At 32.8% G+C, this 230,686-nt stretch carries 188 protein-coding genes, 5 tRNA genes, 3 rRNA genes, 1 pseudogene and 2 riboswitches (2 of these 199 cut by a window edge); of the genes and pseudogenes, 71 read left to right on the top strand and 126 right to left on the bottom strand.

The genetic code is table 11. The features are described from left to right. Together BWZ22_RS09790 and BWZ22_RS09785 are read right to left on the bottom strand one after the other, a co-directional pair. Positions 1-217: the 5' portion of a RagB/SusD family nutrient uptake outer membrane protein gene (locus BWZ22_RS09790; RefSeq protein WP_076699685.1), read on the bottom strand. The gene continues 1,436 nt to the left of window position 1, outside the view; the window shows 217 of its 1,653 coding nt (coding positions 1-217); it begins with the start codon at positions 215-217; its stop codon lies beyond the left edge, outside the window. 11 nt (positions 218-228) lie between these two features. Then, a complete protein-coding gene (locus BWZ22_RS09785) occupies positions 229-3,309 on the bottom strand; it encodes a TonB-dependent receptor (protein ID WP_076699684.1) in 3,081 nt (1,026 codons plus the stop codon). A gap of 274 nt (positions 3,310-3,583) precedes the next feature. On the opposite strand from BWZ22_RS09785, the gene BWZ22_RS09780 reads away from it, so the two are divergent. The 9 genes from BWZ22_RS09780 (at position 3,584) to BWZ22_RS09745 (ending at position 11,334) form a co-directional block, all read left to right on the top strand. Continuing rightward, complete coding sequence (locus tag BWZ22_RS09780) at positions 3,584-4,456, top strand: inositol oxygenase family protein (protein ID WP_076699682.1); 873 nt, start codon at positions 3,584-3,586, stop codon at positions 4,454-4,456. Between the two features lie 29 nt (positions 4,457-4,485). Continuing rightward, positions 4,486-5,433: a solute:sodium symporter family transporter gene (locus tag BWZ22_RS16960; RefSeq protein WP_254712341.1), complete on the top strand. Its 948-nt coding sequence runs from the start codon at positions 4,486-4,488 to the stop codon at positions 5,431-5,433. A gap of 8 nt (positions 5,434-5,441) precedes the next feature. Beyond that, positions 5,442-6,059, top strand: coding sequence for a hypothetical protein (locus BWZ22_RS16955; RefSeq protein WP_254712340.1), 618 nt, complete (start codon positions 5,442-5,444; stop codon positions 6,057-6,059). A 1,277-nt stretch (positions 6,060-7,336) separates the two neighbouring features. Further along, positions 7,337-8,620, top strand: a complete 1,284-nt coding sequence (locus BWZ22_RS09770) for a phage integrase SAM-like domain-containing protein (RefSeq protein ID WP_083692260.1) — start codon at positions 7,337-7,339, stop codon at positions 8,618-8,620. 4 nt (positions 8,621-8,624) lie between these two features. Further along, a complete protein-coding gene (locus BWZ22_RS09765; RefSeq protein ID WP_157607942.1) occupies positions 8,625-9,491 on the top strand; it encodes a hypothetical protein in 867 nt (288 codons plus the stop codon). 81 nt (positions 9,492-9,572) lie between these two features. Beyond that, positions 9,573-9,848 carry a hypothetical protein gene (locus BWZ22_RS09760; protein ID WP_076699677.1) on the top strand — a complete coding sequence of 92 codons (276 nt, stop codon included), beginning with the start codon at positions 9,573-9,575 and terminating at the stop codon, positions 9,846-9,848. 4 nt (positions 9,849-9,852) lie between these two features. Continuing rightward, on the top strand, positions 9,853-10,161 hold the full coding sequence (locus BWZ22_RS09755; protein ID WP_076699676.1) for a hypothetical protein: 309 nt from the start codon (positions 9,853-9,855) through the stop codon (positions 10,159-10,161). Between the two features lie 2 nt (positions 10,162-10,163). Beyond that, positions 10,164-10,655, top strand: coding sequence for a hypothetical protein (locus BWZ22_RS09750; RefSeq protein WP_076699674.1), 492 nt, complete (start codon positions 10,164-10,166; stop codon positions 10,653-10,655). Next, the gene (locus BWZ22_RS09745) at positions 10,648-11,334 is read left to right on the top strand and encodes a hypothetical protein (RefSeq protein WP_076699673.1); all 687 of its coding nucleotides are present in this window, start codon (positions 10,648-10,650) and stop codon (positions 11,332-11,334) included. Before BWZ22_RS09750 ends, BWZ22_RS09745 begins: the two co-directional genes overlap by 8 nt. Before the next feature lie 1,353 nt (positions 11,335-12,687). Here the strand turns inward: BWZ22_RS09745 and BWZ22_RS09735 are convergent. Further along, positions 12,688-12,972, bottom strand: coding sequence for a helix-turn-helix domain-containing protein (locus BWZ22_RS09735; RefSeq protein WP_076699670.1), 285 nt, complete (start codon positions 12,970-12,972; stop codon positions 12,688-12,690). Between the two features lie 166 nt (positions 12,973-13,138). Here BWZ22_RS09735 and BWZ22_RS09730 point away from each other — a divergent pair, with 166 nt between their 5' ends. After that, positions 13,139-13,399 carry a hypothetical protein gene (locus BWZ22_RS09730; protein WP_076699668.1) on the top strand — a complete coding sequence of 87 codons (261 nt, stop codon included), beginning with the start codon at positions 13,139-13,141 and terminating at the stop codon, positions 13,397-13,399. Positions 13,400-13,802: 403 nt separating this feature from the next. Here BWZ22_RS09730 and BWZ22_RS09725 read toward each other — a convergent pair. Then, a tRNA-Pro gene (locus BWZ22_RS09725) sits at positions 13,803-13,877 on the bottom strand. Positions 13,878-13,973: 96 nt separating this feature from the next. Next, on the bottom strand, positions 13,974-14,954 hold the full coding sequence (gene trxB, locus BWZ22_RS09720; protein WP_076699667.1) for a thioredoxin-disulfide reductase: 981 nt from the start codon (positions 14,952-14,954) through the stop codon (positions 13,974-13,976). A gap of 159 nt (positions 14,955-15,113) precedes the next feature. On the opposite strand from trxB, the gene BWZ22_RS09715 reads away from it, so the two are divergent. Then, positions 15,114-15,587, top strand: coding sequence for a hypothetical protein (locus BWZ22_RS09715; protein ID WP_076699665.1), 474 nt, complete (start codon positions 15,114-15,116; stop codon positions 15,585-15,587). On the opposite strand, the gene BWZ22_RS09710 is transcribed toward BWZ22_RS09715, so the two are convergent. Together BWZ22_RS09710 and BWZ22_RS09705 are read right to left on the bottom strand one after the other, a co-directional pair. After that, positions 15,588-16,628, bottom strand: a complete 1,041-nt coding sequence (locus tag BWZ22_RS09710; RefSeq protein WP_076699664.1) for an isoaspartyl peptidase/L-asparaginase family protein — start codon at positions 16,626-16,628, stop codon at positions 15,588-15,590. Positions 16,629-16,630: 2 nt separating this feature from the next. Further along, positions 16,631-17,959, bottom strand: coding sequence for a dicarboxylate/amino acid:cation symporter (locus BWZ22_RS09705; RefSeq protein ID WP_076699662.1), 1,329 nt, complete (start codon positions 17,957-17,959; stop codon positions 16,631-16,633). Positions 17,960-18,445: 486 nt separating this feature from the next. On the opposite strand from BWZ22_RS09705, the gene BWZ22_RS09700 reads away from it, so the two are divergent. Together BWZ22_RS09700 and uxuA are read left to right on the top strand one after the other, a co-directional pair. Further along, on the top strand, positions 18,446-19,273 hold the full coding sequence (locus tag BWZ22_RS09700) for an SDR family oxidoreductase (RefSeq protein ID WP_076699661.1): 828 nt from the start codon (positions 18,446-18,448) through the stop codon (positions 19,271-19,273). A gap of 19 nt (positions 19,274-19,292) precedes the next feature. Next, on the top strand, positions 19,293-20,471 hold the full coding sequence (uxuA, locus tag BWZ22_RS09695; RefSeq protein ID WP_076699659.1) for a mannonate dehydratase: 1,179 nt from the start codon (positions 19,293-19,295) through the stop codon (positions 20,469-20,471). An 84-nt stretch (positions 20,472-20,555) separates the two neighbouring features. Here uxuA and BWZ22_RS09690 read toward each other — a convergent pair whose 3' ends face one another. The 9 genes from BWZ22_RS09690 to BWZ22_RS09655 form a co-directional block, all read right to left on the bottom strand. Continuing rightward, positions 20,556-21,161 carry a TetR/AcrR family transcriptional regulator gene (locus BWZ22_RS09690; RefSeq protein ID WP_076699658.1) on the bottom strand — a complete coding sequence of 202 codons (606 nt, stop codon included), beginning with the start codon at positions 21,159-21,161 and terminating at the stop codon, positions 20,556-20,558. Between the two features lie 148 nt (positions 21,162-21,309). Then, a complete protein-coding gene (locus BWZ22_RS09685) occupies positions 21,310-22,665 on the bottom strand; it encodes a TolC family protein (protein ID WP_198027592.1) in 1,356 nt (451 codons plus the stop codon). Positions 22,666-22,679: 14 nt separating this feature from the next. After that, positions 22,680-25,760, bottom strand: coding sequence for an efflux RND transporter permease subunit (locus BWZ22_RS09680; RefSeq protein WP_198027591.1), 3,081 nt, complete (start codon positions 25,758-25,760; stop codon positions 22,680-22,682). A gap of 34 nt (positions 25,761-25,794) precedes the next feature. After that, entirely contained in the window at positions 25,795-26,826 is a 1,032-nt protein-coding gene (locus tag BWZ22_RS09675; protein ID WP_076699653.1) for an efflux RND transporter periplasmic adaptor subunit, read from the bottom strand. Between the two features lie 181 nt (positions 26,827-27,007). Beyond that, entirely contained in the window at positions 27,008-27,904 is an 897-nt protein-coding gene (locus BWZ22_RS09670; RefSeq protein WP_076699652.1) for an AraC family transcriptional regulator, read from the bottom strand. Between the two features lie 559 nt (positions 27,905-28,463). Beyond that, the gene (locus BWZ22_RS09665; RefSeq protein WP_076699650.1) at positions 28,464-29,651 is read right to left on the bottom strand and encodes a DUF1566 domain-containing protein; all 1,188 of its coding nucleotides are present in this window, start codon (positions 29,649-29,651) and stop codon (positions 28,464-28,466) included. Between the two features lie 91 nt (positions 29,652-29,742). Continuing rightward, positions 29,743-29,976, bottom strand: a complete 234-nt coding sequence (locus BWZ22_RS16765) for a LytTR family DNA-binding domain-containing protein (protein ID WP_232225267.1) — start codon at positions 29,974-29,976, stop codon at positions 29,743-29,745. A gap of 63 nt (positions 29,977-30,039) precedes the next feature. Then, on the bottom strand, positions 30,040-30,459 hold the full coding sequence (locus tag BWZ22_RS16760) for a LytTR family DNA-binding domain-containing protein (protein ID WP_198027590.1): 420 nt from the start codon (positions 30,457-30,459) through the stop codon (positions 30,040-30,042). Further along, the gene (locus BWZ22_RS09655; protein WP_198027589.1) at positions 30,456-31,289 is read right to left on the bottom strand and encodes a sensor histidine kinase; all 834 of its coding nucleotides are present in this window, start codon (positions 31,287-31,289) and stop codon (positions 30,456-30,458) included. Before BWZ22_RS09655 ends, BWZ22_RS16760 begins: the two co-directional genes overlap by 4 nt. 530 nt (positions 31,290-31,819) lie before the next feature. Here BWZ22_RS09655 and BWZ22_RS09650 point away from each other — a divergent pair. Beyond that, the gene (locus BWZ22_RS09650) at positions 31,820-32,203 is read left to right on the top strand and encodes a hypothetical protein (protein ID WP_076697215.1); all 384 of its coding nucleotides are present in this window, start codon (positions 31,820-31,822) and stop codon (positions 32,201-32,203) included. A gap of 43 nt (positions 32,204-32,246) precedes the next feature. Continuing rightward, positions 32,247-33,182: a transposase gene (locus BWZ22_RS09645; protein ID WP_076697213.1), complete on the top strand. Its 936-nt coding sequence runs from the start codon at positions 32,247-32,249 to the stop codon at positions 33,180-33,182. Between the two features lie 152 nt (positions 33,183-33,334). On the opposite strand, the gene rrf is transcribed toward BWZ22_RS09645, so the two are convergent. The 6 genes from rrf to BWZ22_RS09615 form a co-directional block, all read right to left on the bottom strand. Then, positions 33,335-33,442: ribosomal RNA gene (gene rrf / locus BWZ22_RS09640) — 5S ribosomal RNA — on the bottom strand. Positions 33,443-33,592: 150 nt separating this feature from the next. Continuing rightward, a 23S ribosomal RNA gene (locus BWZ22_RS09635) occupies positions 33,593-36,410 on the bottom strand. 154 nt (positions 36,411-36,564) lie between these two features. Next, a tRNA-Ala gene (locus tag BWZ22_RS09630) sits at positions 36,565-36,638 on the bottom strand. 141 nt (positions 36,639-36,779) lie between these two features. Continuing rightward, a tRNA-Ile gene (locus BWZ22_RS09625) sits at positions 36,780-36,853 on the bottom strand. Positions 36,854-37,001: 148 nt separating this feature from the next. Continuing rightward, positions 37,002-38,521, bottom strand: a 16S ribosomal RNA gene (locus BWZ22_RS09620). Together the 16S, 23S and 5S rRNA genes with 2 tRNA genes alongside form the textbook arrangement of a ribosomal RNA operon. A gap of 623 nt (positions 38,522-39,144) precedes the next feature. After that, positions 39,145-41,139, bottom strand: a complete 1,995-nt coding sequence (locus tag BWZ22_RS09615; protein WP_157607941.1) for a putative porin — start codon at positions 41,137-41,139, stop codon at positions 39,145-39,147. Positions 41,140-41,577: 438 nt separating this feature from the next. Here BWZ22_RS09615 and BWZ22_RS09610 point away from each other — a divergent pair, with 438 nt between their 5' ends. The 4 genes from BWZ22_RS09610 to ppk2 all read left to right on the top strand — a co-directional run bounded on the left by BWZ22_RS09610 (position 41,578) and on the right by ppk2 (position 46,794). After that, positions 41,578-42,177 carry a ribonuclease HII gene (locus BWZ22_RS09610; protein WP_076699647.1) on the top strand — a complete coding sequence of 200 codons (600 nt, stop codon included), beginning with the start codon at positions 41,578-41,580 and terminating at the stop codon, positions 42,175-42,177. A 31-nt stretch (positions 42,178-42,208) separates the two neighbouring features. Beyond that, on the top strand, positions 42,209-44,644 hold the full coding sequence (locus tag BWZ22_RS09605; protein ID WP_076699646.1) for a DUF3352 domain-containing protein: 2,436 nt from the start codon (positions 42,209-42,211) through the stop codon (positions 44,642-44,644). A gap of 270 nt (positions 44,645-44,914) precedes the next feature. Next, positions 44,915-45,964 (top strand): nucleoid-associated protein, encoded by a 1,050-nt coding sequence (locus BWZ22_RS09600; RefSeq protein ID WP_076699644.1) that lies wholly within the window; start codon positions 44,915-44,917, stop codon positions 45,962-45,964. Positions 45,965-46,011: 47 nt separating this feature from the next. Then, the gene (gene ppk2, locus BWZ22_RS09595; RefSeq protein ID WP_076699643.1) at positions 46,012-46,794 is read left to right on the top strand and encodes a polyphosphate kinase 2; all 783 of its coding nucleotides are present in this window, start codon (positions 46,012-46,014) and stop codon (positions 46,792-46,794) included. Between the two features lie 130 nt (positions 46,795-46,924). Here ppk2 and lipB read toward each other — a convergent pair whose 3' ends face one another. Both lipB and BWZ22_RS09585 read right to left on the bottom strand, forming a co-directional pair. Continuing rightward, a complete protein-coding gene (gene lipB, locus BWZ22_RS09590; RefSeq protein WP_076699641.1) occupies positions 46,925-47,623 on the bottom strand; it encodes a lipoyl(octanoyl) transferase LipB in 699 nt (232 codons plus the stop codon). 29 nt (positions 47,624-47,652) lie between these two features. Continuing rightward, a complete protein-coding gene (locus BWZ22_RS09585; protein WP_076699640.1) occupies positions 47,653-47,811 on the bottom strand; it encodes a YqaE/Pmp3 family membrane protein in 159 nt (52 codons plus the stop codon). A 133-nt stretch (positions 47,812-47,944) separates the two neighbouring features. Between BWZ22_RS09585 and lysS the strand changes: the two genes are divergently transcribed. The 4 genes and pseudogenes from lysS to BWZ22_RS09565 form a co-directional block, all read left to right on the top strand. Continuing rightward, a complete protein-coding gene (lysS, locus tag BWZ22_RS09580; RefSeq protein ID WP_076699638.1) occupies positions 47,945-49,636 on the top strand; it encodes a lysine--tRNA ligase in 1,692 nt (563 codons plus the stop codon). Positions 49,637-49,982: 346 nt separating this feature from the next. Next, positions 49,983-51,203, top strand: coding sequence for a hypothetical protein (locus tag BWZ22_RS09575; protein ID WP_076699637.1), 1,221 nt, complete (start codon positions 49,983-49,985; stop codon positions 51,201-51,203). A 127-nt stretch (positions 51,204-51,330) separates the two neighbouring features. Then, complete coding sequence (locus BWZ22_RS09570; RefSeq protein ID WP_076699636.1) at positions 51,331-51,792, top strand: hypothetical protein; 462 nt, start codon at positions 51,331-51,333, stop codon at positions 51,790-51,792. A gap of 222 nt (positions 51,793-52,014) precedes the next feature. Beyond that, a pseudogene (locus BWZ22_RS09565) lies at positions 52,015-52,497 on the top strand (transposase); the annotation flags it as partial. Between the two features lie 79 nt (positions 52,498-52,576). Here the strand turns inward: BWZ22_RS09565 and BWZ22_RS09560 are convergent. The 7 genes from BWZ22_RS09560 to rsgA form a co-directional block, all read right to left on the bottom strand. Continuing rightward, on the bottom strand, positions 52,577-53,554 hold the full coding sequence (locus tag BWZ22_RS09560; protein WP_076699634.1) for a polyprenyl synthetase family protein: 978 nt from the start codon (positions 53,552-53,554) through the stop codon (positions 52,577-52,579). Positions 53,555-53,659: 105 nt separating this feature from the next. Beyond that, the gene (gene rlmN / locus BWZ22_RS09555) at positions 53,660-54,700 is read right to left on the bottom strand and encodes a 23S rRNA (adenine(2503)-C(2))-methyltransferase RlmN (RefSeq protein WP_076699633.1); all 1,041 of its coding nucleotides are present in this window, start codon (positions 54,698-54,700) and stop codon (positions 53,660-53,662) included. A 140-nt stretch (positions 54,701-54,840) separates the two neighbouring features. Continuing rightward, on the bottom strand, positions 54,841-55,890 hold the full coding sequence (queA, locus tag BWZ22_RS09550; protein ID WP_076699631.1) for a tRNA preQ1(34) S-adenosylmethionine ribosyltransferase-isomerase QueA: 1,050 nt from the start codon (positions 55,888-55,890) through the stop codon (positions 54,841-54,843). A gap of 71 nt (positions 55,891-55,961) precedes the next feature. After that, positions 55,962-57,179 (bottom strand): 3-phosphoshikimate 1-carboxyvinyltransferase, encoded by a 1,218-nt coding sequence (locus tag BWZ22_RS09545; RefSeq protein ID WP_076699630.1) that lies wholly within the window; start codon positions 57,177-57,179, stop codon positions 55,962-55,964. A gap of 108 nt (positions 57,180-57,287) precedes the next feature. After that, entirely contained in the window at positions 57,288-57,617 is a 330-nt protein-coding gene (locus BWZ22_RS09540) for a nucleotide pyrophosphohydrolase (protein ID WP_076699628.1), read from the bottom strand. Between the two features lie 11 nt (positions 57,618-57,628). Beyond that, positions 57,629-58,081, bottom strand: a complete 453-nt coding sequence (gene dtd / locus BWZ22_RS09535; protein WP_076699627.1) for a D-aminoacyl-tRNA deacylase — start codon at positions 58,079-58,081, stop codon at positions 57,629-57,631. Then, positions 58,078-59,028: a ribosome small subunit-dependent GTPase A gene (gene rsgA, locus BWZ22_RS09530; RefSeq protein WP_076699625.1), complete on the bottom strand. Its 951-nt coding sequence runs from the start codon at positions 59,026-59,028 to the stop codon at positions 58,078-58,080. The genes dtd and rsgA overlap by 4 nt, the downstream gene beginning before the upstream one ends. A 90-nt stretch (positions 59,029-59,118) precedes the next feature. Here rsgA and BWZ22_RS09525 point away from each other — a divergent pair, with 90 nt between their 5' ends. After that, positions 59,119-59,568 (top strand): hypothetical protein, encoded by a 450-nt coding sequence (locus tag BWZ22_RS09525; RefSeq protein ID WP_076699624.1) that lies wholly within the window; start codon positions 59,119-59,121, stop codon positions 59,566-59,568. Positions 59,569-59,635: 67 nt separating this feature from the next. On the opposite strand, the gene BWZ22_RS09520 is transcribed toward BWZ22_RS09525, so the two are convergent. The 4 genes from BWZ22_RS09520 to BWZ22_RS09505 form a co-directional block, all read right to left on the bottom strand. Next, positions 59,636-60,718 (bottom strand): bifunctional 3-deoxy-7-phosphoheptulonate synthase/chorismate mutase type II, encoded by a 1,083-nt coding sequence (locus tag BWZ22_RS09520; protein ID WP_076699622.1) that lies wholly within the window; start codon positions 60,716-60,718, stop codon positions 59,636-59,638. A gap of 87 nt (positions 60,719-60,805) precedes the next feature. Beyond that, on the bottom strand, positions 60,806-61,657 hold the full coding sequence (locus BWZ22_RS09515) for a prephenate dehydrogenase (RefSeq protein WP_076699621.1): 852 nt from the start codon (positions 61,655-61,657) through the stop codon (positions 60,806-60,808). A gap of 1 nt (position 61,658) precedes the next feature. Then, positions 61,659-62,804: a pyridoxal phosphate-dependent aminotransferase gene (locus BWZ22_RS09510; protein WP_076699619.1), complete on the bottom strand. Its 1,146-nt coding sequence runs from the start codon at positions 62,802-62,804 to the stop codon at positions 61,659-61,661. After that, on the bottom strand, positions 62,801-63,628 hold the full coding sequence (locus BWZ22_RS09505; RefSeq protein WP_076699618.1) for a prephenate dehydratase: 828 nt from the start codon (positions 63,626-63,628) through the stop codon (positions 62,801-62,803). The genes BWZ22_RS09510 and BWZ22_RS09505 overlap by 4 nt, the downstream gene beginning before the upstream one ends. A 281-nt stretch (positions 63,629-63,909) precedes the next feature. On the opposite strand from BWZ22_RS09505, the gene gldA reads away from it, so the two are divergent. From gldA to BWZ22_RS09490, 3 genes are all read left to right on the top strand, one after another. After that, positions 63,910-64,806 carry a gliding motility-associated ABC transporter ATP-binding subunit GldA gene (gene gldA, locus BWZ22_RS09500; protein WP_076699616.1) on the top strand — a complete coding sequence of 299 codons (897 nt, stop codon included), beginning with the start codon at positions 63,910-63,912 and terminating at the stop codon, positions 64,804-64,806. Between the two features lie 222 nt (positions 64,807-65,028). Then, on the top strand, positions 65,029-67,116 hold the full coding sequence (gene pta / locus BWZ22_RS09495; protein WP_076699615.1) for a phosphate acetyltransferase: 2,088 nt from the start codon (positions 65,029-65,031) through the stop codon (positions 67,114-67,116). 1 nt (position 67,117) lies between these two features. Then, positions 67,118-68,305: an acetate/propionate family kinase gene (locus tag BWZ22_RS09490; RefSeq protein ID WP_076699613.1), complete on the top strand. Its 1,188-nt coding sequence runs from the start codon at positions 67,118-67,120 to the stop codon at positions 68,303-68,305. On the opposite strand, the gene BWZ22_RS09485 is transcribed toward BWZ22_RS09490, so the two are convergent. The 22 genes from BWZ22_RS09485 to BWZ22_RS09380 form a co-directional block, all read right to left on the bottom strand. Beyond that, the gene (locus BWZ22_RS09485) at positions 68,291-69,037 is read right to left on the bottom strand and encodes a head GIN domain-containing protein (protein WP_076699612.1); all 747 of its coding nucleotides are present in this window, start codon (positions 69,035-69,037) and stop codon (positions 68,291-68,293) included. The genes BWZ22_RS09490 and BWZ22_RS09485 overlap by 15 nt on opposite strands. Beyond that, a complete protein-coding gene (locus BWZ22_RS09480; protein ID WP_076699610.1) occupies positions 69,034-70,131 on the bottom strand; it encodes an acyloxyacyl hydrolase in 1,098 nt (365 codons plus the stop codon). The genes BWZ22_RS09485 and BWZ22_RS09480 overlap by 4 nt, the downstream gene beginning before the upstream one ends. A gap of 35 nt (positions 70,132-70,166) precedes the next feature. Beyond that, on the bottom strand, positions 70,167-71,123 hold the full coding sequence (gene metF / locus BWZ22_RS09475) for a methylenetetrahydrofolate reductase [NAD(P)H] (protein WP_076699609.1): 957 nt from the start codon (positions 71,121-71,123) through the stop codon (positions 70,167-70,169). A 120-nt stretch (positions 71,124-71,243) separates the two neighbouring features. Next, complete coding sequence (gene metH, locus BWZ22_RS09470) at positions 71,244-73,916, bottom strand: methionine synthase (RefSeq protein WP_076699607.1); 2,673 nt, start codon at positions 73,914-73,916, stop codon at positions 71,244-71,246. Positions 73,917-73,931: 15 nt separating this feature from the next. After that, complete coding sequence (locus tag BWZ22_RS09465; RefSeq protein ID WP_076699606.1) at positions 73,932-74,945, bottom strand: homocysteine S-methyltransferase family protein; 1,014 nt, start codon at positions 74,943-74,945, stop codon at positions 73,932-73,934. A gap of 51 nt (positions 74,946-74,996) precedes the next feature. Continuing rightward, positions 74,997-75,123: riboswitch (SAM riboswitch) on the bottom strand. Between the two features lie 72 nt (positions 75,124-75,195). After that, positions 75,196-76,086, bottom strand: coding sequence for a cysteine synthase CysM (cysM, locus tag BWZ22_RS09460; RefSeq protein ID WP_076699604.1), 891 nt, complete (start codon positions 76,084-76,086; stop codon positions 75,196-75,198). Then, positions 76,073-76,813 (bottom strand): serine O-acetyltransferase EpsC, encoded by a 741-nt coding sequence (epsC, locus tag BWZ22_RS09455; protein ID WP_076699603.1) that lies wholly within the window; start codon positions 76,811-76,813, stop codon positions 76,073-76,075. The genes cysM and epsC overlap by 14 nt, the downstream gene beginning before the upstream one ends. Positions 76,814-76,902: 89 nt before the next feature. Then, positions 76,903-77,958: an NAD(P)/FAD-dependent oxidoreductase gene (locus tag BWZ22_RS09450; protein WP_076699601.1), complete on the bottom strand. Its 1,056-nt coding sequence runs from the start codon at positions 77,956-77,958 to the stop codon at positions 76,903-76,905. Between the two features lie 16 nt (positions 77,959-77,974). Continuing rightward, complete coding sequence (locus BWZ22_RS09445) at positions 77,975-78,550, bottom strand: bifunctional precorrin-2 dehydrogenase/sirohydrochlorin ferrochelatase (RefSeq protein ID WP_076699600.1); 576 nt, start codon at positions 78,548-78,550, stop codon at positions 77,975-77,977. Between the two features lie 9 nt (positions 78,551-78,559). Further along, positions 78,560-79,324: a uroporphyrinogen-III C-methyltransferase gene (gene cobA / locus BWZ22_RS09440; RefSeq protein WP_076699598.1), complete on the bottom strand. Its 765-nt coding sequence runs from the start codon at positions 79,322-79,324 to the stop codon at positions 78,560-78,562. A gap of 11 nt (positions 79,325-79,335) precedes the next feature. Further along, positions 79,336-81,444 carry a HEPN domain-containing protein gene (locus tag BWZ22_RS09435; protein WP_076699597.1) on the bottom strand — a complete coding sequence of 703 codons (2,109 nt, stop codon included), beginning with the start codon at positions 81,442-81,444 and terminating at the stop codon, positions 79,336-79,338. A 99-nt stretch (positions 81,445-81,543) separates the two neighbouring features. Continuing rightward, positions 81,544-82,791 carry a sulfate adenylyltransferase subunit 1 gene (locus BWZ22_RS09430; protein ID WP_076699595.1) on the bottom strand — a complete coding sequence of 416 codons (1,248 nt, stop codon included), beginning with the start codon at positions 82,789-82,791 and terminating at the stop codon, positions 81,544-81,546. 125 nt (positions 82,792-82,916) lie between these two features. Then, entirely contained in the window at positions 82,917-83,822 is a 906-nt protein-coding gene (gene cysD, locus BWZ22_RS09425; RefSeq protein ID WP_076699594.1) for a sulfate adenylyltransferase subunit CysD, read from the bottom strand. A gap of 10 nt (positions 83,823-83,832) precedes the next feature. After that, positions 83,833-84,453, bottom strand: coding sequence for a phosphoadenosine phosphosulfate reductase family protein (locus BWZ22_RS09420; RefSeq protein WP_076699592.1), 621 nt, complete (start codon positions 84,451-84,453; stop codon positions 83,833-83,835). 12 nt (positions 84,454-84,465) lie between these two features. Further along, entirely contained in the window at positions 84,466-84,723 is a 258-nt protein-coding gene (locus tag BWZ22_RS09415; RefSeq protein ID WP_076699591.1) for a DUF2061 domain-containing protein, read from the bottom strand. Positions 84,724-84,889: 166 nt separating this feature from the next. Beyond that, entirely contained in the window at positions 84,890-85,303 is a 414-nt protein-coding gene (locus BWZ22_RS09410; RefSeq protein ID WP_076699589.1) for an Rrf2 family transcriptional regulator, read from the bottom strand. 58 nt (positions 85,304-85,361) lie between these two features. Beyond that, positions 85,362-85,841 (bottom strand): Hsp20/alpha crystallin family protein, encoded by a 480-nt coding sequence (locus BWZ22_RS09405; RefSeq protein WP_076699588.1) that lies wholly within the window; start codon positions 85,839-85,841, stop codon positions 85,362-85,364. A 40-nt stretch (positions 85,842-85,881) separates the two neighbouring features. Further along, positions 85,882-86,259 carry a hypothetical protein gene (locus BWZ22_RS09400; RefSeq protein ID WP_076699586.1) on the bottom strand — a complete coding sequence of 126 codons (378 nt, stop codon included), beginning with the start codon at positions 86,257-86,259 and terminating at the stop codon, positions 85,882-85,884. Between the two features lie 276 nt (positions 86,260-86,535). Next, positions 86,536-87,708, bottom strand: coding sequence for a PLP-dependent aspartate aminotransferase family protein (locus BWZ22_RS09395; protein WP_076699585.1), 1,173 nt, complete (start codon positions 87,706-87,708; stop codon positions 86,536-86,538). Positions 87,709-87,712: 4 nt separating this feature from the next. Next, on the bottom strand, positions 87,713-91,111 hold the full coding sequence (gene thrA, locus BWZ22_RS09390; RefSeq protein ID WP_076699583.1) for a bifunctional aspartate kinase/homoserine dehydrogenase I: 3,399 nt from the start codon (positions 91,109-91,111) through the stop codon (positions 87,713-87,715). 19 nt (positions 91,112-91,130) lie between these two features. Further along, a complete protein-coding gene (locus BWZ22_RS09385) occupies positions 91,131-92,405 on the bottom strand; it encodes an O-acetylhomoserine aminocarboxypropyltransferase/cysteine synthase family protein (RefSeq protein WP_076699582.1) in 1,275 nt (424 codons plus the stop codon). A gap of 126 nt (positions 92,406-92,531) precedes the next feature. Continuing rightward, positions 92,532-92,657: riboswitch (SAM riboswitch) on the bottom strand. Between the two features lie 87 nt (positions 92,658-92,744). After that, complete coding sequence (locus tag BWZ22_RS09380; protein ID WP_076699580.1) at positions 92,745-94,289, bottom strand: hypothetical protein; 1,545 nt, start codon at positions 94,287-94,289, stop codon at positions 92,745-92,747. A gap of 149 nt (positions 94,290-94,438) precedes the next feature. Here BWZ22_RS09380 and BWZ22_RS09375 point away from each other — a divergent pair, with 149 nt between their 5' ends. Beyond that, positions 94,439-95,614, top strand: coding sequence for a 2-isopropylmalate synthase (locus BWZ22_RS09375; protein WP_076699579.1), 1,176 nt, complete (start codon positions 94,439-94,441; stop codon positions 95,612-95,614). Between the two features lie 20 nt (positions 95,615-95,634). Next, the gene (gene leuB / locus BWZ22_RS09370; protein ID WP_076699577.1) at positions 95,635-96,747 is read left to right on the top strand and encodes a 3-isopropylmalate dehydrogenase; all 1,113 of its coding nucleotides are present in this window, start codon (positions 95,635-95,637) and stop codon (positions 96,745-96,747) included. A gap of 178 nt (positions 96,748-96,925) precedes the next feature. On the opposite strand, the gene BWZ22_RS09365 is transcribed toward leuB, so the two are convergent. Next, positions 96,926-97,900, bottom strand: coding sequence for a 5'-nucleotidase (locus tag BWZ22_RS09365; RefSeq protein WP_076699576.1), 975 nt, complete (start codon positions 97,898-97,900; stop codon positions 96,926-96,928). 150 nt (positions 97,901-98,050) lie between these two features. Between BWZ22_RS09365 and BWZ22_RS09360 the strand changes: the two genes are divergently transcribed. Continuing rightward, positions 98,051-99,427 (top strand): mannosyltransferase, encoded by a 1,377-nt coding sequence (locus BWZ22_RS09360; protein ID WP_076699574.1) that lies wholly within the window; start codon positions 98,051-98,053, stop codon positions 99,425-99,427. Here BWZ22_RS09360 and BWZ22_RS09355 read toward each other — a convergent pair. From BWZ22_RS09355 to BWZ22_RS09320, 8 genes are all read right to left on the bottom strand, one after another. Further along, a complete protein-coding gene (locus tag BWZ22_RS09355) occupies positions 99,414-99,641 on the bottom strand; it encodes a hypothetical protein (RefSeq protein ID WP_076699573.1) in 228 nt (75 codons plus the stop codon). The two genes, BWZ22_RS09360 and BWZ22_RS09355, sit on opposite strands and share 14 nt — an antisense overlap. A 23-nt stretch (positions 99,642-99,664) precedes the next feature. Next, positions 99,665-99,955 carry a hypothetical protein gene (locus tag BWZ22_RS09350; protein ID WP_076699571.1) on the bottom strand — a complete coding sequence of 97 codons (291 nt, stop codon included), beginning with the start codon at positions 99,953-99,955 and terminating at the stop codon, positions 99,665-99,667. 200 nt (positions 99,956-100,155) lie between these two features. Next, on the bottom strand, positions 100,156-100,968 hold the full coding sequence (locus tag BWZ22_RS09345) for a pseudouridine synthase (RefSeq protein ID WP_076699570.1): 813 nt from the start codon (positions 100,966-100,968) through the stop codon (positions 100,156-100,158). Between the two features lie 205 nt (positions 100,969-101,173). Beyond that, entirely contained in the window at positions 101,174-102,076 is a 903-nt protein-coding gene (locus BWZ22_RS09340; RefSeq protein ID WP_076699568.1) for a geranylgeranylglycerol-phosphate geranylgeranyltransferase, read from the bottom strand. 52 nt (positions 102,077-102,128) lie between these two features. Next, the gene (locus BWZ22_RS09335) at positions 102,129-103,058 is read right to left on the bottom strand and encodes a mevalonate kinase (RefSeq protein WP_076699567.1); all 930 of its coding nucleotides are present in this window, start codon (positions 103,056-103,058) and stop codon (positions 102,129-102,131) included. 86 nt (positions 103,059-103,144) lie between these two features. Then, complete coding sequence (locus BWZ22_RS09330) at positions 103,145-104,239, bottom strand: diphosphomevalonate/mevalonate 3,5-bisphosphate decarboxylase family protein (RefSeq protein ID WP_076699565.1); 1,095 nt, start codon at positions 104,237-104,239, stop codon at positions 103,145-103,147. Beyond that, positions 104,240-104,779: a DUF1697 domain-containing protein gene (locus BWZ22_RS09325; protein ID WP_076699564.1), complete on the bottom strand. Its 540-nt coding sequence runs from the start codon at positions 104,777-104,779 to the stop codon at positions 104,240-104,242. Further along, positions 104,780-105,991: an NAD(P)/FAD-dependent oxidoreductase gene (locus BWZ22_RS09320; protein ID WP_076699563.1), complete on the bottom strand. Its 1,212-nt coding sequence runs from the start codon at positions 105,989-105,991 to the stop codon at positions 104,780-104,782. A 42-nt stretch (positions 105,992-106,033) separates the two neighbouring features. Here BWZ22_RS09320 and BWZ22_RS09315 point away from each other — a divergent pair, with 42 nt between their 5' ends. Next, positions 106,034-106,879, top strand: a complete 846-nt coding sequence (locus tag BWZ22_RS09315; protein ID WP_076699562.1) for a hypothetical protein — start codon at positions 106,034-106,036, stop codon at positions 106,877-106,879. Here BWZ22_RS09315 and BWZ22_RS09310 read toward each other — a convergent pair. From BWZ22_RS09310 to msrB, 3 genes are read right to left on the bottom strand one after another with little or no spacing between them, the layout of a single operon-like run. After that, entirely contained in the window at positions 106,876-110,565 is a 3,690-nt protein-coding gene (locus tag BWZ22_RS09310; RefSeq protein ID WP_076699560.1) for a metallophosphoesterase, read from the bottom strand. The genes BWZ22_RS09315 and BWZ22_RS09310 overlap by 4 nt on opposite strands. 45 nt (positions 110,566-110,610) lie before the next feature. Beyond that, positions 110,611-111,147, bottom strand: coding sequence for a peptide-methionine (S)-S-oxide reductase MsrA (msrA, locus tag BWZ22_RS09305; protein WP_076699559.1), 537 nt, complete (start codon positions 111,145-111,147; stop codon positions 110,611-110,613). Next, positions 111,140-111,592 carry a peptide-methionine (R)-S-oxide reductase MsrB gene (gene msrB / locus BWZ22_RS09300; RefSeq protein WP_076699557.1) on the bottom strand — a complete coding sequence of 151 codons (453 nt, stop codon included), beginning with the start codon at positions 111,590-111,592 and terminating at the stop codon, positions 111,140-111,142. The genes msrA and msrB overlap by 8 nt, the downstream gene beginning before the upstream one ends. A 173-nt stretch (positions 111,593-111,765) precedes the next feature. Between msrB and BWZ22_RS09295 the strand changes: the two genes are divergently transcribed. Next, positions 111,766-112,968, top strand: coding sequence for a Pycsar system effector family protein (locus BWZ22_RS09295; protein ID WP_076699556.1), 1,203 nt, complete (start codon positions 111,766-111,768; stop codon positions 112,966-112,968). 18 nt (positions 112,969-112,986) lie between these two features. Here BWZ22_RS09295 and BWZ22_RS09290 read toward each other — a convergent pair whose 3' ends face one another. From BWZ22_RS09290 to BWZ22_RS09245, 10 genes are all read right to left on the bottom strand, one after another. Further along, the gene (locus tag BWZ22_RS09290) at positions 112,987-115,362 is read right to left on the bottom strand and encodes a GAF domain-containing protein (protein ID WP_076699554.1); all 2,376 of its coding nucleotides are present in this window, start codon (positions 115,360-115,362) and stop codon (positions 112,987-112,989) included. A 102-nt stretch (positions 115,363-115,464) separates the two neighbouring features. Beyond that, positions 115,465-117,120: an alpha-amylase family glycosyl hydrolase gene (locus BWZ22_RS09285; protein ID WP_076699553.1), complete on the bottom strand. Its 1,656-nt coding sequence runs from the start codon at positions 117,118-117,120 to the stop codon at positions 115,465-115,467. 1 nt (position 117,121) lies between these two features. Next, positions 117,122-118,993, bottom strand: a complete 1,872-nt coding sequence (locus tag BWZ22_RS09280; RefSeq protein ID WP_076699551.1) for an alpha-amylase family glycosyl hydrolase — start codon at positions 118,991-118,993, stop codon at positions 117,122-117,124. A 4-nt stretch (positions 118,994-118,997) separates the two neighbouring features. Continuing rightward, a complete protein-coding gene (locus tag BWZ22_RS09275; protein WP_076699550.1) occupies positions 118,998-121,400 on the bottom strand; it encodes a TIM-barrel domain-containing protein in 2,403 nt (800 codons plus the stop codon). Further along, positions 121,387-122,304 carry an alpha/beta hydrolase gene (locus BWZ22_RS09270; RefSeq protein WP_232225131.1) on the bottom strand — a complete coding sequence of 306 codons (918 nt, stop codon included), beginning with the start codon at positions 122,302-122,304 and terminating at the stop codon, positions 121,387-121,389. The genes BWZ22_RS09275 and BWZ22_RS09270 overlap by 14 nt, the downstream gene beginning before the upstream one ends. A gap of 43 nt (positions 122,305-122,347) precedes the next feature. Further along, a complete protein-coding gene (locus tag BWZ22_RS09265) occupies positions 122,348-124,291 on the bottom strand; it encodes a glycoside hydrolase family 13 protein (protein WP_076699544.1) in 1,944 nt (647 codons plus the stop codon). 18 nt (positions 124,292-124,309) lie between these two features. Then, entirely contained in the window at positions 124,310-126,616 is a 2,307-nt protein-coding gene (locus tag BWZ22_RS09260; RefSeq protein ID WP_076699542.1) for a glycoside hydrolase family 65 protein, read from the bottom strand. 7 nt (positions 126,617-126,623) lie between these two features. Next, complete coding sequence (gene pgmB, locus BWZ22_RS09255) at positions 126,624-127,283, bottom strand: beta-phosphoglucomutase (protein ID WP_076699541.1); 660 nt, start codon at positions 127,281-127,283, stop codon at positions 126,624-126,626. 1 nt (position 127,284) lies between these two features. After that, on the bottom strand, positions 127,285-128,628 hold the full coding sequence (locus BWZ22_RS09250; protein ID WP_076699539.1) for an MFS transporter: 1,344 nt from the start codon (positions 128,626-128,628) through the stop codon (positions 127,285-127,287). Between the two features lie 132 nt (positions 128,629-128,760). Then, positions 128,761-129,834, bottom strand: coding sequence for a LacI family DNA-binding transcriptional regulator (locus BWZ22_RS09245; protein ID WP_076699538.1), 1,074 nt, complete (start codon positions 129,832-129,834; stop codon positions 128,761-128,763). Between the two features lie 253 nt (positions 129,835-130,087). Between BWZ22_RS09245 and BWZ22_RS09240 the strand changes: the two genes are divergently transcribed. From BWZ22_RS09240 to BWZ22_RS09225, 4 genes are all read left to right on the top strand, one after another. After that, complete coding sequence (locus BWZ22_RS09240) at positions 130,088-133,027, top strand: TonB-dependent receptor (protein WP_076699536.1); 2,940 nt, start codon at positions 130,088-130,090, stop codon at positions 133,025-133,027. A 12-nt stretch (positions 133,028-133,039) separates the two neighbouring features. Beyond that, the gene (locus BWZ22_RS09235; RefSeq protein WP_076699535.1) at positions 133,040-134,614 is read left to right on the top strand and encodes a RagB/SusD family nutrient uptake outer membrane protein; all 1,575 of its coding nucleotides are present in this window, start codon (positions 133,040-133,042) and stop codon (positions 134,612-134,614) included. 17 nt (positions 134,615-134,631) lie between these two features. Then, on the top strand, positions 134,632-135,969 hold the full coding sequence (locus tag BWZ22_RS09230) for a SusE domain-containing protein (protein WP_076699533.1): 1,338 nt from the start codon (positions 134,632-134,634) through the stop codon (positions 135,967-135,969). Between the two features lie 70 nt (positions 135,970-136,039). After that, positions 136,040-138,922: an alpha-amylase family glycosyl hydrolase gene (locus BWZ22_RS09225; protein WP_076699532.1), complete on the top strand. Its 2,883-nt coding sequence runs from the start codon at positions 136,040-136,042 to the stop codon at positions 138,920-138,922. Positions 138,923-138,998: 76 nt separating this feature from the next. Here BWZ22_RS09225 and fsa read toward each other — a convergent pair whose 3' ends face one another. From fsa to BWZ22_RS09190, 7 genes are all read right to left on the bottom strand, one after another. Then, the gene (gene fsa, locus BWZ22_RS09220; protein WP_076699531.1) at positions 138,999-139,652 is read right to left on the bottom strand and encodes a fructose-6-phosphate aldolase; all 654 of its coding nucleotides are present in this window, start codon (positions 139,650-139,652) and stop codon (positions 138,999-139,001) included. Positions 139,653-139,664: 12 nt separating this feature from the next. Then, positions 139,665-141,710, bottom strand: a complete 2,046-nt coding sequence (locus BWZ22_RS09215; protein WP_076699530.1) for a transketolase — start codon at positions 141,708-141,710, stop codon at positions 139,665-139,667. Between the two features lie 291 nt (positions 141,711-142,001). Next, positions 142,002-145,454 (bottom strand): pyruvate carboxylase, encoded by a 3,453-nt coding sequence (locus tag BWZ22_RS09210; RefSeq protein ID WP_076699529.1) that lies wholly within the window; start codon positions 145,452-145,454, stop codon positions 142,002-142,004. Positions 145,455-145,477: 23 nt separating this feature from the next. Continuing rightward, entirely contained in the window at positions 145,478-146,065 is a 588-nt protein-coding gene (locus BWZ22_RS09205; protein ID WP_076699528.1) for an LUD domain-containing protein, read from the bottom strand. A 3-nt stretch (positions 146,066-146,068) separates the two neighbouring features. Further along, positions 146,069-147,442: a LutB/LldF family L-lactate oxidation iron-sulfur protein gene (locus tag BWZ22_RS09200; RefSeq protein WP_076699527.1), complete on the bottom strand. Its 1,374-nt coding sequence runs from the start codon at positions 147,440-147,442 to the stop codon at positions 146,069-146,071. Positions 147,443-147,482: 40 nt separating this feature from the next. Beyond that, the gene (locus BWZ22_RS09195) at positions 147,483-148,220 is read right to left on the bottom strand and encodes a (Fe-S)-binding protein (protein ID WP_076699526.1); all 738 of its coding nucleotides are present in this window, start codon (positions 148,218-148,220) and stop codon (positions 147,483-147,485) included. 346 nt (positions 148,221-148,566) lie between these two features. After that, positions 148,567-149,445 carry an AraC family transcriptional regulator gene (locus tag BWZ22_RS09190; protein ID WP_076699525.1) on the bottom strand — a complete coding sequence of 293 codons (879 nt, stop codon included), beginning with the start codon at positions 149,443-149,445 and terminating at the stop codon, positions 148,567-148,569. A gap of 349 nt (positions 149,446-149,794) precedes the next feature. Here BWZ22_RS09190 and BWZ22_RS09185 point away from each other — a divergent pair, with 349 nt between their 5' ends. From BWZ22_RS09185 to BWZ22_RS09170, 4 genes are all read left to right on the top strand, one after another. Then, a complete protein-coding gene (locus tag BWZ22_RS09185) occupies positions 149,795-150,178 on the top strand; it encodes a hypothetical protein (RefSeq protein ID WP_076697215.1) in 384 nt (127 codons plus the stop codon). 43 nt (positions 150,179-150,221) lie between these two features. Beyond that, positions 150,222-151,157: a transposase gene (locus tag BWZ22_RS09180; RefSeq protein ID WP_076697213.1), complete on the top strand. Its 936-nt coding sequence runs from the start codon at positions 150,222-150,224 to the stop codon at positions 151,155-151,157. 85 nt (positions 151,158-151,242) lie between these two features. After that, a complete protein-coding gene (locus tag BWZ22_RS09175) occupies positions 151,243-151,626 on the top strand; it encodes a hypothetical protein (RefSeq protein WP_076697215.1) in 384 nt (127 codons plus the stop codon). Between the two features lie 43 nt (positions 151,627-151,669). Next, on the top strand, positions 151,670-152,605 hold the full coding sequence (locus tag BWZ22_RS09170; RefSeq protein ID WP_076697213.1) for a transposase: 936 nt from the start codon (positions 151,670-151,672) through the stop codon (positions 152,603-152,605). Between the two features lie 143 nt (positions 152,606-152,748). On the opposite strand, the gene BWZ22_RS09165 is transcribed toward BWZ22_RS09170, so the two are convergent. The 8 genes from BWZ22_RS09165 to BWZ22_RS09130 all read right to left on the bottom strand — a co-directional run bounded on the left by BWZ22_RS09165 (position 152,749) and on the right by BWZ22_RS09130 (position 160,081). Beyond that, a tRNA-Val gene (locus BWZ22_RS09165) sits at positions 152,749-152,823 on the bottom strand. Between the two features lie 64 nt (positions 152,824-152,887). After that, complete coding sequence (locus BWZ22_RS09160) at positions 152,888-154,105, bottom strand: folylpolyglutamate synthase/dihydrofolate synthase family protein (RefSeq protein WP_076699522.1); 1,218 nt, start codon at positions 154,103-154,105, stop codon at positions 152,888-152,890. A 3-nt stretch (positions 154,106-154,108) separates the two neighbouring features. Next, positions 154,109-154,954, bottom strand: a complete 846-nt coding sequence (locus tag BWZ22_RS09155) for an energy transducer TonB (protein WP_076699520.1) — start codon at positions 154,952-154,954, stop codon at positions 154,109-154,111. Positions 154,955-154,970: 16 nt separating this feature from the next. Next, positions 154,971-155,363, bottom strand: coding sequence for a biopolymer transporter ExbD (locus BWZ22_RS09150; RefSeq protein WP_076699519.1), 393 nt, complete (start codon positions 155,361-155,363; stop codon positions 154,971-154,973). A gap of 1 nt (position 155,364) precedes the next feature. Beyond that, a complete protein-coding gene (locus BWZ22_RS09145) occupies positions 155,365-156,072 on the bottom strand; it encodes a MotA/TolQ/ExbB proton channel family protein (protein ID WP_076699516.1) in 708 nt (235 codons plus the stop codon). 148 nt (positions 156,073-156,220) lie between these two features. After that, positions 156,221-157,621 carry a sodium:proton antiporter NhaD gene (nhaD, locus tag BWZ22_RS09140; RefSeq protein WP_076699515.1) on the bottom strand — a complete coding sequence of 467 codons (1,401 nt, stop codon included), beginning with the start codon at positions 157,619-157,621 and terminating at the stop codon, positions 156,221-156,223. A 4-nt stretch (positions 157,622-157,625) separates the two neighbouring features. After that, on the bottom strand, positions 157,626-158,852 hold the full coding sequence (locus BWZ22_RS09135; protein ID WP_076699513.1) for a Glu/Leu/Phe/Val dehydrogenase dimerization domain-containing protein: 1,227 nt from the start codon (positions 158,850-158,852) through the stop codon (positions 157,626-157,628). 143 nt (positions 158,853-158,995) lie between these two features. Beyond that, a complete protein-coding gene (locus BWZ22_RS09130) occupies positions 158,996-160,081 on the bottom strand; it encodes an anhydro-N-acetylmuramic acid kinase (protein ID WP_076699512.1) in 1,086 nt (361 codons plus the stop codon). 92 nt (positions 160,082-160,173) lie between these two features. Between BWZ22_RS09130 and BWZ22_RS09125 the strand changes: the two genes are divergently transcribed. The 10 genes from BWZ22_RS09125 to BWZ22_RS09080 all read left to right on the top strand — a co-directional run bounded on the left by BWZ22_RS09125 (position 160,174) and on the right by BWZ22_RS09080 (position 169,281). Further along, positions 160,174-161,316, top strand: a complete 1,143-nt coding sequence (locus BWZ22_RS09125; protein WP_076699510.1) for an acyl-CoA dehydrogenase — start codon at positions 160,174-160,176, stop codon at positions 161,314-161,316. Between the two features lie 206 nt (positions 161,317-161,522). Beyond that, a complete protein-coding gene (locus BWZ22_RS09120) occupies positions 161,523-161,858 on the top strand; it encodes an arsenosugar biosynthesis-associated peroxidase-like protein (RefSeq protein WP_076699507.1) in 336 nt (111 codons plus the stop codon). Between the two features lie 125 nt (positions 161,859-161,983). Beyond that, positions 161,984-163,048, top strand: a complete 1,065-nt coding sequence (arsS, locus tag BWZ22_RS09115; protein WP_076699506.1) for an arsenosugar biosynthesis radical SAM (seleno)protein ArsS — start codon at positions 161,984-161,986, stop codon at positions 163,046-163,048. Between the two features lie 10 nt (positions 163,049-163,058). Continuing rightward, positions 163,059-163,553, top strand: coding sequence for a rhodanese-like domain-containing protein (locus BWZ22_RS09110; protein ID WP_076699503.1), 495 nt, complete (start codon positions 163,059-163,061; stop codon positions 163,551-163,553). Further along, a complete protein-coding gene (locus tag BWZ22_RS09105; protein WP_076699502.1) occupies positions 163,546-164,175 on the top strand; it encodes a TIGR04282 family arsenosugar biosynthesis glycosyltransferase in 630 nt (209 codons plus the stop codon). The genes BWZ22_RS09110 and BWZ22_RS09105 overlap by 8 nt, the downstream gene beginning before the upstream one ends. Continuing rightward, positions 164,168-164,983, top strand: a complete 816-nt coding sequence (locus BWZ22_RS09100) for a purine-nucleoside phosphorylase (RefSeq protein ID WP_076699501.1) — start codon at positions 164,168-164,170, stop codon at positions 164,981-164,983. The genes BWZ22_RS09105 and BWZ22_RS09100 overlap by 8 nt, the downstream gene beginning before the upstream one ends. A 66-nt stretch (positions 164,984-165,049) precedes the next feature. After that, the gene (gene arsM / locus BWZ22_RS09095) at positions 165,050-166,021 is read left to right on the top strand and encodes an arsenosugar biosynthesis arsenite methyltransferase ArsM (protein ID WP_076699500.1); all 972 of its coding nucleotides are present in this window, start codon (positions 165,050-165,052) and stop codon (positions 166,019-166,021) included. A 70-nt stretch (positions 166,022-166,091) separates the two neighbouring features. Then, on the top strand, positions 166,092-166,886 hold the full coding sequence (locus tag BWZ22_RS09090; RefSeq protein WP_083692253.1) for a DUF547 domain-containing protein: 795 nt from the start codon (positions 166,092-166,094) through the stop codon (positions 166,884-166,886). A gap of 49 nt (positions 166,887-166,935) precedes the next feature. After that, complete coding sequence (locus BWZ22_RS09085; protein ID WP_076699499.1) at positions 166,936-167,673, top strand: TIGR04283 family arsenosugar biosynthesis glycosyltransferase; 738 nt, start codon at positions 166,936-166,938, stop codon at positions 167,671-167,673. A 78-nt stretch (positions 167,674-167,751) separates the two neighbouring features. Next, positions 167,752-169,281, top strand: a complete 1,530-nt coding sequence (locus BWZ22_RS09080) for a carboxypeptidase-like regulatory domain-containing protein (RefSeq protein WP_076699498.1) — start codon at positions 167,752-167,754, stop codon at positions 169,279-169,281. Between the two features lie 2 nt (positions 169,282-169,283). Here BWZ22_RS09080 and BWZ22_RS09075 read toward each other — a convergent pair whose 3' ends face one another. The 6 genes from BWZ22_RS09075 to BWZ22_RS09050 all read right to left on the bottom strand — a co-directional run bounded on the left by BWZ22_RS09075 (position 169,284) and on the right by BWZ22_RS09050 (position 174,765). Beyond that, complete coding sequence (locus BWZ22_RS09075) at positions 169,284-170,015, bottom strand: metallophosphoesterase family protein (RefSeq protein ID WP_076699494.1); 732 nt, start codon at positions 170,013-170,015, stop codon at positions 169,284-169,286. A gap of 70 nt (positions 170,016-170,085) precedes the next feature. Continuing rightward, positions 170,086-171,342 carry a POTRA domain-containing protein gene (locus BWZ22_RS09070; RefSeq protein WP_076699492.1) on the bottom strand — a complete coding sequence of 419 codons (1,257 nt, stop codon included), beginning with the start codon at positions 171,340-171,342 and terminating at the stop codon, positions 170,086-170,088. Further along, on the bottom strand, positions 171,342-172,076 hold the full coding sequence (locus BWZ22_RS09065; protein ID WP_076699490.1) for a hypothetical protein: 735 nt from the start codon (positions 172,074-172,076) through the stop codon (positions 171,342-171,344). The genes BWZ22_RS09070 and BWZ22_RS09065 overlap by 1 nt, the downstream gene beginning before the upstream one ends. Next, complete coding sequence (locus tag BWZ22_RS09060) at positions 172,073-173,074, bottom strand: glycoside hydrolase TIM-barrel-like domain-containing protein (protein WP_076699489.1); 1,002 nt, start codon at positions 173,072-173,074, stop codon at positions 172,073-172,075. Before BWZ22_RS09060 ends, BWZ22_RS09065 begins: the two co-directional genes overlap by 4 nt. Positions 173,075-173,114: 40 nt before the next feature. Then, complete coding sequence (locus tag BWZ22_RS09055) at positions 173,115-174,029, bottom strand: hypothetical protein (protein WP_076699487.1); 915 nt, start codon at positions 174,027-174,029, stop codon at positions 173,115-173,117. A 25-nt stretch (positions 174,030-174,054) separates the two neighbouring features. Next, positions 174,055-174,765 (bottom strand): DUF547 domain-containing protein, encoded by a 711-nt coding sequence (locus tag BWZ22_RS09050; protein WP_076699486.1) that lies wholly within the window; start codon positions 174,763-174,765, stop codon positions 174,055-174,057. 204 nt (positions 174,766-174,969) lie between these two features. Here BWZ22_RS09050 and BWZ22_RS09045 point away from each other — a divergent pair, with 204 nt between their 5' ends. From BWZ22_RS09045 to BWZ22_RS09030, 4 genes are read left to right on the top strand one after another with little or no spacing between them, the layout of a single operon-like run. Next, the gene (locus tag BWZ22_RS09045; protein WP_076699483.1) at positions 174,970-176,316 is read left to right on the top strand and encodes an NAD(P)/FAD-dependent oxidoreductase; all 1,347 of its coding nucleotides are present in this window, start codon (positions 174,970-174,972) and stop codon (positions 176,314-176,316) included. Positions 176,317-176,323: 7 nt separating this feature from the next. After that, positions 176,324-177,745 carry a 4Fe-4S binding protein gene (locus BWZ22_RS09040; RefSeq protein ID WP_076699481.1) on the top strand — a complete coding sequence of 474 codons (1,422 nt, stop codon included), beginning with the start codon at positions 176,324-176,326 and terminating at the stop codon, positions 177,743-177,745. Positions 177,746-177,787: 42 nt separating this feature from the next. Continuing rightward, positions 177,788-178,477, top strand: a complete 690-nt coding sequence (locus BWZ22_RS09035; protein ID WP_076699479.1) for a glycosyltransferase family 2 protein — start codon at positions 177,788-177,790, stop codon at positions 178,475-178,477. Next, positions 178,477-179,964, top strand: coding sequence for a cellulose synthase family protein (locus BWZ22_RS09030; protein WP_076699475.1), 1,488 nt, complete (start codon positions 178,477-178,479; stop codon positions 179,962-179,964). Before BWZ22_RS09035 ends, BWZ22_RS09030 begins: the two co-directional genes overlap by 1 nt. A 76-nt stretch (positions 179,965-180,040) precedes the next feature. On the opposite strand, the gene argH is transcribed toward BWZ22_RS09030, so the two are convergent. From argH to ilvD, 18 genes are all read right to left on the bottom strand, one after another. Next, positions 180,041-181,318, bottom strand: coding sequence for an argininosuccinate lyase (gene argH, locus BWZ22_RS09025; RefSeq protein ID WP_076699473.1), 1,278 nt, complete (start codon positions 181,316-181,318; stop codon positions 180,041-180,043). A 59-nt stretch (positions 181,319-181,377) separates the two neighbouring features. Then, positions 181,378-182,442 (bottom strand): M20 family metallo-hydrolase, encoded by a 1,065-nt coding sequence (locus tag BWZ22_RS09020; protein WP_076699469.1) that lies wholly within the window; start codon positions 182,440-182,442, stop codon positions 181,378-181,380. Next, positions 182,439-183,218, bottom strand: coding sequence for an acetylglutamate kinase (gene argB / locus BWZ22_RS09015; protein WP_076699468.1), 780 nt, complete (start codon positions 183,216-183,218; stop codon positions 182,439-182,441). The genes BWZ22_RS09020 and argB overlap by 4 nt, the downstream gene beginning before the upstream one ends. An 85-nt stretch (positions 183,219-183,303) precedes the next feature. Continuing rightward, complete coding sequence (locus BWZ22_RS09010) at positions 183,304-184,242, bottom strand: N-acetylornithine carbamoyltransferase (protein WP_076699467.1); 939 nt, start codon at positions 184,240-184,242, stop codon at positions 183,304-183,306. A 7-nt stretch (positions 184,243-184,249) separates the two neighbouring features. Continuing rightward, positions 184,250-185,014, bottom strand: coding sequence for a glutamate 5-kinase (gene proB, locus BWZ22_RS09005; RefSeq protein ID WP_076699466.1), 765 nt, complete (start codon positions 185,012-185,014; stop codon positions 184,250-184,252). Position 185,015: 1 nt separating this feature from the next. Beyond that, positions 185,016-186,212: a glutamate-5-semialdehyde dehydrogenase gene (locus BWZ22_RS09000; protein WP_076699465.1), complete on the bottom strand. Its 1,197-nt coding sequence runs from the start codon at positions 186,210-186,212 to the stop codon at positions 185,016-185,018. 86 nt (positions 186,213-186,298) lie between these two features. Further along, complete coding sequence (locus BWZ22_RS08995; RefSeq protein WP_076699464.1) at positions 186,299-187,423, bottom strand: aspartate aminotransferase family protein; 1,125 nt, start codon at positions 187,421-187,423, stop codon at positions 186,299-186,301. A gap of 113 nt (positions 187,424-187,536) precedes the next feature. Further along, positions 187,537-188,331, bottom strand: coding sequence for a pyrroline-5-carboxylate reductase (gene proC / locus BWZ22_RS08990; RefSeq protein WP_076699463.1), 795 nt, complete (start codon positions 188,329-188,331; stop codon positions 187,537-187,539). A 117-nt stretch (positions 188,332-188,448) separates the two neighbouring features. Beyond that, positions 188,449-189,432 carry an N-acetyl-gamma-glutamyl-phosphate reductase gene (argC, locus tag BWZ22_RS08985; protein ID WP_076699462.1) on the bottom strand — a complete coding sequence of 328 codons (984 nt, stop codon included), beginning with the start codon at positions 189,430-189,432 and terminating at the stop codon, positions 188,449-188,451. A gap of 75 nt (positions 189,433-189,507) precedes the next feature. Further along, positions 189,508-190,683 carry an argininosuccinate synthase gene (locus BWZ22_RS08980; RefSeq protein ID WP_076699460.1) on the bottom strand — a complete coding sequence of 392 codons (1,176 nt, stop codon included), beginning with the start codon at positions 190,681-190,683 and terminating at the stop codon, positions 189,508-189,510. Positions 190,684-190,692: 9 nt separating this feature from the next. Then, positions 190,693-191,280, bottom strand: coding sequence for a GNAT family N-acetyltransferase (locus tag BWZ22_RS08975; protein ID WP_076699458.1), 588 nt, complete (start codon positions 191,278-191,280; stop codon positions 190,693-190,695). An 854-nt stretch (positions 191,281-192,134) separates the two neighbouring features. Further along, the gene (locus BWZ22_RS08970) at positions 192,135-192,539 is read right to left on the bottom strand and encodes a c-type cytochrome (protein WP_076699456.1); all 405 of its coding nucleotides are present in this window, start codon (positions 192,537-192,539) and stop codon (positions 192,135-192,137) included. 112 nt (positions 192,540-192,651) lie between these two features. After that, the gene (locus tag BWZ22_RS08965; RefSeq protein ID WP_076699455.1) at positions 192,652-194,244 is read right to left on the bottom strand and encodes an NADP-dependent glyceraldehyde-3-phosphate dehydrogenase; all 1,593 of its coding nucleotides are present in this window, start codon (positions 194,242-194,244) and stop codon (positions 192,652-192,654) included. A 144-nt stretch (positions 194,245-194,388) separates the two neighbouring features. After that, positions 194,389-195,654 carry a threonine ammonia-lyase IlvA gene (gene ilvA / locus BWZ22_RS08960; protein ID WP_076699453.1) on the bottom strand — a complete coding sequence of 422 codons (1,266 nt, stop codon included), beginning with the start codon at positions 195,652-195,654 and terminating at the stop codon, positions 194,389-194,391. Between the two features lie 140 nt (positions 195,655-195,794). Further along, positions 195,795-197,270: a ketol-acid reductoisomerase gene (ilvC, locus tag BWZ22_RS08955; RefSeq protein ID WP_076699451.1), complete on the bottom strand. Its 1,476-nt coding sequence runs from the start codon at positions 197,268-197,270 to the stop codon at positions 195,795-195,797. Between the two features lie 63 nt (positions 197,271-197,333). After that, positions 197,334-197,867: an acetolactate synthase small subunit gene (gene ilvN, locus BWZ22_RS08950; protein WP_076699450.1), complete on the bottom strand. Its 534-nt coding sequence runs from the start codon at positions 197,865-197,867 to the stop codon at positions 197,334-197,336. A gap of 115 nt (positions 197,868-197,982) precedes the next feature. Next, positions 197,983-199,719: a biosynthetic-type acetolactate synthase large subunit gene (ilvB, locus tag BWZ22_RS08945; RefSeq protein WP_076699449.1), complete on the bottom strand. Its 1,737-nt coding sequence runs from the start codon at positions 199,717-199,719 to the stop codon at positions 197,983-197,985. A 53-nt stretch (positions 199,720-199,772) separates the two neighbouring features. Continuing rightward, complete coding sequence (ilvD, locus tag BWZ22_RS08940; RefSeq protein WP_076699448.1) at positions 199,773-201,458, bottom strand: dihydroxy-acid dehydratase; 1,686 nt, start codon at positions 201,456-201,458, stop codon at positions 199,773-199,775. A 603-nt stretch (positions 201,459-202,061) separates the two neighbouring features. On the opposite strand from ilvD, the gene metK reads away from it, so the two are divergent. The 10 genes from metK (at position 202,062) to BWZ22_RS08890 (ending at position 210,777) form a co-directional block, all read left to right on the top strand. Next, positions 202,062-203,315 carry a methionine adenosyltransferase gene (metK, locus tag BWZ22_RS08935; protein WP_076699447.1) on the top strand — a complete coding sequence of 418 codons (1,254 nt, stop codon included), beginning with the start codon at positions 202,062-202,064 and terminating at the stop codon, positions 203,313-203,315. A gap of 173 nt (positions 203,316-203,488) precedes the next feature. Then, positions 203,489-204,904 (top strand): hypothetical protein, encoded by a 1,416-nt coding sequence (locus tag BWZ22_RS08930; RefSeq protein ID WP_076699446.1) that lies wholly within the window; start codon positions 203,489-203,491, stop codon positions 204,902-204,904. A 148-nt stretch (positions 204,905-205,052) separates the two neighbouring features. Continuing rightward, positions 205,053-206,492, top strand: coding sequence for an MBOAT family protein (locus tag BWZ22_RS08925; protein WP_076699445.1), 1,440 nt, complete (start codon positions 205,053-205,055; stop codon positions 206,490-206,492). Between the two features lie 2 nt (positions 206,493-206,494). After that, positions 206,495-207,406, top strand: a complete 912-nt coding sequence (locus BWZ22_RS08920; RefSeq protein WP_076699444.1) for a hypothetical protein — start codon at positions 206,495-206,497, stop codon at positions 207,404-207,406. 224 nt (positions 207,407-207,630) lie between these two features. After that, positions 207,631-207,936, top strand: a complete 306-nt coding sequence (locus BWZ22_RS08915; RefSeq protein WP_076699443.1) for a helix-turn-helix transcriptional regulator — start codon at positions 207,631-207,633, stop codon at positions 207,934-207,936. Positions 207,937-207,986: 50 nt separating this feature from the next. Continuing rightward, a complete protein-coding gene (locus BWZ22_RS08910) occupies positions 207,987-208,223 on the top strand; it encodes a thioredoxin family protein (protein ID WP_076699442.1) in 237 nt (78 codons plus the stop codon). 13 nt (positions 208,224-208,236) lie between these two features. Beyond that, the gene (locus BWZ22_RS08905; RefSeq protein ID WP_076699441.1) at positions 208,237-208,644 is read left to right on the top strand and encodes an OsmC family protein; all 408 of its coding nucleotides are present in this window, start codon (positions 208,237-208,239) and stop codon (positions 208,642-208,644) included. Continuing rightward, entirely contained in the window at positions 208,637-209,611 is a 975-nt protein-coding gene (locus tag BWZ22_RS08900) for a permease (protein ID WP_076699439.1), read from the top strand. The genes BWZ22_RS08905 and BWZ22_RS08900 overlap by 8 nt, the downstream gene beginning before the upstream one ends. Positions 209,612-209,628: 17 nt before the next feature. Continuing rightward, positions 209,629-210,066, top strand: a complete 438-nt coding sequence (locus tag BWZ22_RS08895; RefSeq protein WP_076699437.1) for a nitrophenyl compound nitroreductase subunit ArsF family protein — start codon at positions 209,629-209,631, stop codon at positions 210,064-210,066. Continuing rightward, complete coding sequence (locus tag BWZ22_RS08890) at positions 210,067-210,777, top strand: aromatic aminobenezylarsenical efflux permease ArsG family transporter (RefSeq protein ID WP_076699436.1); 711 nt, start codon at positions 210,067-210,069, stop codon at positions 210,775-210,777. A gap of 55 nt (positions 210,778-210,832) precedes the next feature. On the opposite strand, the gene BWZ22_RS08885 is transcribed toward BWZ22_RS08890, so the two are convergent. The 3 genes from BWZ22_RS08885 to BWZ22_RS08875 all read right to left on the bottom strand — a co-directional run bounded on the left by BWZ22_RS08885 (position 210,833) and on the right by BWZ22_RS08875 (position 214,721). After that, a tRNA-Tyr gene (locus BWZ22_RS08885) sits at positions 210,833-210,915 on the bottom strand. A gap of 148 nt (positions 210,916-211,063) precedes the next feature. Further along, positions 211,064-213,814 (bottom strand): TonB-dependent receptor, encoded by a 2,751-nt coding sequence (locus BWZ22_RS08880; RefSeq protein ID WP_076699432.1) that lies wholly within the window; start codon positions 213,812-213,814, stop codon positions 211,064-211,066. Positions 213,815-213,857: 43 nt separating this feature from the next. Continuing rightward, complete coding sequence (locus BWZ22_RS08875) at positions 213,858-214,721, bottom strand: GLPGLI family protein (RefSeq protein WP_076699430.1); 864 nt, start codon at positions 214,719-214,721, stop codon at positions 213,858-213,860. A 159-nt stretch (positions 214,722-214,880) separates the two neighbouring features. Here BWZ22_RS08875 and BWZ22_RS08870 point away from each other — a divergent pair, with 159 nt between their 5' ends. From BWZ22_RS08870 to BWZ22_RS08840, 7 genes are all read left to right on the top strand, one after another. After that, the gene (locus BWZ22_RS08870) at positions 214,881-215,660 is read left to right on the top strand and encodes a hypothetical protein (RefSeq protein WP_076702396.1); all 780 of its coding nucleotides are present in this window, start codon (positions 214,881-214,883) and stop codon (positions 215,658-215,660) included. 2 nt (positions 215,661-215,662) lie between these two features. Further along, positions 215,663-216,277 (top strand): deoxynucleoside kinase, encoded by a 615-nt coding sequence (locus tag BWZ22_RS08865; RefSeq protein WP_076699429.1) that lies wholly within the window; start codon positions 215,663-215,665, stop codon positions 216,275-216,277. Between the two features lie 322 nt (positions 216,278-216,599). Continuing rightward, the gene (locus BWZ22_RS08860) at positions 216,600-216,845 is read left to right on the top strand and encodes a thioredoxin-like domain-containing protein (protein WP_076699427.1); all 246 of its coding nucleotides are present in this window, start codon (positions 216,600-216,602) and stop codon (positions 216,843-216,845) included. 77 nt (positions 216,846-216,922) lie between these two features. Then, on the top strand, positions 216,923-219,721 hold the full coding sequence (locus tag BWZ22_RS08855) for a pitrilysin family protein (RefSeq protein WP_076699425.1): 2,799 nt from the start codon (positions 216,923-216,925) through the stop codon (positions 219,719-219,721). 127 nt (positions 219,722-219,848) lie between these two features. Then, positions 219,849-220,295 carry a protein-disulfide reductase DsbD domain-containing protein gene (locus tag BWZ22_RS08850; RefSeq protein ID WP_076699423.1) on the top strand — a complete coding sequence of 149 codons (447 nt, stop codon included), beginning with the start codon at positions 219,849-219,851 and terminating at the stop codon, positions 220,293-220,295. Positions 220,296-220,320: 25 nt separating this feature from the next. Next, the gene (locus BWZ22_RS08845; protein WP_076699421.1) at positions 220,321-222,291 is read left to right on the top strand and encodes a cytochrome c biogenesis protein CcdA; all 1,971 of its coding nucleotides are present in this window, start codon (positions 220,321-220,323) and stop codon (positions 222,289-222,291) included. A 70-nt stretch (positions 222,292-222,361) separates the two neighbouring features. Then, on the top strand, positions 222,362-223,873 hold the full coding sequence (locus BWZ22_RS08840) for an aminotransferase class V-fold PLP-dependent enzyme (RefSeq protein WP_076699419.1): 1,512 nt from the start codon (positions 222,362-222,364) through the stop codon (positions 223,871-223,873). Between the two features lie 99 nt (positions 223,874-223,972). Here BWZ22_RS08840 and BWZ22_RS08835 read toward each other — a convergent pair whose 3' ends face one another. The 5 genes from BWZ22_RS08835 to hutH all read right to left on the bottom strand — a co-directional run. Further along, positions 223,973-226,309, bottom strand: coding sequence for a sodium-translocating pyrophosphatase (locus tag BWZ22_RS08835; RefSeq protein ID WP_076699417.1), 2,337 nt, complete (start codon positions 226,307-226,309; stop codon positions 223,973-223,975). A 287-nt stretch (positions 226,310-226,596) separates the two neighbouring features. Beyond that, the gene (locus BWZ22_RS08830) at positions 226,597-227,124 is read right to left on the bottom strand and encodes an inorganic diphosphatase (RefSeq protein WP_076699415.1); all 528 of its coding nucleotides are present in this window, start codon (positions 227,122-227,124) and stop codon (positions 226,597-226,599) included. A gap of 195 nt (positions 227,125-227,319) precedes the next feature. Further along, the gene (gene hutI / locus BWZ22_RS08825; RefSeq protein ID WP_076699413.1) at positions 227,320-228,570 is read right to left on the bottom strand and encodes an imidazolonepropionase; all 1,251 of its coding nucleotides are present in this window, start codon (positions 228,568-228,570) and stop codon (positions 227,320-227,322) included. Then, positions 228,570-230,567: a urocanate hydratase gene (locus tag BWZ22_RS08820; protein WP_076699411.1), complete on the bottom strand. Its 1,998-nt coding sequence runs from the start codon at positions 230,565-230,567 to the stop codon at positions 228,570-228,572. The genes hutI and BWZ22_RS08820 overlap by 1 nt, the downstream gene beginning before the upstream one ends. A gap of 6 nt (positions 230,568-230,573) precedes the next feature. Beyond that, positions 230,574-230,686, bottom strand: partial view of a histidine ammonia-lyase gene (gene hutH / locus BWZ22_RS08815; protein ID WP_076699409.1) — the end only. The gene runs 1,384 nt beyond the window's last position; only the last 113 of its 1,497 coding nucleotides appear in the window; the start codon falls outside the window, past its right edge; it ends in the stop codon at positions 230,574-230,576.

The raw sequence follows: 230,686 nt of genomic DNA, 5'->3' as shown, positions 1-230,686 counted from the left end.
GATCTGTACCTAAAAAAGCTTCGCTATAATACTTATAAGGCTGTCTTAATGCAGTATACACCGCATTTACCAATTCTATTGCATTATCTGAAGTATAATAGTTTTCAGCCGTTACTGCTGATTTGTTTTCTTCTTCAAGATAACTATCGCATGCTACTAGACTTACTAACAAGCCCATAGCCATAACTATATATTTAAACTTATTTTGAATTTTCATTTTATTTTTTTTTAGAATCTAACATTTATACCAAAAATTGCTGTTTGTACAGAATATGCCATTCCGTAAGAGTTCTGTAATCCTGTTTCTGGATCTGGCCCTTTATAATCAGTAAAAATGAATGGGTTTTTAATATTTAAAGATAATTTTAAAGAACTCAAATGAAGCTTATTAGCTAATGTTTCAGGAAACGAATAACCCATGCCTATATTTCCTACTTTTACAAAAGACATATCTTCAAAAAACCACTCATTGGCCTGCCCATTTGATAGTGCAGCTCCAGGTAAAGGGTATTTACCATTTTGATTATTTGGTGTCCAATAATCTAAATCTATTTTATTAAATTTTGCGTTATCAGGATTGTGAGTGGCAAAGTTTTGATAGAATTCAGAGTGTCCAAACACACCTTGCCTTGTATAAATCATTACATTAAAATCCCAATTTTTATACGTAAAATTATTGGTCATACCACCAATCCAATCTGGGGCATGATTACCAATAACCACTTTATCTTGCTCATTAATAAGGTTGTCGTTATTTTGGTCTTTAAATTTATACATACCAGGAACAGCATTATAAACAGCAGCCTCTGCAGCCTCATCCATTTGCCAAATACCTAGTTTTTCATAGGAATACATTGCATCTATAGGCTGCCCTACTTCTAGCACCCCATGCCTACCGTATGGTTGTTTTTCAATATCACCATCTAATGCCAATAACTCGTTTTCATTACGGGCATAATTTATACTTGTTTGCCATCTAAAATTACCCGTATCAATATTCACGGTTGTTAATGATAGTTCTATACCTTTGTTTCTTACTGAGCCAAAATTTCCCACAGTACCAGAGAAAGAGGTAAGCCCCATGAGGTTTCTATTTAAAATAGCATCTACCGTTTTCTTATTATAGTATTCTGCCTCAGCTCTAACACGTCCTTTAAAAAAACCTGCATTAACACCTACGTTAAATTCTTTTGAGCGTTCCCAAGTTAACTCGTCATTAATTAAATTACCTAAAGTATTACCTAAAGCATAGGTATCACCAAATTGATAATCTAATTGACGAAGTGTAGCTTGTGAAGCATAAGCTCCTACTGAATTATAATTACCAGATTCACCATAACTTACTCTAAACTTTAAATTAGAAATCCAGTTAATGTCTTTCATAAAGTTTTCTTCTGAAACTTTCCAAGCTAATGCCGCTGATGGGAAAAACGCCCATTTGTGCCCTTCTGCTAATTTTGAAGCGCCATCGTACCTTCCTGTAAAGGTTAATAAGTATTTATTATATAAACTATAATTTACTCTTGCTGCAAATGAAGAAACAGTTTCCTTTCTAAAACTTGTACCATAACTTCTTACATCGGCTCCTGCTTGAGTATTATAGAAACCGAACAAATCTGAACTTAAGTTTCGAGTTTGAATTCCTGATCCCTCAGAATCCTCGTAACTTATAGCAGCAATTAAAGTGGCGTTTAAACTATGGTTTTCATTAAATTCAAAATTAAAATCGGCAGTGTTGTCCCAGTTATAACTTCTAGTGAAACCCGCATTATAAACCGCACGAGTTCTGGATTGATCATTTCTAGATGATTTGGTTAGTAACCCTCTGTACTCACCACCACGACCTGAGGCAAAAGAAGGCGCAAAGTTGGTTTTAAGTTTTAACCATTTTACGGGTTGATACTCTAAAAATGCATTCGCAATAAAACTTGTATTTCTTTGGTTGGCAGTCCAAGATCCATCTACCTCGTAAAGCGGGTTTATGAATCTTACATCTTGTGCATCTGGCAACAATTTTATAGTTCCGTCTTCATTATAAGGTTCTACAGTAGGAGCTAACCTCATCGAACTTCTAAACAATTCTAAAGAACCCGCTTCTCTATCGGTAGTTGTAAAATACCCTTTTACTCCTAAAGTAAAATTATTTTTAAATTTTTTTGTTAATGACACCGATATATTAGAGCGTTCAAAATCCTCTATCCCCATTAATCCTTTATCACTCGTATACCCTAAAGTAGCATTGTAAACTAATCCATCTGCACCTCCAGAAATGCCTAACGTATGTGAGGTTTGCAATTGCATATCATGACGAAGTAATTTTCTCCAATTGGTGTAATTTCTGTTTGCTACATTAGCACGTTCGCTATCGCCAATAAATTCGTTGTCTGTATCAATTGTTAAATTATTGAAGTCTTCAACAGTAGCAGTACCATCTGTCCATTCTCCAACCCATTGCTCTCCTCTTAAAACATCGCTTACAAAAGCAACATACTCATCTCCATTAAACATATCTGGTTCATTTACCACATTGTTTACACCAAAAGTAGCATCATATGTTATTTGTGTTTTACCTTCAATACCAGATTTTGTAGTAACAATTACCACACCATTGGCACCACGCGAACCATAAATAGCCGTAGCCGAGGCATCTTTTAGCACATCAATCTTTTCAATATCTGCTGGATTAAGAAAACTAAGATCTCCAACAAAAATACCATCAACCACATATAATGGTCTTGATAAATCTAAGCCCAAATCGTCACTTACACCATCGTTTCCTACGTTAGCATTTCTAATTACGGTGTTTCCACGAATTTTAATAGACAATGGCGACCCTGGTTTTGAGTTTACACGCCTAACATCTACACCTGCTAACTGTCCTTGAACAGCTTCAGCTACATCGGTTTTTCGAGTCTCTGTAATAGCTTCAGAATCCAAAGAAACTACAGATCCAGTGGCATCACTTTTCTTAACAGTACCGTACCCCACAACCACAACTTCATCTAAACTTTGAGTATCTTCACTCAACTTAATACTATAGGTGCTAGACCCATCTAAATTCACTTCTTTAGTTGTAAAACCAACGTACGATACAGTAATCACACCATTAATATTTGATACACTAAGAGTGAAGTTGCCATCAAAATCTGTAACAACGCCATTATTTGTTCCCTTCTCTAGAACATTTGCTCCTGGAAGTGGCATACCTTGGTTATCTAGAACCACTCCCGAAATTTGATTTGATTGCGCCCATGAGGTTAAAGAAAAACCAAAGAGCAAAACCAACAATAGTAATTTTGTTTGTTTCATTATTTTAAAGTTTTAGTTAGTAAAATTTTGTTAAAACTACATTTTTAATATTCTAGTCTCCTAGAAAATCAATTCAAAAGCATGTAATTTTCACTACACAATACTTAAATTATATAACAGTAAGCAAAGACAATTACCTTCTGCGTTTTTTTTTAAACCTCTCTTCCTTAATTCTTTTATTTATCACCTAATTTTACATACAATTGAATAGATTTTACATGCTTAACTTCCATTTTACAGGTTAACTTTGGATTTACCACTAAAGCTATAAAAAATGGACATTAAAGAAAACTACAAAAACCCATTAAAAGATATTGATGATTGGGAAGAAAATCTTATTGAAAGATACCCCGCCCCTAACACTCCTAAAAAAGAAAAAGAAGCCTTTAGGAATTATGTTGATTCTGAACGCGCTGAAACTGTTCGGGAATTTTACAGATTAAATCATATCAACCAAACCTATGATTTTGTTTGTAAAAAGGAAGAGGAATTCTTAAAGTTTAACAAAAAAGAGATGTCTCTTTGGGAGGCCATAGATTTTTTAAACACACTAGTAGACGATAGCGACCCAGATATTGACTTGGACCAATTACAACACCTATTACAAACCTCTGAAGCTATTCGTGCTGATGAGCATCCAGACTGGTTTGTTCTTACGGGTTTTTTGCATGATGTTGGCAAAGTATTGTGCCTGTTTGGTGAACCGCAATGGGCCGTAGTTGGAGATACATTTCCTGTTGGTTGTAAATTTTCAGACAAAATAGTATATCCTGAATTTTTTACTGATAACCCAGACAATTCAAATCCAAAATATAACACAAAATATGGGGTCTATAGCCCAAACTGTGGGTTAAACCATGTTAAAATGAGTTGGGGACACGACGAATATCTATACCAAATAATGAAAGACTACCTTCCAGAACCCGCACTGTACATAATAAGATATCACTCATTTTACGCTCAGCATCGTGAAGAAGCCTATTCTCATTTAATGAACAGTAAGGACATTGAAATGTTTGAATGGGTTAAAAAATTTAACCCATACGATTTATATACAAAAGCTCCCGTAAAACCGGATGTTAAAGCTTTAAAACCTTATTATGAAAACTTAGTGAAAAAATACCTGCCAGAGACACTAAAGTTTTAAGACAACTCTTTTAAACAACCTTTTTTAACATGCTATATACGTACTTAGGCTTTTTTGGCTTTACTTTATTTGTTATTTTTTATACTTCCTACAAACTAAGAAAAGACAAATTTACAACTTCCCAAGGATACTTTTTAGCTGGAAAAAGCTTAACCGGACCTATCATTGCTGGTTCTATGATATTGACCAATATCTCTACCGAGCACTTAATAGGAATGAACGGAAGCTCATATAAAAATGGCATCATTATCATTGCTTGGGAGGTTACCTCGGCGATTGCCCTAGTTATAGCCGCAATATATTTTATCCCTAAGTTTATAAAAATGGGATTAACAACTATTCCTGAGTTTTTAGAAAGACGATTTGATAGTTCGATTAGGTCCATTGTGGCATTTTTATTAATGTCATCCTTCGTCATAACACTATTACCTATAGTGCTTTACTCTGGAGCCATAAACATTGAAAGTGTTTTTGATTTTTCAAAAATGTTTAACATCTCTAAAGAAGAATCTTTAATTTACACAGTTTTGATTATTGGAATTACGGGCTCTTTATATGCAATCTTTGGTGGATTAAAGGCCGTGGCCTATTCAGACTCTTTAAATGGTATAGGACTCATGTTAGGTGGTTTACTAATTCCTGCAATTGCATTATATCAAATAGGAAATGGAAACATGATGAACGGCTTGAGTACCGTTTATAATTTTGCGCCTGACAAATTTGACATTATAGGCAAACCAGATTCGGTACTTCCTTTTTCTGTACTATTTACAGGCTTAATGATAAATCAGTTATATTTCTGGGGTATGAATCAAGCTATCATCCAACGAGCCTTTGGTGCGAAAAACTTAATTGAAGCTCAAAAGGGACTTATTTTTACAGGTATATTAAAACTTTTTGTTCCTGCCATAATTGTGTTACCTGGCTTAATTTCATTCTATTATTTTAAAGATGAATATTACAGTTCCCCGATTTAATTTACCCCATGCTAGTAAAAAAAGTACTCCCCTCCTATTTATACGGCTTTTTCGCTGCTGTAATTCTGGGTGCCGTTTTAAGCACTTTTAACAGTGTTTTAAATTCTGCAAGCACTATATTCTGTTTAGATATCTACAAAAAATTAATTGACAAAAATGCCACAGACTCAAAGCTTGTAAAATATGGTAAAACATCATCATTTATATTGGCCATTATAGCCATTTCTGTAGCTCCTTTAGTGGCTTATGCTCCTGATGGTCTTTACCAGTTATTGCAGCAATTAAACGGCATATTTTTTATACCTATTTCTTCAATAATTATTGCAGGTATATTCTTTAAACAAATAAACACCAATGGCGCCAAGGCTGGATTGTTTTTTGGGTTTACGTTTTATATTCTTACCACCTTTATTTTAAATATAGATATTCATTTTGTGCATTTATGGGGTATTGAGTTTGTTTTAAACTTTATAATCATGTTTTTAGTTTCTAGATATTCAGTTGACGTGCAAACATTTTCCTACAATAAAGTAAATATTTCTAATGAAAAGCATTGGGCTAATGTTAATTTAATGGGCATAATACTAATACTAATGACTATATCATTTTATATTTTTCTTTCGTGATAAAAAATAGTGTTTTTCATTTTTTTTATATCATTTATCATACCGATTTTTGTTTTAAGCAACAAAATCCTTTTACAACTCAATAAGAATCTAGCCTAATTTGGATAAGAATAATTTAAAAAACCTACTACTCATCTAAATTAATGGTCTGGCATACTTTCCCCAAAATAACATTAAATAAATTCATTTTCAATTGATTGCACAATTTTGATTTACCCTAACACCTCCTGCTATCAATTTATTTCTTAATCTTATATTACCTCGAAGTATCAGAAAATCTTTTGATTTTCTATCCTTGAGTCAACTATTCAACAAAAAACTTATTCAAATTAAAAAATTTTCTACCTCATTGAATCGCTCCCTCAATATTTTCATGTCGTCACTTACTTTGCGTTCGATTACTTTTCCTTAAATTTGGTTAGTTGATATTCTAGAGTGACGTAGTAATTTTGAAACCGTTTCAATTGGTACTCCTTTAATCAATATTACCTTTGCTGCAAATGTATGTCTGGTGATACGAAATGCAAGGTTCTTTTTAACATCAAAAAAATTGGTAATTTCCTTTAGATAGATATTAAGCTTTTGATTTGATATTTTTAGAAAGAGTGTTTTTAGCTGGGTTCTTATGTTTTTACTTGTCTTTCTAAGCTTTGATTATCTTTAGCAATTTTGGTAGTATAGGAATCGTAATTACCTTGGTGGTTTTCTCTCGATTATATCCTTCCATCAATTATCTTTCCGTTAGGTTTATCACATCTATATATTTCGATGGTTGTCTTTTCAAACTGATTTCTGCACGTTTCCCATCAACAGTAACCCGCGCATAAATGGAAGCTAAATTGCTTTTTTCTTGGCAAGATTTAACCAAAAATGAATACTCAATTGTTTTTGAAAATCAAATCGAAGCGAAAGTCAAATTCTAAATCGTTACCAATATAGTGAAAAATTTCGGGACCAGATAGGTAACCGAATAGGTAACTTTTGTTTTGATTTTAAAGCCAACTATATGAAATCAACAAAAATTAAAATCACTGAAAATCATATAGTTAGCTTTTTATTGATGTCCGTTGACACCCTTTTTGTCGGGATGACAGTACTACAAATTACCGAACAGCACGATTTTAATAAAAACAAGAAAACATAACATATTTCAATATTTAAAAGACTTTACGAACATTAATTTTATTAAAATATTTTAACCTATTTGTTTTTGTTCGTTTTTATGGCGCATTTATGGCGCATTTTTCGTATATTCGATATAGCTTAAATATTCAATTGTGTTTATCTTATCTTTTTCATATCGTTCAAAAAAGAACGTGGCATATTTACGTTTACGTTTTCGACATGGTTCGACTTCAATCGAAGTCCCCACAAAAATAGAAACGCCAAAATCATTTTGGGATGAGTATAAAAAAGGCATTAACTTCAGGGATGTTCTCAAATCTAATTTAAAAAAGGATATTGATGAACATACTAAAGAGTTAAAAACATACGTACTCAACGAGATTGAAAAGATAGACCCTTCTACAATTGACAAAGATTGGTTAAAGAAAACTGTAAACGATTACTATAACCCTCCCAAACCTGAAGACTTTGAGGTTATCCCCCATAATTTAATTGCTTATTGGGATTACTACTTAAAACAACGTGGTAGTGAATTAAAAGAAAAAATACACTCATATCAAAAGTGGATAACCGTAAGGAATAAAGTTCAGATATTCCAAGACATAACAGGAAAACAATTTGAAATAAAGGATGTTAACGAGAATTTCTTAAAAGGATTTATAGAATGGTGTAAAAATCAAGGGTATTCAAATTATACTATCGAAAAAGAGTTTGCCTACGTTAAAATGGTTTGCACTCACGCACGAAGCAAAAACATTGAAGTAAGCCCAGAACTGGACAATCTTAAAGCAAGGTTAAAAAAACCACCTACAGCAAAAATATATTTAACATTCGATGATCTCGAGGAAATTAAAGGTGTTAAGGATCTGCCTGAGCATTTAGAAAATGCAAAAGACTGGCTAATCATTAGCTGCTATACAGGACAAAGAGTTTCTGATTTTATGCGTTTTACTAAGCAAATGATACGGAAACACAAAGGAAAATACTTTTTAGATGTAAAACAAGTGAAAACAGGTAAAGCGGTTACAATCCCTCTGCTACCGGATGTTATTGAAATATTAGATAAACGAAATGGAGAATTTCCCCGTAGCATTTCAGCCCAGAAGTACAACAATTACATTAAAAAAGTTTGCCTTAAAGCCGAGTTAAAAGAAAAGTTTAGAGGTAAGATAAGAGAATGCATTGCAGAAGATAAAACGAAAGCCACAAAGAACGATTTTAGAGGTATAGAGGGTGAATATGAAAAACACCTACTTGTTAGTAGCCACATAGGACGTAGAAGTTTTGCTACTAACTTTTACGGTAAAATACCCACGACCTATCTAAAGAACATAACAGGACACGGAACAGAGGCTATGCTGTTAGCTTACATAGGAAAAACAAGTAAAGACACGGCGTTTGAAGCCTACGATTTATTATTAAATGCTAAAAAATAACACAATGGAGATATTTCTTAATTGGAAGAACTACAATCTAAACATGCTCCCTGAAGATATTAAGAAAGAATACAATGAAAAAATAATCCCGAGCTTTGGCTTTGACAAGGAAGCACATTTTTTAAAATCATTTTTCAAAATTCTTAAAGAAAAGTTATTTAACCAACCGCTACTTTTTAAAACAGAAAGCTATAATTATTTTCAAGGAGATAACCTAAATCATTCAGAACACAGTAAAGCTTACTACAGCCAAATAGAAAGGTACATTCAAGGTTATAAAGAAGGTTTAAAATTAAGGTCTTCCCTAAATTGTGAAAAGCTGTTTCGCCAACTAAAAATAGATTTTAATAATTTAGATTATTCAGAGTATTTTAAATATAATGGTGATAATAGTTTAATAGTGCTAGTTGATGAAAATACCCCGCAAGAATTTTATTCCTTTCCAATAGATTTATACGAATACGGAAAGAAAACAGGTTATTTTATTAACTGTTGGGAACTTTTACTAAAAGAATATTATCCAATAATTCATTCTGACTCATTTAACAAATCAAATCTAAAAAAGACTAAAAAATATAAACACTTACTTAATATCGGTATAGCCCTTGCAAAAGGAGAGCTTGATAAATACTTAGTAATTTCAAAAACTCAAACTATAATAGGTAATACCAAATCGTTTAACCACATCTCTGTAGAAACTGGCTTGGATGAACAATACTTAAAATGTACAATTAAAGACTATAATGAAGGAGTAAACAAAACAAAAAACCTTCGTCATAATACAGAAATCATTGATGATGTATTAAAGCGTTTACAAAATGAAAATTGTAAGCCTAGTCTTTGGTTCTTAAACCATTTCAATAAAACTTAGTACTACTTTAGTACAGTACTAGTTTTTTGTACTACTCTATTCTATTCATTTTTGTCTTTGAATTTATAAAGACAATACGAAATGCAAAATCCTTTTGAAACATTACAACAAGAAATTAAAGTACTAGGCGAAAAAATAGACGCTCTTTCAACACAACCCAATGTTAACAAATCAGCATCAAATACAGACCCATTAGCTGACTTCATTCCAAAAACCGAGGTGAGGGGAAAACTTGCGTCAAGTAGCACCTTATGGAAGTATGAAAAGGAAGGCATAATTGATTTGTTCTCCATTGGAGGGAAACGATTTTATAAAAAATCACAATTGATAAATGCGTTTACCAAACTAAAAAAATAAGGCTATGGAAGCAGCAACTAACCAAAGCCTTAATAAGTCTTTTAGAACGAGACAAGGGCAAGATACAAATAAACACACTCAATTAAAAACCATCTTTAAGTATTTACACGATCACATTGCCACAAACTCTATGGTCGCCAAAGCAACAGGTGTACCTCAAAAAAACATTTGCCGCTATAAAAGGATATTACAAAAAATGGGAGTGCTAGTAGAAGTTAAAAAGGCATATTGTCAAGCAACAAATCATTTAGCTTGGTATCTATCAACAAATCCAAAGTATCACCAACAATCTAACCAGTTAAGCTTGTTTTAATTATGGAAAATACTAGATACAAAAAGCCTGAAGCAGTCAAGAAACTTGAAAAATTGGCTCAAAAAGTAAATGTAGAACACCATCCTAACTTTCCTTACCCACCTAAAATAAAATACAGGGACGACACAGCAAATGGACTTACAAAATGCATCGTAGACTTTTTAAATCTGAAAGAGCATCAAGCAGAGCGGATCAATAATACAGGTAGGATTAAAGATAACCGAAAAAATTCCATTGATGTACTTGGCAGGGTGAGAACAGTTGGCAGCATTAAATGGATTAAAGGAACAGGAAACAACGGCACAGCCGATATTTCAGCTACAATTAAAGGTTATTCGGTAAAAATAGAAGTAAAGATTGGTAAAGACCGACAAAGTGAAGCACAGCAAGCCTATGAAGCTCAGATAAAGAAAGCTGGAGGGTTTTACTTTATTGCCCGAAATTTTACTGACTTTATTAATTGGTATAACCTAAAATTTGAAGTCAATGAGTAAAATCAGGTACATAAATTTTCCTATACAACTTTTAAAAGGGTTTCTTATTGACGATACTAAGTGTTTGTATAATATAATGTGTTATGGCTGTTATACGCATAGTTTAAAACATGATTTAGCCCCCCCTTATCAAGCTTTTAAAATTGCTAATAAATACTTTAAGATTCCATTTATTTTAGATAAATCCAGTTTTGAAAATGGGGAAGAACTTTACAACAGTATTCCAATCAAAAGCCCCAAAGTTGGAATATCTATAGAAATGCTCCTAGATTTCTATAATAATTATAAGGAAGAATTTGATAAAGTATGCTTTCTTGGATTTCTTGCATTAAAAAGTATTGTCCAGAACAAAACATATTGTAAAGTCACAAATAACTATTGGATTAGTAGAATGGACGGACAAGAAAAAGTTCATAACGAGGTTATCGGTTTATCAGATGCTATTTCAAAATATAATAATGAATATCAACTAGGCAAGATTAAAAAGGAACTAATCCTGAATTGGCATTTAACACATTACAGCAGATACACTAGAGGCTTTTATGTTTCTTTTAAGTTAGACCTTGATAGTTTAGTATACGAGGCAGAAAAGAGGCGTAAATCAACCAGAGAAAAGCAACTAAGGTTTGAAACACAAAACGCTATTAACAAAGCTTTAAACAAAATTGAAAACCGCTAGCGTATCTTTTTCTTTTTTGGCGAAATTTTTTTCTTTTTTTGTCGTCGTCGACTTTATTATAGTATCTAAGCGCCGGCAAGCGCGTTTAAAGTAGCTTTCTATAATATCTTCTTATAGTAGCTTCCTATAGTATCTTTCTATAGGTCGTGTAGTTTTGAAAAAAAGTTTGAAAGTAAAATGAAACTAAAAAATAAATCCAGAAAACCCTTTTTTATAGGTCGTGTTATGGTCGTGTATGTTTTTTTTAATTTACTACTCAGTCTTCTAAGAAAAAATCACAAAACGTAAAATAATTAACAATCCGTAACATTTAGTTTTAAAGCCCTCATTTACTAAAAAAGATAAAATAAACTAAATTAGCAATGAATCATCCCTTTTATGAAAACCAAGAACAACAAAACTCCACAACAGAAACCCTTAACAAGAGGGGAAATACTTGCATTAATTGCTCTGAAGCAATACAAAGAATCAAAGAATCAACAGGCTAAATTTGATGAATAAGGACAATTTAAATTCAAAAATGACACGGTTGGAACGACTAAGGCTTCTGGCTTTTAAAAACGTCCAAGAGAAGCGAAATCAAACACCCCTGAAAATGTCAGAGAACGAGAGAGCGAGACTTCAAGCGTTCAAGAACGTTCGGGAGTCCAATCCGAACAACCAACTGAACCACGAAAAGGGAAAAGCGAGCGCATGGTTTCTTTTAGGTATGGCTTTATTTGCTGTATTTTGGTTTTGCTTAATATTTTTTACTGTTTTGAAATTGCATTCATGGTTATATGAATTATTAGGTTTTAAAACTCAGTAACCTTATTTATATTTAATTCATTGATAAAAGTTTTAAAATGTTATTACTTGTAGCAGATGAAATACAACTATGAAATAAGTTTTAAAAGATAAAACGAATAATCGAAGTAGCGCCTATTTCGTTTTTTATAAGCTGACTACACAAAAGAGACCACCCCCTACATAAAAATAGAAACATAATAAAAACATAATAATATAAGTTCTGAACTTTGCCACTTATGTATTTTACTAATGGTTCCAGAGATTTATTGTACTAATAAAGCAGCTCATAATTTATAGTGTGAATAAAAAAATTCTATGTGTGTTACTCTATGGGAGGGTATAGATTATACTAGAAGCTCCAGGAAAAAGGAAAAACGATAAATTATAAGGGTATGGGGTATTTGTTGAAAATTGAGTTGAAACTTTTTAGGTTTTTTAAACTGCTACCTTACTCCGATTTACTCATTACAAATTCTCATCTACATATCTTGTTGAAAATTCTTTGTACTTGTAGCCGTTGTTGAGGTTTGAAAGGAAAATGTAATTCTAAAATCCGAATAGTGATTAAAAATATTTCGATAGATCTAATTCACCAATGGAAACATATTTACCTTCTTTGAATATAAATAATTCTTTTGAATCTTTTCCATTATCTTTTGTTGTGTTAAATAAATCTCGGATATCTACGTCTAACTCTTTAGCAATATCCATTAACAATTCAAATCTGGGTTGTTGTTCTCCTTTGATAATTCTTGAAAGGCTGGTTTCAGTAATACCAATTTTACCAACTAAATCCTTTCCAGTCACACCTTTTTCCTTCAATAGCTCTTTTATTCTTAATACGTTCATATTATTAATAATATTTAGCATAACAAAGATACATAATTTACGCTATACGTAAATATTATTAATAATAATTTACAATGAATGTTGTATTAATTGTATTATTACGTATATTTGAAATGTTTTAATATACGTTTTATGTAAATTATTTATTAATTCTAATTATAATACAATGAAAGTTAGTACTGAACAAAACAAACAATTTTACAATTTACTAGATGAATTTTTCAACTTTGCCTCATTGGGTTACCACCTAGCCAATCAAAACGAGCTACTTAATGCATTTCTAGCGGCTTCATTTGACCCAGACTCAGGTTTCCCCTCAGACAATGTGCAAGAGGTTATTTACCTATCAACATTTCAAAGCGAATTTATTATAAAACTAAAAGAGCTTTGGGAATCTTATAAAACCACTAATAAAATAGATATGTAGATAAATTCATATCATTTTTAATAGAATTATTCATTTGGGTGTAAAGAAATTTACGCCCTTTTTTTATTACCGATAATCTTCGGTATTATAAAAAATATTATTTAATGACAATTATTATTTTCCTACATTTTGCACCTTTATTAAAAGTGTACAATTTTATGGCAAAACAAAACAACAAAACAGGCTTTTTTGTGGAGTCACCGAAAATTTAAAAAGTGATAATAATATTTGTATTTTAGCGTAACTTCAACGGCTATAGAAGCCTTGAATATTTAAGCTGATAAAAAGGGGGAATTATTGCCCCTTTTTTAGTTAAGTTATATTAAAGGCGCATTTATGGCGCAATTTTAAAAACAACAAAACCTCAACTATATTATTATCAATTAGTTAAGGTTTTCATTCGTCGGGATGACAGGATTTGAACCTGCGACCACACGGCCCCCAGCCGTGTACGCTAACCGGACTGCGCCACATCCCGATTTAAAAATTAGTTTTCAAAGAAAACACATTTTTTAATATTTACAAAAAAAGCCAAAGCAAAACACTTTGGCTTTTTTAAAAATAATTATTCTTTTTAATTATAAGACGAAGTAGATACTTCAAAATTAGCATCTTTTGCTGCTAAATAACGTTCTGCATCTAGTGCTGCCATACAACCTGTTCCTGCTGCTGTTACTGCTTGCCTGTAAACATGGTCTGCCGCATCACCTGATACAAAAACACCTTCTACATTGGTTTTTGAAGATCCTGGTTTATTTATAATATAACCTGTTTCATCTAAATCTAAATAATCCTTAAAAATGTCTGTATTAGGTTTGTGACCAATAGCTACAAAGAAACCTGTGGCTGGTATTACGTGCTTTTCTCCTGTTTTATTGTTAAAAACACGAACGCCTGTTACTACTTGTCCGTCTCCTAAAACCTCATCGGTTTCTGTGTTATGAAGTATTTCTATATTCTCTGTATTTCTTACTCTAGCTTCCATAATTTTAGAGGCTCTAAACTCATCTCGCCTTACAATCATAGTTACTTTTTTACATAACTTAGATAAGTAATGAGCTTCTTCACAAGCTGAATCTCCGGCTCCTACAATTACAACTTCTTGGTTTTTGTAGAAAAACCCATCACAAACGGCACAGGCTGATACGCCTCCTCCTAGCTTTAAATATTTTTGTTCTGATTCTAAACCTAAATATTTAGCAGATGCTCCTGTAGAAATTATTACAGTATCTGCATGTATTTCTTTTGTATCATTTACCCATATTTTATGAATATCACCTGAGAAATCAACTTTTGTAACCCAGCCATCACGAATATCAGTTTCAAAACGTTTAGCTTGCGCTTGTAACTGCATCATCATTTCTGGTCCTGTAATTCCTTCTGGATATCCTGGGAAATTTTCTACTTCATTAGTAGTTGTTAATTGTCCACCAGGTTGAGATCCTTGATATAATACAGGATTCATATTGGCTCTTGCTGCATAAATGGCTGCTGTATAACCCGCAGGTCCTGAACCAATAATTAAACATTTAACTCTTTCTATATCTTCTGCCATAATTTTATTTATTTAGTATAACAAATGTAGAATTTTTGATGTAAAACTTACATAGAAGTTATTAACACTTTCTTATAACTGCATATTTAAAATCTATAGAATGAAGTTGGTGTTGGTTTTTTTTGTAAATTTAAGAATAACCACCTAAACTCAATAGACATGAAAAAGCTTCTATACTTTACGTTTATTGTGTTATTTGCCTTAACAAGCTGCAACACTAATAACAAACAAAATGACACGCAAACAGAACCTCAACAAGCCACTAAAGAATATACGCTTGAAGGAGCATGGGAAATAGATAGTTATATAAACTACAGAGGCAATGGAATAGTAGACACCATTAAATCTTCTAACGAAATTAAACAAAGAAAAATGTTTTCTAAAACCAAGGTTATGTGGAGTAAATTACGAACTTGGGATTCTTTAGATTGGTTTGGAGTTGGCGATTATACCTTTAAAGACGGTATTTTAACCGAAAAATTAGATTATGGCTCTAAACCATTAAATAAACGTTTAAAAATTAGTAATAAATGGAATTTTAATATTATAATTTCAAAAGACAAATTCACTCAAATTGAAGTTGATAGTTTAGGAAATTACATTTATGCTGAAAACTATATAAGAGTAGATTAGCTAGTTTAAATTAAATATTTCAATAACATTATCTCCGGTAGATTTTTTATAACCTCTAAACATGCCTTTGGTATTAAAATCCCAAAAAACGTTACCGTATTTATCTAACAAAATCATACCGCCTTCACCTCCTAATGGAGCTATCTGATTAAAAATAACCTCATGTAGTGCCTCCATAGGATGTGTGTTTTTGTATTGTATTAAATTTGAAACCTCATGCGCTGCTACGGTTCTAATAAAATATTCACCAGTTCCAGTGCATGAAATTCCACAAGTAATATTATTAGCATAGGTACCAGCTCCTATTATTGGAGAGTCTCCAATTCTTCCATACTTTTTATTTGCAATTCCTCCTGTAGAAGTTCCTGCTGCTATATTACCTTGTTTATCTATTGCAACAGCACCTACGGTTCCGTATTTGTTATCATTTAAAATATTTTCATTTGAAGTATTAACTACTCTTGTTTGATTGCCTTGTAATCGTTTTAATTGATTATACCTGTTTGAAGTAAAAAAATAGCTACTATCTACCATTTCTAACCCCAATTTTTCCATAATTCTTTCGGCACCTTTACCAGAAAGCATTACATGCTTAGTACTATCCATAACCATTCTTGCTGCCAAAATAGGATTTTTAACATGATTTATACCTGCTACGGCACCACTATTTAATGTTTTTCCGTCCATTATAGAAGCATCCATTTCTTGATTACCTTCACTATTAAACACGGCACCTTTACCAGCATTAAATAGAGGTGAATCTTCTAAAACTTTAATGGCTTCTTGTATAGCATCTATAGATTTCCCGCCTTTTTCAAGAACAAAATATCCTGCATTAAGAGCCTCTTGAAGCTTATCTTTATATACTTTTTGTTTTTCCTCATTCAAATTTTCAGGAACAATACCATTTCCTGCCCCACCATGAATTACAATAGCAAATGAATTTGGGTCTCTTTTAGGCGTTTTATCATTTGTTTTTACTTCAGAATTACATGAAATAATTATAAAACCAATAATAAAAACCAATATTATTTTTTTCATGGTTATTGCTTTTTAACAAGATAGTTATCATCCCAATTTTTTACATGTGGTTCTCCTAATTTACCTAATGATTTGGCAATGACTGTAGAAACGGTAGCATCTCCTGTAACATTCACTGTAGTACGACACATATCTAAAGGTCTATCAACTGCAAAAATCAAAGCAAGTGCTATAGGCAATAAATCGGAAGGAAACCCTATAGCTTCTAATACAATTACCAACATAACCATACCTGCTCCAGGAACAGCAGCACTACCAATAGAAGCTAACAAAGCGGTTAATATAATCATTAATTGGTTACTAAAAACTAATCCTTCTGGCCATAAAACCTGCATAATAAAAACGGCTGCTACCCCTTGATACAAACTTGTACCATCCATATTAATAGTTGCTCCTACAGGCAATACAAAACTTGCTACTTCTTTATCTACCCCCACATGTTCTTCTACGCGTTCCATAGTTACAGGTAAAGCGGCGGCACTACTACTAGTTGAAAATGCTAATAATTGTGCTGGACTTATTTTACTTATAAACCATAATGGTGATTTTTTAGCATAAATTGACACTAATAATAAGTAGAAACAAATCATTAAAACCAATCCTAAAACAACAACCCCCGCGTACTTTAATAGAGCAAAAAGGATATCCGGATCATCTGCAGAAACCACAACCGTTGCCAATAAAGCAAATACTGCATATGGTGCTGAAAGCATTATTAAATCAACCATTTTTAAAACAACTTCGTTTAAAGAATCGAAAAAGCTTTTTAGAGGTTTAGCTTGTTCTTCTGGAACTAGAAGTAAACATATTCCTAATAAAATAGCAAAAACTATTACTTGCAACATGAATTTGTTATTACTCATAGCAAATACGGCGTTATCTGGAACCATATCTACCAAAAATTGTAGCGGACCTGCTTCTTTTTGCTGTTGTGCATTACTTAAAATGGTTTTGGCTTTATCGCTTGTAGAATACTTTTCTTTAAGCATTGTTACTGTTTCTTGAGTAATACCATTCCCTGGCTTTAAAGTATTAACTAGTCCTAATCCAATAGTAATGGCAATAACAGTAGTGATAACATATAAAGTTATTGTACGAAGCCCCATGTTTTTAAACTTAGAAATATCTTTTAAATCAGATATTCCTTTTATCAATGATGCTAAAATTAGGGGTACTGCTATGAGTTTTAATAGCTTAACAAATATTTTACCAATAGGTTCAATCCAATCCATCACGAACCCTTGCCCTTTTACTGATGCCATAATGAATCCAAAAATGACACCTAAAACCATTCCTATTAATATTTGCCAATGTAATGCTAGTTTCTTCATATTTCTATTAAAAGTTTTAATCTGATTATAAACATACGGAATTTGAAACAACTAATTTAATAAGACTATAGTTTACAAAAAAAAAGCATTGCAATTGCAATGAACTTACAGGGAAAATCGGATAAATTTCATTTCCTTAACTTAAGAGTTCTATATCTCAAAAAGAAAAGTGTAATTATTTTCAATTATACCATATTTCTATATATTCAAAGACTGCTAATTTAGCTTCCTTAATAGTTTTAGAATTTTTATTCGATTAAATGTAGTAACTCCAGTTTGTTACTTATCAATTGTTAAACTTAGTATACTTAGTGATTTCTTTATTATTTAATATGAATTTCACAACTATTTTATTTAAAATTATTCACACAAAGGATAGAATTAAGACAAAGAAAACCCTAATTTTCGTGTGCGCACACGAAAATTATATTTATATTTGCTCATCCGCATCTTAAAACAAAGAATAACAACTAAATTTATAAATAAATGAGTAAAGTAGTAGTAGTAACTGGAGCAGGTGGTGTTTTATGTAGCACATTGGCTAGTGCTTTAGCAAAACAAGGCCACAAAATAGCTTTGCTAGACCTTAACCTTGAAGCAGCTAAAAAAGTTGCTGATGAAATAAATAAAAATGGTGGTGAAGCCATTGGTGTAAAAGCTAATGTATTAGAAAAAGAATCACTTGAAAATGCCAAAACTGAAGTTAATAACCAATTAGGTAGTTGCGATATTTTGGTTAATGGTGCTGGTGGAAACCATCCGCTAGGTACAACATCAAATCCACACTTACATGAAGAAGATTTAACAAATACTGCTGAAGGTTTTAAAACATTTTTCGATTTAGACCCTAAGGGTATTGAGTTTGTTTTTAACCTCAACTTTATTGGTACCTTATTACCTACCCAAATTTTTGCTAAAGATATGGTAGGCAAAAAAGGGTGTAGTATTCTTAACGTATCATCAATGAATGCCTACACGCCACTTACTAAAATACCAGCATATAGTGGTGCTAAAGCTGCTGTATCAAACTTTACACAGTGGTTAGCGGTTCACTTTTCAAAAGTAGGTATTCGCGTAAATGCTTTAGCTCCAGGGTTTTTCTTAACTGAGCAAAACAGAACGCTACTAACTAACCCAGATGGCTCTTTAACTCAAAGAGGTCAACAAATTATAGACCAGACCCCAATGGGACGTTATGGCGAACCAGAAGATTTAATAAGTACTACACTTTATTTATGTGATGATGCTTCATCATTTGTAACTGGTGTGGTTATTCCTATTGATGGTGGCTTTAGTGCTTACAGTGGTGTTTAATAACTAAATTATTTAAAAAATGGAACAAACATGGCGTTGGTACGGACCAAATGACCCCGTATCATTATCAGATATAAAACAAGCAGGTGCTACAGGAATTGTATCTGCTCTTCACCACATCCCTAATGGTGAAATTTGGACAATTGATGAAATTGAAAAACGAAAACAAACTATTGAAAATGTAGGATTAACGTGGAGTGTTGTTGAAAGTATTCCGGTACATGAAAATATAAAAACACGCTCTGGTAATTTTCAAACATATATAGATAACTATAAAAAAAGTATAGAAAATCTTGCTAAATGTGGAATAAACATTGTTTGCTATAACTTTATGCCTGTTTTAGATTGGACTAGAACCGATTTAGGTTTTGAGGTTGAAGACGGCTCTAAAGCATTACGTTTTGACACCACTGCCTTTGCTGCTTTTGAACTTTACTTATTAAAACGTCCGGGAGCAGAATCTAGTTACACAAAAGAACAACAAGCCGAAGCTAAAGCTTATGTTAATAGTTTATCTGAAGATGAAAAAACCACTTTAGTTAACAATATTATTGCCGGCTTACCTGGTGCTGAAGAAGGCTATACATTAGAACAGTTTCAAACTATTTTAGATACTTATAAAAACATTGATGCCGATAAGTTACGTGAACATTTGGTTGCCTTTTTAAAAGAAATAATTCCTGTTGCTTCACAAAATGATGTATTAATGTGTATTCACCCAGATGACCCTCCATACCCTATTTTAGGATTACCACGTGTGGTGAGTACAGAAAGTGATTATGCTCACATATTTAACGAAGTACCAGATAGAGCAAATGGTATTACATATTGCACCGGTTCTTTAGGTGTTAGAGCCGATAATGACTTAGTACAAATTTTTAAACGTTTTGCAAATAGAGTACATTTTATACATTTAAGAAGTACTAAGCGTGATGAAAAAGGGAATTTTTACGAAGCTAACCATTTAGAAGGAGATGTAGATATGTATAGCGTTATTAAAGAAGCTCTTTTAGAAGAAAGAAAAAGAACATCTGAAGGCTTAAAAGATGCTATCATACCTATGAGACCAGACCATGGCCATCAAATGCTAGATGATTTAAAAAAGAAAACAAACCCAGGATATTCTGGTATTGGGAGGTTACGTGGTCTTGCAGAACTACGAGGTGTAGAATATGCTATAAAAAACAGCATGAACTAAATTCTATAAAACAGAAACACAAAAAAGTCAGAAACAAAGTTTCTGACTTTTTTTTATCAAACTGTCAACCTATTTTAGAACGTCTCAAACATAATACTTCTCAAACTTTTCGTATCCTTTAGCTGTAAACAATCCTTTGAAAAAGAGTTTGAAAAAAAAGTCTAACATTTGATAATGCTCCTCTAGCTTTTTTTGCTCTGAACTACTATTAAAATAAGCTGCTATAATTTTAATAAATGATTTTACATACGCCTCAATAAATAAATTCTTGTTATAAAGCCCTTCTTTAATTCCCCGCTCCATATTCTTATTTATAAGTGGACGCAATTTATTAGGATTTAAACGTAAAACCTGTAAATAAATATCTATATGGTATTTTTTTAAATCTCTTATTGTTATGGGGGATATTGATTTAAAAACAGTACTAATTAGCTTTATATATTCTAACAATTCTTCTACAGCATCTTTTGATTTATCATGTATTACAGACAATTTCAATAAAAATTCTTCTGTCTTGTTTTCTACAATGCATTTTAGCAAATCAGATTTACTATCAAACAGTTTGTAAAGAGTTCTTTTAGAGATGCCACATTTATTTGCAATATCATCCATAGAAACCACTTTTATGCCATAATTTAAGAATAATAGCAAAGACCTATTCAATATTAATTGCTTTTTAGAATTGGTCATCTCACCTTTTTTTACATTTTAAATAGTATTTTGTATTTGCTTCATCTTAACATCTTAATCGAAAACAATTTATTTACTTAATTACAATACTCTTTAACACCTTTTAAAGCTCTATTACAAATAGTAAACTTTGCCAATTAATATTTCACTAATCTTGTAGAACACTATAATTTCCAAGTGCCAAAAGGTATTTTGCTATATTAATCTTATACTTTGATTTAGCATCAATTAAAGCATCTTTAGCTTCTTGGTTTATAGCTTTAGCCTCTAATAAATCTGATAAATTGGTTAAGCCTGCATCATAAGTGTCTTCTAATTCCTGCAAATATTCATTAGATTGATTTAATGATGTTTGGGCTATTTCAATCTGCTTATAAGACTCTGTTAATGTTTTATATTCTTTAGATATTTGAATTTGCATTAACTGAGATTTTTCTTCAAGATTATTTTTGGCCATTTCTATTTTAAAATTGTGCTCTTTACGTTTATGAGAACCACCCCACCAGTCTGATATTGGAATAGATAGTGACGCAAAAACAACGCCATAGAAATCGCTATTATATGCTACATCAAGATACAATCCACCAACACCAACACCTAATTCTGGAAGATGCTCTCCGCTAGATAGCTTTTTTTGTAACACTTCAGCTTCAACAGCTTTATTTAGTAGTGCAGTTTCTTTTCTATTTTTAATAGCTATTTGAGGTTCTTGATAATAAACACTTGGCTTTTTTATATCTATTATACTATCTAACACTGATAGGTTTTGGTAATCTTCAAGACCTAGATGTTGTGCAAAAACCATTTTTAAAACATCAATTCCGTTAGTTAATTTTAGTTTATTACCTTCAATTTTATTTAACTCAAGCTTTACTTTTAGCACGTTACTTTTTTGGGTTAAACCTGCCTCATAAAAATCGTTCACCTCTTTATGAAGATTTTGTAAAAGTGTTTGATAGTTTTCTATGGTTTTCTTTTTTTCATTTAAAGCTACCAAATTCCAATAATACGCTTCTGTTTTAACCATTATTTCACTTACATTAAGATCATGCTGTAACTCTTGAACATCTTTATTTAAAGTTGCCAGTTTGTTTCCTATTTTAATTCTGCCTCCTGCATAAAGGGGTTGTATTGCTGTTAATGCTGCAGAATTTGTATAATCTAAAGTTTCTATTGAAAATGACGGAATGTATGCAAACTGTGTTGGATTTACCAAATTTTCAGGATTGCCATCATAAACTGGTAAATTCATTTCAGGTGTTTCAATTTCTAATAAACTTTTTGATGATTTAAAAAGACTAGCTGATGCACTGACCTTAGGGAAATAATTGGTAAAAGCATTTTTCTTTAGCTCTTTAGCTGCATCAATTTTTAATTTTGATTCTTTTATACTTAAATTATTTTTTAATGCTAATGTTTTACATTTTTCTAAGGTATAATCTTGACCAAATAATTGAATACCTATTATTAAAAATACTAATAAACTAATATTTCTCTTTGCCATTACTTTTAACATAATTAATTTAATTTAGCTTTTATAGCTGCTTTTTTGGCTGCTTTCCCAATAGATTTCCAGAATAATATTGGCAACACTAATAAGGTAAGTACCATACCTGTTAACAACCCAAAACAAATTACTGTACCTAATGGCCCCCAAAGCGGTGAGCCACTTATAATCATTGGTATTACTCCTACCGCAGCCGCTAATGAGGTTAAAAATATTGGGCGCATTCTTCTTTTTCCTGCTGCTAATGCAGCTTCTTTGTAAGACATTCCATTAGTAGTTACCAATTGGCTTGCATAATCAATTAAAATAATACCATTACGTACTACTATACCCATTAAACCAATAATGCCCATAAATGAAGTAAAACCAAAAGGGTAACCTAAAAGTAGTAGTCCTAAGCCTGCGCCAAAAATACTCAGCAACATTGTAGACATAATTAGTAGTGATTTTCTAATGGTTTTAAATTGAAACATGAGAATAAAAAATATTAAAACAACACTCACTCCCAAAGATTTTGCCATAGGAACATAGTTTTCAATATTTGCCTCATGCTCTCCACCATAAGTTATATTAACACCTTCAGGTAATTGTAAAGCTTCTATTTTAGGTTTTACAGCATTAAATGCAGTAACCCCCAATTTACCCCTTGCTACATCTGCCTTAACAGTAAGTGTACGTACTCCATTTCTTCTAGCCACTGTACCTTCTGTCCATTCTGGTTCTAATTTGCCTATGGCTCTTAATGGCAATGACTCAAAGGTTAACGGAGAAGTTACATATTGATCGTTTAAATCATTAATACTATTTTTTAAATAATCTTCTTTTGATAGAAGTACATTAATTGGATAATCTTCTTCCCAAACTGTTGTAACAGGTAAACCATCTAAAGAAATTAACAACGATGACGCTACCAAAGATTTTGCATAACCTAATTGATTAGCTTTATTTTTGTTTAATTGAACAGAAATACCAGGTCTTTTTTCATCCCAATCATGTCTTACCCATGTAAGGTCTTCATTCTGGTTAAGTATTTCAGCAACCTGTTTTCCTACTTTCTTTAAGTCTGAAATATTATTAGAAGCTATTCTAATTTCAATGGGAGAACTAAATGACTCCATTGCTAATTGTTTCCATTTTATATGAGCGCTTGGAAAAGCATCTTTGTATTTTTTGGTATACTCATCAAGTACTTTAATGGTAGCTTCATCAGACTCTGTATTTAATAACAACTGCCCATAGTTTTCTGCCGGTAAATGTGGTGCATATAACGCATTAAATCTTGGGGAACCATTACCTATAAAACTAGCAATATTTGTTATTCTACTATCTTGATTTAAAATACTTTCTAAACTATCAATTACTTTTTCTGTTTTACTAACTGATGATCCTTCTGGTAGGTATACTTCTATAGCAAATTGGTTTCTCTCCATTGCAGGAAATAACTTCCTATCAACATTCATTAAAAATATAATGCCCAAAATTATTGATAAAACGCCCCCTACAACTGTAAGTTTAGGGTTTTTAAAGCAAAAATTTAATGCCTTATTAAATGTGTTTTGAACTCTATCTAAAACACTTTTTTTGTCATCATTTTTTTCTTCTTTATGAAGCCCTGTTTTTATATAAGCGAAACACATAAATGGCACTAATAGAACCGCTACTAGCATAGAAATTAATAATGCTATACCAATAGTTACTGGAAAAGTCCCTACAAAATCGCTGGCTATTCCTGTTAAGAAAAACATTAAAGGAAAAAAAGATGCTGATATTGCTGCCGAAGCTGTTAGTACAGGAACAAACAGTTCTGTGGCAGCTTTCCAAGCAGCGTTCCAAGGTGTTTCTCCATGATCAAGTAGTTCTACATGACTATCTATAACAACAATTGCGTTATCTACCACCATTCCTAAAACCACTATTAATGCTGCTAGCGAAACAATATGCAACTGAATACCCACCAACTGCATAATTCCTAATGTTATTAATATAGAAACTGGTATAGAAACCCCTGCAACAGCAGCTACCCTAAAAGGTAATAATAACATGGTTACTATAATTACCGCAACAATAGCTATTACAAATTCCTTTAAAAAATGAGAAATAGATTTATCTACAACATGAGGTAAGCTGGATATTATATTTAATTTTATATCATCTCCTATGCTCTTAGAGAAATTATCTAAAGTGTTTTGAACCTCATCACCAAATTGTACAATATTATTGCCTTTTTGCATTTCTAATGAAAGTAGCAAAGCATTATTACCATTATTACGAATGTAATTTGTAGGTTTTTTATAACGCCTTTCTATGTAAGCAACATCTTTTAAACGTATAGCATTATTATCTTGATCATTAAAAATTATTTGCTCTTCTAAATCTTTTTCAGACTCAAACCTTGGTGGCAAATGAATAGGTAAAACTAGGTCTCCATTATCTAACTGACCAGAGTAATTTAAAGACTCTTGTAGTTTAAAAGATGCCAGTATATTAGAGGGTTTTAAATTAAACCTAGTGAGTTTTTCTGGTTTAATATAAATATGTATTTCTTCTTTTTGAGTACCAAAACGCTTTATTTTAGATACGGTTTCTACCTTTCTAATTTCGGCCTCTAAATCTTTCATTATGTCTTCTAGTTCTCTGTAAGAATGTTTTTTTGATGACATTGTTATTAATAATGCAGAAGTATCGCCAAAATCGTTATTACCTATTAAAGCCAATACTCCAGATGGTAACTGCATTTTAAGTTCACTTAAACCATGTCTTAATTTAGACCAAAATTTATCGGCATTTTTAACATTATCATTCAATTCTACATAGATAATCATTTGCCCTTCTTTGGAATGAGAATATGTTTTTAGTTTGTTAACCTCCTCATAACCAAAAATATAATCTTCTACAACGGTGGTAAGCTGCTCTTCAACCTGAAGCGATGTTGACCCAGGAAAAACACCAACAATTACTCCTTGGCGTACAGTAAACTCTGGAAACTCCCTACGTGGCATGTTTTTTAACCCATAAATTCCTAAAAGCATCATAACAGCAACTATGACCAATACAATTTGATGGTGCTTCATAGTAGCTTCTATAAAATTCATTTTTTTCATAAGTAATTACTATTATAATAATGAGTTAAAATATCACTATATCATTTTCAGAAAGCTTGTGTTGACCATCTGTAATTATCACATCTCCTTTTTCTAAACCTGATAATATTTCTATGTTATTGTTAATAAAAGCACCTAATTCTACATAGATTTTAGAAACTGTTTTATCTTTTAATACTTTGAAAACATAGGGTCTGCCGTTTTCTTCTTTTAAGACTGAACGATAGGGAATTGTTATTTTACCGTTATGAGGATTTGTTTTTATAGTAACATCACATGCCATACCAGATTTGATAATCAAATCAGGGTTTTTTAGAAGAATTTTTACTTCGTATGTTTTTGTTAACATATTGGCTATTACACCTATTTTCTCTATGTATCCAAAAAATTCTTTATTGCCTATGGCTGGTATAACAACCGCTACTTTTTGTTCTTTTTTTAGTTGATTGATTTCGTTTTCAGGAACCGCAATTTTAACATACACCTCATTTAGTGAAACTAAATTAAAAACGGGACTTCCGGGTATTGAACTTGAGCCAACCTCTACATTTCTAGAGCCAATAAAGCCCGAACTTGGCGCCTTTAAAGTGCAGTTAAGTAAATTTTGATACGCAATGCTGTTGGCAGATTTAGCTTGCTCTAATTGTGAGGTTACTTCCTGCATTTGTATTTCAGGCAAACTTCCTTTATCGTAAACAGATTTTAATCTATCAAAAGCATCCTTTGCTTGATTTAAGGCTGCAAGAGTTCCTTTGTACGCATTTTGTTGAGATATATCATCTATTTTGGCAAGTATTTGCCCTTTCTTTACCCAATCTCCCTCTTCAACATAAATGGAGTTAACAGTTCCAGGAAGTAGAAAACTAATAGGTGTTGAAACCTTTGGTTCTATTGCTCCGTTGTAGGTTAAAGTCTCTCCAATTGTTTTATTATCTATTTCAACAACGCTTACCTTTATTTGCTTTGTAGAGCTGTTATTATTACTCTGTTGGTTAGATTTATTACAACTTACAATAAGTAATAGTACTAATAAGGAAAGTATCTGTTTTTTTAACATCGCTTGAAAAGATTTTAAATAAATTCTTTACAAAACTATTTATAAATCTGTGCAAAAAACAGGTTTAAACAAAGCTTAAATTGGTTCTAAACAATCATTTTTAACTTAAAAACCATTATCAAACATCATTTTTTGGTTTAAATACAATAATTTTTAAGTTTTCATTATCCATTTGAAAAAACTATTTTTCAATATTAGATTTTCTATAATTTAAAGGAGAGATACCTGTATGTTTTTTAAAAAATTTACCAAAAGCAGATTGATCACTAAATTGTAATTCATTAGCTATTTGAGCAATCGTTAGTTTATGATTACCCAACATTATTTTAGCTTCCATAACTACAATTTCATTGATTAATTGACTAACCGTTTTGCCTGATACTTCTTTTAGAATTTTTGATAAATGACCTGGAGTAACACATAAAATATCTGCATAAAATTGAACAGAACGTTCCTCTTTAAAGTTTTCATTTAACAACTTTAAAAAACGAAATGTTAACTCTTCATATCTTGTTTTTTTTATTTCAAGGTTAGGGTAAGATTCTTTAAATTTTGCAGTATAATAATACATAACAACACCAAAAGAGTTGGTGATTATTTCATTCCAAAAGAGCGTTTTATCATTATTTTTTTCTTTAATTATTTGAAAAAGGTTAACAAATAATTTCACATCTTTTGATGATAACTTCAATTTAGGTATATGGTAATTTACCAAAAAACTAAACGCGTCAATTTCAACAATTTTATACGAATTTTTAAAAATAAAATCTGCAGTAAAGCTCAATGCTGCTATTTCTAAATCTTCTGAATAATCCTGTAAATGAAATACCGTTTGAGGTGTTAAGGCTATAATTTCATTTTTCTGAATTGTATATGAAATTAAGTTTAAGAGAATATTGAGTTTTCCTTGACGCACAATTAACAAACCATAATTATCTATACGAAATGGATAAGTAAAAGGAATGTTTTCAAATTTATTTTGAGAAATATGTACATGAAAGTCTCCAGATTGTAGAGGCTCTCCTAAAGCTTCTGCAATCTCATGAATAGTATGCTTTATTATAGTATTATCGGCCAAGTCATGTTATTTATAACGCAATTTAATGTTTTTTGTGTTATCTAAAAATCTGAATTTTCCTGAAATAGGTTAACTAAAAATTAAGCAATTAATTATACGTCTATTATGAAATCAAAAGCGATGAATACATCACATCTCCTTCCCTTAGGCCTGTGGCAAAAATTATTATATTTACTCGCAAACATTACAATCATAAGCTATAAACCAAATAAAATAGAATGGCCGAACCTACAGGGATTTTTATTGAATTTGCAATTGATGAAAAGGCATAAAAAAACTGCTTAACCATAAGTTCAAAAAAGCTGCTTACCATAAAAAACTGAGGTATTATTTTTGCGAACTGCTATACGATTGCAATTACAATCCGGGTAATATATTTATCTTAAATTATAATGTAAAGACAAACAAATGCTTCATTGCCTATGTATTGAACCACTTTGAAAAATCGTTAATATACCCACATCCAATAAAAAAAGCTCTTAGCAGAACCTAGTACGCAATCCATTAAAAAGGTATCGGATAACTAATGAACCAATCATAGAAGGCTAGATATTGCAATTTACATTTTTATGGTCCGTACACTTCGTACATAATTGTACACATAACGAACATCACCTTGTGGACCAAAATATTTAGGGTATTGATTTTTATTTCCACTCTTGGGGTCACTTCTTTGACATCCTGCCCCATGCACATCCATCAACTGGTTTCTCATTTTCCCTTGTCCTTCGCCAAAAGCAATATAAACTGCTCCAGAAGCTGGGTTTACACCATCTAAATGTGTTGTACTGGTCCAGAAGAACGGATATTGTCCGCCATTCCCTTCCGGATCTTTAATTTCAGTCGTAGAAAAAACAGGATCTATAGCCGGTGAATGGGTAGTTTGTGGCGATCTGGAATAATCGACTATACTTTGGAGTTCCTTGGCATTAGGCAAACGCCAATCGGAATATCCGGCAAGTTCCAAATGTTCTGAATACGCCAAAGCAGCTTCCCAATCACGTGCCACACCATCATCGGCCTTTTGCCACATGAGCCCTGTAGCATAGTCGCTTACCGTACCATCGCCATTGTCGATAAAATTGTTTTTTCCATACGCTGGGTTTCCTCGTACTAATCGGAAATACATGGTATTTGGTTTTCGTTTTCTTTTATTGATTTTAGGATAGCCTTTGATACGGCCGTCAATAAAATTAACTCCGAATATGGTTGCATCATTTCTCATGGTTTTTCCAACATACACTGTTGACGCCCATGTTTGTGCGTCAATTTCACGTTCTCCTATTTTAGTGTTGCCTATAGGTTGATTAAAATAATCGGTATCAATAAATAGCTTGTTAGATTTTGCTCCTTTAACTTGACCTGTAAACTGAATTAGAGAATACAACTCTTTGATGGTGGGTACCCTCCAGTCGTTATAGCCTCCTAATGTAGAATTATTTGCTTTTTTTACGGCTTCTTCCAAAGTCATTTTGCTCCCCATATCTTGTTCCCACATTAAGCCGGTAACGTTATCTGTTACGGTACCATCACCATTATCGGTATATGAAGGCTGATTACCATTGTAGTTGGCATCTTGTCCGTAAAAAGCATCGCCTTCATGAGGCTCTGAAATTTCACTATTATTACTATAAAACGCTGTAACGCCAGTATCAACAATAGGATAGCTTATTTGTGCAACGGCAGAATAGCCCATAGACAGGCAGATACTTAGTGCTGCAACTCCGCTTTTTATATGCTTTTTCATAATCTTTAAATTTAACCTATACCAAAGGTCTATATTTAAACATTAAAAAAAGAACACAATCAATAGAAAGCAACTTTCTATCAATGAAATTTTAGTTGAAGAAATGGGAGCTCAAAAAAGCCTTGAAAGCGTCCTGATAGGTATCGCTCACTACAATAGAATCTTTTGGGCCGTAAATGATCCTATTGCGCTCTACGGTAACAATATGGTTAAGATTTACAATAAAAGAGCGATGAATACGCATAAAATGCTCTTTTGGTAAGATGTCTTCAATATTTTTAAGACGTGCTAAGGTTTTTACAGGCTCACCTTGCATTACATGTATAGCGACATATTCTTTTTGTGCTTCAAGATATTTTATGTCATTAAAATGGATTCGAATATGTTGTTATCCCGATTTTATAAATAAAAAATCATCTCTTTTTTTAAGTTCGGGCATCAATTGCTGCTCTTTATTTATGGCTTCTGCCGCTTTATTGGCAGCCGTTAAAAAATCGACATATTCAATAGGTTTCAACAAATAATCAACGGCATTTACTTTATAGCCTTCAACAGCATATTCACTATAAGCCGTAGTAAAAATTATTCTTGGAGGATGCTCTAAGGTTTTAGCCAATTCCATTCCGTTTAAATCGGACATATGAATATCAAGAAAAAGTAAATCGACAGGATTTTCTTTTAAAAAACCAGTAACTTCTAATGCATTGGTAAATTGTCCTTTGAGTTGCAGAAAAGGCGTTTGCTCTATGTAAGACACAATTTGTCGGAGTGCCAAAGGTTCGTCGTCTACAGCTATGCAAGTAATCATATAGGTATTTTTATAGTCGCAATATATACATTTTCATGTTCTGTATGTGTAAATACGTAGTTATCATGATATAGCAAGCTTAAACGTTTTTCGGTGTTTTCAATACCTATCCCTGTTTTTTCAACAGTTCTTAATTTTTCGTGCACACTGTTTTTAATGGTAAATTCAAGTTCATTTTCATGAATGTATAGGTCGATATGTACAAACGATTTCTGCTCATAACTTATGCCGTATTTAAAGGCATTCTCCAAAATATTCGTAAACAAAAGCGTTGGAATAAAAATATCAGGAGGGGCTTTAGGCAAGTTTAATTTAATCTCCACGTCTTCATGAAAGCGCAACTTCATAAGCTCTACATAACTCTCAACAAACTTAATTTCTTTGCTTAAGGCTATAGGTTTGCTGCTAGATTCATATAATAAATGGCGCATTAAAACCGATAGTTTTCCAATAGAACATTTAGCTTCTTTAGAGTCAAAATCAACTAAGGCATGAATATTATTAAGCGTATTCATTAAAAAATGAGGACTCACCTGATTGCGTAAAAAGGCAAGTTCATTTTTAACGTTTTCTTTTTCTACTTCTGCTTTTTGTTTTTGAGTTTCCGCCCATTTTACAGAGGTTCTCATTCCTGTATCAAAACCAACCAATAAAATGGATAATAATATTAAATTTACATAGGGCGGATAGGTTTTAGCACCTGTTTGTCTTTCTAAGTTTCTTAGTGGTTTAATGGCTTTTTTAGAATTAGGAAATTGAAGTCTTGTTTGTTTTTGTTGCGGGTTTGTATTTTGAGAACGAAATTCTTTACGAATAAAAATTGACCCCATTACAGTGAGTCCAATGACAATAGTTACAGATAATAGATAGAGAAACTTTTTATTTTTAAATAATAAAAATGGCGTTAATACAAATCTGTTAACACAAAATATAATCAATAATGGAAGGTAATCAATCCAAATGTTAAAAATTACATTCCAACGTATAAAATTGCTGTTAATCCATTGGTAAAATAAGGGTAAAATAAATAGCAGTAACCAAAATAAAAAGATAAAAATTGTCTCAAAAAAACTAGAAGGCTGTTTATTTAAGATTGTTTTATTCATACTGCTAAGATACATTTAGATTGAACTAATTAGCAAAAAACAAAAATGCCGATTCTAGTTGTGGTATTCAAAGATTATCAACAAAAAGTGCGTTATGGTCAATAAAAAATGCTTTTCGACATGTGATTTATCTTTGGGATTGGGAATAGGGCTTACTATATTTCAAACGAATTTGAATTAAAGTCATTTTGGATCAATCTCAAAAGTTGGGTCTAAAGAGAAAAATAATTTTCTTTGTACTTTAAATTATATTGATGAATAAAGACACTGAGTTATCCTTGTTAAGTTTAATATTACCAGAAGGAATATTAGAGTATTTTGATATTGTTGGATTCGATAAGAAGCCTATAAAGCATGTTTTATATGAGAACCGTCTAACGATATATTTGGAGGAGAAAAAACAAATACCATCTAAGTACAAGGATTGCAAGTATAAAGCCAGTGGCTTCATGGAGCCTCGAATAATCGAGGATTATCCCGTTCGAGACAATCTACTATCATTAAATCTTAAACGAAGGCGTTGGGACGTTCTACTTGATAAAAAGAGGATTAAAGTAAGTCGTGAATGGGATGAATTTATTGCACAGGGAACTCGAATATCAAAAGAGTTTGCTGCTTTTTTAAAAGAAATCGACTGATAATACTGCTCTGAGCAGCCAACAACTTGGGCGCCAGTATGGTATGTCCGGAAAAAGGCTTCAAAGACATTATAAGGATCACTTAAGTGATTTTAAGCAATGGGAGCATAAGAGTCATGCTAAACAGTGGCTTGTTTTCCCTGAAAACTTAGGTTCTTATTTATCCATTGATGAGACAGCGCTGTCCAAGGGAGAGCTCTATACCATCATTACCAATAAGAAGGCCAAAGGAAAGAAAGGGGCTTTAGTTGGGATATTCCACGGAACTAAAGTGGAGCCTATTATCGAACAACTCTTGAAGATCCCAGCAAAAAAGCGTGCTAAAGTGAAAGAGATTACCTTAGACATGGCTAACTCTATGAAAACAATCTCCACTAAATGTTTCCCGAAAGCCATCCAAGTAACAGACAGGTTCCATGTACAGAAGCTGGCAATAGAGGCGCTCCAAGATCTTCGTATCAAATACCGATGGGAAGCTTTGGATCAAGAAAATGAACAGATAAAGCTATCTAGAGCTGCCGACAAAGAATTTAAACCTGTAACTTTTTCTAATGGTGATAGCTCAAAACAACTCCTGGCCAGGAGTAGATATCTACTGTATAAATCCCCAGATAAATGGACTCCAAATCAGAAAGAGAGGGGACAGATATTGTTTAATGAATACCCAGAATTAAAGAAAGCTTATGGACTTGTTCAAGGCTTGAGGAATATTTTTAACCAAGCCATAGATATTAAAGTAGCTTACACCAAACTAGCCCACTGGTACAAAGATGTAGAGGAGTCAGGATTTAAGAGCTTCCAAACGGTAGCCAATAGTATTACTTTAAATTACCGCTCTGTACTCAACTATTTTATAAACAGAAGTACTAATGCTTCAGCTGAATCCTTTAATGCCAAAGTAAAGGCTTTTAGATCTCAATTTAGGGGAGTCAGGAATACGGAATACTTCTTATATCGCTTGATTAAATTATATTCTTAAAATGGTAAAAACCCAGATTTTGGACTTGATCCGTCATTTTCAGAAATCATTTACAGATGAAGCATCAAGATAATAAAATAGGCTCTTTTTAGTATACTAATTTGAGGTAAAAACAAAAAAAAACCCTTCATAATAATATGAAGGGTTTCAAAAAAAGGCGATGACCTACTCTCCCACAAACGTAGTACCATCGGCGCTAATGGGCTTAACTTCTCTGTTCGGAATGGTAAGAGGTGAGCCCCATTGCTATAACCACCTTAAACTGTTGGTTGTTAATTTGTAGTTTTTAGTTGTTGTATCTTTTTCCAACTAATAACTATCAACTATCAACCGCGCTACTTGCGCAAATATTTTAACATATTGAAAAAAATGACATGAATATAATTTCTACTCTTATAAAAAAACAGGCGTACAATAAGCCTATGGGTTATTAGTACTACTCGGCTATGACATTACTGCCTTTACACCTATAGCCTATCAACGTGGTCATCTCCCACGACCCTTTAAAGAAATCTCATCTTGTGGTGGGTTTCGCGCTTATATGCTTTCAGCGCTTATCCCTTCCAAACGTAGCTACTCTGCAATGCTCCTGGCGGAACAACAGATACACCAGAGGTTTGTCCAACTCGGTCCTCTCGTACTAGAGTCAGATCCACTCAAATTTCTAACGCCCACTGTAGATAGAGACCGAACTGTCTCACGACGTTCTGAACCCAGCTCGCGTGCCACTTTAATGGGCGAACAGCCCAACCCTTGGGACCTTCTCCAGCCCCAGGATGTGACGAGCCGACATCGAGGTGCCAAACCCCCCCGTCGATGTGAGCTCTTGGGGGAGATCAGCCTGTTATCCCCGGCGTACCTTTTATCCTTTGAGCGATGGCCCTTCCATGCGGAACCACCGGATCACTATGCTCTTGTTTCCAACCTGATCGACTTGTAGGTCTCTCAGTCAAGCACCCTTATGCCATTGCACTCTACGCACGGTTACCAAGCGTGCTGAGGGTACCTTTAGAAGCCTCCGTTACTCTTTTGGAGGCGACCACCCCAGTCAAACTACCCACCAAGCACTGTCCTCATTCCTGAGTTAGACTCTAGATAAGCAAAGGGTGGTATTTCAACAATGACTCCACAACGCCTAGCGACGCTGCTTCAAAGTCTCCCACCTATCCTACACATTACTTATCCAAAACCAATACTAAGCTATAGTAAAGGTGCACGGGGTCTTTTCGTCCCACAGCGGGTAAACGGCATCTTCACCGTTACTACAATTTCACCGAGCTCATGGCTGAGACAGTATCCAGATCGTTGCACCATTCGTGCAGGTCGGAACTTACCCGACAAGGAATTTCGCTACCTTAGGACCGTTATAGTTACGGCCGCCGTTTACTGGGGCTTCATTTCAGATCTTCGCCGAAGCTAAACCCTCCACTTAACCTTCCAGCACCGGGCAGGTGTCAGGCCATATACGTCATCTTTCAATTTAGCATAGCCCTGTGTTTTTGATAAACAGTCGCCTGGATCTTTTCACTGCGGCCCACCAAAGGTGGGCGACTCTTCTCCCGAAGTTACGAGTCTATTTTGCCTAGTTCCTTAGCCATGAATCTCTCGAGCTCCTTAGAATTCTCATCCCAACTACCTGTGTCGGTTTAGGGTACGGGCTGCTTCACTCGCTTTTCTTGGAAGTCGCTTCTCTGGATTATCACCGCAACCGAAGTCTTAGTGTACTATCGCCGTGTTACCACTGGCTTTAACGTGCTATTCCGTCAGCACGCACCAAATATACGCCTCCGTCACTTTTGTTGTGAGCAGGTACAGGAATATTAACCTGTTGTCCATCCACTACCCCTTTCGGGTTCGCGTTAGGTCCCGACTAACCCTCAGCTGATTAGCATAGCTGAGGAAACCTTAGTCTTTCGGAGTGCGGGTTTCTCGCCCGCATTATCGTTACTTATGCCTACATTTTCTTTTGTAGCTTCTCCAGCATACCTCGCAGTACACCTTCAACGACACTACAATGCTCCCCTACCAATATTAAATATTCCATAGCTTCGGTAGTATACTTATGCCCGATTATTATCCATGCCGAACCGCTCGACTAGTGAGCTGTTACGCACTCTTTAAATGAATGGCTGCTTCCAAGCCAACATCCTAGCTGTCTAAGCAGTTCAACCGCGTTTTTTCAACTTAGCATACATTTGGGGACCTTAGCTGATGGTCTGGGTTCTTTCCCTCTCGGACATGGACCTTAGCACCCATGCCCTCACTGCATTATATCATTTTATAGCATTCGGAGTTTGTCAGGAATTGGTAGGCGGTGAAGCCCCCGCATCCAATCAGTAGCTCTACCTCTATAAAACTAATAATACGCTGCACCTAAATGCATTTCGGGGAGTACGAGCTATTTCCGAGTTTGATTGGCCTTTCACCCCTACCCACAGGTCATCCGAAGACTTTTCAACGTCAACCGGTTCGGTCCTCCACTGTATGTTACTACAGCTTCAACCTGCCCATGGGTAGATCACACGGTTTCGCGTCTACCACTACTAACTAAAACGCCCTATTCAGACTCGCTTTCGCTACGGATCCGCACCTGAAGTGCTTAACCTTGCTAGCAACGGTAACTCGTAGGCTCATTATGCAAAAGGCACGCCGTCACACGTAAACGTGCTCCGACCGCTTGTAAGCGTATGGTTTCAGGTTCTATTTCACTCCCTTATTCAGGGTTCTTTTCACCTTTCCCTCACGGTACTAGTTCACTATCGGTCTCTCAGGAGTATTTAGCCTTAACGGATGGTCCCGCCAAATTCATACAGGGTTACACGTGCCCCGCACTACTCAGGATACTACTATCTATACTTCGCTTACCTATACAAGACTATCACTTTCTCTGGTCTGTCTTTCCAAACAGTTCTAGTTCACTTAGTGTCGAATATTGTAGTCCTACAACCCCAATATTGCCGTAACAACATTGGTTTGGGCTAATCCGCGTTCGCTCGCCACTACTAACGGAATCACTTTTGTTTTCTTCTCCTCCGGGTACTTAGATGTTTCAGTTCTCCGGGTTTGCCTCCCTAAGGATACTATATCTTCAATATAGTGGGTTACCCCATTCGGATATCTGCGGATCAATTTGTATGTGCCAATCCCCGCAGCTTTTCGCAGCTTATCACGTCCTTCGTCGCCTCTGAGAGCCTAGGCATTCCCCATACGCCCTTATTTAGCTTATTGTACTTTTTGCTTTTTTAATGAGTTATGATTAATTAGATTGTCGCTCGCGTGACTCTAATTAATCCAAATTACTTAAAACTAGATCTTATTCTAATTTTATTTTCATGTATCTTTTTCAATATGTCAATGAACCTTTTTCCGCTCTGCGGAATTGTGGAGAATATCGGAGTCGAACCGATGACCTCTTGCGTGCAAGGCAAGCGCTCTAGCCAGCTGAGCTAATCCCCCATGTATTTTCAGTAGTCAGTTATCAGTTAACAGTTATCAGTTAATTGATGACCTATACGTCAACTTGGGATACCCAACTTCTAAAATTTCCTTTCAATATTTAATGAACTTATTAAGATTTTCTTACCCAACCTTAACTTGTAGTCTCAGGCAGACTCGAACTGCCGACCTCTACATTATCAGTGTAGCGCTCTAACCAGCTGAGCTATGAGACTGTACTTAGTCGTGAGTCCTCAGCTTTTAGCGCTTAGATTACCTAATCACTAATACTTAATGACTTACTTTTATATTTTAAAATTAACAGCAAGAAGAATAAACTATTTCTTTCTTAAAAACTTTTACCTATTAGTCGTCTTTCTCTAGAAAGGAGGTGTTCCAGCCGCACCTTCCGGTACGGCTACCTTGTTACGACTTAGCCCTAGTTACCGATTTTACCCTAGGCCGCTCCTTGCGGTGACGGACTTCAGGCACTCCCAGCTTCCATGGCTTGACGGGCGGTGTGTACAAGGCCCGGGAACGTATTCACCGGATCATGGCTGATATCCGATTACTAGCGATTCCAGCTTCACGGAGTCGAGTTGCAGACTCCGATCCGAACTGAGATAGGGTTTATAGATTCGCTCCACCTCGCGGTGTGGCTGCTCTCTGTCCCTACCATTGTAGCACGTGTGTAGCCCAGGACGTAAGGGCCGTGATGATTTGACGTCATCCCCACCTTCCTCACAGTTTGCACTGGCAGTCTTGCTAGAGTTCCCATCTTTACATGCTGGCAACTAACAACAGGGGTTGCGCTCGTTATAGGACTTAACCTGACACCTCACGGCACGAGCTGACGACAACCATGCAGCACCTTGTAAGTAGTCCGAAGAAAGATCTATCTCTAAATCATGCAACTTACATTTAAGCCCTGGTAAGGTTCCTCGCGTATCATCGAATTAAACCACATGCTCCACCGCTTGTGCGGGCCCCCGTCAATTCCTTTGAGTTTCATTCTTGCGAACGTACTCCCCAGGTGGGATACTTATCACTTTCGCTTAGCCACTGAACCGAAGTCCAACAGCTAGTATCCATCGTTTACGGCGTGGACTACCGGGGTATCTAATCCCGTTCGCTCCCCACGCTTTCGTCCATCAGTGTCAGTACATTATTAGTAATCTGCCTTCGCAATTGGTATTCTATGTAATATCTATGCATTTCACCGCTACACTACATATTCTAACTACTTCATAATGACTCAAGATTAGCAGTATCAAAGGCAGTTCTACAGTTAAGCTGCAGGATTTCACCTCTGACTGACCAATCCACCTACGGACCCTTTAAACCCAATGATTCCGGATAACGCTTGCATCCTCCGTATTACCGCGGCTGCTGGCACGGAGTTAGCCGATGCTTATTCTTACGGTACCGTCAAGCTCCTACACGTAGGAGGGTTTCTTCCCGTACAAAAGCAGTTTACAACCCATAGGGCAGTCTTCCTGCACGCGGCATGGCTGGATCAGGCTTGCGCCCATTGTCCAATATTCCTCACTGCTGCCTCCCGTAGGAGTCTGGTCCGTGTCTCAGTACCAGTGTGGGGGATCCCCCTCTCAGGGCCCCTACCTATCGTTGCCATGGTGTGCCGTTACCACACCATCTAGCTAATAGGACGCATACTCATCTTATACCGTAACCTTTAATATCTCTCTCATGCGAAAAAAATATACTATGGAGCATTAATCCAAATTTCTCTGGGCTATTCTCCAGTATAAGGTAGATTGTATACGCGTTACGCACCCGTGCGCCGGTCGTCAGCAAAGAGCAAGCTCTCTCTGTTACCCCTCGACTTGCATGTGTTAAGCCTGCCGCTAGCGTTCATCCTGAGCCAGGATCAAACTCTTCATCGTTAAATTTTTAAGTCTTTTATGACTTTTACTATTTAACAACTAATAAGAATTTCTAGTACTCAAAATGGTTTATTCTCTTGTCTGATTTAATCGTTTCCAACTAAATCTTACGCTGTCAATTTCAATATGTTTATGAACTTTTTTTGCTTCGCTAATATTCGTTTCCTCGTTTAGCGGGTGCAAATATAAAACCTTTTTTTATACTCACAATACTTTTTTTTGATTTTTTTGAAAAAAATTTTTTAACCCTTTTTCTCTACTCTAATCTTGTACTATGAACGTCTGCTTAACTTGGATTTTATTCCTCGTTTTTGCGGGTGCAAACATAATACCTATTTTCCTTTTTGCAATGACTTTTTTAATCTTTTTTTATGGTTTTTTTTATTCTGTTTTTTACTGACTTATTATCAGTTATTTACAGCTAATATTTTTTTAAGAAATTTATTGACTTTTGATTTGTTGTTGATGGGAAGTTATGCAAATGGTACTTTATTATATGTATAGAGTTTGCTTTTGCGGATGGGTGCGTTAGGGATTGAGGCATTTGTTGAAGCTCCCCGACCTAAGGAGGGAGCGACTGCCGAAAGCCCGACCCGAAGGTACGTAGGGGAACGCTATTATTGTTATTTAAAGAAATTCCAAACGACACCGAAGCGCACTATAAAGTCTCTGTATGGGTTATTGGGTGCTGAAAAATAATTGTAGCCTGTAAATGCTGAATTGAAGTGTTCTGCTTTTAGAAAGAGACGTGTTTGACGGATTTTTGCGTTTATGAAAAAGTCTAAACGTGGAAAGTCTCCATATTCTTCGGTATTTTGAACATAGAATTCTGCTAAAACAGGATTATAGGCGTTCATATAGTATTTTGTGAAATAGTTTAATGTAAGTCCTGTTTGCATAAATAGGGCTTTTTTAAACATATGGCTTGAAAAGTAGAGTGTATTACGGGTTGTTAGCTCTGGTACATTGAGTGTATTATTATTGTCTTGTACGTTTTGATACAGTACTGTATTATTGAGTGCAAATTTACCGAACTTTATTTCGTTTTCTAATTTGGCTCTTAAGTAGGTTATGGTACTATTGTTTTGGTAGGGTTTTATTGCTTGCTCTGTATCTGTAATATCATTGTCTTGTTTAAAGTACACATAATCTGTTATTGTATTAAGATCTACTGTGATATTTGCTAGTTGCTTATATTTTAGGTTAAATGCTAGTTGTTGGATTTCTGTATTATTAAAGCTGTTTTGCCAATTGTAATTTTTGTAGCTGCTTTGGTGTAATAAGGTGTTGTATTTTGGGGCTTGTGAACTGTGGTTTAATGATGCTGATGCTGCAATTTCTTCATTTAGATTAAATGTTGCTTTTGCTTTTATAAAATTACCATCAAAATCTCCTGCTACGTTTAAACCAAATTCTCCATCTAACTGAAAACCTTTGTATTGTTTTTTGTATTTACCGCCTACGGAATACACATTTCCTTTTAAACGATTTGTTATTGTTGTGTTATCTAGGACTATTACTTTGTTGTAACCGTAGTTAAAGTTATTGTTACTTACATTGAATTGTAGGTCTCCTATTAAGTTGTTACTGTAGTTTACATATACTTTATTGTAAAAGTTTTCTAGGGTATTTCTGTCTTTAATATCTGAACTCACAAAAGATTCTCCAAAAAAACTTGTTTCGCTTGATGATTGATCGTACTGAAAGTACTTATCTTCAAAAGACATTATATGTCCTATTTTAATTTCGTTTTTTGAAAGGGAGTCTTTTTGAATGAGTTTATAATCATGTTCTAAATGAAACCTTTTACCTACTAAAATGCTTTCTGCGTTTTCAAAGTTTACTTCTAGTATGGAGCGGTCTATAAATTCTTCATCGCCATTTGTAAAGTTTGTTACGCTTGTATCTTCTAACCCACCATTTTCTTGATTCATTAAATCTTGGGTTACTATGTGCCCGCGCGCATTATATCTTTTATTTTTTGATTGATAGTTTGATGTAAACCTAAAGTTACCTGTACTGGTTAAAGCGTTTTGATATTTACCTAAAGACCTTAGTCCTTTATAAGCTATTGAAAAGTTAAATTGAGGCGATGTATTAATGGTTATAAAGGAGTCTACCAGTTGCCCCTGCTCAAAAGCTGTTTTAAAAAACAATTCTGTTAATGGTGTTGGTACTCTATAATAATTTATATCTTCTATTTCCCAATAATTAAAATGTCTTGCTGTAGCCCCAAAACCAGGCATTAAATTAGTATTCTGAAAATTGTAGGTTAAACTATTATATGTTTGTCCTAAATTGGCAAATGGCATTAACCCAAAATTATCTTTTCTTAAGTAGTTAAATTTATATTCTTTTTTTATTGATAAGGTGGTATCTACATAAGTAGTATCATTTTCTACAGAAATAATTTGATACTGCGTTATATCTGCTTTTTTTTCTTGTTCTTTTCTAGCATTTCTATTGTTAGATACAGAATCTTGGTCTTTTCTAGGCGGTCTAGAGTTTCCTTCTGGATTAACTTGAGCTTGTACTATACTAAAAATACAGACAAAAAAACATGCCAAAACAGTTTTTACAATGATTCTATTTCTTTTAATATATAAGGTTTTTGACATGTAAGGCATATTCGATTATAACGAAATTTTTCTAACTGTATTTTATAATTTTTTTTTCAACAAGCAAAAGTAATTATTTGAACGGAAAGAGCCTCTAATTATTTTAAATAAAGAAAGCCAACAAACATGTTGTTGGCCTTATTTTAAATATTAAACAAGAATATTTATTTTGAGTTAGTCAGTCGCAAACATCTAAATATTAAAACGAAAAAACAAACAAACAGATAAAAAACATACTAAAAACTGTTTTTTATCAGGTTTTTAAAATTAATAAATTTTTATTAAAAAGCATTAAATTTTATGTTTTTTTAATGGTTTTAATAATTTCAACAAGTTTTATTAAACAATTATTATATAAGCCATCTAAACTGCTCAAACATATTATACGTGCATAATTTTTACACATAATATTATAGATTTGACAATTAAATTGTAAACATGTTATTAGCTAACCATTCTAATTTTGAATTTGAGTGTGGTACAGACGAGGCAGGCAGAGGTTGTCTTGCTGGTCCTGTTACCGCTGCTGCTGTTATTTTACCTAAAGATTTTAATAACACCGTTTTAAACGACTCTAAGCAATTAAGCGAAAAGAAACGAGCATTTTTAAAACCTATAATAGAAACTAATGCTTTAACCTTTGGTGTTGCTCATATTTTTCAGGAAGAAATTGATCATATTAATATTTTAAATGCTTCTATTTTGGCCATGCATCAATCTATTGAAAAATTATCTATTAACCCCGAATTTATTATTGTAGATGGCAACAAATTTAAACCCTATAAAAATATTCCTTATGAAACTATTATAAAAGGAGATGGTAAATATTTAAGTATTGCTGCCGCTTCTATTTTAGCCAAAACCCACAGAGATTTTTATATGAATAAAATTCATGAAGAATATCCTATGTATAATTGGAAACAAAATAAAGGTTACCCTACCAAAGAGCATAGAGAAGCCATTAAAAAATATGGTATAACAAAGTATCACCGAAAGTCTTTTAGATTATTACCCGAACAATTAAAATTAGATTTATAAGTTATTATCTTTACTGCAAATTAATTTGTTAATGAAACCCTATTTCTTAGCCCTCTTATTTTTAATTTCACTTCAAAGTTGTTCTAACCTAAAAACAAAACGTGTAGAACTTATTGATTTTGTTCCAGAAAACAGTTCTGTTATAATAAAAACTTCAAATTTTGAAAGTCTTAAAAACACCATTTCAAACAATGATGTTTTACAGGAAATTTCAAAAAGTAGCACTTATAAAAATTTAGAAAAAACTCTAGAAAACTCATCGCTTATAAACCCTTTAGGCAATGTGTTATTATGTTTTTCAAAAGACTCAACCGACAGTTTACAATATACTATTATAACTAAAAACCATTCTAACTTATTTAAAACAGACTCGTTAAAAAATTATACCCAAGAAACTTTAAACTATAAGAATAAAACTGTTGTGAAATCTGTTTTAAACAATCTGCCCTTATTTAGTACAATTGTAGATAGTACATTTTTTGCATCTACCTCTAAAAACATTTTAGATGGTGTTTTTATTCAATCTAAAACTAACCAAGAGCTTAAAAAAATATATAACACAACCAGCAACAACAAAACATGTTCTGTTATTATTAAACCAGATTCTACCTTCATTAAGCAGTTCTTTTTAGAAAAAAATCTTCAGTTTAAAAACTTTACTAACTACCTTGCTTTAGATATTGATGCTAACCAAAACGAAATTATTTTAAATGGTATTACAAAAGCAACAGACTCATTAAATAGTATTATTAATCTGTTTAACAAAACCATTCCACAAGAAAACCTAACAGCAAACATAACCCCATCTAATAGTGATGGATTTATGAGTATTACTTTTAATGATTTTAAATCTTTTGAATCTAATTTAATTACCTACAATCAAAAAGATTCTACTTACATAAGTCCTAGTTTATTTAATGACATCATTGAAATTGGCATAATTTACCAAGGAAATGAGCAGGCTATTGTTTTAAATTCTATTGATAATATTGCCACAAAAGATGCTCTTATAGGTAATAGAAATATTGTTGATACTTATAGAGAAATTAATATTTATGATTTTGAAACTCCTTTGATATTTTCAAAAACTTTTACACCTTTTATATCATTCAATAATGCTAATGTGTATTGTGTAATTGATAACTTTTTTGTGTTTGCAGACTCTAAAGAATTTCTGCAAACCATTATAGCCAATTACCAAAACAAAACCACGTTTAGTGAACGTAGCTATTACAAAAACATAAAAGAAAATTTAAGTGATGAATCTTCTCTTTTATGTGTTTACACACCATCAACACTCAATAAAATCATCAATATTAATTTAGAAGAAACGCTAGATTATAATTTGAATAAATACCACACTTCTGCCCTACAATTTATTTACGATAATAATTTTGCACACGTAAACGGCGTTATAAAAAAGAGTAAAACAAGAACCTCTTTAAACTCAGTATCAGAAGAATGGAATATTAAACTTGATGCCGATATTTTAAACAATCCACAATTTGTTACCAATCATATTACCAAGCAAAAAGAAATTGTGGTTCAAGACATTAACAACAATTTATATTTAATTTCTAACAAAGGAAAAATTCTTTGGAAAAAGAAACTACATGGCCCAGTTTTAGGAGAAATTAACCAAATAGACATTTATAAAAATGGCAGATTACAACTTTGTTTTGCAACCCCTAATAGAGTTTATGTTATTGACAGAAAAGGTAGAGATGTAGCTCCATTTCCACGTAAATTTAATGATAAAATAACCCAACCATTATCTGTTTTTGATTATGATAATAAAAAGAATTACAGACTACTTATTACACAAGGCAAAAACCTTTTAATGTACAATGTACAATCTAAAATTGTTGAAGGGTTCACATTTAAATCTGCCAATAACAATATTGTTTCACAGCCAAAACATTTTAGAATTGGTAGTAAAGATTATTTAACTTTTAAAACAGAAAACAAATTATACATTTTAGATAGAACCGGACGCACACGTGTAAAACCTAAAACAAACGCTTTATTTTCAAATCAACCTGTTTTCTTGTATAATAATCAATTTACAACCACTACAAACAATGGTAATTTATATTCGGTAAGTACAAATGGTAATGTATCATTAAAAAATTTAGGATTTACCAAAGACCACTATTTAACTACAACAAGTAAAACACTGGTAGCTTTAAACGAAAATAAACTAACTATAAAAAGCAAAACCACAGAGCTAGATTTTGGTAGTTACTCAAAACCCAAAATCTTCTATATAAACGATAAAATTTATGTAACGGTTACAGATAAACAATCTCATAAGGTATATCTTTTTGATAGTTTATCTAAATTAATCCCCAACTTCCCAGTTTATGGAAACTCTTTAATTGAATTAAACAATATAGACAAAGACAGAAACCTAGAGCTTGTAACCAAAGGAGAAAGCAACTCTATAATTTTATATCAAATTAACTAGTTGTAACTAAAAAATCAAATTGTCCGAAATTATTTGTTGTTAAGAAACTAATTTTTATCTTTAAGCCAGCTATTAATCAGACACATACAATGACACTCCACCTCTCTCTAATTTCAATTTGTTTATTTAAAGTATAAAAAATTAAATTACGGTAATATTATTATTACCCGAAGTCCTCAAATCTCAGGCGCCAAAGTTTTATACTTTGGCGCTATTTTTTATGGGTTTCTCTTGTTAAAATTATTACTATTGTAATCTTAAATTTAAACTATGATTTCAAGAAAAAACGCCTCCATATCAAAATTTATCATCCATAAAGTAGGTAACAAACATAACGATACTAAAAATGCATTTTCAGAAAAAACCGTTGAGTTTGATGAAGCTAGTTATGACCTCATGTTACCTTTTTTGTTAAGACCCTTTGCTAGTGCAGTACAAACCTATAGGTTTAACCATCATGCCAATATAAGCTTAAACGAAATCAACAACTATAGCTCTCAAATTTTTAATGATGAAGAAGCCTTTGTTGAAGTTTCAAAGCATATTGTAATGCACCTATATGAGCAATCAAACTCAGCAAATATAAAAACAGGCGATGTACTTGTAGCTCTTTTTGAAGGCATAGAATTTAATGATATAACTACCAACGCTCTAGGAATTTTTAAAATTGAAAATAAGGTTAATTTCTTTCAAACATTTCTAGAAAATAATAGTTATGATGTCTTAGTACAAAAAGGCATAAACTCTAAAAAAGTTGATAAAGGTTGCCTAATTTTAAACCAAACCGATGCTGAAGGCAATATTATCTTTAGTGTTGATAATAACAATTATGACGCGCAATATTGGATCAATCAATTTTTAAACATTAAATATGCTGATGATGCCAATAATCACACCCAACAGTACATTGAATTGTGCAAAGAATTTTCTACAGAAATTATTAAAACCACTTATGGTGCACAAGAACAAAATACGTTTTTAGCAAAAACTATTGACTTTTTTAAAGAAAACGAAGTAGTTAATGTAGAACGCTTTAAAGACGAACTTTTTGAAGAAGACAAACACAAAAACGAATTTGATAATTATAAAAAAACGTTTGAAGGCGAACAAAACCTAATTATTAGAAATCAGTTTGATGTAGCCGAACGTGTTGTAAACAAAGAAAAGAAAAAGATAAAAACCGATATTAAATTAGATACCAACATTCAAATAAAACTAGATATTGATGCCCCTGATGCCTCTACCGAATACCTAGAACGTGGCTATGATGAAGAAAAGAAAATGCACTATTATAAAGTTTTTTTTAATGCTGAAAACTAAACTACATTTAAATTATTAAATTTGAGAGTAATAACTAACTCCAATTTATGTCAAAAACTATTTCAACCAAAGATTACGAAACAGCATTAAAAAAACTTCATACAGAACTAGTTCATCTACAAGAATGGGTTAAAAACCAAGGTTTAAAAGTAGTCATCCTTTTTGAAGGGCGCGATGCTTCTGGTAAAGGCGGCACTATTAAACGATTTACAGAACCTTTAAACCCTAGAATTTGTAAAGTGGTAGCATTAGGTGTTCCTACCGAGAAAGAAAAAACACAATGGTATTTTCAACGCTATGTAGAACATTTACCTCATGCAGGACAAATAGTTTTATTTGATAGAAGTTGGTACAACAGAGCTGGAGTTGAAAAGGTTATGGGCTTTTGCACCCAAGATGAATACGAAGAATTTTTACGCTCTTGCCCAGAGTTTGAACGTATGTTGGTTCGTTCGGGTATTATTCTTTTAAAATATTGGTTTTCTGTAAGCGACGAAGAACAAGAAAAGCGCTTTAAAAACCGTATTAACAACCCTTTAAAGCGTTGGAAGTTTAGCCCTATGGATTTAGAATCACGCTCCCGCTGGTTAGAATATTCTAAAGCTAAAGATGATATGTTTGCTCATACCGACACCAAACAAGTGCCCTGGTACGTGGTAAATTCAGATAATAAAAAACGAGCTCGTTTAAATTGTATTAGCCACGTTTTAAGTAAGATTCCTTATAAAAAGATGAATATTAAACCTATAGAACTCCCTAACTTACCAGATAAAGATGCTTATGTACGTCCGCCAATAGATTATCAAACATTTATTCCAGAAAAATACTAATCAAGGATAAACAATTAAAACTAGTAATTTTAAAAATTTGTTATTATTCTTAAAGAAGGATTATATAGCATAGCTAAATAAAATAATCTTAACAGTCAACATGTATTATACATGAATTTAGAAATAAAAACTATAAAACTTCAGCCTCAAAAAGTGCGGTAAAATGCTTTATTAATTTATCTTTCACCTCAGATTCGTCAACCAATTTTTTACCCAGTTCTACATTTAAACTAGTTACGGCTTTTCCCCTTATTCCGCAAGGTATAATATTATCAAAATACCCTAAATCGGCATTAACATTAAGTGCAAAACCATGCATAGTTACCCAGCGACTTGCCCTAACCCCCATTGCGCAAATTTTTCTTGCAAACGGAGTACCTACATCTAACCAAACCCCCGTTTCGCCTTCACTTCGCTCTGCTTTTAAACCATATTCGACTAAAGTTAAAATAATCATTTCTTCAAGTAAGCGAAGGTATTTATGAATATCGGTAAAAAAGTTTTCTAAATCTAATATAGGGTAGCCTACAATTTGTCCTGGACCATGGTAGGTTATATCTCCACCTCTGTTAATTTTATAAAATGTAGCTCCTTTTTCAGCAAGTTGTTCTTCTGTTAAAAGTAAATTAGACAAATCGCCACTTTTACCCAAGGTATACACATGAGGATGCTCAACAAATAAAAAGTAATTGTTGGTCTTTAAATCAGTTCCCTCTCTCCTATTTTTTATCTTGGTATCAACTATACCTTTAAACAACTGCTCTTGGTAATCCCAAGTTTGTTTGTAGTCTTTATGCCCTAAATCTTGCAGTTCAACTGTCTTATTCATAGACTGCAAAACTACAACATTTTTAAAATTTATCTATTAGGGTTGTTTAAAATTACTAAGGCAGCTATAACTCCAGGAACCCAACCACAAAGCCATAATAAAAACACAATAATAATAGAGCCACAACCTTTATCTAATACTGCTAAAGGCGGACAAATAATAGACAGTAAAACTCTCCAAAAACTCATTTATAATTTATTTATTCGATTGATGTATTAATTTGACGTAACACTTTGCTTTTTGTTACACTAAATTTTATTTTAAAAGATACGTATTAATAGTATCTTTGTGCTCTTAAAATTCATACACAGTATTTATAATATGTCGCAATTATCAGAGCAAGAGCTTGTAAGAAGAGAAAAATTAGTAAAATTACGTGAGTTAGGTATTAATCCGTATCCCGCAGAATTATACCCTGTAAACCACACTTCAAAACAAATAAAAGATAATTTTGAAGAAGGTAAACACGTTATTATTGCCGGAAGGTTAATGATGATTAAAGTGCAGGGGAAAGCTAGTTTTGCACAGTTACAAGATGCCGAAGGAAAAATACAAGTGTATTTTAACAGAGATGAAATTTGCACAGGTGAAGACAAATCTAAATACAACGACGTTTTTAAAAAACTAATTGATTTTGGTGATTTTGTAGGCGTAAAAGGTGAGCTTTTCACCACTAAAGTAGGCGAAAAAAGTGTTAGAGTTAAAGACTTTACGCTTTTAAGCAAATCTTTAAAACCATTACCATTACCAAAAGAAAAAGATGGCGTAGTTTATGATGCCTTTACAGATCCAGAACAACGTTACAGACAACGGTATGCAGATTTAGTTGTAAACCCACACGTTAAAGAAGTATTTGTTAAGCGCACAAAACTATTCAACGCTATGCGTGAGTTCTTTAACAACGCTGGTTATTTTGAAGTTGAAACTCCTGTTTTACAACCAATTCCTGGAGGCGCTGCCGCAAGACCTTTTATTACACACCATAACACACTAGATGTACCTTTATACATGCGTATTGCTAATGAGTTATACCTAAAACGTTTAATTGTTGGCGGTTTTGATGGCGTTTATGAGTTTTCTAAAAACTTTAGAAACGAAGGTATGGACAGAACTCACAATCCAGAATTTACAGCTATGGAAATTTACGTTTCATACAAAGATTACAACTGGATGATGGATTTCTGTGAGCGCCTTTTAGAACATTGTGCTATAGCAGTAAACGGAACCACAAAAGCTACTTTTGGCAAACATGAGGTTGATTTTAAAGCACCTTACGCCAGAGTTAGTATGACAGATGCTATTAAACATTTTACAGGTTTTGATATTACAGGTAAAACTGAAGATGACATTAGAAAAGCTGCTATTGATATGGGGATTGAGGTTGATGAAACCATGGGTAAAGGCAAATTGATTGATGAAATTTTTGGCGAAAAATGTGAAGGCAACTACATACAACCAACCTTTATTACAGACTACCCAAAAGAAATGAGCCCACTCTGTAAAGAACACAGAGATAATCCTGAATTAACAGAACGTTTTGAGCTCATGGTTTGCGGTAAAGAAATAGCCAATGCCTACTCTGAATTAAATGACCCCATAGACCAACGTGAGCGTTTTGAACACCAATTAAAATTAGCCGAAAAAGGAGATGATGAAGCTACAGAATTTATAGATTTTGACTTTTTACGTGCCTTAGAATATGGTATGCCACCAACATCTGGTATGGGAATTGGTATGGATAGACTCATTATGTTTTTAACCAATAATGAATCTATTCAAGAAGTATTGTTCTTCCCTCAAATGCGCCCAGAGAAAAAGCAAGTAGCTCTTACTGATGAAGCAAAAGCTATTTTTGATATTTTAAAGAAAGTTGAAAAATCACCTTTAACAGAGTTAAAATCGCAATCTGGTTTATCAAATAAAAAATGGGATAAGTCTATTAAAGAACTTACCAAAAACAAATTAGCAAAGGTTGAAAAAACTGAAGAAGGGTTGTTTGTAGAGGTTATTTAAATTTTAGTTATATAATAAAAGAAAAAAAACCAGTAGCCTTAAGATAACTACTGGTTTTTTTCAACTAAACTAACTAACTAACTAACTAACTAACTAACTAACTAAATATGAATTTAAACTTATTTTAATTCTTCTCACTAAATTAAAATATATAGAGTTCTCTTCTCTATGAAAATCAAATTATGGTACAAATTGACGACAAAAAAACCATATAACCATACATATTTAGAAAGGTTTAACAGCTAAACTTAAATTTTATAAATATTTTAAGAAATTCTTGCTCTTTTAACTTCATTTATTCTTCAAAAATAATTATCTGTGGCTATAATTATTCTATATTTACTCAATGTTTAAAAAAGCTATCTTTATCATTTTAGCAACATTTACAACTACATTGTTTGGTCAAAAACAAGATAGCTTGTCTATTAAAAATGGTATAGATAATCCCTCGCTTTTAGCAACACATCACTTTGGTATCTTCAATTCTAGAATAAATAGTAATTTTAAACTTAAGGCTTCAAAAAACAAAACGTTCTCTTTTAATTATACAAGCGGTAATACTTTTCATCCGTATGTAGAATCTTATTTTCCTAAAGACCCAGAAGTAAGAGAGCAATCAAGTAACGTAATTTGGTACCATAGAAATTTCTATTTTGTAGACCAAGAAACTACACCTGCAGATTACATGAATATTGTTGTTGATGCTGTTATTAAAGAATTTAGAGCAACCTTAAATATTCCTATAACCAAAAGACAAGAAATAGGTATTACATTACGTTCTTACTTAATAACAAAAGGAAAATATCCATTTTCAATTTTCACAAATGACGAAACTATAGAATGGTTTCATAGTAATATTGCTGGAGGCGAAGACCCTTTTGGAAGGAGATATTACGGGTTGAATAAAGTTAATTTTGAATATTTAGACCGCAATGGAAATACACTAAAGTTTGAAAATAACGATTTTTTTATTGGAGGAATTGAATTGTCTCATTACTACTATCCTAAACTTTCTCTAAATAACAAAAACAACATCTACATTAATCTAGGCAGCCATTTAGGTATAAATACTTCAAAATATAATCCTTCTTTAGACTTTGGTATTTCTGCTAATTTGGTTAAACATCTACCTTTAAAAAATAAATATCAGTTAAACTTTGGTCTAGGTGCAAATGTACTACGTAAAAACCTAATTAAGTTTAGTGATGATGCAATAGATTTAGGCAACAACCCATATATAGGAACCTTTGAAGCAAACACAGAAGTTACAAAATTCACCAAGAAAAGGCACTACAATTCTTTAGGTTTTAATTTCCAACTACAAACTAGATATAATAAAAAAGAAGAAGCTGGTTATTACAACCTTAGAGGCAAGTGGCAGGAAATAAACGGTGGTTGGTATAATGGTGTTGCTACGCTTTATAATACATTATCAACTTGGTCTTTTATATATACTTACGGCCATTCAAAATACAAACTAAGCTTATTTTTTAAGGAAGATTTTGTAATTAATAACGCTCCAGATTTTCAAACAGGAATTCATTTAAAAGTCCCTGTTTTTAAGTAATTTAAAAACATTTTTTATTTAACTTCTTCAAATTTAGATTGTTAATTTCAAGTTAAAAACAATATTCCATTAAACCTTTCTTATTTACTAAAGTCAAAAAGGCAAATAACTTTTAAATTTTAGTAAGATGAAAAAAATAATATTAATTGCATTAGCTTTTATTTCAATTCAAGCTTTTGCTCAAGAAAACAGAAAAGATAGGGGAAACAGAGGTGAAAGAGGGAAACAAATGATGAACCTTACACCAGAAGAAGCCGCTACTTTACAAACAAAAAAATTGACCCTAAATTTAGATTTAACTGAAAAGCAACAAGCACAAGTTAAAGAAATATTATTAGCTAATGCCATTGAGAGAAAAGCAATGATGGAAGAACGCAAAGCCAAAAAAGAAAGTGGTGAATTACAAAAGCCTACTAAAGAAGAGCGTATAAAAATGGCTAATGCCAGATTAGATAAGCAAATTGAAATGAAAGCTAAAATGAAAAAGATTTTAAATGAAGTTCAATATGCTAAATGGGAAGAAGCACAAGCAAAAATGGCAAAAAGAGGCAAAGGCAAAAAGAAAGGTGAAGGCAGAAAAAAAATGTAAAATTAAACTAAAGAATTTAGTTTGTTGATTGATTAGGTAGTATCTCACCAAGTGTGTAAAGTTTAAAATATCGAGGGTTGCAATCCTCGATATTTTTTTGATTAATTTTAAATTTTATACCCTTTTGAAGAAAAAAGATTTATTAAACGATAAATTTTTGAAACAATTCAAAACAGACAAAGAGCTTACTTCATTTTTAAAACCCATTCAAAATCGAGGTAAAGAAATGTATTTTCTAAATCAACTACCCAAATATGCGTATAGTGCATCAAATCAGGAACGCTAGCAGATATGTGGTGTGGAAAGATAAAAAGACCTTCTCTAAGGATATGAAAAAAATATATAATGCGCCCACCAAACAAGCGGCTAAAGCTGCTTTGAACGACTTTGCAAAAACCAGGGAGACCAAATACTTATATGCCGTTAAAAGCTGGAGAGACAACTGGGACGAACTTACCGTATTTTATGAGTTCCCTGTGGAGATTAGAAAAATAATTTACACCTCCAACCTTGTTGAAAACCTTAATGGAAAAATCAGGAAATACACTAAAAATAAGCTCTTGTTCCCAACAGACGAAACTGTAATGAAATCCACGTTTTTAGCCTTAAGGGAGGCTACTAAAAAATGGCCTATGCCAATTTCATAATTGGGGCATTATTTTAAACCAGTTTTTAATTATATTTGAAAAAAGGGTGCAACTTTAGAAAAAGTGAAACCCTCGATAAATTTTGTTTACACACTTTAAGGAATAGTGTCTTTAAAAACCTGTATGCATTAAACGGTTTACTTCTTTCTATCTATTACATAATTTACCATAAGTTCTAATGAGTTTCTAAACTCAGACTCTGGATAGCCTTTAAGAATTGTAAGTGCTTCTTCTTGAAATGCCTTCATTTTTTTAATAGCATAATCTAATCCGCCATTATTTTTTACAAAAGCAATCACTTCTTTTACACGCTTTTTATCTTTATTATGGTTTTTTATAGAATTAATTAACCAACTTTTATCTTTTTTAGAAGCGTTGTTTAATGCGTAAATTAAAGGTAATGTCATTTTTTGTTCCTTAATATCAATACCTGTAGGTTTTCCTATTTGGGTATCGCCATAATCAAACAAATCATCTTTTATTTGAAAAGCCATCCCAATAAGCTCCCCAAACTTTCGCATTTTTTCAACATCATCAGAATCTGGTTTTACCGAAGCAGCACCTAAACTACAACAAGCAGCAATTAAAGTAGCTGTTTTTTGCCGGATAATTTCATAATAAACAGCTTCTGTAATATCAAGTTTTCTGGCTTTTTCAATTTGAAGCAACTCACCCTCACTCATTTCTCTAACAGCTATAGAAATAATTTTCAGCAAGTCAAAATCATTGTTATCAATAGAGAGTAACAAACCTTTAGATAGCAAATAATCTCCAATTAATACCGCTATTTTATTTTTCCAAAGGGCATTTACCGAGAAAAAACCTCTACGCCTATTACTATCATCAACCACATCGTCATGAACCAATGTAGCTGTATGAATTAATTCTATTACCGATGCGCCTCGGTAAGTACGTTCACTCACCTCTCCGTTTGATACTAGTTTAGAAACTAAAAACACAAACATAGGGCGCATTTGCTTCCCTTTACGGTTTACAATGTAAGTTGTAATTCTGTTTAACAAAGCAACCTTGCTAGACATGGATAATTGAAACTTTTGTTCAAAAAGATCCATTTCAAAAGCAATGGGCTGTTTTATTTGCTCTACTATCTTCAAATTTTTCTTTTATAAGAGACCAAATATAATACTAATTAGGTAAATAAAATGGCGCTTTATTAGAATAGCCTTTTAAATTATTGCTATAAAATATGATGAAATTTTCTAACTTTTGTTTGCTAACTGTCCGCAAGCAGCATCAATATCTTTTCCTCTACTTCTACGCACGGTAACGGTTATGTTATTAGCTTCTAAAACATTTTGATACATGTCTATAACATCTGCATGTGCTTGCTGAAATTCGCCATCATCAATAGGGTTATATTCAATTAGGTTTACTTTGCTAGGAGCAAACTTACAAAACGCAACTAAGGCATCTACATCTTTACGTTTATCGTTAATACCACTCCAAACCACATACTCGTAAGTAATTCTATTTTTAGTTTTAGCATACCAATACTGCAATGCTTCTCTTAAATCTTTAAGCGGAAAGTTTTCATTAAATGGCATGATAGAACTTCTAACCTCATCTATAGCAGAATGTAATGATACGGCTAGTTTAAATTTAACCCCATCATCGGCCATTTTTTTTATCATTTTTGGTACACCAGAGGTAGACACTACAATACGCTTTGGAGACATACCTAAACCTTCTGGAGACGTTATTTTATCAATAGCTTTTAATACGTTATTGTAATTCATAAGTGGTTCTCCCATACCCATGAAAACAATATTACTAAGGGGACGATTGTAGTAAAGCTTACTTTCTTTATCAATAGCAACTACTTGATCATAGATTTCATCTGGATTTAAATTACGCATACGTTTTAAACGTGCGGTAGCACAAAATTTACAATCTAAACTACATCCTACCTGACTGGAAACACAAGCAGTTGTTCTTGTTTTTGTTGGTATTAAAACCGACTCTACTATTAAACCATCATGTAATCTCACTGCATTTTTAACCGTACCATCGTTACTGCGTTGCATAGTATCTACCTCTACATGGTTAATTACAAAATGGTTTTCTAGCATTTCTCGGGTACTTTTTGATATGTTAGTCATATCACCAAAAGTATGAGCAGATTTTTGCCAAAGCCACTCATATACTTGATTGCCTCGAAATGCTTTATCTCCCTGATTTACAAAGAACTCTCTTAACTGTTCTTTTGTTAAAGCTCTTATATCTTTTTTGTTAATTGCCATATATTTTGCAAAAATAAAGAAACGTTTTACGAATAACGATTTTTGATACAGTATTTGACAAAATTGCTTTTGAAAGCAACCTTGTTATAAAAAAAAAGCCCCGTAAAACGAGGCTTTTATACATTCTATTTTATCTTAGATTAAATAATTAACATGGCATCTCCATAACTATAAAATTTATACTTTTCTTTTACAGCTTCTTCATAAGCTTTCATAATAAAATCATGACCCGCAAAAGCAGACACCATCATTAAAAGTGTAGATTTTGGTGTATGAAAATTAGTAATCATACAGTTTGCTATACTAAAATCGTATGGTGGAAAAATGAATTTATTTGTCCAACCATCAATTTCATTAAGCAATCCGTTAGAAGACACAGAACTTTCAATAGCTCTCATAGCAGTTGTACCCACAGCACAAACACGCTTTTTGTTTTGAATAGCTTCATTAACGGTTTCAACCGCAGCTTTAGCTATGGTAACTTCTTCACTATCCATTTTATGTTTAGAAAGATCTTCTACTTCAACAGGGTTAAAAGTACCTAAACCTACGTGTAAGGTTACCTCTGCAAAATTAACACCTTTAATTTCTAAACGTTTTAATAAATGCTTTGAAAAGTGCAACCCTGCAGTTGGAGCAGCAACAGCACCTTCTTTTTTAGCATAAATAGTTTGGTAACGCTCTTCGTCTTCTGGTTCAACTTCTCTTTTTATGTATTTAGGAAGTGGTGTTTCGCCTAACTCCTGTAATTTTCTACGGAATTCAGTGTAAGAACCATCATATAAAAAACGAAGCGTTCTACCACGTGATGTTGTGTTATCAATTACCTCTGCAACTAAAGCATCATCATCACCAAAATATAATTTGTTTCCAATTCTAATTTTTCTAGCTGGGTCTACCAAAACATCCCATAGGCGTTGTTCTTCATTAAGTTCTCTTAATAAAAACACCTCAATTCTAGCACCCGTTTTTTCTTTATTACCGTACAGTCTAGCTGGAAATACTTTAGTATTATTTAAAATTAAAACATCATCTTCATCAAAATAATCGATAATATCTTTAAATAATTTATGTTCAATAGTTTGTTCTTTTCTGTTTAAAACCATTAAACGCGCTTCATCTCTGTTTTCTGAAGGGTATTCTGCTAATAGTTCTGGGGGTAAATTAAAGCCAAAGTTTGATAATTTCATCTAGTTTTGTTTTTTAGAAAGTTGCAAATATACAATCTGAGAATAGGGGTTGTCAAGTATTTAAGTCATTATTATTGAGATATTTTAAAACCTATAGATTTTAAATCTTCCCAAAAGGTTGGATACGACTTAGAAACTACCATAGCATCTTCAATTACAATTGGTTTTTTTAAGGCTATTGGCGCAAAGGCCATGGCCATTCTATGGTCATTATACGTTGCTATTGGCACCAGTTCATTAATACCGTTTGAAGCTTTTAAGTGAAGTGATTTATCTGTTATATCAACTTTTCCTCCTAATTTTTCTATTTCAGTTTTTAAGGCTACCAACCTATCTGTTTCTTTAATTTTTAATGTATGCAATCCTGTTAAATCACAAGGTACTCCTAAAGCAAAACACGTTACTACTATGGTTTGCGCTATATCTGGTGCGTTTTTTAAATCTAAAGTTAGCGGTTTAACTTCAGATGTTTCCTTTTTTAAGGTGATGTTATTACCATCAAATTTTGATGACACTCCAAAATGTTTATAAATATCAACAAGTGCAGAATCGCCTTGTAATGAATTTTCTTTATATGATGACAAAGTGATTTCTGTTCCCACCTCAGTTAGAGCAGCAATACTAAAGTAATAAGATGCCGATGACCAATCTGACTCTACAACTAGTGGTTTTGGATTTGCGTTTGAAGGATAAACGGTTATTACATTATTTTCAAAAGCTGTTTTAACACCTATTTCATTTAACAGACTTAATGTCATATTAATATATGGCACTGAAGTAATATCGCCTTCTAAAGTAAGTTCTATACCATTTTCTAATTTTGAAGCAATTAACAATAAGGCCGAAATATACTGGCTACTCACATTTGCTTTTAATGATACTTTATTTTTGGTTAACTTTTTACCTTTTATAGCTATGGGAGGAAAGCCTTCATTTTCAACATAATTTATATCTGCCCCCAATTCTCTTAAAGCATCTACCAAAATTTTAATAGGACGTTCTTTCATGCGTTTAGACCCTGTAAGTAGTGTATCTCTTCCTTCTTGTACCGAAAAATAGGCGGTTAAAAAACGCATGGCGGTACCTGCATGATGGATATCTACTACTTTTTCTTTTGAGGCTAATGCCTTAATCATTAAATTACTATCATCAGAATTTGACACATTAGTTAGCTCAATTTCTGGAAACAAAGCTTGTAACAACAGTAATCTGTTAGATTCGCTCTTAGAACCTGTAATTTCAATTGAAGATTGTTGTTGTATAGTTGATTTATGTAGGGTAATATCCATTAAAAAACGCTTCTAAAATTAGAAGCGTCAAATATAAATATAAATTATTTCATCTGAGAGGTTTTATAGTGTACAAAACACTTGAACCTTTTGAATTTCAATTTATTTTCATGATTTTAATTTTTCATTTTGATGGTGCCTGTCATGGTCTCGTTTTGCTTTTTTATCCATACGCTTATCAAAAGCGGCTTGTAAATCAACCCCTGTTTGGTTAGCAAGACATAGTACTACAAAGAGTACATCGGCAAGTTCTTCACCTAAATCTTTATCCTTATCACTTTCTTTTTCGCTTTGCTCACCATAGCGACGCGCTATTATTCTAGCAACCTCACCTACTTCTTCAGTAAGTTGCGCCATATTGGTTAGTTCATTAAAATAACGTACACCGTGTTCATTAATCCAATTATCTACAACTTTTTGAGCGTTTTTTATATCCATATCTTTATTATTTACTCTTTGTTCTTAGAATCTATAATTATTGTTACAGGGCCATCATTTACTAACGCTACTTGCATCATGGCTCCAAACTGTCCTGTTTGAACTTTTTTACCCAAGTCTGATTCTAATTGTTTAATAAACGTTTGATATAATGGAATGGCAATATCTGGTTTAGCCGCTTTAATATAGCTTGGTCTGTTTCCTTTTTTGGTTAGTGCATGTAATGTAAACTGACTTACCACTATAATATTACCATCAACATCTTTTATAGATTTGTTCATTACATCATTTTCATCACTAAAAATACGTAAGTTGACAATTTTATTAGTTAGCCATTTAATATCTTCTTGTGTATCTTCGTTTACTATTCCTAAAAGAATTAAGAGTCCGTTATTTATTTCAGCAACTCTTTCTCCTTCAACAGTTACACTAGCTTCAGATACTCTTTGAATTACTATTTTCATTCTTTATCCCAATTATCAGTTCTGTAATTTTCATCTTCACCTTCTATAATTTGCAGGTAGCTTCTGTAGCGGGAATAGGCTATTTCATCGGCTTCTACTGCTTTTTTTACAGCGCATTTTGGTTCTTGTAAATGCAAACAATTATTAAACTTACAATCTTGCTTTAAAGCAAAAATTTCAGGAAAATAATCACCTACTTCTTCTTTATCCATATCTACCACACCAAAACCTTTTATTCCAGGTGTATCAATTATTTTTCCTCCAAAATCAGTATCAAACATTTCTGCAAAAGTAGTAGTATGTTGCCCCTGCATATGTAAGGTTGAAATTTCTTTTGTTTTTAAATTTAAATTAGGTTGAATAGTATTTACTAAAGTAGATTTACCAACCCCTGAGTGACCAGAAAACATGCTCACTTTATCTTTCATCATGGCTTTTATCTTATCTACATTTTTTCCGGTTTTTGCCGAAACACCTATACACTCATACCCTATTTTTCTATAAATATGTGCTAAATATTTTGCTTCTAAAAGTGCTTCTTCATCATAAGCATCTAATTTATTAAAAATTAAAATAGTTTTAATTGAATACGCCTCTGCAGTTACTAAAAACCTATCTATAAAACTTGTTAATGTAGGCGGATTATTAATGGTTATCATTAAAAAAACCTGATCTAGGTTAGCAGCAATAATATGGGTTTGTTTAGAGAGGTTTACGGATTTACGTACAATGTAATTTTTTCTCTCGTGTATGTTGTATATAATACCAGATTCAACATCGTTAGCTTTTTCTAATTCAAAATCAACCACATCACCTACCGCTATTGGATTGGTGCTTTTAATGCCTTTAATACGGAACTTCCCTTTTATTCTGCATTGGTAGGTTTCACCCAACTGGGTTTTAACGGTATACCAACTTCCGGTAGATTTATAAACTAGTCCTGTCATATTTATTCCAAAAATAACTTAAAATAATTATATAGTTTATATGAATACATCTATATTCGGCATATTAAATTTTATAAACAAATCAACAACATGAAAAAATTAATTTTAATTATTGCTATTGCAGTATTTGGTTTAACTGAGGTTAATGCTCAATATGAGTATAAAGTTATTACTAGTGTGGAATCTATTGTCCCTAACGGACTAGGACGTTCTAGAATTATAAGTGCTAATGACACCAAAGATTACAAAGAATTTACAACTACACAAACTGAAGAAGACAATACACGTAATAAATCTAAACGTGGCGAAATTAGAGTGAAAGGTTATGACGAAACAAAACTTTTAAACTTTTATAATTTAGGAGGTATTAGATTTCAAAATATTGCAGCAAATGATGCTATTATTACTTCTAAAATTAACACTATGATTGAAGAAGGATGGGAACTTGCTTTTGTAAATACCGGTGTTGAAAGTGAAGGTGGTAAAGGAGATGGACAAGGTATTTTTATTACTAGATACTTTTTTAGAAGAAGTAAATAAAAAACATTACTCATAAAAAAATGCCTCGCAAATGTGAGGCATTTTTATTTATATAAATTACTTATTATTAACCGTTAATAATTTTCTCTTGGTGGTTAATAGATTCTTGGTGAATAGCTTTAAACATTTTTAAGATAAACTCTTCACTTAAACCATGTTCTTGACCTTCAAGTACCATTCTACCTAAAATCTCATTCCAACGTTTACTTTGTAAAACAGAAAGATTTTTCTCTTTTTTAAGCTTTCCAATACCATCAGATACTTGCATGCGTTTTCCTAAAAGTTCAATAATTTCATGATCTACAACATCTATTTGGGCTCTTAAATTATCAAGTTTATTATTGTAATCTGCCTCTGGATCTTCTTCTTTTTTAACCTTTAAATCTCTCATGATTTGAACTAAGGTATTTGGTGTTACTTGTTGTGCTGCATCACTCCATGCTTTTTCTGGGTTATGATGTGTTTCTATCATTAAACCATCAAAATTTAAATCTAAAGCAACTTGAGATACATCAAAAACCATATCTCTCTTACCTGTAATATGAGAAGGATCGTTAATTAATGGAATATCTGGGAATTTGTTTTGAAATTCAATAGCCATTTGCCAGTTAGGGTTATTTCTGTATTTGGTTTTTTCATAAGTAGAAAACCCTCTATGAATAGCGCCAATATTTTTAACGCCAGAACTATAAATTCTTTCAATCCCTCCTAACCAAAGTGCTAAATCTGGGTTAACAGGATTTTTAATTAATACTGGTTTATCTGTACCTTCTAAAGCATCTGCAATTTCTTGCATGATAAATGGAGAAACTGTTGAGCGAGCTCCAATCCAAAGCATGTCAATATCATGCTCTAAAGCTAGTTTTACATGAGCAGCATTGGCTACTTCTGTACAAACTTTCATTCCTGTTTCTTCTTTTACTTTTTGTAGCCACTTTAGCCCTAAAGCTCCCACGCCTTCAAAATTACCAGGTCTGGTTCTTGGTTTCCAGATACCCGCTCTAAAATAAGTTACGTCTGTATCTTTTAATTCATGAGCAATTTTTAATACTTGCTCTTCTGTTTCTGCACTACATGGTCCTGCAATCACTAACGGATGATCTAAATTTAAATCATCTAACCAACTTCTTAATTCTTTTTTGTTTTCCATAATTTTTAATAAAATTTCAAGCTTCCAATTCCAAAATCCAAGTATTAATGCCTATTAGAATTTGGGATTTTATTATTGTTTTTTTTGTTAATTGATTCCGTTTAATATCTCTTTTATATAATTTGTGTTTTTCATCTCATCAAAAATGGCTTCAAAATTATCTTGTTTCATTAAGTCTTTAAAATGAGAAAGGTTGTTTATATATTCTTCTAATGTTTCTATAACATTGTCTTTATTTTGTTTGAAAATGGGAGTCCACATTTCAGGTGAACTTTTAGCTAGCCTTACTGTTGAAGCAAAACCACTGCCTGCCATATCAAAAATATCGCGTTCGTTTCGTTCTTTATCAATAACCGTTTTACCTAACATAAAGGAGCTAATGTGCGATAAGTGAGAAACATAGGCTATATGCTTATCATGGGCTTCTGGATTCATATAACGAATACGCATTCCTAAATTTCTAAAAATCTCTAAGGCTTTTTCCTGAAGTTTAAAGGCTGTTTTTTCTACTTCGCAAATAATATTTGTTTTACCTTCAAATAAGCCACTAATGGCTGCACTTGGACCCGAATGTTCGGTACCTGCAATGGGGTGTGCTGCTAAAAAATTTCTCCTTTTAGGATGATTTTCTACGGCTTTACATATGGCTTCTTTTGTTGAGCCCGCATCTATTACCAAAGCATTATCTGGAACTTTATCTAGTATGGTTGGTAATAGTTTTACCGTGGCATCAACTGGAATAGATACAATAACCAAATCGGCTTGTTCAATATCATCAAAAGTGGCTTTTTTGTCTATTAAATTTAATGATAAGGCTTGCTCTAAAGTAGCATCTTTTCTGCTTATACCATGTATAACAGTATCTGGGTTATGCTTCTTTATATCTTTAGCAAGACTACCGCCTATTAATCCAATTCCTATGAAATATATATTCTTCATACTACTTAATTCTTACTATACATTCTTCTATTACTTCTGCCGGTGCACAAAGTGAAAACCTTATGTACCCTTCACCTTGGCTACCAAAAATGGTTCCTGGTGTTATAAACACATGGTTGTTTTTTAGAATGATATCAATAAACTCTTCAGACTTTATACCATGTGGTAATTTAGCCCAAACAAACATACCTGTAGCGTTTTCATCATAAGTACAATTAAGAGTTTTGGCTAATTTCCAAACCAAATCTCTACGTTTTTTATATACATTGTTTAATGCTACAAACCAATTTTTAGAACATTTTAAGGCTTCTATAGCGCCTTTTTGAATGCCATAAAACATGCCCGAATCCATGTTACTTTTTACTTTTAAAATGTTACTAATATGTTCACTACTACCCAAAACCATACCTACTCGCCAACCAGCCATATTAAAGGTTTTGCTTAAAGAGTTTAACTCTAAACAAACTTCTTTTGCTCCATCTATATTTAGAATACTTGTGGGGTTGTCATTAAGCACAAAACTATATGGATTATCATTTACAATTAAGATGTTATGACGTTTGGCAAAAGCGACTAAACTCTTAAAAGCAGCTTCTGTTGGTTGTGCTCCTGTTGGCATATGCGGATAATTTACCCACATTAACTTAACATTGCTTAAATCTAACTTTTCTAGTGCATCAATATTTGGCAACCAATTATTTGCAGCGTCTAATTCGTAAAAAACGGGTGTAGCGCCTACCAATTTGGTTACAGATTGGTAAGTTGGATAACCTGGGTTTGGAATTAAAACAGCATCGCCTTCATTTAGGTAAGCCATTGATATATGCATAATACCTTCTTTACTCCCCATTAAAGGAAGAATTTCATTAGCAGGATTTACGTTAACAGAAAATTGCTCTTTATAAAATGATGCCATAGCTTCGCGCAACTCTGGAACCCCTTGATAACTTTGATATTTATGAGCGTTAACTTCTTTTAAACTACTTGTTATAGCTTCAATTACCTTTTGTGGTGGTTGCATATCTGGACTACCAATACCCAAATTAATAACGGGTTTACCCTCTGCAATCATGGTATTCACTTCTCTCAATTTTCTTGAGAAATAGTATTCTTGTACGGTATGCAATCTGTTAGCTACTTCAATCATAACTTTGCATTTTTATATTCACCTAATATTTTAAATCCTTCGGCCATTATTTCTATAAGCGATTTTGCTTTTTGGAAATCGCTGTAATCTTCAAAAGTAACATCAACAAAAAAGGCATACTTCCAAGGTGTTTCAATAATTGGTAAGGATTGTATTTTAGTTAAATTCAATTTACAATCGCTCATTACATTTAAAATGGTGGCTAAACTTCCTCTTTTATGGTTAGCCTCAAATTTTATAGACGCTTTATTTATTTCGCTTTGCGACACTTCCGAATTGGTTCTTTTTACAATAGCAAAACGAGTCTCATTATTTTTTATAGTTTGGATACTGCTAGCCAAAATATCTAGCTCAAAAATTTTAGCTGCCAAAACACTGGCAATTGCACCTACATTTTTAAGTTGATTGCTATGTATTCTATCTGCTACCTCTGCGGTATCTTTATCCTCTACTAATTTAATATGAGGATGTTTTTTAAAGAACTCCTTACATTGTAATAGTGCCATTGGGTGAGAATACACCTCTTTTATATCTTCTATACTTTGCCCTGGCAACGCCATTAGGTTATGCTGGATATCTAAATAATGTTCTCCAACAATATGTAAATTATGGCTATCTATTAATGCGTAATTTGGGATTATAGAACCTGCAATAGAGTTTTCTAAAGCCATAATAGCTGCGTCACAGTGCTTGGTGGTTAAAACCTCAACCACTCTATCAAATGTTAAACATTCTATAAGTTCTACTGAATTATCAAAAAATTGTTCTGAAACAATATGATGATAAGATCCCTTTACTCCTTGTATTGCTACTGATTTTATCATAAAAAAAAGTCCCGATTTTCACCGAGACTTATATTTAAATTTATTATTTTAATTTACACATATAAAGCCTCGTTCCTTTAACTAAAAAAGAAGTAATAAAAGCTAAAATATGTATAAACTGCTGTTGTTCTCATAATTACAGCGGCTAAAGTAATTAATATTTTAAGAAATCAAAATTGTAAAATTACTTTTTTGTATTTTTTTTAAAAGTTTTAAAGATTTTACAGCAAAACTTACTTTAGTTTATATAATCATTTATTTTTGAAACAAATATTTTAAATATGTCTATTGAGGTTAAAAATATTTCGAAGCGCTACGCTAACCAAAAAGCTTTAAATAACATTTCTTTTAAAGTTGATAAACCTGAAATAGTTGGGTTCTTAGGGCCTAATGGTGCTGGTAAATCTACAATGATGAAAATTTTAACCACTTATATAAAACCCAGCAATGGAAATGCTAAAGTAAATGGGTTTGATATAAACCAAAATACCCAGCAAGCTCAATTAAGTGTTGGGTACTTGCCAGAGCACAACCCCTTATATACAGAAATGTATGTTAAAGAATACCTTAAATTTAATGCTCATATTTATAAAGTATCAAAAGAAAGAATAAACGAGGTTATAGAACTTACCGGATTAACTCCCGAAGCACATAAAAAAATAGGACAACTCTCTAAAGGATACAGACAACGTGTAGGTTTAGCCACAGCGCTTTTACACAACCCAGATGTTTTAATTTTAGACGAACCCACCACTGGTTTAGACCCCAATCAGTTGGTTGACATAAGAAGCTTAATTAAAACCATTGGTAAAACAAAAACCGTGTTTTTATCTACACATATTATGCAAGAAGTTGAAGCCATGTGTGACCGCGTTATTATAATTAACAAAGGTGAAATTGTTGCCAACAAAAAACTTTCTGAATTAAGAGAAGAAAAAGAACAAGTTGTAATTGTTGAATTTGACTTTAGAGTTGAAAATGCCTTTTTAAAACAATTACCTAAAGTAAAAAGCGTTGAAAACACACATGATTTTGTTTATGAAATTACATTTAACACTTCAGAAGATATGCGCTCTTATGTTTTTGACTTTGCGCATGACAATCAATTAAAAATTCTTCAGCTAAACCAAAAAAACACCAGTTTAGAAACTTTGTTTAGAGACTTAACCAATAACTAAAATTACTTCTTAAAAACAAATATTTGCTTATCTAAATTATTTATTTAAATTGGTTAACCAATTTTAGGTTTTATAAAAACCATGACAAATATCATCTTTAAAAGTATATTCGGTTATTAATTTTGCACCGTATTAAATTTATATTAACACAGCATTAGATAACTATTTTAAATTATTAAACATAAATCAAAATAGTATCTTTATAAAAATTAAACAGGTATAATGAGCAAAGGAATTTATGTCGCTACTATAGAACCAAATAGCGGCAAATCGGTAGTAGTTCTAGGGCTAATGCGTATGCTATTAGGTAAAACTGCTAAAGTAGGTTATTTTAGACCAATTATTGAAGATGTTGAAGCAGGAGAAATGGACAACCACATTAATACGGTTATCTCTCATTTTGATATTGACATTAATTACAAAAAAACATTCGCATTCACCAGAAGTGAGGTATTAGATTTATATAATCAAGGAAAATCTGGTTATGTTATTGATGAAATCATAAAAAAATACAAACGCTTAGAAGAACATTTCGATTTAATTTTAGTTGAAGGCACTGATTTCTCTCATGAAAATTCTAGTTTAGAACTAGATATAAACATGTTAATCTCTAAAAATCTAGGACTTCCAGTTATTATTGTTATAAATGGAGATGGTAAAAAGAAAAAAGAAATTGTTGATAGTGTACAGCTAGCTCATGACACTTTTAAAGAAGAAGTAGATGTACTTTCTATAATGACCAATAAAGTAGATGAAGAACTGCTAGACTGTGTAAAATCTAAATTACTAGAGCGTATTAATGATACCAATATTGCCGTAATACCAAAAATTAAAAGTTTAGCAAGCCCAACCTTAAAAGAAATTGTTAAAGCACTTGATGCCAAAGTTTTGTTTGGCAAAGACATGCTTAACAACCAAGTTCAAAAATCTGGAGTGGGCACCATGCAACTTAGAAACTACTTAACAAAATTAAAAGAAGGCGCTTTAGTTATAACAGCAGGAGATAGAGCCGATATTATTCTAGGTGCTTTACAAGCCCATATATCTAAAAATTATCCAAAAATTTCGGGTATTGTTTTAACTGGCGGATTAATTCCTGAAGAATCTATTCTAAAATTAATTGAAGGATTATCTAGTGTAGTGCCTATTATTAGTGTAAACGACGGCACGTTTAATGTCGCAAACGCTATAGGAAAAGTTAAGTCTAAAATTTATGCCGAAAACACAGAAAAAATATCTATATCAATTTCTACTTTTGAAAAACACGTAGACACCGATAAGTTAGCCGATAAGTTAGTAACATTCCAAAGTGATATTTTTACTCCTAGAATGTTTCAATACAACCTTTTACAACGTGCATTAAGCAATAAAAAACACATTGTTTTACCAGAAGGTTATGATGAACGCGTACTTAGAGCCACTGCTAGATTAATAAATGCACAAGTAGTTGACATTACATTAATAGGTGAAAGAGACAAAATTCAAGAAAATATTGAACTTAATGACATTCCTCTAAATCTTGATGATGTAAACGTAGTATTCCCTCAAAAATCACCTCATTTTGATGATTATGTAAATACTTTTTACGAACTAAGAAAACACAAAAATATAAATATGGATATGGCAAAAGATGCCATGTCTGATGTATCTTATTTCGCTACTATGATGATACACAAAGGACATGCAGACGGTATGGTATCTGGAGCGGTACACACCACAGCACATACCCTGCGTCCTGCATTACAATTTATAAAAACAAAATCAGGTTGTAATATTGTATCTTCTGTATTCTTTATGTGTTTAGAAGATAGAGTGTCTATTTTTGGTGATTGTGCTATTAATCCAAACCCCAATGCAGAACAGTTAGCAGAAATAGCTATTTCATCTGCCCAAACAGCTTTAGACTTTGGTATTGAACCTAAAGTAGCTATGTTATCATACTCATCAGGTGCTTCAGGAAAAGGTGAAGATGTAGATAAAGTTAGAAAAGCTACTGAAATTGCCAAAGCCACCAATCCTTCACTAAAAATTGAGGGACCTATTCAATACGATGCTGCCGTAGATAAACGTATTGGAAAAAGTAAGTTACCAGACTCTGATGTTGCAGGAGAAGCTAGTGTATTAATTTTCCCCGATTTAAATACAGGAAACAACACTTATAAAGCTGTACAAAGAGAAACAGGCGCTCTTGCCATTGGCCCTATGCTACAAGGGTTAAACAAACCTGTTAACGATTTAAGTAGAGGCTGTACATCTGATGATATTTACAGCACCGTAATTATAACCGCAATTCAAGCCCAAGAAATATAATATGCAAGTACTTGTTTTAAACTCAGGAAGTTCCTCTCTAAAATTTCAATTATTCGCAATGCCAGAAGAAACAATTCTTTGCTCTGGTTTAATAGAACGTATTGGTTTAGAAGAAGGAAAATTCATATTCAAAACTAATAAAGATAAAATTGAAATCTCAACTCCTATAGCAAATCACAAAATTGGATTAGAGCTATTAGCAAAACAATTGCTTGATAAAGATACTGGAATTATTTCTTCTGCCAACGACATTGATATTGTGGGACATAGAGTAGTACAAGGTGGCTCACTATTTAAAAAAACAACAGAAGTAACCCCTAGTGCTAAAGAAAATATTAAATCCCTTTTTAGCTTAGGACCTCTACACAACCCAGCCAATTTAGAAGGCATTGAAGTTGCAGAAGCAGTTTTTCCTAAAGCTAAACAAGCTGTTGTTTTTGATACGGCTTTTCATCAAACAATTCCAGAACACGCTTATAAATACGCCATACCTAATGAGCTTTTAACAGAACATAAAATTAGATTATACGGGTTTCATGGCACAAGTCATAAATATGTTTCAGAACAAGCCATTGCTTATCTAAACAAAAAAGAATCTAAAATTATTTCAATTCACTTAGGAAATGGTTGTAGTATAACTGCTGTAAAAGACGGTAAAAGTATAGATCACTCTATGGGATTAACACCTTTAGATGGCTTAATTATGGGTACCAGAAGTGGAGATATTGATCCTTCTGTTATTTTTCATTTAGCTAGTGAATTAAATTACAATCTAGATGATATTAACACACTTCTACTTAAAAAAAGCGGCATGCTAGGTTTAACAGGGTTTAGTGATTTAAGAGATATACAAACCGAAGCTGAAAAAGGAAATAAATCTTGCCAATTAGCATTGCAAATGAATGCTTACCGCATTAAAAAGTATATAGGAAGTTATGCAGCAATATTAAACGGACTAGATGCTATTGTATTTACTGCAGGTATTGGTGAAAACTCAAGTTTAATACGCCAACTAGTTTGTGAAGATTTAGATTATTTAGGAATTGAATTAGATACTGAAGAAAACAAAGTTCGTACAGGTGGTTTACACGAAATTAACTCTAAAAACTCAAAAGTTAAAGTGTTAGTCATTCCTACGAACGAAGAACTAGAAATAGCAAAACAATCGGTAGATTTATTCAAAAAGTAACCTACCGGTATAGAGTTCCTCTACTTGAATCACAGGTGGTTGGTTTTTAGAAATCACATCACCTGTGCTTCTTATTACTCCTTGAATAGATTGTTGTGGATTCACAATCATGTCATTAGAACTTCGGTGGGAAATAGTAACGTTTTCTGCTAAAAGATGTGCTCCTTCAAAACGGCTATTACTTGCTGCAAACGTTATATTTAAATTAGTAGTGCTTCCACTTACATAACAATTAGACAAATTATTAAAAACAATGATAAGACTATTGTTATTTACATTTAAGTTAAATTCACCATTAGTAATGGTATCTGGGGCGCCATAATCTTCAGACAAAATTGTTAAACTAGGGTAGGTTAACACGCCATTTGAACTAATGGTATACTGTGTAGAACTTCTAATTTCTGTAATGTTAGGAGAGATAACATACACTTTGGTTACACCGTAGTCTCTAAAATAATTACAAGTATTGTTATCGGTTAAAATTAATTGGCTATCTACTACTTCAACAGTAACATCATTCATTAAGTTATCGCCTGTTTCAATCACTACTTTTTGGGTAGCACCTTCGGTTATAATTAATTCAATATCTCTATTTACAAATATTTTGCTGAATGCTTCAACCGAAATTTCTTGTTGTATAATATCTCCTGTTTTTTGAAAACAATCGTTAGCATTTTCATTGTCACAAGCCACAATAAAAAGAAAAATGAATATGTATTTTAAGATTTTCATAATCGTACACCTACTCCAAATTCAACTGCTTCGGCTTTTGCTCCATGTGATTTTAATGTTAATGCACCAAAAAATTTATCACCAAAATAACGTTTTAAACCAATACGGAAATATGTACGCCCTTCAAAATCAAACGGATAATACACATAATAACCTAATTGAGAAACCAGACTAATTCTATTTACAAATAGCTCATGGCCTGCATAAATACCAACCCGCTTATAATCTTCGTTACCAGACACATCTTCTTCTGTAAACGCCACCGCTTTATACTTTATATATTCCTTTAAAAAATTAGAAAAAAACACATCGGTTCCTAATTGTAAAGCACTTTTTCTATTAATGCGTTTATCGGCATAAGCCGACAAAGTATAAAACATAAATTGCCCACTATCAATAATATCGCTTTCATTAACCCCACTTCTAAAAACTAGGTTATATTTAATGGGTTCTGTAAATTCACTATCATTTTCTAGTAATGTATGTTGATACTCTGGATTTGTATCTTCTAAATTGTATGTTAGTCCCAAATTTAAGGCTATAGAATTTATACTGGTATTAGGCGCCTTTACATTAGCGTTAGAATAATGAATAAAGGTTAAACCTGCTTGCAAACCAAACCTGCCAAAAATACGTTCCTTTTTATAATTTAACATGGCATAAGTAGAACTCAAAATACGAGATCCAAAAGCAATATTCCTGTAGTTTTCTTCTTTATCATAAGGATTTGTAGTATACGCTATCCCCTGACCTATTCGCATCATTAAATTCCTCTTAAAAAAATAAAAATTATAATGAGCATATAACGAATAGTTGTTTCCTAAAACCTCATTCTTTAAATTTTGATAAGCAAAAGACACACCATAATCTGGGTAGTTATAACGCTGTTCCCAGTCTTCAAATCCAAAAGTTTTTTTGTTCCAACTTAAAATCACCCCCTCTGGATGCCCCTGAATTAAATGTAGGATATCATCATTATGCAATGCAATATTACCTTTAAAGTAATTCACATCAAAATAAGAGGCATACTGCTTTTCTTGAGCTACAGTAACATAGCAAATAAGGCAAAAAAAACAGGCTAACAAAAACTTCATTGGGGTGAATTTACGCAGCAAATGTATAACATTAATTAGAATAAGGCCGAAGCAACAGCCTTAATATTGTCACTCTTTCCCATGGAGTAATAATGCAGTACGGGAACACCAAAATCTAACAGTTCTTTACTCTGCTGAATAGCAAACTCAATACCAACTTGTCTCACTGCCTTATTATCTTTACAAGCCTCTACAGCATCAATTAAATCTTCAGGTAAATCAATTTTAAACACCTGAGGCAACAGTTGTAAATGGCGCTTTACTGCAATAGGTTTAATACCAGGAATAATTGGCACGTTTATGCCTATTTCTCTAGCTTTTTTAACAAACTCAAAATACTTTTGGTTGTCAAAAAACATTTGAGTAACAACATAATCAGCCCCCGCATCTACCTTGGCTTTTAAGCGTTTTAAATCGGTTTGTAAAGATGGAGCTTCCATGTGTTTTTCTGGGTAACCAGCTACTCCAATACAGAAATCAGAATTACTTTCCACCTCTACATCATCATGTAAATATTGCCCTCTGTTTAGTTTTGCAATTTGCCCTACAAGCTCGCTAGCAAATGCGTGTCCGCCTTCACAGGGTTTAAAATAAGGTTCATCTTTCATAGAATCTCCACGCAATGCCATTACATTATCTATACCTAAATAATGGCAATCTACCAACACATATTCTGTTTCTTCTTTAGTAAAGCCACCACAAAGCAAATGCGGTATAGCATCAACATTATACTTATGCATAATAGAAGCACAAATCCCCACCGTTCCTGGGCGCATACGTGTAATACGTTTATCTAATAAACCATTACCTTTATCAATATACACATACTCCTCGCGTGAGGTGGTTACATCAATAAACGGCGGATTAAACTCCATTAACGGATCTATATTATTATACAAATCCTGAATATTTTTACCTTTTTTAGGCGGTATCACTTCAAACGAAAACAAGGTTTTTCCGTTCGCATTTTTAATGTGGTCTGTTACTTTCATTTATATTTTTTATCATTTCCACCTCAGCAGAAATAAATCCATATTTTCTTTTTTTGGGCGTTCCCCTGCGGGTCGCGCTTTTCGCGTTACACGGTAACTTGCTACAATCGCTAACGCGGGTTAATCAGCCAAATTTGCGTGCAACCATTTTCTAGCCACCTCTTTGCTTATGCCTTTTCTCACAGCATAATCGGTTAATTGGTCGTCTTTAATTTTTCCCAATCCAAAATATTTGGCTTCCGGATTAGCAAAATAATACCCCGATACAGCTGCTGCGGGCCACATGGCTAAACTTTCGGTTAAGGTTACACCAATAACATTTTCAACATCTAACAATTGCCAAATGGTTTTTTTCTCTAAGTGATCTGGACACGCTGGATAACCTGGTGCTGGACGAATACCTTTATAGGTTTCTTTAATCAGTTCATCATTACTTAAATCTTCATCTGCAGCATAGCCCCAATGTTTGGTTCTTACTTGTTTATGTAAATATTCTGCAAATGCTTCTGCAAACCTATCAGCAATAGCCTGAGCCATAATAGCACTATAATCATCGTTTTTAGCTCTGTAACTATCGGCTAATTCTTGTGCACCAAAAATACCTACACAAAAAGCACCAACATAATCTGTTTTTCCAATATCTTCTGGCGCTACAAAATCTGCTAAGGCATGATTTGGAACACCTTCGCGCTTTTTTAATTGCTGACGCAAGGTTCTAAAAACGGCAATTTCTTTGCCTTTCTTTTTTACCAAAATATCATCATGGTTAACGGTATTAGCTTCAAACAATCCAAAAACTGCCTTAGGTTTAAGTAATTGTTTTGCTACAATTTCTTGAATCATAGTTTGTGCTTCCTCATATAAAATGGTAGCCTGTTCACCAACCAAGTCATCTTTTAAAATATCGGGGAATTTACCATGTAAATCCCAGCTTCTAAAAAAAGGGCTCCAATCTATAAACGGTAAAAGGTCTTTTAAACTTAATTGTTTAAGCATTTGCACACCCATTTCTTTGGGCTTTACTATGTTTGTTTTATCCCAATCTATTTGGTACTTCCTTTTTCTAGCCTCTTCAATAGAAATATATGATTTTTGTTTACCACGTTTTAAAAACTTGGTTCTAAACTCATCGTAATCTTTCTTCAGTTTAGCAACATATTCATTTGAAGATTTTTTGTTTAGCAAATCACCAACAACAGTAACCGCACGCGATGCATCATTTACATGAACCACGGCATTTTTATACTGTGTATCTATTTTTACAGCAGTATGAGCTTTTGAGGTTGTTGCCCCACCAATTAACAATGGAATTTCAAAATCCTCGCGTTGCATTTCTTTGGCCAAATACACCATTTCATCTAACGAAGGCGTAATTAAACCTGAAAGCCCTATAGCATCAACACGTTCTTTTATGGCCGTTTCTATAATTTTTTCTGGCGGTACCATCACGCCTAAATCTACAATTTCGTAGTTGTTACATGCCAGTACCACGCTTACAATATTTTTACCAATATCGTGTACATCACCCTTTACAGTAGCCATTAATATTTTACCAACGGGTTCTGCCTCTTCGGTTTTTTCGGCTTCAATAAATGGGTTTAAATACGCCACTGCTTTTTTCATTACACGTGCCGATTTTACTACCTGAGGCAAGAACATTTTTCCTGCTCCAAATAAATCGCCAACAACGTTCATACCAATCATTAAATGCCCCTCAATAACATCAATTGGTTTTGCAGCTTCTTGTCTGGCTTGCTCAATATCTTCAATAATAAAAGCATCAATTCCTTTAACAAGCGCATGTGTAATTCTGTCTTGTAACGGATTTTCTCGCCATGATAAGTCTACTGTTTTTTCTGCTCTAGAACCTTTAACGGTTTCGGCAAATTCTAATAAGCGTTCTGTAGCGTCATCACGTCTGTCTAAAATAACATCTTCTACATGCTCTAGTAAATCTTTTGGAATATCGTCATAAACCTCTAACATTGAAGGGTTAACAATACCCATATTCATACCTGCCTGAATAGCGTAATATAAAAATACGGAATGCATAGCTTCTCGCACTATGTTGTTCCCTCTAAACGAAAACGACACATTACTTACACCACCACTCACACTAGCATTCTCTAAATTTTGACGCACCCAACGGGTGGCTTCAATAAAATCGATAGCATTTCGTCTGTGTTCTTCCATTCCTGTTGCCACAGGAAAGATGTTTAAGTCGAAAATAATATCTTCAGAAGGAAAGCCAACCTTATCTACTAAAATACGGTAAGAACGTTCTGCAATTTCAATTCTTCGTTCGTAATTATCGGCTTGTCCAACCTCATCAAAAGCCATAACTATAACAGCTGCACCGTAGCGTTTTATCTGTTTAGCTTCCCAGATAAATTTATCTTCACCTTCTTTTAATGAAATGGAATTCACCACGCCTTTGCCCTGTATTACTTGCAAACCTGCTTCAATAATTTCCCATTTAGAACTGTCTATCATTATTGGTACACGACAAATATCAGGTTCTGCAGCAATAAGGTTTAAAAATTTAACCATAGCTTCTTTACCATCAATAAGGCCATCATCCATATTGATATCAATAATTTGTGCACCACCATCAACCTGATGACGTGCAATATCTAGCGCTTCATCAAATTTCTCTTCTTTAATTAAACGCAAGAATTTACGAGATCCCGCCACATTTGTTCGTTCACCTACATTTATAAAGTTGCTGTTTTCATTTAAAACCAAAGGCTCTAAACCAGACAATTTCATGTATTTTGTTTGTTTCACTTTCATATTTCTTGCTTCATTCTATTGAATTACTGAGACAAGTTCAGCAAAAGGGCGTGGTTTATATTTTGCAGCTATTTCTGCAATTACTTTAATGTGTTCTGGACTTGTACCACAACAACCGCCAATTATATTTATTAAATTTTTCTTTAGATACTCTTCTATTTGAGCCCCCATTTCTTCTGGAGACTCATCATATTCACCAAAGGCATTTGGTAATCCTGCATTTGGGTGAGCCGAAACTGCAAACTCTGTTTTGTTAGCAATAGCTTCTAAATGTGGTTGCAATAAGTTAGCACCTAAAGCACAATTAAAACCTACTGATAGTAAAGGTACATGCGATACTGAAATTAAAAATGCTTCGGCTGTTTGCCCTGACAATGTTCTACCAGAAGCATCAGTAATGGTGCCGCTAAGCATTACCGGAATATCTATATTGCGTTCATCTTTAACTTGCTCTATAGCAAAAAGAGCAGCCTTGGCATTTAAGGTATCAAATACGGTTTCAACCAACAGTAAATCAGCGCCACCATCAACCAACGCTTCGGCTTGTTGTTTGTATGCTATTCTTAATTCGTCAAACGTTACAGCTCTATATCCAGGATCGTTTACATCGGGCGACATGCTTGCTGTACGGTTGGTTGGCCCCATAGAACCAGCTACGAAACGCGGTTTATGCGGTTCTTTTTTAGTAAACTCATTAGCCACTTCTTTGGCTATTTTTGCCGACTGATAATTGAGTTCATACACCAAATCTTCCATTTGATAATCTGCCATAGCAATGGTAGTACCAGAAAAGGTATTGGTTTCAATAATATCGGCTCCAGCTTCTAAGTATTTAGCATGTATGGTTTTTATAGCTTCTGGCTGGGTAATAGACAATAAGTCGTTATTACCTTGTAATGGAATAGGGTAGTCTTTAAAGCGTTCTCCTCTAAAATCCTCTTCGGTGAATTTATAGGCTTGTAGCATGGTACCCATGGCGCCATCTAAAACCAAAATTCGCTCCTTTAAAGCTTTGTATATGTTTGACATTTTTTGATATTACTTTAGTGTAACATCATCAAGAAAAGTAAAAAATACTATTCGTTATCTTTCTGTTTTATGTCTGAAATAATTTCAGAATTAACAGTAGAACGTAGCACCTTCTTTACAAGTTAAAGGGTTGCCAAGGTTTCATTGGGTCTATTCCCTCTACCTTTCTTGATAACACTAACACGTTAATGAACTTGGTTGACAAAAATAGTAACTATATTCTTGTTATCCTATTTAATTTAATGCTCTCTTATTCAAATAAATCTGATGATAAATAACGGTCTCCTCTATCACAAATAATAGCAACAATGACACCTTTATTAATAGAAGCTGCAACTTTTAAAGCACAAAACACAGAGCCTCCACTACTCATACCTGCAAAAACCCCTGCTTCTTTTGCTATACGTTGTGTAGTTACTTTGGCTTCATCTTGTGTGACCTCAATGACCTCATCTACTTTACTCTTATTAAAAAATTTAGGCACATATTCTGGAGACCATTTTCTAATGCCTGGGATTCTAGAATGATCATCGGGTTGTGCCCCAACAATGGTAATGTTGTTGTTTTTTTCTTTTAAAAACGTAGATACCCCCATAATGGTTCCTGTGGTTCCCATGGCAGATACAAAGTGAGTGATTTCACCATTGGTATCTCTCCAAATTTCTGGTCCCGTAGTTTTGTAATGTGCTTTCCAGTTATCATCATTTTCAAACTGGTTTAAAAGCGTATAGCCTTTTTCATCTCTTAATTTAAAAGCTAAATCACGCGACCCTTCAATCCCCACGTTAGAAGGTGTTAAAATAACTTCAGCACCATACGCTTTCATGGTCTTTACACGTTCTTCAGTTGAGTTTTCAGGCATAATTAGTACCATATTTACCTCTAACAATTTGGCAATTAATGCTAGGGCTATTCCTGTGTTTCCGCTGGTAGCTTCAACTAAAGTATCACCTTTTTTAATGTCGCCTCTTTTTAAAGCTTCATTTATCATGTTAAAGGCAGGACGATCTTTTACACTTCCTCCTGGGTTATTGCCTTCTAATTTCAACAATAGCTTTACACCTTTTTTAGACACTAAATGACTTGCATCTACCAACGGCGTGTTGCCTATAAAATCTAAAACTGTTTTATTTAATGCCATTTTTTTTAGGTCTAATTTTTATTTCAGTTTGATACGTTACCAATGAGTTTTCGGGTACCGATTCTGTTATCCAAACGTTTGCACCAATGATACTATTGGCTCCAATTACAATATCTCCACCTAATATTGTGGCATTGGCATAAATACAAACATTATCTTCTATAGTAGGATGCCGTTTAGTTGATGCTAAACTTTTTGCTACCGAGATTCCTCCTAAAGTAACACCTTGATAAATTTTTACATTTTTACCTATTACAGACGTTTCTCCAATTACAATACCTGTTCCGTGATCGATATAGAAAGACTCATCTATTGTAGCGCCTGGGTGAATATCTATACCTGTTATACCATGAATAAATTCACTCATCATTCTTGGAAGAATAGGCACTTTTAATTTATATAAAGCATGACTCAATCTATAAACTGAAATAGCATAAAAACCAGGATAAGCCAAATATATTTCTTGTAAATTATATGAAGCTGGGTCATTGTTTTCAAAAGCTAAAGCATCTAAATCTAACATTCTTCTTATTTCTGGAAGGTTAGTTTTAAAGGTTGCCCATATTTGTTCTGCATTATCAACTTCAAGCGTTTTAAGTACTTTCAAAAAAGTTTTTTCGAGATATTTTGAATGTTCTTCGTCTTGCTCACAATCAAATAATGAATAAAACAAACGCTTTGTAAATGTTTTAACGGTGTCTTTTAAACAAACATTGTAACTTTTCATTTGCACAAACTTATTATGTCTTTTAAATACTAAATCCTGCAAGGTAAAAAAACTTACAGGATTTAAAGATTATATAACCAAGATAAAATTTACTTTATAGCCTGTACTACAGCTTTAGGAGCTTCTTTACGAGACCCATCAAAACCATCAATACCACTAACTGTTGTATATTTTAAAACTAAACGTTTTCCTGGGTTTATAATTCTATATGCTGCTTGACACATTAATGTTGCTTCATGGAATCCACAAAGAATTAATTTTAATTTTTCTGGATATGTATTTACATCTCCTATGGCAAAAATACCATCAATATTGGTTTGATAGTTTCTAGTATTATCAACCTTAATAGCATTTTTTTCTATTTCTAAGCCCCAGTTTGCAATAGGACCTAATTTTGGAGACAAACCAAATAATGGGATAAAATGATCGGTATCAATAGTAAAAGGTTCTTCGTCTTTCTTTTCTACAACAACACCTGTTACTTTACCATCACCTAAAATACCTGTAACTTCTGCTGGTGTTATTAAGTTTATTTTACCTTCATTTTTTAATTCTCCCACTTTTTCAACAGAATCTAGTGCTCCTCTAAACTCATTTCTTCTATGAATTAGGGTTACAGATTTTGCCACATCTGTTAAAAAGATACTCCAATCTAAAGCAGAGTCTCCACCTCCAGCAATAACCACATTTTTATCGCGATAAATTTCTGGATCTTTAATAATATATTCAACGCCGTTATCTTCATAATCAGCTAACCCTTCAATGGCAGGTTTACGAGGCTCAAAAGAACCTAAACCACCAGCAATAGCTACCACAGGCGCTTGGTGTTTTGTACCTTTATTGGTTGTAACAATAAACGAACCATCTTCTTGCTTTTCTATAGTTTCAGCACGTTCACCTAAGGTAAAACCTGGCTCAAATTGCTTGCCTTGTTCCAACAAATTTCTGGTTAAATCGCCTGCTAAAATCTCTGGAAACCCAGGTATATCATAGATAGGTTTCTTTGGATAAATCTCTGAACATTGTCCACCTGGTTGTGGTAAAGCATCAATTAAATGACATTTTAATTTTAATAAACCTGCTTCAAAAACTGTAAATAATCCAGTAGGTCCAGCTCCGATAATAAGTATATCTGTTTTAATCATTGTTCTAATTCTAATTTTACTTTTGAATTAATCCTTTTGTGAATTCGTTTAATTTTTCAACTTTTTCTTCGAAATCACCTTTTATTGTTTTTCTATATTCGTTTAAATTTTTCACTAAATCGTCCACATTTTCAGGGATAACGTCTTCAAAAAACTGACGTAATCGTTTTGCTGTTGTTGGCGATTTTCCGTTGGTACTAATAGCCACTTTTACATTGCCTTTAGTAACAATACCACCCATGTAAAAATCGCACAGTGGCGGATTATCGGCAACATTAACCAAAATGCTTTTTTTACGACAATGCTTATAAACCTTTTTATTCACTTTAGGCTTATCAGTAGTTACTACTACAATATGTTTGCCTTTTAAAAAATGCTTTTTATATTTAGATTTCACCAAGGTTACATTCCCTTTTTTTGCTAAAGATACTGTACCCTCTCTAAACATTGGTGACACTAATGTTACACAAGCATCTGGACTAGATTTTAATAAGAACGTTAGCTTTTCTTCGGCCACAAAACCACCTCCAACAATAAGCACATTAAGCTGTTTTACTTTAAGAAAAATGGGGTATAAATTATTGCGTTCCATAATTCTTATTTAAAACTGTGCCTTTACGCTATCATAAATAGAAGTAAGCTTTACTCTTTTATTTACCACTTCTCCAATAACTATAATAGCTGGAGATGAAAGTTGTTTTTCTTGCACAACCGCTTCAATAGTTTCTACAGTACCAATACCAACAGTTTCATTATCTCTTGTTCCATTTTGAATGATGGCTACAGGCGTTTCTTGTTTATTTTCATTTGAAAAGGCCTGTACAATTTCACCCAATTTATGCATCCCCATTAAAATAACTACCGTAGCAGTTGACTTTGCAGCCAACAACACATCATTAGATAATTGATGATTTTTTGTAGTTCCTGTTATTACCCAAAAACTCTCTGAGGCGCCACGTCTGGTTAACGGAATGCCTTGATATGCTGGCACACCAACTACCGATGAAATTCCGGGGACTACAGCTGTTTGTAACCCAAAATCTTTTACATAATCTATTTCTTCTGCACCTCTACCAAAAATAAATGGATCACCTCCTTTAAGCCTTACTACATGCCCTCTTTCATTTGCTTTAGAAACTATTAACTCATTAATTTGCTCTTGTTGAAATGCATAACACCCTCTACGTTTACCTACAAAAATAAGCTCTGCATCTGCCGAGGCGTATTTTAGTAAACTCTCATTAATTAGTGCATCGTACAGGATAACGTTAGCAGATTCAATGGCTTTAATGGCTTTAAGCGTAATTAAATCTTCGTCTCCCGGACCAGCACCTACAACGGTTAATTTTGGTATTATTGCACTCATTAATGTAGTTTTTAAACAACTTGTTTATTTGCAGTATCTAATTCTGCTTCTCTATAAGCCCTTACTTTTTGTAAAAATACGGAAGCATTTTCAATATATTTTAATGCAAAATCTTTAGATGGTGCAAATTTATTGATTTGATAAACTATATCGCTGAAAGTTCCGCCCAATTCAATTTTATTACTTTCTACAAACAATTCATCAAATTGTTTCACAATACCTGCATGTGTATTGGTTTTCTTGTTCTCTGCGGTTAACAAGGCTTTTGCTGAATTAATCATTGAGCTATAAGCGTGATAAATAGCTCCAGAATACACACCGTTACTAACTGATTCTTTAGCATTTTCAATTTTTTCGTCACTTTCTAAAAACAACGTAGCTACTAAATCTATTACAACACCAGCACACTCACCAACGCCAATTGCTTTAACATATTTTTCATTGGTGCCCCAATCTATAAAATCGGCTTCTGTTAAGTTACTAGCATCTTGTAAATCTTGAAGGAAATCATAAAAATATTTTTGACCTTTCTCTTTATAATAATCTACAAACTTTTTTCCGTTTGCGTTTGCTTCGTAATCATTTAAAATTCTACGCAATGCTTCGGGGCCGCGTCTACTTGGTACTTTTACTACTTTATCGGCAAAAATACCGTTACCATCACCTAAATTTCCACCACCTAAAAGCACTTGTAGCGCAGGTGCCACTAATTTATCTGGCGTACGAACAGACATTCCTTGGAAACCAATATTTGCCATATTGTGTTGCCCGCAAGCATTCATACATCCACTAATTTTAATAACTAAATCTTTGTTATTTAAATACTGCGGATATTCGGCTTTTATAACTCGTTCTAACTCATCGGCTATTCCTGTACTACTGGCAATTCCTAAATTACAAGTATCCGTTCCTGGGCAAGCTGTAATATCAACCGCTTTGTTGTAACCAGCTTCTACAAAGCCTAATTTTTCTAATTCTTGGTAGAAGAATGGCACTAATTCTTTCTTTACAAAAGGAATTACAATATTTTGACGTAAGGTTAAACGAATTTCTCCGGCAGCATAATTTTCAACTAAATCTGCTAATAATCGCGCTTTATCTGTATAAAAATCTCCTAATAACACTTTAATACCTATGCCAACATAACCTTCTTGTTTTTGAGGAATTAAATTGGTGGATTTCCAAGTATTAAAAGCTGTTTCATCTTTAATTTCCACTTCAGGAATAGAGGTGATTTCTACTGGTGTTGACGTTTCATAAGCATCAGCATCAATAGGAACAGACTTAAACTCTATGGCTTTTTGTTCTGCATCAATCAGTTCTTTAAACGCTTCTAACCCTATATCTTTTAATAAGAATTTCATACGGGCTTTGGCACGACTTTTACGTTCGCCATAACGATCAAACACACGTACCACACCTTCCATAAGTGGTATAATTTTATCGGTTTCTATAAAATCGTAAAATAAATCTGCATGGCGTGGCTGTGAACCTAAACCACCACCAAGCATGACTTTAAATCCGCGAACACCATCTTTTATTTTGGCAATAAAACCTAAATCGTGTAAATAGGATAATCCTGTATCTTCATCTGAAGAAGAAAAAGACACTTTAAATTTACGTCCCATTTCTTGACAAATAGGATTACGTAAAAAGAAACGAAATAATGCATCTGCATATGGCGACACATCAAATGGTTCGTTTACGTCTATTCCTGCAGTTTCACTAGCAGTTACATTACGTACCGTGTTACCACAAGCTTCTCTTATGGTTATTTCGTCTTTATCTAATTCTGCCCACAATTCTGGTGTACGATTAATATCTACGTAGTGAATTTGAATATCTTGACGCGTTGTAATATGTAAACGCCCTCTAGAATATTCATCAGACACATCAGAAATTCTGCGTAACTGGTTGCTTTTTACTTTTCCGTAAGGTAATTTAATACGAATCATTTGAACACCTTCTTGACGCTGCCCGTAAATGCCACGAGCTAAACGAAGGCTTCTAAATTTTTCTTCGTCAATTTTACCATTGTTGAATAATTCAATCTTATTGGCTAATTCAATAATATCCTTTTCAACAACCGGATTTTCTATTTCTGTTCTAAAACTTTGCATTGTTTCCTTACCTTCCTAAATAAATTAGGAAGGATTTTTTAGTGTTTCCCTTTTTTCTTTTTCCGTTTCTTTTTTTAGTCTTTACGGTAGACTATGATTTTATTGAATGAAACCTGCTCCTACGGTATTATTTGATTGTGAATCAATTATAATGAAAGATCCGTTTGTGCGATGGTTTTTAAACTTATCATAAAAAATAGGTTTGTTTAGTTTAAAACTAACCTGAGCAATATCATTCATGCCTAAACCAGATACACCTTCTTCTATACCTGAGTAATCTGGGTTAATTTTATGGTGAATGGTATCTACCTTAGCTAAAACTTTATTTACACCATGTTGCACAATGTATTTAGTACCTGGTGTTAATTGTTTAGAATCCATCCAACAAACATTAGCTGTAAACTGTTTTTCAATAGTTGGCAAATCTCCTTCTTTAACAATCATATCTCCACGACTCACGTTAATATCGTCTTCTAAAGTAATAGTAACAGAAGAACGTCTTGATGCTGTTTCGTACTTTTCATTATAGAAATAAATTTCTTTTATTTTAGATTTGGTTTGAGAAGGCAATACAACAACCTCATCGCCTACACTTAAATTACCCCCATACACTTTTCCTGCATAACCTCTAAAATCATGAAAATCTTCAGTTTTAGGACGAATTACATATTGTACTGGGAAGCGCGGTGTACCTACATTAAAGATATCGGCTTTGTCTAATTTTTCTAAATGTTCTAATAAAGCCTCTCCTTTGTACCAAGGCATTTTATCAGATTTATTAACTACGTTATCTCCTTTTAAAGCACTTACGGGAATAAATGAAATGTTTTGATCTTGATAATCACGCTTTTTCATTAATTCCTCAAAATCGGCTTTAATTTTGCTATAAACTTCTTCAGAATAATCTACCAAGTCCATTTTATTAATAGCCACTACAACATCTTTAATTCTTAATAAATTATTGATGAAAAAATGACGATTAGTTTGCTCAATCACGCCTTTTCTGGCATCAATTAATATGATAGATGCTTGTGAAGTTGAAGCGCCAGTTACCATATTTCTGGTATACTCTACATGACCTGGAGTATCTGCTATAATGTAACTTTTATTTTTTGTTGAAAAGTAAATGTGTGCCACATCAATGGTGATACCTTGTTCTCTTTCGGCAACCAAACCATCTGTAGCTAAAGAAAAATCTAAGTAATCATAACCACGCTGTTTACTTGTTTTTTCAATGGCTTCAAGTTTGTCTGTAGTTAATGATTTTGTATCGTAAAGAATACGCCCAATTAAGGTACTCTTTCCGTCATCTACACTTCCTGCTGTTGCTATTTTTAATACTTCCATGCTTTTATAGCTGTTAGCCTTTAGCTGTTGGCTATTGGCTTGTTTAATATTTTATTTGTTTTTTTCGGTTTTTCGGCTAATAACCATGAGCTAAAAGCCAGTTGCAAAATTTGCGAAGCAAATTTCTAAAAATACCCTTGTTGTTTACGTTTCTCCATGGCGGCTTCAGAGCGTTTGTCATCAATACGCGCACCACGTTCTGAAATTGAAGAATCTCTAATTTCTTCAACTACTTTTGTAATGGTTGTAGCATCTGATAATACGGCTGCGGTACAACTCATGTCTCCTACAGTTCTAAAACGTACCATTTCCTCAATCACTTCTTCATCTTCATCACGGTATACTATACCATCTTCTGCAGACCAAATCATTCCGTCTCTTAAGAAAACTTTACGTTTGTGTGCAAAATAAATAGAAGGGATTTCAATATTTTCTTTTTCTATGTAAGACCACACGTCTAGCTCTGTCCAGTTTGAAATTGGGAATACACGAACGTTTTGCCCTAAATCTATTTCACCATTTAACATATCAAACAACTCTGGTCTTTGGTTTTTCTCATCCCATTGACCAAAATCATCACGTACTGAAAATATACGTTCTTTTGCTCTGGCTTTTTCTTCATCTCTTCTAGCGCCACCTATACAAGCATCAAACTTAAATTCTTCAATAGCATCTAAAAGTGTTGTGGTTTGCAACATATTTCTACTTGCATAACGCCCAGACTCTTCTTTCACTTTACCTTGATCTATAGAATCTTGCACGTTTCTTACTATTAATTCTAAGCCTAACTCTTTTACAAGTCTATCTCTAAATTCAATAGTTTCAGGGAAATTATGCCCCGTATCAATATGCAATAAAGGAAAAGGTATTTTAGCTGGGTAAAAAGCTTTTACTGCTAATCTTACTAATGTGATTGAATCTTTTCCTCCTGAAAATAACAACACAGGTTTTTCAAACTGAGCTGCTACTTCTCTCATGATATAAATTGCTTCGTTTTCAAGCGAATTGATATGCGATGTATCTTTCTTCATAATATTATTTTTAAGCGTGTAAACCACACTCTCTATTTGCTAATGCTTTTGTTGGGTCGAAATATTTAAATTCGTTAGGTAAATTATGTTCTTCTAAATAGGTGTCGAGTTTTTCGTCTGACCAGTAGTAAAAGGGACTTACTTTCAGTACACCATCGGCACTTAAACTAAAAATATCAATACTGTTTCTAAAGGCGGTTTGCCCTTGGCGAAGGTTTGTAAACCAAACATTTGGTTTATGCTCTTCCATAGCTCGCCTAAAAGGTTCTAGCTTTACCTGTTCTGTAAATTCTGCATGTTTAGGGTCATCTACACTTGGTACACCTAAAACTACATCTCTATGTGCAGCTGTTTGCTTTGGCACATATAAAAACACATTTAAGTTTAAATCTTTAATTACTTGTTCTGCGTGTTTATAGGTTTGTGGTGTATTATAACCCGTATCACACCATACTACAGGAATATTATTTTTTACTGAATTTACAGCATGAAGAATAGCAGCTTCATAAGGTCTAAAATTGGTTGTTACCACTGCTTTATCATTAAGCTCTAGTGCTTTTTTTATAATTTCAGCAGGAGACGCTTTTTTGAATTCCTTGTTTAAACTTTGTATTTGCTCTTCTGTAAACATATCTTTTATATATTATTTTCCCCACTTAATAAGGTTCCAAAAACGTTCGTGGAAAAAGTATAAAATTAATTTTGTGACAAAATCTACTGAAGCTATAGAAGCAGCAAGCGATATTTTTCCTGTTAATATGTAGGATACCAACAAGGTATCTAAAGTACCAACAATACGCCAACTAAGTGCTTTAGCTACACTGCGTATAGGTTTTTCACCAACACTATCCTCTTTATAAGTAGTTTTTTGTTTACTCTTTAATAACATTTGCGCTATCATTTGCCATTATTTTATATTAATCCTATCAATTTAGTAGGGATTACAAAAGTAATACTTTTTATTACATGACAAACAACATTACTAACTTTTTAGAATAATGGAATATTTTTTAGGTAATTGGTATAAAATAAATACTAAATCCTTATAAATTTAAGAATTTATCAAGCTAATTAAGAGCTAAATCAGCTAAAGTAGTGTTTCTAAAGACTTTTAAAGTACTGTCTCTCACCTCTATCATAAGCTTATGAACACTGCATTGATGTTCATCTGGACAATCATCACACTTTTCGTAGTAATTTAAACTTACACAAGGCACCATGGCTATAGGCCCTTCTAAAACACGCATAACATCGGTCATTTGTATTTCAGATGGTTCGTTTCTTAGGTAATAACCACCATGTTTTCCTTTTTTAGAACCAAGTATTCCTGCTTTTTTTAAGGTTAATAAAATACTCTCTAAAAACTTTTGAGGTATGTTTTCGCTTTCAGCAATCTCACCTACCCTTACAGGTTGTTCTCCTTCTTTCTTAGCTATATAAGTTAAAGCCTTTAATCCGTATTTAGTTCTTTTTGAAAGCATGCCGCTAATATAAACATTTGAGGATAAAAAAAAACCTCATTAAAATGAGGTTTTTGCTTTATGAAATTTTAATTGTTCTAGGAGGCTTTTGTTTTGCCTCTTCTTTTTTTGGAAGCTGTACACTTAAAATTCCTTCTTTATAAGTAGCTTTAATTTTAGACTCATCAATATATTCTGGTAAAGAAAAAGTTCTCTTAAATGATGAGTAGCCATATTCTTTACGAATGTGATTATCTTCTACCTGATTATCTTCTTTATGAACCTCTGATGAAATAGATAATACTTCATTATCTAAGTTTATAGTAAAATCTTCTTTTTTCATTCCAGGAACTGCCATATCTACAAAAAATGCATCTGCAGTTTCTCTAATATTAACTTTTGGCAAAGTCATTCCTGTATTGAAATTAGGCATCATAATAGAAGGAAAATCAGTACTAAACATTTTATCTATCCAATTAGACCATGCAGGGAAATCAGCAAATCTATCAACTTTTGCCAAATTTCCATTTTTTTGAGTTGTTGTTACTAGATTGCTCATAATTTAAAATTTTAGTTAAACAAATAATTTTATTAATTACTTATGCTACACCGGTTATTGCATCTGAAGACAACAACGTTTTTGGTGTGTTTTGCGCTATGGAAATAAACAGACCCCCTTTTGAATATTGAGAGTTTAGCAAACTATTAAAACTGCTATTAGGTAGCACTAAAAAGCATTCTACAAAAATTGGTTTCTTTTTAATTTCACCGTAATTAGTTTCAATTTTAGCTAACATTACTTTTAGGGTTAGAATTCCGTCAGAAACATCAACTACATAATTGTTCGGACTTAAAAGTGGTGCTTTTAAACGAATTGTTAAAACGTCGTCTTTCACATCCATTTTTAGTTCTGTAAGTTTAAAAGATGATTGTTTAGACAGGTTTAAAACTTTTTCATTCTTATCAATTACTTCCATAACAAATAATTAATAATTAAACAAAAAACTTAATTGCCTTAAAAGGTTATAAAACAGCATCTTCTAAAAAGTTTCTTTATTAAAGCAAACCATTGTAGAAATGCTGATTCACCTCAAAAAGACATTGTTATAAAAACAAAAAAAATACCAAACTAGCTTAAATCAATTTTTTGTATGAAGTACACTCTTTACAATGAAAAGTTGACAGAAAATCTTAAAAAATTCTTAATTAAAAATGACACTTTTTCATTTTTAATTACCTTAAAATGAGAATGTTTAATTACCTAAAGCTTGTTCTAAATCTGCAATAATATCATCTATATGTTCTAAGCCTACAGAAACACGTACCATGCCATCGGTTATACCTGCAGCAGCTTTCACTTCTGCTTCCACCTTTGCATGTGTAGTACTTGCTGGATGCGTAACAATGGTTCTGGTGTCTCCTAAATTGGCAGATAACGAACACATTTTTATACTATCTAAAAACGTACGTCCGCCTTCTAACCCACCTTTAACTTCAAAAGCTATAATATTACCTCCTAAACGCATTTGTTTTTTAGCGATGTTATACTTAGGATGCGATTTTAAAAACGGATATTTTACCCATTTTACTTTGGGATGATCTTCTAAATAAGTTGCTAATTTTAAAGCATTCTCACAGTGTTTTTCTACTCGAACTGCTAAGGTTTCTAAAGATTTTGATAGTACCCAAGCGTTAAACGGACTCATTGAAGGTCCTGTTAATCTGGAGAACAGATATATTTCTCTAATCAATTCTTTTTTTCCAACGGTAACACCTCCTAAAACACGCCCTTGTCCGTCCATTAGTTTGGTAGCAGAATGAATTACTAAATCTGCTCCTTGTTTTATAGGGTTTTGTAAATATGGTGTTGCAAAACAATTATCTATTACCAATAATAAATTATGCTTTTTACAAATGGCACTTAGAAACTCTAAATCTAACACATCAACTCCTGGATTTGTTGGTGTTTCGGCGTAAATGAATTTGGTGTTAGGTTGAATTAAGTCTTCAACAGAATCAACTTCATTGATGCTAAAATATGAGCATTCAATATTCCACTTTGGAAAATATTTAGTAAACAAACCATGAGTTGCACCAAATACAGAGCTACAAGACACTACATGATCTCCAGCATTTAACAGGGTAGCAAATGTTGAAAACACCGCTGCCATTCCACTAGCAAATGCAAAACCTGCTTCGGCACCTTCCATATCACAGACTTTGTCAACAAATTCACTCACATTTGGATTACCATATCTACTATATAAATCACGTTTTTTTTCTTCGGCAAACGACGCACGCATTTCCTCGGCATCATCAAATACAAAACCCGATGTTAAATATAAAGGTACGGAGTGTTCTGAAAACTGTGTAGTTTCAGATTGATTGCGAATAGCTTCCGTTTCAAAATGCTTTTTCTTGCTCATAATTTTAATTAATATGTTTGGATAACCTTAAAATATCTCCAAAAACACCTCGAGCGGTTACTTCTGCACCTGCTCCAGCACCTTGAATAACAATAGGTTGCTCTCCATAACTCTCTGTAAAAATTTCAAAAATAGCGTCGCTTCCTTTTACATGACCTAAGGTACTGTCTTCTGGAATAGACACTAATTTTACTTCTAAATTACCCTTATCTTGTGATAAATCTCCTGATAAATCACCAACGTATCGTAACACGTGTCCGGGTTCTTGCGCCTCTTTTATCTTTTGGTATTGTTCATCTAAAACATGCAGTTGTCCTAAAAATTCTTCAACCGAAATATCTCTGTAGGCTTCTGGAATTAAATTTAAAACCGCTACATCTTCAAATTCATTTTGTAAATCTAACTCTCTTGCTAAAATTAATAGCTTTCTAGCTACATCGTTTCCTGAGAAATCCTCTCTAGGGTCTGGTTCTGTAAAGCCTTTATCAATAGTTTCCTGAACAATAGCACTAAACGGTTTGTCTTGCACCGAAAAATTATTAAACAAATAACTTAATGTACCAGAAAACACCCCTCTTATACGCGTGATGTTTTCTCCCGATTCGTGCAGTAACTTAATAGTATCAATTAACGGCAATCCTGCACCAACGGTAGTTTCATAAAGGTACTCCTTTTTATTTTCATCAAGTTGTTGGCGTAGTTCTCTATAAAAATCGTGCGAAATGGTATTGGCTATTTTGTTAGACGACACCAAATCGAATCCAGCTTCAATTAAAGGAATATAATTTTGATAAAAAGTAGAACTTGCTGTATTATCTACTGCTATTAAATTTTCTAAATGATGATTTTTGGCATAGGTAATTATATCATCAATAGAACTTTCTAAAGTACTTGAAGCAATGGCTTTTTCCCAATTAGAATTTACGCCTTTTTTATCTAACAATAACTTTTTAGAATTAGCAATAGCAAACACATTTAAATTAATGCCTTTGCGTTTTTCAATATCGTCTTTCGACTTTAAAATTTGATTAATTAAAGCCCCACCAACACCACCGTGACCAAAAATAGCAATGTTTATTTTTTTAGAAATACCAAAAACTTCACCATGAATTACGTTTAATGCCTTGCTAAGATCGGATTCCTTAACCACCAAACTCACATTCTTTCCTGTTACTGTATTATTGAACAATAACGGTGTGATTTGATTCTTTATTAAAGCGTTGAAAGGTTTATGAAACGAGCTTAATTCTATACCCACAATGGAAATAACGGCTACATCATCTACCACATCAATTTTATTAACATCTTGTGAGTAAAAATCGCTTTCAAACTCACGCTCTAAAGCAATAACAGCTTGGGTAGCTTGGTCTGCATCTATTATAAGTCCAATACCTCTTTCCGACGATCCTTGAGATACAATACTCACACTAATACCATAATTACTTAAGGCTCCAAAAATTCTGGCATCAACACCAATTTTCCCTAACAAACCTCTACCTTCTAAATTTAGTAAAGCTACATTTTCTAAAACCGATAAAGAGGTAACCTCTTTGGTACTAGGTTTTGCGGTAATAAGTGTACCTTCATCTTCTGGATTAAAGGTGTTTAAAATACGTAAGTTGATATTTTTTTCAACTAGCGGAATTATGGTTTTGGCATGTAATACAGATGTTCCAAAGTTTGCTAATTCATTAGCTTCACTAAAAGATAGTTCTCTAATTTGTTGAGCATCTGGCACCAAATTTGGGTCTGCCGTATAAATACCACTAACATGGGTATAATTTTGTAATTCTTCGGCATCTAAATAATTGGCTAATAATGCTGCTGTATAATTGCTGCCATTTCTACCTAAAGTTGTGGTTTCGTTTTTTAAATTTGAAGCAATAAAACCGGTAACTACATTTACAACACCGTTGTTCTTTTTAAAATAAGCTTTGGTGTTTTCTTTTGATACTTTTGATAGTGGTTGCGCATTACCAAAAGACTCATTGGTTTTTATTAATTCGCGCGAGTCTACTGCTTTAGCTTCAATACCCCTTTCGTTTAATAATTGAGTAATGAGCTTTACAGCCAACAATTCTCCTTGTGCCAGAATATTATCTTTGGTCTTTTTGCTATAATCGCGCAACAGACTAATGCCTTCAAATAATTTATCAAGCACTGAAAATTCTTCAGAGAAATCTACCTGTTTTGAAGGCTCTGATTGGTAAACTTTAAAAGCCTCTAAATCTTGTTTATAGTCTTCACCTTTTATAGCTTTATTTAAAATAGCTTCTAAGTCATCGGTAGCATTTCCACGGGCGGAAACCACAACGCTAATACGCTCTCCTGCCTTTACCTTATTTTCAATAATTGAAAGTACGGTTTCTAAACCTTTTCCATTAGCTAGAGATTTCCCTCCAAACTTCAATATTTTCATTCTTCGTCTTTTAGAATTTGGCACAAAAATGCCTTCTATTATTTTTTCAAGTTGGTCATATTCCATTAAAAAGGCATCATGTCCATGCACCGAATGTATTTCACTGTAGGTTACGTTTGGATGTGTTAACGCCAGTTGCTTATGTGTTTCGCGGTTTTCTTCGGCAGTAAAAAACAAATCAGAATCTACACCAACAATATGAATTTTAGCTTCAATATTCTCTAACACATTAAAGTTGCTAGAACGCCCTTTGGTTACATCAATTGTTTTAAGTAATTGATTCATTAATTTATAGGCCGACAACTGAAACCGTTCTTGTAATTTTTTACCATGATGTAGCAGCCAACTTTCAACATTAAAAATTTCAAGATCGTCATTTTTAGTACGCTGAAAGCGCTCTTTGAAAGACTCTGGTGTTCTATAACACAACATGGCATGCATTCTGGCATCATGCACGGGGTTTTTAGAATTCAACAAAAATTGTTCTTGAATTTGGCAGTTGGCAATTAACCAATCGGTAGATTTCCAATCGGTTGCCACAACAATTAAATGTTCTGAAAAATTAGGTTGTAATACTGCCATTTCCCAAGCAATACCACCACCTAAAGAACCGCCAATAGTAGCAAAAATTTTACCAGTTTTTAATTCATTTAAACCCTGTAAAAACAGTTTAGCTACATCACGAGCAACAAAATCTTTATAGTTTTCAATAATAAAACCATCAAAACCATTTCCAGGTATATTAAAAGCAAGCACCGTGTATAGTTTGGTATCTATAACCTTGTTATTACCAATTAAATCTTTCCACCAACCATCTTTTCCAGCAACATTACTGTTACCTGTTAAAGCGTGATTAACTAACACAATAGGAGCAGAACCAAGTGGTTTCCCAAATACCTGATAACTTAATTTTATTTCAGGATTTAGAACACCACTTTCGGTCTTGTAATTTTTTATAATGATATGTTGTAACTCGTTTTCCAACTTGTTGTTTCTTCTTAATTTATATTTCAGCAAAAACTGCTTTTAAATCTGCTTTTAAATCTGCTAAATCTTCAATACCCACAGATAAACGAATTAGATCTGGTGTAACACCTGCCGATGCTTGCTCTTCTTCATTTAATTGTTGGTGTGTTGTACTTGCCGGATGGATTATTAAAGATTTAGTATCGCCAATATTAGCTAGCAAAGAAAATAACTTGGTTTTATCGGCAATGGTTTTAGCAGCTTCAAAACCGCCTTTAGCACCAAAGGTTACAATTCCGCTTTGACCTTTTGGCAAATATTTATCGGCTAATGCTTTGTATTTGCTACTTTCTAATCCTGGATAGTTTACCCAAGCCACTTCTGGTTGCTCTTCTAGCCATTTTGCTAAAGCTAAGGCATTTTCACTATGTTTCTTAATTCTAACTGATAAGGTTTCTAAACCTTGTATGATGTTAAATGCGTTAGTTGGACTCATAGCGCCTCCAAAATCACGCAAACCTTCTAAAATTAATTTGAAAGTGTATGAAGCAGCTCCTAAAGTTTCGTAATATTTTAAACCGTGATAACCTGCTGATGGTTCTGTAAATTCTGGGAATTTCCCGTTTGACCAATCGAAATTACCACCATCAATAATAGCGCCTCCAAGCGATGTTCCTTGACCGCCAATATATTTTGTTAATGAGTGAATTACAATATTTGCACCGTGTTTTATTGGATTTAAAAGTGCTGGTGTTGCCACCGTATTATCAACAATAAATGGCACCCCGGCCGCCTTAGAATGTTCGGCAATGGCTTCTAAATCTAGCACATCTAATTTTGGATTTCCTAAAGATTCTACAAAAAAGGCACGTGTATTATCTTGAACCGCTTCTGCAAAACTATCAGGATTAGATCCATCTACAAAAGTTGTTGTAATACCTAATCTAGGCAAAGTAACACTTAACAAATTGTAAGTACCTCCATATAAACTACTAGATGCTACAATGTGGTCTCCAGCTTTTAAAAGTGTTAACAAACCTGTTGAAATAGCTGCCGTACCAGAAGCAAATACCACAGCGCCTATACCGCCTTCTACAGCAGCTAAACGTTCTTGTAATATTTGGTTGGTTGGATTATTTAAACGTGTGTAAATAAAACCTAACTCCTGTAATGAAAATAGGTTAGCAGCATGCTCAGAATCGTTAAAAACATACGAAGTTGTTTGGTAAATAGGTACGGCTCTGGTTCCTCCTGTTGCTTTTACATCATGACCCGCGTGTAATGCGTTTGTTTCTAATTTTAAATCGCTCATTTTTCTAATTTTTTTTTGATTTATTTTATTATATAAATTCAAAAGCCAAAATGCGTTATTACTAACGTACTTACCATAGAAAAATGTTACAAAGAAATTTTAAAAATTACAGGAAGTAATTTTGTTAAGTTATCTATCCAAACACCAATAAATGAATTGGTAGTTTAAGTAGAATTTAGCACCTTCTTTAATAAGTTTAAAGGGTTGCTAAGGTTTCATTGGGTCTAATCCCTCCACCTTTCTTGATAACATTTCAATACGTGAGTTGAACTTTTGTTTTGCAAATATTGGTTCAGAAAAATTAAAATCCTAATTTTTTATTGAAAAAATTTTTTAGTTTCAATTCAAACTCTGTTCAAATTTATCTTTAATTATATCTTCTATAGGCCTACTTTCAATTTTAGATTCTAACCAAGAGATTATGTCTAAATACAGGAATGCTCTACTTTCATAAGGATCATTTTCAAACTCTTTAAGCTTTTTATGAAGCTTAATGAACTCATTTTTTACATCTTGTGGATAAATATCTCCAAGGTTACGTAAAAACTTAATGAACTCTTTTTGTACTTCATACAAGTCTTCCATTTTAATTAAAAACTTATAAGTGCTTTTTATAAGTACATCTAAGTTATAATCTAAACCTGCTTCGTAGTGTGCTACTAAATTTAAAATTCTTGAGAAACATAATAAATCTTCGCGCATATGCAATGATTTATTACTAATTATCTTATCTAAAAACCGTATACATCCTTTATTATCGCCCGCACCAAAATACATACTTGCTATCTTGTAATATAATACCATTACATGGTGCTCATCAATTCGGTTTCTGTAATTTTTAAGTTTTACTAAGACTTCATCAATTAATGATAAGCCTTCTTTAAAACTTCCTTCTATAAAATGTAAATTAAATTTATTGGTATAGATATAAAGAAAAGCCAACCCGTCAATATTATCATCTACAGGAAACCATTTTTCTTTAGTAACCGTTTCTAATTTTTCTAAATATTCTTTAAATTTTTTATACTTACGCAGATAAAATAAGGATTCTAACAAATAGTGATTCCCTCTCATAAAGAATACCGGATTGAGCACAATCATATCTTTATTATCATAAAAAAGTGTAACCCATCTTAAGGCGTATTTGTAACAAGACAAAAAATCTTGGGTTAAAAAGCTGTACCACAAATGAGCTTTGTAAAGCCACAACTTTTCTCTAAATCCCAATGTATTAATATCATATTCTGGCAAACGAGCATGAAAATATTCTGTAATACGTTTGTGCTCTGAGTCATTTTTAACATAGCCAGTTTTTAAAAACAAGCCATACAATTGCAACGACAAATTAGAGAGCTTACTAGCCACCACATTTTGTTGGCTTAATTCTTTGGCTTGTATGGTTAATTCATCGGCTCTATTACTTAAACTTCGGGTAATATATTGTGACTCTATGACTTTTTCTAAATCTACAATCTCATAGGCTATATTTTTTTCTTCATTAGCAATAGCCATGTTTTTTGCCTTCTCAAGAATTTTTAAACTTTGTTTATACAATCCTTTATGATATAAAATGGTAGCAAAATCTAACTGTTCTCTAATTTGAATTCTAGCGTCTTTATGCGATGGATTTAACCGCAAACTAATTAAAATTTGCTTATACAAATGCGCTTTTAAATTAGAAAGTTGTTGTTTTTTTACAATGCCTTTTTTTAAAATAGTTGCCTCATCATATTTTTGTAATTTATCTAAAATATTAAACAGGGTTAAAAATTTAGAGTCTTCGTTTACCCCCAATCTACCCACATAAAGCTTAAACTGCCTTTTCTCTGATTTAGACAGTGACTTTACCAATACAAACAAATTATCTTTTTGCTCTCTTGTCATAGTTACAAAAACAAGTTTAAATTACTGAATAACAACTAATTAACTTAATACAGAAGTAGTTAAACATCGTAAAAAAGTATATAAAGTTACGTGTTTTACGAAACCAAAATATACATTCGTAAAAGAATTAGAAAATATATTTTAAATAAATGTCTGATAATAAGGTTCAAATTTTTGATACTACGTTGCGCGATGGCGAGCAAGTACCTGGATGTAAGTTAAATACAGAACAGAAATTAGTTATTGCTGAACAGCTTGATCAATTAGGTGTTGATATCATTGAAGCTGGTTTTCCTGTTTCTAGTCCTGGCGACTTTAAATCGGTTGAAGAAATTTCTAAAATTGTAAAATCAGCAACCGTTTGTGGATTAACACGCTCTGTTGAAAATGATATAAAAGTGGCTGCTGAAGCATTAAAACATGCTAAAACTCCTAGAATCCATACAGGAATAGGCACTTCAGAATCTCATATAAAATTCAAATTTAAATCTAATCAAGAAGCCATAATAGAACGTGCTGTAAAAGCTGTAAGTTATGCAAAATCTTTTGTAGAAGATGTAGAATTTTATGCCGAAGATGCTGGTAGAACAGATAACGAATATTTAGCAAGAGTTTGTGAAGCGGTAATTAAAGCTGGTGCTACAGTTTTAAACATTCCAGATACTACGGGATACTGTTTACCAAGTGAATATGGTGCTAAAATTAAATACTTAAAAGAAAATGTTAAAGGTATAGATAAAGCTATTCTATCATGCCATTGCCATAACGATTTAGGTTTAGCAACTGCCAATTCAATTGAAGGTGTAATTAATGGTGCACGTCAAATTGAATGTACTATTAACGGTATTGGTGAACGCGCAGGAAACACTGCTTTAGAAGAAGTAGTAATGATTTTAAGACAACACCCTTACCTAAATTTAGATACCAAAATTAAATCTGAAATGCTTTATGGCATTAGCCAGTTAGTGTCTGACAGTATGGGTATTTACACACAACCAAACAAAGCTATTGTTGGTGCTAATGCCTTTGCTCATAGCTCTGGAATTCATCAAGATGGGGTTATTAAAAACCGTGAAACTTACGAAATTATAGATCCTAAAGCTGTTGGTGTAACAGAATCTGCTATTGTGTTAACTGCAAGAAGCGGAAGAGCTGCCTTAGCATATAGAGCTAAAAATATTGGGTATGAATTAACAAAACTTCAGTTAGATGAAGTTTATAGTAAATTCTTAGAATTTGCCGATAAGAAAAAAGAAATTGACGATAGTGATATTCATCAAATAATTGAGTCGACTTCCGTTTATAACGAAATTACGTCGTCTTAAATATTATAACATAAAAAGGGATGAAGTTAAACATAGCTGTTTTACCAGGTGATGGCATAGGACCCGAAGTCACTGCTCAAGCCGTCAAGGTTTTGAAAGCTATTGCTATGGAGTTTAACCATGTGTTCACTTTCAACGAGGCATTAGTTGGCGCCAGCGCCATTGATAAAACGGGCAACCCCCTACCAGAAGAAACCATTAGCATTTGCGATAAAGCAGATGCTATTTTATTTGGTGCTATTGGTAATACTAAATATGATGATAACCCTACTGCTGAAATAAGACCAGAACAAGGTTTATTAGGACTTAGAAAGACCTTCGACCTTTACACCAATATAAGACCCGTAATTGCTTACGAAGATTTACTAAACAAATCCTCATTAAAAATTAAGCAAATTAAGGGTACCGATATTCTTATTTATAGAGAATTAGCCAGTGGTATTTATTTTGGCGAAAAGAAATTTAGTGATACCGAAGCCTCTGATATTTGTGTTTATAAACGTTCTGAAATTGAACGTATTGCACATTTAGCATTTAAAGCTGCACAGGGCAGAAAACGTAAATTAACTTTGGTAGATAAAGCCAATGTACTAGCTAGTTCTAGACTTTGGCGTAGTGTAGTAACAGAAATTGCTGCAGAATACCCAGATGTTGCATTAAATTGTTTGTTTGTTGATAATGCCGCTATGGAACTCATTATCAACCCACGCCAGTTTGATGTTATTTTAACAGAGAATATGTTTGGTGATATCCTTTCAGAAGAAGCCAGTGTTATTGTTGGCTCTATTGGATTATTAGCTTCGGCTTCTATTGGCGAAAAACACGTTATGTTTGAGCCTATTCACGGTGCATATTCTAAGGCTACCAATAAAGGAATTGCCAACCCAATTGCTTCTATTTTAAGTGCCGCTATGTTGCTAGAACATTTTGGATTGTATGATGAAGCCTCTTTAGTAAGAGATGGTGTAGATAAATCGTTGAAGTTACACATTACAACACCCGATTTAAACACTAAATACGATAATATTAGTACTAGTAAAGTGGGTGATTTTATAGAAGATTTTATAAACAACCCAGACGAAACCAACTTAAACTTTACAAACATACATTTAGGACAGTCAACTATCATTTAATTATTATTTGAGTTAGTCGCCAATACACAATTAAACTAAAGACGTCCGTATAGAAAGAGCATCATTTAGGTGCTCTTTTTCTTGTTTATTGGTCTTACGAATAGTGTGTTTGAATAATTAATTTAGTAAATACAAACCGAACAGAAAATACACGAAATTCTTCGTTAGTAAACAATAATTACTTACAGTCCTTACAGTTGCTAACTATTTTTGTTTTAGTCTTTTTTTTATTCTCAATTTCTTTCATAGGTGAGTCACTTAGATAAGGAACTTTTGCAGAAGGAACATATTTACTTGTACTTATTAAGTGTGTTTCTTGGTCATCGAAGAAAATATGCGCTCCGAACGCTTTCAATACTTTATCCTTTGATAAGCCTCCTAAAAAATATGCCTCATCTACATAAACCCCCCATTTACGAAGTGTTTTTATTACTCTCATATGACTAGGTGCATTTCTCGCTGTAACTATTGCAATCCGTAAAGGTGTCAATTCAATTGTTGTTGGCAAATGCTCTTGAATTTTAGAAAGTTTGATTAGAAGTTTAGCAAAAGGACCTTCGTTTAAAGGTTCTTCTTCGTGTTCTAACTCATACTTATGAAAAGCATCTAGCCCTTCTGTTTTATTCCTTAGTTCGGATTCATCACTAAAAATAACTGCGTCTGCATCAAATGCTATTTTTACTCTATTATCATTTTCATCAAAAGATTTAGGTGGAGCATATATAGTTGCAGCAGCACAAGCTTTTGAATCAATAACAGTTTGAACATCTTTGTCATCTTTTGACAGAAACAAATCAACATCAAAAGCATCAATATAAGGCGCCAATGGTTCTCCTCCAGATAGAGCAACTCTTGTTATTTTTAAGTTATGTTTTTTTAAAGAGTTCAAAATCCTCACTCCAGTTTCAGGGCTGTTGCGAGACATAACAATAACTTCTACAATTTCTTTATCTGCTTGATTGTTCAGTTCAAGTAAACTCTTTACAAGATAAAATGCTGAACCAGGCTGTAAAAGTTCGTTTTCGTGTTCTAACTGGTATTTTCTATAACCTTCAATTCCTTCTTTGTTAAAGATAGCATTTTCTTCTTCAAGATTAAATAAAGCTCGAGAAGAAACCCCAATCACTAAAATATCTGAAAAGTTTACTGGCATATTCTTAGTTTTAATTGACTATAACAACTTAATATAAAATCGTTTTTATTTTACATCTAAGCTAAACGAAAATAGTTGAAAATTTTTACAAAACCAAGTAAGGTTTTAACTAAGACACTACCAAGTATTAAATAATGCTATATTTGGTCTATGCAACTTAATCTGGCTTTGTTAAAACATTACAAAACACCTTTACTAATTACACTTATTAGTTGCGGGCTATTTTTTGTATTTGCTTATAATTTAGAACGCACACAATATTTAAAGCTAGTTACCTTATACACTGCGCTATTTGGGTTGTTCTATTGGTTAATAAAAAAGCATAGCAACAACTTAAAGTTTTTAACTCTTATAGCTTTTCTATTTAGAGCGGTTTTTATTTTGGCTATCCCTAATTTATCACAGGATTTTTACCGTTTTATTTGGGATGGCAACATGACAATTCTGGGTTTTAATCCTTATTTATCTACTCCAGAATACCAGATATCTCAAGGTTTTTTAAATGATTTCCCTAATAAAATGGAATTGTATGAAGGCATGGGCAAACTTAACGCTAGTCATTTTACCAATTACCCTCCTATTAATCAATTTTGTTTTGTGCTTGCAAATTTATTTCCCGGAACAAGCATTTTAAGTTCTGTAATTGGACTACGACTTATTATTATAGCTGCCGATTTTGGAACCCTTTACTTTGGCAAAAAGCTTTTACAAATACTTAAACTACCTGCTCATCATATTTTTTGGTATATTTTAAATCCGTTTATCATTATAGAACTTACAGGAAACTTACACTTTGAAGGTGTTATGATTTTCTTTTTAATTTGGAGTTTATATTTATTGGTTTCAGGTAGGTGGATATGGGCTGCGGTGGTTTTAGCCTTATCTATTTCTACAAAGTTAATTCCGTTAATATTTTTGCCTTTAGTTTTTCAGTGGTTTATTTCAAATACTACAAGTAACAAACAAGGAATAACAAAACTTATTTTATTTTATACTATTGTTGGTGGTGTAACGCTTTTGCTTTTTGCACCATTTTTTTCAAGTCAATTTATTTCAAACTACACCGAAACTGTAGCACTTTGGCTTCAAAACTTTGAGTTTAATGCAAGCCTATACTATATTGCTCGGGAAATTGGTTATGCCCTTACAGGCTATAACCAAATTGCCATTATTGGAAAAATAATCCCACTTGTAGTTATTTTATTTGTGCTTATTATCTCCTTTTTTAGAAAGAACAAAACGCCTATAACACTTATTACTGCTATGTTGCTGGTATTAAGTTTTTATTACTTTACAGCCACCACAGTACACCCTTGGTATGTTGCTACCTTACTTGCTTTGAATGTTTTTACCAAGTATAAGTTTCCTTTAGTGTGGAGCTTTGTTATTATTTTAAGTTATTTGGCATACATACAAACAGGAAATGCCAATAAGCATGAAAACCTTATTGTTATAACTATAGAATACCTTATTGTGTATGGTGTATTCTTTTGGGATGTTTATAAAAATAAACTTAAAGCAAAGTGAGCGACTCTATTCTATAAATTACAGAATCATCTAAATCATCAAAAACTTCTGAGTAGGTGAGTTTAAATGTTTTGTCTATAAAAGATTCATCTTCTTTTAAATTGTACTTATACAATGCTTTTGGGTGAACTTCTTCAAAAGAAAGTTCGTCTCCATTGTCAAACCAAAATGTATAATAACCATCTTGATAAGACTTAAAAACCGCGGTTTTCATCTAACTAATCAAAATCAATATTACTAATCTGCTTCTTTATCAAAATCTGCTTCTGGAGCAGGTGGTGTACTTGTTGTTATATCATCCGTTTCATCTTCATCACCAAAATCTTGCATTGCCTGTACTAAACGCTTTCCTACCTTTACCAAATAAATGGTATCTTCTGTTCTCACTTCAACAGCTTCTATAACTTCATTTTTAGCATTTCTAAATGAAATTATATCGTCATCATCATAACCGTCTGGAAACTTCTCTACAAGAAGATTCAAGATATCTTCATTCAATTTTTGGTAATCTACAATTTTACGTATCATTTTACTTTGGGGTTATTTTTAAAACAAATACTAAAAATAATAGGTTCAATTTAAAAAATATTTCTGAAACTCAAACATAAAATTTTTAACCAATGCATTAAAATTAAACTTAGCACAAATGAAACACAAAAAAGTGTACCATAATATTATGTAATTGTTAAGTTTATTTAGAAAGTAAAAACACCCTAATTAAGATTGGTTTATAGCATTTGAAGCATTGATAGTTCTTCTTTAGAAAGGTGTTTCCAGTGCCCACGCGGAATGTCTTTTTTGGTAAGATGTGCAATGGCAACACAATCTATACTTATAACATCATAGTTAAAATAATCAAAAATGGTACGAATAATGGTGTTACCAGTATTCTTTATTTTTAAACCAATTTCTTTTTTTGAAGCACCTTCAATATAACTAATTTCTTCTACTGAAATGAGTTTTCCTTGAATTTTAAAACCGTTTTGGATTTTCTTTAAATCTTCTAGCTTTAAATTTTTATCTAATTCTATATGAAATAGACGAGGCACGCCATTTTTAGAGTTTTTAAATTTATTTTCAATTTCAAGGTCATTGGTAAACAATAGCAAGCCTTTAGAGTTTCTACCTAAACGCCCAATAGGCTTTATTCTTGAAGAAGTAGCATTAGCAACTAAATCCATAACGGTACGTCCTTTCCCTTCGCTAGTGGTAGTTGCAAATCCTTTAGGTTTATTTAAAAGTACATAAGCTTTTTTCTCTGGGTTTACTCTAGCGCCATCATAACGAACCTCATCTGTAGGTTTTACTTTGTAACCCATTTCTGTTACTACTTTACCGTTTACTGACACTAAGCCCGTAGCTATATGAACATCGGCCTCTCTACGAGAACAAATACCAGCATTAGCAATGTATTTATTTAACCTAATTTCATTGCTGTTTGATTTTTTGGCGGAAGCACTTGTTTTTGATACTCCTTTAGATTTATTTTTATTAAATCTTCCTGAAGGTTTTCCTTGTCCTTTACCTTGTTGCTTGCTCATAAACGCTAATTTTTTGCAAAGATATACTTTAATTTACGATTGACGATTTTTGACTACCTATTTATAATTTTTATCTCTGTTAACTAAAATAAAATTTAAGACGAAACCCACGTTAGAGTTTACTCATACTGTTTACTTTGATAAATAAGACATTGTGAATGCTTTTTGTAGCTAGTTAGCCTGTAACACAGAAAGCCCAAAACTTTTAAATTCGGTTTAAAATAACGCTTACATCAATTAGTAAAATACTAAACACCCCTGCTAACAAAATAAATTTTAAAATATTATGAAGTATGAGATAATGAATTTTTGTTTTAGAACGCCAGAGTATGACTAAAAAAAGAACAAGTAGCACAATACCCAAATAAAAGAATATATACATGTGTCCTATTTGAAAACGAAAAAGCAAAAGATAAGTAGGCACTAATGTTAATACTGCTAATGTTGTAAGCATTATTTTAGAAGCTTTTTCTCCGTAAGTTATGGGTATGGTATGGTAATTCTGAGCTAAATCGCCTTTTATGTTTTCTAAATCTTTGGTAAGTTCTCTCATAGAGATTATTAAAAACAAGTAAGTAGCATGCACAAAAATGACGGTTTCATAATTTTTGTAATACATAAAAATGGCAAAAAATGGTGTTATAGTTAATGTTGCCGATGTTAAATTACCTATAAATGGCAATCTTTTAAGCTTGTGTGAATAAAACCAAATACCAAAAATGTAAAGAGAAAAGAATACTACGGCTTTAAAAGACACATAACTTGCCATAATTACTGCCAAAAAATTAAGTACAAAATAAAAGGATAGTTTGGTATTTTGGCTTACCAACCTATCTAACTTTGACTTTATGGGGCGATTGATTAAATCTTTTTCTGAATCGTAAAAACTATTAATAATGTAACCACCAGCTATAGTAGCTGCAGATGCTAGAACTAACATAAATAAATTTACATCAAACACAACACCTTTTAAGGGTATATTGGGTGCAAGAATATATATAGATGTTAGGTATTGAGCAATTACAATTACCAAAATATTATAGCCTCTAATAACAGAAAACATACTAAAGAATTTTAGTAAAATATGTTTCTGTTGTCTTGATAGCATAGAAACTAAATTTGATGAGAACCTGAAATATATTCAGGATAAAATAAAGCTATTAGAAATTATAAACTACTTCTAATTTATGACCCGCAAGTGCTTGTTTTGCTTTTTGTAAATCTTCTGTAAAACCAAGAATGTAACCTCCGCCACCAGAGCCACAAAGTTTTAAATAGTAATCATTGGTTTCCAGTCCTTTTTTCCAAAGGTCATGAAATTGCTTTGGTATCATAGGTTTAAAATGGTTGAGCACCACTTTAGACAACTGTTTAGTATTTGAAAACAACGATTTTATATCGCCCTTTAAGAAATCTTCAACACAAGCATCAGTATGTTTTATAAATTGATTTTTAATCATTTTACGAAATCCTTCTTGCTTCATGTTTTCCATAAAAATCCTAATCATAGGCGCGGTTTCACCAATCATACCACTATCTAATAAAAACACAGCACCTTTGCCATCAGTTTTTTGCGATGGAATTCCGGTAGCTTCTATATTGTCTTTTGAATTTATAAGAATAGGAATGCTTAAATAACTATTTAACGGATCTAAACCTGAAGACTTGCCATGAAAAAAAGATTCCATTGCCGAAAAAATTGCTTTTAATTTAAGCAGTTTTTCTCGCGTTAAATTTTCAAGAACGGTAATTTTATCTTGTGCATACTTATCATAAATAGCTGCTACTAGAGCACCACTACTACCCACACCATAACCTTGAGGAATGGAAGAATCAAAGTACATACCAGCTTCAACATGCTTGTTTAAGGCCTCTAAATCAAACGTAACCAAACTAGCATCTAAAGTTTCTAAATATTGAGTAAACTTCTTTAAACTTTCGTTTGATTTTTTTGCTTTTCCAGAAAGATTCTTATCCGTTTTTAATGCCCCATTGTAAAAACTATAAGGAATAGATAAACCTTTGGAGTCTTTAATGATACCATACTCTCCAAAGAGTAATATTTTAGAATAAAAAAGTGGTCCTTTCATAGTTTCAACTGAAAATTAACAATTTATAATTGATAATTATTTTAGTTTTGAGGTTTTACAACATTATCTTTCTTCATTATCAATTATCAACTACTCATTGTTAATTGTTTAGCCCCAAAGCCTATTTGATCACAAATATACTGCCCATTTTGACAATATGCAACTAATTCATTTTTAATGAATTCTATAACTTGTTCGCGTTCATTTTGAGGATATAACACATGCACGTTAGCTCCTGCATCTAAGGTAAAACATATTTTTGATTTTGTTTCAGTTCTATACGCCCATATTTTATTAATAATTTGTAAAGTATTAGGTTTCATTAAAATAAAATAGGGTAAGCTAGTCATCATCATAGCATGTAAAGTTAGCGCCTCACTTTCTACAATATTTATAAAAGCATATAAATCACCTTCTTTAAACACCTTTATTAACTGAGAAAGGTTATTATGTGCTTGTTGAAAACGCTGTTCTGCAAAAGGGTGGTTATGCATTAACCCGTGACCTACCGTACTACTTACTTGTTTTTCGCCTTTATCTACTAATAAAATAGTGTCTTGATAATTTTTAAAATTTTCATGAACCTCAAATGGGTACTTAACACCAAATAAATTAGAACTATTGGTAATTTCATTATGTGCTCCCCAGACTACTAAATCGCCTTCAATACTTCTACAAGCACTTCCAGAGCCTAAACGTGCTAAAAAGGAGGCTTTTTGATTGAAATAATTGCTAGTTATTTCTACTTCACTCAAAGAACGTTCAACACTCATTAAACATAAAGCTAAAGCACTCATACCAGAAGCAGAAGACGCTATTCCTGAACTGTGAGGAAACGTATTGGTAGTTTCTATTACAAAATGATAATTTTTAATAAATGGAACATACTGCACAATACGCTTAAAAAAGGTGTCTATTTTAGGCTTGAAACTGTCTTTTTTTTCATCATTTAAAAATACTTCAAATGAAAAATTATTAGAGGTTTCTTTTTTAGAATAACTCAATTTAGTGGTGGTTTTACAACCGCTAAGGGTAAAACTTATAGAAGGGTTAGCTGGAATTTGGTTTTCTTTTTTTCCCCAGTATTTCACTAAAGCAATATTACTTGGAGACTCCCAAGTTACGCTTCCGTTTGCACTGGTTTTATATGCTTCTTTTGGTATAAAATCGTTTACAGTCATTTAAGTTATTTGAGATGTCAAAGATAACAACTTTAGCACGGTTTTATAATTTCTAGCAGTAGAAGTAGTTTTTAGCTTGTTTTCAAAAAAATTATTGCTGCATTTAGCTTTACCGTAACCAATAGTACAATAAAAATAAATACAATTAGGCGTAATTAGAAACTCTTCATTAGGGTAAGATGTAGCAGTGAGTTTTTCTACAAAATTTTTATCTGGATTGGTAAACAAAAATGTAAAATAACTATGCTCTTTTTTTTCTTGTGGAAACGGACAATCATTAAATATTTGTTTTAATTCACTTGGTAAAATCACCAAAACAGGTACTTCAAATCTAAAATGTGCTTTTATGGCCTCTTGAATTTTTAAAGCCAAAGCGTCTTCATTTGTTTCTGAAGAATTAAAAATAACATTCCCACTTTGAATATAGGTTCTCACTTCTTTAAAGCCTTTTTTCTCTAGTAACTCACAAAGTTCTGCCATAGGAATTCGCTTTTGTCCGCCAACATTAATTCCCCTTAAAAGCGCTATGAAAGTTTTCATTTAATTTGAAATATTTTTAGCAACAATGTAAGCTCCTGTCCATGCGTTTTGAAAATTAAACCCACCCGTAATGGCATCAATATTTAACACCTCTCCTGCAAAATAAAGGTTTTTATGTAGCTTACTTTCAAAGGTTTTAAAGTTAACTTCTTTTAAATCTACGCCACCTGCTGTAACAAATTCCTCTTTAAAAGTACTTTTACCATCAACATTAAATACAGCCTTGGTTAATTGAGTTGCCAAGGTCTCTAACTGCTTTTTATTTATTTCTGCCCATTTAGTGCTCTCATCAATAGTTGATGCTAATACCAATTGTTGCCATAATCTTTTAGGCAATTCAAACTGTGAAAATTTAAAAACTGTTTTTTTGGCTAATGCTTGTTTAATGTCTTTTAAAGCACCTAAACACTCCTGAAAATCTTGCTTTATGAAATTAATTTCAATTTGAAATTTATAATTTTTTTCAGCTAATTCTATAGCGCCCCAAGCCGATAGTTTTAAAATGGCTGGTGCGCTAAAACCAACATGCGTTATAAGCAGTGGTCCCTGAGATTCTAATTTAGAACTTAAAACCTTAACCAAAACATCTTGAGCCACCACGCCAGGGATGTTTTTAATACGTTTATCATTTACATTAAAAGTAAACAATGAAGGTACAGGTTTTACAATATGATGATTCAATTTTTCTAATAACCGCCATACTTTTGGGCTACTTCCGGTAGCAACCACAATGTTTTTAGCATGAAAATTATTGGTATTGGTTTTTATCTCCCAAAACTCTTGATGTTTATTGATAGATTGAACTGTGGTACTGTAAAAAACAGCTACCTTATGCTTGTTAGCTTCTGTTAAAAAACAATCAATTATAGTTTGAGAAGAATTAGATTCTGGAAACATGCGTCCGTCTTCTTCAATTTTTAGGGCAACTCCGCGCTTTTCAAACCATGCAATAGTATCTCCAGTCATAAACTGATGAAATGGCCCTAGTAATTCTTTTTCGCCTCTTGGATAATTTTGAACCAACTCTGAAGGCATAAATTCTGCATGTGTTACATTGCAACGCCCTCCACCAGAAACTTTTACTTTTTGCAAACCTTCTTTACTTTTCTCTAAGATAGCTATCCGTAAATCAGGATTTATTTCTGCTACATTTATTGCTGCAAAAAAACCAGCTGCACCACCTCCAATTATTATAACATCATAATATTCCATAAATAAAAAAATCAATGTAAATTTAGCATTTAAATCTACTATATGCTTAAACAATCGTTCTTATTTCTTTTAGCCTTATCAACATCCTGTAATACAGGGAAATTAAAATTTATAAATGATTTGCCTAATGATTTAAAGGAAGTTTCTGGTACTGAAATTATTGAAAACTCCAATGTAATTTGGATGCTAAATGATAGCGGAAACAAACCGTTATTATATAGTTTAAATACCAAAGGAGAAATTATTAGCGAGTTGAAAATTAATGCTAAAAACCATGATTGGGAAGATTTAACATCAGACTCTCAAGGAAATCTTTATATAGGCGACTTTGGTAATAACAACAACAAAAGAGATAACTTAGCCATTTTAAAGGTTAACAAAACTGCTTTAAAAGAAGGTAAAAAAGTGGATGTTGAACGTATTAGCTTTAAGTTTAAAAATCAAACAAAATTCCCGCCTAAAAAGAAAAAAATGTTTTTTGACTGCGAAGCCTTTTTTCATTACAATGATAGCTTGTATTTATTTACAAAAAGTCGTGTAAAAAATAACTTTGGAAAAACCAATCTTTACAAGCTGCCTGCAACAAAAGGCAATCATGTTGCAGAATTAGTAGGGTCTTTTAACACTTGTAATGAATCTGATTGCTGGATTACCTCTGCAGACATAAGTAATGATGGTAAACAGATGGTGTTATTAACACCTAAATCTGTTTGGGTATTCTCTAACTTTAAAGGTGACGACTTTTTTAATGGCGATGTAACCGAAATACCTTTTGATTACATCTCACAAAAAGAAGGCATTTGCTTTAAAGATAACAACACTTTATTAATTACAGATGAAAAAGCCCATGGCGAAGGAGGTAATTTATACAAATTAAGCCTTAATTAAAACCCAAAACCTAGTTTGAAAGCTAAAAGCACACCGTCATCACTATTAAAAGCCGATAAATTTAAAGTTATCACATCTGCTGCATTTGCAAAAACGCCACCGCCTATAGAGGTATTCAAAACATTAGAATGATTTTCTTTGTACCAAACACGACCATAATCAAAACCACCGTAAACGCCAAAATTTAATGGCAACAACCCCGTTTTAATTTTTCTAAGGTTTAAGCGCAAGTCTGTACTTTGCACAAAGGAAGACATCCCTGTAAAACGTTCATTTCTGTAACCTCGTAATCCGCTATTTGCACCAATGTTAGCGCCTTGGTAAAATTCTATATCATCTTCATCACCAATATTTATATGCGCTTTTACTTTAGAAGCCAAAACTAATTGCCCACTTGGTATTACCTTATAATCAATACCCAACGAAGGGATAAAATACCCAAAACTCTTTGAATTATCTATGTTTGTTGTGTAACCTAATTGAAAATTAGATTCCATACCTAAAGTAGGAAAGGCTTCGTTATCTTTATTATGATAACTATATTCCATTTTAGCACCTAAAAACGTATTATTAGTTTCAATATTATCGCCTATAAATTCATTTATAAATCGACCTTCGGTTTCTTCTACTTCAATAGATTCATAGTTAAGTCCTATTTTAAAGCTAGCTCCTAACTCACCTTTCCATATCAATGCTGGTGAAAATTTTAAGGTTTGCAATTTTACTCTGTTATAGTTTAAACCTACATCTAAACCATCATTTTCATCAGCCTCTGGGTTGTTTGTTTCATTACCAAAACCAAAAAAGTTAATGGCATAATTAGGACTTGTAAATCTTACATTTAATTGAAGGTTCATATTACCAACTACATTAGCAAATTCTGCATTGTACGCAACATCATAGCCGTTTGTTGCAAAATAGTATGCGCCAGAAACAGTATGTTGTGATGTAAATGGATTTCTAGCAAAACCGTAATGTGTATAAGTATTTATAAAGCCTATTTTTAATCCATCATCAGGATTAGCCCCTATTGTTGGAATAAATTGATTGGTATTACTTTTAGGCTTGGTATAATCATAAATATTGGTTTCATAATTATCTGTTAGCTTTTTAATTCCTTTATTTGTAGCGAAGGTGTTTTTCTTAGTTTTATAATCGTAAATTTTTATTTTTTTACCGTTTTCTATGGTATAAACATCGTTATTTTGCCCACCCACTAAACGCATTTTAATTAAATTATCACCTTCGCCAAAAACTTTAAATACATCTTCATCATCTATTCCATAGACCCAAACTTCTTTGGTTTCATTAGCATTGAATAGTTTCTCATAAAACACATCTGCCTTTTTGCCTTTTTTAATTCTATACCCAGTAACTTTAGTATTTCCGTTAGGCATTCTTTCAATTTCAAAAAAATCATCCTTATCGGTACCCGTTACAAGCACATATTTATTTAAAGCATGGTAATAACGATTTGCTATTTGGGGTAGGTTTTTAAGTCTTTGTTTTAAAATTTGTTTGATTTTTAAAATTGTTTGGGTTTGTACTTCTTTAGGAAATTCTTTAAAAGCCTTATCTATAACATCATCTGTAATATGCTCTTGAATGTATAAGGCTTGTTCTTGCCACTGTTTTAAAGTTGTTTTGTTAAGCAGCATCATATCTAATGAAAACGGGCTATAATTAAAACCTTTTACATTTCTAATATCTTCATTAAAACCTTCCATTAATTTTAAAGGCGGAATCACCCTAGTTGCAAAATTCATTAAGGCACCATCTCCCATTATTGAAAAAGCTTGATCTCTATCTCTTGGAATGGGTTTGTAAATTATTTTTCCAGAAGCTTTATCTTTAAACTCGGCCCATCGCCACTGGTCTATATGTCTATCCCAATCTCCAATAGCCATATCAAATAAACGTGCTCTTAAAAACATGATATCATCTACCTCATATTTTTCGTCCTTACGCAGTTTTTTAATTAAATCATCAGTACTTTCTATTTTGTTAGAATATCCAAAACTTTTAAGATTTCCATGACCATCAGAAACATGCTCTTCTATCATATACAATTCATCCCCAAAATTAGTATTAAATTGTCCTAAAGCATCTTGTTTAGGCACGTAATACAACACAGGATTGGTGTGGTATAAACCTACAGCATCTGACAGTTCTCCAGTTACAAATGGCGCATAAGGATGAGAGCCTGTATAGAAATCTTGCAATAACCGTTCTGTTAAAGTATTATCGAACTGCCCTTCAATATATTGATCTTTAAAAGCCATAGCTTGCAGGTACACAACCGCACTTTTTCTTATAGCCCGCATAACATAGCGTTTACCCGCTTTATCTTTTAAGTGTAATGATTTTGATTGATGTCCGCCTCCTTTTCTAAATGGTTTTAAACCTCCAAATAGTGTATCTAAATTTACCGTTGGTGCATTAACTTTAACACCGTAATATTCTCTGTAACGATCTCCCCAAACGGTTTTATAAAACTTGCTTTTATGTACTTCTTCTTTGGTATAAACAGATGCTTTTACTTCTTTAGGAAAAGAGGCATTGTATTTAGCTGTATGTTCTTTTTCATCTTCTGAATAAACTTGATTTTGGTATATAAGCTCATTGTTTTTAGCAGAATAAAACCTAACATAAGATGATCCATCTTTTAAAACATCTAATCTTGCATACCCTAATGCACTTGATGAAAATTCACCAGATACATTTCTGGTAGCAGTTGATTTAGAGCCTGCACCACTAATTATTTGTGGTAAATTATCTTTTACCAAATATTGTAAACCGTGTTCATGCCCAGACACAAAAATAACTTTATCATTTTCTTGAGCTAAAGTAACTATACGTTTTTTAAGCGTGTTATATTTTTTATTTTGAATATCTGCCGGAGAAACGCCACTGGTTTTTCTGAGTATATTTTTTAATGTTCCTAAAATTGGCAAAGGTGTTAAATGAGATTTAAAAGAATATTGCCCCCCATGAGGCCCATTAGTAAACATAGGGTGATGTATGGCTAAAACCGTAGTCTTTCCTCGGGCTTTTTTTATTAAACCCTCTAGTTCTTCAAAAAATTTAGCTCTGGTTTTAATTTCGCAATCATCGTTCATGGTTGGGTGTTTATCCCAATTTGTTATATACCATTCTGAATCTATTATTATTAAAACAATATCATCTGATATATCAACTTTTTCTATTGGGCATCCATCTTCTGGTAAAAAGGTGTTTTTCCCTAACCTTTCTTCTATATATTTTTCTTGACGTTTGAGTCCTTTTAAACCATTATTATACCAATCATGATTACCCGGAATAAAAATAGCATCGCCTTTAAAATCTTTAACAATATCTGTTTGAACATTTAACTGATGTTCTGCAAATGCTCTGTTTTTTGATTTTTTAGCAGGCATTCCTTTTGGGTAAATATTATCACCTAAAAACAATACTGTACTATGTTTTGATGCCTTTTTTAGTTCTTCACCTAAAACTTCAACTGTGGGCGACTTACTTCCTATTGGCGAATTACCAGCATCTCCAATTAAGTAAAAAGAATGTATAATATCTTCTTCTTGAAAATTGCCTGTAACCACAACGCCTTTATATTGAGCTTTATAGGTAGCACAATTATTTAATAATATAAGTGAAATGAAAATTAAAAATAACCTTAAATGATGCGTCATTTGGATGGGTAATTCTGAATTATAAGAACTGTAATTTTGAGTATCCTACTTTAACTTTTCTGCATATAACTTTCTAAACTTTGCCAATTTAGGCGTTATTACAGCATTACAATAACCTTGTTCTGTGTTGTTACTATAGTAATTTTGATGATAATCTTCTGCTTGATAAAAAACATCTAACGGACTAAGCTCTGTAACAATAGGGTTTTCATAATATGAAGCCATGTCTTTTAGAATCTTACTAGCTATCTCTTTTTGATTTTCATCATGATAATAAATAACAGACCTGTATTGGGTACCTACATCTGCTCCTTGACGATTTAAAGTTGTAGGATCATGAGTTGTCATGAAAATGGTTATGATATCTTGATAACAAATTACATTAGCATCAAACGTTACTTGAACTACTTCTGCATGTCCTGTTAAACCAGAACAAACTTCTTTATAAGTTGGCTTACCAGGGGCATTACCACCAGAATATCCAGACACTACTTTTTCAACACCTTTTAACTCTTTAAAAACGGCTTCTGTACACCAAAAGCAACCACCTCCAAATGTGGCTAATTGTATATTTTTATTCATTTTGTTTTTCTAATTGTAAAGATTCAGAATTAATACAATAACGCAAACCGCTAGGTTCTGGTCCATCAGGAAAGACATGTCCTAAATGGGCATCGCAAGTATTACACATAACCTCTACCCTAGCCATACCAAAAGAAGTATCTTTTTCGTATTTAATAGCATTATCTTTGATGGGTTGAGTAAAACTTGGCCATCCGGTGCCAGAACTAAATTTAATTGTAGAATCAAATAAAGGAGCACCACAACATACACAACTGTATTTACCTGCATCATGGCTTGTACATAAAGCTCCGCTATGCGGTCTTTCGGTGCCTTTTTGCCTTGTAATTCTATATTGCTCTGGTGTTAGTTGAGCTTTCCACTCTTGTTCTGTTTTTTCAACACGAATATCTGGTTTTAAATTTCCGTTTACCGAAAAATTAATAACATCTTTCCAAGTTATCATATTAATTATTTCTTTCTTTGTTTTTACTAATAACTATGTCGGTACTTTATTCGTTCTCTTACACACTTTTAATTTGCAACATATTGTAATTAAAGATTGAAATTTACAACAAATAAAATCGTTTACATACTTTAATGCAAAGTTTAGTATTTTTACATTAAACCTTATAATTTATGAGTAACCTTTTACTAGAAACCGAAAAATTTGCTACAAATCTTTTAAATGAAGCGTTAGACAAATCTTTTGTTTATCATAATTTAACACATACACAGCGCGTTGCAGAAAAATCTCTAGAACTTGCAGAGCTTTGTAACGTAACAGATGCAGATAAAGAACTGCTTGCTCTAAGTAGCTGGTTACATGACACAGGTTTTATTAAGGGTTGTAAAAACCATGAAAAAAACAGTGCCAAAATTGCACGAGAATTTCTAGAATCTAAAAAATATCCAGCCGATAAAATTGAAGCTGTTTGCCAACTTATTATGGCAACTGAGATAGATTATGAGCCTAAAACTCTACTAGAAAAAATAATTAGAGATGCTGATTGCTCTCATGTTGGAAGCAAGAATTATTTAGAATCATCTGAACTTTTAAGAAAGGAATGGGAATTATTAGATAACAAAATATTAAGTGAAAAAGAATGGTTAGACAACAATATTCACTTTTTAACTAAAAAACATCACTTTCATACACCAGAAGCTGCTTTATTATGGGGTAAAAGAAAAAGCAAAAACCTTTCTGAATTACTTAAAAGAAAAAACAAGATAGTTGAAAACGAAAAGAAGTTAAAGCAAAAAAAAGAAGAATTAAAATTTAAAAAAAACAAGGTTGCATTACCAGAACGCGGTATAGAAACTATGTTTAGAGTTACTCTAAAAAACCATATGCAACTAAGTAATATTGCTGATACTAAAGCTAATATTTTACTTTCTGTAAACGCTATTATTGTGTCTATGGTTTTAGCAAATCTTATTCCTAAACTAGACAATCCGTCAAATTATTATTTAATTACACCAACAGTTATTTTTGTGGTTGTAACAGTGGCTTCTATTGTATTGTCCGTTCTAGCAACAAGACCCAATGTTACTAGAGGTAAATTCACAAAAGAAGATGTAGCTAATAAAAAAGTTAACCTTTTATTTTTTGGCAACTTTCATAAAATGAAGCTTAATGATTTTGAGTGGGCTATGGGCGAAATGATGCAAGACCGTGATTATTTGTATTCTTCAATGAAAAAAGACCTTTATTTTTTAGGTTTGGTTCTTGATAAAAAATACAAAATTCTTAGACTTACCTACAGTGTTTTTATGGTTGGAATAATTGTAAGTGTTATTGCATTTGCTATTGCTTTTCAATTTTCTGGGGCAGGATCTTAAACTATTTTATTGATAAGATTAAGCTTTAATTTCTTTCATTAAATCATCATAAGTATAGAATGATTTATCATTTTCATTTTTATGATAAAGCACACTTACACGTATAGCTTTAAGTCCTGTAACCGCTTGTAAATCTTGAAGTTCTACTATTTCAACATCTGTATCTAAATAGTTTTTATCTTGTAAAAACTTAATATAATGCATGTACTCTATCTCGTCTTGTTTTTGAGAATAGACTATACTTATTTTCCCTTTTTGAGTAATGCGCTCGTTTGTTCCTTTTATATAAGCTTTATCAACTCGTTTTTTCACAATTTCATATCGGGCATTATAAGTACCATCAACATCAAACTGCTTTTCATCCATTCTAAAACTAATAGACAATGGTTGATTGAATACTAATATCATGGAAGCCACATCTAATGAAACAGGAAGGTCTGACCGCATTTGATAATACATATTTTCCATTTCACACATTACTTGCAACTGCCACAAGCGTAAATTATATAAGTATAATGGATTAAAACTATCTTCTTTAGTAATAGATTCTCCTATGTACATATTATGCTCTACACCATCTGTTTTAAAACGCTCAAAGTAGTGAGGATACATTGCTTGAGCTTCTTTTTGCTTACTATCTAATAAAGAAGCCATTTCTTGGTTAATAGTTGCAATAGTATCATCATAATCTTTTCTGTGCTTATAAAGCATTTCTACTTTATCATCAATATTATTATGATAGCCTTCTATGAGTTCTGACAATTCATCAATCTTACTTAAGTGCTTAAAAGTAGGTTCTACATCTTGTTTAAAAAACTCTGAGATTTGTTGCTCACTATCTACTTGAAAGTGATTTTCTAATTCTTCTAAATATTTTTCTACCTGATAGATATATTGCTCGTAAATAGGAAGTGGTTCTATTTTTGCAGCCTTATTCAATATACTTTTTACAGCATTTAGCTGTAGTTTTAAATCTTCTTTGGTTGCATTATTTCTAGCTTCTGAAGATCCTTTGATATCAATTTGACCATAGAGCGGATAAACCCCTTCAAAAACAATTTTTCTAAAACGGGCTTCTTTTCCTAATACCTCATCTTTTATGAATTTTTTAGCCTCTTTTACAAACCTCCAGTGTACACTTGGGTGTATTGATGTACATTCCTTTTGAATTATAGCCTCAATAAGGTTTTCTTCTTCGGCTTTAGAGCGTTCAATAGCCGAAATAATATAAGGCATAACATCAACCAATTTATTAGCATTAATGCTATTTAAAGCTTTTGGTTTATAGGAAATAATTTCAACTACTCCCATTAATCCATAATCATTGGCAATAGGAAGAAAAATAGCGCTTTTTATACCTTGTTCATGTAAAGCTTTTATTTGAGGTACTTTTCCTTTTGATTTACTGTATGCCTTATCTACATCTGAAATAGATAGGTTTTTATGCTCATTAATTAACCTGTTATAAGACCATACACATAATGCTTTTTTACAATCTTCTTTTTCTAAATCACTTAATAAAAAGCTACTAGCACTAACACCATAAAGACTTTCAAATGTATTGTCTTCTGCATTATACATAGAAAATCCTACCTTTATATCTTTAAGACCAAGTAAAGACCTGAATATTTCATAAAATCTTTCTATGAAAGAGGCATCTTTATGACTTTCATCTGAAATAAGTGATGATTTTATATTAGAAATAGATTGATCATCTGTAACATCAAAAATATTTGAAATAACAAAGCCTTCAAAAACATAGCTATTGGGCGGAAACTTTTCTTTCCACAAATCTAAATTCTCAAAATTATCTAATAATTCTTCATAATCTTCTTGAGTAATTTTAGGAGCATTAGGCGTTGGTTTTATTTTACAAAAATCTGCATTATACATTATTTTGTAATATCTCATAATACCATTGGCATCTGGTATTTCATAATAAAACGGACGCTTAAAATTTAAATCATAACCATAGCAAAAATTTAAAATAACCGTACAAGCAACAATATACCTATAATCTTCTGGCATATTTTTTATGTGAAGTTGAAAATCTTCTCCTGCTGTTTCTATGATATTTTTAAAACGTTCTGATTCATTAAAAATAATATCATGAAAAGGAATTGAGGCTGTTTTTATTTCGTTTTTGGTTAGTACTGGACTAAAAGAGTCTTGAAGTATTATTTTAATTTCTTCTTTTCTTTGTTCTAATACCTCAGTATTTGTAAACCCATCACGCAACTCTGGATAATCTTCAGCTATTTTCAAGACGTGTTTAGCTCTAGCTGCAACAAATGGGTCTTGATTTGTAGCTAAATCTTCATAATAATCTAAAAGGTTACTAAAACTTACTTTTAGAATTAATGGCGATTCAATATTATCGTTAATGTTGGTCATAGAAATAGTATTGCGTGACAAATTTACAAATATTTGTATTTGTCGTTACATTAAAGACTACATAACACTTAAAATGTTACAACTAACAACACAAATTATTTACTATTTAGTTTCTAGAAGAACAATACTAAATTCTGAATTAACACTAACTTTTCCGTTTTTAACTTTTAAATTTTGATTTGAATATGCCTCATGCAGTTTTTCACCATTATTAAATACAGAAGAAACATCTATTAGTTTCTCTCCTTTTGAAAGATTTAAACCAACAACTACTTTATCATGATAGTCTTTTATTGAAAAACTTCTTGAAAACACAAATGGGTTAGAACTTATCATTTGATGTTTGCCCGCTCCAACTGCTGGATGGTTATTTCTAAATTGCCCTAATTTTTGCCAATGGTTTAAAATTTCACTGTTACTTTCTTGCGCTTCCCAATTCATAAAAGATCTTAAGTTGGCATCGCCACTAGCCCCATCAACCAATAATATACGCGCTAATTCATCGCCGTAATAAATTTGAGAAGTTCCTGGGGCTAACAATAACTTATTGGCTGTTTCAAAAGGTTTTCCGCGTTTGGCATCAAACGGATTGTGATCATCATGTGAACTTAAATAGTTTAAAACACCAAATCCTTTTAAATTTGAATGAAGAATACTGTCATATTTGGCAAACATTTCTTGAATAGGCATTTGTTTGGCGTTCCACTTAAATTCAAAGTTTATTTGGCTGTTAAATTTATTATCAAAATAGTTTTGTTTTTTATCACCGTAATCAAAATACTTTCCAGAGCTTATTCCGTAATTGTACACCTCTCCCACTAGATAAAAATCGTTATTATCCAATACCTTGTCTGGGTTGTCTTCTTTAAATTTATTAAACGCATCATCGCATTGGGTTTTAAATTCTTCCCAAACATAGGCTTCGGTATGTTTTACGGTGTCGCACCTATAGCCATCTATTCCGAACTCTGTAATATAATCCGTTAGCCATTTAATAATGTAGAAACGCGGTGCCCTGGGATAGCCTGTTCTTTTAAAAAAAGCCTCTAACTCTGCCATTTCTTGCTGGTACCTGCCTTCTTTTTTCCATTTTTCAACCAACTGTTGTGGCAAATCAACATCTTCATTACTTTCTGTTCTTATATCCGGTAAATTCTCAACCAGGGTGCAGCTTACAGTAGACTCATAATTAGTGTACTCACATTTGGGTTCTGTTCTTACCCAATCCTGTGGCCAAGCAGGATCTTTTGCTGTTACCGGCCCCGTGTGGTTAATTACGGCATCCAATAAAACCCTAATGCCTTTTTTATGAGCCGCCTCTACCAACTCGTGCAAATCGTCTTTCGTTCCAAAATTGGGATCTATGGCCGTCCAATCTTTTGTCCAATACCCATGATACCCGTATGTAAGCCCCGTACCTTCATCGGTACTTCCGTGAATTTGCTCGACAATAGGAGTCATCCAAATGGCATTGACCCCCAAATCGGTAAAGTAACCTTCGTTTATTTTTTGGGTTATCCCTTTTAAATCGCCCCCTTTAAAACCTCTTAATACTGCTGTTTCTTTGTTTCTATTAAAATTAACGTCGTTAGCAAAATCTGCATTGTTAAATCTATCTACTAGTAAAAAATAGATATTGGCACCTTCCCAAACAAAAGGTGTTTTTTCTTTCTTGTTTTCGTTATCCTTACAATTAATGAATAGAACAAATGAAACTAAAGGAATATAAATTAACGCCAGAATTATGCTTTTTTTCATTTTAATAAATTTTAAGAATAAACGATTCTAACGGGTTAATTTTAATATTTATAGTTCCTGTGGAATTTTTAATGTTCAAACTTGACTTATACTTTCCATATAACTCATCTTTAACAGTATAAACACCATCTTTTAAACTTAAGGTATTGATTAACTCTTGTGGGATTTCTAAGTTAAATTCATAAGAATTAGAATCGTCAAAATTAGATATAACGATTAGTTTTTCTTCAATACTCCATCTTACAAAAGACAATACTCTATCTGAATAATTATTGGTATGTTTTCTGTTATACAAATGAATATCTTGATAATTACCGGCTAAAGCTGTACTATTAATTGTAAAATTTAGCAAACGTTTATAGAAGTCTCTTAATTCTTTTTCTTCGGCAGTAGATTGTCCGCCATCAAACTGTTTATTATTTACCCAGCGTTGTAGTGTTGGCACCCCTATATAATCAAAAATTGATGTTCTTGATGGTTTCCCAAAACCAGCGTCTTCTGCTCCGGGTTCACCCAATTCTTGCCCAAAATAAATCATGGTTGGAGAGGTGCTAATAGTTGCAGAAACTACCATAGCAGGTTTTCCTTTTTTTGCATTTCCTGCAAACTCTGGACTGGCAATACGTTGCTCGTCGTGGTTTTCTAAAAAATGGAGCATATGGTGTTCTATGTCTTTTAAATCCTCTTGAATAGGTGGAATATTATCTGTTTTTCCGTGTCCTTGCATTACGTGCTTAAGAGTATCATACAACTGAACTTTATCATATAAATAATCCATTTTTCCTTTTTTAATATAATCTCTGTATAAGCTTGGATTGTAAACTTCTGCCAGTAAAAAAGCCTCGGGATTTTTGTTTTTAATATTAGAATTCATGTAACTCCAAAACTCAACCGGTACCATTTCGGCCATATCGAACCTAAAACCATCTACCCCCATATCTAACCAGTACAGAGCAATATCCTTAAACTTTTTCCATGAGTCTGGAATTTTTTTATCTTTCCAAAACTGTAAATGCGCTTTGTAATCTTTGTTTTCAAAACCTTCTGGAAGTTCATCAAAATCTTTAGTTCCATCTGGTGCAATACCATAGTTTATTTTTACGGTTTCGTACCAATCATTCATTTTAGGTTGAGATAATCTAGACCCATTACCTGTCCATTTTGCTGGATTTTCATCAAATTCACCATCTTCTAAAGGATGTTTTTCATCTCCTAAAGGAGAATAATTATTTTCCCAAACGGGCACTTTAAATGACTCATCTGGGTTGTAATAAAAGTTATTGTTTACATTATATGTAACCGATTTATCATCATTAGCGCCAAAATCTACCACGCCTTCAGGGTTGGTTAAACCTTCATAATTTCTAGCTACATGGTTGGGAACTATATCGATAACAACTTTTAACCCTGCTTTGTGAGAACGCTCTATGAGCGCTTTAAACTCGCCTAACCGATTATTAACATCTACAGCTAAATCTGGGTTTACATTGTAATAATCTTTAACCGCATAAGGTGATCCGGCACGCCCTTTTACCACATCGGGATCATCCATTGAAATACCAAACTCCGTATAATCTGTAATAACATCATGATGCGGTACCCCAGTGTACCAAATATGCGTAACTCCTAAATCTTTAATTTCTTTTAAAGCTTTATCTGTAAAGTCGTTAAATTTTCCAACGCCATTTTCTTCAATAGTTCCCCAGGGTTTATTGGTTGAATTAGTGTTTCCAAAAAGACGTGTGAAAACTTGATAAATAACTTGCTTTTTCTTTAAAGACGTTCTTGCTACCACCTCTGTTTCTTGTACTTTTTTACACCCCAATATTACCGTAAGCACTATCATGGAAGCTAAAGCAATGGTTTTATTCATTTTATTATTTTTTAAATTTTATTAGTATTTTTTTACCTTTTGAAGCTTGCCAAACCACTGGTACAGTTAATGATTTTAATTTACCATCCCATTCAACGTTTACTTTTTTACCACCTACATTAATACGTTTTGGCTGTTTTTGTATGTTATGAACTATAAGGTTAAAATATTTGGTCTGTGAATTGTAATTAACTCCTACTTCGGCTTCAAATTCAATTTTCAAACGGTTTTTATCAAATGTTGCTTTATACTCTAAAATTTCATAATTATTTGTTTCTGAAGCATTGGCTAACGCCCCATCATCATTATAAAATTCAGCTTTATTTTCCTTTACAGATTCGTCAAAATAATAATGTACATCTAAATGATTAGCATTGTACGCTTTGGTAGACTGCATTGGTTTTGCCATAGGAATAAATGCTCCGGCCCTAATAAAAGTGGGAATATTATTTTCTTCAAGTAAAACTGTTTTTGTTTGTCCGCCTTTTACTTTTTCATCTGAATAAAAATCGAACCAAATGGCGTTTTTAGGAAAGTACATTTCCTGTTCTGTTTTGCCTTGTTCTAACACTGGAGACACCAAAATATCATGGCCCCACAAATAGGTTTTTGAATAACCATAAAGCGAAGGGGTATTAGGCTCTTCAAAAAATAAAGGTCTCATTAACGGTTTACCAAACTGGTTATTTTCATAGACCAAATTATAATTATACGGCAATAACTTATAACGCAATTCTATAGCCTTTTTGGCCAAAACCTTAGCTTTCCCACTTCTAAAAACGGGTTCGCTAGGGACCTCTTCCTGTGCATGAGGTCTGTATATTGGTTGAAAAACACCATATTGCAACCAACGCACGTAAAGTTCATCATCTAAATTGGCGCCGGCAAACCCACCTAAATCTGAATGCATGTATGCCAACCCTTGCATGCCCATTTGCAATGCTATTTCGGGTTGACTTTGTAAACCGCCCCAAGTTCTATTTACATCTCCAGACCAAGGAACCATACCAAAACGTTGTGAACCAGAATAGCCAGCACGCATTAATATAAATGGTCTTTTATCTGGATTAAACTCTTTTGAAGCCTCATAAACTAATTCTGCCCAATTATGGCCATAAATATTATGTAGCTCATTGGCTGTTCCAGTGGCGTGTATTAGTTCTTTTGGGTGTACTTCTGGTTCTCCTAAATCACCCCAAAAACCAGTAACACCCATTTTTAATAGATCTTTATATATATTTTTAAACCATTTTTTTCCTTTTGGATTATAAATATCTATGAGTCCCGTATTGCCAAAAAAGAAATTGTAGGTAAATGGATTTCCTACGGAATCTTTAGCCAAAATATCCTCTTTAACGGCTTCATCCCATTTTTTTGATGTAGTTAAAATAAAGGGCTCTGTAATTAAAATAGTTTCAACATTATTATCTCTTAGGTTTTTAATCATTTGCTTGGGGTTTGGGAAAGAATCTTTATCAAACTCTAAATTTCCCATTGTGCCCATAACCTCTTTTCCAAACCAATATAAATCTAATATAACCGCATCAACCGGAATTTTTTCTTTTTTAAATTTAGCAATAGTAGCTTCGGTTTCTGCTTCTGAATGATACCCAAATCTACTAGAAAAATTCCCTAAAGCCCAACGTGGCAGCATAGGTTGTTTTCCTGTTAAATTGGTATAATTATCTAATAAATCATACCAATTTTTGCCTACAATAACCTGATAGGTTTTTCTGCCAGAAACAGTTTCGTAAGCAAGTGTATTATCGCCTTTACTATCTAAATCTAAAAAACCAATTGGTGCATTATCAAAATGAATCAAATACTGATTAGATGATAATACAATGGGCATGGTGTAATTCATTAATTCACTTCTGGTTTCATAACCATAATGCGCTCTATTATAAAGTTGCAACCTGTTCCCTCTTCTGTTCATTCCTAAAGCACGGGCACCCCCACCGTACAATACTTCATCTTTAGAAAGGTTAAATTGAATGGTTTCTAAACTATCATTTTTAACATAACCTGCTTTTTCTGAAATAATAGGCTTGTCTTTATATACATATGAAATTTGAAAAGGATGCTTTTGAATTTTTACAGTAATACCTTCTTTTGCTTTGAAAAAAACGTTGTTGTTTTTAGGGCTATAACTATAAACCACATCTACTTTTTTGGGGTGCAATATAACGGCATGTGAGACATCATCAAACTGCTCTCCTTTTGGTATAAATGTGGTCTCAACAATATCTTTTGTATAAAATCGAATTTTATATAAACCGTCGTTTACCTTTATTGTTAGAAAATCTCCTTCGGTATAATTTACATCAAAAAACGTTCTGTTCTTATTTTGCCCGAATGCAAATAAACCGATAAAAACGAATAAAAAAACTGTACTAAATTTGTTCATTTGTATTACCTAATAAAAATGTTAACGGAATATACAAACGCTGATTCCATGCATTTTCTGAATGGTTTGCTCCTTCAAACATTAAATTCTTTGAGTTTGTTTTATCATACCCCTTAGATGCTAATATTTCATTTACTTTAGGCGCGTGCTTAGGGTAATGTGCATCTAATGTTTCTGTGCCATAATCAAAATAAAGTTTATGGTTTTCTGCCGATGGTAAATTAGCTTCCATGTATTTAAAAACAGCTTCTGGCAACGGATTATTTTCTATTGGAGCGGCTCCTTCCCAATGCGTTGAAAGACAAGCGGCCCCAGAAAAAATATTAGGATATTCGCAAATAGCATACATACTCATTAAACCACCCATACTGGAACCCGCTACAAATGTATTTTCTCTATTAGTGTAAACGGAGTATGTTGAATCTATGAATGGTTTTAACTCTTCTACTAAGAATTTAAGATAATTATCGCCGTTTAATAGAAACTCATCAAATCCTTCATAACCATCATGCAGCATGGATACATCGGTATCTTTATTTAAATTATAAAAAGCTTTTTGTGGAAATAAATCAAACCACCTTAACTCCTTGATATTATGAATACCAACTACAATAAAGTTTTTGGTTATTTTATCGTTCATAAGTTTAGATGCCCACTCATCTACCTTCCATTCTTGCTTATTCCATGTTGTGGTGCTATCAAACAACATCTGTCCATCATGCATATATAAAACGGCATATTTTTTTTCTTTTGAATAGTTTTCTGGCAACCAAACATCAACTGGTCTTGGTTTTATATACTTAGATTGTATGCTATCTATTCTATATAATGAACCACTAGACAAAGTGGCATTTTCAATTTTAAAAACATGCTTTGAAAACGTTTTATCTGTTTTGCAAGACATAAAAAACAAAAGAAAACTTATTATAAAAAAACGGTTCATCTTGCTAAATCTTAGTAGTTAAAATTAGGCTCCCTTTTTCTTTTAATTCTAGAACATCATTCCATACAAAAGTTTCTCCAGTAATAATGTTTTTTAAAGTTTTGCCCTTTAAACCAACCTCATCAAACCGGTCTAATTCAAGCTGAATTGGTGTTTCATTTTTATTGATTATATGCACAACCACTTCATCTCCTAAACTTCTAAACAACAGATAGGTTTTGTTTTTTGGGGCAAAATGAATTGTTTTTCCTTCATGAATGGCTTTACTGTTCTTACGATAATTGAGTAATTTTTTAACGTAAGATTGCATCTCTTTTTGTTCGTTGGTCAATCCGTTTCTTGTAAAAGCATTTACAGTATCGCCTTCCCATCCTCCTGGAAAATCACTTCTTACTAAGCCATGATCTCCTGGTTTTTCAAAATCTCCCATTAAAATTTCTGTTCCGTAATAAATTTGCGGAATTCTTGGTAAGGTTAAAATATAACTAAGTGCCATTTTGGTATTAGTTATATTACCATTTAGCTGGGTAAAAATGCGACTCATATCATGATTATCAGGAAAAATCAAGATATCTTTTGGTGTAGCATAATGAAAATCGTTTGCCAAACCTTCATACATTTTAACTAAGCCTTTATCCCATGTATCTTCTTCATTGAGCCCTTCAACAATATTGCGTTGCATAGCAAAATCCATAGGCGATTTTAAATTGGAGTTGTACCCATCTTTATTGTTTGCGCCATTTTGCCAATAGCCAATAAGCAATGGGTTATAGCTCCACTCTTCGCCTACAATACTAAAATTAGGATATTCATCCATAATAGCTCCCGCCCAAGTACTCATAAAATCTTTGTCTGAATACGGATAAGTATCTTGACGTATACCACCTAAATTTGCTGTTTCAATCCACCAAATACTATTTTGAATGATATATTTAGCCATAAAAGGATTACGTTGATTTAAATCTGGCATTGCAGAAACAAACCAACCATCGGTCATTTCTTTTTTATCTTTTATTGAAGCGTAAATATCTTGGTTAGATGTTCTTACGTGATTAGATTTTATAATGTTTTTATTATCCCAAACATCTTTATTTTTTTCAAAATTATCCTGATGATTTACCCAATCTTTAAATGGTAAATCTTTCATCCACCAATGGTTTAAACCACAATGATTAGCAACTTGATCCATGACTAACTTCATGCCTTTTTTAGACATTTTAGAAGATAGTTCTAAGTACTCATCTAAAGTTCCAAACCTTGGGTCTATTTCATAAAAATTAGTCATTGCATACCCATGATATGATGCTTGTGGCATATCATTAGTAAGTAGCGGACATGGCCAAATGGCCGTAAAACCCATATCATGAATGTAATCTAGATGGTTTATAATACCTTTAATATCTCCGCCATGTCTGGCATAATCATCATCTCTATTAATAGATTTTTCTAAAAGTTTTTCATTAATATCATTTGATGAATCTCCATTTGCAAAACGATCGGGTGTAATTAAATAAATAACATCAGAGCTATTAAAACCTACATAATGTTGTGAAGCCTTCTCTCTAGGTTTTAACTCATAGGTTTGCTGTTTTTTATCACCATTTTGAAATGTGAATTCAATATTAAACTTACCGGCTTTGGCGGTTTCATTAATAATTAAATCTATAAACAAATAGTTAGGACTATCAGCTTTATGCACTTCACTTATAGTTACCCCTTCGTAATTTATTTTAGGCGTTGCTTTAGAAATATCTGGGTGTTTTACCAATAACTGAAGGTTTTTATTTTTAAAACCTACCCACCAATTAAGAGGTTCTATGCGTTCTATTTCGTTAAATTCTTCCATAGATTGTGTTGAAGATTCTTTAGTAACATCTTGCTTTTTCTTATTACAAGAAAAGCTAAGCATAACTAAAAATACAACTAATAACCTTACACCTGTTTTCATTTATTCATTAAAATAAAATTATACTGTTACTAAATTATTAGGCGCAATAGTTACTAAAGAATTATTAACTAAAATTTGCAATTCTTGTTCACCCTCCATTTCAAAATTTGTTTGGTTTTGTGTTACATTTACTTTTATAATAGCATCTCTAAAATTCACTTTAAACGAGTAACCTTTCCACTGTTTTGGAATTCTAGGGGTAAAAGATAGCATGTTGTTTTTTACACGCATACCACCAAAACCTTCTACAATACTCATCCAAGTTCCTGCCATAGAGGTGATGTGGAGGCCTTCATGTACTTCATGGTTATAATCATCTAAATCTAAACGCGAAGTGCGCAAGTAGAAAGTGTAAGCTTGTTCCATTCTATCTAATTTAGCAGCTTGAATACTATGTACGCAAGGTGACAAAGAGCTTTCATGAACGGTAAAAGGCTCATAAAAATCGAAATGACGTTCTAATTCTTCATCAGAAAATTGATCTTCAAAAAAGTAAAAACCTTGAAGTACATCGGCTTGCTTGATATATGGCGAACGCAGAATTCTATCCCAGGACCAATGTTGGTTTATAGGGCGCTGCGATTTATCTAAATCGGAAACAGTTATTAATTCTTTATCTAAAAAACCATCTTGTTGTAAATACACTTGATGTTTTTCTGAATATGGGAGATACATATTATCTGCAACAGCTTTCCAAAGAGCTAATTCTTTTTCGGTAAGGTTAAGTTTTTTAACAATTCTTTGAAAATCTAACACATATTCTTCTTCTACCTTTTCTATATTTTCTAAAGCATAATTAATACACCATTGTGCTAAATAGTTAGTGTACCAATTATTATTTACGTTGTTTTCGTACTCATTGGGGCCTGTAACACCAAGAATAACGTATTTGTTTTTATCTTTTGAAAATGTAGCACGCTGTTGCCAAAAACGGGCAATTCCAATAAGTACTTCTAAACCTTTCTCGGGGATATAACTATAATCGCCCGTATAACGGTGGTAATTATAGATGGCAAATGCAATAGCCCCATTACGATGAATTTCCTCAAAAGTAATTTCCCATTCGTTATGGCATTCTTCTCCGTTCATGGTTACCATTGGGTACAAAGCTGCACCGTTTGTAAACCCTAATTTTTCGGCGTTTTCAATGGCTTTTTCTAAATGGTTATAACGATACGCCAACAAATTTCTGGCTACTTTTTGATCTTTAGTTGCCATATAAAACGGAATGCAATACGCTTCGGTATCCCAGTACGTACTTCCGCCGTATTTTTCGCCCGTAAATCCTTTAGGCCCTATATTTAATCTGGAATCTGTTCCTAAATACGTTTGGTTTAACTGAAATATATTAAAGCGGATACCTTGCTGTGCTTTTACATCGCCATCAATAGTAATATCTGCTCGTTCCCAAATACGCGCCCAAGCCTCTTTTTGTTTTTTTAATAAGCTATCATATCCTAACTTAAAGGCTTCTTTTAAAACACCTTTTGCAGCCGAAACTAGTTGGGTTTTATCGTGATTTCTATCAACCGTATATCCCCCAAATTTGGTAATACTATAAGTATCACCTTTTTTAATATCTTGGGTATAATTATATGAAATATCGTTTGAATTTGTTTGAATAGTTGGGTTGTTAGTTAAAGGTTTTTCATTAACCGAAACTTGAGACTGCATAAAAGTACAAACATAAAAATCTGTTTTCATGGTTTTAGCCTCAATAAAAGCTTGTTCTTTTTCATGGCTCACCTTTATAACATCCCAGAATTTATCATCCCAATTGGTATCTTTATTAGTTATACCGTTGTCTAAATACGGTATAAAACTAATTTGAGCATCTGTATTTATTGGGGTAACACTATATTTTATAGCACCTAGCTCATCTAAATCTAAACTTAAAAAACGCTTAGTAACTACTTGAACTGTTACATTATTTTGCAGGGTTGCCACAAAACTTCTAGACAGCCACCCTTCTTTCATATTGAGTTCTCTCCTAAACTTTTCTACCTTTTTACAGGTATTTAAATCTAGTGATTCTCCGTTAACAACAACGTTTATTCCTATCCAGTTTGGAGCGTTCAGCACTTTGGCAAAGTACTCTGGATAACCATTTTTCCACCACCCTACACGGGTTTTGTCTGGGTAATAAACCCCCGCAATATAGCTACCTTGAAAGGTTTTACCCGTGTAAGTTTCTTCAAAATTGGCTCGTTGCCCCATAGCTCCATTACCAATACTAAATAAACTCTCGGAAGATTCGACTAATTGAGGCTGAAAGCCTTCTTCTATGATTGACCAATTATCTGGTTTTATATAATCTTGATTCATTGTTTTCTCAATTTAAAGTCGTTAACTTTTCAAAAAAATCCACTGGAATTTCTGTTAAGTCATTGAAATTATAATCTGCTTCGCAAAGGGTGTTTTTATCACCTATTCCAACAGAAATCATATGGGCTTTATTTGCCGCTTCTACACCAGCAATAGCGTCTTCAAAAACAACACATTGTTTTGGTAGTAGGTTTAGTTTTTTGGCTCCAATTAGGAATACTTCAGGATCTGGTTTCGCTTTAGACACGCTGTTACCATCAACAATACCTGCAAACCTATCATATAGCCCTAATTGTTTAAGAATTAATGGTGCATTTTTACTTGCAGAACCTAACACATATTGTATTCCAGCTTCATCTAAAGCATCTAATAGTTCTGAAGCTCCAGGAAGAATTTCGTCGGCCTTCATTTTTGTGATAAAGCCCAAATACTCTTCGTTTTTACTAACTAAATATTCTTGCTTTTTTTGTTCGGAAATTTGTACCCCTCCTATATCTAAAAGAATTTCTAAAGAACGCACTCTACTTACACCTTTTAGCAGTTCGTTGTGCTCTTCTGTAAATTCAAATCCTAATTTATTAGCTACGCTTTTCCAAGCTAAATAATGGTACTTAGCGGTATCTACAATAACACCGTCTAAATCGAATATAACTCCTATTTTGTTCATTTTATTCCTGAATTATATCATCAACATCTTTTACTTTTGACACTAAAGCAGCAGCTATTAAAAAGCTTATACCACTTGTTACCAAAGCAAAAATTGCATGATTGCTGTAAACATACTTAACTAATGGACCTCCTATTAATGCGTTGATTATTTGAGGTATTACAATGAAGAAATTGAAGATCCCCATATACACACCCATTTTCTTTGGTGAAATGGATCCTGCAAGAATAGCATAAGGCATAGCCAAAATACTTGCCCATGCAATACCAACAGCTATCATAGAAACGATTAGCCAATTTTTATCTGGCATAATGTAAATAGAAAGCAAACCTATACCACCTATTAACAATGAAATTGCGTGTGTTTTTTTTCTACCAATCTTTTTAGCTATTCTGGGTAAAGCAAATGCATAAAAAGCAGACACTAAATTATAAACTCCAAAAAGAATACCTACCCAATCTCCTGCATCTTGAAAGGCTGCGCTACTGCTATCTGTATATGATAAACCATAAACATGTTGTGCAATAGCAGGAGTTGCAAATACCCACATGCCAAATAGACCAAACCATGAAAAAAATTGTACCCAACTTAGTTGCCTCATGGTGTCTGGCATTTTTTTAAAATCTTCAAAAATATCTAATAAACTAGATTTCTTGTCTGGGTTTTCTTCTAGAGTTTCGTTATCAAAACTTGCTAGTTCTTTAGGCGAATACTCTTTAGTGGTAGTTACCGTAACTAAAATTGAAACAATTAAAATAATGGCTCCAATAATGAATGATAAAACCAAATTAAAGGGTACTGTACCTGGTGTAGCTTCATTTGAAACACCAAACCAATTAGTTAATGCATATGGCAACCATGAACCAATTACAGCACCAAAACCAATTAAGGCTGTTTGTACACTGAACCCAAGGGTTCTTTGATCTGTTCTAAGGTTATCACCTACTAAAGCTCTAAAAGGCTCCATAGCAATGTTGAATGAGGCATCCATAATCATGAGCATACCTGCACCAACCCATAACGCTGGTAAAAATGCAATAAATAAATCGGCTTGTGGCATAAGTATTAAACCAACAGAGGCTAAAATAGCGCCTACAAGAAAGTATGGCTTACGTCTACCAAAACGCCCCCAAGTTTTATCGGAATAATGACCAATTACTGGCTGAACAACAAGCCCCATTAAAGGTGCTATTATCCAAAACCACGATAGTTCATGAACATCGGCTCCGAAAATTTGAAGTATTCTACTAGCATTGGCATTTTGAAGGGCAAAACCCATCTGAATTCCTAAGAAACCGAAACTCATGTTCCATATTTCCCAGAAACTTAATCTACGCTTTTCCATTAAATAGTATGTTTAATTAATACTATTTGATAAGCGATATTACTTATCAAAACTTATTTGAGAAGTGAAAATATAAGTCTTGATTCTGCAACAAAGATATAGAAAAGATTTTTAATTATTCTAAAAAAAAAATTATTTAGTAGATTCTCTCTCAATAATTTCGGTCTCAATAACCATTTTAATAAAGTCTTTTTTTCGTTCGTTGCTTGTTATATAAGAATTTTGTTCTAAATCTTCTGCTTCTAACCTATCTATAAGTAAATTAGCCGATTGTTCACCTATTTTTTGACCATGTTGACTAACAGTTGTTAAGCTAGGTGTGGCATGTTTAGATAACACCCCATCTGTAAAACCTATTACTTGAACATCCTCAGGAATATTTAAACCTAGTTTTCTTGCCACCTTCATTGCTGTTATAGCATAAAGTTCATTTACCGCAAAAATACCATCTATAGTTTTATTAGTTCTAAAAAAGTTTTCAATTTCATTTTCTAGAATTTCCAAATGGTTTTCAACATCTAAGCTATCGTCTATTTTTAATATTAAATCAGAATTAGCTTCAATATCACAATCTTGAAGCGCTTCTAAATAACCTTGTGTTCTTAATCTACCTACACTCACATAGTCCATTGTTGTAATTAAAGCTACATTTTTACAGCCCTTATCAACAAGCAGTTTAACAGCTTTTACAGCACTTTTTTCATCATCTACAATCACCTTATCACAATCTACTTCATTCACCACTCTATCAAACATAACAATGGGAATACCTTGATTTATTGTGGCGTTAAAATGATGATAATCTTGCTTTAGTAGTGTTTCTTTTGAAATGGACAATATAAAACCATCTATACTACCACCAGCAAGTAACTCCATATTAATAACCTCTTTGGTAAAAGATTCATTAGACAAACCAACAATAACATTATAACCACGCCTATTGGCAACCCTTTCTATACCTCTAATTACAGTTGAAAAAAAATGGTGTACTATTTCTGGTATTAAAATACCTATAGTTTTTGTTTTTCTGTTTTTTAAACTAAGTGCAATATTATTGGGCCTATAGTTATATAATTTAGCAAATGCCTGTATTTTTTGAGTGGTATCTTCACTAATTTCTTTACTTCCACTAAGAGCTTTAGAAACAGTAGAAACAGACACATCTAATTCCTTTGCTATTTGTTTTAATGTTATCTTTTTTTTCATGTAACTATTAATCAGGTAAATAGAAAATTCTAATTGTAAAGTTAAATATAAACATATTAAGCTAACCACTCAAATATAGGGTTTTATCATTTTTTTGTCTTTAAAATAAAAAGTTGTTAACACGAAAACGATTTCGCTAAGAATTTCGTAATTTAAAATTATCTGTTAACAATTTCTTTACATAGTTTTATCCTCGAGAAGTGAAAATATATTGACTAACTAAAACTGAGAAATTAATTCTAAAAGTTATTGTATGAAGACAACAGTGAATAAGTTGCTGATTTTCTTGTTTTTTGTGCCAATAAGTTTATTTGCACAAACAACAATTAAAGGAACAGTAACAGAAAAATCAACTTCCATTCCGCTCCCAGGAGTAAATGTTGTAATAAAAAACACAACAACCGGAACAGCAACAGATTTTGACGGTGCTTACCAAATTGAAGCTAACAAAGGAGATGTTTTAGTCTTTTCTTTTATTGGCTATCAATCTACAGAGATTGTTTTTGATGGTCAAAAAACACTTGACGTTCAATTAACAGAAGACACAGCACAATTAGATGAAATTGTAATTATTGGGTATGGTAGTGTTAAAAAAGAAGACTTAACAGGAACTGTAGACTTGGTTACGGATAAAGATTTTAATGATGGCCCTATAGTATCTGCACAACAGCTTATTAGCGGTAAAATTGCAGGTGTTGCCGTAACTTCTAGTAGTGGAGCTCCTGGTGAAGGCCAAGAAATTAGAATTAGAGGAACAGGTTCTTTAAGCCTTAACAGCTCGCCTTTATACGTTATTGATGGGGTGCCTATTGATAATGATGGGGTTGGAGGCTCTCGTAACCCTTTAAATTTAATTAACCCTAATGACATTGAAAGCATAAGTGTACTTAAAGATGCTTCGGCTACCGCCATTTATGGTTCTAGAGGTGCTAACGGTGTTATAATTGTTTCTACAAAAAAAGGGAAAGACAAAGAGTTTACATTTAACTTAAGCTCTTCTACCACAGTACACAACCCAACAAAAACGATAGATGTACTTAATGCTAATCAATTTAGAAATATTATTGAATTAGATTCTAATTACGACGATACAACTGCAAGCCTACTTGGTAATGCTAATACAGATTGGCAAGACGAAATTTATACAGTAGCATTTGGGCAAGACCATAACTTTAGTGCTTTAGGTAGTGCTTTTGGAGTGCCTATGAGAGCATCGGTATCTTATTCTAATCATGATGGTATTTTAAAAGGAGATAATTTTGAACGTCTTACAGGGGCTTTAAGCTTAACCCCTAAACTTTTTGATGACCATCTTAAAATTGAATTAAATGCTAAGGGTAGCTATACAGAAAATAAATTTGCAAATCGTGATGCCATTGGTAGTGCCTTAGTTTACGACCCCACACAACCTGTTTACGATAGCTCATCGCCATTTGGTGGTTACTCTGCATGGTTATCAGAAAACAGTTCAGCTACACTTGGCTACACACAAATTTCTTTATCACCTTCAAACCCAGTTGCTTTGTTAAACTTGGTTGATGATACCGCAGAGGTTAGACGCTTTTTAGGAAATGCAAAATTTGATTATACCCTACCTTTTTTCGAGGCTTTAACTGCCACCGTAAATGTAGCTTTAGATAAATCTAACAGCCATGGTCGTAAAATAACATCACAGTATTTATCATCTTCTGATATAGATTGGAATGGCTCACTTACAAGCTACACACAGGAAGCTACAAACAAGTTATTTGATGCGTATTTAACATATAAGCAAACCTTTAATGATGCTCATAACTTCAATATGGTTGCTGGTTACTCTTATCAATCTTTTGAATATGACAACTATAGTTATGATAGTGAAGATGAAGAAGACGGTAACCAATTTGAGTTTATAGATAAATCTAAAAACGTTTTATTATCATATTTCGGACGTTTAAATTACGATTACGATGGCCGTTATCTCTTAACAGCAAGTTTAAGAGCAGATGCTTCTTCTAAATTAAATCCAGACGATAGATGGGGCTTTTTCCCTTCTTTAGCATTAGCTTGGAATATTACTAACGAATCTTTCATGGAAGACTCCTTTTTTAATAACTTAAAATTAAGAGTTGGTTATGGTGAAATTGGTAACGTTAATGGCTTAGGAGATTATTTATTCTTAACACGCTATACAGGTAGTACAGATACTGCTAGATATCAGTTAGGATCAACCTTTTACCAAACTTACAGACCTGAAGCTATTAACGATAATCTAAAATGGGAAGTTGGCCGCACATTAAATATAGGTTTAGATTTTAGCATTTTAGATAGCCGTATATCTGGTTTATTTAATGCATATATTAGAGAAACTCAAGATTTAATTGCCACCTCTACGGTAGATCCATTTACAAACTTTTCCAACACCATTCAAGCTAATATTGGAGATATGGAAAACAGAGGTATAGAGTTTGCTTTAAATGTTATTCCTATAAAAACTGAAAACTTTCAGTGGAATGTAAACTACAATGTTTCTTTTAACCAAAATGAGGTAACTAATTTACCAGATGATCAGCCAACAGGTGGCATTTCTACAGGTACTGGTAATAATGTACAGGTGAATCGTGAAGGTGAATCGCCTTACAGCTTCTATGTATACAAACAAATTTATGATGTTAATGGAAATCCAATTGAAGGTGCTTTTGCAGATTTAAATGGCGATAACGTTATTAATGATGATGACAAATACCTTTATAAAGATGCACTTGCAGATGTTACAATGGGTATAAATACAGATTTGAGGTACAAAAATTGGGATTTAGCTGTAGTTACAAGAGCTAGTATTGGTAATTATGTTTACAACGATGTTAGTGCTTCAAAAGGCATTTTAAACAATGTAGTACCTACAACCAATAATTACTTAAGCAATATTGTTGCAGATTACTACAACACAGGATTTTACAATACAGAAGAAACTAACGCTTTAAGTGATCATTTTGTAGAAGACGGATCGTTTTTTAGAATAGACAACATAACACTTGGTTACAATGCATCTAAAATTCTAAAAGGAATAAATGCAAGATTTTACGGCTCACTACAAAACGTTGCTCTTTTCACCGATTATAGTGGAATAGATCCTGAAATTTCTGGTGGTATTGATAACAACTTTTACCCCAGACCTAGATCATTCGTGTTAGGCGTTAATTTCGATTTTTAAAAAAAGTAAACTATGAAGACATTAATAAAAAACCTAATTTTTCCACTAGCCGTATTATTATTTACCGCTAGTTGTCACGACGATTTAGACCAATCGCCAATAGACCCAGACAGCTTCACAGAAGAAAATGTTTTTTCAAATGCAGAGGAAGCTAAAAGCGCTCTTGCTAAAGTTTATGCAAGTTTTGCTCTTACAGGGCAAGAAGGTCCTGCAGGACAAGCAGATATTTCTAATATAGATGAAGGGTTTTCTCAATATACCAGGATGTTGTTTAACCTAAACGAACTTACAACAGATAATGCTGTTGTTGCTTGGGGAGATGCTGGCTTACAAGATTTACACGGTATGTACTGGACTGCTAGTAATGATTTTACAGATGCCATGTATAACCGTTTAGCTCAAACAGTATCTTTTGCAAATTCTTTTATAGATAACGCATCTAGTTTAAGTGATGATGTTGTTACAGAATACATTGCAGAAGCTAGGTTTATAAGAGCATTTGCGTACTATAACTTAATTGACTTATATGGTGATGTACCGCTTATTACTCAAATTGAAACAACATTACCTTCTCTAAGCACACGAGAAGAAGTTTTCGACTTTATAGAAACAGAATTATTAGACATTCAAAACAGTTTAGCTAGCAGCGGCTCTAATGAATATGGCCGTGTAGATGAAGTAGCTGCTTGGGCACTTTTATCTAAGCTTTATTTAAATGCTGAAGTATGGACAGGAACCGCTAGATTTGAAGAATGCGTGACTTTTTCAGAAAATGTTATCAACTCATCTTACATCATTAACACTACAGATACCAACGGAAACGGTACAGCTTACGATGAATTATTTTTAGCCGATAATGATACTAATGGCGCTCAAAATGAATTTATTTTTACCGCTAATTTCGATGGACTTAACAGTCAAACTTACGGAGGCTCTACATTCTTAATTCACGCTGCTATAGGCGGTAGTATGGATGCTAGTGCATTTGGTGTAAATGGTGGTTGGGCTGGTAACAGAACCACTAGCGCTCTTGTTAACAAAATGGACACAGGAGACCAACGTGCTATGTTTTATACAGATGGTCAAAATCTTGAAATTTCAGACATCACCTCTTTTAACGATGGGTATGCTATAACTAAATTCTCTAATTTAGATTCGCAAGGTAATCAAGGTAGTGATGCCTCTGGAAACTTTGCCGATACCGATTTACCCTTAATTAGACTTGCAGAAATTTACCTCAACTACGCCGAAGCTACTTTAAGAGGTACTAGCGGAAGTAATTCAACAGCTGTATCTCTAATTAATGAACTTAGAGAAAGAGCCTATGGAGACACTTCTGGAAATATTTCTGAAAGTGATTTAACATTAGATTTTATTTTAGATGAAAGAGCTAGAGAACTTTACTGGGAAGGGCAAAGACGAACAGATTTAGTTAGATATGACTATTTCACAACCAATTCGTACCTATGGCCTTTTAAAGGAAATACAGCCAACGGAACTGCTGTTTCAGATTTTAGAAATTTATTCCCTATACCATCTAACACCATTCTTTCTAATCCTAACTTAACGCAAAACCCAGGCTATTAAACTAAAAACTAAATAAAATGAAAAATTATATAAAACCTTTTGTAATAATCTTTACTCTATTTTTGAGTATAACCGCATGCGATACAGACGATGATTTAGTTTTTACCGCTGCACCTCAGGGCGAATTCGCTTTTACTAATACGTTTTTATCAGAATATGTACTACCTGCAGAAACAAGTACAAACAATAATATTGGTGTTGTATTTTCTTTTAACGATGCAGATTTTGGCGTACAAACTAATGTGTCTTATGAATTGCAATCATCAATACTAGGAGACTTTACAGATGCTACAACCGTTTCTACACTTTCTAATGCTAATAACCAAATTGAAGTTTCTATAGGTACTTTAAAAACTTTAGCCGAAGAATACGGTATAGTAGCTCCAAATTCTGGCGTTCTAAATTTCAGAGTTCGTGCATTTCCTGGAGACACATCCTCCACTACAGAAATGTTCACAGAAACGCAACAAATAACAGTTACCCTACTAGAAGCAAGCACAGGAAGTGGTTCTGGTATTGAAATTTCTTCATGGGGTGTTGTAGGCTCTGGTTATAATAATTGGGGAGCTTTCGCAGACGCACCTTTCTACACAACCGATGTAGCAGATGTTTACGTTGCCTATGTATCTCTTGTTGATGGTGAAATTAAATTTAGAGAAAATAACGAATGGACTAATGATTATGGTGATGATGGTGCAGATGGCACTCTTGATGCTGGTGGTTCAAACATTACAGTTACCGAAGGTGATTATAAAATTACTTTAGATATTGCCAATGGAACATACACTATGGAAGAATTCTCTTGGGGTGTTGTGGGATCTGGATACAACGATTGGGGAACTACTCCAGATGCAAAATTCACTTATGATTACGTAACAAATACATTTAAAGTTGGTGTTAAATTAACTGATGGTGAAATTAAATTTAGAAAAAACAACGATTGGGGTGAAGACTTCGGAGATACTGGAGTTGATGGTACTTTAGATGATGGCGGAGACAATATCACTGTAACCGCTGGATATTATGCCATAACTTTAGATTTTGAAAACGGCACCTATACAATGGAAGAAACAGATATTTGGGGTATTGTAGGCTCTGGATATAACGATTGGGGAGCTACTCCAGATTTCTCTTTAACACCTTTAAGCAATGATATTTGGGTTGCTGAAATTGTACCAATTGTAGATGGTGAAATTAAATTTAGAGTAAATGAAGATTGGGGAACTGATTACGGAGACACTGGTGTAGATGGCACTTTAGATGGTGGCGGAGACAACATTGCTGTTACTGCTGGAAACTATAGAATTATGTTAGATTTAGCTAATTTAACCTATGAGCTAAACCAAGTTAATTAATACAGTTTTTCAACAAATAATTAAAGGCTGATCTTAGTAGGTCAGCCTTTTTCAACTAAACTATTAATTTATGAAAAATATTTTTACTTTACTTTGTTTTTTCATTTCTAGCACTATTTTTGGTCAAGTTACCATTACCCCATACCCTTTTAATGTTAATGAATCTATCACTATAACTGTTGATGTTAATTCAACAGCATCAAACTGTAATGGCTTTTCAAACCCTACAAAAGTATACATGCATTCAGGTATAGGTGACGATTCCGATGCTTGGGGATATAATGTTGTTGGTAACTGGGGTGAAGACGATGGTGCAGGAGAAATGACTGATAACGGAAATGGAACCTGGAGCATTACCTTAGTTCCAGAAACTTATTACAGCTTAACAAGCACACAAGCCGAAAATGCTATTAAAATGGGCATGGTTTTTAGAAATGAAGACGGTTCGCAAGAATTAAAAGCTAATGACTGTTCAGATTTCTATTTTGATGTTGGCACATTTCAGGTAAGCTTAAGTAGTCCTGCTCAAAATTCAACAACCATACTCAGTTCTGGTGAAAGTTTATCTATTACTGCTTCTAACATTGGTGGTAACGCAGAATATGTGCTTAAAGCCAATGATGTTGTTATAAATACACAATCGGATATTTCATCTTATTCGTATACCCATACAAACATAACAAGCAACCAAATTTACAGCTTAGAGGTTACATTAAATGGCACCACAATTATCAAAAATTTCACTGCTCTGGTAGACCCCGGACAAAACATTAGCGTAATGCCAACAGATTATCAAAACGGCATTACTTATTTAAGCGATACAGAAGCCGTACTAGTTTTGTATGCTTCAGGAAAGGATTTTATTTACGTAGCTGGTAGCTTTAATAACTGGCAACCAGATGCTAACTATGCAATGAATTGGGATGTTACTAGAAATAAATTTTGGATTACTTTAACTGGATTAACTCCAGGACAAATAGAAACTTACCAATACTGGGTAGTAGATAAAAATCCCCCAGCCAATTCTCCAGAATTAGTTAAAACTGCCGATCCTTATTCAACCTTGGTTTTATTTCCTTTTGACGACCCATACATTTCTGCTACAACCTATCCAAACTTACCAGAATATCCCGAAGGTCAAGAACGAGAAGTAACCGTACTACAAACGGGGCAAACAGAGTATAACTGGCAAGTAACCAACTTTTCAAAACCTAAAAAAGAAGATTTGGTAATTTATGAAGTTTTAATCAGAGATTTTGATGCCGATAGAAACTTTCAGGATTTAATAGACAAAATAGACTATTTTAAGAATTTAAACATCAATGCCATAGAACTAATGCCTATAATGGAGTTTGAAGGTAATGAAAGTTGGGGATACAACACCTCTTTCCACATGGCTTTAGATAAGTATTATGGAACAGAAGAAAAATTTAAAGAATTTGTAGACACTTGTCATCAAAATGGCATTGCTGTAATACTAGACCTTGCTTTAAATCATGCTTTTGGTAGAAATCCTATGGTTAGAATGTGGATGAGTGACCCAGATGGAGACGGTTGGGGAGACCCCAATAGTGAAAACCCATACTTTAACACTACAGCAGCACATAGTTACTCTGTTGGTTATGATTTTGACCATATAAACAGCATTAGAACGCAAAATTATGTAGAAAGCGTTATTAAACATTGGATTGAAGAATTTAAAATTGATGGGTTCCGTTGGGATTTAACCAAAGGTTTTACCAATAATTGTGAAAATAACGAAGGCTGCACCAATGACTATAATGAAGATAGAGTTGATATACTAAAACAATATGCCGATTATTCTTGGAGCTTAGACCCTGATCATTACGTTATTTTTGAACATTTAGGTGTTGATTGGGATGCCGATGGTAATGGCTTAACCTCGCTTGATGAAGAAATAGAATGGGCTAATTATAGAGCAGACGAAGGAAAAGGCATCATGCTTTGGGGTAAAATGACTGACTCCTACAACCAACTAACTATGGGATATGCAACAGATTCTGATATAAGTAGAATGGGACACCTATCAAGAGGATTTACAGAACCAAGATTAGTTGGGTACGCCGAAAGCCATGATGAAGAACGGTTAATGTATAAGAACATTACCTATGGAAACACAGGTATTAAAGACGATTTAAATGCTTCATTAGGAAGAATGTCTGCCTTAGGAGCCGTTTCTTTAACAATCCCTGGCCCTAAAATGATTTGGCATTTTGGGGAATTAGGAATGGAAAACTCCATTTTCACATGTTCCAACGGATCTTATGACAATGATGGTTGTAAATTAGACACAAAACCGCAACCCCAATGGACAGAAAATTGGTTAGCAGACACCAACAGAAGCCAAATATATAATGATTGGGCTAGAATTAATGCTTTAAAAATAAATGAAGATGTATTTGAAGGCAATTATACTATAGATTCTGGAGACCTAACCCCCATAATTAATATTTATACAGGAGACTTAAACACTTCGGGGTCTGAACTTAAAAATGTAGTTATTGTTGCAAATTTTGAAACTACTACCCAAAGCATTGTACCAAATTTCCCTTATACAGGAATCTGGTATGATTTAATGGATGAAACAGGTAATACTTCTATAAACATTACCAATACAGGGCAGGCTATTAGTTTAGATGCTGGTGAATTTAAAATATACGGAAACCAAACAGCTTCATTAAGTACAGAAGACAAAATTTTTGAAACTGGTTTAATGGTCTATCCAAATCCTACAAGAAATGAATTTAAAATAAATAAAGAGGTGATTTCTGTATCTATTTATAACCTTACAGGAAAACAAATTTTAACCTATAAAGGTGATTTTGAAAAAGGTTATGCCTTTAATATTTCTAATCTACCTCCAAGTATTTATTTAGTAAAAGTTAAAAATAATTTAGGAGCAGAACAATCCTTTAAAATGGTGAAACTGTAGTTTAGTTTAGTTTTTGTTGTAATAAAAAAGCTTCTCTTAGTTGAGAAGCTTTTTTAATTTATATAAAGAAGTAAATTTAGTTTCCTTTTTTATAATCTGCTAAAAACTTAGCTAAACCAATATCTGTTAACGGGTGTTTTAACAATCCTGTAATAGATGATAATGGTCCTGTCATAACATCAGATCCTAGTTTAGCACAATCAATAACATGCATCGTGTGACGGATAGATGCCGCTAAAATTTGTGTATCAAAAGCATAATTATCATAAATCTGACGAATTTCAGCAATAAGATTTAAACCATCTGTTGAAATATCATCTAAACGTCCTAAAAATGGTGATACATAAGTTGCGCCTGCTTTAGCTGCTAATAAGGCTTGACCCGCAGAAAACACCAAAGTAACATTGGTTCTAATACCTTTATCAGAGAAATACTTACAAGCTTTAATACCATCTGCAATTAAAGGTAATTTTACTACTATTTGAGGGTGTAAAGCTGCTAAAGCTTCTCCTTCTTTTACCATTCCATCAAAATCGGTTGAGATAACCTCGGCACTTACATCGCCATCAACTAAATCACAAATCTTTTTATAGTGATTTAATATATTTTCTTCTCCTGTAATACCTTCTTTAGCCATTAATGATGGGTTTGTTGTAACACCATCTAAAATTCCTAATGCTTGTGCTTCTGCAATATCATCAAGGTTGGCTGTATCTATAAAAAATTTCATCTTATTTAGTTATTATTTTATTAATACTGTCTTTAAATATTCTATTACATTTTGGCTTACTTGCTCTCCTGTAAAGCCAAATTTCTCATCAAGAACGCCTGCAGGTGCAGAATAACCAAAATGGTCTAAGCCAAATACTTTTCCATTAGCTCCTACTAACGATTCTAAATTAACAGGTAATCCAGCAGTTAAACCAAATAACGGTTTATTGGTTGGAATCACCTTTTCTTGATAGGCTTTAGGTTGTTGTCTAAACAAACCTTCTGAAATAATAGAAGCGATACTAACTTTTAAATTTTCTTTAGATTCTAAAATTTCTGCAGCCGCAATTAAGGTTGAAACTTCCGATCCATTAGCCACTAAAACAACATCTGGATTTTCTACTTCCTTCACTAAATAACCACCTTTTTCTGCTCCAAGTGCTTCTTCATATCTAGAACTTTTTTGTGAAGGTATGTCTTTTATACCTTGTCTAGACAAGATTAAACCAGAAGGTGTATTTGTGTTTTCCATAGCCATTTTCCAAGCTACTGATGTTTCTGCAGAATCTGCAGGTCTTAAAGCTAAGAAACTTTGTTTATGGCTGTGGTTTTTAAGTTTTTCTAATAATCTAATTTGCGCTTCTTGCTCAACAGGTTGGTGCGTTGGACCATCTTCTCCTACCCTAAAGGCATCATGTGTCCATACATATTTTACTGGTAATTCTTGTATAGCACTCAATCTAATAGCTGGTTTCATATAATCTGAAAACACAAAAAACGTTGCTACTACAGGAATAACGCCTCCATGTAAAGCAATACCATTTGCAATACACGCCATAGTTAATTCTGCTACACCTGCTTGTAAAAATGATCCGCTAAAATCACCTTTTTGTAACGCTGATGTTTTCTTTAGGAATCCATCGGTTTTATCAGAATTAGATAAATCTGCCGATGATACAATCATATTTTCTACATTTTCAGCTAAATAAGCCAATACATTTGAAGAAGCAGCTCTAGTAGCTAATCCTGATTTATGTTCTATAGATTCAAAATCTAATTTTGGAAGTTCTCCTGATAAGAAAAAGTCTAATTTCTCTGCTAATTCAGGATTTTCTTGTTTCCAAGCATTAATTTCTGCTTTCTTTTTTGAAGCATTAGCTGTTTTTTCAGCTATTATATTTTTATAAAAATCGTTTACCTCATCAAAAATATCGAATGGATTTTCAACATCAGCTCCTAAATTCTGAAGAGTCTTTTCGTAATCGGCTCCCGTATTACCAATTGGTTGTCCGTGTAACTCACAATAGCCTTCAAACATACTTCCGTCTGCAGCTACACATCCTTTACCCATAATGGTTTTACCAATTATTAGGGTAGGTTTTTCGGTTTCATTATTAGCATCCGTTAATGCTTTTCTTATCTGGTCATGATCATGTCCATCAATAGTAACAACTTTCCAGCCCCAAGCTTCATATTTCATGGCTGTGTCTTCAGTAGTAACCTCATCTGTAGAGGTTGATAATTGAATATCATTAGAATCGAAAAACATAATGAAATTACTAAGTCCTAAATGACCTGCAATTCTACCTGCTCCTTGCGAAATTTCTTCTTGAATTCCTCCATCTGAAATAAAACCATAAATTTTATGGTTCATCCAATCTCCAAATCTGGCTTGTAAAAACTTAGCTGCAATAGCGGCTCCCACCCCCATTGTGTGCCCTTGCCCTAATGGCCCCGATGTATTTTCTATACCTCTAGCAACATCTACCTCTGGGTGCCCAGGAGTAATGGAACCCCATTGTCTAAAATTAGCAACATCTTCTTTTTTATAATTCCCTAATAGGTAATATTGTGCATACATTAAAGTAGATAAGTGGCCTGCATCCATAAAAAAGCGATCTCTAAATGGCCATGACATATCTGTTGGGTCATAGTTAAAAAACTCTGAATAAAGGATATGCATAAAATCTGCCCCTCCCATTGGTCCTCCAGGATGTCCTGATTTAGCTTTTTCTACCATGGCTACAGCTAAAGCTCTTATGTTATCTGCCGCCTGCTGATCAATTGCTTTGTTCATTTTAATGTACGATTAGTTGTTTACTTTAAGGTTTACAAATGTTTTCTTTTGAAGGAGTTAATAAATAAACATCTTTCAAATAAGAAAATTAGTTTTTTGCAAATATATAATCTTTAATTAGTTGGGAAGTTAAAAACCTAATATTTTCATTAAAAACAACGAAACCTTTTGAGTTGCTTTTTAAAGTATAAAAAAAGCCTCTCAAAATAAGAGAAGCTTTTTAAATTTTATAGTACAAAAGACTCTAATTTTATGAAATGCTTTGAAAATGAATCATCTCTAACACCTAAATTATTTTAAAATAATTACTAAGTCATCAGAATTTACCATAATGCCAGGTTTAAGTACTATTTGTTTAACCGTAGCATCGGCATGGGCTGTAATGGTTGTTTCCATTTTCATGGCTTCAATTATAAATAAAGGTTGATTCTTTTTTACTTTTTCACCTTGTTCAACCAAAATAGTAGATAACATTCCTTGAAGTGGTGCCCCTATTTGATTTTCATCACTTTTATCAATTTTAGTATGTTCTACTTTATCAACCTTAACGGAAGTATCTCTAATTTCAACACTTCTCCCTTGACCATTTACTTTAAAATAAATAGTTACAATACCGTCTTCATTGGGGCTTCCTATAGAATCTAATGTAACTAAAAGGGTTTTTCCTTTATCTAGTTCTACAATAATTTCTTCACCTACATCCATGCCATAAAAGAAATTTTTTGTTGGCAAATTCATGAGGTTATCATATTTTAAATGCTTATTAAAAGCCTCTGTAAAAACTTTGGGATACAATTGATATGACAGAAAATCTGTGTAATCAATTTTTCTACTTAAGTCGTACTCAAATATATTTTTAAAGTTTTTAAATTCTTCTTCAAGATCCATTGGAGGCATATGTGCATTGGGTCTATCTGTATAAGGTATTTCGTCTTTAAGAATTATTTTTTGAAGTTTTTCAGGAAAACCACCAACAGGCTGTCCTAAATCTCCTTTAAAAAAGTCTATTACAGATTGAGGAAACGATATATCATCTCCTTTTTCAAGTACATCTTGAATGGTTAAATTATTACTAACCAAATACTGAGCCATATCACCAACCACTTTAGAGCTAGGAGTTACCTTTACAATATCGCCAAATAATTTATTGACCTCACCGTACATTTTTGTAATTTCATGAAACCTATCTGCTAATCCTAAAGCTTCGGCTTGAGGTTTTAAATTAGAATATTGCCCACCTGGAATTTCATGTTTATAAACATCGCCTGTACCAGCTTTTAAACCAGATTCGAAAGGATAATAATACGTTCTTACAGCTTGCCAGTAATTTGAATATTCGTTTAATGAATCAATATTTATAGAACTTGCTCTGTCTTGATATTTGAGCATTTCTACTACTGAATTAAAGTTTGGTTGCGATGTTAAACCAGACATACCTGCAAGGGCAACATCTACTACATCAACCCCTGCTTCAATTGCTTTTATATAAGTTGCTGATTGAATTGAAGACGTATCATGTGTATGTAAATGCACTGGGATTTTTAATTCTGATTTTAACGCTGAAATAAGCTCATAAGCCGCATATGGTTTTAATAAACCAGCCATATCTTTAACACCTAAAATGTGAGCTCCTGCATTTTCTATTTCCTTGGCTAGATTAATATAATACTTAAGATTATACTTTTTATTGTTAGGATTTAAAATATCATTTGTATAGCAAATTGAACCCTCTGCTAAACCTTGGGTACGTGTTCTAACATGTTCTATACAAGGTGCTATAGATTTCATCCAATTTAAAGAATCAAAAATTCTAAAAACATCAACGCCATTTTCCCAAGATTGTTCAACAAATTCTCCTATTAAATTATCAGGATATGCCTTATAACCTACTGCATTAGACCCTCTAATTAACATTTGTAACAATAGATTAGGCATTGCTTTTCTTAAAAGCCTAAGTCTTTCCCATGGGTTTTCTTGCAAAAACCGTAAGCACACATCAAAAGTTGCACCTCCCCAAACCTCCATACTGAATATTTCTGGATGTTTTTTTGCATAACCTTCGGCTACCTTCAACATATCGTAAGTACGCATGCGCGTAGCGAGTAAACTTTGGTGAGCGTCTCTCATGGTGGTATCAGTAAAATGAACTTGCTTTTCATTTATTAACCATTCTGAAAATTTCTCGGGACCTAATTCGGTTAGTAAATCTTTTGTACCTTTTGGGTATGGTGCATTAGCATCAAACTTTGGCACAACAGGCTGAACAAATGTTTTATTGGGGTCAAGTTTTTTTACATCGGCATTACCGTTAACTATAACGTCTCCTAAATAAGTTATTAATTTTGTAGCTCTGTTTTTAGGAGCTTTAAATACAAATAAATCGGGTTGAGATTTAATAAAGTTAACCGTAACCTCTCCTTTTCTAAACGTGGGATGTTTTAATATGTTATCAAGGAAAGGCATGTTGGTTTTCACCCCTCTAATTCTAAATTCTGCTAAAGCTCTTCTAATTTTTCTACAGGCACCATCTAGAGTTCTACCGTGGGCAGTAACTTTCACTAACATAGAATCAAAAAATGGTGAAATTTTCACACCTTGATAAATGCTTCCTGCATCGAGTCTAATACCAAAACCCGAAGCACTGCGGTATACTGAAACGGTACCGTAGTCTGGTTTGAAATCGTTTTGTGGGTCTTCGGTTGTTATTCTACATTGAAGAGCGTATCCGCTAATTTGTATTGATTCCTGACTTGAAATTTTAATTTGGGTGTCTGAGAGTTTATAACCTCCTGCAATAAACAATTGCGTTTTTACCAAATCAATATTAGTAATAACTTCTGTAACAGTATGTTCTACTTGTATTCTTGGGTTTACTTCAATAAAATAGATAGAATTATCATCATCTACTAAAAATTCAACCGTTCCAATATTGTTATAATTAACGGCTTTACAAATTTTAATAGCGTAGTTATATAAATCTTGTTTGGTTTCATCTAATAGCCCATAAGAGGGAGCAAACTCAATAACTTTTTGGTAACGCCTTTGAACGGAGCAGTCGCGTTCAAATAAATGAACGGTATTTCCAAAATTATCGGCTACTACCTGAATTTCAATGTGCTTAGGGTTTTCAACAAATTTTTCTATAAAAACGGTATCATCACCAAAAGCCTTTAAAGCTTCGCGTTTACTTTCACCAAAAGCACTGCGTAATTCGTCTTCTTTTCTAATGACCCGCATGCCTCTACCACCGCCACCTGAAGCTGCTTTTAGCATAATGGGGTAACCTATTTTTTCAGCTTCTGAAAGAGCTGTTTCTATATCTTTTAAAGGTTTTTCATTACTTTTTATAATGGGTATATTATTAGCAATGGCAACCTCTTTTGCTGTTATTTTATCTCCTAAAGATTTTAGTACCGATACTTTGGGGCCAACAAAAATAATTCCGTTATCCTCACATTTTTGAGCAAAATCGGCATTTTCTGAAAGAAAACCATACCCTGGATGTATGGCATCTACATTATTTTCTACTGCTATTTTTACAATAGCATCAATATCTAAATAAGGTTTTAAAGGTTCATTGTCTTCACCAATTTGATAGGATTCATCTGCTTTATATCGATGCAGAGAATAACGGTCTTCATAAGTGTAAATACCAACCGTTTTTACGTTAATTTCTGTACATGCTCTAAAAATCCTGATTGCTATTTCGCCCCTATTGGCAACAAGTACCTTTTTAATTTTCATAGTTTAGTTAGTTTATAGTTTAGTTATCTTAAAAATATGGTTAAACTCAATGCCCCATGCGCTCCAATAACTAATGATTGTTCTATATCTGCTGTTTTTGAAGGCCCAGAGATAAAAACTCCAAAACCAGAAGATTGGTCTTGTGTTTTTTCATAGGCTTGGTGCATATAAGGCACAATATCTTTAGAAGAAAGCACTAAAACCAAATGTTTTGTAATAAAAGGAAGCACTCTAATAGGCAACTCGGTATCAGATACCCAAACAGCTCCGTTTTCTGCAACACCAAGACTACTTTCTAAAATTAGAATATCTAAATCCTCAAGGTCTTTTGGATTTTTAACAGTAGCTAAATCTAGGGTGTTAAAATCCTGTGTATTTTCTAAAGCAGAATAGTTTATAGCAGTATTTGGAATAATAGATTTTATTTGATTTATAACATCTTCATTAGAACTTGCCTGTAAAACATTACCGCCAACAATTTCTACTTTTTTAGTAAATTCTTTTATTATATCTAAACCTTCATTAAAAATACCTGCATCAATTTGAGGTAAACTTAAATGTTCTGGTTTGTTAGACTTTATTTTTTCTAGTATGGCTTCTCTACTTCCCATAGTTTAGTCTTTTTTGTTGTTATCTCTGTTATTATACCATTCATCAAAACTTTGTTTAGGGCCTTTTGGTAAATCTCTAGCTTTTCCCCAAGCATTAGGTTTAGAGTTTATTATAGATTTTGGTAAATTTCGTAAAGACCACCTCGCTACTTTTCCAACGGTTTCAAATTGTGATGGTTTTGAGAATATTTTCCCCATGACCTTCATAGATTGCTTTTTAATAAAAGGCTGTGGTGTTTCTTTGGTTATTATTTGTCTCCACTTATATAATTGGGTATGAATATCAATTTTAACCGGACAGACATCTGAACATGAGCCACACAAGGTGGAAGCAAACGGTAAGGTACTGTATTTTTTCAAATCTTTTCCTGGAGACAAAATAGAACCGATGGGTCCTGGAATGGTATAATCATAACTATGCCCACCGCTACGCCTGTAAATAGGACAGGTGTTCATACAAGCGCCACAACGAATACAATGTAATGATGCTCTAAAATCTGGTCTGCTTAATTGCTCTGAACGCCCATTATCTACAATAACAATATGCATTTTCTTACCTTTACTTGGCTTTTTAAAATGCGACGAATAGGTGGTTACGGGTTGCCCTGTAGCACTTCTTGCTAACAAACGTAAAAACACTCCTAAATGTTCGCGTTTTGGAATGATTTTTTCAATACCCATGCAGGCTATGTGTACTGGTGCTAAATGCGCTCCCATATCGGCATTACCCTCGTTAGTACAAACTACAAATTCACCTGTTTCTGCAATAGCAAAATTTACACCTGTAATAGCTACATCTGCTTCTATAAATTTCTTTCTTAAATGTTTACGCGCTTCATTGGTTAAATATTGTGGGTCTCCATTGGCAGGTTTTGTTCCTAAATGTTCTTGAAACAATTCATCAACTTCAAATCTATTTTTATGAATTGCTGGAAGCACAATATGACTAGGTGGTTCTTTGGCTAATTGTACTATTCTTTCACCCAAATCAGTATCAATTACTTCAATCCCTTCTTTTTGTAAATAGGGATTTAAATGACATTCTTCGGTAAGCATGGATTTACTCTTTACTACCTTTTTAGCATTGTTTTCTTTTAATATGCTATGTATAATTTTATTGTGTTCTTCTCCATTGGCCGCCCAATGTACTTCTACACCATTTTTTTTGGCATTTTCTTCAAATTGAATGAGATATTTATCAATATTGGTAAGCATATGCGCTTTTATACCATGACCTAAATTTCTTAAATCTTCCCATCCTTTTACGGTGTGTGCAGCTTTGTCTCTTTTATGTCTTACAAACCACAACGCTTTATCGTGCCAATCTACACGTTTTTCGTCTTTATTAAATATGGATGCTAATTTTGCGTGACTCATAGTTTTGATTTTGTTGGTCAGTTAGATGGTTTTGTTTTAATTACATTTGGCTATTTAATATTTCGGCTACGTGTAAAACCTTTAATGGTTTTTTGTTTCGATTAATTAAACCTTCTAAATGCATTAAACAAGAGGTGTCTGTAGCGGTAATTACTTCTACCCCACTTTCTAAATGGTCTTGTACTTTATCTTTTCCCATTTTTACCGAAACAGCTTCTTCAGTTACTGCGAAAGTTCCGCCAAAGCCACAGCATTCATCGCTTCTTTTTACAGGCATTAATTCGAGTCCTTTTACTTCACTTAATAATTCTTCAATATAAGAATATGAGTCTATTGCCAATTCTGAGCAAGACCCCAAACGCAAGCCTCGTAAACCGTGACAACTTTTATGCACACCTACTTTATGTGGAAATGAAGCCCCTAGGTTTTTAACTTTTAATACGTTTAAAATGAAATCGCATAATTCATATACATTATTACGTACTTTAGTAACATCGTCTGTTTGCGGAATGATATTGTAGTGCTTTTTAACATGATAAGCGCAACTTCCGGAAGGTGTTACGATATAATCAAAATCTTTAAAGTTTTCTACAAAATTATTGCAGGCGCCAACAGATTCATATTCGTAACCTGAATTTGCCATAGGTTGACCACAACAGGTTTGACCTGATGGATAGGAAACGTTTACTTTAAGTTTTTCTAATAGTTCTAAGGTTGCTATACCAACTTGTGGGTATAATTGATTTATGTAGCAAGGAATAAATAAACCTACTTTCATGAGTTTTAGTTTACTAAATGTTAATTTACAATACTAAAACGAATATATATAATTATCTATCTAAAAAATGACATTAACCAATACTATTTTTGCTTTATTATTAAATAATCATCAAAGATAAGCAACTTATATATTTTATTGCTAATAAAAAAGGGTTTGCTAAATCTGAAATATATCAGTTTAAACAAACCTAAAACTAAAACAACTTTATATTATAAAATCAATACAGACTAACCTTCGTAAGCTCTTGCAACTTATTTAGAAGTTCCTAAGCCTTCAATACCAAGTTCTACAACGTCACCAGGTTTCATATTATTTTATTTGTGTCTTTAAAAAATTATTTAATTTAAATTGACGATGTTTTAATTCTATAATTCTTAAGATAATCAGAGGGCGTGCAATTCATAATAAGCTTAAACTGTCTGTTAAAATTTGAAATATTTTTAAAACCAGACTCATAACAAATAGCTGAAATATTAAACTTATTTTCTATAAGTAATTTGCAGGCATAACCTATACGAATTTCTGTTACATATCGAGAAAACGTTTTTCTATTTACGCGTTTGAAATAACGACTAAAAGCCGATGTATTCATATGCGCAATATTAGCTGCTTCATCTAAACTTATATTTTTATTAAAATTTTTAAATATATAAGCCTGTACTTTATCTTGGGTATCACTTTTTGAAGATTTAAAAGATTTAACAAACCCCTCGCTTGCTAATTGTTTGGTTTGATTATGATTGGCTAACTTATCAAGAATAGTTAAAAAAGTTATAGTTTTATAGAACCCCTTTAGTTTCATCATATTTTGAATTTCCAAAATAAGATTTTTACTAACATTTAAAAACTTAATCCCAAACTTAGCCCTCTCAAAAAGCTTTGATAGATGGGTCATTTCGGGCGTTTTAAAAAAAGTGTCACCTAAATAATCTTGTTTAAAATGAATAGCAATGGCTTTAGCAGATTTATTAGAATCTTCTTTAAAATAATCTTCATCATTCAACCACATATGTGGTAAATCTTTACCAATAAGTACCACATCACCAACCTCAAATTTTTCAACACTATCACCCACAAAGCAGGTACCTTCACTTTTAAGAATAACAACCAACTCTAATTCTGGGTGATAATGCCAAATCTTTAGAAAATAAGGATATTCATTTACTTTAGTGGTAAATGAACTATTGCTAATACTGCTTCTATCTAAAAGATGGAGTTTCATAAAAACGACTACACACGGTATTATTTAAGCAAAAATACCTAAAAAGGTGCTATGAGTGCAAAAAAAATATTATTCTAGGTAAAAAGGGATCAACCCCAAAAGTTGTGTGTGAATAAAGATAGTTTTAGTTTTGAAGTTTTAAAATTATTGTATTGGAACTTACCTTAGACCTATTAAAACTGTTTTTACCTGAATTTTTAATTGACAATTTCGATTTAGTGAAACACACTAAAACTAACGAAATTCTTCATTTGTATGAATCATAATCCAATTTTTGCTTAAAACGGATCAATCTCAAAAGTTGGGTCTAAAGAGAAAAATAATTTTCTTTGTACTTTAAATTATATTGATGAATAAAGACACTGAGTTATCCTTGTTAAGTTTAATATTACCAGAAGGAATATTAGAGTATTTTGATATTGTTGGATTCGATAAGAAGCCTATAAAGCATGTTTTATATGAGAACCGTCTAACGATATATTTGGAGGAGAAAAAACAAATACCATCTAAGTACAAGGATTGCAAGTATAAAGCCAGTGGCTTCATGGAGCCTCGAATAATCGAGGATTATCCCGTTCGAGACAATCTACTATCATTAAATCTTAAACGAAGGCGTTGGGACGTTCTACTTGATAAAAAGAGGATTAAAGTAAGTCGTGAATGGGATGAATTTATTGCACAGGGAACTCGAATATCAAAAGAGTTTGCTGCTTTTTTAAAAGAAATCGACTGATAATACTGCTCTGAGCAGCCAACAACTTGGGCACCAGTATGGTATGTCCGGAAAAAGGCTTCAAAGACATTATAAGGATCACTTAAGTGATTTTAAGCAATGGGAGCATAAGAGTCATGCTAAACAGTGGCTTGTTTTCCCTGAAAACTTAGGTTCTTATTTATCCATTGATGAGACAGCGCTGTCCAAGGGAGAGCTCTATACCATCATTACCAATAAGAAGGCCAAAGGAAAGAAAGGGGCTTTAGTTGGGATATTCCACGGAACTAAAGTGGAGCCTATTATCGAACAACTCTTGAAGATCCCAGCAAAAAAGCGTGCTAAAGTGAAAGAGATCACCTTAGACATGGCTAACTCTATGAAAACGATCTCCACTAAATGTTTCCCGAAAGCCATCCAAGTAACAGACAGGTTCCATGTACAGAAGCTGGCAATAGAGGCGCTCCAAGATCTTCGTATCAAATACCGATGGGAAGCTTTGGATCAAGAAAATGAACAGATAAAGCTATCTAGAGCTGCCGACAAAGAATTTAAACCTGTAACTTTTTCTAATGGTGATAGCTCAAAACAACTCCTGGCCAGGAGTAGATATCTACTGTATAAATCCCCAGATAAATGGACTCCAAATCAGAAAGAGAGGGGACAGATATTGTTTAATGAATACCCAGAATTAAAGAAAGCTTATGGACTTGTTCAAGGCTTGAGGAATATTTTTAACCAAGCCATAGATATTAAAGTAGCTTACACCAAACTAGCCCACTGGTACAAAGATGTAGAGGAGTCAGGATTTAAGAGCTTCCAAACGGTAGCCAATAGTATTACTTTAAATTACCGCTCTGTACTCAACTATTTTATAAACAGAAGTACTAATGCTTCAGCTGAATCCTTTAATGCCAAAGTAAAGGCTTTTAGATCTCAATTTAGGGGAGTCAGGAATACGGAATACTTCTTATATCGCTTGATTAAATTATATTCTTAAAATGGTAAAAACCCAGATTTTGGATCAATCTCAAAAGTTGGGTCTAAAGAGAAAAATAATTTTCTTTGTACTTTAAATTATATTGATGAATAAAGACACTGAGTTATCCTTGTTAAGTTTAATATTACCAGAAGGAATATTAGAGTATTTTGATATTGTTGGATTCGATAAGAAGCCTATAAAGCATGTTTTATATGAGAACCGTCTAACGATATATTTGGAGGAGAAAAAACAAATACCATCTAAGTACAAGGATTGCAAGTATAAAGCCAGTGGCTTCATGGAGCCTCGAATAATCGAGGATTATCCCGTTCGAGACAATCTACTATCATTAAATCTTAAACGAAGGCGTTGGGACGTTCTACTTGATAAAAAGAGGATTAAAGTAAGTCGTGAATGGGATGAATTTATTGCACAGGGAACTCGAATATCAAAAGAGTTTGCTGCTTTTTTAAAAGAAATCGACTGATAATACTGCTCTGAGCAGCCAACAACTTGGGCGCCAGTATGGTATGTCCGGAAAAAGGCTTCAAAGACATTATAAGGATCACTTAAGTGATTTTAAGCAATGGGAGCATAAGAGTCATGCTAAACAGTGGCTTGTTTTCCCTGAAAACTTAGGTTCTTATTTATCCATTGATGAGACAGCGCTGTCCAAGGGAGAGCTCTATACCATCATTACCAATAAGAAGGCCAAAGGAAAGAAAGGGGCTTTAGTTGGGATATTCCACGGAACTAAAGTGGAGCCTATTATCGAACAACTCTTGAAGATCCCAGCAAAAAAGCGTGCTAAAGTGAAAGAGATTACCTTAGACATGGCTAACTCTATGAAAACAATCTCCACTAAATGTTTCCCGAAAGCCATCCAAGTAACAGACAGGTTCCATGTACAGAAGCTGGCAATAGAGGCGCTCCAAGATCTTCGTATCAAATACCGATGGGAAGCTTTGGATCAAGAAAATGAACAGATAAAGCTATCTAGAGCTGCCGACAAAGAATTTAAACCTGTAACTTTTTCTAATGGTGATAGCTCAAAACAACTCCTGGCCAGGAGTAGATATCTACTGTATAAATCCCCAGATAAATGGACTCCAAATCAGAAAGAGAGGGGACAGATATTGTTTAATGAATACCCAGAATTAAAGAAAGCTTATGGACTTGTTCAAGGCTTGAGGAATATTTTTAACCAAGCCATAGATATTAAAGTAGCTTACACCAAACTAGCCCACTGGTACAAAGATGTAGAGGAGTCAGGATTTAAGAGCTTCCAAACGGTAGCCAATAGTATTACTTTAAATTACCGCTCTGTACTCAACTATTTTATAAACAGAAGTACTAATGCTTCAGCTGAATCCTTTAATGCCAAAGTAAAGGCTTTTAGATCTCAATTTAGGGGAGTCAGGAATACGGAATACTTCTTATATCGCTTGATTAAATTATATTCTTAAAATGGTAAAAACCCAGATTTTGGACTTGATCCCAGATTTTGGACTTGATCCTTGATCCATTTTGACTTGATCCTATACAAGAGATAAGAAACAAAAGCTATTAAAATAAAAAATCCTAAAGTAAAAACTTTAGGATTTTTTTGTGGGCGCGAAGGGATTCGAACCCCTGACCCCTTGGGTGTAAACCAAGTGCTCTGAACCAACTGAGCTACGCGCCCTTGCTGTTAGCGTGTGCAAATATAACCTAGTTTTTAATTCTGCAAAAACTTTTTTTAAAAAAAATTAAATTATTTCTGCTACCACAAAAGTACTCCCGCCTACAAAAATAAAATCTTCAGGCGAAGAATTATTACAAGCTGCTCTATATGCCTCTTTAACAGATTTGTATGCTTTCCCTTTAAACCCCAATTCATTAAAAAAAGTTTTTAACTTTTTAACAGATAATCCTCTAGAAATATCAGGCTTACAAAAATAATAGGTAGCATGTTTAGGTAATAAATTAATTATTGTGTTTAAATCTTTATCATTTACAACTCCAAAAACTATATGCAAATCCTGAAAAGTTTCTTCTGATATTTGCTTCATTAAATATGTTAATCCCTCTTTATTATGCCCCGTATCACAAACTACTTTTGGATGCGTGTTTAAAACCTGCCAACGCCCTAGTAATCCTGTATTTTTAACAACCTTCAATAATCCTTCTTTTAAATTAGAATTGGTTATTGTGTAATCTTTTAGTTGTAATTCTTTAATTGCTTGAATTGCTGTTTTAATGTTTTTTGATTGGTAAATTCCTTTTAAATCACTTTCTAAAGCAACCTTAACTTCTTTATCTGCAAATACTATTTTAGAGCTGTACTGCTTAGCTAGTTTTTTAAAAACATCTTTAGTTTCAGTTTGAGTTTCACCAATAACAACAGGAATTTGAGGTTTAATAATCCCCCCTTTTTCTGTAGCAATTTGCTCTAGGGTATTGCCTAAAAATTGGGTATGATCTAAACCTATGTTGGTAATTACTGAAACTTCAGGGGTTATTACGTTAGTAGAATCTAACCTACCTCCAAGCCCCACTTCAATAATAGCAATATCAACTTTTTGCTTTGAAAAGTATTCAAATGCCATTCCAACAGTCATTTCAAAAAAGGATAATTGGTTAGCTTCAAAAAACGCTTTATTTCGTTTAATAAACCCCATTACAAATTGCTTACTTACAACTTGTCCATTTATTTTAATACGCTCTCTAAAATCTTTTAAATGAGGAGAAGTATACAATCCTACTTTATAACCAGCTTCTTGTAATACGGAAGCAATCATATGGCTTGTTGAACCCTTTCCGTTGGTTCCTGCTACATGAATGGATTTAAAATTTAAGTGAGGGTTTTTTAAGTGATTTATTAATAAGTGAGTGTTACTTAAATCTGCTTTATAAGCCGATTTCCCCTGGCGCTGATACATTGGGAGCTGAGAAAACATCCAATTGAGAGTATCTTGGTAGGTCATAAATTATTGTCCTAAACTAAAGTTGATACTCACAAAACCAACTTGAGTAGCTGGAGCGTTTTTATCTGCAGAAAATTTAAATGATAAAGCTGTTTTTTTAGCAGCTTCAAATAAGCAGTTCGTTCCTGTTGTGCCTTTTATACCAGGTGTTGCCTTTATTACTCTTCCGTTTCTATCAACTCTTATCTCTACAACAACAAGACCTTCTTCATTACAATCTTGCTTATATACTTTGTTTGAAATTTTCCCTCTTCCTCCTAGTCCATATCCAACGCCTCCCTTTCCTGGTCCAGAACCGCCAAAATAACTTGGAGCATAAGGATTTCCGTCTAACTGACCTTTATCGCCTGCTTTATCATCATTCCCTTCACTTCCTGTATCAGCACCTTCAGATTTACTTACACCTCCAATTAAAGCATCTAATTTTTTCTTTTTCTCCTCTTGTTCTCGCTTTTCTTTAGCAATTCTTTCTGCTTCTGCCTTAGCTTTAGCATCTGCAATAGCTTTTGCTTTAGCTTCGGCTTCTTTTTGTTTTTTAATAGCTATTTCTTCTGCATTATCTGCTGTTAAAACCTCTTCTTTTACTTCAGAAGCTTTTGTTGGCTCAGACTCAGAAACATCGGGTTGTGTGGGGGTATTAATTTCCTTAGGCTCTGATTTTATTGGCTTTTTAGGCTGCACGTTACCCGACCCAAAATTTGTTGTTCCAAAATTAACAGCAACACCATACTCCTCTGGTGGATCCATATACGGTGGCCCAACCACAAACATTAATAACAACAAAATTATAGCTATAAGCGCTGTAATTTTAGCTGAATTTTTTTCGTGTTTGGTTTTAAAATACTTCATTTTTAGCCTATATAGCTTAATTAGGTTTTACTGCTAGTATTACTTTAAATTTATTTCTATTAGCTATATCCATTACCGTTACAACGTTTTGAACGGGTACTGACTTTTCTGCTCTTAAAACTATGGTAGGTTTTTCTAATTTAGAAAGTGCTGCTAACAATTCATTTTCTAACACACTTTCTCCTACACGTTTTTGGTCTATGTAATAAGTTAAATCTTTTTTAATACTTACGGCTACAGACTTTTTATTTTCAGTTTTACCACTTGCTTTTGGTAATAAAATATCAATAGCGTTAGTGGTTACTAAGGTTGATGCCAGCATAAAAAAGATAAGAAGTAAGAATACAATATCTGTCATAGAAGACATATTGAATTCTGGCGTTACTTTATTTCTTCCTCTAAAATTCATATTATGTAGGCTCGTTTAAATGATCTAAAAATTCTAATGAATTTGCTTCCATTTGATATACCACCTTATCTGTTCTTACCACCAAATGATTGTAAGCAATATACCCTACAATACCAACAATTAAACCAGCAACAGTGGTTGTCATAGCTGTATATAAACCATCTGCTAATAGTTTAATATCTATTTGTCCGCCAGAGTTTGCTATTTCAAATATTGATAGTATCATTCCAATAACTGTACCTAGAAACCCTATCATAGGGGCTGCACCAGAAATGGTAGCTAATACACTTACATTTTTTTCAAGGTTATAAACTTCTAGTCTTCCTGCATTTTCTATTGTTGTATTAATATCTGCCAGTGGCTTTCCAATTCTTGTAATACCTTTTCCTATTAATCTTGAAACTGGAGAATTTACTTGGGCACATAATACTTGAGCAGCGTCTATTTTTCCGTTGCTCACATGGTCTTTAATTTGATTCATAAAATTAGAATCCATTTTTGATGCTGCTTTAATAGCGAACAGCCTTTCAAAATAAATGTATGATGCTACTATTAATAATATAAATAGAATAGCAATGATAATTTGACCTGCAGCACCTCCGCTACTAATAAGTTCTATTATTGAAAGTGTTTTTTCAACAGATTCTTCGTCGGTAAGTAGCTCTGTACCTTCTTGTGTAGTTTGTAGGGTTAAAAATGTTCTTAGCATATAATATAAATTTATTGCAACTGTATAACGTTTGTTTTATTGCTAAAGTATAACAAAATTAAATTTTCAGTTCTATATATCATTATAAAAAAGAAAGATTAGCAAAAACACTAATCTTTCAAATTTTATACCAATTTAAAAATTTTATCTAAAATAATGTTCTGGTAACCATAAATGCTGCTGCACCAACTAAAAATCCAACAAGTGCCAACCAAGAAATTTTTCTTAAATACCAAAAGAAATCAATCTTTTCCATTCCCATAGCTACTACACCTGCAGCAGAACCTATAATTAACATACTACCTCCTGTACCTGCTGAATATGCTATGAAATGCCATAATTCATTATCTATTGGCTCAGAAAACATACCTAAACTAGCTGCTACTAATGGCACATTATCAATTACTGCAGATCCTACTCCCAATAATAGCACTACTAAATCTGAAACGCCTTCATGTCCTCCTGGGTGAATTTCTGTTCCTAACATAGGCATAGTTTCTTGTAATGAATTAGCAAACCCAAATAATATACCTAAAGATTCTAATGCTGCAACTGCCATTAAAATTCCTAAGAAGAATAATATACTAGGCAATTCTATTTTTGATAATGAATAGTGTACTGGACTATGTTGTGCATGTGCATCACTTTCATATGCACCATGCTCTGTTAAACTAAACTTAGAACTACTATAAATTTCGGCAAAAGTGGCCACAACTCCTAGAGATAGCATCATACCTACGTAGGGTGGTAAATGTGTTACCATTTTAAAAATAGGCACAAACACAATAGCCCCTAGCCCAAGATAAAGCATTGTACTACTAAACCTTGATTTGGTTTTATCTTCATCTTCAACAATGTTTAAATCGCCTTTAAAAACAGGTAAGAATGAAGCAATTAAAGATGGTACCATCATACAAAGTAAAGATGGTACTAATAAATATCCTATTAAATGACCTGTAGTTACTTTTTTACCAATCCATAGCATGGTAGTTGTAACATCTCCAATAGGAGACCAAGCTCCACCTGCATTAGCTGCAATTATAATTAAACCAGCATACCAAATACGAATATTTCTATCTTTTACAATTTTTTGAAGTATTGATATAAGTACTATAGTTGCTGTTAAATTATCAATAATAGCTGAAAGAACAAATGCTAAAATTGAAAATATCCATAAAATTTTTGTTTTCTTTTTAGTTTTAACAAAGCTTTTAATTGTTGAAAAACCATCAAAATAATCAATGATTTCAACAATAGTCATGGCTCCTAAAAGAAACACCAAAATTTCTGATGTTTTCCCTAAATGATGCAAAAGTGTTTCCTCCATTAAATGCATTTTCTCTTCATGAGCAAGCAACCCAAAATTTTCTAAAAGGGCATGCTTACCAGAATCAAACCATTGCGGAAACGATTCAAGACCAAGTGCTATACAAGCCCAACAAATGGCCATCATCACCAGAGCAGGAATTAATTTATCAATTTTTATACTATGCTCAAGGGTAATAGCTAAATAGCCCATTACAAAAACTAAAATAATTACTGCTTCCATATATTTAAATAAGTTGATTTAATGCTATTTCAAAAGCTGTAGCACTAACCCCTGTTTTTGAAGGGTTTTTACTATACACTTTTTTAATAGCTTCTTTAATTGTATTTGATGTATCGTTAAAAATTGCTTCGTCTGTCATTTGTACTTTTCGTTCCATGAAATAGGCAAATACTCTTGCCATTCCGCAGTTTGAAATAAAATCGGGAATTAAACTAACCCGATGATCTGTATGTTCCATAATGGGTCCAAAGAAAATTTCTTTGTCTGCAAAAGGCACATTTGCACCACAAGAAATCACTTCCAATCCACTATTAATCATTTCATCTATTTGATGAATAGTAATTAAACGTGATGCCGCACAAGGTGCGAAAATTTCGGTTTTAATAGACCAAATTCTTTCATTGGCCTCTTCAAACGGTATCAAGTTTTCGGTTGCTAAAATATTACCCTTTTTGGATAGAAAAAAATGACAAATATCATTAAACGAAAAACCTTCCTCATTAATAAGCCCTCCATTTGAATCAATTATACCTACTATTTTCACTCCCATTTGAGCTAGATAAAAAGCGGCTGCACTACCTACATTTCCAAATCCCTGAACAACAGCACGTTTACCTTCAACTTGGCCTCCATAGATATTATAATAGTGTTTTACAGCTTCTGCTACACCAAAACCTGTAATCATATCTGCTACAGTATATTTTCTAGAAACGTCTGGCGAGTAAATGGGGTTTTCAATAACTTTTATTACACCTTGTCTTAATTGTCCAATTCTATTAATCTTGTCGGCTTCGGTGGGTTTAAAATGGCCATTAAAAACACCTTCTTGTGGGTGCCAAACGCCACTTGCTTCAGTTATTGGTATAACTTCATGTGTTTCATCTACATTCAAATCGCCACCAGTGCCATAATAACTTTTCAATAACGGAGAAACAGCAGCGTACCAACGCTCTAACACGCCTTTTTTACGTGAATCTGTTGGGTCAAAATTAATTCCAGATTTGGCGCCACCTATTGCTGGACCCGACACTGTAAATTTTATCTCCATGGTTTTTGCTAATGACAACACTTCATTCATATCTAAACCCTTTCTCATGCGTGTTCCGCCACCAGCTGCACCTCCTCTTAAAGAGTTTATAACAACCCATCCTTCTGCATCTGTTTTGGAATCTTTCCAATTAAAAACTATTTCTGGTTTCTTGTTTTCGTATCTTTTTAATAATTTTTTCATTTTTATATATCACAATAATTCAACTTAAAGCATAAAACTTATTATCCGGAGTGTAATTCTGGTGTAGCTAAAGCTGAGTCATGGTATAAAAAATGTTTTAAATTATTAAAGTAACAAATATAAAAAACTTAAAATCTTAAATATTAATTTTGGGTTATTTTTGAAGGGAAGTATATTTTTCCTGAGCTATGATTTTTTGAAGCACCTGTAACGCTTTTTAAACAATTGGTTTCATTTCTTAATTTTAAAGCACCCAAAAAGCCAAAAATCAAAGCCTCTTTAAATTCTATAATATCTTTTGAAGGAATTATGATTTTATTACTAGACAAAGCTTCAATTCTTTCTATTAAAAATAAGTTATAAGCACCACCGCCTGTAATTAATACAGAGCTTTGTGGAATTTGTGATATACTGTTAGAAATTTGTATGGCTATATGCTCTACAAACGTTCTTAAAACATCCTTTATATCTAAATTAAAAGCATCAATTATTGGAAAAACATTAGTTTTCACCCATTCTAATCCTAAAGATTTTGGAGGTAATTCATTATAAAAACTTAATGCATTGAGTTGTTGTAATAAATCGATATTAACAGTTCCACTTGCCGCTATTTTTCCTTCGTCATCATAATTTAATCCAAGATTTTTCACATATTGATTCAAAACGATATTTACCGGACATATATCATATGCAATGCGTTCATTATTAATATCTGAAGATATATTAGCAAAACCCCCTAAATTAATACAGAAATTATATTCTGAAAACAACAATTTATCACCAATAGGCACTAAAGGCGCTCCTTGACCACCCAAGGCAACATCTTGCGCTCTAAAATCACAAACCACTTTGTTTTTTAAAAGTGTTGCCATGTGTGGCATATTCCCAATTTGATAAGTAATTCTATTTTCAGGTTGATGTAAAGCTGTATGCCCATGTGAACAAACCGCGTCTATTTCTGTAATACTATGCTTTGTAATAAACTTATTTATTACATATGCCAAATGAGATGTATATTCCTTATCAATTTGGTGTAATTCTTCAATAGAATATGCTACTAAATTTCTTAGTTTCTCTTTCCATTCTTTATTGTAAGACACAGTTTCGGCTGCATGAATTTTAAATAGCCATTTACTGTTGTTATGATTAAATGACACGTAAATTAAGTCAATTCCATCTAATGATGTCCCAGACATCACCCCAATAACATTGTAGCTCGTTTTTATCATATTCACAAAAATAATGATATTTGTTAAAAATATCACATCAAATATTTATATTTGTTATCAATTTTATTAAACTAATAATTTGTTTATAGATTATGGATTTTAGTCTTTCTGAAGAACACATCATGATTAAAGATGCCGCCAAAGAGTTTGCTCAAACCGAACTACTGCCTGGTGTCATTGAACGTGATAACAAACAAGAATTCCCAGACGAACTTGTAAAAAAAATGGGAGAATTAGGTTTTATGGGAGTTATGGTAGATCCAAAATATGGTGGTAGCGGTATGGACACTATCTCGTATGTTCTTATCATGGAAGAACTCTCTAAAATTGATGCTTCCGCTTCTGTAATGGTATCTGTAAACAATTCATTAGTATGTTATGGCTTAGAGGCTTATGGAACCGAAGAGCAAAAAGAAAAATATTTAACTAAATTGGCTTCTGGTGAATGGATTGGAGCATTTTGTTTAAGCGAACCTGAAGCTGGTAGTGATGCAACATCACAAAAAACAACTGCCATTGATAAAGGAGGTTATTATTTAATAAATGGCACTAAAAACTGGATTACAAATGGCGGAAGAGCCGATGTTTATTTGGTAATTGCTCAAACCGACAGAGACAAAGGTTCTCACGGCATTAATGCTTTTATTGTTGAAAAGGGTATGGAAGGATTTCATGTTGGCCCCAAAGAAGACAAATTAGGCATTAGAGGTAGTGATACTCATTCCTTGCAATTTAATGACGTAAAAGTACCTAAAGAAAATAGAATTGGTGCTAATGGATTTGGTTTTAGGTTTGCCATGAAAACACTATCTGGAGGCAGAATAGGTATTGCTGCCCAAGCACTAGGTATTGCACAAGGCGCTTATGAACTTGCTTTAAAGTACAGTAAAGAACGAAAAGCTTTTGGTACTGAAATTGGCAACCACCAAGCTATTGCTTTTAAGTTAGCTGATATGCATACTGAAATTGCTGCTGCTCGCCATATGGTTATGAAAGCTGCCTGCGATAAAGATTCTGGTAATAATTACGACCTATCTAGCGCTATGGCAAAACTTTACGCTTCTAAAGTAGCTATGGAAACCACCATTGAAGCAGTTCAAATTCACGGAGGCAACGGTTTTGTAAAAGAATATCACGTAGAACGTTTAATGCGTGATGCCAAAATCACCCAGATTTATGAAGGCACCTCCGAAATTCAAAAAATTGTAATTTCAAGAAGTATTCTAAGAGATTAAATCTTTAAAACACAAACTAAATAACTCACTAATAAAAAGGTTTCAATAAGAAACCTTTTTTAGTATACTGTAAACTAAGCCTTTATAGCAAACAAAAAAAATCACTTATTGCAAAAGTTACAAAAACTTCAAAACTCAATGTTAAGTAACGCTATTTTTACCGACTTAACATACTATATTTTTATACTTTAGTTAAAAAAACACTTATGTCTAAAACGTATTACAACCCTGCAGACTTACGGAAATTTGGCAACATCACAGAATGGAGTGAAGAACTAGGAAATAAATTTTTTGAATACTACGGAAAAGTTTTTGAAGAAGGTGCACTTACTGCCCGTGAAAAAAGTTTAATTGCCCTTGCTGTAGCTCACACAGAACAATGCCCTTATTGCATTGATGCCTACACAAAAGACAGTTTACAACGTGGTGTTACAAAAGAAGAAATGATGGAAGCCATACACGTTGGAGCTGCCATAAAAAGTGGCGCAACACTTGTACATGGGGTACAAATGATGAATAAAGTAAATAAGTTAGACGGATAATATTTTTCGGGCGTTCCCCTAAAGGGTCGGGCTTTCGGCAGTCGCTCTCTGCGAGGAGCTCCAACAAATGCCTCAATCCCTAACGCAAAAAACGCCAAATAAATTAATAGTGCCCAATTCACAATATGTCAAAGTTAAAAACACAATCACTTCATAAACGCGAAAGCGCATTAGCCAATAGCAAAAGGCAGTTAGAAATTTTATCAAACGGTATTTTTAAAAGTGGTGAACTTCCCACTTTTAAAGATAAAATTTCTGAGACTAATCAATTCCCTCTTAAAGCTAAAAAATTAGAAATTCTTCAAATAAACGTTGGGTATATGTGTAACCAAGTTTGCGAACATTGCCATGTAGATGCAGGCCCTGACAGACAAGAAATTATGACCCGCGAAACCATGTTACAGTGCTTAGAGGTTATAAAAAGTACAGGAGCCCATACTTTAGACTTAACAGGAGGAGCCCCAGAAATGAACCCTAATTTCCGTTGGTTTGTAGAAGAAGCCTCTAAAGTAGGTATTAAAGATTTTATTGTACGCTCTAACCTTACCATTATTAGAGCCAATAAAAAATATCACGATTTACCAGATTTCTTTAAAAAATACAACGTACACGTAGTAAGTTCTATGCCACATTGGACTCGTGGAAAAACAGACAAACAACGTGGTGATGGCGTTTTCGATAAATCTATAAAAGCACTACAAGAACTGAATGCTGTTGGTTATGGTATGCCCAATAGCAATTTAAGGTTAGATTTAGTTTACAACCCATCAGGAGCATTTTTACCTAGTAACCAAGCTTCTATGGAAAAAGATTTTAAAAAAGTACTAAAAGAAGACTTCGGTATTCAATTTCATAATTTATTTGCCTTAACAAACCTTCCTATTAGCCGATTTTTAGATTATTTAATTGCTTCTGAAAATTACGAAGATTACATGTATCAATTGGTTGATGCTTATAATCCAGCAGCAGTTTCAAACGTTATGTGTACAAATACTTTATCGGTTAGTTGGGATGGATTTTTATATGATTGTGATTTTAACCAAATGCTAGAATTACCCGTTAACAGTAAAGCTAAACACATTTCAGAATACAACAAAGATTTACTTGAAGGTAGAAATATTGTAATTTCACAACATTGCTACGGCTGTACTGCAGGTGCAGGAAGCAGTTGCCAAGGCTCTGTTGCCTAAACTGTCTGTTATGCAAAAAAATATTTTAATCCTATTCATTTTCAGTTCAGTTTTTGGGTTTTCACAAAAGAAACTTGCCAAATTACTCAAAAAACATAATTCTGAAAACATACCATACATCTATGTTGAAGAATTACAATTAAATCCCACAAATATTATTTTTTTAGATGCTAGAGAAGAAAATGAATACGCCGTTAGTCATTTAAAAGATGCTATTTTAGTAGGTTATAATTTCTTTAATATAGATTCTACCCGCCAAAAAATCACAAATAAAGATTCAAAAATTGTAGTGTATTGTTCATTAGGAATTCGTTCTGAAAACATAGCACTAAAACTTAAAAAAGCAGGCTACACTAATGTATTTAATCTGTTTGGCGGTATTTTTGAATGGAAAAACAATGGAAATCCTATTTACAATTCTAAAGGTTTTGAAACCAATAAAATTCATGCATTTTCAAAAGAATGGGGTAAATGGTTAAAACAAGGAGAAAAAGTATATGACTAAAAATTTGGTTATCGTTTTTGTAAAAAATGCAATTCCAGGCAAAGTAAAGACCCGTTTAGCTAAAACCATTGGAAATGAAGCAGCTTTTCTAGTTTACAAAGAACTGGTTAAAATTACAGAGAAAGCTCTAAAAAACTTAAAAATTGACAAACGAATTTATTTTTCTAATTGTGTTGTTGAGACTGAATGGACAAACCACAACAAATACATCCAAAACGGGAATAACCTTGGAGAACGTATGAAAAATGCTTTTAATGATGGTTTTAATGATGGGTACAACCGCATTATTTTAATTGGCTCAGATTTGCCAGACATAAGTGCTAAACACATTAAAAAAGGGTTTTCTATTTTAAACAAAAAAGACCTTGTTTTTGGACCCGCTATTGATGGTGGTTATTACCTAATTGGCATGCGTAATATGCATAAAATGGTTTTTGAAAATAAACCTTGGAGCCAACCAAATTTATTAACCAAAACATTAAATCAATTAACAGAAAATAACATAACATTTAGTAATTTAGATACATTAAATGATATAGATACATTTGATGATTTAAAAAACTCAAGCTTTTATAAATCAAACAAATTATTACAAGAAAAAATTAAAAATTCTCATGATTAAATATATTGAAGAAACCGTTGATTATTTAAAAAACAAAGGATTTGAAACCCCAGAAGTGGGTATTATTTTAGGTACAGGTTTAGGACAACTTATTAATGACATTGAAATTATAACCCAAGCTAGTTACAACCACATTCCTAACTTTCCAACCGCCACAGTAGAATTTCATAAAGGAAAACTTATTTATGGTATTTTAGAAGGTAAAAAAGTAATTGTTATGCAAGGGCGGTTTCATTTATACGAAGGTTACACCCTACAAGATGTAACATACCCTGTTCGTATTATGGAAAAACTAGGCATAAAAACACTACTAGTTTCAAACGCTGCTGGTGCCATAAACCCTAACTTTAAAAAAGGAGAATTAATGTTAATTGAAGATCACATTAACTTATTAGGAAACTCTCCTTTAGCTTTTAAAGGCGTTGAATTATTGGGCGAACGATTTACAGATATGAGTGCTCCTTATGACGCTGAAATTAACTCAAAATTTGAAGCCATTGCTAAAACCAATAACATTACTTTACACAAAGGCGTGTACGCATCGGTTGTTGGCCCACAATTAGAAACCAAAGCAGAATACCGTATGCTTAAAATTATTGGTGCAGATGCTGTAGGCATGAGCACAGTACCAGAAATTATAGTTGCTAATCATTTAAAATTAAAAGTAGCTGCTGTGTCAGTTTTAACAGATGAATGCGACCCAGATAACCTAGAACCAGTAAACATTGAAGACATCATTGCTATGGCCAATAAAGCCGAACCAAATATGATTACTTTATTTAAAGAATTAATTAAAAGTTTGCAGTAGGCAGTCGCAGTACTCAATCATTCTGAAACTGAAAACTAATCACAGAAACTGAAAAACTTAGAAAAAATGAGCAACTATCTAGAAACCACTCACGATGTATATAAAGAAGCTGCACTAACTCCTGATGTTGGTCTGTGTTGTACCACCAATCCTATTTGGGAATTACCAGGATTAAAAATTCCTAAAATCATGCAAGAAATGAATTACGGCTGTGGCTCTACAGTGCATGCGCGCGATTTATCAAACAACCCTAAAATGCTATATGTAGGTGTAGGTGGTGGTATGGAACTACTACAATTCTCATATTTTAACAGAGAAAAAGGCGGTGTAATTGGTGTTGATGTAGTTGATGAAATGTTAGAAGCTTCACGTAAAAATTTTATTGAAGCCGAAGCGCTTAACCCTTGGTTTAAAAGTGAGTTTGTAGATTTACGTAAAGGCGATGCTCTTAACTTACCAGTTGAAGAAAATAGTATTGATGTTGCGGCACAAAATTGCCTATTCAATATTTTTAAAGAAAACGATTTAAAAAAAGCTATTGCCGAAATGTATCGTGTTTTAAAACCTCACGGACGCTTAGTTATGAGCGATCCAACTTGTGAGCAGCCAATGAATGATAATTTACGTAATGACGACCGCCTAAGAGCCCTTTGCCTTAGCGGAAGCTTACCTATTAAAGAATATGTAAAAATGTTAACCAATGCTGGTTTTGGTACTATTGAAATTAGAGCTAGAAAACCTTACAGAATATTAAGTCCTGAAGAATATGACACCAACGAATTAATTTACATTGAATCTATTGAAGTTGCTGCCATAAAAGACCCTATGCCTGCCGATGGTCCATGTGTATTTACAGGAAAAGCCGCTATTTATTTTGGAAATGAAGATTTCTTTAATGATAATGCTGGCCATATTTTACTAAAAAATCAACCTTTAGCTATTTGCGATAAAACAGCTACTAACCTAGCTGCACTTGGTAGAAATGATATTTTTATTAGTGAATCTACCTACCATTATGATGGTGGTGGCTGCTGTTAAAAAACTAACTATGATTCATTTTTTCACTCTGCTTTGTTGTTTAGTTTACTTGTTTCATTGTAAACCTAAAATGCAATCTATAACTACAAAAAAAACTAATAAAACTTCAATACACATAGCTAAGCAGCATGATAGCGTTTCAGAAAACATTCAAAATCGTGTTAATTTAAATAGTACAGCAACCCCATTCAATCAAGTTTTAACCAAACGTATTTTTAACACGCATTTTTTATGGAATAAACTTTTACAAAAGCATGTTTCAAAAAACGGTAATGTTAATTACAAAGGTTTTCTAAAAGACCAAAAAGATTTTTATGATTATTTACGCGCTTTAGATTTAATGTATAAGCATGAAAGTTTCAATACACTTTCAAAAGAAGAAAAACTTGCTTTTTGGATAAACGCTTACAATGCTTTTACGGTTGATTTAATTTTACGTAATTACCCTATTACTAGCATTAAAAATATAAAAGACCCTTGGAAAAAGCGCCTTTGGAAATTAGGTGATAAATGGTTTAATCTTGATGAAATTGAACATAAAATTTTACGTAAAATGAATGAACCTAGAATTCACTTTGCTATAAATTGCGCTTCAATATCATGTCCCAAATTACAAAATAAAGCTTTTACCCCTGAAAGCTTAGACACACAATTAACCAACGCTACAAAGGAGTTTTTATCAGATACTTCAAAAAATATTATTTCAAAAGACAGAATTAAAATTTCAAAAATATTTCAGTGGTTTTCAAAAGATTTTAAAACCAACGGCACTTTAATAGACTTTTTAAACACATACTCAACCGTACAAATTTCTGCTAATGCCAAAAAAAGTTTTTTAGATTATAACTGGAATTTAAATGAATGACTTGTACCATGCTAAACTTATTTCAAGCGCTCAAAAAATTGTAATTTAAGTGAATCATCAACTATCTATAATTATACCAACTTTAAATGAGGAAGCTTTTATTGAAAAATTGTTAAAACACCTGCTTCAAAATGCTTCCGAAGAAAATATTAAAGAAATATTAGTGGTTGATGGTGGCAGTACAGACAAAACAAAACACCTTGTAAGCCACATAATAGACACGCTATTACAAAACAAAACAAAGCACAATAATATAAAATTTTTAACTTCACAAAAAGGACGTGCCAAACAAATGAATATGGGTGCTAAACATGCAAAGGGCTCTATTTTATATTTTTTACATGCCGATTCATTTCCGCCTAAAAATTTTGATAAACTTATTATTAATGAAGTTAAAAAAGGTAACAAGGCTGGTTGTTTTAAAATGAAATTTAACAGCCAACATTGGTGGTTAAAATTTGCTGGATGGCTTACGCAATTCTCATGGAAAAGTGCCCGTGGTGGCGACCAAAGTTTGTTTGTAACTAAAAAACTTTTTAATATCATTGGCGGTTTCAATGAGCGCTTCGTTATTTATGAAGATAATGACTTTATTTTTAAACTTTACCAACAAAAACAATTTGTTGTTATACAAAAATGGCTTACAACATCAGCAAGACGCTACAACAAAACAGGCATTTGGCGCTTGCAATATCATTACCTAAATATTCATTTAAAAAAGTGGCTTGGTGCCAGTGCCGAAACTTTAAACAACTATTATTTAAAACATGTAGCTGTTAAAAAATAGCAAAAAAGCATGTAACAAAATGTTAATTAAGCGGTCTAGTTTTTGTAATGCCTTATTTTCATTACAAAATCAAAAAACATGAAACATATAATTACTAGAATTGTTTGCCTAATCACCATAACAACTTCGTTTGCTCAACAATCAATAAGTGCTAAATTATTAGACTCTACAACTCAAAAACCAATTCCGTACGCCAATATTAGTTTTGGAAAACAATCTGGCGTTATTTCAAACAGTAACGGGATATTTCAAATTCATTTTAAAAAGCACCTTAAGAAGAAAGACTCTTTAGTTATAAGCTGTATGGGCTATAAATCTAAATCTATTGCTGCTCAAAAATTTTCTGATAGTATTGTGTTTTTACAACCACAATCTATAGAGTTAGATGAAGTTTTAGTATCTAACAAAAAATACACACCGCTAGAAATTATTGAAAAAGCCCACGAAAATTTAAGTAAGAATTACAACTTCAATATTAGTAAAAGTAAGCTCTTTTTTAGAGAATCTAACTTTAACAACATCTCTAAAAACAACATAAGAGTAAAAGAGTCTTCTATTCCTGAATTTAACCAAGCGTTTATGGACAGTGTTATGAAAATCATGCCTAAAAACGCCTCTGATCATATTGAAATTTTAGGCAATTTTTATTCTAATCTAAGTAATGAAAACTCTCATAAACTAGACATTATAAAAGCTTCTCATCTTTATGACAAAAATTTAGAAGTATCTTTTGATGGTTTAGAAGAGCGTTTTAATACTATTTTTAAAAAGCACGTAAAACGCGACTCTTATTTCAAAATAAAATCGGGCATTTTTGGCACTAAAGAAGCAATAGATTCTACTCTATTTGATAGTGCAGACTCTAAAAAACAAAATGAAAGAGAAAAAACCGATGCTTTTATTGCTGAACAAAAAAAGAAAGAAACAGCCAGAAAAAAAGATTTTTTAAACCACAGAAAACAAACTATTGCTAGTTTAAAAAAAGGGAGTTTTATTTTTAAAGATTCTCATTTAAACTTTCTAGAGAAACCTAAAAAATACCTTTTTGAAATTTTAGACTACCTTTTTATTGGAGATGCTTTTGTTTATAAAATTAGTTTTAAACCTAAGCGAAGTGCAGATTATAAAGGTACTGTTTATGTAAACACAGAAGATTTTGCCATAATACGGGTAGATTATGAAAACGTAAATCTGCTTAAAAATTTTAAATTGCTAGGAATTTCATACCAAGAAAAGTTACACAAAGGCACACTAATTTATGAAAAAAACAGCACAGAAACCTATTCTCTTAAGTATGCAGAAGCTATAAATAACATAAACTTTGGTGTAAAACGCCCCTTAAAAATTATTGAGAAAAACAAACATGTAAAAGGTAGAAGAAAACAAAATGAATTATCTACAGAGCTTCATTTTGTAATGTCTAACACCACTAAAAAAGAATTGGTAGTTTTTGAAAATAAAATCATTACTGATGCTGATTTTAAAGCATTTAAGGAAAAACCAAATGTAAGCCCTACATATTTACCTGATTACGATCCTAAATTTTGGGAAAGCTACAATGTTATTGAACCTAACAAAGCTATTAAAGATTTTAAAAGTATTGAGTGATTTTATTTATTCCTACCCGTTTCATTGGGGTACAAATCTGGTAAATTATCACTTTGCCAAAACTCTTTTGTATCAATATCTATAGCAGATACTTTACCTTTAAAAGCTGCTCCCGTATCAATATTCCAAACATTAATGGCTTGCATTGGAACATCTGAATTAAAATTAGTAGTAGGTGTATGACCAATATAAATTTCTTTATAATGTTTTAATCGCTTAGGGTATAATTCTGAGTTTTCATGAATTTCTTTATCCATAGTTAAAGCCATTTCCCAAAGGGTTCTATCAAAATGCAAGGTTTGTTTAAACACTTCCTTTTCAACACCATGCATTGAGGTAAAGCCTGCATGCAAAAACAACCTATTTTCATCATCAATGTAGTAGCTTTTCATTTTTTCAAAAAACTCCAAATGCTTGGTTTTATCTTCTTCTGAAAAACCTTCATAACTCTCTATGGTTTCTTTACCACCATGAATATACCAAGTTGGAGGCACCTCTCCGCTTCTTAACCATTCTTCTGCCCATATATCATGGTTTCCTTTTATAAAAACACAATTTATTTTTTTAGATAACTCTATTAAAAACTGAATAACTTGGGCAGACTCACTCCAACCATCAACATAATCGCCTACAAAAATAAGGGTGTCCTCTTCTTTTATTTCTATTTTATTTAATACCTGAATTAAAGCCTGTAAACCTCCGTGAATATCTCCTATTGCAATAATGCGTGCCATTTTATAATACTTTTCTGCAAAACTATAGCAGAATTATAAAAAACAATGCTTTTTTAAAGTTAAGATTTAATTAAAAATATTGACCAATACCAAACACAAGCCCTTGTGAAGCATTTTGGGTGAGCCCAAAACCATAGTCTATTCTAAAAACCGCATTAAATATTTTTTTATGAATAAACCTGAGCCCTAACCCAGAATATACTTTAACATTATCACTGTTTGTAAAATCACTTAATGCACCGCCTGGGTTACGCCATGTACCACTATCTACAAATATATTACTTTGTAGGGCCACATTTTTTTTATCAATTAAAGTATGCCGATATTCTGTATTAAAAACTATAGCGCCTGTACCTCTATCAATGGTGTTACCAACACCTCTAATGTTTATATTATTATCTACTGAAAAAGGTGCAAAAGGTGTATTATCATTTTGTGATAAGCCAACGCGCATTCTGTTTGCCCAATTGCCTTTTTTGCCTACGCGTTTAAAATAGAAAAAGTCATTCCAAGTAATAAAAAAATTAGGCAGTTCACTATTGGTTGCTGTAACGTACTGAAAGTTAAACAAACTTCTAAACCCAGAAACATATTGGTAATGATAGCTTAAATTATTGTATTCATAAATTAACTTTGCTAACCATTTATTTACTTCTAAGCTTTGTGGTACCGTACTACTTGTTACACCAGCAACGTAATCATAATCTTCACTAAAATAGGTTGCACCAAACTCAATCCTGTTTTTAAAATTAATTTTATAAAGCCCTAAAACCTCAACAGACTCATTATTATACCTATAATCTGCAGAACTGTTATTAAAAAATACAGGCTCTAAAGTTGTTAAATCTTGTAAATTTATAGCTAAGCCTAATTTATTTGAGAATAAAAATGGGGCTCTAAAATTTATAGCATAAGAATCATAAATATCATGCTGATAAAAAGCTCCTAAACCAATATTTTGACCGAATAAATTAAACTCTGTAAGCCCTATTCTAAAGGCAAATTCGCCATTATTTGTAGTATAAATACTGGGTGAAGGTATTAAAGTGAAGCTTTCTTCAATATTAAAAACAACATTATAATTACCTGTTTCAGTTTTAAAAACCTGATAATAGGCGTGTGATACTGATGGCAATCTTTTTAAAAACTCCGTATCTTGGTTTAGCTGTAAAGAATCTAACACTCCACCAGCTTTAACTGTGCTTATCTTTTTAACAAAAGCTGCTTTAAGCCTTTTATTACCTTGTATTGTTACATTATTAACATGTCCTTGTGCGCTAATTTTAGCACAAAAAAACAATACGCATAATACAAGAAAACACCTCATTAATTTGCTACAAAAGATGAACTACTCACCGTGTTTACCCAATTATCTAAACTTACATCCATTACAATAAAATTATAGGTGTTATTTGACACTAAGTTTGGTGGTGTTCCGTTAGTTACATTCAAAACTACATTATTTAATTTATAATATTGAAATTTATTTTCGTGGGTGTAAGTTCCGGAAAGGAATTCAGAATTTTGTGTAGTTACAACCTGAAAAAATATAGCATTTAGGCTTTCATCAGCAATAGGCCAATTAAATTGAGGCATTTCCATTTGCTCTTGATTTATAGTTACAGCATTATTCCAAACTGTTGGCTGCGAAAACACTTTTGAACGTATAGGCGTTGAAATTTTAACAGTATCATCAACCATATAAACCACCACAAACCAATTTACTTTAGAGCGTACTTTAAATTGCTGCAATGTACCATCAATAAAGGGTTGCGCTACCGCTTTTACAAATTGGTATTTTGAAAAATCGTTACCATCAGTACCATCCGATTGGTATAATTTAAAATCTTTAGCACCAGCTTCAGGATAAAAATACACATTAATTAATCCTGCGGAAACCTCATCACTAGCGGCACAAGCAATAACATTATCTTTAATAAATTTTTTATTTGCAATGAATGTTGAAAGTATAGCTTCTTCATCTGCAACTAAAGGGACGTTATCATCACTATAACAGCTTACCATAAACAACACTAAAATTATGTATGCTATTTTTTTCATTCGAATTTTTTAAAATATGTACTTATTAATTTTTCTGCAGGTTTGTTTTGCGGTGTAAACATATGGTTTTGCGCTCCGCCAACTTGCTCATGGTTTACAAACCATTTCCAAACAAAACCACCTGCAAACCACTCTTTATGCCAAAAAGTTTCAAAAAGTGCTTTTGTGGCATTTACTTGTGCCTCTAAATTAACGCCTTGTATGCTTCGTTCACTTTTCCATGGTTCTCTACCTGAAAAATCTACGCTTCGGTAACCAAACTCTGTAAATAAAACAGGTTTATTAAATACCTTTTGCTTTGCTATAATTTCTGGCAAATGGTTATTCCAACCTTTCAAAGCATCTTCAAAAGTTGGCGTTTTAACATCGCTTACAGGAAAATAAGCATCAATACCTATAAAATCTAATTCACCCCAAAACGGTGTGCGTTTAAACTCATCCCAATTGGCTGCATAGGTTAATTTTCCTTTGTAAACCGTTTTAATTTTTTTTATAAGTTGAAACCAAAAGTTAGGCCTGTTTTTTATAAATGTTTCTAATTCTGTTCCAATACAAAAAATATCGGCATTTACCTCTTCAGCTAAAGCGGCGTATTCTAAAATAAATTTTGAATATGATGTTTCAAAAGCCTTCCAATTTTCTTCCGAAGTCATTTTAATAAACCCCGTAAACTCACCATGCCAAACCCAAATTTGAGGTTTTATCATTATTTTTATATGGTGTTTTTGTAGTGTTTCAACATATTGTTTTACACCTTTTGCGGTTTCACCAAACCATTGCCTATTGGTATTATAGGTTAACGTTGTACTGTTTAAACTTTTTACAAAGCCAAAAGGCATTACAGCCGCATAATTAGCATTTAGTTTTACAACCGGATTTACATGTGTTTCATTCAGAGCATTTCTAGATGCCACAAAACTAACACCATTTATTTTTTCAACTTGTGCTGTGCAAGATTGTAGCAACAGCAATAAAATTAGGAGCTTATATGTTTTCATTTTAAAAATATACAGCTCCTAAAGTACTATTAATTAATCCCTAAAACAAGGCTCTTAAACCTATATTAAACGTTTGCCCTAACCCAGAGCTTTTACCTCTTACAAAGTTGGTGTAAAGTGCTTCTATATTTAAAACATTGGTTAATTGGTATTTTGCACCACCACCAACGGCCGTAAAATCTTGAGAGAAATCATTACCTAAATCTAGCAACTGTGAGTGTTGTGCCAATGCTAAAACTGTAAATTTATTACTAGGAAAATAACTTAAAAATACACCCGGTGTTAAACGTAAACTGTTGTTTGCAAAACTACCTTCTAAAGAGGTTGAAAAATTTGGAGTGTATACATCTTCTTTTCCAAAGTTAAACTCTGTGTTTAATTCTGAAAAAATTTGCCAATCGCCACTTCCAAAGGTATAATCGTAAAAGAATCTATTTTGAAAAATGAATCCTTTTTGGTCAAAAAACACACCATCTTCAGTTTCATTACCTACTAAAGGAATGTGTAATGCTGTTTGAATAGTGAAGTTTGACACATTTTTTAACGGATTAAATTTTATTGCCGGCGCAATAGATGTTAAACCAGAACGAGCGGTTCCACGTTCACCATCAAACTTAAAAACATCAAGTGCACTTCTATCACCCACTACATTTGAACGAAACTCTAAAATAACACCTACGTTAAGTTTACTGTTTTTTGAAACGCCTGTAAATGCATCTAAAGTTGAAGTAAAATAGGTTTCTCTGCTAAGGTTTTTGGTAACATCACCATTTTCATCGGCTTCTTTAGTTTGGGTGTATAAATTATTAAACCACTTAATATCCCATTGTCCCTTTTTTAAAAGTTTTGATGGTGTGTAAGTTTGTATAACGCTACCCTTATTTTCTTGGTTTTCTTCTTGTGAAAAAGCAGTAAATGCTAAAGCCACAAATACTATGGTTATTAGTTTTTTCATGTGTATGTATAATTATTTTTTTTGATTATTGTTTATTAAGTTGCCAGTTATACTCAACGTATTTTATTTTGAAATTAGCTGGTATTTTTTCGGTTCTGTACTTATTTATAAAGTCTATTTCAGTAGTGCCATTCATAGTAAAATCTTCTTTGTACCACTCCATTATTTGTGATACCTCTACACGTTTCTTTTTAATATTCACCATTAAAAAATCACCATTCATAGCTTTCTTTGTTTGCGTATCCATTTGTGTATTTAACGTAGAAGGCAAATACGCTTCACTAATTAATGGCGGGCAACCAATGGCACCACAAACTAATACAAAATGAAAACGAGCATCATTAAATTGGTCACGTAATAATTTGTGCTCTATATCATTTAGCGTTATATTTTTTCCGCCAATATTGTGTTTAACTTTATCAAAAAAACCAGCATTTGCTAATGGCGAATTGGTTGGAAAATTATCTATTATACCTTTTATTACTGAAAGATTATAAGCGTTAATCCAAAATGCTTGATACATATTTGCATTGTTTTTTGATACGTTTACTGCCTGTGCTAATGCTATAATTTTATTTAAATCTTCAGGGTTTTTATGTATTTTATCATAAGCAACTTTGCCATTAGTTACATAGGTTTTAAAAAATGTATTGGCACTTTCAAAAAAGCTATTGGCTGTTTGTGCTGTTCCTTTTAAACCAAAAGTTAATAGTGCTATAATTAGTATTTTTTTCATGTTTTGAAATTTATTTTTTTGACAAAGTAACAACTGGTAAGTCGAACAAAATGTTAGCTAACTTACAAAACCCGAAAAAAAAATTAGCGTCTTAATAAACGTAAACACCTTACAAATAAAGAGTAATTTGAAGCCATTCTAAATTAAAACGCTGCATTAAGTTCTTATCTTTAGTTCCGACTCAATTCTCATAATTCAACAAAAATGGAGCATATTGTCATTATTGGAAACGGAATTTCTGGTGTAACAGCAGCTAGACACATACGTAAATTATCTGATAAAAAAATCACTATTATTTCTGCCGAAACAGATTATTTCTTTTCTCGTACTGCCCTTATGTATGTATATATGGGGCATATGAAATTTGAACATACCCAACCCTATGAAAATTGGTTTTGGAAAAAAAACAGAATTGAATTAAAAAAAGGGTACGTTACAAGGGTAGACACTAAACAAAAAACGCTTCACTTTATAAATAATGACACCTTACAGTATGATAAACTAATAATAGCTACAGGTAGCAAACCCAATAAATTTGGGTGGCCTGGGCAAGATTTAGATGGTGTTATGGGCATGTACCACAAACAAGATTTAGAAAGTCTTGAAAAATTTGCCCCTAATAACAACGTTTGCAAGAGAGCCGTAATTGTTGGTGGTGGTTTAATTGGAATTGAATTAGCTGAAATGCTTCATTCCAGACATATTCCTGTTACTTTTTTAGTAAGAGAAAGCAGCTTTTGGAACAAAGTTTTGCCCAAACAGGAATCTGAAATGATAAACAAAGAAATTATTAGCAATGGGATTGATTTGCGTTTAGGGGTTAATCTAAAAGAAATAAAACCCGATGAAAACGGAAAGGTTAAATCTATTGTCATTGCTGAAACCGGAGAAGAAATTCCATGCAATGTGGTTGGATTAACTGCTGGTGTTTCTCCTAATATTGATTTCATTAAAGATTCTGAAATTGAAACCAATCACGGTGTAAAAGTTAATAGATACTTAGAAACTAACATCCCAGATGTATATGCTATTGGTGATTGTGCAGAACAACATGAAGCAATAGGAAACAGAAGACCCATAGAAGCCGTTTGGTACACAGGAAGAATGATGGGAGAAACTGTGGCACAAACCATTTGCAAAAATAGAATACCATACAAACCAGGGCACTGGTTTAACTCTGCCAAATTTTTTGATATTGAGTATCAAACTTACGGTTGGATTTGGGCAGAACCTAAAGAAAATGAAGCTCGATTTTATTGGCAGCATGAAAGTGAAAAAAAATGCATTCATATAAGCTTTGATAAAAACACTAAAGAATTTATTGGTATAAATTGTTTAGGAATTAGAATGCGGCATGAGTATTTTGATAAAGCATTAACAGAAAAAAGAACTGTAAATTATGTTTTAGAACATTTAGCTGATGCCAATTTTGACCCAGAATTCTATAAACTTCATGAACCCGAAATAGTAGCTAAATTCAATAACGAACATGGTACTAACATACATTTAAAAAAGAAAAGTTGGAAACGTATTTTTAACCTAACAAACTGAAGTAAATATGGATAAGCATTCAAGTTTTGCAATATCAAACCCTCATAAAGTAACCTTAGATAATATTCAAAAATTAGGTTTATGGTTAGGAATAAGTGGTTTATTAATACTTGTATTAGCCACTCTTAATGTTCATTTAGAACCCAAAAATATTTTTGTTTTAGTGTCTATAGGATTTATTTTAATAGGCACAACAGTTTATGCCAGAAGAACCTATTTAAAACAACCTTCAGGAATAAAAAACAACCATGTTTGGTTTAAATCGCTAACCAATCGTAGTGTATTAGGATGGTCCGTTGGAATTATCCTAACATTATTCTATGTGCTATTATACTGGTTTCCAAAATTTTTAGGATTAGGAATAAATGGCGAACCTAATTCAGGACTCATTGTTATGTTTGATAGTATAAGCATGTTTTTTAAAGAGCAACCAGCAAGCCAATGGTTTGTATACGGTACTTTATACACCTTAGCCATTTTGGCTTTAGGCATCAAATTCATGTATAAATACCGTCATAACCAATACCAACTAATACGCACAACAGTTGTAATTATCTCGCAATTATTCTTGGCTTATTTAATTCCTGAAATTTTAGAAGGCTTAAATTCTGAAACCCCATATTTTGCCAAAGACATTAAAAACATGTGGCCTTTAAACTACTATTTTTTTGAATCTTGGCACCTAGATAATATGCTAAACGGAGGCACTTTAGGCATGTTCTATTTGGTTGTAGGTATTTTTATGTTTTTGGTTTTTACACCAATTATCACCTATTTTGTTGGAAAACGCTGGTACTGCTCATGGATATGTGGTTGTGGTGGTTTAGCAGAAACTGCCGGAGATCCTTTTAGGCATTTATCATCAAAAAAATTATCAGCTTGGAAACTAGAACGCTGGTTAATTCACAGTGTCATGGTTTTTATTTTTATTGTAACCGTAGTAGTTCTTTATGGTTACTTTACAGGAAGCGGAGAATTCTTAGGATTAAGCATTTACAACTACTTTAGCAAACCTTACGGATTTTTAATTGGCGCCATGTTTTCTGGAGTTATTGGGGTTGGCTTTTATCCTATGCTGGGTAATAGAGTTTGGTGTCGTTTTGGTTGCCCATTAGCTGGTTACATGGGTATCATCCAACGCTTTAAATCTAGATTTAGAATTACCACCAACGGAGGACAGTGTATTTCTTGCGGAAACTGTTCAACCTATTGCGAGCAAGGAATTGATGTGCGCGCTTATGCTCAAAAAGGTGAAAATATAGTACGCGCCAGTTGTGTAGGATGTGGCATTTGTTCTGCTGTTTGCCCTAGAGGTGTATTAAAATTAGAAAACGGACCAGAAAAAGGTCGTATCAACCCAACTGATGTTTTATTAGGTAATGATGTAGATTTAATGAATTTGGTAAATAATAAAACTTCTAAATTTTAATTAATCATAGGTTATTGTATTTTTGTGACTTAACAACTTTTTATGCCCATAATAAAAGTCATCATTCCTGCTTATAACGAAGGAGATTCCATTGGAAAAGTTATTAAAGATATTCCTGAAATTGTTGACGAAATTATTGTTGTTAGTAATAATTCATCAGACCTCACAGAAATTAATGCTAAAAAAGCAGGTGCTACTGTTTTAACCGAAAACAGAAAGGGATACGGATACGCATGTTTAAAGGGCATGAATTATATTGCTAAAAACACTCCTAAACCTGATGTTATTGTTTTTTTAGACGGTGATTATTCTGATTACCCTGAAGAACTCACCAAAATTGTTGCTCCCATTATAAACGATAATATTGATTTTGTAATTGGTGCACGTACAAAACATTTAAGAGAATCTGGTTCTATGACCAAACCTCAAATTTTTGGTAATTGGCTAGCCACCATGCTTATGAAACTTATGTTTGGTTCAAAATTTACAGACTTAGGTCCCTTTAGAGCTATAAAATACGATAAACTTTTAGCTCTGAAAATGGAAGACAAAACCTACGGTTGGACGGTAGAAATGCAACTTAAAGCTTTAAAACAAAAACTAACATATATTGAAATTCCTGTAAATTACAGAAATAGAATTGGAGTATCTAAAGTTTCTGGCACAATAAAAGGTGCTATATTTGCAGGCATAAAAATATTGGGTTGGATATTTAAATACAGTTTTAAATAATGATTTTAGAAACCATCATCATTGTTATTTACACCATTGCCATCTTACTAATCTTTATGTATGCTTTGGCGCAATTAAACCTGCTATTTAATTATGTTTCCGCAAAGCGAAAAGACAATGAGCCAAAACTGAATTTATCAGACCCTAATCAAATTCCATACGTAACAATTCAGCTTCCTGTGTATAACGAAATGTACGTTATGGAACGTTTATTAAATAATATTGCAAAAATAGATTATCCAAAAGACAAGCTTGAAATTCAAGTTTTAGACGACTCTACCGATGAAACTGTACAATCTACAGCTGCACATATTAAAAAACTACAACAAACTGGTTTAGATATTCAACATATTACTAGAACTAATCGTGTAGGATTTAAGGCGGGGGCTTTAAAAGAAGGCTTAAAAACAGCTAAAGGTGAATTTATAGCTATTTTTGATTCCGATTTTTTACCAAAATCAGATTGGTTAAAACGTACTGTAACTTATTTTAAAGATGAAAAAGTTGGAGTTGTACAAACCCGTTGGGGGCATATAAACAGAAATTATTCTTTATTAACAAGAATACAAGCTTTTGCTTTAGATGCTCATTTTACTTTAGAACAAGTAGGAAGAAATAGCAAAGGGCATTTTATTAATTTTAATGGTACAGCAGGTATTTGGCGAAAAGCATGCATTATTGATGCTGGCAACTGGGAAGGAGACACCCTAACTGAAGATTTAGATTTAAGCTACCGTGCGCAACTTAAAAACTGGAAATTCAAATATTTAGAAGATGTTGAAACTCCTGCAGAGTTACCAGTTGTTATTAGTGCTGCTCGCTCTCAACAGTTTAGATGGAATAAAGGTGGTGCCGAAAATTTCAGAAAAATGCTTTGGCGTGTTTTAAAAAGCAAGAATATTTCTGCTAAAACTAAAATTCATGGTCTCTTACATTTACTTAATAGTACCATGTTTTTAAACATATTAATTGTTGCTATTCTTAGCATTCCTATGCTTTATATTAAAAATGAATACGCTCACTTAAAACAGTACTTTTTGGTAATGAGCTTCTTTGTTTTAAGTACCGTTATCTTCTTTATTTGTTACTGGATTATGTACAGAAACATTTATGGCAAAGGCATAAAAAACTTTATGGGCTACATTGGTATGTTTTTCATGTTTTTTTCAATAGCTATGGGCTTTTCTTTACATAACTCTATTGCTGTTTTAGAAGGACATTTAGGTAAAAAAAGTGCCTTTGTAAGAACTCCAAAATTTAATATTAGCAACTTAAAAGACTCCTGGAAAAACAATAAATACATTAGAAAAAAACTTTCAGCTAATGTTATTTTTGAAGGTGCTCTTATGATTTACTTTGGCTTTGGTATGTATAGTGCCTTTATTGTAGGAGACCAAGGTGGTGATTTTGGACTATTTCCATTCCACGCTATGTTATGTGCCGGTTTTGGTTATGTGTTTTTTAAATCTATCGCTTCAAAAGTTTAAATTTTAACGCTCAAGATAAAAAAGTATCCTTCTTTTTAATTTTAACCATGTAAGAGTATTTTAATTTCTGCTATGCTTAAGATACTGGAAATTTAGCTCTAATTTTATCTAGGCTCAAATTATGAATACTGCCAACATGTGTATGTTGTTTTGATGTATCAGGAACATAGGTACTATCTTGCACTTGTCCGCCTATTTTTTGATAGGCTTCTCTAAAACTCTGACCTTCAACAACCAAAGTATTAATATTATCAACCGTAAATAAATATTTGTATTTATCATCGTTTAAATCAACATCTTTAACAATTACTTGTTGAATAGCATAGTTGAAAATATCTAAAATATCTTTTAGCTCTTCAAAAGCAGCAATCATATTTTCTTTTAATAATTGAAAATCTCTATGATAACCACTAGGTAAATTATTGGTAATTAACACCATTTCTGTTTGAAGCGCTTGTATCTTATTACATTTACCACGTATCAATTCAAATACATCTGGGTTCTTTTTATGAGGCATAATACTACTGCCTGTGGTTAATTCATCTGGAAAGGTAACAAATCCAAAATTCTGACTCATATACAAACAAACATCCATAGCAAATCGAGACAATGTATTTGCTAAACTACCTAAAGCAGCAGCAATGGTACGTTCATTTTTTCCACGTCCCATTTGTGCAGCTACTACATTGTATTTTAAGGTTGAAAAGTCCATTTCTTTGGTAGTTAATTCCCTATCAATAGGAAAAGAACTTCCGTAACCCGCTGCAGAACCTAATGGGTTTTGGTCTACCGTTTTTAAAGCGGCATTAAGTAGATACACATCATCAATCATTAATTCAGCATACGCCGAAAACCATAAACCAAATGATGATGGCATTGCCACTTGCAAATGCGTATAACCTGGTAATAGCTTGTCTTTGTGAGTTTCAGCTAAATTTAAAAGTGTATCAAAAAGTGTTTTTGTTTTGGTATGAATAAGCTTTAAATTTTCTTTGAAATATAAATGACACGCCACTAAAACCTGATCGTTTCTAGAGCGTGCGGTATGGATTTTTTTTCCAACTTCACCCAAAGTTTTGGTTAACTCAAACTCAATTTTAGAGTGTACATCTTCAAACTGTGCTTCTATAACAAAGGTACCATCTTCTATTTGAGATGCTAACTCATCTAACCCTCCTAAGAGTTGTTCTAATTCTTCAGTAGATAGAATACCTATACTTTGCAACATTTTAGCATGTGCTTTTGATGCTATTACATCATATTTAGCAATGTGAATATCTATTTCTCTATCATTACCTACTGTAAATTGCTCTATTTTTTTATCTATTGATATGCCTTTGTCCCAGAGTTTCATTTTTACTAATGTTTATTTGTTGATTTGTTGAACTGAAATTGTTTTGTTTATTAATGTATTTAAACAATTACACGATGCAACAATTCAACATAAATTTTAATTCCTTCTTCTATTTCGTTTAAATATATAAATTCATCGGCACTATGCGACCGTGTGCTATCACCAGGACCGAGTTTTAAACTAGGGCAAGATAACACTGCTTGGTCTGATAAGGTTGGCGACCCATAGGTGGTTCTTCCCATAGCAATACCCGCTTTTACCAAATCGTGGTCTACAGGAATGGATGATGAATTTAAACGCAAACTACGCGGTGTAATACGCGTTACTGGCGCTTCTTTTTGTAAAATTTCGGCAATTTCAGCATTAGTATAAGCATCGTTAACACGAACATCAATTACTAAATTTAAATCTGCTGGAACTGCATTATGTTGCTTCCCTGCACTTATTTGGCTCACCGTTAACTTTACATCACCCAGAGCTTCAGAGTTCTTTTCAAATTTAAAATCTTTAAACCATTGTAACGTATCTATAGCTTTATAAATCACGTTATCATCGTTTGGATGTGCTGCATGACTTGGTGTTCCTGTAAGCACCGCATCAAAGACTACTAAACCTTTTTCTGCTATCGCTAAATTCATTAAGGTTGGTTCGCCAACAATAGCAACATCTACTTTTGGAATAATAGGCAACATACTATTTAATCCGTTGGGACCACTGCTTTCTTCTTCTGCAGATGCAACAATTACTAAATTATATTTTAAATCTTTTTGATTATAAAAATAAGTGAATGTGGCAATAAGTGACACCAAACAACCTCCTGCATCGTTACTTCCTAATCCAAATAATTTCCCATCTTCAACAATGGCTTTAAATGGGTCTTTAGTGTATGCCGAATTAGGTTTAACCGTATCATGGTGTGAGTTTAACAATAAAGTAGGCTTATCATCATCAAAATACTTATTAACTGCCCAAACGTTATTTTTAATGCGCTTATAATCAATTTTATATTGCTGAAACCAAGATTCTAAAAGTGTTGCTGTTTGATTTTCTTCTGAAGAAAACGATTGGGTCTCAATCAGCTTTTTTAAAAGCAATATAGCATCTTGTGTTAACTGATTTATCATAAATACAAGGTTGTAAACTTTTGTTTTTTATCACTTATTACTGATGGATTTCCAATAAAAACTCTTGATACACCACTTGATAAAGCATGAAAACAATTTTCTAATTTAGGTAACATACCATCATGAAAAACGCCCTTATGTTTTAAAACTTCATAAGTTCCAGAATCCATATAATCTATAACCGAATTATCGTCATCAACAGTCATTAAAACGCCATTTTTTTCAAAACAGTAGTACAATTCAATATTATATAATTTTGAAAGGCCAATTGCTAATTCCGATGCTATTGTATCGGCATTTGTATTAAATAACTGTCCATTTTTATCATGCGTAATGGCGCAAAATACTGGTGTAAAATCTGCCTGAATTAATTTATTAATAGCATTATGTGAAACCGATTCTACATCGCCTACAAAACCAAAATCTATTTCTTTAACAGGTCTTTTTTTAGACGTAATACTATTAATATCTGCTCCAGTAAGCCCTAAAGCATTAATATTTAAAGCTTGTAATTGAGCTACTATATTTTTATTTACCAGACCACCATAAACCATAGTAATTACTTCTAAAGTATCGGCATCTGTTATACGTCTTCCATTTATCATTTTAGACTCTATTCCTAATTTTGATGCTATATGAGTAGCGCGTTTACCGCCACCATGAACCAAAATTTTCTTTCCTTCTAAATTAGAAAAATTTTCAAGGAATGTTTTTAAAACTTCACTATCCTCAATAACATTTCCTCCTATTTTTACTACTGATAATTTTTCTTTCATCCTAAACTTTTGTCATTATAAGAATTTTATGGCGAGGTAATCTATTCATAGATTGAGATTGCTTCATTTTATTGGCAATGACAGGTTATTTATTTTCTAAAAGCTTCTTTAATACTAATTGTGCCGCAAAGGTTCTATTATTAGCTTCCTCTATTACCAATGAGCTATCACTATCTAAAACAGCATCTTCTACTACTACATTTCGTCTTACAGGTAAACAATGTAAAAACTTTGCATCACCTATTTTATCTTTAGTAATCAACCATTCTGCATCAGACTTTATTACTTTTCCGTAATCTTCATAAGAACTCCAATTTTTAGCATAAACAAAATCGGCATCTTTAAAAGCTTCTTCTTGGTTGTGATAAATTGGTGTATTGCCCGTAATTTCGGGATTTAAATCGTATCCCTCAGGATTTGCAATTACAAATTCTACATCCATATTTTGCATTGCTTGTGTAAAACTGTTGGCTACGGCATGCGGTAATGGTTTAATATGAGGAGCCCAAGTTAAAACCACCTTAGGTTTTGCAACTTTTTTATATTCTGAGATGGTTATAGCATCTGTTAACGCTTGTAACGGATGCCCCGTAGCACTTTCCATATTTACTATTGGTACAGAAGCGTATTTTTTAAAAGCTTCTAAAACCTGTTCACTTTCGTCTTTTACTTTGTCTGTTAAAGTTGGAAATGCTCTTACTGCAATAATATCACAATATTGAGACACTACGGCTGCAGCTTCTTTAATGTGTTCGGCAGTACTGCCGTTCATAATAGTACCATCATCAAATTCTAAGCCCCAAGCATCGCCAGACACATTCATAACAATAGGATTCATTCCTAAATTTAAAGCCGCCTTTTGGGTACTTAAACGTGTACGCAAACTAGAATTAAAAAATAACAACCCTAAGGTTTTGTTTTTCCCTAACTCTATATGCTCTAACGGATTTGCTTTTAAAACCTTTGCTTCTTCAATCCAAGCATTGATGTTATCAATATCGTGTATAGATGTGTAATGCTTCATTTTAAATTTATATTATTTTGGTAAACGGCACCTTGTTTTTCATGGCGTTCAAAATAAAATTATCTTCTAAACCGTTTACTATCCATGTTTCAATATTTGCTTTTTTAGTAACCTCGGCAGCTTCAATTTTACTTTGCATACCACCGCTGCCATGTGAGGATTTAGAATTAACAACTTGAGCTTTTAAAGCTTCAAAATCTGACACCTGTTCTATGGTTTTTGGTGTACCATTTTCCATAGAACTTTTGGTGTAAATACCGTTTGTGTTTGTTGCAATAATAAACAAATCGGCGTTTAAAAGTGATGCTGTTAAGGCTCCCAGTTTATCATTATCGCCAAATTTAATTTCATCGGTAGCTACCGTATCGTTTTCATTAATGATGGGAATATAATTGTTATTTACCAAAACGTTAATGGTATTGGTTATGTTTACAATACTTTCTTCTTTTTCGAAATCTGAATACGATAATAAACACTGTGAACTTAAAAGGCCATATTCTCTAAAAATTTCTTGGTAAATTCTAATTAAATGCGGCTGCCCAATAGATGCCAACGCTTGTTTTACAAAAATTTCTTTGCGTTTACTTTCTAATTTCACAAACTGTTTTGCTACTGCAATAGCGCCAGAACTCACTACAATAAACTCACAAGTATCTTGAAGTTTCGTGATTTGATTTGCAATATCTTCAATCTTTCCTCTGGAAATATTATCGGTTTCTTTAGTTAAAGTATTAGACCCTACTTTAAGTAATATGCGCTTTTTCTTTTGCATGCTATCTGGTTTGTCCGTTACCAAAAATATACCATTTATTGGTTACCAAATGTTGTAACCCAATAGGCCCTCGTTGGTGTAATTTATCTGTACTAATGGCTAACTCTCCTCCTAAACCTAATTGTCCGCCATCGGTAAATCGGGTAGATGCATTATGATATACTGCAGCAGTATCTACATTTTCCATAAAAATTTTAGCTTCGGCCTCATCTTTAGTAATAATAGAAGACGAATGCCCGCCAGAGTACTTATTTATTTTAGCAATAGCATCGGTGTTAGATGCTATTTCACCAATAACAATTTTATAATCTAAAAACTCTTCAAACCAAACGTCTTCAGAATTAAAAGGGTTAATAGCTTCAAAACTTGACGTTTTATCATCTCCTAAAATTTCAACATTGAACTCTTTCAATTTTGAAATTAATGCTTCTATAAACTCATTTTTATTTGGCAGATTAGAATCAATTAGCACTTTATCAACAGCATTACAAGCCGAAATTTTTGCGGTTTTACCATTTACAATTACATCCAAGGCAATTGATGTATCGGCATCTTTATGTACATATACAAAATTATTACCACGCCCACTTACAATTACAGGACACGCTGCATGCTCTTTAACAAAGGCAATTAATCGTTCACCTCCTCTAGGTACAATTAAATCTACTGGTTGTGTTGGTTTTTCTAAAAAGGCTTGGGTTTCAGTTCTATTAAATTGTAAATATTCTACCCAATCGGTTGATGCATCTACTTCTTGTAATGCTTGATGCCACAGTTCCACAATTTTTAGGTTAGAACGCAACGATTCTTTACCACCTTTTAAAAGAATTTTGTTTCCTGATTTAAAGGCAATACCTGCAGCCTCAACGGTAACATCGGGTCTTGATTCGTAAATAATTAATACCGTACCAAACGATGCGGTTTTGTTGTAAACCTGCATGCCGTTTTCGTGCTTAAAACTAAAACGCTCTACACCAACTGGATCTTCTTGAGACGCCAAATGACTAACAGATTTTATCATCTCATCAACTTTAGAATCGTCTACTTTTAAACGATCGTACATAGAAATATCTTCGCCTTGGTACGATTCTAAATCAACTTTATTAATTTCAATAATTGCTTGCCTTTCTGCTTCTAAAAGTTTTGCCATTTTTAACAAAACAGCGTTTCTTTTTTCAATAGATAGTAAGGTGTTCATTTCTTCTTTTTTTATTGTTTAGCTTATATTCTACAATTATTCTTTTTGTATGCAGAACTTAGCTTTATAATTTTTTGTTAAACTTTTTATAACACCTTTTTTAAGGCATCAAAAAATTGATTGATATGTGATTTTTCAATATTTAAAGGCGGTAAAATTCTTAGTAACTTTTTGTTTGCTGCGCCACCAGTGAAAATATGATGATTGTAAATTAGTTTTTTTCGTAATTCGCTAACTTCAAAGTTAAATTCTAAACCAAGCATTAGCCCACGCCCTTTAACATTCTTTATCTCAGAAATATCTTTTGATTTTTCAATAAAACACTCAGACATTTCGTTTACATTATCAATTAAATGTTCTTCTTCAATAGTATCCAATACTGCTAATCCTGCAGCACAAGCCAAATGATTTCCTCCAAAAGTGGTACCTAACATACCGTATTTAGCTTCAATATCTGGATGAATTAACACACCCCCAATAGGAAAACCATTGCCCATACCTTTAGCTATTGAAATAATATCTGGCGTTACATTATAATGCTGAAACGCGAAGAATTTACCCGAACGCCCGTAACCAGACTGTACCTCATCGGCTATAAACATGGTGTTATTGGCTTTACAAAGTGCAAAAACTTGCTCAAAAAATTCTTTACTCCCTTGGTCTAAGCCTCCTACACCTTGAATAAACTCAACAATAACCGCACAAACATCACCTTTTTCTAATTCGGTTTTTACACCGTCAACATCATTTAAAGGTAAAATGGTTACCGCTTGTTGCGCGTTAATTGGTGCTATAATGTTTTTATTATCGGTTACAGCAACCGCCGCCGATGTACGTCCGTGAAAGCCATTACTAAAAGCTACAACACGTTTCTTTCCTGTTTTAAAAGATGCTAGTTTAAGCGCATTTTCATTAGCTTCGGCACCAGAATTACACAAAAACAATTGGTAATCTTTACAACCTGAAAGCGTTTCTAACTTATTGGCTAACTGCCTTTGTAACGGATTTTGAATAGCATTAGAATAAAACCCTAATGTTTCAACTTGTTTGCTAACTGCTGCTACGTAATTTGGGTGCGCGTGCCCAATAGAAATTACGGCGTGCCCACCGTAAAGGTCTAGATATTCTGTTCCTTTATCATCGTACACATGAATACCTTTACCCGAAACGGGTGTTACATTATATAATGGATAAACGTCAAATAATGGCATTTTTTCTTGTTGTTATTTGTTAATAGGTTGATGGTAGCTAGTTACAACTCACTGCTCACTACTCACTGCTTACTGCTTTACTGCTTACTGCTTACTGCTTAATAAAAGCGCTATCAACCGTTTTTTATTTCATTAATTTTTTCAAAAGAAGCGTTAATTCCTTGTATTAAAGCAGAACTCAATCCTTGATGTTCCATTTCATTTAACCCCGCAATGGTACAACCACTTGGAGTAGTTACCCTATCAATTTCTGCTTCAGGATGTCTTCCAGATTCTTTTAATAAACTAGCCGCCCCGTAACAGGTTTGTAGTGCTAACTGATGCGCTTCTTCTGCCTCAAAACCTAACTGAATAGCACCTTGTGTGGTAGCACGTACTAAACGCATCCAAAAAGCAATACCACTAGCACAAATAACCGTTGCTGCCTGTATTTGCTCTTCTGGAATTACCATAGTAGTTCCTAATTGGTTAAAAATGGTTTTAGCAAGCTCTATTTTTTCCTCACCTATTGCATTGGGCGACAAACAAGTCATAGATTTCCCAATAGAAATGGCCGTATTAGGCATAACACGAATAATGTGTTTATCGACTCCAATAACACTTTCTATTTTAGAAATGGCAAATCCTGCGGCTACCGACATAATTAAATGTTTTTTGGTAATTACAGATTCTACTTCCTCTAATACACTTTCTACATGCTTTGGTTGTAATGCAAAAATTATGACATCAGAATTCATTACCGCTTCTTTGTTGTAATTGGTAATAGTTACATAATCTTCATCTTCAAAACTTTTAACCGCAGACGTATTTTTATCACTTAAGTACAAAGAGGTGAACGACTTGTTTTTAATAAGTCCCTTAGCTATAGAACTACCTAAATTTCCTGTTCCTATAATGGCTATTTTCATGCTTCGTTTTTTTATTTTTATGGCGTTACCCACAAGGGGTCGCGCTTTCCGCTATATCTTTTTTCTCGTACCTCAAAAAAAGGATACCGCATCAATCGCTAACGCACCACTGTTTCTCTAAAAATATGTTGCTTTTAATTCTAAACCTGTGGTTTCTTCTAAGCCAAACATTAAATTCATATTCTGAACCGCTTGCCCCGATGCACCTTTTAATAAATTATCAATAATACTGGTTATTAATAATTTACCTTCGTGTATATGTAAATGCACTAAACATTTATTGGTGTTTACTACCTGTTTAAGATGTAAAAAATCGTCGCTTATAAAAGTAAAAACAGCATCTTTATAAAACTCTTTATAAATAGTTTTAGCTTCTTCAATAGTACCTTCAAAATCAGTATAAATGGTTGCAAAAATACCTCTTGAAAAATTTCCTCTATTCGGCATAAATAAAATATCTGAATTGAAACTATTTTGCAATTGTTTTACCGATTGATTGATTTCTCCTAAATGCTGATGCGTAAAGGGTTTATAATATGAAAAATTGTTATCTCTCCAGGTATAATGTGTGGTAGCAGACAATGAAGTTCCTGCACCTGTAGCGCCTGTAACCGCATTTATATGCACATCTTTATGTAACAAACCTGCATTTGCCAAAGGCAACAACCCTAACTGAATACTGGTAGCAAAACAACCTGGGTTGGCAATATAATTGGCAGATTCTATATCAGATTTATTAAGTTCTGGTAACCCATAAACAAAAGTTTTTCCTTCAAAAACTTTATCGGCTTCCAATCTAAAATCATTTCCTAAGTCAATAATTTTAGTGTTATCAGAAAATTTGTTAGCCGATAAAAACTTAACCGAATTACCATGCCCTAAACATAAAAATAACACATCTACATTAGGGTTTACAGTATCTGTAAAGGTTTTATTTAACGTACCTACTAAATCTTGGTGTACCTTACTAATTTGGTTACCAGCATTACTTGTACTGTAAACAAAATCTATTTCGGCTTCAGGGTGGTTAATTAACAATCTTATTAATTCTCCGGCAGTATAACCAGCACCACCAATAATTCCAACTTGTATTTTTTTCATTTTATATAGCTTTTGGCTATTTGCATTGATGTAAGTTTTAGGTTAAAAATTCAACCTTCAACTAACAACCAATAACTAACTATTTACCTGTTGATATATTTTATTTTGATTTCCAAGAATTTTAATAAATCCTTTAGCGTCATCTGCTGTCCACGCTTTGTTTTCTTCACCATAACTACCAAATTTAGCACTCATTAAATCGTGTTCAGAGCTAATACCATCTAAATCAAAATGGTAAGGTTTTAATGTTACAGTTACATCGCCAGTTACTTTTTCTTGACTGCTTTGTAAAAAGGCTTCCATATCTCTCATTACAGGGTCTAAATATTGCCCTTCATGTAAATGCATACCATAAAAACTTGCTATGTATTCTTTATGTTGTAATTGCCATTTAGTTAATGTGTGTTTTTCTAATAAATGATGAGCTTTAATAGTAATTAAGGCAGCTGCAGCTTCAAACCCTACTCTACCTTTAATACCTACTATAGTATCGCCTACATGAATATCTCTACCAATAGCATAGCCCGATGCTAAATTGTTTAACACTTCAATATTAACTTCAGGATTGTTTTCTACACCGTTTACAGCTACCAACTCACCTTTATTAAATGTAAGCTTAACTTTTTCTTCTTCGGCGTGTTTTAATTGCGACGGATACGCTTCATCTGGTAATGGTTTTTCTGAAGTTAAGGTTTCGGCACCACCAACACTAGTTCCCCAAAGTCCTTTGTTAATGGAGTATTTTGCTTTTTCCCAAGACATATCAATACCATTTTCCTTTAAATAGTCTATTTCTTGTTGTCTGGTTAATTGCTCGTCTCTAATGGGTGTTATAATTTTAATATTTGGTGCTAAAGTTTGAAAAATCATATCAAACCTTACTTGATCATTTCCTGCACCTGTGCTTCCATGAGCAATATATTCTGCGCCTATACTTTTAGCGTATTCTACAATTTCAATAGCTTGAATAATACGTTCTGCACTAACCGATAATGGGTAGGTATTGTTTTTTAATACGTTACCAAAAATTAAATACTTTACTACTTTTTGGTAAAACGTAGCTATGGCATTAATGTTTTTGTAGGTAGCAACCCCCATTTTATAGGCGTTACTTTCTATATGATCTATTTCTGCTTGGGTAAATCCTCCTGTATTTACACTTACTGCATGTACTTCATATTCTTTTGATAAACTTACCGCACAATATGATGTATCTAAGCCGCCACTGTAGGCTATAACTAACTTTTTCATTGTAATTAATTAAATTTTATTTTTAAGAATCTTATTAAATTGATTTATTTTAGATTCGAAATATGGATTAACGTAATATTTGTATTTGTATTCGTCTCTTAGCTTACCTAGTTTTTCTAAGGTTTCAATTAAAACTGGAGACAAATCTTTTAGCGTAATAAACTGCATACCTAATAACTCATTGTTGTGGTGCACAGTAGCATCTTGAGCTATTGAAATAAGAAATTCTTTAGAGAATTTTTTGGTTAAGCAATCCATTAAAAGTAGTCCTAAATTATGGTTTCTGTAAGCTTTATGCACCCACAAAGACGAGCGCTCAAAAACCGAATATTTATCAATAGTATGCCTATGAGCAAAAATATGCCCATAGATTTCGCCATCTTTCATTAAAAGATAACAACCATTTTTTAAACGATCTTGTAACATACCTACACTGGCATGATACATTGCAGGAAGATTTTTTGTTCTTTCTGAGATTATCTGCAAATTAGTTTTTGAAATCTCATAAGTAAAAACAACTTCTAAACCTTGTAAATCACAATAGGACTTAGCTTCCTCAACCACAATATTTTTATCTATATTCAATATTGAATTCATTTTTCAATAATTATTAAACACTTAAGAACTAATTAAACTTTAAGCATTTAATTAAGCCTTTAAGCTTTGTACTTTTTATATTCTAAATAATAACGAAAATTGAAAGCAGCGGATGCTTTCTTAAACTGAATAGCCCCTTAGGGGCGTGGTTGAGGAAAACGCACAACAACAGCTCTAGTAGTGTTTACTAGAACAAAAGAGATAAGAGATATGTTGTTTCCTGTTTTCACTGAATAACTATCTTAACTATTAACTCTAAATCGTCGGCGTGAGCCCCTTTCGTTAATATAAGCAGCAAAATTACAACTAATTATGAATTACACAACTAAATAATTGAAAAATAAACAGGTTTTAAATTAACTTTAAAATGAATTAATGAATTCTTAACTCAACCTTATTTTTATTTTAAATTTTATTGAAATTAAGCCAAAACTCCTACAATTTTACATAAAAAATCATAGAGTATGTAACTCACAGATTTTAAGAAGCTTTAATCTTCTCAACAAATAATCTATTTTTATTTTTTTAGCTCAAAATGTCTTGTAGATTTTTGAGTTTCTGTTGGAAAATCTGCAGGAACAGTTTTTTGTGTTACATTTCCTGTTGCAGCCCATTCTGTACCGCGTTTTGCTGTCGCTTCAATAATATGCTTTTTAAGAAACGAAGTTCTTCTCTAGCGTCTTATTTTGAATATTTTATAAAATACCATTCAATAACCATCTATAAATCAATACTATATTTAGTTAATTTTTAAAATATAGCACTATAATGAATTTAGTTTTTAAATAATTACACCTAAATTATACAATTAAAGCAATTTTAAAGGTGAATTATTTGTTTAGTTCCTTTAATTTCTAGTTTAAAGAATTAATCCAAGAAGCTATTTTTAAAGCCTCATTTTTAGGAACATTGGGTAACGGTGCCATTGGAACAGAATATTCTGGCCAATTTCCTGGTTCTGGTTTATAAATAAGTTCTACAATTCTTTCGTCTGAATAATTTCTTTTAGCTATATCTTTAAATGAAGGCCCTATTAATTTTTTGTCTGCACTATGACAAGCAACACAAGTGTTTTTTGTTAATAATTTTTGTACTTCTGTTTCGTCTATTTTAGATGCTTCTTGGTTGACCTGTTTTACTGTTTCTGTTTTTGTTTTTTCATAAGAAAATCCTTCTTTCTTTTTCTCTTCTTTGTCACCACACCCTGCTAACATAAGACCTGAAAAGGCAAATACTAGCACACTCTTTAATACTTTCATTATTATTAATTTATTTTAAATATTGGGGTTTTTATTTATTTCTACAACAGAACAATAGATTATTGTTAATATACGGATTTTAGCATATAGTATTTTAACTACAAACCTTATTTTATAAAATATAATCTGTACTAATAAAGTTAGAGGTTTTTTGCTCTAAAAGATCTGTTAGAATAGCATTGTTATACTCATTATCTTTTGAAGCCACAAAAGTTCTTATTGAAAATGAACGTAAGGCATCATGAACACTTAAGGTACCAAAAGCAGAATCTTTTCTTCCTGTAAACGGATATACATCTGGACCTCTTTGGCAAGAACTATTTAAATTCACCCTACAAACTAAATTAACTAAAGTATCAATTAGAGGAGAAAGGGTTTGAATATTTTTACCAAACAAACTTACTTGTTGTCCGTAATTAGACTCTGCCATATCATCAAGAGGTTCTTCAATATCAGAAAAAGATACTACAGGTATTACTGGTCCAAATTGTTCTTCTTGAAAAACTCTCATCTCTTTATTAACAGGATATAAAACAGCTGGAAAGATGAAGTTTTCGGAAATTTCACCACCTTTTTTATTCAATATTTTTGCGCCTTTATCTAAAGCATCATCAATCAATTCTTTAATATATGATGGTTTATCTACCTCTGGTAGTGGTGTTAATTTTACACCTTCTTCCCAAGGGTTTCCAAATTTAAGTTGATCTACTTTGTAGGCAAACCGTCTATTAAATTCTTCAACTATAGACTCATGTACATACAATACTTTTAAAGCGGTACAACGCTGCCCATTAAAAGATAAGGTTCCGGCTATACATTCATCAACTGCTAAATCTAAATCGGCATCTGGTAATACTATTGCTGGGTTTTTAGCTTCTAGACCTAAAACCATTCTTAACCTATTTCCTTTTGGGTGTTGTGCTTGTAATGCATTAGCAGATTTACTATTTCCTATTAATGCTAGCACATCAATTTTACCAGATTTCATTATTGGTGTAGCCAAAGTACGTCCGCGCCCATAAACAATATTAACTACGCCTTCTGGAAAACTAGCCTGAAAAGCTTCTAACAAAGGCGATATTAACAAAACACCTAATTTTGCTGGCTTAAATATAACAGGATTACCCATTATTAAGGCCGGAATTAATAACGTAAATGTTTCATTTAAAGGGTAATTATAGGGTCCTAAACAAAGTACTACTCCTAGAGGTCCGCGACGAATATGAGCATACACCCCAGAATGTTTTTCAAACTTAGCTGAATCTCTGTCTATTTGTTTATAAGCTTCAATAGTATCATAAATATAATCTACCGTTCTATCAAATTCTTTTTCAGAATCTGGTAAGCTTTTCCCTATTTCCCACATTAAAAGTTTTACAACCTCTTCTCTTTTGGTTTGCATATGCTCTACAAAAGACTCCATACAGGCAATTCTATCGGCCACTTTCATTGTTGGCCATAGCCCTTTTCCGTTGCTATAAGCTGATGTTGCTGAATGAAGTGCTTCTAAAGCCTCTTTTTCTCCTAACTGCGGAACAGTTCCTAAAAGTGTTTGCTTATATTCTGAAGTTGAAGATATTGTTGAATAAACCTTAGCGGTTTCACCATCCCAATTTTTCAGTTCACCATTTACCAAATATGTGTTTTGGTGTAAAAGCGATGTAATTTTATAAGCGTCTGGAATTTCTTTAAATTGAGTTGCCATAATTAACTACTTTAGATTCTTTTGTTAGCATCAAAGAAAACTAAAATAGCTTAAAAATACAGTTAAAATCTTCTCAAAACGCTATCTACAACACGAAAACGATTGCGAAAAAACAACAATACATCAAAAAGAAATTAATTTAATTTAAACCAAAAATTGAAACAAATCTGGTTTATCATTTAGGTAATCTCCATAAAAATTATGCGCTTTCATTCTTCCTATTAAAGGATTTAAATCATCAGAAGATTTTAATTGAATACCTACTACAGCTCTACCATTTTCTCGGTTTGTTTTTTTAGCATATTCAAAATAGGTGATATCATCATCTTTACCCAAAATATCTACTACAAACTCTTTTAATGCTCCTGCACGCTGTGGAAATTTTACAATAAAATAATGCTTTAAGTTGGCATATAATAAAGCCCGTTCTTGAATTTCTGGGGTTCTGGTAATATCATTATTACTTCCGCTTATTAGGCAAACAACATTTTTGCCTTTAATTTTTTCAGTGTAAAAATCTAAAGCCGAAATACTTAAAGCGCCTGCTGGCTCTACAACAATGGCATCTTTATTATAGAGTTCTAAAATGGTTTCACAAACTTTACCTTCTGGCACAGTAATCATCTCATCTAAATTCTGTTTACAAATAGGAAACGTTAAGTCACCAACTCTTTTAACTGCTGCTCCATCAACAAATTTTTCCATTTCTTTCAACTCGGTATTCTTATTATTTTCTATAGAAACTTTCATAGATGGTGCTCCCTCTGGTTCTACTCCAATAATTTTTGTTTTTGGTGATAAGGTTTTAAATACAGATGATAATCCTGCTGCTAATCCGCCACCTCCAACAGGAATAAAAATATAATCAATAGGTTTTTCTGCTTGCTCTAAAATTTCTAAACCAATGGTTGCTTGCCCTTCAATAACTTTTTCATCATCAAATGGATGAATAAACACTTTTTCCTTTTGCTTACATTCAATTACTGCTGCATGATATGCATCATCAAAAGTATCTCCTTCTAATTTTATGTTGATAAATTCGCCACCAAACATTTTTACCTGTTCTATTTTTTGATTTGGCGTAGGCGTTGGCATATAAATAGTTCCTTTAATCTTTAATAACTTACAAGAAAGTGCTACTCCTTGTGCATGATTACCTGCACTTGCGCAAACTACACCGTTCTTAGATTCATTTTCTGATAATGAACTTATTTTGTTGTATGCCCCTCTTATTTTATAAGAACGAACTTGCTGGAGGTCTTCTCTCTTAAAATATACATTGGCGTTGTACTTGTTTGAAAATCTTGTCCCATAATTTAAGGGAGTAAGTGCTGACACTTTTTTAATAGCTTGAGCTGCAAGTACCACATCTTTTATATCTGGAAAATATGCTATGTTTTCCTTTTGCATAATTATGATTTATAACATTAATTTGGATTAAAACCTACTTTGCTTGCAAGTTACACAATTGTATTTTCACTATAATTATTAAAAACAAAAAACCTCATAAGCAATACTTATGAGGTTTAATATATAATGTAAAATTGCTCTTAAACTATTGGTTTCATAGCTGTCATTGATGCTCTTAAAAAGGTTCCTACTTTTTCAACAGGATGCGATCTTAAAGCGGCATTAATTTCAATTAATCTAGCATTATCAACTCCTTCTCCGTTATCTTTTGCATATGGTTTGCCAATAACATCTGTATCAATGGTTTTCATAAAGTCTGCTAATAACGGTTTACAAGCATGATCAAATAAATAACATCCGTACTCTGCAGTATCAGAAATTACACGATTCATTTCAAATAATTTCTTTCTTGCTATGGTATTTGCAATAAGTGGTGTTTCATGTAAAGACTCATAGTATGCAGAAGCATCAATAATTCCAGATTCTGTCATAGCTTCAAAAGCCAACTCTACACCAGCTCTAACAAAAGCTACCATTAGCACGCCATTGTCATAGTATTCTTGTTCTGTTATTTCTACATCAGCAGCTGGAGTTTTTTCAAAAGCAGTTTCTGCAGTTTCGGCTCTCCATGTTAATAATTTTTCATCTCCATTAGCCCAATCTTCCATCATTCCGCTAGAAAAACGTCCTTCCATAATATCATCCATATGTTTTTGGAACAGTGGACGCATGATATCTTTTAATTCTTCAGATAATTCAAATGCTTTTATTTTTGCTGGGTTAGAAAGTCTATCCATCATATTGGTAATACCACCATATTTAAGACCTTCTGTAATGGTTTCCCATCCGTATTGAATTAATTTAGAAGCATATCCTGGCTCAATTCCTTTTTCAACCATTTTATCGAAACAAAGGATAGATCCTGTTTGTAATAATCCACATAAAATGGTTTGCTCTCCCATTAAATCACTTTTTACCTCAGCAACAAAAGACGACTCTAATACACCTGCTCTATCTCCTCCTGTTGCTACAGCATAGGCTTTTGCTTGCGCTAAACCTTTACCTTCTGGGTCATTTTCTGGGTGAACTGCAATAAGTGTTGGTACACCAAAACCTCTTTTATATTCTTCGCGCACCTCAGAACCTGGTGATTTTGGTGCACACATAATCACAGTAAGGTCTTCACGAATTTGCATACCTTCTTCAACAATATTAAAACCATGAGAATATGACAAGGTTGCTCCTTTTTTCATTAATGGCATTACTGCTTTAACAACGTTTGAGTGCTGCTTGTCTGGTGTTAAGTTTAAAACCAAATCGGCTGTTGGAATTAACTCCTCGTAAGTACCTACAGTAAATCCGTTTTCTGTAGCATTTACAAAAGAAGCTCGTTTTTCTTTTATAGCAGCTTCACGTAGTGCATAAGAAATATCTAAACCAGAATCTCTCATGTTTAAACCTTGGTTAAGTCCTTGCGCTCCACAACCTACTATAACTATCTTTTTTCCTTTTAAGGCATTTACACCATCTCCAAACTCTGAAGAATCCATAAACCTACACTTTGATAATTGCTCTAATTTGTCTCTTAGCGATAAAGTGTTAAAATAATTTCCCATTTTAATATTCTTGTTTTAATATTCAGTTTTCATCCATCTATGTATGGATGTTTGTTTAATTAATTATTTATTTTTAACTCCGTCTAATAATTCTGTTATTTTCATTTCATCTTTAGTAACAGCAATTCTACCAGAACGTACAAATTGCATAATACCAAAGGCGCTTAAATCTCTGCGTAATGCTTCAATTTCATGGCGTCTTCCAGATTTTTCTAAAACAAAAAACTGCTTGTTTACAGTTACAATTCTAGTATCACTTTCTTTGATGATATTTTGTATTTGAGGTTCTTCAAACAGTAATTCAGACTTAATTTTAAACATACATGATTCTGTAAAAATTGTTTCATGTTCATCATGATAATAAGCCTTTATAACCTCTACTTGCTTCTCTATTTGCCCTACTATTTTTTTAGCTTGGGTTTCTGATATTTTAACAACAATAACAAAACGGTTTACATTTTCAATTTCTGATTGTGATGTTGTTAAACTTTCTATATTAATATGTCTGCGCTGAAAAATAGCGGATATACGATTTAATAAACCTATATTATTTTCGGTATAAATTGAAATCGTAAGTGTTTTTATTTCTTCGTTCATTTTATAAAAGATATTAGAAAAAAGATGAAAGAGTAAAGACCAAATACTGCCTAAATTATTACTCTTTTAAAGAACTTTCATCTTATCTCTTTGTTCTATTTTCTCTATTCAATTATTAACTCAATCTAACATCTGAAACTGAAGCTCCAGTTGGTATCATTGGGAATACATTATCTTCTTTTTCAACACAAACTTCTAAAAAGTAAGACGATTTTGAAGCAATCATGTCTTTTACGGCATCTGCTAATTCTTCTCGTTTAGTAACTCGTTTAGCATTTATACGATACCCTTTAGCAATAGTAACAAAATCTGGATTAGTCATTTCTGTTGATGCATATCGCTTATCAAAAAACAGCTGTTGCCATTGGCGTACCATTCCTAAAAATTCATTATTCAAAACTACAATTTTTACTGGTACTTCTTGTTGAAAAACGGTACCTAATTCCTGAATATTCATTTGGTAACCACCATCGCCAATAATTGCAACTACTTCACGATCAGGTGCTGCCATTTTAGCTCCTATGGCTGCTGGTAATGCAAATCCCATAGTACCTAAGCCTCCAGATGTAATATTACTTTTTGTTTTATTGAATTCGGCATAACGACAAGCTATCATTTGATGTTGCCCAACATCTGAAACTATAGCGGCATCGCCTTTGGTTTGGGTGTTAATTTCTTTAAGCACCTCACCCATGGTTAAACCTTCTTTTTCTGGTAATAAATCTGATTTTATTACTTTTTCGTATTCAATTTTATATAAATCTTTAAACTTTTGATGCCACTCTTGGTGAGAATTTTCTTCTAACTCTTTTAATAACAGCGCTAAACTTTCTTTAGAGTTACCTAAAACCGCAACATCGGTTTTTACATTTTTATCAATTTCTGCTGGGTCTATATCAAAGTGAATTACCTTAGCTTGTTTTGCATAGGTTTTTAAATCGCCTGTAACCCTATCGTCAAAACGCATACCTATAGCAATAAGCACATCGCACTCATTTGTTAATTTATTAGGAGCATAATTACCATGCATACCAACCATACCAACATTTAATGGGTGTGATGTTGGAAGTGCAGAGGCCCCTAAAATAGTCCACGCCGCAGGAATACCAGCTTTTTCAACAACTGCTTTAAGCTCTTCTTCGGCTTCACCTAAAATAACACCTTGTCCCCAAACAATTAATGGTTTTTTAGCATTATTAATAAGTTTTGCTGCAGCTTTAACAGACTCTATATTAGTTTTTGGTACTGGGTTATAGCTTCTTACTTCGGTACATTTTTCATATTTAAAATCGAATTCTTGAACCTGAGCATCTTTAGTTATATCAATTAAAACAGGTCCTGGTCTTCCGCTTTTGGCTATATAAAAAGCCTTTGCTAAAACCTCTGGAATATCTTCAGCTTTTGTGATTTGGTGATTCCATTTTGTAACTGGTGTAGAAATGCCAACAATATCGGTTTCTTGAAACGCATCACTTCCTAATAAATGCGAAAATACCTGACCCGTAATACACACCAATGGTGTAGAATCTATTTGAGCATCTGCTATTCCTGTAATTAAGTTAGTTGCTCCTGGTCCTGATGTTGCCATAGCAACACCTACCTTTCCTGAAATTCTTGCATAGCCTTGAGCTGCATGTGCTGCTCCTTGCTCATGGCGCGTTAATACATGATGTATTTTATCTTGATATTTAAATAACTCATCGTAAACTGGCATAATAGCACCACCTGGGTAACCATAAAGGATATCTACACCTTCTGCTATTAAACATTTAATAATGGCTTCGCTACCAGTAATGCGTTCTGTTTTCACTGCCTTATTTTCTACTTTCTTAATTGTTTGTGTGTTACTCATAATCTCAACTTTATTGATGAGATTCCGAAATAAATTCGGAATGACAAAATGTTTTAAAATGCATCCGTAACACAACCTTTTGAAGCCGATGCTACCGATTTTGCATATTTATATAATATTCCTTTTTTGTGTTTTAATTCAGGTTGTACCCATTTTGCTTTTCTTTCGGCTAATTCTTCATCAGATAACAATACGTTTATAGAGTTATCTTCTGCACTAATTCTAATTCTATCACCAGTTTCAATTAAAGCTATGGTTCCGCCTGATTGGGCTTCGGGGGTAATATGCCCTACAACAAACCCGTGAGTTCCGCCTGAAAATCGTCCGTCTGTAATTAATGCTACCGATTTGCCTAAACCTGCTCCCATAATCATAGAAGTTGGTTTTAACATTTCTGGCATTCCCGGACCTCCTTTTGGACCCACATACCTAATGACGACGACATCTCCTTTCTCTACTTCTCCATTACCTATACCTGTATTGGCTTCTTGTTCACTGTTATAAACCACTGCTTTTCCTTCAAATACCAAGCCTTCATTACCTGATATTTTAGCAACAGCACCCTCAGACGCTAAGTTTCCGTAAAGAATTTGTAAGTTACCTGAAGATTTTAATGCTTTATCTTTTGGATAAATAACATCTTGATTGTTTTCAAATTTAAGTGGCTCTACATCGGCTAAATTTTCGGCTAATGTTTTTCCGGTTACGGTCATACAATCGCCATGTAAATAACCATTATCTAATAAATATTTCATTACTGCAGGTGTACCACCAATACCATGAACATCCTCCATTAAGTATTTTCCTGATGGTTTTAAATCTGCTATTAAAGGTGTTCTATCACTTACACGTTGAAAATCTTCAAGAGTAAAATCAATATCCGCAGCATGTGCAATAGCTAAAAAGTGTAATACGGCATTTGTAGATCCTCCTAAGGCATTTACTAATGCAATAGCATTTTCAATAGATTTTTTAGAAATAATATCTAAAGGTTTTAAATCTAATTCTAATAAGTTTTTAACTGCTCTTGCTGTTCTTTCGCTTTCTGATAATTTGTTTGGATTTTCTGCTGGGATAGAAGAGTTATAAGGTAATGCAAGCCCCATACACTCTATAGCAGACGCCATAGTATTTGCTGTGTACATACCACCACAAGCTCCCGCTCCAGGAATGGCTCTTTTAATAATTTCCCTGTATTCATCTTCATCAATTTCTCCTGCCACTTTTTGCCCCAAAGCTTCAAAAGCCGAAACAATATTTAGTTTTCTCCCTTTATAATTTCCAGAGGCAATAGTTCCGCCATACATCATAATTGACGGACGATTTAAACGCAACATAGCTATAATAGCTCCTGGCATATTTTTATCACATCCTACTACTGAAATTAGCGCATCATAACTTTGAGCGTTTACAACAGTTTCTATAGAATCTGCAATTATATCTCTAGAAGCAAGCGAGTAATTCATACCCGAAGTTCCCATTGAAATACCATCACTTACACCAATAGTATTAAACACCAAACCAACCATATCTGCAATTTTACACTCAATTTTAACCTCTGCAGCCAAATTATTTAAGTGCATATTACACGGGTTTCCATCATATCCTGTGCTTGCAATACCTACTTGTGCTTTTTTCATATCGTCATCAGACAATCCTACGGCATACAACATAGCTTGTGATGCTGGTTGAGACTCATCCTGTGTTAGTCTACTACTGTGTTTATTTAATTTATTCATGTTTTTTATAAAAAATTTTAAATCTTATCGCGCTTAAAGAATGATATTTCTATGATTTTAAGAATTTTAACAAAAAATACTCATTATAAGGTCAACGAAAATAAACCTTTACCTTTTTTTACTTTTTATTTAATGCAAATCTTGGTTAAATTCACTGTTGTAAAAAAATACATAACATTCTAACATACAATTAATTAACTTGATATTTTTATGATGCCCAAATCTTAAAAAAAATCATAAAAAAAGCCTTCCATTATCAGGAAGGCTTAATTATATTTTAATATTTAAATAGCACTTCCTATCACTGTGAAATAATCACAATGACAATAATAGAAATGATATTTAAAATTTGTTTCTTCATAATTTTACACAACAAATATTTGTATTTATAATTAAATAACCAAAACTTAGGTTAAAAAACTAAAAATTAATTTGCCTTTCCTTTAATTTTTTTACATTTGCCCCCTGTAACAACAGAGGAAAGATTTGACTGATTGCAACCTCTTTTATGCTAATTAAAATCAGCATAAATAAAAAATGCTAAAGGCAGTGTTAACTTCCTTGACGTTTTCCGTCAAATCTTATCTCATAAATTAATTAATAATGCCATATTTATTTACTTCGGAAAGTGTTTCTGAAGGACACCCTGATAAAGTTGCTGATCAAATTAGTGACGCTTTAATTGATAATTTTTTAGCATTTGATGTTAACTCTAAAGTAGCCTGTGAAACCTTAGTAACAACCGGACAAGTGGTGCTTGCTGGCGAGGTAAAATCAAGTACTTATTTAGACGTTCAAAAAATTGCCAGAGATACTATTAATAAAATAGGATACACTAAAGGTGAATATATGTTTGACGGCAATTCTTGTGGTGTGTTTTCTGCAATTCATGAACAGTCTGACGACATTAACCGTGGGGTTGATAGAGCAACCAAAGAAGAACAAGGTGCTGGAGACCAAGGTATGATGTTTGGTTACGCTACCAATGAAACCGAAAACTACATGCCTTTGGCTTTAGATTTATCGCATCGTATATTAAAAGAACTAAGCAATTTACGAAGAGAAAATAAAGAAATTACCTATTTAAGACCAGATTCTAAAAGTCAAGTTACCATTGAATATAGCGATGATAATGTACCTCAACGCATTGATGCTATTGTAGTATCTACGCAACATGATGATTTTGCTGATGATGAAACCATGCTTACTAAAATTAGGCAAGACATTAAAGAAATTTTAATTCCACGTGTGGTAGCTAAACTTCCAGAAGCAATACAAGCCTTGTTTAATGATGATATTAAATACCATATAAACCCAACAGGTAAGTTTGTTATTGGTGGTCCTCATGGTGACACGGGTTTAACAGGACGTAAAATTATTGTAGATACCTACGGTGGCAAAGGTGCTCATGGTGGTGGTGCCTTTTCTGGTAAAGACCCAAGTAAGGTAGATCGAAGTGCCGCTTACGCTACCCGCCATATAGCTAAAAACTTAGTAGCTGCTGGTGTTGCTAACGAAGTTTTAGTACAAGTTAGTTACGCTATTGGTGTGGTAGAACCAATGGGGATATTTATTGATACCTATGGTACTTCTAAAGTTAATTTAAATGATGGCGAAATTGCAGAAAAAGTAAAAGAAATTTTTGATATGCGTCCGTTTGCCATTGAAGAACGCCTAAAATTACGCAACCCAATGTATAGTGAAACTGCAGCTTACGGACATATGGGACGTACCAATGAAATCGTAACCAAAACCTTTACCCAACCTAACGGAGAAAGTAAAACCTTAGATGTAGAACTTTTTACTTGGGAAAAACTAGATTATGTTGATACCGTTAAAACCGCATTTGGTTTGTAAAAACACATGAATTATATATTAAGAAGACTGCCGTTGGTAGTCTTTTTTTTGTTTAATAGCTATTGGTTTTGTACGAAAACTTAACTACTTTCGTTTTGCGCTTAAAATAAGTTATTGAAACGATGCTTATTCATAGAGGTTGCTGCAAATTAAAACCATTCTAAACTTATTATATGAAAAAATTACTCCTCCCAATTGTTGTTATTTCATTCATTTTCTCCTGTAGTAGTGATGATCTAGAACCAATAGAACCTATTGAAAATGAAATAAACCCTGAAGAAACAGGTTCAGAAGAAACGTTTCCAGAAGGTAGTCTCAATAACATTTTTTCTAATGCTTTAATTTCAGATAAATTCAACAATATAAAACGAAAAAACCCAATTAAAATAGTAGAATATGATAATATAAACCATCGAATAAAAACTAACTATGCAAGTATAGAGAATTTACTCAATCATGCTAGTAACGGTCAAAGTTGGTTTGTAATACAAAGAAGTGAGGCATCTACTGTGATTGAAATAGAAAATGTAGACTTGGCGAATAATTGGATTACATTAGGTAAAACCTATTTAGGAAAATTAGACAAAAATGTGGGTGCACAAATAGAGTTTTTTAATCCGTTTGTAAATTACAGCATTATTAACAACCGCCCACTATTCTCCCCTTACCCAACTCAAGTTACAGAAGGAGTTTTTAATTATATCCAACCAGGTGGTATTATCGAAAAATCTGATGGCACCTATATACTTTTAACACCCATAGTTTTTGGATCTCATACCAAAAGAAGTATTTATTATGCAACCAGCAATAACTTAGAAGACTGGACATTTCACAATGAAAAGATATTAAGTACAGATATGATACCCTTTGCAAAAACAAATGGTAATGTGTTTTCTACCAATAACCCCTATGAATTAGAAAATGGAAATTTTCTCGTTTTATTAGGAGTTCAACAACCAAATAATAATTATACTTCTGCCTATATGATTATAGATGAAAACCTTAATATCATACAACAACCAAAAGAGATTATGATTCCTAATTGGCATGGAGAAAACCAAAATAGTTTCCCCTTAAGTATTACAAAATTTGAAAATAAATTTAGAATACTTTTCCATAGAAGAAACCCTCTCTTTATAGATAGAGAAATCCACGAAATAGTTGCTACTGATTTATTTGGTGCTTTAGATAACAACCAAAGTATTGAATCTTCAAATTTGATACATAAAGGCACTTTGAATAGTGGCTATTTAAGAGGAAAGGCTGATGACGCATCGTATCTACAGTTCAATTCAAAATTATATATACTATTAGGTAGTGAAGAAGTAAATTCAAATTACTTAACCTCAAACAATAGAGAATATGGGTTAATGAACTGGAATGAAGAATGGAGTCACGATAGCAGAAGCCCATTATTAATTAATCCCGTTCAACTATATCGTAAATATCCTATTTATAACTGGGCTTGGGATCATTTAGGTGGTTTTGTTTCACCTATTATAAAAAATGGAAATTTATACATATATATGGCTTTCGGTACAGATAATCCAGATTATTATATTTCAGGAATTAAAATTCCATTAAACTAAAAAAAAGACGGTTAATAGCAGTTTTTTTTGTTTAACAGTTATTGATTTTGTACGAAAACTTAACTACTTTCGTTTAACATTCAATATAACTTATTCCTCAAAGTTGAGGCATACCGAAAACGCAACAAACCTTAAATAGAATAAAAGAATGCTATTTAACTCAATTGACTTTGCAATATTCTTGCCCATTATCTTTATCCTATATTGGTTCGTTACTAATAAAAACTTAAAATTACAAAACTTATTAATTGTAATATCTAGTTATATTTTTTATAGCTGGTGGGATTGGAGATTCTTATCGCTAATCCTTTTTAGTACAATAGTAGATTATCTAATTGGAATTAGTCTTTCAAAACAAGAAAATCAAACCAAAAGAAAAATGCTATTATGGACAAGCATTTTTGTAAATATTGGATTTCTTGGATTCTTTAAATACTATAATTTTTTCCTTGATAATTTCATTACAGCTTTTTCATTTTTTGGAGCAGAAATAAAGGCTAATTCTTTAAACATAATTTTACCTGTTGGAATTAGCTTTTACACCTTTCAAACATTAAGCTACACAATTGATGTTTACAAACAAAAACTTGAAGCAACTAAAGACTTTATTGTCTTTTCTGCTTTTGTAAGTTTCTTTCCTCAATTAGTAGCGGGACCAATTGAAAGAGCAACAAACTTACTTCCTCAATTTTATACAAAACGACATTTTGACTATTCAAAATCTGTTGATGGAATGCGACAAATACTTTGGGGGTTGTTTAAAAAAACTGTAATTGCCGATAATTGCGCACATTATGCCAATATCATTTTTAACAATTCATCTGAATATTCTGGAAGCACTTTGGTTCTTGGAGCAATATTTTTTACGTTCCAAATTTATTGTGACTTTTCTGGTTATTCAGATATAGCTATTGGAGTCTCTCGTTTATTCGGTTTTAATTTAAAACAAAATTTTGCTTTCCCCTATTTTTCAAGAGACGTCGCAGAATTTTGGAGACGTTGGCACATATCTCTTTCTACTTGGTTCAGAGATTATCTTTATATTCCTTTAGGCGGAAGTCATGGAGGAACTTGGAATAAAATTAGAAATGTATTTATCATATTTCTTGTTAGTGGATTTTGGCATGGAGCAAATTGGACTTTTATTTTTTGGGGAGCTTTGAATGCTTTGTTTTTCTTGCCTATTTTTATTACTAATAACAATAGGAATAATTTAAATGTGGTAGCTCAAGGCAAATATTTACCAAATGTTAAAGAATTTTTATCTATAGTATTAACTTTTAGCCTAACTGTTTTTGCTTGGATATTTTTTAGAGCAGAAAACATTAACCATGCTTTTCGTTATATTTCTGAAATTTTTTCAAGTTCACTATTTAAAATTCCTGAAATCCAACCTATAACAATTTTTTTATTACTCATCTTTTTTATTATTATAGAATGGAATGGTAGAGAAAAACAGTACGCTATCTCAAACGTTTTTTTAAATTGTCATAAACTAATAAAGTGGGGCTTTTATGCATTTATTATAACTTTAATAGGAATATTTATGAAAACAGAAGTAACACCCTTTATTTACTTTCAATTCTAATAATGAAAAAGTTTATAAAAAATATTATTCTCTTTACCGCTTTTGCTTCAGTTTTTTACTTATGCTCACTTTTTATATTTGGTAGTTATAGATTCAGAAAACTAAAACCAAATATAAGCTATAGGTTAGGTGGAAATACTTATACTAGATTAAATGAAGTCAAAAAAATTAATAATATTGATATTCTCTTTTTAGGTTCATCACACTCTTATAGAGGATTTGATACAAGAATATTTAATAAAAATGGATTTAATACTTTTAATTTAGGCTCTAGTGCACAGACACCAATTCAAACAGAAATGCTTTTAAAAAGATACCTAGATAAGTTACAACCAAAATTAATCATTTACGAAGTATATCCCCCCACCTTGTCAATTGACGGTGTCGAATCATCATTAGACATTATTTCTAATGACAAAAATGATTTTTATTCCTATGAAATGGCTTTTAATATAAATGAAATCATAACATATAACACTTTACTTTATGCAACTATAAGAGATATATTTCAATTAAATGACAAATATTTAAAACCTAATGAAAAAGGACAAGACAAATACATAAAAGGTGGCTTTGTAGAAAAACAGATAAACTACTTTAGCCCTCAAAAATTTTCTATGAATAAAATCAATCTAAACGAAAGTCAATTAAAATCATTTAAAAAAATATTAAATATTATTAAAGAAAAGGATTTTAAATTACTATTAGTATACGCTCCTATAACAAAATGTCTTTATTCTAGTTACATCAACAATGAATATTTTGATACCTTAATGTCAAGTTTTGCAGATTATTATAATTTCAATGAGATAATGCATTTGAACGATTCTTTACATTTTTATGACGCTCACCACTTAAATCAAAAAGGGGTAGAATTGTTTAATGAAAAGATTTTAAAAATTATTGATAAGTAGCACAAACACTCAATAAAGAGGCATATAATTAATTGCTTTGGTTGTTGCCTAGCTACAAAAATACACGAATTTTCTCGTATTTTTTGTTTACTAAATTAGTTCTACAAACACATCAAACAAAACCCACAAACTCAATTTTAAATAAAAAAACACAAAATGTGACTTTTGTCACATTTCAAATAAATTACTCATCGTACATTTGCGATAATAAATAACAAAAAACATTGAAAAGAAGTTTAGAACCCATAGAATACAAACAGGATACCGAGGCACTCGCTAAATTTGCAAAAGCCTTAGGGCATCCTACACGTATTGCCATTTTAAAGCATCTTGAAAATCAGTCTTGTTGCTTTACAGGCGATTTGGTTGATGTTTTTCCTTTGGCACAATCTACGGTTTCTCAACATCTTAAAGAGTTAAAAAATGCAGGCTTAATTCAAGGCGAATTAAAACCCCCAAAAATAAAGTATTGCATTAATCAGGAAAACTGGAATAAAGCTAAACAGTTATTTCAGCAATTTTTTGATTAATATTTTTTATAAACCTATCGTTTATTTGCGATAAACAAATTAAAATTATTATGAGTAAAGTAATTAAAATTTTAGGTACAGGATGCCCCAAATGTAAAACTATGACAGGCGTTGTAGAAGATGTTGTTTCTGAAAACAACATTGATGCTACTATTGAAAAAGTTGAAGATATTATGGAAATCATGAAATTTAACGTTATGACTACACCAGCTTTGGTTATTGATGATGTTATAACAATTAAAGGCAGAGTCCCCTCAAAAGATGAAGTTTTAGCCTTGTTAAATTAGCTAAAAAGGTATTATGGACTATACTGTAAAGGCTACTTCCTTCCCTCAGGAAGATGCTGAAATTGATATAAAAACATCAAAAATAGCCTTTGGAACCACTACAAAAACAGCTGATGTATTACCTAATCCTGCCGAATTATTCTTAGGGTCTTTTGCAGCTTGTGTTCTTAAAAATGTAGCTCGATTTGCAGAAATGATGAAGTTTCAATATCAAAAAGCGCAAATTGATGTTAAAGCAACACGTTTAGATAAACCACCTAGAATGGAGCATATTAATTATGTCTTGACCATTTATAGTAATGATGAAAAACTAAATGTGCGGCTTTTGAAAAAAAACATTGAAAGATTTGGAACTATTTATAATACAGTAAAATTAGCCTGTTCAATATCTGGCTCTATAAAAATTATAAAACATGTTTGATTGGTTACAACAATTTGCTGATTGGCTCATTTATTCTGTTTTTGAAATTGAAGCCGAAACACATTTAGGAGTAGCTTTAAACTTCTTTGTATATGATACTATAAAAATTCTCATTCTATTATTCGTTATTGTTTTTATAATGGGAATTGTAAACACTTATTTCCCTGTAGAAAAATTAAAAAACTATTTAAATAAAAAGAAACTTTACGGTTTAGAACATTTGTTTGCTTCGTTTTTTGGGGCTTTAACTCCCTTTTGTTCTTGCTCTTCAGTGCCTTTATTTATAGGGTTTGTACAGGGAGGCATTCCGTTAGGAGTTACCTTTTCATACTTAATAACCTCTCCTTTAGTAAATGAAGTAGCTGTAGCTATGTTTATAGGTATGTTTGGGGTAAAAGCAACTTTAATTTATGTTATTTCTGGAATTTTATTAGGTACTATTGGCGGGTGGTTGCTTGGTAAATTTAACTTAGAACCTCTGCTATCAGATTGGGTTAAACAAATCATTGAAAATAAAATGCAAAATGCAGAATACGAAGAAAACAAACGGACTTTTTATGAGCGTTTACCCGAAATATCTCAAAATGCATGGGACATTGTAAAAGGTGTGCTTCTTTATGTAATTATTGGTATAGCCATTGGTGCTGCCATGCATGGTTATGTGCCAGAAAACTTTTTTAATAAATATTTAGGTGGCGGTGAATGGTGGACAGTACCGCTTGCTGTAATACTAGCTGTACCAATGTATGCTAATGCTGCTGGTATTGTTCCTGTTATTCAAGTATTTGTAGCTAAAGGGGTTCCTTTAGGTACCGCTATTGCTTTTATGATGGGAACCGTTGGCCTTTCCTTTCCTGAAGCTACGCTACTTAAAAAGGTAATGACCTTAAAACTAATATTAATATTTTTTGGTGTAGTTACCACAGCTATTATCATTTCAGGATTATTATTCAACTTAATATTATAAACCTTAAATCTATAAAAATGAAAACTTTTAAATTTTTAACCATCATTTCAATAAGCCTATTTTTAGTATCATGTAATGGGCAAAACAAAAAAGAAAAAGAATCTATTGACACATCTATTTCAAAAATTGAAGTATTAGATTTTCACTCTACACACAGATGTATGACTTGTAATGCTATTGAAGCCAACACAAGATTCACACTTAACACCTATTTTTCAAAAGAATTAAAAGACGAAAAAATCATCTTTAAAGTAATTAATGTTGATGAGAAAGAGAATGAAAAAATAGCCGAAAAATTTGAAGCTTCTGGAACTTCTTTATTTATAAATGTGATTAAAGACGGCAAAGAAACAAAAATTGACTTGACTGATTTTGCGTTTATGAATGGAAATGACCAAAAAACATTTTCAAAAGGGTTAAAATCAAGATTAGAAACTGAATTAAAAACACTGTAAATGGAGGTTTTAAAATCTCTTTTAGAGCAATACAACATTCCTATTTTATCGGCATTCATTCTTGGATTAATGACTGCTATTAGCCCCTGCCCTTTAGCAACAAATATAACGGCTACCGCTTTTATATCTAAAAGTATTTCTAGTAAACAAAAAGTATTTTTTAGTGGCTTACTCTATTCTGTTGGTAGAGGTTTTAGCTATACTGTCATTGGTTTAATTTTGTTTTTTGGAGCAAGCAAATTTCATATTGCTAAATTTTTTAATCAAAATGGAGAAAAGTATTTAGGCCCTATTTTAATTATTATTGGTTTAATTATGCTTAATGTAATAAAACTGAATTTTTTAGGAAAGTCTAGTTTTCAAGAAAAACTATCAGAAAAATTTAAAGACAAAGGACTATTAGGTGCTTTTTTAATAGGCGTTATTTTTGCCTTAGCTTTTTGCCCTTATAGTGGTGCTCTTTACTTTGGCATGTTAACACCAATGACCATTGCTTCTGCTAACGGACTTTACTTACCAATAATATTTGCTTTTGGTACGGGCTTACCAGTAATTCTTTTTACCTATTTGCTAGCCTACACTGCTGGTAAGGTGGGAGTATTTTACAATAAAATTACACAGATAGAAAAGGTTATGCGAACTATAGCTGGTGTTGTTTTTATAATAACAGGCTTATATTATATTTCAATTTTTATTGGGTTATTGAAATGAGTTTCAATTTTTTTGAAACAAAAAAGTCTACACTGTTATGTAGACTTTTTTTATGTGGGAAGAGCAGGATTCGAACCTGCGAAGGTAAAAACCAACAGATTTACAGTCTGTCCTCGTTGGCCGCTTGAGTATCTTCCCAAAACCGAGCGCAAATATATTATTGTTCTTTAATTTATACAAAATAATAACAGATAACTTTTTCAAAAAAAGTATGAGAATCGTTTTCTGAAAAAACACCTCTATGACTATTTCTTAACGCACCTCTAAAACTGGCTTATTTAATTCCCTACAAACTATAAATAACTCTAAAAGTTACAAATCTTGGTAGTATAAATGTTGATGAGTTAGACACTGCAAATGTACCAACGTTATTATTAATATTGGCATCAATATTTAACAGGTTGCTTGCTTTAACTTCAAACTCCCATTTAGAATCTTGATTTTTTCTGTAAGCTAAACGGGCATCCCAAGATTGATATGATTCTGACTCGCCATCAACATCTTGATTGGTATACGCATAATCTGTTACAAAAGTTAAAGAATCCCATATATAGGCATCAAAACTAATTGATGGTGCGTTTCTTATAATTTTTGTGTTTCGCGTACCCTGATCTGTATTGGTTACAGAATAGGTATACCTTAATCTAATATTTGGTGCTTCATTAAAATTAGTTCTAATTTCTGGTCTGTAAGTTTGAGAAAAGCTCTTACTTTCAGATTGTCTATCTTCAATAAATTGATTCTTTAAACTGTAATTAAGATTAGCGCTAAGTCCGGTTCTTATTTTTCCAAAAGTACGTTGCCAACGCCCAGAAGCAGAAAGAGACTCATCTGCAAATTGCGAATTAAAATAGGTACTGGTGCTAATTACATTTTCAAAATTAGCTATAGAACGGATTTGGTCTATATTTTTAGAGTAATTAATAGTTGCAAAAACATTGGTATAGTTAAACAGATTAAAACTTCTGTATCGTAATGTTAAATTATGAGACAATCCGTTTTGTAATTCTGGGTTACCATAAGACAAATTATCAAAACTATTTAAAACCAATCCTCTAGCAATATTGGTTACATCTGTAAATTGATTACTCATTTTATAGTTAAACTGAAGGCTCTCTGATTTTTTAAATTGAACACGCATTTCAAATTCTGGTAAAATTCTAAAAAAGTTATCTTCATATTTTTCTCCAAACTGAATATTTTGGTTGCCATAGGCATGCAAAGATATTCCGGGTCTAAATGTAAATATACCTAAACGCAAATTATACCTAGCCCCAAGATAAACATCACTAAAATTGTAACGCGTATCATTTGCAGCAGTTAACAAATCACCTTCTTCATCTACTATAGTTGGTGTTGCATCAAGCGTTTCATCATCTTCTAAAAACTGAAAGATGTTAGAGTTAAAATCTTGTCTACTAAATATGGTTCCTAAGGTTAGATTTATATTACTTTTTGAGTTTAAAATATTATAATAATCAAATTTTGCATCTAATTGATTAGATTTAACACGCTCATCTTGCCCTAGATTGTAGTAATCTAAACTACGGTCTAACCCTAATTGTTCTGCGGTTTCATCATAGGCGTCTTCATCATCAGTTCCGTTATTTGTAGGATCATTATTTAAATACGCATCATAAAAAGGGTCTTCATCTTTTAAAACATGTAATGCTTCTAAAGCAAAAATATTATTTTCATCAAGCGTGTAATAATATTTTAAATTTTGAGTAACACTAAAAGGTGTTGCCTCTTCTAATTGGTTTGTGCTACCAATAACCGAAGACAACTCGGTTTGAGCTTCAGAGTCTTTAGAAAGACTAGCTAAAACATCATAATCTACTTGATTATTAATATTTGGTTTATAAGAAGCGCTAAGTTTAACTAAACCTTGGTCTGAAGATTCTTTACCTGTATTAACGGTTTCCTCATCTGGAATTCCTAAATCAGGGTCTGTGTATCTTATAAAACTTTCTTGTCTTGTGCTAAGGCGGGTACTATTAAAAATTAAGAATCCACTTAAATCTAACACTTTATTAGGTGAATAACTAAAGTTGGTTGCTGCTAATTTTGCTTCTACTTTTTGTGAGTTAGAAACACTTGTTAAACCACTTAACCCATTATCTCCTAGATTTAAACTGGTGCCACTATCTCTACTTGGTGCTCTAAACCCTCCTCCAAAATTACGTACTTCTCTATTGGTTAATGCAGGCTCTCCAATATTATTTAAGTCACTAATAAGGTTTATACTGTATTTTGGATTATAATAAAACAACTTTGGCTGTACTAGATATAAAGCATCATTTGGGGAAGGTGCTGCACCCGCACCCACTTTAACATCGCCAAACCAAAAATTTTCCTTGCCTTCTTTAAGTTTCACATTAATGGCGTAATTATTTTCATTATTCTCTACGCTTTTTAGCTGGCTTACTTCAGAAAAATTACGTAAAACTTCTATCTTATCTACGGCATTAGAAGGTATATTTTCTGTAGCTAATTTAGAATCGCCATCAAAGAAATCTTTTCCGTTAACGGTTACTTTTTGCACCACGGTACCTTCCACTTCAATTTGTCCGCTATCATTAATTTCTACTCCAGGTAGTTTTTCAAGGACATCTTCTAGCTTTCGTTCTGAACCATTTTTAAATGAATCTGCATTATAAACTATAGTATCTCCTTTTACTGTTACGGGCATTTCATAAACCAGTTTTATAGCATCTAGGGCATTGTCGTTTTGTAAAATAAAATCTTCTACAAGGTTACTTTCTTTGGTTTCTATAAGTTTTTCTCCTGTTTTCATTCCTATATAGCTTATTTGTACTTTATAGGTAGAATTTGGATTTAAACTAAGTCTATATCTCCCATCTGGACTTGTAATACCATAGGCATCTAAAACTTTTGTTTCTTGATTTATAGCTACAACATTGGCTAGTTCTAATGGACTACCAATACTATCTTTTACTACACCTTCTAATTTTACTTGCGCATAAGATGCCAGACTTGTTACGAAAACAAGCATTAATGATATTTTAAATTTCATGAAAATGAATTGAGCTTATTTATTATAATTATTGGAAATACAATTATCTTCTACCCCCACCAGGACCACCTCTTCTGTTTCTGAAGTTATTTCTAAGTTCTTCAGTTTTTTTCTTTACTATCTCGTTGTATTCTTCTTTACTTACCTCTTTACCTTTTTTAGGCACTTTAATTGTAGTTTTTTCTTCTGGGTTCATAACTATTTTTGAACATAAAATAGTTGTTTTACCGGCATTAACTTCTAAAATTAAACCTGGTAACCCCCAGTATTCTCCTGGTCCTTGGTTTATAGGAATTTGCATAGTATACCACGCTACTATATTAATTTCTTTAAGAGCTCCTATTTCACTTTCGGTTTCTTCCGATTCTTCTCCATCTCTTTTAGGTGGTCTAAAATCTTCAAAACCTACTGCTTTAGACTGAATAGTTGCTGTTGCTTGAAAGCAAGTATATTGGCCAATTTTTTTAGTTTCACCTGTCATTTTCCATTCATAAACAGGCAATTCATCTTTAACTAAAAATTGTTTACCAAAAAATTCTTGCTCTTGTAACAAATCTTTTGTTTTTATATTTTTATAAAGAGGCCCTCCAGTAAAGCTACTACTCATCATACTAAATCCACGTCCACCTCCACCACCTTGTCCTGGTGTTTCTAATGTTTCTTCTTCTTTATAAATAGATTCTGTTTGATTAAAGGTAAGTTCATAATTTTTTTCAAACATACTTTTTAATCGCTCTTGCATTTGTTTTTTTCTGTCTTCAGGCATATCTGGTCTGCCAAAATTATCTACATCTACAGATGTTTTAGACATGTAAAATGCTTTACCCTGAAAGTTTTGTGCTTGAGAAACACTAGCGGTTATAAATAATAATGCTAAAAAAATAAGTTTTGTATAATTAGCCTTCATTTGAAATGATTTAAGTATTCTATATTAGATAGAAGTAAGACCACAAAGTAAAACAAAGGTTTAACCATAAAACGTTAAATGATTCTTAAAATATTATATTTATTTAACCCTAAATTAATTTACCTTAAACGATTAGATTTTTGTACTTTTCAAAATAACATGAAATATTTTATCTTTCTTTTTTTATTAATATCGCTTTCAATGCATTCTCAAAACAGCATTGAAGCCACCCCTATTAAAAGCATTGATTTTAAAGCAGATAGTATTATTTCTATAGATAATTTTGGTTCTGTATATTATCTTAAAAATAATACATTTTATAAAAAAAGTAATAACAAAACCATCTCATACAACAATTTACAATTAGGAAATATAAGTTCTGCCCATTCATACAACCCTTTAAAAATCAATCTATTTTATAAAGATTTTAACACCGTATTGGTGCTTGACAACAGACTAGCAGAAATTTTTAAAATTGATTTTAATAATATTCAACCCTATAAAAACATTAGTCATATTTCAAGTGGTTTTGATAATACACTTTGGGTATTTAACATAGACACGCAACAGCTAGAACTTTACAATTACAAAAAAAACACTACCCTAGCCCATTCACTACCATTAAAAGGCAAAATATTAGACTTAAAAAGTAATTACAATAGCGTTTGGTTACTTACTACCAACTACATTTACAAGTACAATTATTTTGGAAATTTACTCAAAAAAGTAAAAAACAATGGATACACAGAATTGGCTGAAAGCAACGGAAACATTATATTAAAGAAAGAAAACGCTCTTTTTTATTTAAAAAAAGATGCTGAAAACCCCCTTCCAATTTTGCTGCCAAATTTGTTAATAAATCAGTTTTTTGTAACCAATGAAACCTTGTATATTTACCAGAATCAAAAACTACAACAATTTCAATTAAAAATTAACTAAATATGCATATTGCGATTGCCGGAAATATTGGCGCTGGAAAAACAACCCTAACTAAACTGCTAGCAAAACATTATAAGTGGGAAGCCCAATTGGAAGATGTTGTAGACAACCCATACCTAGACGATTTTTACAACCAAATGGAGCGTTGGAGCTTTAATTTACAGGTGTATTTTTTGAATAGCAGATTTCGTCAGGTACTACAAATTAGGCAAAGTGGCAAAGACATTATTCAAGATAGAACCATTTATGAAGATGCTCATATTTTTGCCCCTAACCTACATGCTATGGGTTTAATGACCAATCGTGATTTTGAAAACTACTCTTCACTTTTTGAATTAATGGAATCATTAGTTCAAGGTCCAGACCTTTTAATTTACTTAAGAAGTTCTATACCAAACTTAGTAAAACAAATTCATAAACGTGGACGCGATTATGAAAATACTATTAGCATTGATTATTTAAGTAGATTGAACGAGCGGTATGAAGCTTGGATACATGGCTATAACAAAGGAAACTTAGTCATTATTGATGTTGATAATTTAGACTTTGTAGATAACCCCGAAGATTTAGGGAATATTATAAATACCATTGATGCTGAAATTCACGGGTTGTTTTAAAATGCTAACGCCTTCTGCGTTGACCTGAATATTCCATAGCTTCTCCTTTGCCAAAACCATAACTAAAACCAAAGGTTATAAAACGACCTCTTTGACTTTGGTTATATAGATAAAAATCAGCCTGAATAGTTTCAGATTTTTCAATTCTTGATGCAAATAAATCTCTTGTATTAGTGTAAATTAAAAACCCTTTGAAATAAAAATAAAGACAGATGCATCATCGTCAAAACCCTCTCTTATTTTTTGGTAAGCAATGCGCATTTGAGATTCAACTGTTTTAACAGATATATTTAAACGGTTAGCAAGTAAGAATATTCATTTTGTGAGTATATCACTAGATAAACCCAAAAATCATAAAAAATGGAAGACTATGATTAAAAAAGAAAAACTTAAAGGTATTCAGTTATTAGCTGATAATGATTTTCAGTCAGAATTTGTAAAAGACTATGTCATTAAAGGCATTCCTTGGTTTATTCTTCTAGATCCTAATGGAGTAATTATTGATGCAAATGCCCCAAGACCATCTAATGACAAACTGATAGAAATTTTTAACACACTTAAACTTTAAATAAATTAACATTTTATTAATAGGGGGAAGCTAAAATTATAACGTCTATACTACAACAAACACATAAAAAACTATACATGAAAAAATTATCAGCTTTATTCCTACTGTTAAGCATAAACCTTTTTGCTCAAAATTTATCTGCTCCAATACCAGTAGACAAAACCATAAAAAAAGGCGTGTTACCTAACGGATTAACATACTATATAAAAAGTACAGATGTTGTAAAAAACGCTGCTAGTTATTATATAATTCAAAATGTAGGATCAATCTTAGAAAACGACAACCAACAAGGATTGGCTCATTTTTTAGAACACATGGCTTTTAATGGTACCGAAAATTTTGAAGGAAAAGGCATTTTAAATACGTTTCAAGAAAAAGGGTTAGTTTTTGGTAGAGATATAAATGCATACACAAGTTTTGATGAAACTGTTTATAATATTAATAATGTACCAACATCACCAGAATTAATAGATAAAGGCTTACTAGTATTACATGATTGGTGTAATTATTTGCTATTAACTGATGAAGAAATTGATGCTGAAAGAGGCGTAATTAAAGAAGAATGGCGTACACACCAAAACGGACAAATGCGCTTATTTGAAACATCATTACCAATAACTTTTAATCATTCAAAATATGCCAACAGATTACCTATTGGCTTAATGAGTATTGTTGAAAATTTTGAGTACAAAGCACTACGCGATTTTTATCATGATTGGTATAGAACAGATTTACAAGCTATAGCTATAGTAGGCGATATTGATGTTAATGAAATTGAAACAAAAATTAAAAAGCTTTTTTCTAAAATACCAGCAGTAGAAAACCCAAGAGAACGTTTTATTGTTGAAATACCAGAAAACAAAGACATGTTATATAGCTTAGGTATGGATAAAGAAGTCTCTACAGCTATGATAAATTTTGGTATTCGTCATAAAAAATCTTTAAAAGATCAAACTGTTGAAGATTTAAAGAACACTTTATTAGAGTCTATGGTTACTAATATGCTATCTGCAAGAATAAGTGAAGTAGCACAAAAACCAGATGCTCATTTTTTAGGAGCTGGTTTAAGATATAGTGCTCTAACAAGAGCTAATAATGTTTTTAGTATTAGAATAAGCCCTAAACCAGGAGAACAACAACAAGCATTCTCTGAGGTATTAACAGAAGTTTATAGAGCCGTTAAATTTGGTTTTACACCTTCAGAAATTAACAGAACTATTAAAAAGTTTTCAAACCAATATGAAAACCAAATAGCTAAAAAAGACGATCAAAAACATGGTACTTTAATTAACATAATAAAAAACAATTACTTAAATAACATAACCATTTCTGACATTGAAAAAGAATATGAAATAGCTAAAGAACTATTTAACTCTTTTACACCAGAAACACTACATAACACCATTAAAAGGCTTTACACTAAAGAGAATAGGTTTTTAAATGTCACAGGTGTTGAAGGGCAAAATAACTTAACCGAAGAACAAGCCCATAATATTATTAATGCAGTTGAAAACAACCCAAATCTTACACCTTACACAGAAGCATTTGAAGGTAAAACTTTAATCTCTGGGTTAAGTATAAACAAAGGAAGCATAGTAAATACAGAAAAAAATGAAACTCTTAGTTCAACAACCTACACTTTAAGTAATGGTATTAAAGTACATTATAAATTTGCCAACAAGCAAAAAAACACAGTTGCTTTTAACGCTATAAGTCATGGAGGATATTCATTAATAAAAGATGAAGATTTACCATCTGCTAACCTAGTGGGCAATTTAATATCAATGTCTGGATTAGGAGAATTTTCAGCAACAGAACTATCTAAAGTTTTAGCAGGAAAGTCAGCTTCAATGTCGCCAAGTATAAGTGAAACAACAGAAAACCTTAAAGGATCTTCAACTACTAAAGATGTAGAAACCATGTTGCAGTTAGCACACTTATACTTTGTTAAACCTCGTTTTGATGAACAAGCATTTCAAGTATTGCAAGGTGGCATTAATAATTTCTTAATTAAAAGAAGCAAAGATATTGGTGAGCAAATAAAAGACAGTATAACAACAACCTTATATGGCAATAATAATCCTAGAAAAAGAATTTTTAATCAAGATTTTGCAAAAGATATTGATTTTAACAAAATAAAATCTGTGTATTTAGACAGATTTGCTAATCCAGCAGATTTTGAATTCTTTATTGTAGGTGATGTAAAAGCAGATCAACTAGAGCCTTTACTGTCAAAATATATAGCTAGTTTACAAACTACAAAAGATACAGAATCATTTAAAGATGTATCGCAACCATGGGCAAGCAACAACGTAGATGAAGACATATACCTTCCTATGGAAGACCCTAAAACCAATGTTAACATGGCATTTAAAATAACTAATGATTACACTGTTAAAAACAGCTATGTAACCAGAGCATTAGGTGCTATTATGCAATTAAGGTTAACAGAAACATTGCGTGAAGAAGAAGGTGGTGTTTACAGCCCAAGAGCTCGAGCTTTCTTAACCAAAGAACCTAAAGTTTTATCTTATCTATCCGTTAATTTTGATTGTAATCCAGATTTAGCAGAAAAACTTATAAGTATTGTTCATAACGAATTATCTAAAATAACAGCAGGAAATATTAAACAAGAAGATTTAAATAAAACCCTAACCAGTTATAAAAAATCTAGAGAACAATCTAAAAGTAATAACAATTATGATATGGCTTTATTAACAACGTTTTATAGAGACGGATATAACATGAACAACCCTAAAAACTTTGAAGATATTGTAAATAATATAACCACACAAGATATTCAGGCTTTAGCTAAAAAACTTCAAAGTAACGGGAAATCTTATGAAATAGTATTTAAACCCAACAACAATTTATAATCTTTCTTTATACATTTGTTTTAGTGTGATTTTTTGAGTTAGTCAGTCAATAAATTTATTTTTAATTAAGAAAGATGACAAAAGGGTTATCGTAAAACATAACCCTTTTTAAAACAATTAAACAATTATGAAAAAATTACTAATATTATTAGCATTAGTGTGTTTCGCTAATGGTTTCGCTCAAATTTTAGATCCAATAAAATGGTCAACTTCCGTTGAAAAAATTTCAGATACAGAATACGAATTAATTGCAACTGCAACTATTGAAGAAAATTGGCATTTATACTCTCAAACCGTGCCAGAGGGAGGCCCTATAGCTACTAGTTTTACTTTTGAAAGTAACGGTAATTACTTAAAAAAAGGTAATACCAAAGAGGAAAAAGGTCATACCGTTCATGATAAAATTTTCGATATGGAAATCAAATTTTTTAAAACACAAGCAGCTTTTAAACAGCGTATTAAACTAAAAGGAAAAACACCTTTTAATATTAATGCTAGTGTTGAATTTATGGTTTGTGACGATGCCCGTTGTTTACCTCCAACTGAAAAAGAACTCACCTTTGCTATTAAATAATTTCCTTAGCTCTAAATTATTTTACATGAAAAAATTCGTTTTTATACTCGCTTTGTGCTTTTCAATATTTGGTAACGCACAAATAGTAGACCCCGTAAAATGGGATACATCCGTAGAAAAACTAACAGACACAGAATATATGTTAGTTGCTAAAGCACAAATAGAATCTGGGTGGCATTTATACTCACAAGACGTGCCAGAAGGTGGGCCTATAGCAACCAGCTTTACTTTTGATGATGCTAATGGCAAAATTACTTTAATAGGAAACACCTTAGAAGAAGAAGGGCACTCTGTTAATGATCCTGTTTTTAATATGGTTATTAAGTTTTTTGAAAACGAAGCGGTATTTAAACAAAAAATAAAAGTATCAGAACCTGTAGAAAACATACAAACCTTTGTTGAATTTATGGTTTGTGATGATACTAGATGTTTACCTCCTACAGAAGTAGACCTAACATTCAACATTAACTCAAGCAGCAGTTTAGAAAAAACTAATACAACAGTACAAAGTAACACAGAGTCAACGCCTCCAGTAAAAGAATCAAAAAGTTTATGGGGTATATTCTTTATAGCTTTTTTCTCTGGCTTTGCAGCCCTTTTAACACCTTGTGTGTTCCCAATGATTCCAATGACAGTGAGCTTTTTCACTAAACAAAGCAAAAATAAAGCAGCAGGATTAAGAAACGCCATTATTTATGGCATATCTATTATTGTTATCTATGTCCTTTTAGGGATCTTAGTAAGTTTAATTTTTGGTGCCGATGCTTTAAATGCCTTATCTACCAATGTTTGGTTTAATATAGCTTTCTTTATTTTGTTAATAATATTTGCAACTTCCTTTTTAGGAGCTTTTGAAATTATGCTACCAAATTCTTGGGCAAACAAAGTAGATTCACAAGCAGATAAAGGCGGACTAATAGGTATTTTCTTTATGGCCTTAGCCTTAGCTATAGTATCATTTTCTTGTACAGGTCCTATTGTTGGTACTTTACTGGTTGAAGCTGCCTCAGGCGGTAGTCAATCCGGACCAATAGTGGGTATGCTAGGGTTTTCATTAGCTATTGCGTTACCATTTGCTTTATTTGCAGCTTTCCCTGGGTGGTTAAATTCTTTACCAAAATCTGGTGGTTGGTTAAATACTGTTAAAGTAGTTCTTGGCTTTTTAGAACTTGCTTTAGCATTCAAATTTTTATCTAATGCAGATTTAGTATTGCAATTACACTGGTTAGAAAGAGAAGTATTTATTGCTATATGGATTGCCATTTTTGGCGCCTTAGCATTGTATTTATTTGGAAAAATACAACTCCCTCATGATTCGCCATTATCCCATATTTCGGTAGGAAGACTTAGTTTAGGTTTACTAGTACTAGCCTTTACCATATATATGATTCCAGGCTTATGGGGAGCACCACTAAATTTAATAAGTGCTTTTCCGCCACCACAACATTATAGTGAGTCGCCTTATGGTGTTGGTTTTACCCAACTAGGTTCAGGAAATACAGCATCTAATAATCATGAAAATTTACCAGATGGTGCTCATTTAATGCCACCTCACGATATATTAGCTTTTAATGATTATGATAAAGGTTTAGCCTATGCTAAAAAGGTAGGAAAACCAGTTATGATTGATTTTACAGGACACGCCTGCGTAAATTGCAGAAAAATGGAACAGAATGTTTGGGTAAAACCTCAAGTATTAGAAAAACTTAAAAATGATGTTGTTCTTATTTCTTTGTATGTAGATGATAAACGTAAATTAAAAGACAATGAAATTGTAGACTCTAAATTAAGACCTGGAAAAAAGCTTAAATATATTGGGCAAAAATGGAGTGAATTGCAAACCATTAAATACAAAGCCAATACACAACCCATGTATGTATTAATGAATCATAACGAAGATAATCTTGTAGAGCCTGTAGCCTATACACCAGATGTAGATGAATACAACTCTTGGTTAGAAAAAGGAATCTCTAATTTTAAACCAGAAGGTAAATAAACTACCTTAATTGTTGTATAAGCATCAATTAAATAACTAAAGTGATTTTTTCATAAAAATAAATCTAATTATGAATGTTACAGCAAAAGGATTTGATTCTAAACTTCAAAAAAACACCAATTTAGAAGCTTATTTTGCACCCTTTAGAGAAAACACCATTGGCAACAATCAATTTTTTGAATCGCCTTACGGCAGAAAAAAAATTATATATGCCGATTGGACAGCAAGTGGCAGATTGTATCGCCCTATAGAAGAAAAAATCCTTAATGAAATTGGTCCCTTTGTAGCTAACACACACACAGAAACCTCCATTACAGGATCTGCTATGACACTAGCCTACCACAAGGCAAGAAACATCATAAAAAAACACGTAAACGCCTCAAAAGATGATGTACTTATCACGGTAGGCACAGGCATGACGGGTGCTATCAATAAATTTCAGCGCATTTTAGGCATTAAACTCAATGAGAATTTAAAAGATCACACGGTTATTCCTGAAGAAAAAAGACCCGTCATTTTTGTATCTCATATGGAACACCACTCTAACCAAACTTCGTGGTTAGAAACCATTGCTAAAGTAGAAGTTATAGCCTCAAACAAAGCAGGCTTACCCTGTACAGAAAACTTAAAGCAACTCATTGAAAAATATAAAGAATGTCCCATAAAAATAGCAGCAATCACGGGATGCTCTAATGTAACTGGTATAAGAACTAATTACTACGATATTTCTAGAATAATGCATGAAAACAATGGACTTTGTTTTGTAGATTTTGCATGTTCTGCTCCTTATGTTAATATTGATATGCATCCAGAGAATAAAGATGAGTATTTAGATGCTGTCACCTTTTCTCCGCATAAGTTTTTAGGTGGACCAGGAGCTTCAGGAGTCTTAATATTCAATAAAAAATTATATAAAAATTTGGTACCAGATAACCCTGGTGGTGGTACTGTATCTTACACAAACCCCTGGGGCGACCATGATTATATTGATGATATTGAAACCCGAGAAGATGGAGGTACTCCCGGTTTTTTACAAGCTATTAAAATTGCGCTTTCTATTCAACTAAAAGAAACAATGGGTGTACAAAATATTTTAGAAAGAGAGCACGAATTAAATAGCATTATTTTTGAAAAACTCACAGAAATACCCAACCTTAAAATATTAGCTCCTAACCACAAAGACCGCTTAGGGGTATTCTCATTTTATATTGATGATGTACACTATAATTTAGTAGTAAAACTTTTAAACGATAGGTTTGGAGTACAAACTCGTGGCGGTTGTAGTTGTGCTGGTACTTACGGACATTATCTGCTTAATGTTGACCAACATACATCAAAATCAATAGAAAAAAAGATACTTGAAGGCTGTTTAATAGAACGCCCAGGTTGGATACGTTTGTCTATTCACCCTACTATGACTAATGAAGAAATTAACTTTATTTGTGATGCTATAAAACAAGTTGCAGAAAATCACTCTGAATGGAGTAAAGACTATCAATACTACGCTTTAAAAAATGAGTTTGTTCATAAAGCTAACCTGATTATTGAAAAAGATATTACAAAAAGTTGGTTTAATTTATAAATCTAATAATAAATAAAAAACCACATCTTTCTTGTTTTAACACAAGAACCGATGTGGTTTTCTTAATTTAGTTAGTCTTATTTAGTTTAGTTGATGGTTTTAACCATTATTTTTCAAAGCATCAATACTTGCTTGCACTTTATTTTCATCACCTTCAAAAGTTTGATAACTAGTAGATTGCTCACCGTTTTCAGTAGTAACCATAGTAACAACTGCTTTTACAGTTCCATCGTCATTATTAGTCATATTCACCTTAATTTCTTTTGAAACCTCAACCATTTCAACAGTATCATTACTATTATCATTGTAAGCTTGAACTGCTTCACCTGAAATTAAACTAGGCGCAATTACCAAAGCAACCACACTCATTAATTTTAATAAGATATTTAATGAAGGCCCCGAAGTATCTTTAAACGGATCTCCAACAGTATCACCTACAACAGCTGCTTTATGAGCATCAGTTCCTTTTCTACCTTGTTCCTCTATAGTTTTTTTAGCATTATCCCAAGCACCACCAGCGTTAGATTGAAAAATAGCCATTAACACTCCACATGTAGTAACCCCAGCTAGTAAGCCTCCTAACATTTCGGCGCCACCAATAAATCCAACAGCAACAGGAACCGCAATAGCTAACAAACCTGGTAGTACCATTTCTTTTATAGAAGCTTGTGTTGAAATAGCCACACATTTATCATATTCTGCAACACCATTAGCTTCATCAAATATTTTTCTATCAGCATCGGTTGCTTTACTCATATCAGAATCATATTTACGCATAACTTCAAGAGCTGCTTTTAGTTTAGGAATATCTCTAAACTGACGACGCACCTCTTCTATCATAGCCATAGCTGCTCTACCAACGGCATTCATCGATAATGCTGAAAACACAAATGGCAACATCCCTCCTACTAATAATCCTGCCATAATATCTGGTTGAGATACATCAATAGATTTTACTCCTGCCGTTTCCATAAAAGCTGCAAAAAGAGCCAAAGCTGTTAAAGCTGCTGATGCAATGGCAAATCCTTTACCAATAGCTGCTGTAGTATTTCCTACAGCATCCAACTTATCAGTACGTTCTCTTACTTCACTAGGTAATTCTGCCATTTCAGCAATTCCACCGGCATTATCAGAAATAGGTCCGTAAGCATCTACAGCCAATTGAATTCCTGTATTAGCAAGCATACCAACGGCAGCAATAGCAATACCATATAAACCAGCAAAATGGTGTGATACCAAAATAGCTGCAGCAATTAAAATAATAGGAATCATGGTAGACATCATTCCGGTTCCTAATCCTGCTATGATATTGGTTGCAGCACCAGTTTCAGATTGTCTAACAATAGAATTTACAGGTTTTTTACCAGTTCCTGTATAATATTCTGTTATTTTACCAACCGCTAAACCAGCTATTAAACCAGCTATTACAGCAATAAAAACACCTGTAGAACCATTTGGTAAACCCGTAGTGCCTTCAAGCATAATATCGATAATAAAATAAGAAGCTATTACCATTAGAATAGCAGAACCAAATTCACCAAGATTTAAAGCTTTATGAGGAGAACCACCATCTTTAACCTTTACAAAAAACGTTCCTATAATGGACATAATAATACCCACCGCAGCTAAAACCAATGGTAAATATACAGCGCCTAAACCATCAAAATTTCCGGTAGTAATTAACGCTCCTAAAACCATGGTACCGATGATAGAACCTACATAAGATTCAAATAAATCAGCTCCCATACCAGCAACATCACCAACATTATCACCTACGTTATCTGCAATTGTTGCAGGATTTAATGGGTGATCCTCAGGAATACCAGCTTCTACCTTACCTACTAAATCGGCACCAACATCGGCAGCCTTAGTATAAATACCACCACCAACACGCGCAAATAGGGCAATAGATGACGCTCCTAGCGAAAACCCTGAAAGCACATTAAGTACTTCATTGATGCCCCAACCCATTTCGCTATAAATCATAAATAGTCCACTAAGCCCTAAAACACCTAAACCTACAACACCAAGACCCATTACAGCACCTCCTGCAAAAGCTACTTCTAACGCTTTTCCAAGAGATGTTCTAGCAGCACTTGTAGTTCTAACATTAGCTTTGGTAGCTACTTTCATTCCTATAAATCCAGCTAAAGCAGAACATATAGCACCTACAATAAATGATACAGCCACCATGCCGTTAGAGCCTGCTTCATTTGTTCCTTTAAAATATAATAAGACGGCTACAGCTATAACAAAAATTGATAATATTTTATACTCCGCTTTAAGAAAAGACATAGCTCCATCAGCTATGTTTTTAGCTATTACTTTCATTGTATCAGTTCCCTGATCTTGTTTAGATACCCAAGCGCTTTTAATAAAAACAAATGCCAAGGCAACAACACCAAAAAGCGGTAAAAAGTCTACTATTATTTCCATATGTAATTAGTTATTATGATTAGTCTGTTCTTCTAAGAGAAGCTAAAAATAGGAAAATAAAAGTGATAAAAAAAGCCCTTATAAATTAAAGATTAAACATTTAAATAGTATATAAATTATAATATCAATAATACTATGATTTATGTTAGGTTTTATTTGTTTTTTTAATAAAAATTACATGTGGAAAATTAGATATTGTTGGTGCAGTAACCTTTTTAAAAAACAAAAGCCACCTTAAAATTTTAAGATGGCTTTTGTTTTATGATAATTATTTTTTACCTAACAATTTAGATTACGAAAGTGCGTTTTTTCTTGTGTTCGCTATTATCATAACGATCTACACATTCTTTGTAAATTTTTATAGCTTCTGCAGCATTTCCCCATCCACCAACATCTACTTTCTTTTTCTCTAAATCTTTGTAAACCTGAAAGAAATGTTCAATTTCTTTTAATCTATGAGGGTTTAAATCTGCTATATCACTTCGTTGACTCCAAACAGGATCTGAAACTGGCACACAAATTATTTTTTCATCTGGTCCTTTTTCATCAGTCATATGAAACACACCTACTGGTCTTACTTCCATTACCACCATTGGGTAAGATGGCTCTGTTGATAAAACTAAAACATCTAATGGGTCATGATCTAAAGCCAATGTTTCTGGAATAAAACCATAGTCACCAGGATACATCATAGAAGAAAATAATGTACGATCAAAACGAATTTTATTCAACGTAAAATCGTATTCATATTTATTTCTACTTCCTTTAGGTATTTCAATTAAAACATCAAATGTTAAGTCTTTTTTCTTACTCATAATATATTATATATTTGGGATACAAATGTACTGAAGAGATATGCTTTTAACAACAATAAATTCGTACATTTTTATCTTTTTACAAAAGCTTAACTAAAACATAAAATAAAACATGCTTTTACAAAAAGCGTATCTATATTTTACTTCTTATTCTGATATTCTCAATTCTCACCAAAATATTTACATGTTTTTTTTTTATAAAAAGCCTTCATTAGAAACTTCTACTCCCTTTAAATACACCTTTTCAACTTTATTTTCTCCAAAAGCATATGGTATAAATCCGTACGAATTAATTGGTTTAGTAACTATTAAGTTAGCCATTTTCCCTTTGGTTATAGAACCTACTTTATTTTGAAGCCCCATAGCATAAGCACCATTTATTGTAGCCGCATTTATAGCTTCTTCTGGTGTTATTTTCATTTTTACACAAGCCGAAGACACTGCAAAATTCATATTCCCCGAAGGTGAGGATCCTGGATTATAATCGGTTGCCAAAGCCAAAGGCAACCCTTCATCTATCATTGTTCTAGCGGGTGTATAAGGAATGCTTAAAAAGAAAGAACAACCCGGTAATGCTACAGGCATGGTTTTAGTGTTTTTTAAAGCATTAATATCTTCAACTCGCATTTCTTCTAAATGATCTACCGATAACGCATTATATTTAACCCCCACTTGCACGCCGCCAATAGCAGTGAATTGATTCACATGGATTTTAGGAATTAAACCGTATTGCTTTCCAGCTTTTAGTAAACGCTCAGTATCATTAATCGAAAAATAACCTGTTTCACAAAACACATCTATAAATTGAGCTAGATTTTCTTGTGAAACGATTGGCAAAATTTCATTGATAACATAATCGATATAGCTTGTTGTATTTTGATATGACTTTGGTAAAGCATGCGCCCCTAAAAACGTGGCTTTAATTTCAATAGGATAATTTTCATTTAGCTTTTTGATAACCCGAAGCATTTTTAATTCGGATTCTTTTGTTAATCCGTAGCCCGATTTTATTTCAACAGCCCCCGTACCTAAACTAATAATTTCTTCTAACCTTACTTTACTTTGATTGTATAACTCATCTTCAGAAGTGTTTTGTAAAGTTTTTGCTGAATTTAAAATACCTCCCCCTTTTGTAGCAATCTCTTCGTAGGTTAACCCTTTAATTCTATCTACAAACTCGCTTTCTCTGTTGCCTGCGTACACCAAATGCGTATGAGAATCGCACCAAGTGGGCATAAGCATTTTTCCTGTGCAATCAATAACCTCTTTAAATGCACCTTTAGGACAAGAATTCATACTTCCAAAATCTGCAATGAGTCCGTTTTCAACTAATAAAAATGCATTTTTTATAGTAGGTAAAATAGCCATCTCTTTTCCAGAAACAAACTGAACAGGTTCGTTTCTAACCTGAAGTAATTCTTTTATATTTTTGAATAATATTGCCATTAAAACAATTTATTTATAATGTTATCGTCTACTAAGTTAGGTAAAGTTATTTTTAAATTTGGTGTACGTTCCATTTCACGCTTAATGGCAAACATAGCCTCATTATTTCTTGCCCAACTTCGTCTTGCTATACCGTTATTTACATCATAAAACAACATGCTTTTTAAACGTGCTTCGGCCTCTTGTGTACCATCTAACACCATTCCAAAACCACCATTAATTACTTCACCCCAACCAACACCACCACCATTGTGAATAGACACCCAAGTGGCACCTCTAAAACTATCGCCAATTACATTTTGAATAGCCATATCTGCTGTAAATTTACTGCCATCGTAAATATTAGAGGTTTCCCTAAACGGAGAATCGGTACCGCTTACATCGTGATGATCTCTACCTAAAACTACAGGTCCAATATCACCTTTAGCTATTGCATTATTAAACGCTTTTGCAATTTTCATTCTACCTTCGGCATCTGCATATAAAATACGTGCTTGCGAGCCCACTACCATCTTGTTTTTCTTAGCATCTTTTATCCAGGTAATATTATCTTGCATTTGCTGTTGAATTTCTGCTGGCGAATGCTTCATAATACCCTGTAAAACCTCGGCAGCAATGGCATCTGTTTTATCTAAATCTTCTGCTTTTCCCGAAGTACACACCCAACGAAACGGTCCAAAACCATAATCAAAACACATAGGTCCTAAAATATCTTGCACATAAGATGGGTATTTAAAATCGATGCCATTTTCCGCCATAACATCTGCACCAGCACGCGAAGCTTCTAACAAAAAGGCGTTACCATAGTCAAAAAAATACGTGCCTTTTTTGGCGTGCTTATTTATGGCTGCTGCATGTCTTCTTAAGGATTCTTGCACCTTTTGTTTGAAGAGCTCAGGTTCTTCTCTAATCATTCTATTAGATGCTTCGTAAGACACACCAACAGGATAATAACCTCCTGTCCATGGAATATGAAGCGAGGTTTGATCGGAGCCTACATGAATAAATATATCCTCTTCATAAAACCGCTCCCAAACCTCAACCACATTACCTATAAAAGCAATAGACACCACTTCATTATCTGTTTGTGCTTGCTTAACGCGATTTACCAAATCATCAAGATTATGAACAAGCACATCTACCCAACCTTGTTCATAGCGTTTTGTAGCCGCTTTTGGGTTTACTTCGGCACAAACCGTAATACATCCTGCAATATTTCCGGCTTTGGGTTGTGCCCCACTCATCCCCCCCAATCCAGCCGTTAAAAATATTTTCCCGTTGGAAGTTTCGTTTGGTTTTAAAATTTTTCTGAAGGCATTCATCACCGTAATGGTTGTACCGTGTACAATACCTTGCGGACCAATATACATAAACGATCCCGCAGTCATTTGCCCGTATTGTGTAACGCCCAACGCATTATATTTTTCCCAATCATCGGGTTTTGAATAATTAGGAATCATCATGCCATTGGTTACCACCACTCGTGGTGCATTTTTGGAAGAAGGAAATAATCCCATAGGATGACCAGAATACATATGCAAAGTTTGCTCATTGGTCATGGTAGCTAAATATTTCATGGTTAATAGATACTGTGCCCAATTTTGAAATACCGCACCGTTTCCGCCATAGGTAATTAATTCTTCAGGATGTTGTGCTACGGCAGGATCTAAATTATTTTGAATCATAAGCATAATAGCTGCTGTCTGAACCGTTTTTGCAGGATATTCTGCAATGGGTCGCGCATACATTTTATATTTAGGTTTAAACCTATACATGTAAATTCTACCAAAAGCATTTAGCTCATTAGCAAATTCTTGGGCCAATTCTTGATGCCAATCTTTAGGAAAATATCGCAACGCATTCCTGATAGCAAGTTGCTTTTCTTTTACCGATAAAATATCTTTCCGTTTAGGTGCTCTGTTTGCATCTTTTGGATAATCTTGTTTAGGTGGTAAAGCACTTGGAATCCCTTGTAATATTTGGTCTTTAAATGTCATTTTTAATTATCTTAAGTTGAATACTCGTCTTTTTACCAAGCCAATCATTTTATCAATATCGTCTTTTAAGGCTCTATCGTCTTCTAATTTTGGGACTTCGTTTCTAATGATTTTAAAAT

The sequence above is a fragment of the Seonamhaeicola sp. S2-3 genome (genome assembly GCF_001971785.1).
In the GTDB taxonomy this organism is placed as follows: domain Bacteria; phylum Bacteroidota; class Bacteroidia; order Flavobacteriales; family Flavobacteriaceae; genus Seonamhaeicola.
Note: the sequence above shows the minus strand (reverse complement) of the source record. Positions and strands in the feature narration are given on the sequence as shown.

Excerpts from the sequence above, each read along its gene's own strand:
- ppk2 (WP_076699643.1), top strand. The coding sequence starts at position 46,012 with ATGTCAAAAACTATTTCAACCAAAGATTACGAAACAGCATTAAAAAAA.
- BWZ22_RS09730 (WP_076699668.1), top strand. The coding sequence starts at position 13,139 with ATGAAAGTTAGTACTGAACAAAACAAACAATTTTACAATTTACTAGAT.
- BWZ22_RS09380 (WP_076699580.1), bottom strand. The coding sequence starts at position 94,289 with ATGACAAGAGAGCAAAAAGATAATTTGTTTGTATTGGTAAAGTCACTG.
- BWZ22_RS09645 (WP_076697213.1), top strand. The coding sequence starts at position 32,247 with ATGTCCGGAAAAAGGCTTCAAAGACATTATAAGGATCACTTAAGTGAT.
- BWZ22_RS09035 (WP_076699479.1), top strand. The coding sequence starts at position 177,788 with ATGCCCATAATAAAAGTCATCATTCCTGCTTATAACGAAGGAGATTCC.
- BWZ22_RS09130 (WP_076699512.1), bottom strand. The coding sequence starts at position 160,081 with ATGATAAAAACGAGCTACAATGTTATTGGGGTGATGTCTGGGACATCA.
- argH (WP_076699473.1), bottom strand. The coding sequence starts at position 181,318 with ATGAAACTCTGGGACAAAGGCATATCAATAGATAAAAAAATAGAGCAA.
- BWZ22_RS09160 (WP_076699522.1), bottom strand. The coding sequence starts at position 154,105 with ATGACCTACCAAGATACTCTCAATTGGATGTTTTCTCAGCTCCCAATG.
- BWZ22_RS09010 (WP_076699467.1), bottom strand. The coding sequence starts at position 184,242 with ATGAAGCATTACACATCTATACACGATATTGATAACATCAATGCTTGG.
- BWZ22_RS09710 (WP_076699664.1), bottom strand. The coding sequence starts at position 16,628 with ATGAAAAAAATAATATTGGTTTTTATTATTGGTTTTATAATTATTTCA.
- BWZ22_RS09090 (WP_083692253.1), top strand. The coding sequence starts at position 166,092 with ATGCAATCTATAACTACAAAAAAAACTAATAAAACTTCAATACACATA.
- BWZ22_RS09715 (WP_076699665.1), top strand. The coding sequence starts at position 15,114 with ATGAAAAAGCTTCTATACTTTACGTTTATTGTGTTATTTGCCTTAACA.
- BWZ22_RS09520 (WP_076699622.1), bottom strand. The coding sequence starts at position 60,718 with ATGGAAAACAAAAAAGAATTAAGAAGTTGGTTAGATGATTTAAATTTA.
- BWZ22_RS09000 (WP_076699465.1), bottom strand. The coding sequence starts at position 186,212 with ATGAACACCTTACTATCTATTGAAAAAAGAAACGCTGTTTTGTTAAAA.
- fsa (WP_076699531.1), bottom strand. The coding sequence starts at position 139,652 with ATGAAATTTTTTATAGATACAGCCAACCTTGATGATATTGCAGAAGCA.
- lipB (WP_076699641.1), bottom strand. The coding sequence starts at position 47,623 with ATGAATAAGACAGTTGAACTGCAAGATTTAGGGCATAAAGACTACAAA.
- BWZ22_RS08845 (WP_076699421.1), top strand. The coding sequence starts at position 220,321 with ATGAAAAAATTCGTTTTTATACTCGCTTTGTGCTTTTCAATATTTGGT.
- BWZ22_RS09315 (WP_076699562.1), top strand. The coding sequence starts at position 106,034 with ATGCTTAAACAATCGTTCTTATTTCTTTTAGCCTTATCAACATCCTGT.
- BWZ22_RS16760 (WP_198027590.1), bottom strand. The coding sequence starts at position 30,459 with ATGATTACTTGCATAGCTGTAGACGACGAACCTTTGGCACTCCGACAA.
- BWZ22_RS09190 (WP_076699525.1), bottom strand. The coding sequence starts at position 149,445 with ATGAAACTCCATCTTTTAGATAGAAGCAGTATTAGCAATAGTTCATTT.
- BWZ22_RS16960 (WP_254712341.1), top strand. The coding sequence starts at position 4,486 with ATGCTATATACGTACTTAGGCTTTTTTGGCTTTACTTTATTTGTTATT.
- proC (WP_076699463.1), bottom strand. The coding sequence starts at position 188,331 with ATGAAAATAGCCATTATAGGAACAGGAAATTTAGGTAGTTCTATAGCT.
- BWZ22_RS09185 (WP_076697215.1), top strand. The coding sequence starts at position 149,795 with ATGAATAAAGACACTGAGTTATCCTTGTTAAGTTTAATATTACCAGAA.
- BWZ22_RS09075 (WP_076699494.1), bottom strand. The coding sequence starts at position 170,015 with ATGGCACGCATTATTGCAATAGGAGATATTCACGGAGGTTTACAGGCT.
- BWZ22_RS09465 (WP_076699606.1), bottom strand. The coding sequence starts at position 74,945 with ATGTCAAACATATACAAAGCTTTAAAGGAGCGAATTTTGGTTTTAGAT.
- BWZ22_RS09705 (WP_076699662.1), bottom strand. The coding sequence starts at position 17,959 with ATGAAGAAACTAGCATTACATTGGCAAATATTAATAGGAATGGTTTTA.
- BWZ22_RS09100 (WP_076699501.1), top strand. The coding sequence starts at position 164,168 with ATGATTAAATATATTGAAGAAACCGTTGATTATTTAAAAAACAAAGGA.
- BWZ22_RS09395 (WP_076699585.1), bottom strand. The coding sequence starts at position 87,708 with ATGAGCAAGAAAAAGCATTTTGAAACGGAAGCTATTCGCAATCAATCT.
- BWZ22_RS08840 (WP_076699419.1), top strand. The coding sequence starts at position 222,362 with ATGAATGTTACAGCAAAAGGATTTGATTCTAAACTTCAAAAAAACACC.
- BWZ22_RS09755 (WP_076699676.1), top strand. The coding sequence starts at position 9,853 with ATGGAAGCAGCAACTAACCAAAGCCTTAATAAGTCTTTTAGAACGAGA.
- BWZ22_RS09215 (WP_076699530.1), bottom strand. The coding sequence starts at position 141,710 with ATGAACAAAGCAATTGATCAGCAGGCGGCAGATAACATAAGAGCTTTA.
- dtd (WP_076699627.1), bottom strand. The coding sequence starts at position 58,081 with ATGAAAATAGTAATTCAAAGAGTATCTGAAGCTAGTGTAACTGTTGAA.
- BWZ22_RS08930 (WP_076699446.1), top strand. The coding sequence starts at position 203,489 with ATGAAAAAATTACTCCTCCCAATTGTTGTTATTTCATTCATTTTCTCC.
- BWZ22_RS09400 (WP_076699586.1), bottom strand. The coding sequence starts at position 86,259 with ATGGAAGTAATTGATAAGAATGAAAAAGTTTTAAACCTGTCTAAACAA.
- BWZ22_RS09275 (WP_076699550.1), bottom strand. The coding sequence starts at position 121,400 with ATGAACAAATTTAGTACAGTTTTTTTATTCGTTTTTATCGGTTTATTT.
- BWZ22_RS08980 (WP_076699460.1), bottom strand. The coding sequence starts at position 190,683 with ATGAAAAAGTTAGTTATAGCCTACAGTGGCGGCTTAGATACATCATAT.
- BWZ22_RS09230 (WP_076699533.1), top strand. The coding sequence starts at position 134,632 with ATGAAAAATTATATAAAACCTTTTGTAATAATCTTTACTCTATTTTTG.
- arsS (WP_076699506.1), top strand. The coding sequence starts at position 161,984 with ATGTCAAAGTTAAAAACACAATCACTTCATAAACGCGAAAGCGCATTA.
- BWZ22_RS08965 (WP_076699455.1), bottom strand. The coding sequence starts at position 194,244 with ATGGCAACTCAATTTAAAGAAATTCCAGACGCTTATAAAATTACATCG.
- BWZ22_RS09175 (WP_076697215.1), top strand. The coding sequence starts at position 151,243 with ATGAATAAAGACACTGAGTTATCCTTGTTAAGTTTAATATTACCAGAA.
- BWZ22_RS08910 (WP_076699442.1), top strand. The coding sequence starts at position 207,987 with ATGAGTAAAGTAATTAAAATTTTAGGTACAGGATGCCCCAAATGTAAA.
- BWZ22_RS09490 (WP_076699613.1), top strand. The coding sequence starts at position 67,118 with ATGCAAGTACTTGTTTTAAACTCAGGAAGTTCCTCTCTAAAATTTCAA.
- BWZ22_RS16955 (WP_254712340.1), top strand. The coding sequence starts at position 5,442 with ATGCTAGTAAAAAAAGTACTCCCCTCCTATTTATACGGCTTTTTCGCT.
- BWZ22_RS09665 (WP_076699650.1), bottom strand. The coding sequence starts at position 29,651 with ATGAAAAAGCATATAAAAAGCGGAGTTGCAGCACTAAGTATCTGCCTG.
- BWZ22_RS08880 (WP_076699432.1), bottom strand. The coding sequence starts at position 213,814 with ATGAAATTTAAAATATCATTAATGCTTGTTTTCGTAACAAGTCTGGCA.
- rsgA (WP_076699625.1), bottom strand. The coding sequence starts at position 59,028 with ATGACAGGACTAGTTTATAAATCTACCGGAAGTTGGTATACCGTTAAA.
- BWZ22_RS09080 (WP_076699498.1), top strand. The coding sequence starts at position 167,752 with ATGAAACATATAATTACTAGAATTGTTTGCCTAATCACCATAACAACT.
- BWZ22_RS09545 (WP_076699630.1), bottom strand. The coding sequence starts at position 57,179 with ATGGATATTACCCTACATAAATCAACTATACAACAACAATCTTCAATT.
- BWZ22_RS09765 (WP_157607942.1), top strand. The coding sequence starts at position 8,625 with ATGGAGATATTTCTTAATTGGAAGAACTACAATCTAAACATGCTCCCT.
- proB (WP_076699466.1), bottom strand. The coding sequence starts at position 185,014 with ATGCAAAAGAAAAAGCGCATATTACTTAAAGTAGGGTCTAATACTTTA.
- BWZ22_RS09155 (WP_076699520.1), bottom strand. The coding sequence starts at position 154,954 with ATGAAGTATTTTAAAACCAAACACGAAAAAAATTCAGCTAAAATTACA.
- BWZ22_RS09760 (WP_076699677.1), top strand. The coding sequence starts at position 9,573 with ATGCAAAATCCTTTTGAAACATTACAACAAGAAATTAAAGTACTAGGC.
- BWZ22_RS09385 (WP_076699582.1), bottom strand. The coding sequence starts at position 92,405 with ATGAGCGATTTAAAATTAGAAACAAACGCATTACACGCGGGTCATGAT.
- BWZ22_RS09680 (WP_198027591.1), bottom strand. The coding sequence starts at position 25,760 with ATGAATTTTATAGAAGCTACTATGAAGCACCATCAAATTGTATTGGTC.
- BWZ22_RS09225 (WP_076699532.1), top strand. The coding sequence starts at position 136,040 with ATGAAAAATATTTTTACTTTACTTTGTTTTTTCATTTCTAGCACTATT.
- msrA (WP_076699559.1), bottom strand. The coding sequence starts at position 111,147 with ATGAATAAAAATATACAATTAGCCACATTTGGAGGTGGTTGCTTTTGG.
- BWZ22_RS09435 (WP_076699597.1), bottom strand. The coding sequence starts at position 81,444 with ATGCAAAGTTTTAGAACAGAAATAGAAAATCCGGTTGTTGAAAAGGAT.
- BWZ22_RS09265 (WP_076699544.1), bottom strand. The coding sequence starts at position 124,291 with ATGAAAACAGGTGTAAGGTTATTAGTTGTATTTTTAGTTATGCTTAGC.
- argC (WP_076699462.1), bottom strand. The coding sequence starts at position 189,432 with ATGAAAAAAATACAAGTTGGAATTATTGGTGGTGCTGGTTATACTGCC.
- BWZ22_RS09335 (WP_076699567.1), bottom strand. The coding sequence starts at position 103,058 with ATGAAAGGACCACTTTTTTATTCTAAAATATTACTCTTTGGAGAGTAT.
- BWZ22_RS09120 (WP_076699507.1), top strand. The coding sequence starts at position 161,523 with ATGTCTAAAACGTATTACAACCCTGCAGACTTACGGAAATTTGGCAAC.
- BWZ22_RS09235 (WP_076699535.1), top strand. The coding sequence starts at position 133,040 with ATGAAGACATTAATAAAAAACCTAATTTTTCCACTAGCCGTATTATTA.
- BWZ22_RS09110 (WP_076699503.1), top strand. The coding sequence starts at position 163,059 with ATGCAAAAAAATATTTTAATCCTATTCATTTTCAGTTCAGTTTTTGGG.
- BWZ22_RS08975 (WP_076699458.1), bottom strand. The coding sequence starts at position 191,280 with ATGAATTCAATATTGAATATAGATAAAAATATTGTGGTTGAGGAAGCT.
- BWZ22_RS09485 (WP_076699612.1), bottom strand. The coding sequence starts at position 69,037 with ATGAAAATCTTAAAATACATATTCATTTTTCTTTTTATTGTGGCTTGT.
- BWZ22_RS09105 (WP_076699502.1), top strand. The coding sequence starts at position 163,546 with ATGACTAAAAATTTGGTTATCGTTTTTGTAAAAAATGCAATTCCAGGC.
- BWZ22_RS08875 (WP_076699430.1), bottom strand. The coding sequence starts at position 214,721 with ATGAAGGCTAATTATACAAAACTTATTTTTTTAGCATTATTATTTATA.
- BWZ22_RS09375 (WP_076699579.1), top strand. The coding sequence starts at position 94,439 with ATGTCTGATAATAAGGTTCAAATTTTTGATACTACGTTGCGCGATGGC.
- hutI (WP_076699413.1), bottom strand. The coding sequence starts at position 228,570 with ATGGCAATATTATTCAAAAATATAAAAGAATTACTTCAGGTTAGAAAC.
- ilvC (WP_076699451.1), bottom strand. The coding sequence starts at position 197,270 with ATGGGAAATTATTTTAACACTTTATCGCTAAGAGACAAATTAGAGCAA.
- cobA (WP_076699598.1), bottom strand. The coding sequence starts at position 79,324 with ATGAGTGCAATAATACCAAAATTAACCGTTGTAGGTGCTGGTCCGGGA.
- BWZ22_RS09675 (WP_076699653.1), bottom strand. The coding sequence starts at position 26,826 with ATGTTAAAAAAACAGATACTTTCCTTATTAGTACTATTACTTATTGTA.
- BWZ22_RS08835 (WP_076699417.1), bottom strand. The coding sequence starts at position 226,309 with ATGGAAATAATAGTAGACTTTTTACCGCTTTTTGGTGTTGTTGCCTTG.
- BWZ22_RS09540 (WP_076699628.1), bottom strand. The coding sequence starts at position 57,617 with ATGGATATAAAAAACGCTCAAAAAGTTGTAGATAATTGGATTAATGAA.
- BWZ22_RS09650 (WP_076697215.1), top strand. The coding sequence starts at position 31,820 with ATGAATAAAGACACTGAGTTATCCTTGTTAAGTTTAATATTACCAGAA.
- uxuA (WP_076699659.1), top strand. The coding sequence starts at position 19,293 with ATGGAACAAACATGGCGTTGGTACGGACCAAATGACCCCGTATCATTA.
- metH (WP_076699607.1), bottom strand. The coding sequence starts at position 73,916 with ATGAAAGTGAAACAAACAAAATACATGAAATTGTCTGGTTTAGAGCCT.
- ilvB (WP_076699449.1), bottom strand. The coding sequence starts at position 199,719 with ATGAGTAACACACAAACAATTAAGAAAGTAGAAAATAAGGCAGTGAAA.
- lysS (WP_076699638.1), top strand. The coding sequence starts at position 47,945 with ATGTCGCAATTATCAGAGCAAGAGCTTGTAAGAAGAGAAAAATTAGTA.
- BWZ22_RS09320 (WP_076699563.1), bottom strand. The coding sequence starts at position 105,991 with ATGGAATATTATGATGTTATAATAATTGGAGGTGGTGCAGCTGGTTTT.
- BWZ22_RS09585 (WP_076699640.1), bottom strand. The coding sequence starts at position 47,811 with ATGAGTTTTTGGAGAGTTTTACTGTCTATTATTTGTCCGCCTTTAGCA.
- BWZ22_RS09270 (WP_232225131.1), bottom strand. The coding sequence starts at position 122,304 with ATGTCTTGCAAAACAGATAAAACGTTTTCAAAGCATGTTTTTAAAATT.
- BWZ22_RS09510 (WP_076699619.1), bottom strand. The coding sequence starts at position 62,804 with ATGATTGAAGTAGCTAACAGATTGCATACCGTACAAGAATACTATTTC.
- ilvA (WP_076699453.1), bottom strand. The coding sequence starts at position 195,654 with ATGCAAAAGGAAAACATAGCATATTTTCCAGATATAAAAGATGTGGTA.
- BWZ22_RS09445 (WP_076699600.1), bottom strand. The coding sequence starts at position 78,550 with ATGGAACGCAATAATTTATACCCCATTTTTCTTAAAGTAAAACAGCTT.
- BWZ22_RS08820 (WP_076699411.1), bottom strand. The coding sequence starts at position 230,567 with ATGACATTTAAAGACCAAATATTACAAGGGATTCCAAGTGCTTTACCA.
- BWZ22_RS09150 (WP_076699519.1), bottom strand. The coding sequence starts at position 155,363 with ATGAATTTTAGAGGAAGAAATAAAGTAACGCCAGAATTCAATATGTCT.
- BWZ22_RS09415 (WP_076699591.1), bottom strand. The coding sequence starts at position 84,723 with ATGATAGCGCAAATGTTATTAAAGAGTAAACAAAAAACTACTTATAAA.
- BWZ22_RS08995 (WP_076699464.1), bottom strand. The coding sequence starts at position 187,423 with ATGCCATTATTTGACGTTTATCCATTATATAATGTAACACCCGTTTCG.
- trxB (WP_076699667.1), bottom strand. The coding sequence starts at position 14,954 with ATGGCAGAAGATATAGAAAGAGTTAAATGTTTAATTATTGGTTCAGGA.
- BWZ22_RS09210 (WP_076699529.1), bottom strand. The coding sequence starts at position 145,454 with ATGAAAATTAAAAAGGTACTTGTTGCCAATAGGGGCGAAATAGCAATC.
- BWZ22_RS09690 (WP_076699658.1), bottom strand. The coding sequence starts at position 21,161 with ATGACCAATTCTAAAAAGCAATTAATATTGAATAGGTCTTTGCTATTA.
- cysD (WP_076699594.1), bottom strand. The coding sequence starts at position 83,822 with ATGAAGAAAGATACATCGCATATCAATTCGCTTGAAAACGAAGCAATT.
- BWZ22_RS09280 (WP_076699551.1), bottom strand. The coding sequence starts at position 118,993 with ATGAATAAAACCATTGCTTTAGCTTCCATGATAGTGCTTACGGTAATA.
- BWZ22_RS09745 (WP_076699673.1), top strand. The coding sequence starts at position 10,648 with ATGAGTAAAATCAGGTACATAAATTTTCCTATACAACTTTTAAAAGGG.
- msrB (WP_076699557.1), bottom strand. The coding sequence starts at position 111,592 with ATGATAACTTGGAAAGATGTTATTAATTTTTCGGTAAACGGAAATTTA.
- BWZ22_RS09405 (WP_076699588.1), bottom strand. The coding sequence starts at position 85,841 with ATGAGCAATCTAGTAACAACAACTCAAAAAAATGGAAATTTGGCAAAA.
- BWZ22_RS09290 (WP_076699554.1), bottom strand. The coding sequence starts at position 115,362 with ATGACCAACATTAACGATAATATTGAATCGCCATTAATTCTAAAAGTA.
- BWZ22_RS08925 (WP_076699445.1), top strand. The coding sequence starts at position 205,053 with ATGCTATTTAACTCAATTGACTTTGCAATATTCTTGCCCATTATCTTT.
- BWZ22_RS09020 (WP_076699469.1), bottom strand. The coding sequence starts at position 182,442 with ATGATAAATCAGTTAACACAAGATGCTATATTGCTTTTAAAAAAGCTG.
- metK (WP_076699447.1), top strand. The coding sequence starts at position 202,062 with ATGCCATATTTATTTACTTCGGAAAGTGTTTCTGAAGGACACCCTGAT.
- BWZ22_RS09325 (WP_076699564.1), bottom strand. The coding sequence starts at position 104,779 with ATGAAAACTTTCATAGCGCTTTTAAGGGGAATTAATGTTGGCGGACAA.
- BWZ22_RS09030 (WP_076699475.1), top strand. The coding sequence starts at position 178,477 with ATGATTTTAGAAACCATCATCATTGTTATTTACACCATTGCCATCTTA.
- BWZ22_RS09410 (WP_076699589.1), bottom strand. The coding sequence starts at position 85,303 with ATGCTTTCAAAAAGAACTAAATACGGATTAAAGGCTTTAACTTATATA.
- BWZ22_RS09330 (WP_076699565.1), bottom strand. The coding sequence starts at position 104,239 with ATGACTGTAAACGATTTTATACCAAAAGAAGCATATAAAACCAGTGCA.
- leuB (WP_076699577.1), top strand. The coding sequence starts at position 95,635 with ATGAAGTTAAACATAGCTGTTTTACCAGGTGATGGCATAGGACCCGAA.
- BWZ22_RS09240 (WP_076699536.1), top strand. The coding sequence starts at position 130,088 with ATGAAGACAACAGTGAATAAGTTGCTGATTTTCTTGTTTTTTGTGCCA.
- ilvD (WP_076699448.1), bottom strand. The coding sequence starts at position 201,458 with ATGAATAAATTAAATAAACACAGTAGTAGACTAACACAGGATGAGTCT.
- BWZ22_RS09295 (WP_076699556.1), top strand. The coding sequence starts at position 111,766 with ATGAGTAACCTTTTACTAGAAACCGAAAAATTTGCTACAAATCTTTTA.
- BWZ22_RS09350 (WP_076699571.1), bottom strand. The coding sequence starts at position 99,955 with ATGATACGTAAAATTGTAGATTACCAAAAATTGAATGAAGATATCTTG.
- queA (WP_076699631.1), bottom strand. The coding sequence starts at position 55,890 with ATGAAATTATCAAACTTTGGCTTTAATTTACCCCCAGAACTATTAGCA.
- BWZ22_RS09345 (WP_076699570.1), bottom strand. The coding sequence starts at position 100,968 with ATGAGCAAGCAACAAGGTAAAGGACAAGGAAAACCTTCAGGAAGATTT.
- cysM (WP_076699604.1), bottom strand. The coding sequence starts at position 76,086 with ATGGCATTAAATAAAACAGTTTTAGATTTTATAGGCAACACGCCGTTG.
- BWZ22_RS08895 (WP_076699437.1), top strand. The coding sequence starts at position 209,629 with ATGAAAACTTTTAAATTTTTAACCATCATTTCAATAAGCCTATTTTTA.
- BWZ22_RS09250 (WP_076699539.1), bottom strand. The coding sequence starts at position 128,628 with ATGGAAAAGCGTAGATTAAGTTTCTGGGAAATATGGAACATGAGTTTC.
- BWZ22_RS09515 (WP_076699621.1), bottom strand. The coding sequence starts at position 61,657 with ATGAAGAATATATATTTCATAGGAATTGGATTAATAGGCGGTAGTCTT.
- BWZ22_RS09145 (WP_076699516.1), bottom strand. The coding sequence starts at position 156,072 with ATGCTAAGAACATTTTTAACCCTACAAACTACACAAGAAGGTACAGAG.
- BWZ22_RS09125 (WP_076699510.1), top strand. The coding sequence starts at position 160,174 with ATGGATTTTAGTCTTTCTGAAGAACACATCATGATTAAAGATGCCGCC.
- BWZ22_RS09655 (WP_198027589.1), bottom strand. The coding sequence starts at position 31,289 with ATGGGGTCAATTTTTATTCGTAAAGAATTTCGTTCTCAAAATACAAAC.
- BWZ22_RS09365 (WP_076699576.1), bottom strand. The coding sequence starts at position 97,900 with ATGCCAGTAAACTTTTCAGATATTTTAGTGATTGGGGTTTCTTCTCGA.
- BWZ22_RS08865 (WP_076699429.1), top strand. The coding sequence starts at position 215,663 with ATGCATATTGCGATTGCCGGAAATATTGGCGCTGGAAAAACAACCCTA.
- BWZ22_RS09045 (WP_076699483.1), top strand. The coding sequence starts at position 174,970 with ATGGAGCATATTGTCATTATTGGAAACGGAATTTCTGGTGTAACAGCA.
- BWZ22_RS08890 (WP_076699436.1), top strand. The coding sequence starts at position 210,067 with ATGGAGGTTTTAAAATCTCTTTTAGAGCAATACAACATTCCTATTTTA.
- BWZ22_RS09355 (WP_076699573.1), bottom strand. The coding sequence starts at position 99,641 with ATGAAAACCGCGGTTTTTAAGTCTTATCAAGATGGTTATTATACATTT.
- BWZ22_RS09505 (WP_076699618.1), bottom strand. The coding sequence starts at position 63,628 with ATGATAAAATCAGTAGCAATACAAGGAGTAAAGGGATCTTATCATCAT.
- BWZ22_RS09605 (WP_076699646.1), top strand. The coding sequence starts at position 42,209 with ATGAAACCCTATTTCTTAGCCCTCTTATTTTTAATTTCACTTCAAAGT.
- BWZ22_RS09420 (WP_076699592.1), bottom strand. The coding sequence starts at position 84,453 with ATGTTTACAGAAGAGCAAATACAAAGTTTAAACAAGGAATTCAAAAAA.
- BWZ22_RS09480 (WP_076699610.1), bottom strand. The coding sequence starts at position 70,131 with ATGAAGTTTTTGTTAGCCTGTTTTTTTTGCCTTATTTGCTATGTTACT.
- pgmB (WP_076699541.1), bottom strand. The coding sequence starts at position 127,283 with ATGAACAAAATAGGAGTTATATTCGATTTAGACGGTGTTATTGTAGAT.
- BWZ22_RS09060 (WP_076699489.1), bottom strand. The coding sequence starts at position 173,074 with ATGAAAACATATAAGCTCCTAATTTTATTGCTGTTGCTACAATCTTGC.
- BWZ22_RS09180 (WP_076697213.1), top strand. The coding sequence starts at position 150,222 with ATGTCCGGAAAAAGGCTTCAAAGACATTATAAGGATCACTTAAGTGAT.
- BWZ22_RS08870 (WP_076702396.1), top strand. The coding sequence starts at position 214,881 with ATGAAATATTTTATCTTTCTTTTTTTATTAATATCGCTTTCAATGCAT.
- BWZ22_RS09450 (WP_076699601.1), bottom strand. The coding sequence starts at position 77,958 with ATGATTAAAACAGATATACTTATTATCGGAGCTGGACCTACTGGATTA.
- BWZ22_RS09285 (WP_076699553.1), bottom strand. The coding sequence starts at position 117,120 with ATGAAAAAAAGCATAATTCTGGCGTTAATTTATATTCCTTTAGTTTCA.
- BWZ22_RS09785 (WP_076699684.1), bottom strand. The coding sequence starts at position 3,309 with ATGAAACAAACAAAATTACTATTGTTGGTTTTGCTCTTTGGTTTTTCT.
- ilvN (WP_076699450.1), bottom strand. The coding sequence starts at position 197,867 with ATGAACGAAGAAATAAAAACACTTACGATTTCAATTTATACCGAAAAT.
- BWZ22_RS09700 (WP_076699661.1), top strand. The coding sequence starts at position 18,446 with ATGAGTAAAGTAGTAGTAGTAACTGGAGCAGGTGGTGTTTTATGTAGC.
- BWZ22_RS09055 (WP_076699487.1), bottom strand. The coding sequence starts at position 174,029 with ATGAAAAAACTAATAACCATAGTATTTGTGGCTTTAGCATTTACTGCT.
- BWZ22_RS09610 (WP_076699647.1), top strand. The coding sequence starts at position 41,578 with ATGTTATTAGCTAACCATTCTAATTTTGAATTTGAGTGTGGTACAGAC.
- BWZ22_RS09575 (WP_076699637.1), top strand. The coding sequence starts at position 49,983 with ATGTTTAAAAAAGCTATCTTTATCATTTTAGCAACATTTACAACTACA.
- epsC (WP_076699603.1), bottom strand. The coding sequence starts at position 76,813 with ATGAAAAGTTACAATGTTTGTTTAAAAGACACCGTTAAAACATTTACA.
- BWZ22_RS09685 (WP_198027592.1), bottom strand. The coding sequence starts at position 22,665 with ATGGCAAAGAGAAATATTAGTTTATTAGTATTTTTAATAATAGGTATT.
- BWZ22_RS08830 (WP_076699415.1), bottom strand. The coding sequence starts at position 227,124 with ATGAGTAAGAAAAAAGACTTAACATTTGATGTTTTAATTGAAATACCT.
- BWZ22_RS09040 (WP_076699481.1), top strand. The coding sequence starts at position 176,324 with ATGGATAAGCATTCAAGTTTTGCAATATCAAACCCTCATAAAGTAACC.
- rlmN (WP_076699633.1), bottom strand. The coding sequence starts at position 54,700 with ATGGCAATTAACAAAAAAGATATAAGAGCTTTAACAAAAGAACAGTTA.
- BWZ22_RS09065 (WP_076699490.1), bottom strand. The coding sequence starts at position 172,076 with ATGAAAAAAATAGCATACATAATTTTAGTGTTGTTTATGGTAAGCTGT.
- BWZ22_RS08905 (WP_076699441.1), top strand. The coding sequence starts at position 208,237 with ATGGACTATACTGTAAAGGCTACTTCCTTCCCTCAGGAAGATGCTGAA.
- BWZ22_RS09360 (WP_076699574.1), top strand. The coding sequence starts at position 98,051 with ATGCAACTTAATCTGGCTTTGTTAAAACATTACAAAACACCTTTACTA.
- BWZ22_RS09200 (WP_076699527.1), bottom strand. The coding sequence starts at position 147,442 with ATGAGTCACGCAAAATTAGCATCCATATTTAATAAAGACGAAAAACGT.
- BWZ22_RS08850 (WP_076699423.1), top strand. The coding sequence starts at position 219,849 with ATGAAAAAATTACTAATATTATTAGCATTAGTGTGTTTCGCTAATGGT.
- BWZ22_RS08970 (WP_076699456.1), bottom strand. The coding sequence starts at position 192,539 with ATGAAAGTATTAAAGAGTGTGCTAGTATTTGCCTTTTCAGGTCTTATG.
- BWZ22_RS09050 (WP_076699486.1), bottom strand. The coding sequence starts at position 174,765 with ATGAAAAAAATACTAATTATAGCACTATTAACTTTTGGTTTAAAAGGA.
- BWZ22_RS09600 (WP_076699644.1), top strand. The coding sequence starts at position 44,915 with ATGATTTCAAGAAAAAACGCCTCCATATCAAAATTTATCATCCATAAA.
- BWZ22_RS09340 (WP_076699568.1), bottom strand. The coding sequence starts at position 102,076 with ATGCTATCAAGACAACAGAAACATATTTTACTAAAATTCTTTAGTATG.
- BWZ22_RS09780 (WP_076699682.1), top strand. The coding sequence starts at position 3,584 with ATGGACATTAAAGAAAACTACAAAAACCCATTAAAAGATATTGATGAT.
- gldA (WP_076699616.1), top strand. The coding sequence starts at position 63,910 with ATGTCTATTGAGGTTAAAAATATTTCGAAGCGCTACGCTAACCAAAAA.
- BWZ22_RS09430 (WP_076699595.1), bottom strand. The coding sequence starts at position 82,791 with ATGGAAGTATTAAAAATAGCAACAGCAGGAAGTGTAGATGACGGAAAG.
- arsM (WP_076699500.1), top strand. The coding sequence starts at position 165,050 with ATGAGCAACTATCTAGAAACCACTCACGATGTATATAAAGAAGCTGCA.
- BWZ22_RS09195 (WP_076699526.1), bottom strand. The coding sequence starts at position 148,220 with ATGAAAGTAGGTTTATTTATTCCTTGCTACATAAATCAATTATACCCA.
- BWZ22_RS08900 (WP_076699439.1), top strand. The coding sequence starts at position 208,637 with ATGTTTGATTGGTTACAACAATTTGCTGATTGGCTCATTTATTCTGTT.
- argB (WP_076699468.1), bottom strand. The coding sequence starts at position 183,218 with ATGAAAGAAAAATTATCAGTAGTAAAAATAGGAGGAAATGTTATTGAG.
- BWZ22_RS09570 (WP_076699636.1), top strand. The coding sequence starts at position 51,331 with ATGAAAAAAATAATATTAATTGCATTAGCTTTTATTTCAATTCAAGCT.
- BWZ22_RS09260 (WP_076699542.1), bottom strand. The coding sequence starts at position 126,616 with ATGAATCAAGATTATATAAAACCAGATAATTGGTCAATCATAGAAGAA.
- BWZ22_RS09135 (WP_076699513.1), bottom strand. The coding sequence starts at position 158,852 with ATGAAAAAATTATTAAAAAGATACGAAAACAAGAAACCAGAAATAGTT.
- BWZ22_RS09525 (WP_076699624.1), top strand. The coding sequence starts at position 59,119 with ATGAAAAAATTAATTTTAATTATTGCTATTGCAGTATTTGGTTTAACT.
- nhaD (WP_076699515.1), bottom strand. The coding sequence starts at position 157,621 with ATGGAAGCAGTAATTATTTTAGTTTTTGTAATGGGCTATTTAGCTATT.
- BWZ22_RS08920 (WP_076699444.1), top strand. The coding sequence starts at position 206,495 with ATGAAAAAGTTTATAAAAAATATTATTCTCTTTACCGCTTTTGCTTCA.
- BWZ22_RS09245 (WP_076699538.1), bottom strand. The coding sequence starts at position 129,834 with ATGAAAAAAAAGATAACATTAAAACAAATAGCAAAGGAATTAGATGTG.
- BWZ22_RS09170 (WP_076697213.1), top strand. The coding sequence starts at position 151,670 with ATGTCCGGAAAAAGGCTTCAAAGACATTATAAGGATCACTTAAGTGAT.
- BWZ22_RS09310 (WP_076699560.1), bottom strand. The coding sequence starts at position 110,565 with ATGACGCATCATTTAAGGTTATTTTTAATTTTCATTTCACTTATATTA.
- BWZ22_RS09205 (WP_076699528.1), bottom strand. The coding sequence starts at position 146,065 with ATGGGAAGTAGAGAAGCCATACTAGAAAAAATAAAGTCTAACAAACCA.
- BWZ22_RS09750 (WP_076699674.1), top strand. The coding sequence starts at position 10,164 with ATGGAAAATACTAGATACAAAAAGCCTGAAGCAGTCAAGAAACTTGAA.
- metF (WP_076699609.1), bottom strand. The coding sequence starts at position 71,123 with ATGAAAGTAACAGACCACATTAAAAATGCGAACGGAAAAACCTTGTTT.
- BWZ22_RS09070 (WP_076699492.1), bottom strand. The coding sequence starts at position 171,342 with ATGAGGTGTTTTCTTGTATTATGCGTATTGTTTTTTTGTGCTAAAATT.
- BWZ22_RS08855 (WP_076699425.1), top strand. The coding sequence starts at position 216,923 with ATGAAAAAATTATCAGCTTTATTCCTACTGTTAAGCATAAACCTTTTT.
- pta (WP_076699615.1), top strand. The coding sequence starts at position 65,029 with ATGAGCAAAGGAATTTATGTCGCTACTATAGAACCAAATAGCGGCAAA.
- BWZ22_RS09615 (WP_157607941.1), bottom strand. The coding sequence starts at position 41,139 with ATGTCAAAAACCTTATATATTAAAAGAAATAGAATCATTGTAAAAACT.
- BWZ22_RS09735 (WP_076699670.1), bottom strand. The coding sequence starts at position 12,972 with ATGAACGTATTAAGAATAAAAGAGCTATTGAAGGAAAAAGGTGTGACT.